Here is a 228,499-nt window from a genome sequence, read left to right on the forward strand (position 1 = left end):
GCGCAGGTTCTCCGCCTGCTCGGCCTTCTTGGAAACGAGGTCGAGCTTCTTCAGCTTGGTCAGTCCCTCGACCAGCTTGCCCATCTCGGGGCCGAACAATTCATCGATCTCGGCCCGGGTCGCGGTTGTGTCCTCGATCGTGTCGTGCAGCAGGGCAACAGCGATGGTCGCCTCGTCCATATGCATCTCGGTGAGGATGGCCGCCACTTCCAGCGGATGCGAGAAATAGGGATCGCCCGAGGCGCGCTTCTGGTGGCCATGCTTTTGCATGGCATAGACATAGGCCTTGTTGAGCAGCGCCTCATTGACGTCAGGCTTGTAGCGCTGCACGCGCTCGACAAGCTCATACTGACGCATCATGGGCGGGATCTCGCGGTGATGAAATGATTGATGCGCCGCACCGGCGTGCGACGCATCCCATAGATAGCCACGAAACTGACGATACGGAAGTCCCGGATGCTTGATCCAGGCCCGTGTCCAAGAGCTTAGTAGTCGTCGCTCTTTTCCGGCGGCACCAAACCCTCGATGCCGGCGAGCAGGTCTTCCTCGCTCATGCGGTCGAAGGCGATGTTCTCTTCGGCATCGTCGGTGTCGGCAGCAGCGGTGGCAGCGCCGGTCTGGTCGGCGATGGCCTCGCCCTCGGCCTCCGGCTCGTCGACCTCGACATGCTTCTGCAGCGAGTGGATCAGGTCTTCCTTGAGGTCGTCCGGCGACAGCGTCTCGTCGGCGATCTCGCGCAGCGCAATGACCGGATTCTTGTCATTGTCGCGAGGAACGGTAATCTGCGCGCCCTGGCTGATCTGGCGGGCACGGTGGCCGGCGAGCAGCACGAGCTCGAAACGGTTGTCGACCTTGTCGATGCAATCTTCAACGGTTACGCGGGCCATGGACTGCCCCTTTCATGCGTGGATTTGATGGAAAACTGGCGGGCTCCATAACAAGGACGCCGCCGAAATACAAGCTTTATGGCGGGCACCGCCGAAGCACGAGCCCTTGCCCGGCTCAATACCGGACCTCGCCTTGCTTACCTGGTGCCGATCACAATTGCTTGCAATGCGCGCCCTGCCCTTGGATATCCATAAATCTGGCGTTATCTCGAAAGGGGCGGGAAGAGGGACCATTATCGGGCCTACCCGTCACGTCCTTTTAGACGACAGAAATTTTTGAAAAGGGATATTTTTCAATGTTCGATCCCCGTGAAAAGATCGCTCTTTTCATCGACGGCGCCAACCTCTACGCCACCTCGCGGGCGCTGGGCTTCGACATAGACTACCGCAAGCTTCTGTCGAGCTTTCAGAAACGCGGCTACCTGCTCAGGGCCTATTACTACACCGCGCTGGTCGAGGATCAGGAATATTCCTCGATCCGGCCGCTGATCGACTGGCTGGACTATAACGGCTTCAAGGTGGTGACCAAGCCAGCCAAGGAGTTCACCGACTCGACCGGCCGGCGCAAGATCAAGGGCAACATGGACATCGAGCTCACCGTCGATGCGCTGGAGCTTGCCGATGTCGTCGACCACTATGTCATCTTCTCCGGCGACGGCGACTTCCGCACGCTGGTCGAGGCGCTGCAGCGGCGTGGCCGCAAGGTGTCGATCATCTCGACCATGGCCTCGCAGCCGCCGATGATCTCCGACGACCTGCGCCGCCAGGCCGACCACTTCATCGACCTCATGACGCTGAAGAATGAAGTCGGCCGCGATCCATCGGAACGGCCGGTCCGCCGGCCTGAGCCGGCTGAAGCCGACGAGGACGATTATTGAGCGCGGCAGCCTTGAGCGCCGCGCCCTCCCCCGAGCCTGACCGCGATTGTCCGCTTTGCCCGCGGCTGCACGACTTCATCGCCGCCTGGCGCCAGCGCGAGCCGGGCTGGTTCAATGCACCGGTGCCGACCTTCCTGCCGCCGGAAGGCGAGGACTCGGTCAGGCTCCTCATCGTCGGGCTGGCGCCCGGCCTGCGCGGCGCCAACCGCACCGGGCGTCCCTTCACCGGCGACTATGCCGGCGACCTGCTCTACGCAACGCTGATCGCTCAAGGGTTGGCGCGCGGGGAATTCAAGGCCAGGCCCGATGACGGGCTGGAGCTCGTCGGCACCGCGATCACCAATGCGGTGCGATGCGTGCCGCCGGAAAACAAGCCGGTCGGCGCCGAGATCGCCACCTGCCGGACCTTCCTCAAACCGACGATCGCGCGCTTTGCCAATCTGCGGGCCATCCTGACGCTGGGCTCGATCGCGCATCAATCGACGGTGCGGGCGCTGGGCGGGCGCGTCGCCACCCTTCCGTTCCGCCACGGCGGACGACAGCAGGCCGGCGGCATCACGCTGTTCTCCAGCTATCACTGCTCGCGCTACAACACCAACACCGGTGTCCTGACGGAAGCGATGTTCGTCGATGTGTTCAAGGAGATAGCGGCGTTCCTGAAGAGCTAGAATCCGGCGCCACGGCGAACAGCTCCGAGAGCCTCGCCGGGCCCCCCTTCAGCACATTCAGGTCGACGTCGCCGTCGATGCCGTCGACACGGCCTCTGTCGAGATATTGCCAATAGACCCAGTCGTCTTCGTTCAGCGGCCCCCGCACAGAGCGCAGCCAGCGCTGTCGAACCGCGATATGAGGGGCATAGGTCGGCGCCGTCTCATCGGTAATATAGAAAATGGCCGGCTTGCCGTAAGCCGCCTCGACCGGGCCAAGGAATGCCAGCAGTTCGGCGTTCAGCTCGGCGGGCGAAGGGCGTCGGGGACAATTGCCGTGGAACTCGATGTCGACTACTGGCGGCAAGAGCTGCTCGCCGCGCGGCACGACCGAAATGAAGTTCCTGGCCTGGTCGGCACCCGGGCGGCAGAAGGTGAAGAAATGATAGGCGCCGACAGCGAGGCCCGCCGCGCGGGCCTGGCGCAAATTCTCAGCAAAGGCATCATCGACATAGTCACCACCTTCCGTCGCCTTGATGATGGCGAAGACGACATCGTCGGCCGCGACGCGCGGCCAGTCGATCCTGCCCTGGTGATGCGAAACATCGATGCCCCTTATGGGGAATTCGCTGCGATCCGGCGGGAAAGCACGGGGTCGGAAAAAGCCCTCTGCCCATGTCGCAAGCGCCAGAAAGACGAAAGCCAAGGCCAGGGCAATCAAGCCGTTCCTCAAGCCTTGGCTCCCTGCTCGCCTTGCCCGCATATGAAGGTGGCTTTATCCGCGCTCCTTAAGGAGCCGCCCCTTCTCGCGCGACCAGTCGCGCTGCTTTTCGGTCTGGCGCTTGTCGTGCAGCTTCTTGCCGCGGGCGATGGCGAGCAGGAGCTTGGCGCGGCCGCGATCGTTGAAATAGATTTTCAGCGGCACCAGCGTCATGCCTTCGCGCTCCACGCTCTGGGCAAGCTTGGCCATCTCGCGCTTGCTGACGAGCAGCTTACGGCGCCGGCGCGGCTCGTGGTTGAAGCGGTTGGCCTGGAGATATTCCGGCAGATAGGAATTGATCAGCCAGATCTCGCCGCCTTCGGCCGAGGCGTAGCTCTCCTGGATGTTCGCTTGGCCCTGGCGCAGCGACTTGACCTCGGTGCCGGTCAGCACCAAGCCGGTCTCGATCGTGTCGAGCACCTCGTAGGAAAAGCGCGCCTTGCGGTTTTCGGCGACCGTCCTGTTGTTGGGGTCGGCTTTCTTGACTTGATTCATAATGCGGAGAGGTGGCGCCTCATCCCTAATTAATCAAGCCGGCGTGCTTCAGCGCCGCGTCGAGCTTCTCGGCGGTCGAAGCTTCGACCGTCACCAGCGGCGAGCGGACCACGTTCTCGACCTTGCCCAGCTTCGACAGGGCGTATTTGGCGCCGGACACGCCGGGCTCCACGAAAATTGCTTTATGCAGCGGCAGGAGACGATCCTGCAGTTCTAGCGCCTTGGCGCTGTCGCCGGAGAGCGTCGCTTCCTGGAACTCGGCGCAAAGGCGCGGCGCGACGTTCGACGTCACCGAGATGCAGCCGACGCCGCCATGCGCGTTGAAGCCGAGCGCGGACGCATCCTCACCGGAAAGCTGGATGAAATCCTTGCCGCAGGTCATGCGCTGTTCCGAGACGCGCTCGACCTTGCCGGTCGCATCCTTGACGCCGGCGATGTTCTTGAAGTCGTGGCGCAGCCTGCCCATCGTCTCCGGGGTCATGTCGATCACTGAGCGCGGCGGGATGTTGTAGATGATGATCGGCAGCTTCGTTGCCCTGGCAACGGCTGCGAAATGCTCGTAGAGGCCGCGCTGGGTCGGCTTGTTGTAATAAGGCGTGACGACCAGGGCTGCATCGGCGCCTGACTTTTCGGCATACTGCACCAGGCCGACGGCTTCCTCGGTGTTGTTGGAGCCGGCACCGGCCACAACTGGAACCCTGCCCCTGGCGACCTCGATGCAGACCTTGACGACATTGCGGTGCTCGTCATGCGACAGCGTCGGCGACTCGCCGGTGGTGCCGACGGGCACGAGGCCCTTGGTGCCCTCGGCGATCTGCCATTCGACAAACGCGCGAAAGGCTTTCTCGTCGAAACGCCCGCTCTTTTCGAACGGTGTCACGAGCGCAGTCAGCGAGCCTCTCAGCATATTGTCCAAACTCCTTGGGACTTTGTTGGTCTAAGCATGTCGCTCTCCCAAAGCCGGGTGCCCACTTTGGGCGACATGCATCAGCGTTTTGTCGATGCGTTAATTTCGGCGCCTTCTAATCGAAAGCGAAGCCGCGCACCATAGTCTCGACACGGTTCAGCGGCAAGCATTGCTGTAGTGCCAGCAAGCGTAATTCGAACGGCCTCGATAACCTTTTGTTTACGAGCCTTTCACGACCTAAGTTTAGGCTCCGGGTCGGCCTCGAAGGCCCTGCCTGCTGACAATGTGCCGGGGTGGAACAATGCCGACAAGTCGGCCTCATCTGTTCGCGCTTTTGAGCGCGGCTGTCGCGCTGATACCGGGTATGGCGATCGGCGGCAGCGTCGACGTGCGCGTGACGGCGGCGATTGCCGCGCCGGGCTCGCCGTCGGCCGCGGACCAGGCGCAGCAGCTTCAGCCTCCGTCCAGCATCGCGCAATTGAAGAGCGGACTCGACGCGCTCGCGGTGAACAACATCGCCGCGGCGCGCAATGCCCGCGACACGTTGCCCTCCACCTCGCTCGACCGGCACATTCTGGCCTGGGCGATCGCGCTGTATGGCGGCGACCAGGTGCCGAGCGGCGAAATCGCCGATGCCGCCAAGATGCTGCCTGGATGGCCGGGCACGATCGCGCTGCGCAGGAACAGCGAGCGCGCGCTCTATCGCGAGAACCCGCCGCCGCCAGTGGTGGTGCGGGCCTTCGGCCGCAGCCAGCCGCTGACGCCGGAAGGCGTGATCATCCTTGCCCGCTCGCAGGTGGCGCTGGGCGATCAAGCGGCGGCGCGCGCGGTGCTGGTGCCCTTCTGGCGCACGGAGAAGCTGGATGCCCAGGACGAAACTTCCATCATCAAGGAATTCGGCACGCTGATCCCCGCGGCCGATCATCGCTATCGCATGGAGCGCATGTTCTATGCCGACCGGCCGTCCTCGGCGCTGCGCGTCGCCGGCCTTGCCGGCGCCCAGCAACTGGCGGATGCCTGGGTGGCGGTCGATAAAGGCGAAAAAAACGCGGCGAAACTGTTGAAGGCGGTGCCGGCGACGCAGCGTTCGGCCGGCTATTTCTTCGCCGAGGCAGAATATCTGCGCAAGCAGCAAAAAGTTGCCGATGCCGCGGCAGTCGTGATGAAGGCGCCGACCAATCGCGACGCGCTGGTCGATCCCGATGCCTGGTGGGTGGAGCGGCGCGTTCTTTCGCGCGAGCTGGTCGATCAAGGCGACATAAAGACCGCCTACAAGATCGCCTCCATGCATGCGGCCGAAAGCGCGGCCAGCGCCGCGGAAGCCGAGTTCCATGCCGGCTGGTATGCATTGCGCGGTCTCAACGATCCGGCAGCGGCCGCCTCGCATTTTTCACGCATCGCCGAGCTCGCCCAGGGACCGGTGTCGCTGTCGCGCGCCTATTACTGGCTTGGCCGCGCCGCGGAAGTCGGCGGCCCGGGCAGCGCCAAGGACTATTTCACCCGGGCAGCCAGCTACGGCACCACCTTCTACGGCCAGCTTGCCGGCGAGCGTGTGGGCCTCAGAACCTTGAGCATCGTCCATCCCACGCCCAGCGCGGCCGACCGCCAAAGCTTCGAGGGCCGCGAGGCGGTGAAAGCGATCAAGCGGCTGCAGGAGGCAGGGTATGACCGCTATGCCGAGACGCTCTACCGCGACCTCGCGGGGCAGCTGACCAGCCCCGGCGAGCTTGCGCTGCTGGCGGGGCTTGCCGAAAAACAGGGCAACCATTTCATGGCGCTGAAGGTCGGCAAGATCGCCGCCCAGCGCGGCATCGATGTGGGTGCGCTTTCGCATCCGTTGGGTGTCATTCCCGATTCGGCCGATATCTCCGGCTCCGGCAAGGCGCTGGCCTATGCCATCGCCCGCCAGGAGAGCGAGTTCAATGTCGCGGCGATTTCCAGCGCCGGCGCGCGCGGCCTCTTGCAGTTGATGCCGGGTACCGCCAAGCAACTGGCGAAGAAGGCCGGCATGACCTTCTCGCAAACGCGGCTGACGACCGATGCCGGTTACAACGCGACGCTGGGGTCAGCCTTCCTCGGCGAGCAGCTCGACCGCTTCAACGGCTCCTATGTGCTGACCTTCGCCGGGTACAATGCCGGCCCAAACCGCGCCGCCCAGTGGGTGGCGAAATATGGTGATCCGCGCGGCAAGGACGTGGACGCCGTCGTCGACTGGGTCGAGCGGATCCCATACACAGAAACAAGAAGTTACGTGCAGCGCGTGATGGAGAATTATGAAGTCTACAAGATGCGTATTTCCGGCAAATACGACATCGTCGGGGATTTGGTGAACGGGCGCAGTTGAGGGCCGGCGGGCGTATGCAAGCCTCAGGTTGGCGATCCTTCGCGCCCCCCTCTGTCCTGCCGGAAACCTCCCGCATCCAATGATTTGACCGCGGCCGCCCTCGCCTGTAGCTGTCGGTCACCTCAGCGAGGAGCAGCATCCGGATGGCGAGCGACGGTTTCTCCGACTTCTTCTATGCCGCACCCGATGGGCTGAAACTGCATGCCCGCATTTATGGCGAGCCGAACAGCGGTGGCTGGCCGGTCGTCTGTCTGCCCGGCCTCACCCGCAATGCGCGCGACTTCCATGAGCTCGCGCTTTACCTCTCCGGCAAGGCGAAGACGCCGCGCAAGGTCGTCGCTTTCGACTATCGCGGCCGTGGCCGATCCGACTACGATCCCGACATCAGCCACTACAATGTCGGCGTCGAAGCCGGCGACGTGCTCGCTGGCTTGTCGGCGCTGGGTATCGAAGAGGCTGGCTTCATCGGCACCTCGCGCGGCGGACTCATCATCCATGTGCTCGGCGCGCTGAAGCCGGCCGCGTTGAAAGCCATTGTCCTCAACGATATTGGCCCGGTGATCGAGGCGGAAGGTCTGGCCCATATCCGCTCATATCTCGATCGCGCGCCGAAGCCGAAGACATTCGCCGAGGCAGTCGATGCGCAGCGGCGCGTGCATGGTGGCGGCTTCCCGGCGCTCACCGATGCCGACTGGGCGCGTATGGTTGGCGCCATCTGCCGCGACACGGATGCCGGGCTGGTGCCCGATTTCGATCCTGCCCTGGTCGAGACCCTGGCCAATGTCGACTTCAGCAAGCCACTGCCGGATCTGTGGCCACAGTTCAACGCGCTTGCCGCCGTGCCGTTGCTCGCCATACGCGGCGGCAATTCGACGCTTCTCTCCACCGCGACGATCGAGGAGATGGCAAAGCGTCATCCCGGCATGCAAACGATCACGGTCGAAGGCCAGGGACACGCGCCCTTCCTGGAAACCGGCAACCTGCCGAAGAAGATTGCGGATTTCCTCGATCGCGCCGAAGTCAAGTCCACGTAAAGTAAAGCCCGAGACTAACTCCGCCCCGGGCCTGTTTTTGAAATATAGATTCCCGGCGCGTGGCGTGCCGCCTATTTGCCCTTCGAGCTCTTGCGGCCTGCCTTCGCGGGCTCCGAGCCGCTCTCCTTGCGAGCGGCTTTGGTCGATGACGGCGTGATCAACGGGGACGCAAACACCGAGTTCTGTGCGGGCCGCGGCGCCTCTTCGGCACGCGGCTTCTCCAGCACCACGACGCAGCCATCGAGGTCGTTGGTGGCGAGGTGCGCGTAACGCATGGTCATCGACAGCGTCTGGTGACCGAGCCACATCTGCACGCGCCGGATGTCGATGCCGCCCTGGACGAGTCGCGAAGCGCAAGTGTGGCGCAGGATATGCGGCACCACCTGCTCATCGGCGCCAAGACCGACTTCGGCCTTCGCCTCGTTCCAGATGGCGCGGTACTGCGCCTGGGTGAGCTTGGTGAACGGACCCTTTGGCCGGCGGCCTTCGGTGGTCGGCGGCAGCTTGATCACCTCCTTGACCCGTTCGGTCATCGGGATGGTGCGGCTGCGGCCCGACTTTGTGATCCAGAAGCTGACGCGGTGTTCCTGGATGTCGTTCCAGATCAGGCCGAGCGCCTCGCCGAGACGGCAGCCGGTGTCGACCAGGAAGACCGAAAGTCGGTAAGCATCTTCGCTGCGGCTCTTGATGGCGGCGAACAGCCTTGCCTCTTCGTCCCTTTCGAGGAAACGAATCCGTCCCGCCCGCTCCTTCTGGCGGCGGAACTCGGGCAGGCTGTGGATATCTCCCATCTTATGAGCCTTGCGCAGCAGCTTGCTGAGTGCAGCCATCTTGCGATTGATGGTTGCGTTGCTGTTCCCGCGCTGGCGCAAGGTACCGATAAGATTGTCCAGGGTGTTCTGGTCAAAGGTGCTGAAACGCTCTCCCAGAAGGATCTCGTCTATTTCACCAATGAATGAGCTGACATTGTATTTATGCCGCCCATCATCCCAGAGTATATCCCGGTATGCTGTAAAGAGCTCACTGACCCTGTACGATTTTACTTCCCGGACCTTGTTATAGGTGTACCTAAACTTCGAATTCTGAGAAGAAAATACCGCAAAATGACCAGAGGGCTCCCCCTCTTGAATCGCTTCATTCGACATTTTTAGCCACACCCCCTGTGGTTAAGGGACCAGCCCTAACCGCTCGGGAGCATCCTTTCAAGAGTTTTTCGAGTCTGGCCTCCGACCCCATCCGCCGAGGGCGGATCCCACAAAGTCGCTCTACAGACCCGATCAGCTTACCGTATCACCCCCATCCTTTCGTTGCGTTGATCCATCGCGAAAAGCAAAACGGCCCGGGCGCAGAGATGCCCGGGCCGGATTTCATGTTGTTGCAGTCCAGCCCTTAGAAGGAGCGCTGGAAGCGAAGGATGCCGCCGACGCTGTTCTTCTTGTCAGCGTTGGTCCAGTTGCCATAAATGGTCGGGGTATCGAAGTTGCCATAATGGTTCCAGTCAACTTCGGCCGTGACCGTGAAGCCCGGGACAACGTCGTAGGCAACGTTTGCCGCGACGCCGTAATTCTTGTCGTCGTCACCCGACACCTGGAGGTTGAACGAGGTCTTCTCGTTGAACTTATAGGTGCCGCCAGCCCACCAAGCCCAGTTACCGCCCCAGATCTTGTAGAAGCCGCGACCATTAGCGTCGATGAAATTATCATCGTTGAGCTTGCCGTCGTTGCCATAGCCAAACATGCCGAACAGCGAGATCTGGTCATTGACGTTGACGTCCAAGCGAACCTTGCCGGTCACCTGTTCGTAATTGCTGTCATAAGCCAAAACACCGGTGACGGCGCCCCAGCCCTGCGTCCACTTCACACCGCCGACGACATGCGGAACATAGCTGTCGATGGTGTAAACGTCGCCGTAGCCCTCTTCGAGCGAGACCACAGCCGAGAAGCCGTTGCCGGCGTCGAAATAGTACTGCACGACGTTGGTGTCGAAGCCACCGTAAGGAACGATCGTGTCCTGGATGACGTTGCCGGCATAGCCGATGAACGTATCGAAGGCCGATTCGTCCTTACCGACGCGGAGACCGCCGAGCTGGATCCAGGCGAAGTTCAGCGACACGTCTTTGTTGCCAGCCGGATTGGTGGTGGTGACGAGGCCATCCCTGCCGCTACCATTGCCGAAGTTGAAGCGGGTCTCGGTGTAGGTTTTCAGGGTACCGAGCTCGGTTTCCTGGCCGGTCCAGGTCTTCAGCGTAAAGCGAGCATTTTTCTTCCACGTGCCGTTCTCGTCGCCATCGATCTTGTCGAGAGCCTTGGCACCATCGAACGAGCCAACATCGCCGAAGCCAATGTCGTATCGAACATAGCCGCCAATGCGCAGGCAGGTTTCGGTGCCGGGGATATAGAAGTAGCCCGAACCGTACACGTCGCAGATCTTGACGTATTCAGCCGGTTCCGGCTCGGCGACGGTCACCGCGTCGGCGGCGCGAGCACCGGAAACTGCGATCAGGGCCGCAGCTGAGCCGAGAAGAAGGCTCTTGATGTTCATTTTCTGACCTCCAGTCAAAAGTTAAAAAACGGGTCTGGGTATTTTTTGCTGAAGGACAGCGTTCCCTGCCCCATCCCCACTTACCGAAAAAGATGCGCACCGCGCCGCTCCTTCGAACGCGACCTTTACCCAGGCGGCGGCGGCGTTCAACCATGATCGTATCGGCAGAAGCCCCGTCCGCACGCTATCCCCGAACGTTGTTGCACAAATGACACGATTTGGCCTCACTCCGAAAGTTCTCATTAACCATTAAGGCCTTGCGCCGGTCGAATCCGGCGATGGGCGGCCGAAATTGCGGCGCCAGCTGCGAGTCGCCAGGCAGGGAATCGCCATGGAATCGCCCCATGAGGCCATCCGTCTTGCCGCCGATGCCAAATTTTCGGCGATTATGGCGCCGGCTTGTTGATTGTGGCGGCGCTTTTCTTTATCCAGCGGCGCGACGGAGAGGTGGCCGAGTGGTCGAAGGCGCTCCCCTGCTAAGGGAGTAGAGGTCAAAAGCTTCTCGTGGGTTCGAATCCCATCCTCTCCGCCATCCTGCTTCGCGCTGCGCGCTTCGCAGGACAAGCCCTACAGTTCGTGCGAAGCAGGATGGCGGAGAGGATGCGCTCCGAAGCCTTGGCGAAGGAGGGCCGGTCCGTGTGAGTACGCATGCCTGATTGAGAGCGAGGCTTTCGTAGGCGAGCGTTACATCGGACCTGCGGCGACGAATTGCTGAGCATAACGCCGGAAAGTCCAGTCACACTTCCAAATTTCTCGCGTGGCGATCGTGACCTACATGGCCTTTTCAAGCCGAGCAAAGGCGACTTTGGTCCGAGCGCTATCTCAAATCGGGATCCGGGCACGCGTTCGCCAGCAAACGTCTTTGGTAGCGGCTACTCGGAAAAAATACAGCAATAACAAAGCACTGACACCGGTGACAGTCGAGTGAAATCGGCGCTGCTGTTCGATTCTGACTGGAGGTCAGAAAATGAACATCAAGAGCCTTCTTCTCGGCTCAGCTGCGGCCCTGATCGCAGTTTCCGGTGCTCGCGCCGCCGACGCGGTGACCGTCGCCGAGCCGGAACCGGCTGAATACGTCAAGATCTGCGACGTTTACGGCGCCGGCTACTTCTATATCCCGGGCACCGAGACCTGCCTGCGCATCGGCGGCTATGTCCGCTACGATGCCGCTGGTGGCGACATCGGCTCGTTCGACGGCGCCCGCACGAGCGATGTCGTAACCGGCAAGGACCAGGGCACGTGGTTCAAAAACACCCGCTTCACGCTCAAGACCTGGACCGGCCAGGAAACCGAGCTCGGCACGTTGAAGACCTACACCGAAATGCGCATGAATTTCGGCAACCGCAACGGGGATTTTGAGTACAACGAAGCCGGCAACAAGACCTTCGACCTGCACTTCGCCTGGGTACAGCTCGGTGGACTGCGCGTCGGTCTCGACGAATCGGCTTTCGACACCTTCGTCGGTTACGCCGGCAACGTCATCAACGACACGCTGGTCCCCTATGGCGGCTTCCAGACCAATGAAATCCAGTACTACTTCGATGCCGGCAACGGCTTCTCGGCGGTGGTCTCGCTGGAAGAGGGTTCGGGTCGATATGACGGGGCAATTGGCACGATCGACAGCTATGTTCCGCATGTCGTCGGCGGCGTGAAGTACACGCAGGGCTGGGGCGACATCGTCGGTGTCGTTGCCTACGACAGCAACTACGAAAACGTATCCGGCAAGGTTCGCCTGGATGTGAACGTGACCAATGAACTGTCACTGTTCGGCATGTTCGGTTACGGCAGCGACGGCAAGCTTAGCGATGTTGGACTCGCTCGCTCCTTCTACAAGCCATGGGGCGGCCATTGGGCCTTCTGGGCCGGCGGCACTTACAAGTTCAGCGACAAGGCCTCCTTCAACCTCCAGGTGTCGGGCGATCAGTTCAAGAACTACGGCATTGCAGCTAACGTTGCCTACACTGTCGTTCCCGGCCTCACCATCACGCCCGAAGTTGACTTCCTCCACAATGGCAGGTTCGGCGATTTGGACAATTCCAACTGGACCGGTGCCACCAAGAAGAACAGCGTCGGCGGTATCATCCGTTTCCAGCGCGACTTCTAGAACCAGATATTTTCTGGGGAGACAGGAAAACCCGGCGGGCAACCGCCGGGTTTTTTCTGTTTTGAGTGCATGTCGAGGTCCCCAATCGCTGCGCAGTTTGGGTGTTGCAGCAATGTCCGAGCCGCCTTTGGCGTTCGACACGATATCGGCGTAGCGGCTGTGGAGAGCTCCTAAAATCCGGGGGGACAGCCGCTCCTGTACTGCCGGACATCTCTCCATCACTTGAGAGCTGATCGAATGTCACGCCGCATATGCCAATTGCCAACGTCGCAGCATGGAACGGGATGCCGAAGCTGCCAATCTCGCGACTTGTGGGGAGATATTCAGTCCGGCCCGCAGTTGCTGCCGAAGGTCCGGCAGGACAAAGGGGGCGCGAACGGTCATAACGGATCCGGCTTTGCGTCGCCGCATTTCCTCAAGCAAACGACCAAGCCGTCAGAATCTCCGGATCGAGCAACTGGCTGGCCGGAGCGGCTGCGCCCGGCGATCGAATTCAAAGCTCGGCCAGGTCACCCAAGGCTCCAATCAGGGGGGTGATCTCGGCTTCGAAACTCTTCCAGCGCCTCACGGAGGATCTGTAGACCGGCTGACGAACCTGCCAGCGGCTGGGGGTGGTAACCGCCCCTTCCCTGTCGAAGAAGCGCAAGCAGGCATCATTCCACGGCAACCCGAGATAATCGATGAGCCGGCGCGACTGCGCCTCTTGGTCCTCCACAAGTGTCTCATATCGATTCTCGAAGATGCGGCCCGGGAACACCTCGTTCCAATGACGCATCAAGCGATCGTACTCGCGATAGTAGAGACCGAGCGTCTGCAGGTCCGTATTGTAGCCGTGCGTCGAGCTGAACGGCAGGACGTAGCACGATACGCAGTTGTCGATAGCATCGCGGCGACAGTGAATGATGCGCGCCTTAGGGAAGAGAAGGCTGAGAAGGCCAACCAATTCGAAATTGTGCGGCATCTTATCTATGATGCGCCGCGCCGTCGGAGCGCGCTCCCGCAGATAGGAAAGATGCTCTTCTGCCAACGTCTTGGACAAGCCCTCGGTGATTGTCGTGATCGGTTTATCAAAATCGGAGGCAGAGGCTTGCAGACCGATTGCATTCGCCACCCGCCTTAGCTTGCTCAACTCTCCCGCCCCGTGAACCTCGGGATGACTGGCGCATATCTGTTCGGTAAGCGTGGTGCCCGAGCGCGGCATGCCCACCACGAACACAGGCGCTTCGGAAGAATTGCCGTAACCAGACCTTACCGCAAAGAAATCCGGCGTAAACGTTTCAATCGTCAGGTCTATGAAACGACGGTACCGATCGATGTCGAATTTGTGACCTTCCGCTTGCTTCGCCTTCTTGAAGTGGCCGAAGGCTGCCGCATAGCGCTTAAGGTCGTTCTCCACTTTACCGGCGGCGTAGTTGAGACTCGCTTTAGCCTCCGGCTTAAGCCCCGGCCTGTTCAACTCGCGAAGGATCGACTGGAATTCGGCGGGCTCCTCAGTGAATTTTCGGGTTTGCACAAGGTCGTAGTAGGCGGCCGCCACGTCGATGCGGCGTTCGATCGCCTCCTTGATATAGGAAGCGGCCTCATCCATGCGCCCAAGGCCAGTGAGCGCGGCTGCTATTCCGATCCGCGCCTTGGGATGGTCGCGCTTGATCCTCAGCGCCTTCTCATACAGGGGCAAAGCAAGATCAGGTTTGTCGAACTGGGTGTAAACGCCCCCCAAGGCACAAAGCGCCTCTACCAGATCGGGCTGCACTTGCAAGGCATATTGGATGTGTTTGACGGCCGCTGAGAATTCACTCAGCTTCCCATAGGCCTCGCCGAGGCTAAGATGGTAGTAGGGGTTTCTAGGCTCCTCGCCGACTGCACGCGCGAAATAGCGCAAGGCCGCCTCATCATCGTAACCCAGACAGACGGTGCCCATGATGTACAGGGCCAGCGGATGATTTGGCGTTCGAGCCAGCACCTGGAAGCATAAATCCTGTGCTTCATCAAGGCGTTTGGCCTGTTGACACTCATAAGCTTTCTTCAGCAAAGCGTCGTCGGCCTGTGCGCGGGCAAGCGAATCTTGCTTCTGAAGGCTCGGCTGTGGCGGACTTGCCTGGGGCCATCTGGACTTCGGCGTAACGCCGGATTTGAGGTGTTTGGACCAGGCAGGCGGCAGTCGGTTATTCATCCCTTTGGCTAGCAAAGGGGGCTGGCCGAATCCAGTAAACACAATGCGATGCGGGTCCGCTGAAATAGATGTTCAGCGCCCCAATCCATCTCCGTCTGATCGGCCCACAGGTACTGCCAGCCTTGGCGGATGTTCCCTTCCCGCAAGCGGCATCGTTTCAGAGGAGATTATTTGCGCTGACATATCAATTTCGGCGCGCATTACAGCTCGCCAGGGCGCCCAAGGTGTTTTGGTCGTACTCTGTCAACCCAGGTGCGCCAGAGGCCAAATTGAGATATGGGGCAGCCTTGCCAGTGGCAGTCAAATCTCCGCCAAGTCACCCAACGCTTCGATCAGGGGCTGGATTTCGCGCTCATAGTTCTTCCAGCGCTTCACCGAAGATTTGTAGATCGGCTGGCGAACCTGCCAGCGACTGTACGTGTTTACCGCACCATCCCTCTCGAAGAAGCGAAGGCATGCATCGTCCCATGATAGCCCAAGATAGTTTATCAGACGGCGCGACTGCTCCTCCTGGTTTTCAATCAGCGTCTCATAACGATTTTCGAGAATACGACCCGGGAAAACTCTGTTCCAATGGCGCATCAAGCGATCATACTCGCGATAGTAAAGTCCAAGTGTGCGCAAATCGCAATTGTAGCTATGACCTTCGCTAAAGGCCAGCATGAAGCAAGAAACACAATTATCGATGGCGTCGCGACGGCAATGAATGACCCGCGCGTTGGGGAAGAGAAGCCAGATGAGGCCTACCACTTCGAAATTGTGCGGCATCTTATCGATGACGCGCGCCGCATGGGGTGCCCTCTCCCGTAGATAAGCCAAGTGTTCATCCGCCAGCATTTTTGAAAGATCGGGTGTGATTGACATGATCGATTGGGCCATGTCGCCCGAAGAGCGATCTAGTTGGCCGGTTGCGTTCGCAACTCGCCTCAGCTTGCTAAGTTCGCCCGCGCCGTGCGCATACGGATGGCTGGCGCAAATTTGTTCAGTAAGCGTGGTCCCCGAACGTGGCATGCCAACAACAAAAACAGGCACTTCAGACGAATTTCCATAGCCCGCTCTTTCGGCTAGCAGGTCTGGGGTGAATATCTCGATCATCGAATCGACCCAGCGCCGGTACTGGTCGACATCGAACCTGTAACCCAAGGCCTCTTTCGCCTTGTTAAAGTGAAAAAAAGCCTGTTCGTAGCGTTTGAGGTCGTTCAGAACTTTGCCGGCCGCGTGATGGAGCTGCCCCGCGCTCTCAGCGCTTAACTTTGAATTGTCGAGTTCGCGCAGAATGGATTGGAATTCCGCGGGCTCCTCCGCGAATTTGCGGGTGTGTACAAGATCGTTATAGGCAGTCGGCAATTCAATCCGCCGTTCGATCGCTTCCTTCAGGTAGGTAGCGGCTTCATCCATCCGCCCGAGGCTGCTGAGCGCGTTAGCAAGCCCTATGCGTACCTTCGGATGGTCGCGATTGGTTTTCAACGCCTTCTCGAAGAGCGGCAATGCCATCTCTGGTTTATCAAACGCCAAATAAACACGGCCAAGAGAACAAAGCGCTTCTACAAGGTCAGGCTGCAAGTCCAGTGCATACTCTATGTGCTTGATCGCTGACGAAAATTCGCTGAGTTTTACATAGACGTCGCCGAGACTTAGATGGTAGTAAGGATTTTTAGGCTCCTCGCCGACAGCTCGCGCGAAATATCGCAAAGACTTTTCATCGTCGTAGCCCACATACACTGTCCCCAGGATGTACATAGCAAGAGGATGATTTGGCGTGCGCGCAAGGACTTGGAGGCACAAGTCCTGAGCCTCGTCCAGCCGTTTGGCTTGCTGGTGTTCATAGGCTTGCTTCAGGAGCTCGTCGTCGGCTCTCTCTCGCGCGCGCAGATTTGTTTTCAGCAAACTGGCTTGTGGCAACTTGGCTTGCGGCGCAGGGCCGGATCTGATGTGCTTTGACCAAGCAGGCGGCAGTCGATTGTTCATGGTTCCTCGCTACCAAAAACAAGCGGCGGAATCTAGCCTGAGCCGCGCAATCGATATGGTTCTGGCGCAGCTTGCGTCCTTCCATCGCTCACGCTAGCAAGAAGCCACCTTTCTCAACCGAGCCTTTGCCATGCTACAGCGCCCTTCCCTTACGCCGATCGTCGGCGCGCTTCCCACCACGGTGCCGTTCGTCGGGCCGGAGGCGCAGGAGCGCGAGCGCGGGCGGCCTTTCCGCGCCCGCATCGGCGCCAATGAAAGCAGCTTTGGACCCTCGCCGCGCGTGATTGCCCGCATGGAGAGCGTCGCGCGCGACCAGTGGATGTATTGCGACCCCGACAATTTCGACCTCAAAGTCGCGACGGCCGCGCATCACAATATCGGCGTCGAGAACGTGGTGGTCGGCGAAGGCATTGACGGGCTGCTCGGCCTTGTCGCGCGCATGTATGTCGCGCCGGGCGACGCGGTGGTGACCTCGCTTGGCGCCTATCCTACCTTCAACTTCCACATCGCCGGCGTCGGCGGCCGGCTGGTGACGGTTCCCTACGACGACGACAAGGAGGACCTGGACGGACTGCTTGCCGCTGTCGCCAGGGAAAGAGCGCCGCTCGTCTATCTCTCCAATCCGGACAATCCGATGGGAAGCTGGTGGGAGGCGCCGGACCTCGTCCGCTTCATCGAGGCGCTGCCGGAGACCACCATGCTGGTGCTGGACGAGGCCTATGGCGAGCTGGGACCGGCATCGGCGCTGCCGCCGATCGACGTCGCGCGGCCGAACGTCGTGCGCATGCGCACCTTCTCCAAGGCGTACGGACTTGCCGGCATTCGCTGCGGCTATGCGGTGGCCGAACGGGAAGTGATCCGCGACTTCGAAAAGATCCGCAACCACTACGGCGTCAGCCGCATGGCGCAGATCGCCGGGCTCGAGGCGATGGCCGATCAGGACTATCTGAATTCGGTGGTGGCGCGCGTGGCCGCGGGGCGCCGGCGCATTGCGGCCATCGCCGAGGAGAACGGGCTGAAGCCGCTGCCCTCGGCTACCAATTTCGTCACCATAGACTGCGGCCGCGACGGCGCCTTCGCGCTGACAGTAATGCAGGCGCTGCTCTCGCGCGACGTCTTCATCCGCAAGCCGATGGCGCCGCGGCTCGACCGCTGCATCCGGGTCAGCGTCGGCCTCGACCATGAGCTCGACATCTTCGCCGAGGAATTGCCTGGCGCGCTGGCGGCGGCGCGGGGGAACTAACGGCGATCCACAGCCGTTGCGTTTGCGCGGCGCCGAGCCGGATTCCGTAAGGCTTCGAAGGCGGAGACGAGCATGGTCAAGCAGAAGAGAACCGTTCGGGCGCGCATCTCCGGCAAGGTGCAAGGGGTCAGCTACCGGGTTTGGGCGCGGGACGAAGCCGTGCGCCTCGGACTGACGGGCTGGGTGCGAAACGAGCACGACGGTTCGGTCACGGCGCTCATCGCCGGCGCCGACGCAGCGATCGACTCGATGGTCGATCGGCTGTGGCGGGGGCCTAGGGGCGCGACGGTCATCAGGGTCGAGGTCGAAGAACGCACGGACGACAGTGCACCTATCGACTTCAGGATCATCGCCTAGTCAAGTCCGCCGAAATCAGCTTCCATCCACTGATCGGCAACCCGTCCGACACTGCTTCTGGTGCGACACGCACACGATATATGTGCGTATATTCCGATTCGTTACTTTAGCGCCGCATGATGAACATATTTGCTCCATAGCCGGAAAGGCGGGTGACGGAGATCAGGGGGCTCACCAAACAGTATCAACGGGGATATTCCAATGCCGCAGCACAGTGCCAACGAGCAGTATCTGCTCGAGCTCATCAATGCTGAGCGCGCCAAGGCCGGCGCCCAGCCCCTGGCCTTCGACAACGATCTCAGCGAAGCCGCCGAGGGCCACGACAAGTGGATGCTGGCCACCGACACATTCTCTCACACCGGCTCCGGGGGTTCGTCGCCGACGACGCGCATGACGAATGCCGGTTATACGCTGAGCGGCTCATGGGCCACGGGCGAGAACATCGCCTGGGCAACGACCCGCGCGCCGACCGGCTATGTCGACGAGGTCAAGCTTCTCCACACCAATCTGATGAATTCTCCCGGGCATCGGGCCAACATCCTCAATTCCAACTTCCGTGAAGTTGGGCTCGCCTTCGAGGTCGGCGACTACAAGGGCCGCAGCAGCGCCTTCGTCACGGAGGATTTCGCCAAGAGCGGCACGGATCTCTTCCTCACCGGCGTCGCTTTCGACGACAAGGACGGCGACCGTTTCTACGATCCGGGCGAAGGGCTGGGCACCATCACTGTGACCGCCAGGAACTCAGCCGGCCAGACCTTTAAGACCACGACCTCGGCCGCCGGCGGCTATGATCTAGCGCTGAAGCCCGGCACCTATAACGTCACTTTTTCGGGCGCCAATATCGCCACTTCGACGCAGACGGCGACAATCGGCACCAAGAGCGTCAAGCGCGACCTGATCGACCCGGCAATGAAATCGGGCACGCTCGCGGCGACGGCATCGGCAGAAGATTCAGGATCCGATTCAAGCCACGCCCCGGCCGCGCCGACCAGCGGACCGAACACGGGCAACGGCACCAAAAACTGGCTCGCCGACTTCTTCGGCAAGCATCCTGTTGGCGACCGGGGCACGCCTGGTCTCACCGACTCCACCGACGCGCCCAAGCATGATGCGGTGGCCTTGGACAGCGACCAATTCTTGTTCCGTCACGCCTCGCACGCCAATCCGGACAACGCGCCGGATCCGTCGGACCATGTCCAGCAGGCTGTGGAACGGGCGGCAGCGGGGCTGCACGACCACCTGCCGGCCGACAATCCGGTCTTTGCCGACGCGGCCGATGCGGCGCAGTCCGCGATCACCAAGATCCTGGCGCAGATTGCCGGCCATTCCGACCATCAAACGACGGAACTCGTCGGCTGATCCATTCACCGCGGGCCGCGCCTCGATCGCGGCCCGCCAACCCGCCTCAAGCCGGGCGCGGTTTTTTCGGGGGTAACCATCTGACACGCTCGCCTTTAGCTGACCTGAAACCTTCCGAGCTTCGCAAGGCGCTCGCCTCCTTCCGCGGCCCGTATGCGGCCGTCGCCGGCCTCAGCGGCCTCATCAACGTGCTGATGCTGTCCGGTTCGCTGTTCATGCTGCAGGTCTATGACCGCGTTCTGCCTAGCCGCAGCGTGCCGACGCTGGTGGCGCTGATCATTCTGGTCGCCGTGCTTTATGCCTTCCAGGGCGTCCTCGAAGCGATCCGTGCGCGCGTGCTGACACGCATCGGCGCCGGCATCGACGAGCTCATCGCCGGCCGCGTCTTCAACTGCCTCGTGCGGCTGCCGCTCAGAACGCCTGATCGCGGCGAAGGCCTGCAGGCGCTGCGCGACCTCGACCAGGTCAGCGGCTTCCTTTCCAGCCCCGGCCCGGGTGCGCTGTTCGATCTGCCATGGATGCCGCTCTATGTTGTGATCTGCTTTCTTTTCCATCCGTGGATCGGCGTCGCGGCGCTCATCGGCGCGCTGCTGCTGGTCGCGCTGACGGGGCTCACCGATCGCCTGGTCCGCGCCCCGACCAAGGCAATGTCGGGCTTCGGCACAAAGCGCGGCGCGATCGCGCAGGCGAGCGCCCGCAACGCCGAAGTGCTGGCCGCCATGGGCATGGGCGAGAGGCTGGCCGGGCGCTGGAGCCAAGCAAACAACGCCTTCCGCGAGGCGCAGGCGAAGGCGAGCGACCTGACGAGCGGATTGGGTGCGGCTTCGCGCATCATGCGCATGATGCTGCAGTCGATGGTCCTGGCGCTCGGCGCCTATCTGGTCATTTACCAGCAGGCCACGCCCGGCATCATCATCGCCAGTTCCATCCTGACATCGCGGGCGCTGGCGCCGATCGAGCTCGCCACCGCGTATTGGAAGCACTTCCTCAGCGCGCGCCAGAGCTGGCAGAGACTGGTCGATCTGTTTGCCGCCTTTCCGGTCGACGATGGCGGCATGGAGCTTCCGGCGCCAAACGCGACACTCGCTGTGGAAACCGTCGGGGTGACGGCGCCTGGTGGACGTCGCATCCTGCTGGAGGATATAGACTTCTCGCTCGGCGCCGGCTCCGGCATGGGCCTGATCGGCCCGAGCGGCTCCGGAAAATCGTCGCTCGTGCGCGCGCTCGTCGGCGTATGGCCCACGATGCGCGGCAAGATCCGTCTCGACGGCGCTGCAATCGAGCAGTGGCCGGCGCAGGCGCTTGGCCGCCATATCGGCTATCTGCCGCAGGATGTCGAATTGTTCGCCGGTACGGTCGCCCAGAACATCAGCCGCTTCGACGAGAACGCCATGCCGGAGGCGATCATCGAAGCCTCCCAGGCTGCCGGCGTGCACGACATGATCCTGCGCCTGCCCGAAGGCTATCAAACCGAGATCGGCGAGAGCGGCGCGGCACTTTCCGCCGGACAGCGTCAGCGTGTAGGCCTGGCGCGCGCGCTGTTCGGCAATCCGTTCCTGGTCGTGCTCGACGAGCCGAATTCCAACCTCGATGCCGCGGGCGACCAAGCGCTGACGCGTGCCATCGAAGGCATCAAAGCGCGCGGGGGCATCGTCATCGTGGTCGCGCATCGTCCCAGCGCCCTCGCCGCGCTCGACCACTTGCTGGTGCTGAATGGCGGCAGGCAGCAGGCATTCGGGCTGAAGAGCGAGATCGCACGGCAGGCTTTGCAGCCGGTGACAAAACCGCTGCATGCGGTCGGATCGGCGGGCTGAGATGAGGTCGGCAACGCCCGATTCCAAAGCCGATGCGTTGCGCGTGGTGCGCGACATCGCATTGTCCGCCAGGGCGCGCGCGATCGCGCTGCTCGACCGCGGTTCGAAGCCGATCGAAGGTGCTTCGCCCCAGCAGCAGCGCTTGCGTCAGGCCATTCGCAGGAACGTGCGGGCGGGAGCGATCGCAGCGGCGCTGCTTGTCGGCGGGCTCGGCCTTTGGGCGGCATCAAGCAGTCTTGCCGGAGCCGTGGTCGCAGGCGGCCATCTGGTCGTCGGCTCGAACGTGAAGTCCGTCCAGCATCCGCAAGGCGGCGTCGTCGGCGCTCTCAACGTGCAGAACGGCAGCACGGTCGAGGCAGGCGACGTCCTGGTGCGGCTGGACGACACGGTGGCGCGTGCCAATCTCGCCATCGTCGACAACGGTCTCGACGAGCTCTCTGCCCGCCGCGCCCGGCTGATTGCCGAACGCGACGGCGCCCAGGCGGTGCTCTATCCCGAGCAGCTGTCGGGAAACGCGCATGCCCCTCAGATCGGTCATCTCATCGACGGCGAGAACAGGCTGTTCGCGCTGCGGCGGCAGGCGCGCGAGGGCAAGATTTCACAGCTACGCGAGCGCATCGTGCAGTTCCGTCAGGAGATCGCGGGTATCGAGGCCCAGCTTAGGAGCAAGCAGCAGGAGATATCCCTCACCAAGATCGAGCTCGAGGGCATGCGGGACCTCTGGAAAAAGAAGCTGGTGCCGATCTCGCGTCTGGCCGATCGCGAACGCGCCGAGGCAAGGCTCGACGGCGAAAACGGGCAGTTGATCGCCGCCGCCGCGCAGACGCGCGGGCGCATCAGCGAGATGGAACTGGCGATCATCCAGATCGATCAGGACCTGCGCAGCGAAGTGGCGGGCGAACTGAGGGAGATCGACGGCAAGATGAGCGAACTGCGCGAGCGTCAGATCGCGGCCGAGCAAACGCTGAAGCAGATCGATATCCGCGCCCCGCAATCGGGCCGGGTGCATCAGCTGGCCGTGCACACGATCGGCGGCGTGATCGCGCCCGGCGAGGCGATCATGCAGATCGTGCCGAGCGCCGACGCGCTGGTGGTCGAGGCGCGCGTCGCGCCGCAGGACATCGACCAGGTGCGCATCGGACAGAACGCCACGCTTCGCCTTTCGGCCTTCAGCCAGCAGATCACGCCGGAAGTCGAGGGCCAGGTTGACCGTATCTCGCCCGACCTCATCGAAGACCAGAAAGCCGGGGTCGCCTATTACGCGGTGCGCATCGTGCTGACGCAAAGCAGCCTCAAACAGGCGGGATCGCTGGAACTGAAGCCGGGAATGCCGGCGGAGGTGTTCCTGAGAACCGGCGACCGCACGGTGCTTTCCTATCTGCTTAAGCCCCTGACCGATCAGGCGAGCCGCGCTTTCCGCGGCGACTAAGTCGCTCCGCTCTACAGATCCAGCCGAGGCTTGCGTCAGACCGATTGCAGGCCATTGCCCTTCGGCCTGAACACCATCGCTTGCCCGCTTGAATTAATTGAACGTTCGTTTTATTATCTGCTTCGCAGAGGCAAACATGGCACGCACCACGGGTTCAGATGGCGAAAAAACCGAGGCGGCCGTTCGCGAGGCGGCGGTCGGGCTGATCGCGCGGCTCGGCTATGAGGCGATGTCGATGCGCCAGCTGGCGACCGAAGTCGGCGTGCAGGCCGCCGCGCTCTATCGCTATTTTCCCACCAAGGAGGATCTGCTGTTCACGCTGATGCGCGAGCATATGGAAGGCCTGCTCAAGGCCTGGGATGACGCGCGCCCGGCACCGGCCGATCCGGCGGCGCGGCTCGCCGCCTATGTCGAGAACCACATTGCCTTCCATATCGAGCGGCGCCGCGCCACCCATGTCTCCAACATGGAATTGCGCAGCCTCTCGCATGAGCGGCTGACGCAGATCCTCAAGATGCGCACGGCCTATGAGAAGGAATTGCGCGCGATCCTGCGCGACGGCGCCGACGCCGGCATCTTCGAGATCGACGATGTCGGCCTGACCGCCATGGCGCTGATCCAGATGATGACCGGCGTCATCGTCTGGTTCCGTCCGGGCGAGCGGCTGTCGATCTCTGAAGTCACGGAGACATATCTTTCGATGACAAGGCGGCTCGTCGGCGCGAAGATCGGCGCCGGCAGCGCAACGCGTCCCGTCCGACGCGCAAAGGAGGCCACGGCACTTTGATTTCGCGCATTATCCTTATCGAAGTCGATTTCGGGGTCATGCGCCGGGAGGAACGCCATGTACACGAATACGCTGAACTTCGGGCTTGATGCCGACATTGAGGCGTTGCGCGATACCGTAAGGCGCTTCGCACAAGACAGGATCGCGCCGATCGCGGCCGATATCGACCGCTCCAACGAATTCCCGGCACATCTGTGGGGGGAGCTCGGCGCGCTCGGCCTGCTCGGCATCACCGCCGATGCCGAGTTCGGCGGCAGCGGTATGGGCTATCTCGCGCATGTCGTGGCGATGGAGGAGATTTCCCGCGCATCCGCCTCGGTCGGCCTCTCCTACGGCGCGCATTCCAATCTCTGCGTTAACCAGATCAACCGCTGGGCAACGCCGGCACAGAAGGAGAAATACCTCCCTGCGCTCTGCTCGGGCGAAAAGGTCGGCGCGCTGGCAATGTCGGAGTCCGGATCAGGCTCGGACGTCGTGTCGCTGCGGCTGCGCGCCGAAAAGCGCAACGACCGCTATGTGCTCAACGGTTCGAAAATGTGGATCACCAACGGACCCGATGCCGAGACCTTGGTGGTCTATGCCAAGACCGATCCGGAGCGCAATTCGCGCGGCATCACCGCCTTCATCATCGAAAAAACCTTTGCCGGGTTTTCGGTGGCCCAAAAACTCGACAAGCTCGGCATGCGCGGCTCGAACACCGGCGAGCTCGTCTTCGAGAATGTCGAGGTGCCGTTCGAGAATGTGCTGCATGAGGAAGGGCGCGGCGTCGAGGTGCTGATGTCGGGCCTCGACTATGAGCGCGCCGTGCTCTCCGGCGGGCCGATCGGGCTGATGGCGGCCTGCCTCGACGTGGCGGTGCCTTACGTGCATGAGCGCAAGCAGTTCGGCCAGCCGATCGGCAGTTTTCAGCTGGTGCAGGGCAAGCTTGCCGACATGTATTCGACGATGAACGCGGCGCGCGCCTATGTCTACGCCGTGGCCGGTGCCTGCGACCGCGGCGAGACCACGCGCAAGGACGCCGCCGGCTGCGTGCTCTTCGCGGCCGAAAAGGCGACGCAGATGGCGCTCGATGCCATCCAGCTGCTCGGCGGCAACGGCTATATCAACGATTATCCGACCGGGCGGCTTCTGCGCGACGCCAAGCTCTACGAGATCGGCGCCGGCACCAGCGAGATCCGCCGCTGGCTGATCGGCCGCGAGATCATGGCGGAGGGAGTGTGATGTCTCCCTCCGTCACCTCAGCCGAACGCCTTGGGCAGGTCGTCGGTCGGCTTGGCGACGATCTGATGCTCATCGCGCCACAGAACCTCACGCTGGCGCCGGGACGTGATCGAGCGCACAGGCAAGCCGCCCTCCTCGATCAGCCAGGCGCAATAGCGCGCACGGCTGATGGCTTCCTTGGCGTTCGGGTGGAACCAGCAGACGCCCCAAATCGACTCACGGCGCTTGAAATGCCGCCCAACCCGGCCAGGAATGGGCAAATGCCGATTGAACCAGTCGAACTGATCCTCCAGTTCGCCATGGATCCAGTCCGGGCAGCCATTCCGGTACAAGTACCAGGACGCATGGAAAAAGCCGCTCTCTACCCGGCTCTTCGGATGGATCAGCGGCGTTACAAACCGCACATACATAGTGACACCCACAGCGCTTGCAGGCGCCGTGTTCCTTTTGCTCGAATCCGGGACGTGGAAAGCCGCCCTTCGGCGGCATCAGGCCATGGCCGAGGGGAGACATTTGGTGAAACGCATATCGATGCCTTTCATCGTCGCCTCCTGAGGTGTCATTCGTACAAAAGATGCCGCGCTGCGCACGCAGCATCCGGGTGCGGGCTGTTACACTGGTTGCGTTGCGGCATCAAGAGGTGTGAGGAATAACGTGGCCACACTCCAAACCCAAATCTCCCCCTCCTCGGAAAGCTTCCGCGCCAATGCCGAGCGCATGCGGGCGCTGGTCGACGATATCGCCGAGAAGGCGGCGGGCATCGAGCGCGGCGGCTCGGACGAGGCGCGCGAGCGCCACCAAAGCCGCGGCAAGCTGCTGCCGCGCGAAAGATTGGCGCAACTGCTCGACACCGGCTCGCCTTTTCTCGAGGTCGGCCAGTTCGCGGCATGGTCGATGTATGGCGAGGATATTCCGTCGGCCGGCATCATCACCGGCATCGGCCGTGTCGAAGGCCGGGAGGTCATGGTCGTCGTCAACGACGCGACGGTGAAAGGCGGCACCTATTATCCGGTGACGGTGAAGAAGCATCTGCGCGCGCAGGAGATCGCGCTGCAGAACAAGCTGCCTTGCGTCTACCTGGTCGACAGCGGCGGCGCCAACCTGCCCAACCAGGACGAGGTCTTCCCCGACCGTGAGCATTTCGGCCGCATCTTCTACAACCAGGCCAACATGTCGGCAGCCGGCATCCCGCAGATCGCTTGCGTCATGGGCTCCTGCACGGCGGGCGGGGCCTATGTGCCGGCGATGTCGGACGAAACGATCATGGTGCGCAACCAGGCGACCATTTTTCTTGGCGGCCCGCCGCTGGTGAAGGCTGCCACCGGCGAGGATGTCAGCGCCGAGGAGCTCGGCGGCGCCGAGGTCCACACCAGGCTTTCCGGCGTCGCCGACCACTATGCCATGGATGACGAGCACGCGCTGGCCATTTGCCGACGCATCGTCAAGAACCTGAATCGGAACAAGGCCGTAAGCCTGAACTTACAGAAACCGGTATCGCCGCTTCACGATCCGCATGAACTCTACGGCATCGTGCCGACGGATTTGCGCCAGCCCTATGACGTTCGCGAGGTGATCGCGCGTCTGGTCGACGGTTCCGAGTTCGACGAGTTCAAGCAGAATTACGGCACCACCTTGGTCACCGGTTTTGCGCATCTGCACGGCATGCCGGTCGGCATCCTCGGCAACAATGGGGCGCTGTTCTCGGAAAGCGCGCTGAAGGGCGCGCATTTCATCGAGCTCTGCTGCCAGCGCGGCATTCCGCTGATCTTCCTGCAGAACATCACCGGCTTCATGGTCGGGCGAAAGTATGAGGCCGGCGGCATCGCCAAGGACGGCGCCAAGCTGGTCACGGCGGTCGCCACGGCACGCGTGCCGAAGCTTACGGTGATCATCGGCGGTTCGTTCGGCGCCGGCAATTACGGCATGTGCGGCCGCGCCTATTCGCCCCGCTTCCTGTGGATGTGGCCGAATGCGCGCATTTCGGTGATGGGCGGCGAGCAGGCGGCGACGGTGCTCGCCATGGTCAAGCGCGAGGGCATCGAGCGCAAGGGCGGTGAGTGGAGCGCCGAGGAGGAAGCGAAATTCAGGAAGCCGATCCTGATGAAATACGAGCATGAGGGTCACCCGCTCTATTCTTCGGCAAGGCTTTGGGACGACGGCATCATCGATCCGGCCAAAACACGCGAGGTGCTGGCGCTCAGCCTCTCGGCGGCGCTCAATACCGGGGTCGAGGAAACGAAGTTCGGCGTGTTCAGGATGTGACGATGAGCGGCGTCAGCGATAGGATCCGCGTGCATACCGGCGACATCACCAGGCTTAAGGTCGATGCCATCGTCAATGCCGCCAATTCCTCGCTGCTCGGCGGCGGTGGTGTCGACGGCGCTATCCACCGCGCCGCCGGGCCGGAGCTGGTCGCCGAATGCCGGACGCTGAACGGCTGCAGGACCGGGGATGCCAAACTGACGAAAGGCTACCGGCTGCCGGCGCGCTATGTCATTCACACCGTCGGCCCGGTCTGGCACGGCGGCGGCGAGAGCGAGGCGGAGTTGCTCGCCTCCTGCTATCGGCGCTCGCTGGAGATTGCCACCGGTAAGGACTGTCGAACGATAGCATTTCCGGCGATCTCGACCGGCATCTACGGCTATCCGAAAGATCAGGCTACCGAAATAGCCGTCGGCACGGTTGCTGTTTTTCTAGGCGAAAACGCCATCCCCGAGACCGTAACTTTCTGCTGCTTCGACGATCTGACTGCCAAACTATACAGCTCAACCGTTGCTGCGATGGGGGAGCCTGAACTTTATGACAAAGACGTTCCACCCGTTCACGAGATCGAGATTCTTGAGTGACCATCTAGCGGCGCCGGCAAATATTCGATATTGCTCATCCTGCATTGTCTTATGGGGATGGGGTAAAAATGACACGAGAATATCTGCGGAAAGCATCCGCGTCGATACTTGCAGGAATGCTTATATTCGCCTCGTGCGGCGCTGTCGTCGCCGGGTCGCTGGCTGGAAGCGAGGGGGACAAGCGCTTTCCACCTTACATCCCACGCAATCCCAAGGATCCGTGCAACAGGGCATACAAGGCCTATTTGGCGGCGAGCGGCCATTCAGCCTACGCGACCACGCCTTATGCCCGGATCATGTCGTCTTACATCATCTGTGGTGGACACCTGAATGCGCCGTCCCAAAAAGTTGCGGAAGAGCTGGCGATGAAATCCTGCCTGGCCACGCGCGCGCACTACAAGGTGACTACGGGCGGCGCCTGCGAGATCGCCGCATCGAAGTAGGCCCGCGCCTGCCGAATTGGCGCTGCCCGTCGCAAACTCGGGAGGCTCCATGTTCGGCAAGATCCTGATCGCCAATCGCGGCGAGATCGCTTGCCGCGTCATCCGCACCGCGCGCAAGCTCGGCGTGCGAACAGTCGCCGTCTATTCGGATGCCGACGCGCGAGCGCTGCATGTCGAGATGGCCGACGAGGCGGTGCATATCGGCCCCTCGCCGGTCGGTGACAGCTATCTGCGCGGCGACAGGATCATTGCCGCGGCGCTTGCCACAGGCGCCGAGGCTATCCACCCCGGCTACGGCTTCCTTTCGGAGAACCCCGACTTCGTCGACCAGGTGACGGCGGCGGGCCTCATCTTCATCGGCCCGTCCGCCGCCTCGATCCGCGCCATGGGGCTGAAGGACGCCGCCAAGCGGTTGATGGAAAAGGCCGGCGTTCCGGTGGTGCCCGGCTATCACGGCGAAGCGCAGGAGATTGTGCTGCTTGCCACAAAAGCGCGCGAGATCGGCTACCCGGTGCTGATCAAGGCGCGCGCCGGCGGCGGCGGCAAGGGCATGCGGCGCGTCGACCATCCGGACGACTTCTCCGAGGCGCTGTCCGGAGCGCGGCGCGAGGCCAAGGCTGCCTTCGGCGACGACCGCGTTCTGGTCGAAAAATATGTCGACAAGCCGCGCCACATCGAAGTCCAGGTGTTCGGTGACAATTTCGGCAATGTCGTGCATCTTTTCGAGCGCGACTGCTCGGCGCAGCGCCGCCACCAGAAGGTGATCGAGGAGGCGCCCGCCCCCGGCATGACGCCGGCGCTGCGCAAGGCGATGACGGAAGCGGCGGTGAAGGCCGCCAAGGCAATCAGCTATTCGGGCGCCGGCACGATCGAGTTCATCGTCGATGCTTCCGAGGCCCTCAAAGCCGACCGCTTCTGGTTCATGGAGATGAACACACGGCTGCAGGTCGAGCATCCCGTCACCGAGATGGTCACCGGCGTCGATCTGGTCGAATGGCAGCTTCGTGTCGCCGCCGGCGAAAAACTGCCGAAGGCGCAGAACGAGATCGCCCTTGCCGGACATGCTTTCGAGGCGCGCATCTACGCCGAGGACGCGGCCAAGGGATTCCTGCCGGCGACGGGCACGCTTTATCATCTCAAATTCCCCGACACGCCGCCGGAGGATGCCGCCATGCGCATCGAGACCGGCGTGCGGTCCGGCGATGCGATCTCGCCCTTCTACGATCCGATGATCGCCAAGCTGGTGGTGCACGCTAGGGACAGAACCACCGCGCTTGGCGCGCTGCGCAAGGCGCTGGCCCGAACCGAAGTTGCCGGCTCGACGGTCAACACCGCCTTCCTTGCAGCACTCGCCGTCGACGCCGATTTCGCGGCGGGCGATATCGACACCGGCCTGATCGGCCGGCATCAGGATGCTCTCGTCGCTGTTCCCGCGCCAAGCGATGAAGCGATCGCCGCGGCGGCGCTGGCAGCGACCGACGCAAGCACGGCGGGTCCGGCCGCCGATCCGTGGTCCTCGCTCGCCGGCTATGCGCATTTCCATACGCTGGCGCGCCGCACCCGGTTGCGTTACGGCGAGGAGAACATCCTGGCCCGGGTATCGGCGCGGCCTGACGGCCGCTTCCAGGTGGCGCTGGAGGCGCCGCATGACGCGCTCAACGCGCACGACCTCAGGAGCATGCCGCGCAGCGCGCGCTGGCCGGGCCATGTCACGGTGTTCGAAGGAGCGGTCGGATATACATTCACGGTGCCGGATCCGCTGGCCAAGGCGGATGAGGCCGCGGCCGCGTCGGACAGCCTGCGCGCGCCGATGCCGGGATTGGTCAAGCTGGTGCGCGCGGCAGCGGGCGATACCGTTATCAAGGGCCAGCCGCTCCTGATCCTCGAAGCGATGAAGATGGAGCACACGATCGCCGCACCCCATGATGGGGTGATTGCCGAGATCGCGGCCGAAGGCGCGCAAGTGAGCGACGGCACGGTGCTGGTGCGGTTCGAGGACGCACGGGGCTGAGCTGCCGGTCGCCTTGGATCGGCAACGGGACAAACTGGCTGGGGCGGCAGGACTCCAGGGGGGCGCCGTAGAGCTCCGAACTGGCCTCCAAATCAGTGCCAAGGCACATACGAAAACGGCCGGGACAAATCCCGGCCATTTCCAATCGATCTGCAGAACGAATTACGGCTTGATCGGCGCGTATTTGCCGTCGTGCCACTGGTTGATGTCGTAGCTGGCGTTCTTCAGGTCGCCCTTCTCGTCGAAGATCACGTCGCCGACCACGGTGCTGATCGGCTTGCCGTCCTTCAGCGCCTCGGCGACCTTGGCCGGGTCGTCGGTGCCGGCGCGCTTGACGCCTTCGGCCACCGCCTGGATCACTGCATAGGAGAACAGCGTGAAACCTTCCGGTGTGAAGCCGCCTTGCTTGATCTTGGCCACGGCCTCCTTCGCTTCCGGCTTCGACTGCGGATCCGAGGGGAAGACGAACATCGTGCCTTCACCGGCCGGGCCGGCGATCTGCCAGAATTCCGGCGAGGCGATCGAGTCCGGCATGATCAGCTGGAACTTGACGTTCTGCTCCGCTGCCTGGCGCAGGATCAAGCCGGCCTCCGGATGGTAGCCGCCGAAATAGACGACGTCGGCCTTGAGCTCTTTCAGCTTGGTGACCAAAGCCGAATAGTCCTTCTCGCCGGCATTGATGCCTTCATAGTCGACCTCCTTGAGGCCGCCGGCATTCATGGTCGCCTTGACAGCATCGGCAACGCCCTGACCGTAGGCGCTCTTGTCGTGCAGGACGACGACGTTCTTGCCGGCATATTTCTTGGCGATCCATGGACCGATGAAAGCGCCCTGCGCATCGTCACGAGTGTAGAGGCGCATGATCGTCGGCCAGCCGGCCTTGGCCGCGGCGTCGGTCAGTTCCGGATTAGACGAGGCCGGGCTCATCATCAGGGTGCCGGCTTCGGCATAGACGGCGGAAGCGGGAATGCTCGAGCCCGAGCAGGCATGGCCGTCGACGAATTTGACGCCGTTGGCAACGATGCGATTGGCGACCGACACCGCCTGCTTCGGATCGCATTGGTCGTCCTGGATGTCGATCTTGATCTTGTTGCCATTGACACCTCCGGCGGCATTGATGGCATCCGCCGCGGCCTGCGCGCCCTGCTTGAACTGGTCGCCGATGTTGGCGAGCTGCCCGGTCATCGGGCCGACCACCGAAATCGTGATGTCGTCGGCGAAGGCAACCGATGCGCTCATCGTCAGGCCCAATGCGGCCGCGCTCAAAATACCCAATCTTTTCATGACAATAGAACTCCTCCACTTGCGCGCGGCCGTTCCGGCCACGCTTCTTCCAGAGAGCCGGGACAATTTCACCCTTCGCCGGAACTGTCGAGAGCACAATGTATCGGGATTTGGTTCATTCCGACGGGGAGTTCTTGGGCCAAGCCGCCGTTCCCATACAGGCGGTGACTGCGCAAATGCAAAAGCCGCGCCGGCCTTGTCCCGGCCGGTCACGGCTTTTGCAGTCGAGCTTCCCGGCACCCCGCGCGCCTGAACCCGCTCGCTTCCCTGTGTTGTCGCACGGCTTGAGTTCGTTGACCTGCCGCGTTCTTGGTCTGGTTAACCGGCCGTCTTTTTGCGGCCTTGTCCCTTAAGAGCTTCCGGGCTTTACCCCGCAAAATCAGTGCATCGTCATCCATTCGCGCGCTTCGCGCAGCGCCTTGGCGATCTCGGCCTTCGACATCGATGCCGACAATTCCGAGCGCAGCTCGGCGGCGCGGAGCGAGCCCTTGATCGCGGCGATGTTGAACCATTTGTGGGCGGCAATGACGTCGGTCTCGCAATCGCGGCCGGTCGCATACATCATGCCCAGTTCGAAAAGAATGTCGGCCTGGGCAGTTGCCCCCATGGCGCCGAAGCCGGCTTCAAGCATTTCAAAGCGTGCCATTTCAATCCCCTGTCTGCTCCCGAGAGCTGCCTCCTTCTGTCCCTGGAATTCCCCTGGGCGGGCCGCTCTTTCGATGCTTTCGAGGATGACGGCTCGCCTTGAATCCGTCGTTAAATGGCTTGCTTAATTTGAAGAAAACAAAGCTAAAACAACAGGTAAACGCGAAGAACTGTTAAGCATAGGAATCCAGCAATTCAGCCGATCTGCGCCAAATTCGTCGAAAATTTGAGGCGCGGGAATCAAGACTTCGCTAACCACGGAAACCGAAGCCTTTTTCGCCATCCGTTCATTTCCAGCGACCGACGCGGCCGAAATCCTTGCAAGCTTCCGTCGCGGCACCGCTTTCGTTTTGGCGATGGCTGGATTAGCTTTACGTTTGCGTAAGGGACAGAGAGGCGGAACGAGGCCCGCCGGAACCCTAAAGGGAGGACAAGCATGTTTCGAAAAGTCAGCCTGGCCCTGGCGGCCACCTTGATGATGGCAGGCGCCGCGTCGGCCGACCCGATCGAGGGCAATTGGAAGACGCAGGCCGGATCGACAGCGGCGATCGCCGGCGGCGGGGCGTTTTCCATCACGCTCAAGTCCGGCAAATATGCCGGCAAGACGATCGGCTCCTTCAAGGCGGCCGGCGACAACAAGTACACCGGCACCATAACGGACCCGGAAACCGACAAGACCTATTCCGGCAAGGCGACGCTTTCCGGCACCTCGCTAAAGATGAGCGGCTGCGTTCTGGGCGGACTGATCTGCAAGACCCAGACCTGGCACAAGCTCTGACAGTCGAACGGATGACGATGCAAAAACGGGGCCCGGCGCCCCGTTTTATTTTTGAGCGCCGTTTCTGAGCGCAACGCTGGACAAGGCATTTCGCAGGCCTTGGCCGGGTCATGACCCCATCAGCCAATTTGAACCGCAGATGAATACCGGTCTCAGAACCGGTTCAGAGGCGTTCGGGCATTCTCCTCGCCATTGAAGGAGAGACCAATGCTTGTCCGCCGCTTCACCATCGTCTGCCTGCTGATGAGCCTGTTCGGCATGTTCTTCGCCATCCTCGTGGCCGAAGCCGGCCGTCCGGCGCGCTCACCGCGAATGGCCGATACCTGCCGGCTGGACTGCATGAACCATTTCGGCCGCTGAAACGACCAATACTCGAAACCGGAACGACCACCATGAACCGCATCGCTGCCTCCACCCTCAAAGCTCTTCGGCTCCTGCCGCGGGCGATGCTCATCCTGATGGTGCTTGCCGCTCCTGTGCTGGCGGTGCCGATGATGCGCGCCGACGCCGGTTCGGTCATCGAGGCGCCAACGCCGAAGAAGGCAGGCATCGGCTTCGTGCTGCTGGTCAGCCTGCAGCGTGGCTGACACGGCCAGAGAAAAATACTCCGCAAGGCGGGCTTCGCGCCCGCCTCCCCCTCCCAAGCGCTCTTCCAAATCCCTATATTGGGCCATGGAAAAGCGAATCTACCCCCAAGCCATCGAATCGGTCGTCATGCCGGAGCCTTTCGGCAGGCAGAGTTTTGACGACGCCAAGAAGGCGGTCGCGGCGCTGGAGGCGCTCTACGACCGCAACACCAAATTCCTGCGCGATTCCTTCGCCAACCTCGCCGCCGGCAGCGACGAGAGCAGGCGCTACCGGGCCTTCTATCCGCAGATCGGCGTCACCACCACCTCGTTCACGCAGATCGACTCGCGCCAGGCCTACGGCCATATGCCGACGCCCGGGCATTTTGCCACCACCATCACCCAGCCAAAGCTGTTCGAGAACTATCTCGTCGAGCAGCTTCGGCTCATCATGCGCAATCACGGCGTCCAGGTCACGGTGTCGGAATCGACGACGCCGATCCCGCTGCATTTCGCCTTCCTGGAAGGCACCTATGTCGATGGCACCGCTGCCGAGCGCATCAGGCGGCCGATCCGCGACCTGTTCGACGTGCCGGATCTCGACGGCACGGACGACCAGATCGCCAACGGCACTTTCGAGGTGGCGTTCGGTGAGCCGAGGCCGCTGGCGCCGTTCACGGCACAGCGCATCGACTATTCGCTGCACCGCATGACGCATTACACGGCGACCAGCCCGCAGCATTTCCAGAATTTCGTGCTGTTCACCAATTACCAGTTCTATATCGACGAGTTCGTGGCGCGGGCCCGCGAGCTGATGGAGAGCGGCGGCGGCGGTTACAGCGAATTCGTCGAGCCGGGCAACCTCGTGACCAAGGCCGGGGCCGGCGCGGCGAGCGAAGGCACCCCGCCACAGCGCCTGCCGCAAATGCCGGCCTACCATCTGAAGAAGTCGGGCCATGGCGGCATCACCATGGTCAATATCGGCGTCGGCCCGTCCAACGCCAAGACCATCACCGACCATATCGCGGTGCTTCGGCCACATGCCTGGGTGATGCTCGGCCACTGCGCCGGCCTGCGCAACACGCAGGCACTGGGCGACTATGTGCTGGCCCATGCTTATGTGCGCGAGGATCATGTGCTCGACGACGACCTGCCGGTCTGGGTGCCGATCCCGCCGCTGGCCGAGATCCAGGTGGCGCTGCAGGAAGCGGTCGCCGAGGTAACGGGACTTTCCGGCTACGATCTCAAGCGCATCATGCGCACCGGCACCGTCGCCACCATCGACAACCGCAACTGGGAACTGCGCGACCAGCGCGGACCGGTGCAGCGCCTTTCGCAGTCGCGCGCCATCGCGCTCGACATGGAATCGGCGACGATCGCCGCCAACGGCTTCCGCTTCCGCGTGCCCTACGGCACGCTGCTGTGCGTCTCCGACAAGCCTTTGCATGGCGAACTGAAACTGCCCGGCATGGCGACGGAATTCTACAAGCGGCAGGTGGCGCAGCACCTCACCATCGGCATCAGGGCGATGGAGAAGCTGGCCGAAATGCCGATGGAGCGGCTGCATTCGCGCAAGTTGAGAAGCTTCTCCGAGACTGCTTTCCAGTAGCCGAGGCAACTCATCGTCTTGCCCGGGCCGCAATTTTGCCGATAAGCAGGCCTGAGCGAGACTATGTCGCTGCAAAAAGATGCCGGCGACATTCGGCAGAACACGACTGACATGACAACAGGCGGCGCGCGCTCAAACATGACGGCTGGGGTGGCATTCCTGGCGATGACGGCACTCACGGCCGCGCTGCTGGCCGGATTCCTCGGCGCGCTGCATCCAGCCCTCGATTCGTTCTCGCATTTTCGTATTCATCTGAGCGTGCTCACGGCGCTGCTGGCGGTGGCGCTGCTTGCCAGTTCGTACCGGCTGCAAGCGGCAGCAGCGCTGCTCTTCGCCCTCGCCTGCCTTGCCACGACGGCCAGCGCACTGCCCAGGTTGTGGCCGCAGCAGGCGGTCGCCAAACCTGCCGACCGTATCGTCTACAGCCTGCTGCAGATCAATCTTCGCTTCGACAATCCGACACCCAAGAAGGTGCTGTCGCTGATCGGCCGCACCAACCCTGATGTGATCACCCTCGACGAGGTGTCGGGAATGTGGACGAGAGAGCTCGGCTATATCACCGGCGCCTATCCGTACCGCATCCTCTGCCCCTACCCCAACGGCGTATTCGGGGTCGCGCTGCTCTCGCGGCGGCCTTTTGCCCCGGGCACCGCGCCGCATTGCGAGCCGCGCGGTGCGATGGCAACCGCCACGGTCGATTTCGGCGGCACCGGCGTCGATGTCGCGGCAATCCATTTGAGCTGGCCGTGGCCGCGCGAGCAGTACTGGCAGATCGGCGAGCTGGCGGGGCCGCTTGCCGCGCTCGGCGAAACCGCCATCATGGCCGGCGACTGCAACGCCGTGCCGTGGAGCGCTGCGGTGCGTCGTGTCGCCTCGCTCGGCGGACTGAGCGTGATGCCGTCGGCCGGGCCGACCTGGATTCACCGGAAGCTGCCGGATTTCATCCGGCGCTTCGCCGGCCTGCCGATCGACCAAGTGTTCAGCAAGGGCGCCGTGACCATCCACTCGGCGACGCGGCTGGAAGACGCCGGGTCCGACCACTTGCCGGTGCTGATCGAGTTCTCGTTGCGGTCCGACGGCCGACAGCCCGAGCACGAGCATCAGTCGGCGCTGGCGGCAAACGCACAACTTGGCAAGACGGGCAGTTAGCGTCGCATTGCTTCCCGCCGCATCGCCGGTTTCTGCTTGTGCCGCTAGGGCCTGATCAAAGCAGCGACGAGGTGCTCGACATGACCGCCTTCGCGGTGCTCGCGGGCATCGAAGGCATTTTGCCTGGCCTCGTATTCGGCATAGACGGCCTGGATGCGCCGGCGCGCCTCGCTGCGCGCCTTGTAGCAATAGGGGTCGTTAGCGACCCTAAGACCGGTGATCGAGCGATCGGTGACGCGCATCATTTCCCGGGCAATGCGGCCATGGGTTCCCTCGTGGGCGCGCACGCCGGCGAAGAACCGGTTCCAGCGCTTCTTCAATGCAGGCGTGGCTGGCGACGCCAAGCGGGGGAAAGTGTAGAAGAGACTGAGCGTTCCGTTTGCCTGCCGTATCCGGCACGAGCCCTTGTCCTGGATAACGCCAAGCTCCCAGTCGGCCGTATAGGCGGTCTGGGCGATGGCATGCGTCATGAAGCCGTGCTTGGGACCTTTGCTGCCCATCGCCTCGATGAGCGCCGCGCCCGAATTGCCGGCAATGTCATAGGTGCGCGTCTGGACCAGCACCCTGGTGCCGGCCGAAGCCTGCGGCGCGCAGAGCGCGCCGAGAGCGACAAGGCATGTCAGAACCGCCATGCGCATAACCGTCTCCTCCCTATCCTTAGGGAAAGGGAACACAAGCAGGCAGCGGATTCAACAGCCTTGAGGTTGCGCCGTCGCAACCGGTATTGCTCGTAGGTGCCGCCTGTTACCCGGCTCTCGCCAGCCGCAGGATGGCGGCTGTCGAGCCGGCCCGGCCAGACGTGGGGCTCACATGCCTTGGTAGACCGGCCCCTCTCCGCCTTGCGGGGGTACCCAATTGATGTTCCGGTTCGGGTCCTTGATGTCGCAAGTCTTGCAGTGGACGCAGTTCTGCGCGTTGATGACGAAGCGCACGTCCTTGGCGGACGGATCGGCAGCGGCATTGCCGTCCTTGTCCACCCACTCATAGACGCCGGCCGGGCAGTAGCGGGTCGATGGCCCGGCGAACACGTCGTGCTCGGAACGCTGCTGCAGCGCCATGTCGCCGACGATGAGGTGCACGGGCTCATTTTCCTCATGGTTGGTGTTGGACAAAAACACCGAGGAGAGCCGGTCGAAGGTCAAGACGCCATCCGCCTTCGGATAAGCGATTTTCTGGTGCTTGGAGGCGGGCTCGAGCGTCGCATAGTCTGCCTTGCCGTGCTTCAGCGTGCCGAAGGGCGAGAAGCCGAACAGCGTGTTCAGCCACATGTCGAGACCGCCGATGCCGACACCGACGATGGTGCCGAAGCGCGACCACAGCGGCTTGACGTTGCGCACCTTCTTCAGATCCCTGCCGATGTCGCTGCCGCGCCAGGCGTCTTCATAGGAGGCGAGCTCGTCATTGGCCCGGCCGGCGGCAATGGCGTCCGCGACATGCTCGGCGGCCAGCATGCCGGACAGCACCGCATTGTGCGAGCCCTTGATGCGCGGCACGTTGACGAAGCCGGCCGCGCAGCCCATCAGCACGCCGCCGGGGAAGGAGAGTTTCGGCACCGACTGCCAGCCGCCCTCGGTAATGGCGCGCGCGCCATAGCCGATCCGCTTGGCGCCCTCGAAGGTGCCTCTGATCGCCGGATGAGTCTTGAAGCGCTGGAATTCCTCGAAGGGCGAGAGCCAGGGGTTCTTATAGTTCAGATGGACGACGAAGCCGACCGCCACCTGGTTGTCTTCGAGATGGTAGAGGAAGGAGCCGCCGCCGGTTTTCATGTCGAGCGGCCAGCCGAAGGAGTGCTGCACCAGCCCCGGCTTGTGGTTCTCAGGCTTGACCTGCCAGAGTTCCTTGAGACCGATGCCGAATTTGGCGGGCTCGCGGCCGTCGGCAAGCTGGTATTTGTCGATCAGTTGCTTGGCCAAAGAGCCGCGCGCGCCCTCGCCGATCAGCACGTATTTGCCCATCAGCGCCATGCCCGGAGCGTAGGCCGTGCCATGCGTGCCGTCCTTCTCGACGCCCATGTCGCCAGTGATCACGCCGGTCACGGCGCCGGCGTCGTTGTAGACAAGGCTCGCCGCGGCAAAGCCCGGATAAATCTCGACGCCGAGCGCCTCGGCCTTGGTCGCCAGCCAGCGGCAGACATTGCCAAGCGAGACGATGTAGTTGCCGTGATTGTTCATCAGCGGCGGCATCAGGAAGTTGGGCAGGCGGAAGGACCCGGCGGGGCCCAGCACCAGGAAATGATCGTCGGTGACAGGCGTCTTGAAAGGGTGCCCTTCCTCCTCGCGCCAGCCCGGCAAAAGGCGGTCGATGCCGATCGGGTCGACGACGGCGCCGGACAGGATATGGGCGCCGACCTCGCCGCCCTTTTCCAGCACGACGACGGAAAGGTCGGGGTTGAGCTGCTTCAGACGGATCGCCGCGGCAAGGCCGGCCGGACCGGCGCCGACGATGACCACGTCGAATTCCATGCTCTCGCGTTCGATTTCGCTCATCTGCCCCTCGCTGGCTTGCCCTATTCTCGCATTTTGCTGGCTCACGCGCTGCATAGCGCATCAATTCGCGACGCGAAACCGGCGCTGACGTGACAAAGCCGATTTCGACAAAAAGTCGCGGTGTTCCATACGAAACGGCCATCGGACAGGCGACGGCGAAGCATAGGCCAGGGCCATGCAGTTGGAAGGCCAGGCCCGTCCGGCACGTTTTTAATTGTTCGACGGCTTGCTTATCGGCAATACTTGGCCCCATGCGCACTCCCGAGCCAACCGGCTTTTCATTGAAGCGCTTACTCTTCACGCCCGGCGTGCTCTGCCGCGCGGTTCTTCCGCTCCTCTTTTCGCTCGGCGCGGCCCAGGCCGATCCGCAGAAAGTCTGGGCGGCCGGCGCCTACTCCTTTTCCGACGAGCTCGGCGGCTTCCGCATCACCGGCGCTTCCGGAATTGGCACCAAGGATGACCCGCTGGTCATCACCGAGGAGCTGAATTCGGCGACGCCAGTGACGCTGACCATCCGCGCGATCAGGCCGATCGAAGCCTTCGGCAGGGCCGGCAACGTGGCCAATGGGGTTATGTACATGCGCATCGACGTGCTCAACAACAGCTCCCTGCCCTGGGTCGAGTTCCAGTTCGAGCTGCAGGAAATCCTCGACCAGCCGAGCGTGTTCGGCGACGGCCTCTCCTTCGACCAGCGCAACAAGAATCCCGACAACATCGTCTCGAGCAACTTCGCCGATTTCGACCGCCAGTTCGAACCCTATGACCGGCTCTTGTTCAAGAACGGCAAGGTCGACCCGCTGAAGACGGCGACGTTCGAGTTCCTGATCACCGACTACACGCCGCGCTGGACATTTTTCCTGGTGCAGGATCCGCGCATACCGACGGGCTGACAGACATTGCGCTGACTGGCGAATTCCGGGCGGTTGCAAATCTTTGCCGCGCGGACGATGGTGGCGCCATGACTGCCGCCTCCCCCAACAACCCGATCGATATCGCAGAGCTGCTGGCCTTCTATGCCAGCGCCGGCGTAGACGAGGCGCTGGAAGACACGCCTGTCAACCGCTTCGCCGAGGCCAGGCCGAAGCAAGCCGAACGCGCGCCTGCGCAGGCGGCGACCGCGCGTGAAAGCATGCCCCTGGAGCGGCCGGCATCGGAGCCCGGATTGGAGGCAGGCCGGGCGGCGGAACGGCCGGCGGCATCGACGGGACTTGACGCAAGCCAAGTGCCCGATGCGCCGCGGCGCCCGACGCTCACCACCGCCACGGTCCCCGACGAGGGGCAGATCAAGCTCGCGCGGCAGCTGGCGGCGAGCGCCTCGACGCTTGACGAACTGCGCCAGCAGATGGCGGCGTTCGACGGCTGCAATCTCAAATTCACCGCTAAGAACCTGGTCTTCGCCGACGGCAACCCGAATGCCGACCTGATGCTCGTCGGCGAGGCGCCGGGCCGCGACGAGGACCTCGAAGGGCTGCCCTTCGTCGGCCGCTCCGGACGGCTGCTCGACAGCATGCTGGCAGCAATCGGCCTCGACCGGACATCGGCCTACATCGCCAACGTCATCCCGTGGCGCCCGCCGGGCAACCGCACGCCGACGCCGCACGAGACGGAGATCTGCCGCCCGTTCATCGAAAGGCAGATCGAGCTGGTCAATCCGAAGGTGCTGGTCAATCTCGGCGGCCCTTCCGCCAAGACGCTGCTCAACACGACCGAGGGCATCCTGCGCCTGCGCGGCAATTGGCGCGTCCACACCACCCAGTCGGGCATGGCCATTCCAGCGATGCCGACGCTGCATCCGGCGTATCTGCTTCGCACGCCTGCACACAAGAAGCTGGCGTGGCGGGATTTTCTCGAGGTGAAGGCGAAACTGAGGGCGTTGGGGTGAAGCACCTTCCCTTCTCCCACAACAAGGGAGAAGGGGAGCGATAACCTCTCAGGTAATTGAATTACTCCCCTCGCCGGCCTACTCATCCCCCATGACAACACCCGACGTCTCCGCCGGCAGCCTCATTCGCGAGTGGCGCACGCGCCGGCGCATGAGCCAGCTCGACCTCGCCATGGAAGCCGATATCTCGCAGCGGCATCTCTCCTTCGTCGAAAGCGGCCGCGCCCAACCTTCGCGCGAGATGGTGCTGCATCTGGCCGAGCAGCTTGCCATTCCTCTACGCCAGCGCAACCAGCTTTTGCTCGCGGCCGGCTTCGCGCCGAGCTTCAGCGAAAGGCCGCTGACCGATACGACGCTGGCGCCGGCGGTGGCTGCGGTCGAGACGGTGCTCAAGGGCCACGAGCCCTTCCCGGCGCTGGCGGTCGACCGGCACTGGAACCTCGTTTGCGCCAACGCGGCGATCGGCCCGTTCCTGGCCGACGTCTCGGAGCCGTGGCTGCTCAAGCCGCCGGTCAATGTGCTGAGGCTCAGCCTGCATCCCGGTGGCGTCGCGCCGCGCATCGTCAACCTCGCGGAATGGCGCGCGCATCTGCTCGAGCGCCTCAAGCACCAGAACGACGCCACCGGCGACTCCATGCTGATCGAGTTGGAGAAGGAATTGCGCGGCTATCCGTCCGGGCTGAGGAGCAGCCGGCCGGCGCCGGTCGAGCCAAGCAGCATCGTCCATCCGCTCAGGCTCGCGCATGGCGATCAGGTGCTGTCCTTCATCAGCACGATCACCGTCTTCGGTACGCCGCTCGACGTGACGCTGTCGGAGCTGGCGATTGAATCCTTCTTCCCCGCCGACGAGCAGACGCGGACCATGCTGGTGCGGCTGGCGAAGGAGCGGACGGCCGCTTCGTAGGCTTACCCCTGCGGCGGCGTCGCCCTTCGGGTGCGCGTGCGCTCGAGGCCAAGTTGCCTTTCGCGCCAGATGATGAAGATGCCGGCGGCAACCACAATCACGCCGCCGACCAGCGTGTTGAGCGACGCCACATCGCCGAACACAAGATAGCCGATGACGACGCCGAGAATCATCGAGGTATATTCGAAAGGCGCCACGACCGAAGCCTCGGCGTGGCGGTAGGCGGCCGTCATCAGGATCTGGCCGAGCCCGCCGCAGAAGCCAGCCATGACAAGCAGCGCGGCTTGCATCGGCGTCAGCATCTGCCAGCCGAAAGGCACGGTGAACAGCGCCAGCACGCTCGCCGTCGAGGAAAACCACAGCACGATGGTTGCCGTCCTCTCGGTTTGCACGAGATTGCGCACCAGAAGCATGGCGACGGCCGAGATCGCCGCGGCGATCAGCGCCGCCACGACGCCAAGCACCTCCTGGTCGTGGAGCGCCTCGTCGGAATTCAACAGCGTCAGTTCCGGCCAGGAAACGACTAACACGCCGACGAGGCCGAAGGCGACCGCGCTCCAGCGATAGACGCGGATCGTCTCGCCCAGGAAGATCGAAGAGAACACCACGACCAGCAGCGGCTGGGCGTAATTCAGCGTGATCGCTTCGGGAAGTGGCAACCTGGTCAGCGCGAAGAAGCCGAGCCCCATGGCACCGACGCCGACGACGCCGCGCGCGATGTGGTTGAACGGCCGTTTCGTGGCGAATGCGGTGGCCAGCTGTCCCTTGAAGGCCAGGAAGGCGATGATCGGCAAGATGGCGAAGAAGGAGCGGAAGAAGACGATCTGTCCGGCGGGCACGGCGCCGGCCGCCTTGATACAGGTCTGCATGCCGACAAAGACCGCCACGGAGACGATCTTCAGCGCAATGCCGCGCAGCGTATTGTGGCCGACGGGATGATCGACGGTCATCTTGCCTCGTGACGATGGTCGGAAAACGAAGCCCAGAAATAGACCCTGGCGCAGTTTTGTCGAGTGATCGTTTGGTGTAAAGAGCGCGGACTTTAGAATTCCCTCACCAGCAAAGCCTGCTGCCCACCCGAATTGATAGGAAAAACGACGGAATGCGCACAGATACCGGCCATGTCTTCAAGCTCGAAGACTACCGCCCCAGCGACTATCTCATTCCGCGGACCAGCCTCGATTTCCGTCTGTCTCCGGATGCCACCCGCGTCACTGCCGTGCTCACCGTCGAGCGACGCCAGGGGGTCGCCGCTTCCGCGCCACTGGTGCTCGACGGCGACGGGCTGAAGCTGCTCGGCGTTGCCATCGACGGGCAGCTACTCTCGGAAGTCGATTATCAGGCTACGCCCGACCAGCTGACCGTTTCGACGCCGCCGGCGGCACGGCGCTTCGAGCTTCGTCTCGAGACCGAGATCGCGCCGTCCAGCAACGAGTCGCTGATGGGCCTTTATCGCTCCAACAATGTCTATTGCACCCAATGCGAAGCGGAGGGGTTTCGCCGCATTACCTATTTCCTCGACCGTCCAGACGTCCTCTCGGTCTACACCGTGCGCATCGAGGCGCCGCACGCCGAGGCGCCGCTGCTGCTGTCCAATGGCAACCCCGTAGAAAGCGGGGCGCTCGCGGATGGCCGGCACTATGCCGTCTGGCACGACCCCTTCCCGAAGCCTTCCTATCTCTTTGCGCTGGTGGCTGGCGCGCTCGGCAAGGTCGCGGGAAGCTTCACCACCCTATCCGGCCGCAAGGTCGAGCTCGGCATCTATGTCGAGCCCGGCAAGGAGCGGCTCGCCGGCTACGCGATGGATGCGCTGAAGCGCTCGATGAAATGGGACGAGGAGGTCTTCGGCCGCGAATACGACCTCGACGTCTTCAACATCGTCGCCGTGTCAGACTTCAACATGGGCGCCATGGAGAACAAGGGCCTCAACATCTTCAACGACAAATATGTGCTGGCCGACGAGGAGACGGCGACCGATGCCGATTTCGCCAACATCGAGGCGATCATCGCGCATGAATATTTCCACAATTGGACCGGCAACAGAATCACTTGCCGCGACTGGTTCCAGCTCTGCCTGAAGGAAGGGCTGACGGTTTACCGCGACCACGAATTCTCGGCCGACCAGCGCTCGCGCGCGGTAAAGCGCATCGCCGAGGTGCGCACGCTGCGCGCGCATCAGTTCCCCGAGGACCAGGGGCCATTGGCGCATCCGGTCAGGCCGCGCCGCTACCGCGAGATCAACAACTTCTACACGGCAACAGTCTACGAGAAGGGCTCGGAAGTGGTGCGCATGATCCGCACCATCCTCGGCGCGGAGACCTTCCGCGCCGGCATGGACCTCTATTTCGAGCGGCATGACGGCGAAGCGGCGACGATCGAGGACTTCCTCAAAGTGTTTGAGGACGTCTCGGGCCGAGACCTCGGGCAGTTCGCTCTCTGGTACCATCAGGCCGGCACGCCGAACCTGACGGTGAGTTCCTCCTACAATGCGGCGGCCAAGGCATTGACGCTGGAGATCGAGCAGTCGGTGCCGCCAACGCCGTCTGAAAGCCGCAAGCGACTGATGCATATTCCCCTGGCCTTCGGCCTGGTCGGCGCCGGCGGCAAGCCTGTCGCCTGGACAGCCGTCGATGGCGCCACCGTCGAGGACGGCATCATCCATGTCCGAAAGCGGCGGCATACGGTCCGCTTCTCGGGGGTTTCGGAGCGGCCTTCGGTGTCGCTCAACCGCGACTTCTCGGCGCCAATCACGCTCTCGGTGCAGCAGAAGGCCGACGACCAGTTCTTCCTGGCCAGCCATGACAGCGATCCTTTCTCGCGCTGGCAGGCCTTCAACACGCTGCTCACCGACGCGCTCATCGCGGCCTTCCGTCAGCTGCTGGGCGGCAAAGAACCGGCCTTCGACGCAAAGCTCGCCGAGCTTGCCGGAAGCATTGCCCGCGACGAGACGCTGGAGCCAGCCTACCGGGCGCTGGCTCTGTCGCTGCCCGGCGAGGCCGATATTGCGCGCGACATCGGCCAGGGCATCGATCCCGACGCCATTTTCGCCGCCCGCGAGGCGCTGGCGCGGACGATTGCCATGGCGAATCGCGAGATCTTCTCGGCGCTTTACGCCAGCCTGGCCGACAACGGTCCGTTCACGCCCGACTCGGCAAGCGCTGGGCGCCGCGCGCTGCGCAACATCCTGCTCGATTACCTGTCGCTCCTGCCCGAAGGCACGGCGCTTGCCGCGCGGCATTTCAACGCCGCCACCAACATGACCGACCGCGCCGCGGCGCTGACCGTGCTGGCACACCGTCATGCCGGCTCCGCGCAAGCGGAGGAGGCACTGTCGGCCTTCGAGGTGAGATACCGCGGCGATGCGCTGGTGCTCGACAAATGGTTCCAGATCCAGGCCGGAGTGCCGGGACCGCTGACCGTCGAAAACGTGCGCGCGCTGATGCAGCACCCTGCCTTCTCGATCGCAAATCCGAACCGGGTGCGCTCGCTGATCGGCACCTTCTCCAGCGCCAACCAGACCGGCTTCCATCTCGCCGACGGTCAGGGCTACCGCATCTTCGCCGAGACCGTGCTGGAGGTCGAGAAGCGCAACCCGCAAGTGGCAGCACGGCTGGCGACGGCGCTCAGGTCCTGGCGCTCGCTGGAACCGGTCCGGCAGAACAAGGCAAGGCAGGCACTGCTGCAGATCGCGAACGCCGACAAACTGTCGGCCGACCTGCGCGACATCGTGGAGCGGACGCTGGTGTGATTAGCACTCTCCCCCCTGGTGGGGGAGATCAGCAGTTTCGACGAATTTCAATCAACTTTTAATCTTTTTTGGCCGGGCCTCTGGACAAGGCGAATCACCTTTGATTCCTTATTGACGATTCGGACGTGCGGCGTAGCCGGATCGTCAAGTATGCGGCAAATCGGGGAGTGCCATTTATGGCGAAGACGGACGCGTGGGGCGCGCCCGGAGGGAGAGCTTTTGCGCGTCGCGAGGCAAGGAGCGGCGGGCCTGCCGGCAATGCGCGTCTGATCGCCGAACCCGCCTACCAGCGGCTGCTGGCGGCGGAACCGCTGCTGCGCCGCTCCATCCCCGCACTGATAATCATCTTCCTGATCGTCATCGCCGCACTGCGCTTCCTGTCGCTGGTGAACGACCGCGACGAGGTCGAACGCGACGCCAAGTCGGTGCTGGCGTTAGCCGCCGGCCAGATGGCACAGGCGATTGCGGCCGACCCGAACGCAGCCGGCGTGAATGCGACGGACCTTCTGGAGAAGACCAGCCGCCAGGGCGCCATGGGTCGCAGCCACGTGCTGGCCATCACCGACGGCGCTTTCAAGATCGTCGCGGTATCGCCATTGTCGACCGGCTGGCAGGGACGCTCGCTGGACAGCCTGGTGCTCGGCGGCCAGCCGCTGTTCATGTTCGGCGACCGCGCCGGCGTTATGGATGTCAGCATCGGCGGCAAGGACTGGTTCGCCGCCGTCAGCCTCACCGGCGACCGCAAGAACGCCGCGGCGGTGCTGGTGCCCAAGGAGGCGGTGTTCGACAGCTGGCGCAAGACGGTGTCGCTCAACGTCACGTTGTTCGTGCTGACGGCCGGCGTGCTGATCGTCATCCTTTACGCCTATTTCGGCCAAGCGGCGCGCGCCCAGGCGGCCGACCGCATCTATCTCGAAGCGCATCAGCGCATCGACATGGCGCTGGTGCGCGGCCGCTGCGGGTTGTGGGACTGGGACATGGTGCGCGGCAAGATGTACTGGTCGCGCTCGATGTACGACATGCTAGGCTACGAGCCTTGCGACACAATGCTGTCCTTCGGCGAGGTCGACGAGATCATCCATCCCGACGACGGCGACCTCTTCGAGCTCGCCAACCGCATCGTCGAGCGCGAGATCGACCATATCGACCAGGTGTTCCGCATGCGCCACGCCGACGGCCAATGGGTGTGGATGCGCGCCCGCGCCCAGGTGATCGACCCGGAAGCGCCCGAGATCCAGCTGATCGGCATCGCCGTCGACGTCACCGAGCAGCGGCATCTCGCGCTGCGCTCGGAAGCGGCGGACATGCGGCTGCGCACGGCGATCGAGAACATCAACGAATCCTTCGTGTTGTGGGATGCCGCCGAACGGCTGATCATGTGCAACTCCAAATTCCAGCAGGACAACGGGCTCTCGGACCGTGACGTGATGCCGGGCGCGACCCGCGACATGCTGGAGGAGCGCATGCTCGCCTTCGCCTCGGAGCGCAGGCTGGCCAATGCCAACGGGCCGCATGGCGGTGTCACGCTGGAGCGCCAGCTCGCCGACGGACGCTGGCTGCAGGTCAACGAGCTCAGGACCAGAGACGGCGGCATCGTCTCGGTCGGCTCCGACATCACCCAGATCAAGCTGCATCAGGAAAAGCTGGTCGACAGCGAGCGCCGCCTGATGGCGACCATCCACGATCTTAGCCTTGCCCGCCGCGCCGAGGAGGAACGCGCCAAGGAGCTGGTCGAGCTCAATCGCAAATACATGAAGGAAACCGAGCGCGCCGAGGCCGCCAACCGGGCGAAGTCCGAATTCCTCGCCAATATGTCGCATGAACTGCGCACACCGCTCAACGCCATCATCGGCTTCTCCGAGCTGATGCAGCAAAGTCTGTTCGGACCGCTCGGTTCCGAGCGCTACGAGGAATATGCCAGCGACATCAACGGCAGCGGCAAATACCTGCTCGGCGTCATCAACGACATACTCGACATGTCGAAGATCGAGGCCGGCCAGTTCTCGCTCGACCGCGAGGAGATCGACCTCTGCCCGCTGATCAGGGAAACGGTTCGCGTCATCTCGCTGCAGGCGGCGGAGAAGTCGATCACGGTAGAGACGCGCATCGCCGATGCGATGCGGCTCTACGCCGACCGCCGCGCGATCAAGCAGATCGCAATCAATCTGCTCTCCAACGCGGTGAAGTTCACCGGACAGGGCGGCAAGATCACGGTCAGGGCGCGCAGCGCCTCAGGCGCGCTGGTGCTCACCATCGAGGACAATGGCTGCGGCATCCCGAAGCAGGCGCTGAGCAAGCTCGGGCGGCCGTTCGAGCAGGTGCAGAACCAGTTCTCCAAGAACCACACCGGTTCCGGCCTGGGCCTCGCCATCTCGCGTTCGCTCGCCGAACTGCAGGGGGGCGCGCTGAAGATTCGCTCGACCGAAGGTATCGGCACCATCGTGTCGGTGCGCATCCCGCTGAAGAAGGCGCCGCCCATGGTCAAGGTGGCGGCTTAGCTGGCGCGCTGAAATTCGAAACGCCGGCGCCAAGGAATGACGCGTGGATTAACCGCGCGAGATCGACGCTCCCGCGCGAAGCAGAAGCTCGAAATCCTTCCGAACCTTTCGCGACGTCTCCTTGAGATGCGCTTCGAGCACGCCGAAATCCGGCAGGTCGGTGGCCGCCAGAAGCAGATCAGAAAGCCCCGGCGGAACATCGTCGCGCTGGAACTCGCCGGTAAGGCAGAGCCTGATCATCTGGGTCAGCGCGAGATAGAGCCTCCAGGCCTCGCAAAGCTCCTGCCGAACATCAGGCGCCGCGTAACCGGGGGCCAGCCGCGCCAGCACTTCCGCCGTCGCGGTTGCCCGCCTGCCAGCCTCGACCGCGCCGGTGATGACCGCGACCTGGGCGATGAATTCAAGGTCGATCAGGCCGCCGGGGATCAGCTTGATGTCCCAGAGATCGCGCGGCGGCTTTTCCGTGTCGATCAGCGCCCGCATCTCGGAGGCATCCGCCTTCACCTTGGCGCCGTCGCGCGGCTGGGCGAGAACCGCCGCAACCTCGTCCTCGACCTCGGCGCGAAGCGCTGCGTCACCGCCGATGGCGCGTGCTCGTGCCAGCGCCATATGCTCCCAGGTCCAGGCATCCTGCCGCTGATATTTCTTATAGGCGTCGACATGGGTGGCGACGGGCCCCTTGTTGCCGGAGGGGCGCAAGCGGAGGTCGAGTTCGTAAAGCACTCCCTCGGCCGTCGGCGCCGAGACGGCGGCGATCAGCCGCTGCGTCATGCGGGTGTAGTAGTGTGAGGGCGCCAGCGGCTTCTCGCCATCGGAGTCTTCCGCATCCGCATCGTGGTCATAAAGCAGGATCAGATCGACATCCGAGCCAGCAGTGAGCTCGCGGCTGCCCAGCTTGCCCATGCCGAGGAGCGCGACCCTGCCCCCGGCAATCCTGCCATGGCGCAACGCGAACTCGGCGATGACCGCGTTGAGCGCCGCTTCAATCGTGAGGTCGGCCAGGTCCGAGAAGGCGCGACCGGCGCGCGCGGGATCGATGGAGCCTGCAAGCAGCCGCACGCCGATCAGGAATTTCTGCTCGGACGCGAAGATGCGCAGCCGGTCAAGCACATCCTCATAGGCGCGGTCTCCCTCGATGAAAGCCGCAAGCCGCGCGGAGAGATAGGCACGGTCGGGCAGTTCCGCGAGCAACGCCGGATCGAGCAGACCGTCGAACACATGCGGACGGCGCGTGATGATGGCGGCGAGCCGCGGGGCGGCGCCCATGATCGTCGCCATCAGCTTGAGCAGTGCCGGATTGGACTGCAAAAGCGAGAAGAGCTGGATGCCTGCCGGCAGCCCCGCGAGAAACTCGTCGAAGCGGATCAGCGCCTCGTCGGCGCGGCGCGTCTGGCCGAAGGCTTTCAGCAGCGCCGGCGTCAGTTCCGTCAGCCGCTCGCGCGCCTCCGCCGACTGGGTGACGCGGTATCGGCCGAAATGCCAGCCGCGAATGACACGGCAGATGTCGCTCGGCCGCTGAAAGCCCAGGCGATGCAAGGTCTGCAGCGTGTCGGGATCGTCGACATCACCGGTGAAGACCAGATTGCCGACGCCGGCCGACAGTTCGGGTGCCGTCTCGAACAGCGCCGCATAATGGCGTTCGACCTGCTGCAGCGAGGCGCGGAAAGCTTCCGCGAATTCCGCCTCGCCGGTGAAGCCGAGCATCAGCGCGACACGCTCCAGTTCCTCGTCCTCTTCGGGCAGGACGTGCGTCTGCTCGTCGGCCACCATCTGGACGGCATGCTCGACACGGCGCAGGAACCAGTATTGCCGGGTGAGCGCATCGCGCGCATCGGCGGTGATCCAGCCGCGCGCGGCGAGCGCGTCCAGCATTGGCACAGTCTCGCGGCCGCGCAGCTCCGGGAAACGGCCGCCGGCAATCAGCTGCTGCGTCTGGACGAAGAACTCGATCTCGCGGATGCCGCCGCGGCCGAGCTTGACGTTATGGCCTTTCACCGCGATCTCGCCGTGACCCTTGTGGGCATGGATCTGGCGCTTGATCGAATGGACGTCGGCGATCGCGGCGTAGTCCATGTATTTACGCCAGACATAGGGCTGCAATTCCTTGAGGAAGGCCGCGCCGGCAGCAAGGTCTCCGGCCACCGGCCGCGCCTTGATCATGGCGGCGCGCTCCCAGTTCTGGCCGCGGGCCTCGTAGTAACGAAGCGCCGCCTCGACCGGGATCGCCAGCGGGGTCGAGCCGGGATCGGGGCGCAGCCTCAGATCGGTGCGGAAGACATAGCCATGCTCCGTGCGGTCCTGCAGGATGCGCACGAGACGGCGGGTAAGACGCGAGAACAGCTCCGTCGCATCGAGCGGATCGACCACCGCCGGCGCCTCCGGATCGAAGAAGACGACGAGGTCTATGTCGGAGGAAAAATTCAGCTCATGCGCGCCGAGCTTGCCCATGCCGAGCACAATCCAGCCCGAGCCGCGCGCCGGGTCTTCCGGATGGGGCAGCTTGAGCTTGCCCTGCCCGTGCGCGTCGAGCAGCAGGAAATCGACGGCGCCGCGTGTGCAAGCATCCGCCAAGTCGCTCAGACGGCGCACCGTCAGCGCGGTTTCGGCCTCGCCGGACAGATCGGCCAGCGCGATCAGGAAATGCGCTTCGGCCTTGAACTGCCTGAGTTCCATCATCAGGCTCGATTCCGAGACATTATCGGCCCGCGCAGCGCGATCGACCGCCTCGCCGATCTCGTTGAGACGCGCTTCGATGGTCTGGTCGAATAGCGTGTCGAGAATGGCCGGCCGGCGGCGGGCCGTATCACGCAGGAACGGCGACAGGTCGAAGATGGCGGCGAGCAATTCCTGCAGTGCTCCCTTGCCGGCGAGGAACGCGGCCAGACGCGGAAGGCCGTCTTGCTCGGCCGCGTCAGCGATCTCGGACAATTCCCGCCGGGCATGGTCGCCGCCGAGCGGGCGAAGCGCCAGCGTCGGTTGGAGTTGCCATTCCGTATCGATCTTCTTTTTTGCCATCCTGGCCGCCATCAATGCGTCTCCCGGGCCGGGAAACTCATGACTACGGACAATCCGGGATTGGCGGGCAGAAGATCAAGCCTGCCGTTATGGAAAGTCATGATCGCCTTGGCGAGGCTAAGGCCCAGACCCGAGCCCGGCTGCGAACGGCTCTTCTCCAGCCGCACGAAACGCTCGGTGACCCTGGCGCGGTCGGCATCGTCGGGAATGCCAAGGCCATTGTCGGAAACGGCGAGCTTGACCTCGCCGCCGATGCGCTCCAGCGTGACGCGCACTTTCGGGCTCTCGGCGGCGCCGGTCGAGTATTTGATGGCGTTGTCGACGATGTTCGACAGCGCCTGGCCGATCAGCTCGCGATTGCCGTTGATGGTAACCGCCTCCGGCACCGCGGTTTCCAGCACGACGCCCGCCTCTTCCGCCACCGGCTCGTAGAGCTCGACGACATCGCTCACCGTGGCGGCGAGGTCGACCGGGCCGGTTGTCTCGGAGGAATAGCCGGCCTCCAGCCGCGAGATCATCAGGATGGCGTTGAAGGTCTTGATGAGCTGGTCGGACTCGGCGATCGTTCCCTCCAGCGCCTGACGGTAGTCCGTCGTCTTGCGCTTGCCGGCAAGGGTGGCTTCGGCGCGGTTGCGCAGCCTGGTCAGCGGCGTCTTCAGATCGTGAGCGATGTTGTCGGAGACCTGCTTCAGCCCCTCGTTCAGCATGGCGATACGGGCAAGCATCGTGTTGAGGTTTTCGGACAGGCGGTCGAATTCGTCACCGGCGCCGGTCACCGGCAGCCGTCCGCTGAGATCGCCGCCCATGATGCGGCGGCTTGCGTCGGAGACGCTGTCGATGCGCTTCAGCGCGGCGCGCCCGACGAAGAACCAGATCAAGAGGCCGCCGAGCCCCATCATGCCCAGCGCAAGCATCAGCGCGCGGCGGATGACGGCGCGGAAGCGCTCGGGCTCGCCAAGATCGCGGCCGACCAGCAAGATCATCTGATTGGGCAGTCGCAGCACCAGCGCGATAGCGTTGTGGCCTTCCTCGCCTTCCGACCGAGCGCTGCTGTCGCCCGGGGACGGCGGGCTCTGATCGGTGCCGCCGCCACGCAATCGGTCGAGTTCGCCCTCACCGAAGCGATGGTACGAAAAGGGTTCCGTCGTCCAGCCCTCGGTTTCGATGATTCCCGGCTCCAGGCTCTGCACATTGCCGGTCAGGATCTGGCCGTTGGCGTCGGCGATCAGATAGAGGTTGGCGCCAGGCTGGCGCGAGCGGGCTTCAACCACGCGCACCAGCAACGGCAGGCCGCCATTTTTGTATGCGCGAGCCAAGCCGAGGATCTCGTCATTGATCGTGTCCTGGGTCTGCGCCGTCAGCATGCGCGCCGAGAGTGACGTCATGTAAAAGACGAGCAGCACGGCGCAGAGCGCGAAAAGCAGAAGATAAAGCGCCGAGAGCCGGGCCGCCGTCGTCTTCATGATGGCCGGCAGGGAAAGAGCCATGTGCGCCTAGATCAGGATGACGATTGGCTGCACGGTAACCCCCTGTTGCAGCATCTTTCCGAAACGTTCCCTGACTTTCGGTTTGGGATCATGCTCTAGCCGCCTTTCAGCATGTAGCCGGCGCCGCGGATGGTGTGCAGGATCGGTTTGTCGAAACCCTTTTCGATCTTGCCGCGCAGGCGCGAGACATGAACGTCGATGACGTTGGTCTGCGGATCGAAATGATAGTCCCAGACATTTTCCAGCAGCATGGTGCGCGTCACCACCTGGCCGGCGTGGCGCATCAGATATTCCAGCAGGCGGAACTCGCGCGGCTGCAGCGTGATCTCGCGGCCGGCGCGCTTGACCGAATGCGACAGACGGTCGAGCTCGAGATCGCCGACGCGGTAGACGGTCTCGGTTTCCCGGGCGCCGGCGCGACGGTTCAACACCTCGACGCGGGCAAGCAATTCGGAAAAAGCGTAGGGTTTGGTGAGATAATCGTCGCCGCCGGCGCGCAGCCCGGTGACGCGGTCGTCGACCTCGCCCAGCGCCGACAGGATCAGCACCGGCGTGGTGTTGCCGCGCGAGCGGAGCGCTGCGATCACCGACAGCCCGTCGCGGCGCGGCATCATGCGGTCGACCACCATCACGTCATAGTCGCCGGCGTCGGCAAGCGCGAAGCCGGTCTCGCCGTCCCCGGCGACATGGGCGGTGTGGCCCGCCTCGGCGAAGGCTTTCTGCAGGTAGTCCGCAGCCTCGCGGTCGTCTTCCATGACGAGAATCTTCATGGAGCCGTTATACGCGATTTCACTGGAAGGTTGAGGGGCAGCCATGACTCAGCGCCTTTGCGTTCGCCAGCCGCATGTCGTGATCCCAGACCGGTACCCAGTTGCGGGCACCGTGCTTGGCAAGCGGCAGCGGGTGATGGGAAACCCGCTGCCGCAGGAGCGAAACACGGTGACTGACTGACGTGCTCGGCCCCATGTTTTCCCGGCGGCGGCTCGGGGGTGTTGAAACCGCCGCAAGGAAAAGTCGCTGAGCAATTCCAGGAAAGGCGTGAAGCGGGTTGCCGTCCGGAATTGCGTCAAACAGAGAGTTAGAGCGGTTCTGCGTTCTCGAGGAGCGATTGAACCGCTCTATCAGATCAGCCCTTACCGACCGGCAGCGCGACGAAGCGGTTGCTATCGTCGCGGGTGATCTGCATCAGCACGGCCTTGCGGCCCGACTTGGAGGCATCGGTCATGGCCTTGGAAACGTCGTCGGTAGTGTTCACCTCGTTCGAATTGATCGAGGTGATGACGTCGCCGGGCTGAATGCCGCGGTCGGCCGCATCGCTGTCCGGATCGACATCGGTGACCACCAGGCCCTTGCCGTTTTCCGACTTGGTGACGGTGAGGCCGAGATCGGCAAGCGTATCGGCCTTGGCGGGAGCCGCCTGCTTGTTGCTGCCTTCGTTCGAGGCCTGCTTGTCGCTCGACGGCAACGTGCCGAGGTCCACCTTGACCGTCTCGTTCTTGCCGTTGCGCCAGACAGTGACATCAACCGACTTGCCCGGCGCATAAGCGCCGATCATGCGGGCGAGTTCCTTCGGCGAGGCGACGTCCTTGCCGTCGACCTGGGTGATGACATCGCCGGCGACGATGCCGGCCTTCTTGCCGGGACCGGCGTCCTGCGCGCTCGAAACCAGCGCGCCCTTGTCCGACTTCAGGCCGAGCGACTCGGCAATGTCGGAGGTGACCGGCTGGATCTCGACGCCGAGCCAGCCGCGCTGGACGGAGCCGTTCTTCATCAGGTCTTCGACCACCTGCTTGGCGGTCGAGGCCGGAATGTCGAAGGCGATGCCGACACTGCCGCCCGACGGCGAGAAGATGGCGGTGTTGATGCCGATCACCTGGCCGTTGAGGTTGAAGGTCGGACCGCCCGAATTGCCGCGGTTGACCGAGGCGTCGATCTGGATGAAGTCGTCATAGGGGCCGGCGCCGATGTCGCGGCCGCGGGCCGAAACGATGCCTGCGGTGACGGTGCCGCCGAGGCCGAACGGGTTGCCGACCGCCACGACCCAGTCGCCGATGCGGATCTTGGAGTCGTCGGCGAAGTCGACATAGGTGAACTTGCCGCCGCCATCGACCTTCAGCACGGCGAGGTCGGTGCGCGGATCGGTGCCGATCAGCTTGGCGTCGAGCTCCTTGCCGTCATTGGTGACGACGGTGAAGTCGGAGCCTTCCGAAACCACGTGGTTGTTGGTGACGAGGTAGCCGTCCTCGGAAATGAAGAAGCCCGAACCTTGAGCGACAGGGCGCGCCTCGCCGTTGCCGTGGTTGCGGTGATTGAAGCGGGGCATGCCGAACTGGCCGCCCTGATCGCCGAAGCCGCGGAACTCCCTGAAGAAGCGGCGCAGCTGCGGATTGTCGGGCAGGTTGTCGAAGCCGTTCTGATCGTCGGAGCCGTCATCGGCCGTCGGCTGGATCTTGGCCTTCACCTTGACGCTGACCACCGCCGGCGAGACGCGCTCGACGACGTCGGCGAAGCTCGGAACCTGCGGAGCCTCGACACGCACAGCATCGGCCAGCACGGGCGCAGTGCCGGTGGCAAGCGCGCCTGCGCCGACCGCACCAATGACGGCCAGGGACGCGACAGCCGCCATCAGGCGCTTGCGGGTGCTTGAATATGAATCGGGCGCAATATTCATGGGTCTCGTTTCCTCTTTCGAAGTGGATGCGCTCAGGAGAGCATCCTCGGAAAAGAGACTTAGTGAGGCGCACATTACGGCGCCATTTCCGATATATGAAAATTTTGTAATGTTGGCGCTTTAATCGCGCAGCAGCTTGTCCAGCGCCGCCTGTTCCTCGGCGCTGAGCGTGCTGTCCGGCGCCGGGCGGCGCGAACGGGTGCTGAGCACGACGAAGATGCCGCCGGCCAGAAGCAAAAGCGCCGGGGTGCCCCACAAAAGCGCGTTGCGCAGGCTGAAGCGCGGCTTCAAGAGCACGAACTCGCCGTAGCGTGAGACGATGTAATCCATCACCTGCTGGTCGGTATCGCCGGCGACGAGGCGCTGGCGCACGAGGATGCGCAGGTCGCGGGCCAGATCGGCGTCGGATTCGTCGATCGACTGGTTCTGGCAAACCATGCAGCGCAGGCCTTCGGAAAGCGCGCGTGCGCGAGCCTCCAGCGCCGGATCGGGCAGCACCTCATCGGGCTTCACCGCCTGTGCCGTGCCGGCGAAGACCAACGCCAGCAGGAGGATCAGCGGGGCGAGCGAAAACTTCGCTTTCATGTCGGGCTCGCGGGCAAGGCAGCGGCAGCCGGCTTGCGGCGCCTCGCGGGGGCGCCAACGCGCAGGCGCCGGTCGAGCAGCGACATGGCGGCGCCCGCCATCATCACCAGCCCGCCGCCCCAGATCAGCGTCACCAACGGCTTCCACCACAGGCGCACGACGACCGAGCCGTCCTTGCCCTCATCGCCGAGCGACAGATAGAGCTGGCTCACACCCAGCGTCCTGATGCCGGACTCGGTCGTTACCGTCTGCCGCACCGGATAGAAGCGTTTAGCCGAGGTGATCTCGCCATCGGCGTTGCCATCGGCGCCAATCAGCAGGAAGCGGCCGCGCTGCTCAGTGAAGTTTGGGCCTTTCTGAGGAAACAGTCCTTCGAAGCGCAGCGTGTGGCCGGAAAGTTCCACCGTCTCGCCGGCGCGCATGGTAAGAATCTTCTCGGTGCCGAACGAAAGCGTGCCGACGATGCCGAGCAAGGTGAGCCCGAGGCCGAGGTGGGCAAGCGCGGTGCCGAAGACCGAGCGCGGCAGGCCGGCAAAGCGTCTCAGCATGTCGGCCGGCGCCACCGAGCCGATGCCCGACTTGACGGTAAGGTCGGTCAGCGCGCCGGCGACAAGCCAGACGGCGAGGCCGACGCCAAGCGCAGCGAAGACCGAGGCGCCATCGATGAACAGGCCGGTGACCAGCATCGCGGCGATGGCCAGCCCGAAGGCCGCCATCAGGCGCTGCGAGGCGGCAAGGACGTCGCCGCGCTTCCAGGCAAGCAGCGGACCAAACGGCACGATGGCAAGCAGCGGCAGCATCAGCGGGCCGAAGGTCAGGTCGAAGAAGGGCGCGCCGACCGAGATCTTGCCGCCGGTGATGGCCTCAAGCGCCAGCGGGTAGAGCGTGCCGACGAGCACCGTCGCGGTCGCCGTGGTCAGGAACAGATTGTTGAGCACGAGCGCGCCTTCGCGCGAGATCGGCTGGAACAGGCCACCTGCGGTCAGGGTGGAAGCGCGCAGCGCAAACAGCGCCAGCGAGCCGCCGATGAACAGCGTCAGGATGCAGAGGATAAAGACGCCACGCGCCGGATCGGTGGCGAAGGCATGCACGGAAGTCAGCACGCCAGAGCGGACAAGAAAGGTGCCGAGCAGCGACAGCGAGAAGGTGAGGATGGCCAGCAGCAGCGTCCAGATCTTCAGCGCCGAGCGCTTTTCCATGACGATTGCCGAATGGAGGAGCGCCGTGCCGGCCAGCCAGGGCATGAAGGAGGCGTTCTCGACCGGGTCCCAGAACCAGAAGCCGCCCCAGCCAAGCTCGTAATAGGCCCAGTAGGAGCCCATGGCGATGCCGCCGGTCAAAAACATCCAGGCGACCAGCGTCCAGGGCCGCACCCAGCGCGCCCAAGAGGCGTCGATGCGGCCTTCGATCAGGGCTGCGACCGAGAAGGAGAAGCAGATCGAGAAACCGACATAGCCGAGATAGAGCAGCGGCGGATGGATGGCGAGACCGAGGTCCTGCAGGATCGGGTTGAGATCGCGGCCCTCGATCGGCGCCGGGTTCAGCCGGATGAAGGGATTGGACGTCGCCAGGATAAACAGGAAGAAGGCGGTGCCGATCATGCCCTGCACGGCCAGAACATTGGCTTTGAGCGTCGCCGGCAAGTTGGCGCCGAAGACAGCGACGAGCGCGCCGAAGAAGGTCAGGATCAGCACCCAGAGCAGCATCGAGCCTTCGTGGTTTCCCCAGGTGCCGGTGATCTTGTAGATCATCGGCTGCAGCGAATGGGAGTTTTCCCAAACGCACGCCACCGAGAAGTCGGAGCCGGCATAGGCGGTGGCAAGAGCGGTGAAGGACAGCGCGGTGAGCGCAAAGCCGGTGACCGCCACCGGGCCGCCGACCGCCATCAGCCGCTGGTTGCCGGCGCGGGCGCCGACCAACGGCACCAGCATCTGCACCAGCGACAGCGCGAAGGCGAGGACGAGCGCGAAATGTCCGGTCTCAACCATTATTGGCTCTTGCTCTCCTGCCAGACGCCCTTGGCTTTCAAGCCGTCGGCGACTTCCTTGGGCATATAGCGCTCGTCGTGCTTGGCTAAAACGCTATCGGCGACGAAGATGCCGTCCGGGCCGAAAGCGCCCTCGGTGATGACGCCCTGCTCCTCGCGGAAGAGGTCGGGCAGGATGCCGGTATAGGTGACCTTGACCGATTTCTGCTTGTCGGTGACCGAAAAGGCGACGGTCGCGCCCTGACCGCGAACGATGGTGCCTTTTTCGACGAGCCCGCCAAGGCGAATGCGCTGCCCGGGCTGGACGGTTGCGGCGGCGAGGTCGGCGGGCATGTAGAAATACGAAGCCTTCTGGCCGAGCGCGTAGAAGGTAAGACCGGCAGCAGCGCCGAGGAAGGCCAGCCCTGCGAGGATCACCGACAATCGCTTCTGCTTGCGCGTCATGGCCTACTCCGTCGCCGTCACGCCGAGGGAGGCGGCAAAGGCGGTGAATTTCTTGGCCTGCTCGCTGTCGGCGCCGAAGACGGCAACCGCGCGGCCGAGCGCGTCGCGCGCCCGGTCGGCCTTGCCGAGCACGACATAGGAACGAATGAGCCGCATCCACCCTTCCTCGTCGCGCGGATTTTGTTTCAGCCGGTCGTCGAGGCTGGCGACCATGGTCTCGATCATTGCCTGCCGGTCCTGCGGCGCCATCTGCTGCGCCGCCTCGACCTGCCCGGCATCCGGGCCGGTCGCCGGCTTGCCTGCCGCCGCCGGCGGCTCGGCCGTTTCGGCGAGCGCCTGCTGGACGGCGCTGCGCCAGGGCGAATCGGGCGCAAGCTGACCGAGCATCTTTTGCCAGGCGGCGGCGGCTTCCGCCTTCCTGCCTTCCTGGGCCAGGCCCATCGCCAGATAGAAATTGGCCTTGGCATTGGCGGGATCGAGCTTCAAGGCCGCGTCGAAGGCGCCCTGAGCCTCGGCCGTGACGATGCCGCCGGCAGCGTTGGCGATCGCCTCGCCAAGGCCGGCCTGGCGCACGGCGCTGTCGCCGTCGAGGCGGATGGCGTTGCGATAGGCGGTCACCGCGTCGGCGTAGCGCTGCAGGCGCAGATAAACCGGCGCCAGCACGTCCCAGCCCTGGCCGTCCGAAGGGTTGGCGGCGAGATGCGCCTCGGCGCGGGCAACCAGCTCGTCGACCGAGGACTCGGCAGGGTTCTTGGCCAGCCGTTCGGCCAGCGGCTGGGAGGGCAGATCCGGCGAGCCGAGTGAGCCGTAGAGCCCCCAGCTGACCAGCGGCACCGCCAGCACGGCGGCGGTGGCGACCAGCCTTGCGGCGCGCGAAGGGCGCGGCGCTCGCGCGCTTGGCTGGCTGTCCGAGCCGAGACGCAGAATGCGGCGGCCGATCTCGGCGCGCGCTTCCTCCGCCTCACCCGGTTGGATGAGACCGCGCGCCATGTCGCGGTCGAGTTCCGAAAGCTGGTCGCGATAGACTTCGAGATCGTGATCGCCGGCGGTCGATGCGGCTTTCGTGCCGCCGGCCAGCGGCAAAAGCACCGCCAGGCTGGCGCCCAGCGTAAGGATTGCAGCTATGACCCAGAACAGCATGGCTATTCCAATAAAGGCAGAGCCCTGCCCTGCCAACACGGACGCCCTGCGACGCTTTGGCGGCAGACGCGCCGGCCGTCCTTGATCAATGTCAAATTGCGCCGATCGTTGCTAATTCAGGTCAGCGGTGTCCAGCTGCCGTCGGCATTGCGGCAGGCGGTGCCGCGCGCCGTGACGCCCGAACCGCTCGTGTAAACGGTGTGGGTGTATTGGCGGCAGTCCTGCGACCCGACCCGGTAGGGCTGGGCGGCAACGACCTCGCCATAATGGGTCGAGCCGTCGCCCTTCCACGTCACCTTCTGGCCGCTGGCGTTGTATTCCAGCGCCTTGTACTCGGCCTCGAGGCCTTTGCGCTTTTCGGCCTCGCTCAGACCCGAACCGATCGATCCGCCGATGAGCCCGCCATTCATGGCCGCGACGATGCCGGCTCCCACCTTACCGGCGGCCGGCGGCGTGGCGACGGGCGTAACCGGAGAGGTCGGGCCGGTCCTGCCCAGCGTGGTGCAGCCCGACACGGCCATCAGGGCGGAAACGAGCGCAACGCGAATCTTCATGCCAGCAACCGGTTCTCTTGAGCGGGATGGGCTTCTTGGGCGAAAAGCACTTCTGGAGCGAGATGGATCGGGAACCGCGCCAGCGGGAAGGATAGCGAGCCCATAGTATTGATATTTGTCGGAAATTTGGCCGCGAGCGGCCGCACGGAAATCGATAAAAACATTATTGAAGGCTCCGCAATCTTACCACCGCCCTCAAGCCGCCCATGCTGGACCGTTCCAGCGCCAGGGCGCCTCCATACTCGTTGACGAGGTCGGCGACAATGGCCAATCCAAGCCCCGTTCCCGGCTTCGTCTCGTCGAGTCTCTTGCCGCGTTTCAACACTTCCCGCGCGCTGTCCTCGGGAATGCCGGGGCCGTCGTCCTCTATAACGATTTCAAACAGGTTGGGGCTTCCGGCAACGGTGGCGACCGAGACGACAACGGCGCTTTTCGCCCATTTCATGGCATTGTCGAGGAGATTGCCGAGCAATTCTTCAAGATCCTCGCGCTCGCCGGCAAAGACGATCCCGGCGGCCGGCGGCGACAGCGAAAGCTGTGTCTGCGGGTTGAGCTTGCGCAGCACGCGCACCATGCGCTCGACCAGCGGCGCCACCGGCGTGCGGAAGACGACGCTGTCGCGCTGGGCGGCGACGCGGGCGCGCTGCAGATAGTGGTCGACCTGCTTTTGCATCGAGGCAGCCTGCTCGGCGATGAGCTCGCCCTTGGCGCCGCCGAGCGCGCGGCCCTCGTTGATCAGCACGGCAAGCGGCGTCTTCAGGGAATGGGCGAGGTTGCCGACCTGGGTGCGCGAGCGCTCGACGATGCGCCTGTTGTTCTCGATCAGCGCATTGGTCTCGCTGGCCAGAGGCTCGATCTCGGCCGGGAAGCGCCCGTCGAGCCGCTGCGCCGTGCCCTCGCGCACCATGGCCAGCGCGTTGCGCACGCGGCGCAAAGGCTGCAAGCCGAAAAGGATGGCGATGGCGTTGATGGCGATCATGCCGACGCCGAACAGTGACAGATAGGTGAGCAGCCGGCGCTGGAAGCTCGCGATCTCCTGCTCGAGCTCGCTGTGATTGCCCATGACGCGGAAGCGCGCGGCGCGGTTCTTGGCATCGAGCACGAACTCGCTCTCGAAAACCTCCAACTCCTCGCCCTTGATGCCCTCGGTCGAATAGCTGCGCTGGAAGTTCGCGTTGAACGGCACCTCGGCGACGCTCGGCGACAGGATCGAGGAGGTCATCGAGGAGGAATGGAGTTCGCCGTGAACGTCTTCGGAGGCCGGCTCGACCGACCAGTACCAGCCGGAATTCGGCTCCGAGAAGCGCAGATCGCCAAGGTCGGGCGAGCCGATGAGCGCGCCATTGTCGGAAATGCCGACGGAGCCGATGAGGTTGAACAGATGCGCCGAAAGCAGACTGTCGAAGCCGCGCTCGCTGGCCTGGCGGTAGAGCGTGGTTATGAGCGTGAAGATGACGACGAGCGTCAGGATCGCCCAAATCGTGGAAAAGGCGATGACGCGGAAGGTCAGCGAGCGCGGCCAGAGCCGCAGCTTTGAAAGCCACGTTCTCATCGTCGGCTTCAGCGGTTCCGCGTCACGCCTCCGGCTCTCGCATGCGATAGCCCATGCCTCGCACGGTTTCGATCATATCGATGCCCATCTTCTTGCGAAGCCGTCCGACGAACACCTCGATGGTGTTGGAGTCGCGGTCGAAGTCCTGGTCATAGAGATGCTCGACCAATTCGGTGCGCGATACCACCTCGCCCATATGATGCATCAGATAGGCAAGCAGCCGGAACTCGTGGGAAGTGAGCTTCAGCGGCACGCCGTTGACGTCGGCCTTGGAGGCCTTGGTGTCGAGCCGCAGCGGCCCGCAGGTGAGCTCAGAAGAGGCATGGCCGGCGGCGCGGCGGATCAGCGCCCTCACCCGGGCCAGCACCTCCTCGATGTGAAAAGGCTTGGTGACGTAGTCGTCGGCGCCCGCATCGATGCCGGCAACCTTGTCGCTCCAGCGGTCGCGCGCGGTCAGTATCAGCACAGGCATCTTGCGCCCGCCGCGACGCCAGCGCTCGACGACGCTGATGCCGTCCATCTGCGGCAGCCCGATGTCGAGGACGACGGCATCGTAAGGCTCGGTGTCGCCGAGGAAATGCCCCTCTTCGCCGTCATAGGCGCGGTCGACCACATAGCCGGCATCGACCAGCGCATCCGTAAGCTGCCGGTTGAGATCCTTGTCATCCTCGACGACGAGCACGCGCATGGTTCGGAGCCTGTTGAAGGGTGGAGGTATAGGCCGATTCCGCCGGCCAGGAAACTTAAGCCTGTTAAAGGGAATTGGGCGTCAGTCCAGCGGCACCACGATCTCGGTACGGCGCGGCCGCTGGCCCTCCTTGCCCGGGACCAGTACCACGATCACGCAGACCTGCTGTCCGCCGCGCGTGGCCTGCGAGGCCTTGGCGAGCGTGCCGCCGTTCTGCGCGGCGATCTGTTGGCCGATTGCATAGCAGTCGCTGGCAGCAAGCACGAGCGGCTGATCGACCGATGGCTCGACGAGCGGCATCGCCGTCGCCTGCGACGCAAAAATCCCGGCTGCGGCAAGCGCCAGCGTCGCGGCGCGAGTAAGGGAGCGGAACGTTTTCATGATCACGGTACTAACGCATTTGTGCTGAACATGAAATGAACGGTGAACGGCCGAAAATCCATGCCCGCCATACCCCTGCCCCGCGAGACGAACAAATGCGAGTCCAACTGCTTGGGCCCCATCAGGACCAGCTATGGATTGATAGCCGGAAAATCACGGGCGCGGCTACGGTTTTCGCGGCTTGCATATGCTCTAATTTGCGCCGTGAAGCAGTTGAGGACGGGGAGAATGCCATGAGCCATGACAATCTTGCCAGTCTTTACAAGGACTACATTGCCTGCCTCAACGAACAGGATTGGGACAATCTCGGCCAGTTTGTCGGCGAGGAGGTGCAGTATAATGGCGAGACGGTGGGGCTTTCGGGCTATCGCCGCATGCTGGAAGGCGATTTTCAGGCCATTCCCGATCTGCGTTTCAACATCGAGCTTCTGGTTTCAGAGCCACCACGCGTGGCGGCCCGCCTGCATTTCGACTGCAGGCCCAAGGGCATGCTGTTCGGCCTGCCGGTGAACGGCAGGCGAGTCACCTTCGCCGAGAACGTCTTTTATGAATTCCGGGACGGGCGGATACGCGAGGTCTGGTCCGTCATCGACAAGGCCGCTATCCAGGCCCAACTCTAGAGAAGTTCATCGTTTCAGGAAACGCCAGACTGAAAACAGGTGCGCACTTTTCCTGAAATTGCTGAAGGAAAAGCTGGTCTCTCAGGCACATTCTTGCGTCAGCGCGCGGAAGCGCAGCAGCCCGTGGTGCACCGCGAGGTCGTCGTCATAGCGCGCCTCGGCGAATTCCAGCGACAGCCGCGTCTGGCCACGCGGGCCGATCGAGAGGGCCGCGCCGTCGAGGCGCGCCTTGATGCTGTCCATGATGAGCCGCGTCTCGGCCTCGCCCTGCGCCTTCGACCAGATGTGGAGCGTGATGAGTTGGTCGTCGTTGTCGTCGGCGCCGGTGTCCAGGTCGAAGGCGCTGGTGCGACCGTAGGTGACGTACGGAAATGCGGCCTTGGCGTCGGCGCGCTCGAGCAGGCCGGCGCCGCCCAGCAGCGCCGACAGCGACGCATCGGTCTTCAATCGCAGGAACAAGGCCTGCATCAAATCGCCAGGCGCCGTCATATGTGCTTCCTCTCGCCTGCCTTGTCCTCATCATAGCGTAGCCGCCTTGCACCCGTTTCGCCAGATCGTCGGACGGCGGCTTGAGGCAATGCGATCAAGCCTTGCTGCCGATCACCCTTGCCTGATCCCTGATCACCGCGGTCACGAAACGGATGACGGCGCGCACAGGCGCCTCATCACCGATCTCGCGGCGATAGACAAGCAAAACCGAGCGGCTGCCGAGAGTTTCAGGGGCGAGCCGCACCATGCGCGGTTCCGGTTCGGCGGGCATGCAGGGCATCACGCGTGTCACGATGTGGGGCGACAGGGTTTTTGAGGAAGGCGCCGCGCAGGGTCTGGTGGAGCAATGCGACTACGTCTACACAAGGCTGCTGCCCGGCTGGGGCGCCGGTCGCTTTCGCCGCAGGCCGCAAGCCTGGCTGACGAGCGGGGCAGACTGGCCAGGGAGGCCGGAGATGAAACTTCTGATCTTTGGCGCCTCGGGCGCGACCGGCCGCGCCCTCGTCTCGGCGGCGCTGGCGGAAGGCCATCTGGTCACCGCCTTCGTCCGCACGCCGCGCAAGCTCGCCATCAGCCACGACCGTCTGAGCGTGATCGTCGGAGACGTCGCCGACTGCAAGGCGGTGGAGGGCGCGATTGCCGGTCACGACGCGGTGTTGAGCTGCCTCGGTGTCGGCGTGCCACTGAAGCACGACGCGGCGGTGATTGCCGGTATCGGCTTCATCGTCGAGGCTATGCAACGGAGCGGGCCAACCCGGCTCATCTATCAGTCCTTCCTCGGCGTCCGCGACAGCCGGCGGCAATTGGGGCCACTGCTCGGCGGCATCGTCGTGCCGCTCGTGCTGCGCCATGAAGCGGCGGATCACGAAGCGAAGGAAAGGCTCATCGCGCAGTCCGGCCTCGACTGGACGATCGTGCGACCGCCAAAGCTCGGCAACGGTCCAGCTACCGGCCGGTTCCGCCACGGCGACGGCATCCGAGCGACATCTTTGTTGCCGACGCTGGTGCGCGCCGACGTGGCGGCCTTCATGCTTTCCCAGGTCAGCGACAAGACCTATTCGCGTACAGCGGTTGCCCTGCTGCCTTGACCTCACGACACCGGCGCCGCGCCGCCCTCTTCGGTGCGACGTGCGATGAACTCGTCGAGCACGCCGGCGGTGGCGGCAGCGGATGCGGGCGGCTGGAAATCGGAAAGAATCCGCTTCCAGACGCCGGTGGCGCGCTCCGTCGCGGTCTTGCCGCCGGATTGCGTCCAGTTGCCGAAATTCGACCAGTCGGCCACCAGCGGTTCGTAAAAGGCGGTACGGTAGCGGGCCATGGTGTGGGCGGCCGAGAAGAAATGGCCGCCGGGCTGCACCTCGGCAATAGCGTCGAAACCGATGGCGTCGGCATCACCCGGTGTCGTGGCGCAAAGCTCGGCGACGGTCTGCAGCGCCTCGATGTCAGTGATCAGCTTTTCGAAGGAGACGCTCAAGCCGCCTTCCAGCCAGCCTGCGGCATGGATGCAGACGGTGGCGCCGGCAAGCACCGAGCCCCATAGCGCGAACTGCGTCTCATGCGCCGCCTGCGCGTCGGAGACATTGGCGGCGCTGCCGCCGCCGGAGCGCCAAGGCAAGCCGGTGAAGCGCGCGAGCTGACCGGCGCCCAAGGTCGCCTTGATGTGCTCCGGCGTGCCGAAGGCCGGCGCGCCCGACTTCATGTCGACATTGGAGGAAAACGAGCCATAGACCACCGGAGCGCCGGGGCGCACGATCTGGGCGAGCGTCAGCCCGGCTAGCGCCTCCGCATGCTGCAGAGTCAGCGCGCCGGCGACGGTGATCGGCGCCATGGCACCCGCCAGGCAGAAGGGCGTGATGATCGACACCTGTCCGAACCTGGCGAAGTCGATGATGCCTTGCGCCATCGGGATATCGAGCTGGCGCGGCGAATTGGTGTTGATGACGGTGTAGCAGTAGGCGCCATTGCGGAATTCCTCCTGCGAGAGGCCGCGCGCCAGCCGGACCATCTCAAAACTGTCCTCGACCTGCGGCGTGCCGCGGGCGAAGACGAAGGGGAACTTGTCGGAGAGCGTCAGCTGCGCCCGGCCGGTGGCATAGTGGCGAAAGCGCGTGTCGACGTCCTGCGGCTCGATGCAGGGGCCGAGCATATGCAGCACGTCGAAATGCTGCAGCAGCTTCATGAATTCCTCGAAGGCGGCGAGCGTGCCGGGCCGCCTTCCGCGCTGGAGATCGGTGACGTTGGGCGCGCCGGAGCCGGCGAGGAATGTCATGGACCCAAGCTCGAGGATAAGGTCGCGGGAGTGGTCGCCGCCATAGGCCGGGATCGAGCGCGGCGCGGACGCCAAGCCTGCCTCGACCATGTCGCGGCCGATCCGCACCATCTGGCTGTCCTCGTCGACCAGGGCGCCGGCCTTGGCAAGAATGGCGCGCGCCTCTGGCAGCAGCACCTTGATGCCGAGTTCTTCCAGCACGCGCAGCGCCGTGTCGTGGATTGCGGCGACCTGATCGTCGGAAAAGACCGGCTGCGGCAGGAAGGGGTTCTTCAGCGAACGATAGTTCGGGCGGCGGCTGGACTCGCTGCCGGCCTCGCCGGTGCGTCCGCGCCGGCGTTCGCGCCTCTGATCGCGTGCGGCTTCGTCAATCATGCCCAATCCTCCCTATTGCCGCATTGCCTCGCCCTTGGGGTCATAGGTCGAGGCAGCGATGACGCGCGCCGGCCGTTCGACGCCGACAATGTGTACGGAAAGTTGCGTCCCCTCCCCGGCGAAATCGTCATCGAGCAACGCCAGGGCGACGCTCTTGCCGACCGTGTAGCCGTAGCCGCCGGAAGTGACGAAGCCGACGCGGCGTCCCTTGTGCCAGACAGGCTCGAAACCGCTGGCGTCGGCGTCGACGGCATCGACTTCCAGGTCACGATCCGCCGGGCGACGCCCGCCTTGCGCTCCTTGAGAGCTGCTTCGCGGCCGACAAAATCGCCCTTGTCGAAGTCGACGAACCGATCGAGCCCGGTCTGGCCGGGCGTGTAGCCTTGGGTAAATTCGCGCGACCAGATGCCGAAACTCTTCTCCAGCCGCAGCGCGTTGAGCGCGTAGTAGCCGATCTCGGCGAGACCAAGATCTTCGCCGGCGGCGAGCAGCGTCTCGCGCAGCGTCCCGTGCAGGGTGGCCGGGCAATTGATTTCGAAGCCGAGCTCGCCGGCGATCGACAGCCGGGCGACCCGGGCGCGAACCATGCCGATGTCGAACTCGGCGCAGGCCATGAACGGCAGGGTTTTGGCGGAGACGTCCTGGTGCGTGGCGCGTTCGACGACCTTCCTTGCATTCGGCCCGGTCACCAGGAAGCCGGACATCGCGTCCGAGATGTCGTTAACCGAGACGCCGTGCGCCATGTGCGCCTCGAACCAGCGCATGTGGAATTCGCGCAGGTAATAGGAGCCCATGATCCAGTAGTCGCCGCCGCCCCAGTTGAGCACGGTAAGGTCGCCCTTCAGCCTGCCGTCATGGCCGAGCATCGGGGCAAGCTTCGCGCGCCCAGGCTTCGGCAGTTTGCAGGCAAGCAGCCGGTCGAGCCAGGCCTCGGCGCCGGGACCGGACACGGCGTAGCGCGAGAAGGCCGTGGTGTCGACGAGGCCGGCGGCGCGGCGCACCTGCAGCACCTCATCGCCGACGATGTCGAAGGCGTTGGAGCGCTTCAGCGTCGTCTCCTCGCGAAAACCCATCGGCGCGAAATAGGCCGGGACTTCCAGCCCCCATGAGGCCGTCCACTCGGCGCCGGCCGCGCTCATGCCGTCATGGGCGCCGGGCCGCTTCAGCGGCCGGCCCGCCGGCAGCCGCTCGTTGGGGAAGGTCATGACGAAGCGCCGGGCGTAGAACTGGCGCGTGGTTTGCCTGAGATACTCGCGGTTGGCGGCGAAGGCGCCGTAGCGGGCGATGTCCATGCCGAAGATGTCGGCCTGCGGCTCGCCGTAGATCATCCATTCGGCCAGCGACTTGCCGACGCCGCCACCCTGGCTGAAGCCGGCCATGACGCCGCAGGCGACCCAGTAGTTCATCAAGCCCCGCACCGGGCCAACCAGCGGATTGCCGTCGGGGGTGAAGGTGAAGGCGCCATTGACCCATTTGCGGATGCCCGCCTTGGCCAGGCAGGGGAATCGCTGATAGGCTTTCGAAAGCTCCGGGCTGATGCGGTCGATGTCCTCGGGGATCAGCTCGATGCCGTAGTCCCAGGGCGCACCGTCCATGTTCCAATGTTTTGGGTTCTGCTCGTAGACACCGAGCAGCACGCCTTTGCGCTCCTGCCGAAGATAGGAGAAGCCGTCGAGATCGACGGCAAGGCCGAGCTCCTTGTCGAGGGCAGCGACCTCCGGAATGTCCTCGGTGACGAAATAATGGTGCTCCATCGGCGTCACCGGCAGGTCGACGCCTGCCATGAGGCCGACCTGCTTGGCCCATAGGCCGCCGGCGTTGACGACATGCTCGGCGACAATCGCGCCCTTCTCCGTAACCACATCCCAGCCGCCGTCGGCGCGCTGGCTGAGCTCGATCACGCGGTTGCGCAGGATCACATCGGCGCCGCGCTTCTTTGCGGCGCCCGCATAGGCGTGCGTCGTGCCGTAAGGGTCGAGATGGCCTTCGTTGGAATCGTAAAGGCCACCCAGCACATCGCTGACGTCGACGATCGGGCAGATCTCCTTGATCTCCTCGGGCGTCACCAGGCGGGCCGTCTCGATGCCGACCGACTGGAACACCGCCCAGGCCGATTTCAGCCATTCCCAGCGCTGCGGATCGCTTGCCATGTTGACGCCACCGGTCATGTGCAACCCGGCATCCTGGCCGGACTCGGCCTCGATCTCGCGGTAGAGCTTGATCGTGTAATCCTGCAGCGCCGCGACATTGGGGTCTGCGTTCAGCGCATGGAAGCCGGCCGCCGCGTGCCAGGTCGAGCCGGCCGTCAGCTCGGCGCGCTCGATAAGCGCCACGTCGCTCCAGCCGAAGCGCGTCAGGTGATAGAGCACCGAGGCGCCGACCACGCCTCCCCCGATGACGACTGCCCGGTAATGCGATTTCACGAGCCTCTCCCTCTCGTTGGAGAGCCTTACGATACACCTCCTGTACACAAGTGTCTAGACACAAGTGTACAGGTCGCTTGCGCGCCGCTTCCCGCCATGCCTATTGTGCGGCCATGATCATGACCGCCCCGCAGGCCGAACCGGTTCCCGGCAACATCAAGGTCACGCGCTCGGACTGGATCGATCTGGCGCTTGAGACACTGATTTCAGACGGTATCGAGAGCGTGCGCGTGCTCACCCTCGGCCAGAAGCTCGGCGTGTCGCGCTCGAGCTTCTACTGGTATTTCGAAAGCCGACAGGATCTGCTCGACCAGTTGCTCAAGCATTGGCACGACACCAACACCACTGCGATCGTCGAGCGCGCCCGGCGCCCCGCCGAAACCATCATCATGGGCGTGATGAACGTATTCGAATGCTGGGCCGACGAGCGCCTGTTCGACCCGAGGCTCGATTTCGCCGTACGCGAATGGGCGAGGCGCTCGGCCGACGTGCGGCAGATGATCGACCAGGCCGACGACGAGCGCCTCAGCGCCATCCGCGACATGTACCGCCGGCACGGCTACGACGACGAGGACGCCTTCATCCGAGCGCGTGTGCTCTACTACATGCAGATCGGCTATTACGTTCTCGACCTCAAGGAACCGGTCGAGGCCCGCGTCAGCCATCTCGCCGCCTATCTGCGCTCCTTCACCGGCCAGGAGCCGACCGAAGCGGATGTGGCGCATTTCATGCGCTTCATCGCGGCGCGGTGATAATTACCCGCCGTTCACGGCCGATTGACCTCCATTCAACAAAGCTTGTGCTGTGGCTTCGCTGCCCTTGTGAGCAGTGATAAAATGGTCGAATAGTTTGGCAGGGTGCCACCTGAAACTGCCCGCATGCTGTTTTCGGGCGAAAGCGCATTGGGGCGAAGTCTGGAATGCCAACTCCTTCGAAACCACGCAAGAGAAGAGGCCGGATCGCCTCGGCGGCTCTTGCCGTCGATGCGTGGCTCGATTCCTCGCTCTACGAGATCAGCTTCAAAGCGCGCGAATTCTGGGAGGCGGCAACCATCTTTTCCCGCCGCTTCCGCCTGCATGGCTGGCGACGCGCCATCATCGAGGTGCTGAGCGAAGGGTTCACCATGGGAGCCGGCGGCTTCGTGGTGCTGTTGGCGCTGGCCATGCCGGCGTTTGAGATCACCGCCGGCGATTGGCGCAACCAGGGCGATTTCGCCGTCACCTTCCTCGACCGCTACGGCAACGAGATCGGCCAGCGCGGCATCATCCAGCGCGATTCCGTGCCGGTCGACGAGATGCCGGACATCGTCATCAAGGCGGTGCTGGCGACCGAGGACCGCCGCTTCTTCGATCACTACGGCATCGACGTTCTCGGCCTGTCGCGCGCGATCTTCGAGAATGTGCGCGCCAATTCGGTGGTCCAGGGCGGCTCCAGCATCACCCAGCAGTTGGCCAAGAACCTGTTCCTGTCCAACGAGCGCACCTTGGAGCGCAAGATCAAGGAAGCTTTCCTGTCGCTCTGGCTGGAGGCCAATCTCTCCAAGAAGGAGATCCTTCAGCTCTATCTCGACCGCGCCTATATGGGCGGCGGCACGTTCGGCATCGAGGCGGCGGCGGATTTCTATTTCGGCAAGAGCGTCAAGGACCTGAACCTCGCCGAGGCGGCAATGCTGGCCGGCCTGTTCAAGGCGCCCACCAAATACGCCCCGCACATCAACCTGCCGGCCGCCCGTGCGCGCGCCAATGTGGTGCTCTCCAACCTTGTCGACGCCGGCTTCATGACCGAGGGCCAGGTGCTGCAGGCGCGGCTGCATCCGGCAGATGTCGTCGACCGCGGCGAGCAGAAGAGCCCTGACTATTTCCTCGACTGGGCCTTCGACGAGGTCAAGAAGATCGCCAAGCCCGGCCAACACTCGCTGGTCGCCCATACGACCTTCGACGCCAATATCCAGAAAGCGGCCGAAGAGTCGGTTGAATTCCATCTCCGCCAGTTCGGCAAGGAATACAACGTTACCGAGGGCGCGGTGGTGGTGATCGAGACCAACGGCGCGGTGCGCGCCATCGTCGGCGGCCGCGACTATGGCGCCAGCCAGTTCAACCGCGCCACCAAGGCGCTGCGGCAGACCGGGTCGTCGTTCAAGCCTTATGTCTATGCCACCGCGATGGAGCACGGCTTCACGCCGGACTCGGTGGTTTCCGGCGGCGCCGTCAGTTGGGGCAGTTGGTCGCCACACAATTACAATGGCGGCTCGGCCGGAAACGTCACGCTGCTCACGGCAATCGCCAAGTCGATCAACACCGTGCCGGTGCGGCTTGCCAAGGACTATCTCGGTATCGGCCCGATCAAGGCGATGGCCGAATCCATGGGTGTCGAATCGCCGCTGGAATCGCACAAGACCATGGTGCTCGGCACGTCCCTCATGACGGTGATGGACCAGGCGACAGGCTACAGCGTCTTCGCGCAGAACGGCTTCGTCGGTTCCCGGCACGGCATCACGCAGCTCGTTACCCGCACCGGCGACGTCGTCTATGACTGGGCCAAGGACGCGCCGCCGCCGCACCGTGTGCTGTCGGAAAAAGCTCTGAAATACATGAACACCATGCTGGCCGCGGTGCCGGCGATCGGCACGGCGCGGCGCGCGCAGCTTCCCAACATCGTCGTCGCGGGCAAGACCGGCACCACGCAGTCCTACCGAGACGCATGGTTCGTCGGTTTCACCGGCAACTACACGGCCGCCGTCTGGCTCGGCAATGACGATTTCACGCCGACCAACAACATGACCGGCGGGTCGCTGCCGGCGATGGTCTGGCAGCGGCTGATGGCCTATGCACACCAGAACATCGATCTGAAGCCGATCCCTGGCCTCGATCATCCCTGGGTCGACCCGGAGGTCGCGGCCAAGGCCGAGGAAGAGGCGAAGAAGGAGGCTGCCGATGCCGCGGCGCAGGCAGAGGCCGAGCGCCCGCCGGTGCTTTCCAGCCGCACCACGCAGACGCTGAGGGCAATGACCAAATCCTTCCAGGCCGCGCCGGTTCTCAACGCTCCTACCCTGCCGGAGACGCTGTCCGCGCTTTGAACCTTCGTTCGACGCATGCGCTTGCTCCGAAACCGGTCCCACTTTCGCGGGAAAGCTTAGCGGAGACTAGGCAATTTGAGCCCGGCCCATTCGCCGGGTGGGATCTCAGCCCCGACACGGAAGTTGAACGACAAGACCCTTGTCGCATCGGCGTCGACCTCGCACCGGAAGCTTAGGCGGTACCATGTGGTTGCCGTGCTGAAGGCGGCCACCGGAGGGTTAAGAACATTGCCCACCTTCAGCGGAATGGATGGCAGCCATTTGGGAGAATAGGAGGCGCCCTGCAATTCCTCGTTCAAAACGCTGCCGCAAAGGTTGCAACCCGCTGGTCGCGAGGCACCTCGCTCATAGAGCTTGTGGCCAGCGCATCGCCGGTAGCGCCCTGCGAATAGAGCTTTCGAACACCGGGAAGGCCGGAATAGATCGGCGACGCAGCAACGGCGGCGTTGGTGGAACCTGGCGTCCCGGCGCTCTTGCTTCGGGACTTCGAGACCTTCGCGAGCCTGAACTTCAGCGCATTTGCTTGCTTGGGCTTTTGCTTTTCGGTCGCGGCCGGAAGCTCGACCTTATCGCCGCTCTTGGCATCCATCGGCGTCGGCGCCGCGGCTGTTTGCTTTTCGGCGGTTGGCGCTCCTGCCTCTTGCTCGGCAGCCTGCCGTTTATCCGTGTCCTGGGCTGCCTTCTCCTCACTTTGCGTGGGCTCGGCGTCCGTCGCGGCGATTACCGGCTTCTCGTCAGCCGTGCTTTGATCCGCCGGCTGATCGGCATCTGCCGGCGCGGCAGATTGCTTCTGTGCAGGCTTCGCCACGGCGGGCGGCTTGGTATCGCTATCGTTGGCCGGCGACGGCGTGTTGTCCCGGTTGCCGGCTCCATCCAGGGATTTCCTGGGGCCGGTGTCCTTGTTGCCGTACTGGAAAACGGGCTTTAGCACCGCGATCGGCGGTGGCTTCGGCGGCTGCTTTTCCGGCACTGGCGGCTTTTTGACTTTTTGCTCGGGCGGTTTTTCGGCTTTCGGTTCCGGGGGCTTCTCGGCCTTGAATTCCTTCGGCTGCGGTGCGGGCGGAGGCTTCGGCTTAGGTTGCTCGGGCGGAGGCACAAGCGCGACATTGACCGGCTGTTCCTCATCCGGCTGTTGGGCGGGCTTGGGCAAGGTATAGACCAGAAACGCTGCGATGAGCGCATGCAGCATCAGCGATGCGGGCAAAGCCCACGGCAAATTCCGACGCCGCTCTCCGGTCTCGCCCTTCATCCCGACCGATGTGGAACGAAATGGCGGCGGCTGCAAGCACAGGCATCGGATCGGCGCCTGACAAGTCAGTGATTGGATGGCCACGTGCAGCGCCGCCGAGAATCAGGAGCGGCGCGGTCGGGACTTTGTCCGTGACAGGCCGGTCGCCGACATGGGAACGTCATACTACTGCAGGCCGCAACCACCTGAATATCGCCATGCCCAAGGCAAGCCGGCTTGCCACGAGGCCCCGCGCCGCGATATCCCGGGCAACCCTCTCAGTTCCGGCCTTCCATGCTCAAGACCGTCTCCCTCACGCTGCTTTCGCTTGCCATGGCCATCGGCCTTGGCGGCGGCAGTGTCTGGTACGCGCTCAACGCGCAGGACGGGGTCGGTGCGATCCGCATCGGCCAATGGACAGCTTTTCCTGAAATCGGCACGGAAGGCTCCGACCCCTACTCCAAGGCGCGCGTGGCGCGTGAGGGCGTGCTGGCGCTCGGCCGGGCGGAAGGGTTATCCTTCGTCGCCGAGCGCGACGAAGCCGGCCAGCCGCTGAAGCGGGAATGCGCCTATTCGATCGAGGGCGGCTACCCGACGGCCCGGTTCTGGACGCTTTATGCCGCCGACCAGTCGCTCGGCGTCATCGACACCGGCAAGGCGAGACAGGCGGCGCTGCAATCCTACGAAGTGCTGCGCCGGCCCGACAATTCGGTCGTCATCTCCGTCGGCGACCGCCCTGCCCCGGGCAACTGGCTGCTGACGGCCGGCTTCGGCAAGATGTATTTCGTGCTGACCTTCTACGACACGCCGATCGCGAGCAGCACTGGGCTTTCCGACGTGGCGCTGCCGCGCATTCTGAAGGCGGGTTGCCATGCGTAGCCTGCTGCACGCCCTGGTCCTCGGCCTGCTCGGCGCCGGCATCGTGCATATCGCGGTGCTGTTTTTGGTGCCGGAATTTTCCGAGCGCGATGCCTGGTCGCGGCTGGCAATGGCCTCCCACCTCTATAAGATGACGCGCCTGGACGCGGAGGCTGGCGGTGCGCCTGTGGTGAAGTCGGTCGACCCCATGTTCTACGCGGCCGCCTGCCGCTTCAATCTCGCCGACGGGCTGGTACGGATCCGGGCGCCGGGCGACGTGCCGTTCTGGTCGGCCTCGGTCTATGACCGCAGCGGCCATAACATCTATTCCTTCAACGACCACAATGCGAACAGCGAAAAGCTCGATGCCGTGGTGCTGACACCGGCGCAGATGATCGACGTGCGGCGCGATCTTCCCGAGGACTTGCAGGGCGCGATCTTTGTCGAGGCGCCGATCGAGGAGGGCATCTTTGTCGTCCGCGCCTTCGTGCCGGACGATAGCTGGAAGCCGATCGTGTCGCGCTTTCTCGAACAGAGTGCCTGCGAGCTGCAGGAATACTGAAGAGTCAGCTCAGTGATGCGGCATTAGTGGCGACCCAGGCTTGTCCGGGCCGTCCGGACGCGCCGCGCCAACCTGCGGCTGTGGCTCATAGCGGACGCCGGGGAAGATGATGACAGCCGCTGCCGTGTCGGTGTCGTGGGTTACTCGATTGACGGGTGCCGCTCGCGGCACGAAAGACAAGACCATTCCCATGGTTCGCGTATTCCTCTCGGTTTGACCGGAGCACAACGCAACGCCTCCAAAGTCGATTAAGGCGGGCAGAGGGTTAACGGAGCGCTAACGGATCGCGGCTAATTTGATGTTTGTTCCCTGGAGACGCGAAACCGGCCCGGCCGGAGGCGCGGGGCCGGGTCTGTGTCGAGTATCGGGCGTATCCTCCGTGTCTTCTTCGGATTTCAGGCACATCGCTATCCGGACCGAAGCGGGAAAAGCCGAAAGGCTGTTCCGCGCCGCCGTGTCGGCCTTCTGCTCGCTGACGCGCCCGTCGCGGCGCGAAATCGCCCAACTCGAGGATCTGACGCTGCCGCTGTTCGACGAAGTGTCGGTCGAATCGCGCCGCTATGTCGCCGCCGCCCTTTCCGAATGCGAATATGCACCGGCCGCGTTGGTGCGGCGGCTGGCCGAGGAGCCGGTCGAGATTGCGGCGCCGCTGCTTACCCGCTCGAACGCGCTGAGCGACATCGATCTCATCGCGCTGATCGGCCGCCATGGCCTGCCCCACGCGCGCGCAATCGCTCGCCGCAAGGAACTCAACGCAACCATCGCCCACCTGATCCGCGCGCTGGAGAAGCCGACGCTGGTCAACACGCGGCCGCCGGAGACGGTCACGAAACTCGCGCCGGTGAAACCGGCCGCTTCCGCAACAGAAGACAGCCGCCCGGATCCCGGCGTATCTGAGGAAAGCGCGCGGCGACGCCTGCGCTCGATGATGCGGCCCGCCGGCGAAAGTGCCGCTGTCAACCTGTTCCTCGGACAGCCGACTTATCTGAAGCTGCGCGAGACGGCGCTGACGGGCAACCTTGCTTTCTTCCAGACAGCGCTTGCCGATGCGCTCGACATCGATTTTGCCACAGCCCGCTCAATTACAGAGCAATCGGGCTACGCAGCGCTGCTTGCGGCGCTCAAGGCGCTCGACCTAAGCGAAGACAGGGCCTTCCTGATCGCGGTCGCGGTCCATCCCGGCGAGTTTCCGCATCCCCAGGCAATCCGTCTGTTCCTCGACCGCTATCGGCTGCTGCATCGCGAGGCAGCGCTCGGCAAGGTGCGGGCCTGGAAAGCCGAAACGCTGTCTCGGGCGATCCGCGGCAATGCCATCGAGACAGGGCGCCACGCATCGAACAGCGATGACAAGGCCGCCGGCCGCAAGGCGTCCTGACCCAATTCCAGGGAAGTGCACAGCGTTTCCGTGGCCGGTCGGGACGCCGGGCCGCCGCCTCTATTCCGCCTTCACGGACACAAGCTCCTCGACCGGAACGGAGCCGGCCTCGATCTCGACCACCCAGATGTCGGGATCGAATCTCTTTTCCTTTTCCAGCCTTGCATCGAATGCCGAGCTATCGTCGCCAGAATCGAGCAAGGTGAAGAAGCGCTCGTCGGGCTTGGCCGAATCGTAGCTCGTTTGCGGCGCCGGTCCGTACAGAGCCACCTCGCCCAGCCGGCCGCGCGACAACACGAAGACGGCGCCGGCCTCGGTCGCGCCGCGCTTGACCACGGCAGCAAAACCGCCGGCGGTGAAGACACGGCGCAGAAGGGCCGATACCCACAGATCGGTAGTCACGCGCATGGCAGGGTTCCGGATGGCATGCGCGGTTCCTTACAGCATCGGCAATGGAACCGAAAAGCCGGCAGCCCTCAGTTTGTCAGGCCGATCTCGCGCATCTTGGCATAGACCACTTCGTCCGGCTCACCGGTCTCGGGCAGGCCGAACAGCGCCTGGAATTCCTTGATCGCAGACTTGGTCCGGGCGCCTACGACGCCGTCGAGCTGCATATCGTCATTGCCGAAGGCCTTCAGACCAGCCTGGATCTTGACGATGCGGGCGTCGGGCGCCTGCGTTGCGCCGTTGGCCGGGGCGGAGACCGGAATGGCCGCTGGTCCGGCGGCCTGGGCCGTCGCCCTGTCGGCCGGTCTCGGGGCCGGATGCGGAATGGCCGCAGTCGTTTGCCTGGCGCCAAGCTGATCGAGCAGCGCGCCGTCGATATCGCCGGAGGCGGGCAGCCCGACCTTGAGCTGATAGGCCTGGATGGCCTTGCGCGTGGCTGGGCCCGTGAGGCCGTCGACGGTGCCGTCGTAGAAATTGAGGTCCTTCAGTATGCCCTGCACCTGCTGGACGACCGGATCGGGCTTGGGAGCGGGCTGCGCCTGCCGCACGATGTTGATGGTGGTCTCCGGCTCATCCGAGACGGCATGCGGGAAATTCTCGATGCTCCTGGTGGCGAAGAAGGCGCTCGTGTGCGGAAAAGGCTGGTACCAGAGCGCGTTGGCCGAAACGTAGAAGAGCGTCACCAGGAAGGCGGTCGAGCCGCCGACCAGAACCGGGTTGCGCGAGATCATCTGGCCAACCGCCGCAGCGCTCTCGGCAAGCAAGCCACGCTCGGGTTCGACCACTTTAGGCCGTCTTGCGGAGCGAGCCATTGCTGTCCCCATTTGCATCCCCCTTCGGCTTTGCAATCGGCACCGGCAGCACGTCGGCCGGCGCGCCCGAGCGCCGCTTCGGTCCGTTCACCGGCAGGCTGATCGTCACCGTCGTGCCTTCGCCCGGGGCGCTCTCGATCGACATCGTGCCCTCATGCAGCGCCACCAGCCCCTTGACCAGCGACAGGCCGAGCCCGGTTCCCTCGAAACGGCGCGTATAGTCGTTCTGGATCTGCATGAACGGCTTGCCGAGGTTGGCCATATCCTCGTCGGCGATGCCGATGCCGGTGTCACTCACCCAGAAATGCAGCCGCGAGCCGACCCGCTTGGCGCCGATCACCACGCTGCCGCCGTCAGGCGTGAACTTCACGGCGTTCGAAACGAGATTGATCAGGATCTGCTGCACGGCGCGGCGATCGGCATTGATCTCGCCGGCGTCAGGCGCGATCTGCGCGCCGAGCGCGATGCTCTTGGCCTCCGCCAGCGGCCGCATCATCGAGCGGCACATGTCGGCCGCATCGGCGAAGCGGAACGGCTCGAGCTCGGTGGCATAGGCGCCTGCCTCTATGCGCGAGACATCGAGGATCGAGGTGACGACGGACAAAAGATGCTGGCCGGACTCCCTGACCAGGGCGACATATTCCTTCTGGCGCGGATCGCGGAAGGCGCCGAACATCTCGTGCAGCAGCATGTCGGAGAAGCCGATGATGGCATTGAGCGGCGTGCGCAGCTCGTGGCTGACCACCGCCAGGAAACGCCTCTTGGCCACTTCGGCGGCAGCCGCAGCCTCCCTCGCCGTGGCAAGCTCTTCGCGGAGCGCGGAAACCTCGTCATTCTCACGAAGGACGAAGGTGAAGATGTCCTGCTCCGGCGCGCCGCGCAGCAATTCAAGGCGGAACGGGCGGAAATTGTCGGCCGAGCCGCCACCGTCGCGCGGCAAGCGGATGCGCAGGTCGAGCCGGCGCTTCGGCGCGCCGTCGCGCATGTCCGCGAGGGCGGTGAGATAGGCGACGCGATCGGAAAGATGGACGCGCTCGAACAAGCCGGTACCGAGCAGGAGCTCCGGCGCCAGCTTCAGAATGGAACGCGCCTTGGCCGAAGCGTCGAGTACCTCGCCCTGGCGGCCGACGCGCAGCACGACGGCATCGATCGTCTCTTCGAGACGGTCCACCGCAGGCTCAGCCTGACGCGCATCGGCGGGATTGGCGAAGGCCGCCGCGCGCGGCAGGAGCGTAAGCGCCCAGGCAAGCGGCAGCAGCCAGTGCCAACCGGCGATCGCAGCCTCGCCTAGCGGCAGGAACTGGTTTGCGAAAGGCTGCAGCAGGATGGCGCCGAATGCCGCCAGCGCGCCTGAAGTTGCTGCGCGGCGCGACCCGGCGATCCACCAAGACTCGACCGGCAAAGCCACGGCAAGCAGCGCGACGGGCGACGCCAGACCACCCGCCGCGGCAATTGCGCCGGCAAGCGCGAGGCCGCCCGTCGCCACCGAGGCACGGCCGGCGAGCGTCATGCGGCCGGTGGCGGCAACCAGAAGCGCTGCGAACCAGCACAGACCGAAAGCGCCGAAGATCGCAGCCACGGTAACGGCGGCACCCAGACTTGAGGTGACCAGCGTCACCGCCGCACCCGCGGCGAGGAAGGGAGTGGCGAGCATGACGCCGATGAAGCGGCGCTGACGCAGGCGCTCAGCCTCGTCCGTGACGGTCGGATGAACCATGCGTTCGCAGCCGGCGGCAACCGCGCCAGGCAGAGGAACGTATCTGGCCGTAATCGAACTCAACGCACTCGGACCCGGTCGTGAATTGCCCTGCTTTTGCAGGTGACTCTTGATTGGATTGAAAGTCGCATCCAGCGTTTAAGGAATGGATAAGGCAGGGAAGGCGAGCGCCCTGCCCGCGGCAAATATCGGGACGCCGACACCCCAAAGACCGTCGATCTGCCGCCATGGTAAATGGAGCGTTAGCCACAGCGCGGCTCGCCTGGCCTCCCGAAAACCCAGTGCCGATGCTCGCCCTTTCCAAAATTTTTCTTTTGAAACAGCCGCATAGATGGTTATTTCAAAGTTAATACAGTGGATCAGATTTGAGTTAGATCAATAGCGAAAACCAATCCTTTCGACTTTATCTAAAATTTGAAGAAAATTCGCGGCTTCGGCGCAAGCCACGCTTCGCGCCTTCGTGCCATTGTCATGTCCATAAAAAGAGGTCATGCCCATGGATGCATGATCCGATCACGACGAGGCATCGAGATGGGCTTTCTGATCAGGATGGCTTTCTGGTTTTCGCTGGTGCTCTTGGCGCTGCCGCTCAGCGTCGGCCCCGACGAGGATGGCCGCGAGGCGGTCGGGCCGATCCAGGCGCTGTTTGCGGCGCGCGAGGCGGTCGGCGACATTGCCGGCATCTGCGGGCGCAAGCCGGATGTTTGCGAGACCGGCAAATCGGCCATGCACACCATCACCGTGCGCGCCAAGGAGACAGCCAAGATCGCCGCCGCCATGCTTGATGACCAGCAGTCGGAAAAGACGGCCGCGCCCGCTGCGAAGGTAGCGGAGACGTCTGGCGAGACCACCGGCAGCGTCGCCGAGGACATCGTCCTGCCCGCCAAAGTCAACATCCCGGTGATGCTGACGGCGAAAAACTGAGATTGCTTTTTCTGGAAATGCTCTAACGCCGCGGGCCCGCCCGACCTCTCGACGCCCGCGGCGTCTTTCTTTTTCCGTGACGTCGCGGCGCCGGGTCACTATATGCGGGCAATGACGACCTCGATCGAAACGATCCGCGACGATTTCTCCCTGCTCGACGAGTGGGAGGACCGCTACCGCTATGTCATCGAGCTCGGCGAGGCGCTGCCTCCGTTTCCCGAGGCCGAACGCACACCGGCCAACAAGGTGCCGGGCTGCGTCAGCCAGGTGTGGTTGACCACCGAGCAGGGAGAAGGCGTCGATCCGGTGGTCAGCTTTCGCGGCGATTCCGACGCCCACATCGTGCGCGGCCTTGTCGCCATCATGCTGGCGCTGTTCTCGGGCCGGCCGGCCAGTGAAATCCAGAACACCGATGCGGAAGTGACGCTGAAAGAACTCGGCCTCGACGAGCATCTGTCGCCGCAGCGCGCCAACGGCCTTCGCTCAATGGTCAAGCGCATCAAGCGCGATGCCGAAGCCGCCTTGAAGCAAACCGCCTGACTCTACCCAAGCCCGGCAACAAGCCGCACTGCGGCGGGTTCACCCGTTCGCAGCAAGACATCCGTGAAATACCTCAAAAGCAAAACGGCGCCCCGCGGGCGCCGTCGCTTTTGCCGACTTGCGGAAGCTGCTACCGGCGACCCTTGGGCTTGCGGCCGAGGCCCATCTTCTTGGCCAACTGCGAACGGGCGGCTGCGTAGTTGGGAGCAACCATCGGATAGTTGGCGTCCAGGCCCCACTTCTCGCGGTATTCTTCCGGGGTGAGGTTGTAGTGCGTCATAAGGTGGCGCTTCAGCGACTTGAACTTCTTGCCGTCTTCGAGACAGACGATGTAGTCGTCATGCACGGAGCGCTTCGGGTTGACGGCCGGCTTCTGCTTCTCTGCCGAAGGCTGCTCCGTCGTGCCGCCGACGCGGCCGAGCGCAGCATGGACGTCGGCAATCAGGTTCGGCAGTTCGCCGACCGGCACCGGGTTGTTGCTGACATAGGCCGCGACGACATCGGCAGTCAGCTCGATTAGCGCGTCCCCATTCCTTGAAGGTGTTTCGACGATATCCATTGTGCTCAGGCCCCAACGAGAGTTTGTTTTCTAGACTGCGCCCTTTTTCTGGATCGGGCATCGCGCGAAATTCATGCAGGCAAGCCCTGCGATTCGCGTCGCGTCATCTTAATGACCCTGTGCTGCAAGTAAGTCAATTCACCTATTGAATTATATTCGGCGATATTCATCAAATATTGCCCGTTCAGCTTCAAAAATTCGTGTGCCGTGTAACTTAGCGAGATTTTTTTGGCCGGACCAGTGCAGCCTGACGTGGCGCCAAGCACGCTTTTACACCTCTGGTCGCGTCAAAACAGGTTCTTTATGCTTGGCTAAACTAATGTTTGGCCGCCCGGTGGGCGAAGAATCCTATGGATCATGGCGCGGACATTCATCCTCGCGTCAAACAGCCAAGTCGCCTCGACGAACCTCTCAGTGGGGTTTGATGTACTTGCCGTAGACCCAGCCGGTAACAAAATCACCGTTCTGCGCCGGATCGTGCCAGACCTCGCACCAGCGGTAGCGGATCGCCTGCCGCTGCTTCCAGTGCGGTTGGCCGGCAATGTCGAGCAGATCTATCCCGCCCGTGCAACGGCCGGTCATCTGCAAGACAGTGCCATTCGGATAGGCCGCCTGTCTTTGCGATGTGTTTGACGGATACTTGCGCGCGTTGAGCGTGTCGCCGAACGGCACGCCAGCCACTTGCCAGGCCGCGAACACGGTTGCATGAGACTGGCCGGAAAAGGCCAGGACCGCCGAAGCGACAGCAAAAGCCACGGCGGCTCGAACATAGGATTTCATCTTTTCCCCTTTCGACTTACCTTGTGTAGACCACCTTAAACCCCGCCCTTTGAACCGCTGCTGAGCGACGCGTTCATTCGCCATTCAAGCAAATTTCAGGCAATTCCATAGCGAGACGCAATGACCAGAACCTCCGTCTTCCCGACCGCCATCCCGCCGCGGCCCGAGAAACGCCCCATCTTCGACGTTCATCACGGCATCACCCGCACCGATGACTACGCCTGGATGCGGGCCGCCAACTGGCAGGCGATGTTCAGGGACCCTGCACTGCTCGACGGCGCGATCCGCGCTCATCTCGAGGCCGAGAATGCCTACCAGGCAACGCTGATGGCCGACACGGCCGAGCTGCGCCGCAAATTGTTCGCCGAGATGAAGGGGCGCATCAAGGAGGACGACTCCACCGTGCCGATGAAGGACGGTCCCTACGCCTATGGCTCGTCGTTCAAGCTCGGCGGCGAGCAACCGCGCTACTTCCGCACGCCGCGTGATGGCGGCATTGAGGAGATCCTGCTCGACGGCGATGCGGAAGCCGAAGGCAAGCCCTATTTCCGTCTTGGCGGATTCGACCATTCGGCCGACCATCGCAAGCTGCTCTGGGCTTTCGACGACAAGGGCTCGGAGTTCTTCGCGCTGCGCGTGCGGGACATCGCCAGCGGGAAAGAACTCACCGATCAGATTCCGGATACAGGTGGCGGCGGCGTGTGGAATGCCGGAGACGACGGCTTTTTCTACACCCGCCTCGACGACAGCCACCGCCCGTCAAAAGTGTTCTTCCACGCGCTTGGCGACAATCCGGACAACGACCGGCTGATTTACGAAGAGACGGATGCCGGCTTCTTCATGGATGTCAGCGGCACGCGTTCCAACGACTGGATCATGATCGGCATCAACGATCATGAAACCTCCGAATACCGGCTTCTGCGCGCCGACGAGCCGTTCGCCGAGCCGAAGCTGGTGGCGGCGCGCGAGACCGGCCTGCAATATGACCTGGAGGAAGGTGGTGACGTCTTTTTCATCCTCACCAATGCCGACGGCGCCAAGGACTTCAAGATCATGACCGCGCCGGTCGAAGATCCGGTGCAGGCCAACTGGAAGGAACTGGTGCCGCACGAGCCCGGCCGGCTGATCCTGTCGGTGCTCGGCTTCAGGCACCACATGGTCAGGCTGGAACGCAAGGAGGGCCTGCCGCGCATCGTGGTGCGCGATCGGGCAAACGGCGAGGAGCACCTCATTGCCTTCGACGAGGAGGCCTTCTCGCTCGGCCTTTCCGGCTCCTACGAATACGACACCGAAGTCATGCGCTTCACCTATTCGTCGATGACGACACCGGCACAGGTGTTCGACTACAACATGCGCAGCCGCGAGCGCGTTCTCTTGAAGACGCAGGAGGTGCCATCGGGCCACGATCCGGAGCATTATGTCACGCGCCGGCTGATGGCGCCGGCTGCCGACGGCGAGCTGGTGCCGATCTCGCTGATCCACCATCGCGACACGCCGCTTGATGGCTCGGCGCCCTGCCTGCTCTACGGCTACGGCTCCTATGGCATCACGGTTCCCGCCGCCTTCAACACCAATTGCCTGTCGCTGGTCGACCGCGGCTTCGTCTACGCCATTGCCCATGTGCGCGGCGGCAAGGACAAGGGCTACGGCTGGTATGACGACGGCAAGCGCCGGCACAAGCTGAACACCTTCACCGATTTCATCGCCTCGGCGCGCCATCTCGTGGCCGAGCGCTACACGTCGCACGATCGCATCGTCGCGCAGGGCGGCTCGGCCGGCGGCATGCTGATGGGGGCGATCGCCAACATGGCACCCGAAAGCTTCGGCGGCATCGTCGCCGAGGTGCCGTTCGTCGACGTGCTCACCACCATGCTCGACGCCAGCCTGCCGCTGACGCCGCCGGAATGGCCCGAATGGGGCAATCCGATCGCCTCGGCCGAGGACTACGCGACGATCGCTGCCTATTCGCCCTACGACAATGTCGCGGCGCTCGACTATCCGCCGATCCTGGCGCTGGCAGGTCTGACCGACCCGCGCGTTACCTATTGGGAGCCGGCCAAATGGGTGGCGCGGCTGCGCGACCGCAAGGCGGGCGACAATCCGGTGCTGTTCAAGATCAACATGGAGTCCGGCCATGCCGGCGCCTCGGGCCGGTTCTCGCGCCTGGAGGAGATCGCGTATATCTACGCCTTTGCGTTGAAAGTGACCGGCAAGGCCTGATTTTTCCCTCGCAATCGCGAGCACCTCGCGCTACGCAATGCGCCTCGTTTTTGGTCGCGGCCGGTTCGGGCCGCGCCATCCGTCATTCGCAGGGTTCGTCATGCTGCTCGTCGACGTCTATCTCGACAAATCGCCCATCCAGGGCATCGGTGTCTTCGCCAAACACCGCATTCCAAAGGGCACGTTGATCTGGAAGCTCGATCCAAGATTCGACCGCCGCATTTCGATCGACACTTATGAGAACGAAAGCGGCCCGGTGAAGTCCTACCTCGATCGGTACTCCTATCCGGACAGGCGCGACCGGAATTATATCGTCTTCGAGGCGGACGATGCGCGCTACATGAACCATGCCGACGAGCCGAACTGCGACGTCTCCTCGCCGGAGGAAACCTACGCGCTGCGCGACATCGCGCCCGGCGAGGAACTGACCTGCGACTACAACCACTTCTTCGAAAACGGCTTCGATTTTTTGGGCGACCGCCACGCGTAATCGGAGCGACCGCGGACGAGGCGTCTCACGCCGAGAGCAATTCCGGCAAGCGCTCCATGGCCAATCTGCCGCGCAGATGTCGGATGGCGGCCAAGGCTTTGCCGGCGATGACGCCCAAAGCGACGCCGCCGGCGATCGCAAGCAGTTGGAAGCCTGGAGCCGGCAGCCAGCCTGCGACGGGTGCCATCAAAAGCTCCGGGACGAAGCGATGGACCAAGTAGATCGGGAAAGCCGCGACGGCTACCTGCATAACCGCCTGCCCCAAACCAGCAGGCAGGCGAACACGCGGCAGGTAAAGAAGAGCCGAGAGCGCCGCGAAGATCGTCAAATACTTGACCGTCGTACCCAGCCAGACCGACTCCCAAAAAGCTAGATACCCCAATACGGCAGTGGCAAATGCGGTCACGACGACTTTTCTGGCGGGAGTGTCGGCCAAACCGGCGCACCAGCCGAAGACCGCAAGGTGGAAGACCCAGTAGATCGCGAAGATCTGACGGCTGCCTAAGTCCAGGAACAATGGGACTGAGAAGCGCGCAGCGGCGGCAAACGCCAATAGTCCGATCGAGAAGGCAAAGGGTCGAGCCTGGGCGAGCTTGCGTAAAACCGGAACGCCAAAGGTGAGAGCGAAGACCAGCAGCGTCTGAGCATAGGCCTCGATGAACCAGTAGAGATACGGGATCATCTCGTGACGTTCCGGTTCGGCATAGCCGAAGTTGCCGGTAAGGGTCACCGAGGCCCAGGGCGCCGCCTGCCAGGCGAGGGAGTAAGCGGCGACTATGAGAAAATAAGGGATCAGGACGCCGATCGCAGGTTTCAGCGCGTACCGGATCCGACCGGCAAACAAATGGACCGACTGAAACCGCGCAAGGCTGTAGCCGACAAGCAGCATCATGATGCCGGAGCCGCCTGGGATAGGCCACAGCGTCTCGTGATGCACGACCACCAGCAGGATGGCGAAGGCCCTCAGCACGATGTCGACAGGCGTCTCGTTTGCCTGGTCCGGCATGAAAGACCGTTTCGCCGAATGAAGATTTGTCAGGTCTCCAACGCTTAGTCGTTCCCAGCCGTCCGGCAGTTCCAAGCCGAGCCGTTCGAGTTCCAGAGCCAATTGCAAGAAGCGAAGGGAATCTCCGCCGAGCGACACAAAGCTGTCAGCGCGGCCGACCGGAAGCGGATAGAACACGCGGGCATAGGCTCCGGGCACGCCGCCACGTTCGGAGCGGATTTCCGCCCGTCCCAGCAACATCTCGCGTTGCAGGCAGCTATAGTCGATCTTGCCCGAGGCTAGCCTGGGAAAGTCGCCGCGCGTCGAAACTCGAACCAGATTGGCGGGCAAGCGGCTGACTTCGGCCAGGATACGCTGTGCCCTGCCTGCCGAGCCGGGGCCGGTCACATAGGCCTGTAGGCCTCGATCGTCGCCGAGCACCGCGGCCGCAATGCCCGCCCGCTCTAGCGCCTGCTCCATGATATCGAAGCCGATCCTGAGGCCGGCAATCTTGGAAAAGCGGCTCTTGCGCCCGACGATGCGGAAGAAACCATGCTCGTCCTGGACGGCAATATCGCCGGTGTTCAGGGTCTCGACCTCAGCCCCGCGCACCAGATCGCAACGCTGCTCGGCGTAACCCATCATGACGTTCGGGCCGCGATAGACGAGTTCTCCAGGGATGCCCGAGCGGCTGACCGGCTCCCCCTTGTCGTCGACAATGCCGAGGCTGCCGCCTGGGATGGCGACGCCGATCCGCTCCTCCCGGTCGGACAGGCTCTCCGGCGGCACGAAAGCGATACGCGCCGTCGCCTCGGTTTGACCATACATGACGAAGAAACGCCCGCCCACGGCGCGCAAATGATCCCTGTACAGGCGGATGACGTCGGGGCTGAGCTGTCCACCCGCCACCGTCATCATGCGCAAACCCTTGAGCTTAGCGTCGCGGAAACGCATCCGTTCCAGGAGTTCGTAGGAATACGGGACGCCGGACAGATTGGTGCAGCCACCGTCGGCGATTATCTGGAGGAAATCGCCGTCCATCGCGGAAACACCGGGGAAGAGGATGCTGCCGCCGGCAATCAGATGCGAATTGAGAACCGACAGTCCGTAGGAATAGTGCAGCGGCAGCATGAGAGCGGCCCGGTCGGCGGACGAGAGTTCGAGATAAGTCGTGATGGCGCGCGCATTGGCTTCGAGATTGGCATAGGAGAGCCTGACCGCCTTGGCGGCGCCCGAGCTGCCGGACGTCATCAGCAGCAGCGCGAGATCAGGATGCAGCGGCTCAATGTCCCTCGCGGGCCGAGCTTCCTTCACGAGACGCCAGCGGCCATCGGCTCGGCGATAGGTGAAATCCGGCTGGAAGACCGCCAGGAAATCGTCCCAGACCCTTTTGTCGCAAGGCGGCAGCATGGCCACCGCATGACCCGCTCGCAGGGCTCCAAGATAGGCGACGACCGCATGCTCGGAGGGTTCCGCTGAGATAGCGACGAGCTGCTTTCCCTCATCCCCCAGCCGCGTGGCGAAGTGCTGCGCAAGGTCGTCGAGCTCCGCATAAGACAGGCTGCGCCCGTCGGCGAAGAGAAATGCTGCGCGCTGCTCGCCACGGGCGAATTCAGACACAAGGTCGAGAGAGTGCATGGGCAAGGCTTCGGTCCGCCTGGAAACTGGCCGAAGCGCGTATGATACATGACTATTAAAGTCAACTAATATGGACTTGAGACATCACAGGCAGATCGCATCGATGGTGTCGCGCAGCCGATATGCATCGGTCAGCTCGCCGGCTTGCGCGCCGGATAGCCGTTGGGATGCGGCGGGACGGCCTTCAGATAGGCCGCGATCGCGGCGCGGTCGTCGGCCGTCAACTGAGCTATGTTGCGCTGCACGTCGACCATGGCACCGCCGACGGAATCGAAATCCGGCGTGAAGCCGGTTTCGAGATAGTTGGCGATGTCGGCCTCCGACCAGTCCTTCGTGCCGCCTTGCGGGGTGATATTGGGCACCACGCCCGAGCCTTCGGCGGCCACGGCTCCCGCCAGCCATTCGGCCTTCTTGACGCCGCCGGCAAAGTCGCGCGGCGTGTGGCATTCGCCGCAATGGCCGGGGCCCTCGACCAGATAGCGGCCGGCCAGCACCTTGTCGGGCGCGCCCCCGGGCAAGGCAATGACCGGTTCAGGGCTGACATAAAGCCGCTTCCAGAGACCAATGCCGCGACGGATGTTGAAGGGGAAGGAGAGTTTGTGGCCGGGCGCCTTGCCGGCGACCGCCGGCAGCGTCTTCATGAAAGCATAGAGGTCGGCGACATCGGCCGGCTTCATGCGAGCATAAGAGGCATAAGGGAAGGCCGGATAAAAATGCTCGCCGGAGGGCGAAACGCCTTTCAGCATCGCATTGGCGAAGTCCTCCTCGCTCCAGGCGCCGATGCCGTCCTTTTGATCCTGTGAGATGTTGGGCGGTACGAAGGTACCGAACGGCGTCTTCAGCTCCAGCCCGCCGGCAAGCTCTAGGCGGGCATCACCCTTGGACCCCGGTTTGGCGTGGCAGGATGTGCAGCCGCCGGCAAAGAAGATGCGCTTGCCTTTCGCAGCATCACCGGGGCTAAGCTGCGCGACGGCCGCGGCATCAAGCCTGACGGGCGCTGACAACGCCCAGCCGGCGACCGCGCCGGCGCCGCCCAGCACGATGACGGCGCCGACGAGCTTCTTCAGCCACGCCATATCAGGCGATCAGCCCTTCTTGATCCTGTAGGTCTCATGACAGGCGCCGCAGTCGCCGCCGATGGTGTTGAGCTGCGCCTTGAGCGCATCGACATCGGCCGGCGGCGAAGCCACTGCCGCCTTGACGTCGGCCAGGAACTTGTCCCCGGCCGCCTTGAAGCCCGGCATGTCTTCCCAGATCTTCGGAGCCGCCGTGGTGTCGCCCTTGTCGCTGCCGGCCGGGAAAAGTTTCTCGGCATCGAATTTTTCGGCGTTCGCCTCCAACGCCTTTAGCGCCGTCAGCACAGCGGCGGCGTCGAAAGCCTCCTCGCCTTTGACGACCTTGGACAACTGGCCGGCGAGCTTGCCGCGTTCCTTCATCAGGGCCTGGCGATCCTTGATCGGGTCGGCATAAGCGGCCGAACCGGCAAAAGCGAGCAAAGAGATGGCGATGACAAGCTTTCTCATTCAATTGGCTCCATGGTGAAGAGAGTTCGCGACTAGACGTTAACGGGCGTTGCAGTGGAATTATTCCCTCCGCGCCGCAACGATTTTCTTGACTGGAATTGCCCTCCTGCGCCGGCAAAAGAAAAGCCCCGGTCATGCCGGGGCTTTTCGGAAAGGTCGATCAAGCTTTCGCCTTCTCGTAGAGTTCCACGACATAATCCCAGTTGATCAGGCTGTCGACGAAGGCTTCGAGATATTTCGGCCGCGCGTTGCGGTAGTCGATGTAATAGGAGTGCTCCCACACGTCGACGCCGAGGATCGGCGAAGCGCCATGAACCAGCGGGTTCTCGCCATTGGGGGTCTTCGAGATCGCGAGCTTGCCGTCTTTGACCGAAAGCCATGCCCAGCCGGAGCCAAACTGGGTGGTGCCGGCGGCGACGAAGTCCGCCTTGAACTTGTCGTAGCCGCCGAGATCGGCATCGACGGCCTTCTGCAGCGCGCCCGGCAGCTTGTTGCCGCCGCCGCCCTTCTTCATCCATTTCCAGAAATGGATATGGTTGTAGTGCTGGGCGGCATTGTTGAAGAGCCCGGCATTCTTGCCGAAGGACTGTTTCACGACCTCTTCGACCGACAGGTCGCCCATTCCAGCCTCGGCGGCCAGCTTGTTGCCGTTGTCGACATAGGCTTTGTGGTGCTTGTCGTGGTGATACTCCAGCGTCTCCTTCGACATGTAAGGCTGCAAGGCCTCGTAGTCGTAGGGCAAAGCGGGCAACTCAAAAGCCATGGATGGTACTCCCTCAGGAAAAGTCCGGTGAAACTACCGGACTAAGATAGGTCTGGAATGGGTTGGGACAACTCCGGAACGAAGCGCCGAACGCCTTTTTTGTCCGCTCAGGCGGCGGAAGTCGAATGCGCCCAATCCCAATAGAGCTCGCGCGCCTTCTTGGCGACCGGTCCTGGCTGAAGGCTGCGGTCCTCGATGCGCGTGATTGGCACCACCTTGGAATGGTTGCCGGTCGAGAAGATCTCGTCCGCCTCGAGGAAATCGCGGATCGACAGCGTCTTCTCGGTGGTCCTGAAACCATAGTCGCCGAGCAGGTTGATCGTGCGCGAGCGGGTGATGCCGGAAAGGAAGGTGCCGTTCGCGGCGGGCGTCATCACATGGCCGTCCTTGACCAGGAAGATGTTGGAGGTGCCGGTCTCGGCGACATTGCCCAGCATATCGAGCACCAGCGCGTTGTCGAAGCCGCGCATCTTGGCCTCGAGGATGGCGCGGCCATTGTTGGGATAGAGGCAGCCGGCCTTGGCGTTGGTCGGCATGGTCTCGATGGTCGGCCGCCGGAACGGCGAGACGCCGATCGAAAAGCCCGAAGGCGGAATCATCGGTGACTCGTAAAGGCAGAGACAGAAGCGGGTCGAGGACGGGTCGGCCGGCACGCCCATATAGCCGCCATGCTCGGCCCAGTACATCGGCCTGATATAGACGGCGGTCTTGCCATCGAATTTCTGCAGGCCGTCCCAGGTCAGCCCGACGATCTGCTCCGCCGTCATGGAAGGCTTCAGGCCGAGCGCGATCGCCGAGGCGTTGACGCGCGCTGCGTGACGATCGAGATCGGGCGCCACGCCTTCGAACCAGCGAGCGCCGTCGAAGACGCTGGTGCCCAGCCACATGGCGTGGCTGCGCGGTCCCAGAATGGCGACATTGCCCTCGTACCAGTCGCCGTCCACATAGGTCCATGTCGCGGACTGCGCCGCCGCCGCCAGTGTCATCGTTTGCCGTCCGTATGGATGAGTTCCGGCCGCCATAGGACGATGCTTTGACGGCCGGCGTCAACCGACATCGGAAAAAATCCTTGAGGCCAGAGGCACTTAAAGCACGGCGCACGAAAAGGGATGGGCCATGTGTGTTGGGTTTTTGTGTTATGCGATCCTTTCCGAAAACCGCTGCCCACTTTTGGGCGACATGCATTAACCGCAATCAGCGCTTGCGCGGCAAGGCCGGGCGCCGCAAAACTCTTCCTATGCATCATGCAGCCTATGTCTTCGACGCCTATGGCACGTTGTTCGACGTGCACGCCGCGGTGCGCCGCCATGCGGGCGAGATCGGGCCGGACGGCCAGCTTCTCTCCGAAATCTGGCGCGCCAAGCAGCTCGAATACTCCTGGGTGCGGACGCTGATGGGCGCCTATGCCGATTTCTGGCAACTGACCGAGCAGGCGCTGGACTTCGCGCTGCGCAAGGTGCCGTCGGCCGATCCGGCGCTCAGGGCAAGGCTGCTGGAAGCCTATTGGCGGCTCGACTGCTATCCGGAAGTGCCGGCGGTATTGAAGGCGCTGAAAGCCGCGGGAGCGAAGCTCGCGATCCTGTCCAACGGCTCGCCGGAAATGCTGCGGGCGGCGGTGAAATCGGCCGCCCTCGACCAGATCCTGGACGACGTCTTCTCGGTTGACGAGATCAAGCGCTTCAAGACCGATCCTTCGGTCTACGACATGGTGGTCACCGGCTGGCGGCTCTATCCGGGGGCGGTGTCGTTCCAGTCCTCCAACCGCTGGGACGTCGCGGGCGCCGCCAGGTTCGGCTTCCGCACCGTCTGGATCAATCGCGCCAATCAGCCCGACGAATACCGGGACTTTCCGCCGGGGCTCATCCTGCCCTCGCTCGAAGGCCTTCTGGCAGGGGTTTGAGGGTGCTGTTGCTGCAGTGCAACAGATGTGTCGCAGTCACAGCTTCGCCTTTGTTTGTCCACCCTGAGGCCAGAATTGGAACCGCCTATCACCGCCGACTGTTAACAGCTGCCGGCGGCCGGCCCGCGGATTCATGCATTCTTGCGATTAAGACCTAGAAAAGGCAACCATGTCAGACGCTTCCTTCCGCATCACCCGCCGTGGCTTCCTCAATCTCACGGCCCTTGGAGCTGCTTCGGCGGTTTCCGCCTGCTCGACCGCCGGTCCTCGCCCGGCAGCCGTGCAGCCGCCACCGCCGGCCTCTGTCGAGCCGCCGCTCGGCGACTACGCCACCATGTATGGGCCGATGTCCGACAACGGCTTCGACCTGCCGGCCATCCCGGTGAACAAGATCGATCACAGATATTTGCGCCAGATCGTTCCCGATCCGACCGGACAGCGCCCGGGCACCATCGTCGTCGATACCACCAACCACTTCCTCTATCTGGTGCGTGAGGGTGGCCAGGCGATCCGCTACGGCGTCGGTCTCGGCCGCGCCGGCTTCGAATGGTCGGGCGATGCGGTCGTGCAATGGAAGCAGAAGTGGCCGAAATGGACGCCGCCGGACGAGATGGTCGCGCGCCAGCCGGAACTGACGGAATACAGCGCCAAGAACGGCGGTATGCCCGGCGGGCTCAAGAACCCGCTCGGGGCGCGTGCGCTCTACCTCTTCAAAGGCAACCAGGACACGCTCTATCGTCTGCACGGGTCGCCGGAATGGTGGTCGATCGGCAAGTCGGTCTCGTCGGGCTGCGTGCGCCTGATCAATCAGGATATCATCGACCTCTATGACCGCGTGCCCAACAAGACGCCGGTCGTGGTCACAGCAGATGTCGGCCAGCCGATGGCCGACATGCCCGAGCGCCGGGCCATTCCGATCGACAACGGCGTGCCGGACGACTCTGTCCTGCTGGGGCCGGTGCCGCAGGAGAGCAGCGAGATCTTTTGATCCGGCGTTCGTCAGCGGTGCTTGGCGACGATATCCGCCAGCACCGCAACGCCGCGTCGCAACGCCTCCGCGTTGAGACCAGCATATCCCATGATGAAGCCCGTCGTTTCGGGCCGCGGCTCGGCCGGATCATAGAGCGGCGATACCGGATAGAGGCCGATCCCCGCAGTACGTGCGTCGGCTATGATCGCCGGCTCGCATCCAGAATCGATGCCGTTCAACCAGGCCACGACGTGCAGGCCCGTGTCGGCCCCAGAAACAGTCACCTTTGGCCCGATATGATCGGCCAGCGCCCGCAGCAGGACCTCTCTGCGCTCGGCATTTTTCCTGCGGATGCTGCGGACGTGGCGCTCGTAAGCGCCGCTCGTCAGCAGGTCGGCCAACACGTCCTGCTCCAGCATCGGAGCATGCCGGTCGGTCAGGCGCTTTGCCTCGCTGAAGGCCCGACGCAGGCCGGCGGGGACGACGAGATAACCGAGCCGCAAGGTGGGCGAGAGCGTTTTGGACAGCGTGCCGACATAGATGACCGAGCCTGGATCGAGCGTCTGCAGAGGCGGGATGGGGGCGATGTCGTGGCGGTATTCGCCGTCGTAATCGTCTTCGACGACATAGCGCCTGATGCCGTGGCCCAGGCCAGGAGGGAATGCCGCCGCGTCGCCGAAAGCACGCCGCCGAGCGGAAACTGGTGCGATGGCGTGACGTAAGCCAGACGGGCCGGCGGCAGCGCATCCGTCCTTATCCCGTCAGCGTCGACCGCAACTGGCACGGCGACGCCGCCCGCGGCCGTGAAGGCATGGCGGGCCAGCAGATAGCCCGGATTCTCGATCACGAACGGGTCGCCGGAGTCGAGCAGCAGCCGCGCGCAGAGGTCGAGCCCTTGCTGGGAGCCGTTGACGATGGCGATCTGGTCCGGCGCGCAGTTGATGCCGCGAGCGCGCCAGAGATAGGTTTGCAGGGCGCTGCGAAGAACAAGCGATCCCTGTGGGTCGCCATAACGCAGCCGCGCGCCGCGCCGCAGAATGGCTTTGTTCGAGGCCCTTCGCCAAGCCAGCACCGGGAAGTCCGCCCCGGACAGGTCGCCATAGCGGAAATCCGCAACCTTGGCGGGCTGCTGTTCCGCCGGCGAAGGCAAAGCCAGCAGCCTGCGCGCGAACGTCGAGAGGTTGCGTGGCGAGGCGGCCGCGATGGAAGCCGCCCCTGACGGCCTCTCCAGTCCCGGAGCCACAATGGCACGCGCGCCCTGCCGAATGATCAGATAGCCTTCGGCGTCGAGCTGGTTGTAGGCCGCCGTCACCGTGGTTCGCGACGCGCCCCATTCGGCGGCAAAGGCCCGCGACGACGGCAGCCGATCGCCGGGCCGGTAAACGCCGCTGTGGATCTGCGCCTTGATCGCCGCGATGATCCGGCGCGCCACGCCTTCCTGCTCCAACTGGACCATCGAAAACCTGCAAAACTGGATGTTCCAAGCAAGCCAGCTTTCCTGCATCTTTAAATGCAATGCAAGGAGTTTCCGCCATGTACATTCCGCCCGCCTTCCGCGATGACGACAGGGAGAGCCTCATGGCGACGATCCGCGCGGCACGGCTGGCGACGCTGGTCACCGCCACGGCGGAAGGACCGCAGGCGACGCCATTGCCGCTCTTGCTCAACGAGAGCGAGGGCGAGCATGGCACGATCTACGGCCATGTCGCGAAGGCAAATCCGCAGTGGCGCGCACCGGTGCTGGGCGAAAGCCTGGCGATCTTCATGGGCCCCGACGCCTACGTGACGCCGGCCTGGTATCAGACCAAGCAAGAGACCGGAAAGGTAGTGCCGACTTGGAACTACCTGGCCGTTCATGCCTATGGGCCGATCGAATTCTTCGAGGATGCCGACAGGCTGCTCGAGATCGTCACGCGCCTGACCAATCTGCATGAAGGCGGACGCCCCTCGCCTTGGTCCGTATCGGATGCGCCGCCGGATTTCATCCAGGCGCAACTCAAAGGCATTGTCGGCTTGCGCATGCCGATCACGCGGCTCCAAGGCAAGCGCAAGATGAGCCAGAACCGCAACGCGGCCGATCGCGCCGGTGTCGCCACCGGTCTAGCAGCGAGCGACCGGCCTTCGGATCGCGACGTCGCCCAACTGATCCCGTCTTGACATCCGACCCAGTCCAATTGCCAGCGAGCCGATCATGCCGGACCTGACACAATTCGCCTTGTACTTCGCCGCGGCGCTGCTGCTCGCCATCACGCCCGGACCGGGCATCTTCTATGTCGCCGCGCGCACCCTGGCCGGAGGCCGCGCTGAAGGCATCGCCTCCAGTTTCGGGACGGGCCTGGGCGGCATGGTTCATGTGCTTGCCGGAAGCCTGGGCGTTTCCGCCCTCGTGCTCGCGAGCGCCGAACTCTTTACGGCGCTGAAGCTGATCGGCGCCGTCTACCTCGTCTGGCTCGGCTTGCGCACCTTCCAGTCCGCCCGCCGCGAGGCAAAGGCAATGCTGGAAGGTGGCTCGCCGACGCCTGCGGTCGGCGCTGGCCGAGCGTTTCGCGAAGGGGTGCTGGTCGAGGCTCTGAACCCGAAGACGGCCGCCTTCTTCCTGGCCTTCATTCCGCAATTCGTGGATCTCGGCGCCGGCCACGTCGCCTTGCAGTTCATGGTGCTCGGCTTCGTGTCGGTGACGCTCAACACGCTGGCCGATATCGTGGTCGCCTTCGCGGCCGGCCGCATCAGGGAAGGCGCGGCAGGCCGTTCCGGCATCATACGCCGGATGCGGGAGGCGTCCGGCGGCGCGATGATCGCGCTGGGCATCGGGCTCGCCGTAGCCAAGCGCCCTGCCCTATGATTGCCGCGCCTCAGTTGGGCGCTATGGGGCCTCCTACCGCCCGCGCGCCAGGCTCCCTAGTATTCCGCGCACGATCGCGCGGCCGACAGAAGAGCCCACCGAACGCACCACCGACTTGATCGCGGCTTCGGCCACTGTCTGGCGGTTGGAGGACCGGCGGCCCGACCCTCCCAACACATCGTCGAAGCCCGGAATTGTCCAGCGCGAGCCGCCGGTGCCCGCCTGCTGCGCCTGCGCTTCGGCTTCCTGCGCCTCCCTGGTCTTCTTCTGCAGTATCTCGAAGGCCGAGTCGCGATCGACCGCTTGATCGTACTGCCCGGCGACCGGGCTCTCGGCAAGGACCTTGCGGCGCTCGTCGGGTGTGATCGGCCCGAGCCGCGACGACGGCGGACGAATCAATGTGCGCTGGACCATGGCCGGCACGCCCTTGTCCTCCAGCATCGAGACCAGCGCCTCGCCGGTGGCGAGCTGGGTGATCGCGGTGGCGCAGTCGAAATCCGGGTTGGGCCGGAAGGTGTCGGCCGCCGTCCGCACCGCCTGCTGCTCGCGCGGCGTATAGGCGCGCAACGCGTGCTGCACGCGGTTGCCGAGCTGGGCCAAAACCTTTTCCGGAATGTCGAGCGGATTCTGGGTGACGAAATAGACGCCCACACCCTTGGAGCGGATCAGCCGCACCACCTGCTCGACGCGATCAACCAGCACCTTCGGCGCGTCCTCGAACAAAAGATGCGCCTCGTCGAAGAAGAAGACCAGCTTCGGCCGCTCGAGATCGCCGACCTCGGGCAGTTCCTCAAACAGCTCCGACATCAGCCAGAGCAGGAAAGTGGCATAGAGCCTGGGATTCATCATCAGTCTGTCGGCGGCCAGAACGCTGATCGCGCCGCGGCCGTCGCGGGTGGTGCGCATCAAATCGGCGATGCGCAGCGCCGGCTCGCCGAAGAAGTTCGCGGCGCCCTGCTGCTCAAGCACCAGAAGCGTGCGCTGGATGGCGCCGACGGAAGGCTTGGTGACATTGCCGTAGCGTGCGCTGAGCTCGTCGGCACGCTCGGCGATGTTGGCGAGCAGCGCCTGCAGATCTTTGAGATCAAGCAGCAGCAGGCCCTCTTCGTCAGCGATGCGGAAGGCGATGTTCATGACACCTTCCTGCGCTTCGGTGAGGTTCATCAGCCGCGACAAAAGCAGCGGTCCCATTTCCGAGATGGTGGCACGGATCGGGTGACCCTGCTCGCCGAACAGATCCCAGAAGATGACCGGGTATTCCTGAAACTGATAGGGATCGAGCTTCACCTGCTCTGCACGCTTGACCAGGAAATCCTTGGCCTCGCCCATCATGGCGATGCCGGAAAGGTCGCCCTTGATGTCGGCGCAGAAGACCGGGACGCCGGCATTTGAAAAGCCCTCGGCCAAGACCTGCAGGCTGACCGTCTTGCCGGTGCCTGTGGCGCCGGTAATCAGGCCGTGGCGGTTGCCGTAGCGCAGCAGGAGTTCCTCGGCGCGCTGGTAGGAATCATCAGGCTTGCGGCTGGCGCCGATGAAGATGCTGTTGTGGTCAGCCATATGTCTGGTCTCCGCAATCTCTTCCGCCAAAAAACGCCCGGTCTCATGGAGGATAGTAACGCGATCGGCGGGCGACAATGCCCATCATCAATTTTGGCGCTATTCGAATTTGACGCTGGCATCGAAATCACCTTACTGAGCTTGCGGATTTTGCGCATGTTTGGCAATCGATTAGCGGCTGCCGGAACAACCGCGACGGATGTCGCATTGTGATATGCGGCGGGGGACCATAGACTGGTGGCTGATGCGGCCGAGAGACGAGGAGTGCGATGGGCGCCGGCGCCTTGACTAGGGATGTCGACCTTCCAGACCCGGACGCCAAGCGCTGGCTGGCGCTGGCGGAAAAAGCGCTTGCCGGCGGCGCTTTCGAACAGAAGCTTGTTTCGCACACCGATGACGGCATCCGCATCGAGCCGCTCAGCGAGCGTTCGACGACAGCCGAGCCGGTGGTGCGCACCAATCCGAAGTCGCCATGGATCGTCAGCCAGCGCATCGACGATCCGGATATCGCCCGCGCCAGCGCCCAGGCGCTGCAGGACATCGCTGAGGGCGCGACCGGCCTGTCGCTGGTTTTCGAGGGCGCGCCGAATGCGTTCGGCTACGGGCTGCCGAGAACCGCGGAGGCGCTGGAAACGGTGCTCGACGGCGTGCCGCTCAACCGGGTCCAGGTGCGCATCGATGCGCATCCGTGGAGCCGCGCCGTGGCGGATTGGCTGCTCGCCTTCCTGACCCGGCGCCGCTCCGATCCGGCGAAGCTCAACCTTTCCTTCGGCATCGACCCGGCGGCGATCTTCGCCGGCACCGGACGGCTGCGCACCTCGATCGAGGCGCTGCAGGAGTCAATGCCGCAATCGCTGGCGCATTTCTTCTCGATGGGCGTGCCCGGCGTGCTGCTCGAAGCGGACGGCCGCGTCTTCCACAATGCCGGCGCCACCGAGGCGCAGGAGCTCGGCACGATGATGGCTTCCGCCGTGTCCTATCTCAGGATGTTCGAGAAGGCGCGCCAGCCGCTGGTCTATGCCGCGCCCTATATCGGCTTTGCCCTCAGCGTCGACCAGGACCAGTTCCTGTCGATGGCCAAGGTGCGGGCGTTGCGCAAGCTCTGGGCGCGGATCCAGGAAGCCTGCTCGATCCCGGCCTCGACGGCGAACGTCCACGCCGAGACCTCCTATCGCATGATGGCGATGGCGGATCCGGAAACCAACATTCTGCGCACCGCGATTGCCGCTTTTGCCGCGGCGACCGGCGGCGCTGATTCCGTCTCGATCCTGCCGCATACCATCGCGCATGGACTGCCGGCCGGTTTTGCGCGCCGCATCGCCCGCAACGCGCAGCTGATCCTGGCGCATGAGAGCCATCTCCATCACGTGGCCGATCCGGCCAGCGGCTCCGGAGCGGTCGAGGCGCTGACCGACGGTCTTTGCTTGGCGGCCTGGGAAGAATTTCAGCGCATCGAGGCCGAGGGCGGCGTGCTCAACAGCCTGCAGCAGGGCAATATCCAGAACCGTGTGCAGACGGCCGCCGCGAAGCGCAATGCCGGCTATCGGGCCGGTGAACGCGGCATCATCGGCACCAGCTTGTTCCGCACCGGCAGCGAGCGCCCCGTCGAGACATTGAAAGCCGAACGCCGGCCCGCGCTGACAGAAGGCGTGGCGACCTGCGAGCCGCTGTTTCCAGTTCGCATCGATCAGTCGATCGGAGCCGGCTCATGATCCCGGATTTCAGCCAGATCGGCTGGTCGGCGCCGCGCCGCGCGCCGGTCGAGCTCAAGGGCCAGCGGATGACGCCGGAAGGCATCGCCCTGAAACACCTCTACACGCAGGCCGACCTCAAGGGCCTGGCCAATCTCGACACCTATCCGGGCCTGCCGCCCTTCGTGCGCGGCCCCTACCCGACCATGTATGTCCAGCAGCCCTGGACGATCCGGCAATATGCCGGCTTCTCGACGGCGGAGAAATCCAACGCTTTCTACCGGCGCAACCTCGCGGCCGGCCAGAAGGGCCTGTCGGTTGCCTTCGACCTCGCGACCCATCGCGGCTATGACAGCGACCATCCGCGCGTCGCCGGCGATGTCGGCATGGCGGGCGTGGCGATCGATTCCATCCTCGACATGCGCCAGCTGTTCGACGGCATTCCGCTCAACGAGATGACGGTGTCGATGACCATGAACGGCGCCGTGCTGCCGATCATGGCGCTCTACATCGTGGCGGCGGAGGAACAGGGTGTCGCGCAGAAAGACCTCGCCGGGACCATTCAGAACGACATTCTGAAGGAGTTCATGGTCCGCAACACCTACATCTATCCGCCGAAGCCTTCGATGCGGATCGTGTCGGACATCTTCGCCTATACCTCGCGGCACATGCCGAAATTCAATTCGATCTCGATCTCCGGCTATCATATGCAGGAGGCGGGCGCGACGGCCGACCTCGAACTCGCCTACACCATCGCCGACGGCATCGAATATGCGCGCGCCGGCGTCGCCGCGGGTCTCGACATCGACCGGTTCGCGCCGCGCCTTTCCTTCTTCTGGGCGATCGGCATGAACTTCTTCATGGAGGTCGCCAAGCTCAGGGCCGCGCGGCTGCTCTGGTCGAGCCTGATGAAAAAGAATTTTGCGCCGAAGGACGAGCGCTCGCTGTCGCTGCGCACCCATTGCCAGACATCGGGCTGGTCGCTGACGGCGCAGGATCCCTACAACAACATCACCCGCACGATGATCGAGGCGATGGCGGCAACGCAGGGACATACCCAGTCGCTGCACACCAATTCCTTCGACGAGGCGATGGCGCTGCCGACCGACCATTCGGCCCGCGTTGCCCGCAACACGCAGCTCATCCTGCAAAAGGAATCCGGCACCACGCGCATGATCGACCCGTGGGGCGGCTCGGCTTATGTCGAGCGGCTGACGCATGATCTGGCGGCCCGCGCGCTGGCTCATATCGAGGAGGTCGAAAACCTCGGCGGCATGGCGGCGGCGATCGAGAAAGGCATTCCGAAGCTGCGCATCGAGGAAGCGGCGGCGCGCACCCAGGCACGCATCGATTCCGGCGAGCAGGTGCTGGTCGGAGTCAATGCGCATCGCCCGGAAGCCGACATCGAGGTCGATGTGCTGAAGATCGATAATGCCGAGGTCAAGGCCCGGCAATTGGCGAAGCTGCAGCGGCTCAAAGGCACGCGCGACGTCGCGGCCCTGGAGGATGCGCTAACCGCCCTCACCCGCGCGGCTGAAAGCGGCGAGAACCTGCTCGAATTCGCGATCCGCGCGGCGCGGGCCAATGCGACCGTCGGCGAGATCTCGCTGGCGCTGGAGAAAGTGTTCGGGCGCCATGCAGCCACCGTGCAGACCATCTCCGGCGTCTACCGCGACGCGCTCGGCGACAATCCGGCGGTCGACCGGCTCAAGGACAAGCTCGAAGCCTTCGAGAAGAAGTCCGGTGCAAAGCCGCGCATCCTGGTCGCCAAGATGGGCCAGGACGGCCATGATCGCGGCCAGAAGGTGATCGCCAGCGCCTTTGCCGATCTCGGCTTCGACGTCACCGTCGGACCGATGTTCCAGACGCCGGAGGAGATCGCAAAGCTGGCGGTGCAGCATGATGTCGACATCATCGGCGCGTCCTCGCTTGCGGCCGGACATCTGACCCTGATCCCCGAGCTCAAGGAGGCGCTGAGGAAGCTCGGCCATGGCGACATGCTGATCGTCGCCGGCGGCGTCATCCCGCCACAGGATTACGACGCGGTCTTGAAGGCTGGGGCGGCGGAAATCTTCCCGCCGGGCACCGTCATCCCGCAAGCGGCGGACAGGCTGATGGATCGATTGCTGGCGGTTGGATAGCCTACATCTTCGGCATCGCCAGGAACCGTGCCTTTGTGGACGGGAACAAGCGTACGGCGATGGTCGCTGCCGGTGCTACATCAACGGCTACCACCTTACAGCTGATAACGGCACGATCTACGAATTCGTGATGGATGTCGCGGCAGGTGAAATGAGATCGGAGCCGCGGCGTTTTTCCGCGACTGTACAGTCAAGCTCAAGGTCTAGTTCTCGGCCTTGTCCGACAGCTTGACGATCTCCCACTCCTTGCCGTTGACGGCAACGACCTCGCCGACCTTCTTGCCGAACAGGGCCATCGCCATCGGCGAGACGTGGGAGATGCTGCCTTTCGACGGGTTGGCCTCGTCCTCGCCGACGATGCGCCAGTGGACCTTTTTGCCGTCGCCGTTTTCCAATGTGACGCCCATGCCGAAGCGGACCACATTGCTGCCGGACTCCGGCACCGAAAGCTCCGCGCTCTCGCGCCGCGCGGTCCAGTAGCGCAGGTCGCGGGACACTATTGCGAGGCGCTCGCGATCGCCGCGTCTTTCGGCCTTGGCCATCTGATCTCGCAATTCGGAGAGGTTCTCTTCGATCATCGCGAGTCCCCGCTCCGTTACCAGATTGCGGTGCGGACTGATCGGCCGTTCGCCGACACCGGCAATGGCGTTTTCGCTGTCTTCCTCGCGGGTGAAAGCTCTACTCATAACATGAACTTAAGCTTGGTGAGGCAAGTGCACAAGCGGTTTGCCTGCGAGCCGGCCTTGGCACGATTCCTGCGATGGAGCGGTTGAAACGCCAGGACCTGTGCCGATGTTGAACAGACGAACGCTGCTTGCCCGCACCACCGGCCTCGCCGCTGCCGGCCTCCTTGCCGACAAGGCATCGGCGAAGATACTGCCCGGCATCGAGAAGGCCACGATGCGCGGCTCGATCAATGCAATCGAAATCGGCTTGCAGCCGGGCGCGCTGGACGATCAGAGCAAGGCCTTCGCCAAGATGCTCAGCGACGCCAGCGACCGCGGTGCGCCGGTTTTTCTGCCGCCCGGGACCTATCTTGTCTCCAACCTGAAGCTGCCTGCCCGCGTGCGCCTTTCGGGCGTCCCGGGGGCGACCCGCATCGTCTATGGCGGCAACGGCCACCTGATGATGGCCGAACAGGCCGAGCATATCGAGCTCAGCGGGCTGGTGCTGGACGGCAGCAACCGCTGGCTGGCCGACTATACGCAAGGGCTGCTCGATCTGCGCCGCGTCGCGCATCTCGCCATCGACAATTGCCAGGTCACAGGCAGCGGCAAGAACGGGCTGGCGCTGGAACATGTTTCAGGCCGCATCGGGCGCTGCGATGTTTCGGGTGCGGCAGACGCCGGCATCTATTCGGTCGAGGCCGGCGGGCTGGAGATCTCGGGCAATACCGTCTCAGATTGCGCCAATGGCGGCATTCTGGTGCATCGCTGGCAACAGGCGGAGGACGGCACCATCGTCAGCGGCAACCGCGTGCAGCGCATCGGCGCGAGGAGCGGCGGCACCGGCCAGAACGGCAACGGTATCAACGCCTTCCGCGCCGGCAATGTCATTATCTCCGCCAACGTCGTGTCGGACTGCGCCTTCTCGGCGATCCGCGCCAACAGCTCCAGCAATCTGCAGATCACCGGCAACACCTGCTCGCGCTCGGGCGAGACGGGGATTTATTCGGAGTTCTCCTTCGAGGGCGCGATCCTCAGCAACAATCTGGTCGACGGTGCCGCCAACGGCATCTCGATCGTGAACTTCAACGAAGGCGGCCGCATGGCCGCGTGCTCGAACAATATTGTGCGCAACCTCTCGATCGTCGGCCCCTACACCGCCGACCCGCCGGGCTTCGGCGTCGGCATCAGCGCCGAGGCCGAGACCTCCGTCTGCGGCAATGTGGTGGAGAACGCGCCACTCTACGGCATGCAGCTCGGCTGGGGACCTTATCTGCGCAATGTGGTTGCAACGGGCAACATCATCCGCAAGTCCGGCACGGGCATCGTCGTCAGCGTCGTCGAGGGTTCCGGCAGCGCGGTCATTTCGGACAATATCATCGACGCCGCGCAGAACGGCGCCATCATCGGCCAGCGCTGGGCCAATCCGGTGACGGGCGATCTGGCAAGATCAACCTTTACCGGCTATGCGCATCTGACCGTCGAGCGGAACAAGGTCAGTTAGGCCAGCGCCGCCGTCGGCCGCAGCAAGCCCACTTTGGCGCCGATACGGCTTTCGACCGGCGGATTGGCAAGTCCGGTAAGCTTTGCCGCGAGCGCTTCGTCGCTGCGCAGCAGCTTGGCCAGCACGGCGGCGATCATCACCTCGGAGGCGCGGCTGGCGCCGTCATCGCATTTCAAGGCGATGCCGAGACCGAGCTCGGGCAGGGCCGCGCAATAGACGCCCTCGGCGCCGGTCTTGACGAAGATGCGGCCGGGCGCGGCCCGCATCAGCGCGAGGTCCGCCTTACCGGTGCCGGCCACCAGGAACGGTTCGGCCATGCAGGCCGAGAGCAGGCGCTTCGCCGCCTTGGCGCGTTCGGGCGCAAAGCCCCTGCCCGTCGCCATACGCGCAAAGCCCAGCGCAAAGCTCTTCAGCGGCACGGCATAGGTCGGGATCGAGCAGCCGTCGGTGCCGCAATGGTCGACATCATGCGCGGCGCCGGTCACCGATTGCATCGCGTCGCGCACCATCTCCTGCAGCGCATGGCCGGCCTTGACGTAGCCGCCATGGGCAATGCCGGAATGCACGCAGGTACAGAGGAAACCGGCATGCTTGCCGGAGCAATTGTTGTGGAGCGGGTTGGGCGCGCTGCCGGTGCGCGCCAGCGCGATCGTCGCAACGTGGCTCGACGGCCAGTGCGCGCCGCATTCGAGCGCCGTCTTGTCGAGACCGGCCTTGGCGAGCATTGCTTGCGCCAGTTCGACATGCGCCGGCTCGCCTGAGTGCGAGGCGCAGGCCAGCGCCAATTCGCGATCGCCGAAGCCGTAGGCGTCCGCAGCACCGGATTCGAGCAGCGGCAGCGCCTGGATCGCCTTCACCGCCGAGCGCGGAAACACCGGTCGTGCCGTATCGCCGATCTCCCAGACAGGCTTGCCGTCGGCGTCGAAGACAGAAACCGCGCCGCGATGGGCGCTTTCGACCACCGCGCCGCGCGTGACTTCGACCAGAACCGGATTTGCCATGCTGCCTCCCGCAAGCGCGCGCCGGCGGCGTCGCTTTGATGCGGGCCGCTTCTACCTGATCCGATCGAGGATGGAAACGTAGTTGGCCACCGCAGCACCGCCCATGTTGAAGATGCCGCCGAGTTTTGCCCCAGGCACCTGAATGCCGCCGGCCTCGCCGGTCAGTTGCATGGCGGTGAGGACATGCATGGAGACGCCGGTGGCGCCGATCGGATGGCCCTTGGCCTTCAGCCCGCCGGACGGATTGACCGGCAGCCGGCCGTCCTTGGCCGTGACGCCTTCCAGCGCGAGCTTCGCGCCCTCGCCGGGCTTCGCCAGGCCCATCGCCTCGTATTCGATAAGCTCGGCGATGGTGAAGCAGTCATGCGTCTCGACAAAGGAGAGGTCGTCGAGCGTGACGCCGGCCTTTTTCAGCGCCTGTTCCCAGGCCCGCTCGCAGCCCTCGAAGGCAAGGATGTCGCGCTTCGACATCGGAAGGAAATCCTGGACATGCTCGTTGGCGCGGAAGGTCACGGCGCGGCGCATCTTCAGCGCCGTCGCGGTGTCGGTGAGGACGAGCGCCGCGGCGCCATCCGAGACCAGCGAGCAGTCGGTGCGCTTCAGCGGACCGGCGACGAAGGGGTTCTTCTCACTTTCCTGACGGCAGAACTCGTAGCCGAAATCCTTGCGCATTTGGGCATACGGATTTTCGACGCCGTTTTTGTGGTTCTTGGCGGCAATCATGGCGAGCGCATCCGACTGGTCGCCATAGCGCTGAAAATAGGCCTGAGCGATCTTGCCGAAGACGCCGGCAAAGCCGGCCGGCGTTTCGCCATCCTCGGGCAGATAGGAGGCTTTCAGCAGGTTCTTGCCGATCTCGGGCCCAGGTGTGGTGGTCATCTGCTCGGCGCCGACCACCAACACGACGCGGGCGGCGTTGGAATCGATGGCGCGGACGCCTTGTCTCACCGCAGCCGAACCGGTGGCGCAGGCATTCTCCACGCGCGTCGCCGGCTTGAAGCGCAGCCGGTCGTCGGCCTGCAGCACCAGGCTCGCGGTGAAATCCTGCGGTGAGAAGCCGGCGTTGAAATGGCCGAGCACGATCTCGTCGACATCGTCAGGGCCGATGCCGGCATGATCGAGCGCGTCCACGGCGACCCTGGTGATCAAGCCCTCCAGCGTCTCGCCTTCGAGCTTGCCGAAACGCGAATGCGCCCAGCCGACGATGCATGCGGTCATGACAGCCTCCATCTGCCGCGCAGCCTAGCACGTCCGGTCGCGGCATGACATTCAATATTGTTCAATAGTGAACCGTTTTCCAGCCGAAGGGATGGGGCCAGAGCGATACGATCGATTGATCCGATGCCGATTTTTTATTGATTGATGCGTCAATAAAAAATAATCTCGCTTCGAACCGGACCCCTCGCATGCCGAAAATCGGAATGGAACCGCTGCGCCGCAAGGCGCTGATCGACGCGACGATCTCGGCAATCGGCGAGCGCGGTTCGCTGGACGTCACGATGTCGGAGATCGCCGGCCGCGCCGGCGTGTCGTCGGCGCTCGCCCATCACTATTTCGGCGCCAAGGACGAGCTGCTCTTCGCCACGATGCGGCACATCCTTGCCGAGCTCAACATCGATACAAGACGAGCGCTTCGCGTCGCCGCGACACCGCGCCAGCGCGTCTCGGCCGTCGTTGCGGTCAGTTTCTCCGACGAGCAGTTCCAGCCGGAGATCATCGCGGCCTGGCTCGCCTTCTATGTCGAGGCGCAGAAATCGACCGAGTTGCGGCGGCTGCTTCGTATCTATGCGCGGCGGCTCAATTCCAACCTGATGAGCGGGCTGACCGGCATTCTGCCGAGGGCCGAAGCGGACCGCGCTGCGGAAGCGACGGCGGCGCTGATCGACGGACTCTACATTCGGCGCGCGCTGAAGGACGGCGTGCCCGATGCGCAGACAGCGATCGCGCTCGTCGAAGATTATCTCGAAACCAAGCTCAGCGGACGGAGCCTGCCTTGACCACCGAACGACCCAATTTCCTGATCGTCATGGTCGATCAGCTCAACGGCACGCTCTTCCCCGACGGCCCGGCGGATTTCCTGCACGTGCCGCATCTCAAGGCGCTCGCCGCTCGCTCGGCGCGTTTCGCCAACAACTACACCGCCTCGCCGCTTTGCGCGCCCGGCCGGGCTTCCTTCATGAGCGGCCAGCTGCCGTCGCGCACCGGGGTCTATGACAACGCCGCCGAATTCTCCTCCTCGATCCCGACCTTCGCGCATCATCTGCGCTCCGCCGGCTATTACACCTGCCTGTCCGGCAAGATGCATTTCGTTGGACCGGACCAGTTGCACGGCTTCGAGGAGCGGCTGACCACCGATATCTATCCGGCCGATTTCGGCTGGACGCCGGATTACCGCAAGCCCGGCGAGCGCATCGACTGGTGGTATCACAATCTCGGCTCGGTCACCGGCGCCGGCGTTGCCGAGACCACCAACCAGATGGAGTATGACGACGAGGTGGTGTTTCTGGCCGAGCAAAAGCTGTACCAGCTTTCGCGCGAGCAGGACGATGCGGGACATCGGCCCTGGTGTCTCACCGTTTCGCTATCGCACCCGCACGATCCCTATGTCGCGCGCAGGCAGTACTGGGATCTTTACGAGAACTGCCAGACGCTCGATCCCGAAACGCCGTTCATCCCGCATGACGAACAGGACACGCATTCGCAGCGCCTTTACCGGGCAAGCGACTATCAGTCCTTCGAGATCACGTCCGAGCAGGTGCGCCGTTCCCGGCGAGGCTATTTCGCCAACATTTCCTATGTCGACGATAAGCTCGGCGAGCTTCTGGACGTCCTCAAGCGCACTCGCATGCTTGACGACACCATCATCCTGTTCTGCTCGGATCACGGCGACATGCTGGGCGAGCGCGGCCTGTGGTTCAAAATGAGCTTCCTCGAGGGCTCGGCGCGCGTGCCGCTGATGATCGCCGGCAACGGCGTGCCAGCCGGCCTCATCGAGGCGCCCGTCTCCAATCTCGACGTCACGCCGACGCTCTGTGACCTCGCCGGCATTGATATCGCTGCAATCGCGCCGTGGACCGACGGCCAGTCGCTGCTGCCGCTGCTCGGCGGCAAGCCGCGCACCGCACCCGTTCTCATGGAATATGCCGCCGAAGGCTCCTATGCGCCGCTGGCCGCGATCCGCGACGGCAAATACAAATTCGTCCATTGCGAGCTCGACGCGCCGCAGCTGTTCGACCTGGAGGCCGACCCGCTCGAACGGAACAACCTCGCTGACGAGCCGGCGAACGCTGCCCTGGTGGCGGCGTTCATGGAAAAGGTCCGGGCGCGCTGGGACATGGCCGCGTTCGATGCCGCGGTGCGCGAAAGCCAGGCACGCCGCTGGGTCGTCTACCCGGCGCTGCGCAACGGCGCCTATTACCCCTGGGATTTCCAGCCGCTGCAGAAAGCCTCGGAGCGCTACATGCGCAATCACATGAATCTCGACAACCTTGAAGAGAGCAAACGATATCCGCGAGGCGAATGATGGCAGACGTTCTGGTTCCCACCCTCGACCGCCTGAAGCAGGCCTATGCGGTGACCTCGACGGCGACGCAAGTCACGCCGCTGTTGGAGTCGGCCGCACTTGCGAGGGAAGCCGGCGCCGCGCGGGTGTTCGTCAAGCCGGAATCGCTGCAATGGGCGGGGTCCTTCAAGGTGCGCGGCGCCTATTGGCGCCTTAAGCGGCTGTCACCGGACGAAGCGAGGAAGGGCGTGGTCGCCTATTCCTCCGGCAATTTCGCGCAAGGGCTTGCGGCTGCCGGCCAGGCGCTCGGCATTCCCGTCACCATCGTCATGCCGATCGACGCGCCTGCCGCCAAGCGCGACGCGACCGCCGGCTATGGCGCGCGCGTGGTGCTGACCGATCATGGCGAGCGTGCCCGCGAGGAAGTCGCCGCCGCCAAGGCGCGCGAGATCGCCGAGACCGAGCAGCTCACCTTGCTGCATCCCTTCGACGATCCCGAGATCGTCGCCGGCCAGGCAGGGGCCGGGCTGGAAGCGCTCGACCAATTGGCGGCGAAGAAGGCCCACGCCGACCTGGTGTTCTGCTCGGTTGGCGGCGGCGGGCTGATCGGCGGCGTGTCGCTCGCCTTCCATTATCTGTCGCCGAAAACCGAGATCATCGCCGTCGAGCCGGAAGGCTTCAACGGCATGGGCTCGTCGCTGGCGCATGGCGCCATCGAGACGATGCCGATCGGACCGAGATCGATCTGCGACGGGCTGATGGCGCGCAAGCCAGGCGAGGCGCCCTTCGCGGCGGTGAGTGCTGCCGGCGTTCGCGGCGTCACCGTCGAGGATGCCGCGGTGCGGGGTGCAATGAAGATCGCCTTCGAGCGGCTGAAGCTGGTGCTGGAGCCTTCGGGCGCGGCCGCGCTTGCCGCGCTGCTCGGCGGCAAGGTGGATGTGGCGGGCAAAACCGTCCTTGTGGTGGCTACCGGCGGCAATGTCTCGCTCGCCGACTTTATGGCGCATATGAACAATGCTTGAAGCGGATTTCGTCATCATCGGATCCGGCTCCGCCGGCTCGGCCATGGCCTACCGGCTGTCGGAAGACGGCAAGCATTCGGTGATCGTCATCGAGTTCGGCGGCACCGATATGGGGCCGCTGATCCAGATGCCGTCGGCGCTGTCGATCCCGCTCAACATGAGCCTTTACGACTGGGGCTTCGCCAGCGAGCCGGAGCCGCATCTCGGCGGCCGTGTGCTCGCCACCCCGCGCGGCAAGGTGATCGGCGGTTCGTCCTCCATCAACGGCATGGTCTATGTTCGCGGCCATGCGCGCGACTTCGACCATTGGGCCGAACAGGGTGCTGCCGGATGGGGCTTCGCCGATGTGCTTCCCTATTTCAAGCGCATGGAGGATTCCGACGGCGGCGAGGACGGCTGGCGCGGTCACGGCGGCCCGCTGCATGTGCAGCGCGGCACGCGCAAGAACCCGCTCTACGGCGCCTTCCTCGAGGCGGGCCGGCAGGCCGGCTTCGAGCTCACCGACGACTACAACGGATCGAAGCAGGAAGGCTTCGGGCCGATGGAGCAGACCATCTGGCGCGGCCGCCGCTGGTCCGCGGCCAACGCCTATCTGAAGCCGGCTCTCAAACGAAAAAATGTTAGCCTGCTTAAGGGTTTCGCGCGACGCGTGGTGATCGAGAATCAACGCGCCGTCGGCGTCGAGATCGAAGCTCACAAACAGATTCAGGTCGTTAAGGCGCGACGTGAGGTGATTGTGGCCGCGTCGTCGATCAATTCGCCGAAGATCCTTATGCTGTCCGGCATCGGTCCGGGCGCACATCTGCAGGAAAACGGCATAGAGGTCATTGCCGACCGGCAGGGCGTCGGCCGCAATCTGCAGGACCATCTGGAGCTTTATATCCAGCAGGAAGCGACCAGACCGATCACGCTGAATTCGGTGCTCAACCCGTTCTCCAAGGCAATGATCGGCGCGCAGTGGCTGTTCTTCAAGACCGGCCTCGGCGCCACCAACCATTTCGAGGCGGCGGCCTTCGTGCGTTCGCAGGCCGGTGTCGACTACCCCGATATCCAGTATCACTTCATCCCAGCGGCGGTGCGCTATGACGGCAAGGCGGCGGCGAAGTCGCATGGCTTCCAGGCGCATGTCGGGCCGATGCGGTCGAAGTCGCGCGGCTCGGTGAGCCTGCGCTCGCCCGATCCGAAAGCGAAACCGGTGATCCGCTTCAACTACATGTCGCATCCCGACGACTGGAGCGAGTTCCGCCACTGCATCCGGCTGACGCGCGAGATTTTTGGCCAGAAGGCCTTCGACGGCTTCCGCGGCAAGGAGATTTCGCCGGGCGCCCATGTGCGGACCGACGACGAGCTCGACGCCTTCATCCGCGATCACGCCGAGAGCGCCTATCACCCTTGCGGCACCTGCAGGATGGGCCGCGCCGACGACCTGACCAGCGTCGTCGATCCGGAATGCCGGGTGATCGGCGTCGAGGGGCTGCGCGTTGCCGACTCCTCGATCTTCCCGCGGGTGACCAACGGCAACCTGAACGCGCCGTCGATCATGACCGGCGAGAAGGCGTCCGACCACATCCTTGGCCGCACGCCGCTCGCGCCATCCAACCAGGAACCCTGGATCAATCCGCGCTGGCAGGTGGCAGACAGATAGCGCATGATCCGGCGGGCGCCCTCCCCCGCCCCGGCGATTACGAACGGAGAAGACCATGCGCGCCCAGCCAACGGCATCGCACTACGTCAACGGCCGCTACATCGAGGACGAAGGCGGCGCGCCACTGCCGGTGATCTATCCGGCGACGGGCGAGACCATCGCCACGCTGCATTCGGCGACGCCGAACGTGCTGGAGTTGGCGATCGAGGCCGCGCGCGCGGCGCAGCCGGCCTGGGCACGGATGAAGCCGGTCGAGCGCGGCCGCGTCCTGCGCCGCGCCGCTGATATCCTGCGCGCCCGCAATGCCGACCTGGCGCGCATCGAGACGCTGGACACCGGCAAGGCGATCCAGGAGACGCTGGTGGCGGACGCGCCTTCGGCCGCCGATTGCCTGGAATATTTCGCCGGCGCAGTGGCGGCCTTCAACGGCGAGATGATCGAGCTCGGCGGACCGTTTGCTTACACAAGACGAGAGCCGCTTGGTGTGTGCGTCGGCATCGGCGCCTGGAACTATCCGATCCAGATCGCCGGCTGGAAGTCGGCGCCGGCTTTAGCCATGGGCAACGCCATGGTGTTCAAGCCGTCGGAGAACACGCCGCTCTCGGCACTGGCGCTGGCCGAAATCTACAGCGAGGCGGGCCTGCCCGACGGGCTGTTCAACGTCGTGCAGGGCTATGGCGATGTCGGCGCTGGCCTCGTCGGCCATGATGTCGTGGCCAAGGTCTCGGTGACCGGCTCGGTGCCGACCGGCCGCAAGGTGCTGTCGCTTGCCGGTTCGAAAATGAAGCACGCCACGATGGAGCTCGGCGGCAAGTCGCCGCTGATCGTCTTCGACGATGCCGATCTCGAAAACGCCATCGGCGGCGCCATGCTCGGCAATTTCTATTCGACCGGCCAGATCTGCTCCAACGGCACGCGCGTCTTCGTGCAGAAGGGCCTGCATGACCGCTTCGTCGAGCGGCTGACCGAGCGTACCAAAAAAATCCGCATCGGCGATCCGCTCGATCCGGAAACGCAGATGGGGCCGTTGGTCAACAAGGCGCAGCAGGAAAAGGCTGTTTCCTACATCGCCGCCGGCAGAGAGGAGGGTGCGACGCTTGCCTGCGGCGGCAACGTGCCGTCGCTGCAGGGCTTCGAAGGTGGCTTCTTCATCAAACCGACCGTGTTCACCGGCGTGACCGATGGCATGCGCATCGCGTGCGAGGAAATCTTCGGACCGGTGATGAGCGTGCTGAAATTCGATAGCGAGGACGAGGTGATCGAACGCGCCAACAATACCGAATTCGGCCTCGCTGCGGGCGTCTTCACCCGCGACCTGCCCCGCGCCCATCGGGTGATCGCCGAGTTGCAGGCAGGCACCTGCTGGATCAACGCCTACAATCTGACGCCGGTGGAAATGCCCTTCGGCGGCGTCAAGCAGTCCGGCATCGGCCGCGAGAACTCGCTCGCGGCGCTGGCGCACTATTCGCAGCTGAAGGCGGTCTATGTCGAGACGGGGGATGTGGCGAGCCCGTATTGACTTGGCGATTGGCCAAAAGCCCGCAGTGACAGCAGAGATTGGCAGCTTCTGCGTTGCCGCCAGTTGCCCCCTCACCCCTTCTCCGCCGTTCCGTCCAGATACTGCGTCAGCGCGCAAACCAGATGGTAGAAGATGCTGGCCGGCACGTCGCTCGCCAATGACCGGCCGCGCTCGTCGATGCGGTCAATCCAGAGGCCGACCGGCGCCGGGTCGATGTGCCAGCGGAACAGGTGGCCGACGCGCGCCTCGATCTCCGGTTTGAGGTCCGGCCCACCCGAGCCGTCGAGCGCGATCGCAGCCTTGATCGCCTCGGCCTGCGGCCAGCTGCGCGAGACCGTGTCGAGCGGAAGGCCCTGGCGCGAGACGGCGCCATAGGCAAGGCCGGTGGCGCGGTTGAGTCCGTTGGCGACAGCCGAGGCATAGAGCTTGCGGGCGAAGCCGGTGAGTTCGGCCTGGCCGCTGCGGGCGGCGAAATCGACGAGCAGCGAGGCCCATTCGAAATGGTGGCCGGGTTCGGTCCATGTTCCTTTCGCGCCCGCCACGGGCTTCCAGCCGTCGTCGAAATACTCGCCCAGCGTCCAGCTTTCGGCATCGAAGAAATGACTGCGGAAGAGATCTATGACGCGCGCCGCGCGGCTCAGGTAGACGCGCTCGCCAGTGGCTCTGTGCCAAGCGAGAAAGGCTTCGAGCAGATGCATGTGCGGGTTGGAGCGACGCTCGCCCTCGCCGTCGGAGGTTTCGAGGAAACCTGTCATGCGGCTGTCCTCGAGATGAGCATCGAGGAAAGCAAAGGTTTCCTCGGCGAGCCGCAACGCATCGGGATGACCCGACATATGCGCGTGCGCCAGCGCCAACAGCACGCAGGAATGGTCGTAGGCATCCTCGACCGGATCGGCGACCGAGCCGTCGATATTGAGCGTGCGCACCCAGCCGCCTTTGTCGGTGCGGCCCCGGCCTGCCATGAAGTCAAGGCCATGAGCGATCAGCCGATCCGCCGGTCCGTCCCAGCCGCGCTCCTTGGCGACGGCGAAGGCATAGATCTGACGCGCCTGGGTGCGCATGCGTTTTGGCTTCATCAACGGCGCGGCGTCGAAGCCCAGCGCCTCGTGGAAGCCGCCATGGCGCTCATCGACGCCGGCGGTCGACCACAGCGGCAGCGTCTCCTCGAACAGCCAGTGCCGAACGCGGCGCCGCCAGGCGCCGCTCTCGATGACGCGGTCATGCGCCGGCGTGAACCTCGTCTCCAGCCGACCGGATTTCTCTAGCTGCTCGACGATCTTCTTGACGTGCTGGCTGTGGCTGACCGGCGCCACGAAGGTGGCGTCGGCCGTCGAGACGATCGCCACGTCCTTCATGCCGATGGCCGACAGCAGCCGGCCGTCGCCGCGGATGTAGGAGTTCTCGCAATCTATGGCCAGGACATCGCCAAGGATGACGTTACCGTGGCTGTCGGACGGGCCGACATCGAGCAGCGACTGCCACGAACCGAGATCGTTCCAGCGGAATCCGGCCGGCACCATGGCGATGTCCTTGGCCCGCTCCATGACAGCGTAGTCGATCGAGGTCGACGGGATCGCCGAGTAGAGTTCCAGCGGCATGTAAAGCCCGGAAAGATCGTTGGTCGCCGCGTGATACGCGGCTTCCGTCGCCTGCCAGATCTTGGGCTCGAACGCGGCGAAGGCAGCGCGCATGACGCCGGCGCGAAACAGGAAAATGCCGGTATTCCAGTAGAAACTGCCGGCGTCGAGATAAGCCCGCGCGGTGGCGAGGTCGGGCTTCTCGACGAAGCGAGAGACGTCGAACACGCCGTCGCGGTCGGCCGCGACCTCGATATAGCCATAGCCGGTTTCGGGCTGCGTCGGCTTGATCCCGAACACCACCAGGCGACCGGCTCTCGCCGCCGCAGCACCCGCTTCAACGCTCTGCCAGAACTGGCGCGCGGTGGAGATTTCGTGGTCGGAGGGCACCACGAGAACAAGCTCGTCGCCAAATTCGGAGAGGGTGCGCAGGCTGGCAAGCGCCACGGCAGCGGCGGTGTTGCGCCCGGTGGGCTCGAACAGCGGCCCGCCGCCGGCGAGATCAATGCCGGCAAGATCGGCATGGACGCGCTCGGCATGGCGCTCCGATGCGATGAGAAAGATCGGCGTCTGCCCTTCAGGCCGCGCGGCCAGCCGGCGCAAGGTCTTGGCCAGCATCGAGCCGTCGCCGGAAAGGTCGTGGAATTGCTTGGGATTGTCCTCGCGCGACAGGGGCCATAACCGCGAGCCGACGCCGCCGCTCGTGACGAAACTGACGATGCGCTGGCTCATGGCTGCCCTGTTAGAAGGTCTGGTTGTAGGCGCCGACTTCGGGACTGCGGCGCAGCACGGCGTCGACGGCTTCGAACATCTGCCGGCGCCGCTCGGACGATACCGGGCTCTCCACCACCACGACAAGCTCGGGCTTGTTCGAGGAGGCGCGCACAAGGCCCCAGGTGCCGTCCTCCGCAACGACGCGCACACCGTTGACGGTGATGAGCGTTACGATCTTCTGGCCGGCAAAGTCAGCACCTTCGCGGTGCATCGTCTGAAAATCCGCCACGACGCGGTCGACCACGCCGTACTTCACCTCGTCGGGGCATTGCGATGACATGGTCGGCGTACCGTAGGTCAGCGGCAACGCGCGGCAGAGATCGGCCATCGAGCTCCGCGGATTGCGGTCGAGCATCTGGCAGATGACGATCGCAGTGATCAGCCCGTCGTCATAGCCGCGGCCGATAGGCGGGTTGAAGAAGAAATGCCCGGATTTCTCGAAGCCGGCGACGGCACCGAGCTCGGCAACGCGGCGCTTGATGTAGGAATGGCCGGTCTTCCAATAGTCAGTTGTGGCGCCGTTCGCCTTGAGCACATGATCGGTGGCGAAGAGCCCCGTCGACTTGACGTCGACGACGAAGGCCGAGCCCGGACGGAGCGATGAAGTATCGCGCGCGAGCATGAGGCCGACCTTGTCGGCGAAGATCTCGTTGCCCTCGTTGTCGACGACGCCGCAGCGGTCGCCGTCGCCATCGAAGCCCAGTCCGACATCTGCGCCCGTCTCCAGCACCTTCTCGCTGATGGCACGCAGCATCTGCATGTCCTCGGGATTGGGATTGTAGCGCGGGAAGGCATGGTCGAGCTCGACGTCGAGCGGGATCACCTCGCAGCCGACACGCGCCAGCGCTTCCGGCGCGAAGGCGCCGGCCGTGCCGTTGCCGCAGGCACAAACGACCTTGAGCTTTCTCGAGATGTGTTTGCCCTTGGTAAGATCATCGACATAGAGCTCCCGGAAACCGGAGATGAACTCGTAGGCACCGCCGCCGCGGAGGTCGAAGTCGGCTTCGAGCACGATCTTCTTCAACGCGCTCATCTCTTCCGGACCGAAGGTGAGCGGCCGCGCCGCCCCCATCTTGACGCCGGTCCAGCCATTCTCGTTATGCGAGGCGGTGACCATGGCGACCGAGGGTGTATCGAGCGCGAACTGCGCGAAATAGGCCATGGGGGACAAAGCCAGGCCGATATCCTTCACCCGGGCGCCCCCTGCCATCAGGCCGGAGACCAGCGCCAGCTTGATCGACAGCGAATAGGAGCGGAAATCATGGCCGGTGACGATATCCGGCCCAACGCCCAAGCGCCGGATCAGCGTGCCCAGACCCATGCCGAGCGCCTGGACGCCGATCAAATTGAGCTCCGGCGCCTTGGTCGAGCCGGGATGGCCGACCCACCAGCGCGCGTCGTACTCGCGAAAGCCCGACGCCTTGATCAGCGCCGAGGTCTCGAATTCGAAGCTGTTGGGCCGGGCTTCGCCAAGAATCGTCAGGGTCAATGGTCGAAACTCCAGAGAGCCGGAATGCCGATCTATAAAGGGCGCGGCTTATCATGAAAGCCTTTAAGCCGGTCTTTCTCCGACGGCTAAATCGCATGCCATCCGGGCAAGCTTGGTGAAAGCCGAGAAATGCGACACAAGTGCAGCCATTGACGCTTGCAGGATCGGAAAGTGGCGGCTATAAGCCCGCCGTCTGGTCACGGAGTGTAGCGCAGTCTGGTAGCGCACATCGTTCGGGACGATGGGGTCGCAGGTTCAAATCCTGCCACTCCGACCAGAACGAAATCTCCCGAAAACCTTCGGTTTCCCTGCCAATTCAACAGCTTGCGCGTTTTCGCGCAGAGAACCGTAGCGGTGCGTCACGCAGTAAGACGCGCTTGCCGCATATCTATGCTGCAGCCGAACTGATCCTGCCCTACGGCGCCAGGAAGGAAGGGCTTGCCGTCGCGCGCACCGGCTCGGAACGAGCATAACCGTCACGCCTGATGCCGCCATGGTCGATCAGGCGGGCGATCACGGCGCGCCGTGCGTGATACGGCGTCAACGTATGGTCGGCATTCGGCAGCGAGACCCTGGTCACGCCACGAATGCTATCGAGCCGCTCTTCCTCCGAGCCAAAATGGCGGGCGATCTCCTTCAGGCTCAGATCGCCTTCCGAGGTTACCAGGAGGACCCGCACGCCGCGGCCGCATAGGTCGCGCATCCAGCGTTCCACCCGCCGCTGTCCAAGCAGCGCGGCCGGATGCAGCATGGACAATGTGGACTTGATCGCCTCCAGCCCGCGCCGGATGATCAGCCGGGCGCATCGCGAAACGATCCCGCGCCATGCGGCGTCGGCCGGCTCGCGGCTCTCCTGCCTGGCGGCAGCGTTCTGCCCGAGCACGGCCTTGGATGTCTCGTAAGTCTTCCAGACCGCCATCTCCAGCGCGTAGGAACTGTTCCAGGCGAAGCAGAGCGGGTTGATCATGGTCAGCATCCGTACCCGCCGATCGGCCCGCGCGGCGTGAAAAGCCTGAAATGCGCCGGCGCAGGTGCCGACCAGGCCGACCCCGGGGTAGCCGGCTCGCTCCATCCAGTTGATCGCACGACTTACATCATCGCGCGTGCGCCGGTCATAAAGGAACAGGCGCCCTTCCTCAGTCGGATCGCTGAGGCCAAGTCCGGGCAGGTCGACGCGCAGCGAGGCTACGCCTTCCGCCGCCAGGGCTCGCGCCGCTTCCACCGTGCCGCGCGCCCAGCCGACATGCGGCACGCCACCGGCATTGAGGAAGATCACCGGCTCAGCCTCGGTCTGGCGTTCGCGCGGTCGGCAAAGCACACCGCAGATCATCGGCGCCGGTCCAATCAGCACCGGGCTTTCCGTGTAATGCGGACCGTCCAGTATCTCCGACGCAGCGCGCGGCATGGCCTTTCCCGCTGCCGCTTCGCCGGTCTGGTCGGCGATCCAGGCGGCGCAGCGATCGAGAGCGGCGGCCGGAATCCGGTTGGCGGTCGGGTCGCACATCAAGAGAGGATAGCCATCGAACTCGGCCGTCGCGATTTCCGCAGCGCCAGCCGTGTCGCCGCGCACCTCTTCCGCAGCCAGCGGCTTGCCGTTTGTAAGCACCAGCATCGGCAGGGATGGAAGGCCAGCCGCGGCATGCCGCCAATCGAGCGCCGAGAGATCAGCCAGCGTTTCATGCGAAATTCGGAAGCCGGCGGCCTCGCGCCCCTCAGAGAAAACCCCTTCGCCCGCCGAGCGGCTGGCCAGCGGCGCGTCGATCATGCGCGACATGGCTGTGATCTCGCGAACATAGGCCTTGCCGGAGGACGGCGGCGCGAGCAGCACGAGACCCGCCACGTCGTCGCGTCCGGCCGCCGCCAGCGGGGCCAGCAGGGCACCAAGCCGGAAGCCGACCAAAATGACGTCCGCCACGCCGCAATCCTGCTTCAGCCGATCGATCGCCGCGCCTATGCTCGCCGTCCACCGTTGCACCTGACCGGGCGTTGAATGGTCCCCGGCGGCATTGCCGCAGCCGGGATAGTCGAATTGCAGCGCCGGCAGACCGTGTTCGGCCGACTTGTCAGCCAGAAGCCGCAGGAAACGCTGGCTGCACAGGTCCTCGTGGCCATGCGCCCCAGCGATCACGACACCCCGGCCGCGCCGCCCGGTGCCCCTGCCTTCATGAAGCCAGCCGATCGTGTCGGCGAAGACGACCCCCTTCATGCCACGCTCCCAGCAGGCCGCAACGACTGCATGCTCTCCACCCTGGTCTCTACATTGTCGGCTTGCGGCGCATCGTAGGCCACCTCGCGATCGCCATTCAGCGCCGTCACGACGCCGGCCGGAGTGGCATAGGCCGGCCCATCCAGGCCAATTTCCTTCACCGCGCCCGGCATCAGGTGGAAGCCGTTCTCGCGCGGGAAGAACAGCCCATCCTTGATGGCGACTTGATAGGCGGCGCGTCTGCAGGCGAGCCGCAGGCGCCAGCCGTCGCTTCCGCGCATCAGCCCTGCGGACAGACCGACATCGCGTCGCGCGGTCATGGCGCCTGGAAGCACATGAAAGGCTTCGGCCAGGATCTCGCCGTCGTGGCCTTCCAGCCTTGCCACCGTTACTTCGTGCCCGGCTGGGCCGAAGCGATAGGCGTAAGACAGATCAAAGAAGGCGCCGAGCAGCGAGAATGCCGACAGCGACTGCGCCCCACGCGCCTGCAGAGTGACCGGCCGGCGCGCCGCCACCACCGGGGTGACGCCGTCGCGCAGGCAGGCAAGCGATAGTGTCGCCTCGACTGCCCTTGCCGTGTCATTGACGAGATGGACGCTCAGCCCGTTGACGCCCTCATCGCTCAGCGTCAGCCGGAGCGGCGCGAAGGCGCGTCTCAGCGCATGCCAGACCGATTTCGGCCGACCGGCAGAATCGACGACGCCCCACCCTGCTCCCGGGAGCAGATCCTTCCAGAAGAACACCAGCGCGCCCGCCGTCGGGGAGGCCGGTCTGCGCCATTCATCGATCGTGCGCTCAACCACCTCGGCAATGACGGCGCGCGAGAGGTCGAGGTAGCGCGCTGGATCCTCCATGCGCAGCCGGCGAGCATCGACGCCGAACAGCGTCTCCAGATAATGCTCGCGCACGTCCTCGAAATCCCACGACGCACCTGCATCGCGCGGCACGCCGGCCTTCCAGCGCGGGTCGTGGCCGGGCGGAACGGGCAGATGCTCATCGAGCGTCGCCTGTTCCGGCACGTTGGCGAAGGCGAGGCATTCGCTGGCGAAACGCACCTCCGCGCGGCGCGCGTCCTCCAGCGGCCGGCAATAGGCGCCGACGCCATAGTAGTGCGTCGGGCCGCCATCCGCGGCAAAGGGCAGGCTGCCGCCGGAGGGCGAGGAGGACACGAGCGCCAGATCGGGCAGGATCGCCTGCGCGGCCGGACGCACGACATCGTCGAACCAGGGTGTCGGATCCATCGCCACCGGCATGCCGAGCATCGCGGCCTGCTGCGCCACCTCGCTGCCGCCGCACAGCACCGCCAGCGACGGCGAATGCCGAAGCCGCCTCAACAGGTTCTCCACCTCGCGCGACAGCGCCGCCCGCCAGGCCTCGCTCTTCGCCGGATAGTCGAAATTGGCGAGCATCAGGTCCTGCCAGACCAGAATGCCCATCTCGTCGCACAGCTCGTGGAAGGCATCGCTTTCATAGGCGAAGGTGCCGCCGACCCGCAGCATGTTGACGCCGGCTTGGCGCACGAGATCGAGGTCGGGCTGGATTTCGCCTCGCTCGCAGGGCAGTCGCACGGGATCGGAGGGCGTCCAGACCGCGCCGCGGCAGAACACCGGCACGCCGTTGACGACCAGGCGAAAATCGCGTCCGTCGGCGCCGCGATCGATCTCGATGCGGCGGAATCCGACCCGGCCCAGCCGGCTGCGCACCGTGCCCAGCGTCGCCATCACTTCGTGCAGCGCCGGCTCGCCATGTCTGTTCGGCCACCATGGGGCGACATCGGCAATGGCCAATTCCGCCGTCAGCCGGGTGGGTGTCTCGAACTTGAGGGGCGCGCGCACTCCGGCACAGCTGACATGCGCCGTTTGCGCATTGTCGAAGGGTTCGGCGAGGGTTATCGCAACGGCAAGATGCCCGGTCGTGCCGTCGAGCCTGGCGCGCATGTCGGCATCGAGGATGCGCTGCCCGCCATTTTCGTGGATCAGCTTGACGGGACGCCACGGCCCGACGACATCGAAGCTCGGGCACCAGCCCGGCATATGGCCGATCAGGGTCGTGCGCACCAGCCGCAGCCGCTGATCGTCGATCATGCGAGGGCGCCAGCGGGCGCGCGGACCGATCGCCGTTTCCAGATGGCGGTCGAGACTGCGAAAGACGATGGCGAGCTGCTCGCCCCCTGAAAGGCTTACCGCAGCCTCATGGCGCTCGAACATCGAGGTCGAGGTGAGCAGCAGCCGCTCGCCAAGCCAGACCTCGGCGACAGTCGCCAGCCCCTCGAACACCAGCCGCACCGAGCCGGTCGCGTCGAGCCTGCGGCTGTACCAGACATCGCGGTCGTGCAGCCGGGTTGGCTGCTTGCGGTCCCAGCGGCCATGCTTTTCCAGCGTGGCGGCCGCCGTGCCGGGGCAGGCCGCGTCCAGCCATTCGGCATTTGCGTCGATGTCATTCGGCGAAGCCCAGGCACCTGCCGCCGAGATGGCCATCCGCCAACCCCGATCCAGCAATCCGGCAGTGCCGGCGATCGACACCGTGGCGTCCATTCCCCCACCCATCATCAAATGCGCCTCGGCCGGCCCGCTAGGCCGCCTTGGAGGCGACACCGGCCATGCGGGCGTCCAGCACGTCCATCACCGTTTCGTAGGCCTGCGCCATCGGCGCGATTGCTTCGGTCAAGCCGTCGAAGCGCTGCCGCGCCATCGCGCGGGCGAGCTTGAACTGCATGACCTTGGCGCCCTCGGCAATGTTACCGGCGGCTTGCACCGCCTCTGCCAGACAGGTTTCGCCGTGCTGCCCCAGCCATTCGAGATGACTGCCAAGAAGTTCGAAATTCGCGCCGACCTGCCGCAGCGTGTTGAAGGCATAGGTGTGGAAATAGGCAGGCGACTTTGTCGCCAGCCTTTCAGCGTGGCGGCCGAACGCGGCCGCATAGGCGCCGAGCGGATTGCGCTTCGGCCGCCGCTTCAGGTGATGTGCGAGCAGCGCCGCTGCGGTCCCGACCGCGTCGCGGACCGGGCGCGTGGCGTCGAGCTTCACGAATTCCGCGTAAGGAAACAGGGGCAGGTCGCCTGCCGACACACCATCCCATTGGCCGAAGATGCCGTCATAGTCTTGGCCCTCGAGCGCGAAGTAGCCGTCATTGTGGAAGTAGCGCATCTGCCGCGCCTCGGGATCGAGCGCATTGATGCCGACCGTGGTCTTGGAATGGCCGCTGCGGTAGGTGATGCCTTTGGTGTCGGGCAGGTAGAAGGCATCGACCTCGACAAGCGGCAGCCGGCCGAGCTCGACTTGCGTCAGCACATGCGTCTCCAGCCGGTCGAAGACCGCCAGCTCCTGGATGTCCAGCCCCGCCAGCCTCTGCAGGTCGGCGGTCGGGAACTTGAAAAACGTGAACTGATCACCTTCGAAATCCTGCGCCGCGGTGAAACCGAACGCTGCGACCGGATCGTGCCCGGTCGCGTGCAGAACCTCGATCAGAAGGTCGACATAGCAGTTGGTCTGCGGCCACCGCCTTTGTGGATCGTGCAGCCAGTGCGGCCGGTAGGTGGCCGGATCGAGGCCGGCGATCGCTCTCAGCATCTCACACGCCCCACAGCACGTCGCGGACCGCCGCCGGCCAGGCTTCCGCGTCCGGCCCGTGGTGGCGGAACAGCGCCAGCGCCACGCGCTCCAGCCCGAAGCCGACGCAGGCCGAATGGCAGAACTCCCCGTCGGCGAACTTCAGGCCCCAGGTCTGGCCAAAATGGTCCTGGTGATAATTGAAGCTCAAACAGGCGGTCGGCTTCTCGATGCTGGTCACCGGAATCAGCAGCTCGAATTTCAAGCCCTGATCGCGCTGGTTGTTGGCCATCATCCTGCCGCCTCGGCCGAAGAACGGATCGTTGGCAAGATCGACCTCGCAGGGCAGGTCGAGCGACTCGATCATGGCCCTGCCGCGCTTCAGCCAGCTTTCGCGGAACGAGCGCACCTGCTCGGCCGTGCCGATCTTGACGAACTCGCGCATGCGGAAGAGCTGCATGCGCGCCGGGTCCTTCGACGGCTCGTGGCGGAAGCAGTAGGAGGAGAGTTCGAAAAGAAGGCCCTGCGCCGGCACTGGGCCGCGCGCAGCTATTGTGGGATAGAGCGGATAGCAGGCGGCGGGTGTCAGCGCGAGGTCCGTCGCCTTCTGCAGCTCCGTCCAGTCTCCGCCGTCAGCCATCATGCCGAGCAGCTGCGCATGCTCCCGCTCGCCGCCCATGAAGGAATGCACGCAGCCGGCAAGCTGCGGAAAGTTTTTCATGTAGCCGCTCTTCTCCAGCGTCGCGCGGCTCATGCCCGGCGGAAAATGGATGCGAGTGGCCTTGTCGGGCGCGCCGAGCCGGGTGACGAGACGCTCGAACCGCTCGATCACGTCCTCGAACGCGCCCGAACGGCCATAAAGGCCGTCGACGCCGGATTCGAACAGGATGCCGTTCTCGAACAGGCTGTCCAGCAGCGACTTGGAGTCGAATGTCTTGGCGTCCATCTCAGCTCCCCAGGCCGGTGTCGAAGCGGCTCATCAGCATGAGCGTCGCGGTATTGGAAAGGATGCGGTCGTTGGAGATCATCACCGGCGCCGAGGTCACATCGCGCAGCTGCCGGCCGACGCTGAACGGGGTGCCGTTCTTGTAGCCAAGAATGCCGTTGACCAGCATGGCGAGACGCACCACGGCGCCGGCTTTCTCGCTGGCCGCGACCTTCAGCGCGTTGATCTCGGCGGCGAAGCCGATCGAAGACAGCGCGTCGTCCTCGCCCGCGGCCGCTTCGAAGCGGTGGATGGCGGCCGCAAGGTGGCCTTTCATCTCCTGCAAAAGGGCGGCCGCTTCGGCCAGCCTCAGCGCGCCCGGCGGCATGGAGTCGGGCTGCTTGCGCGCCGCCGCCTTGACGAAGGCCTGCGCCCGATTGAAGGCGTCGGCGGCGATGCCGAACCAGGTCGCCGCCCAGAAGATGTGCGAGCTGGCCAGCATCGACTGCGCCGCGATCTCGGAGAACGGCTTCGGGAATATCTGCGCCGCGTCACCCGTGGCGACCAGATGAAAGCCGTCGGAGCAGGTGCCGCGCATGCCGAGCGTGTCCCACACCGACGTGCGCTCAAGCGTGCGGTTGGCATCGGCCGGGATCACCACCATCACCTGATCGGAGCTGGCCGCATCAGGGGCGCGACGCGCCGTGGCGAGGATGGCGTCGGCATAGTTGCCATAGGAGATGACGGTGGCTTCCTTGGTCAGCGCGAAGCGCCCGCCGGCGACCGCGACCGCACAGATCGAATTGCGCAAATTGCCGCCGATGCCGGCCTCCGTCGTCGCCGAAGCCATCAGAAGCTGCTCGTCGGCGATGCGCCGCATATAGGCGCGGTGCCAGTCGCTGGCGCCTCCGTGGGTGACGAAGCTCGACGTCTTGATCTGATGCATGGCATAGATCATCGCGCTCGAGCCGCAGGCCTGGCCGAGCTGCACGATGAGGTCGGCGATCTGCATCGTGCCAAGCCCCTCGCCTCCATGCTCGATCGGGATCGCCACGCCGAGCAGGCGCTCGCGCTTCAGCGCCTCGATCGTCTCCGCCGGGAAACGCCCCTCCTTGTCGACGGGGTCGGCATGGCCGGCGGCGATCTCGGCGACGCGGCGCATGCGCTCGGTCGCGGCTTCGGGCGCCTCCGCGAGCGAGGCCGCCTCTATCTTTCTCAACACGTTCATGGCTACGCCGCCTTGCGCGTCAACTGCGAAACCGCATCCGCGATGCTGGCCAGCGAAGAGAAGGTGCGCCGCGTCAGCATCGTCTCGGGGAATTCGATGTCGAACTCCTCTTCGAGCGCCAGCATCATCTGCACTGAGGCGAAGGAGGTCAGCCCCGCGTCATAGAGATTGGCGTCGTCGGCGAGCGCGCCGAAATTCAGCGGAATCATCGGATGCTGCTCGAGCAGCGAGCGTATCTGGTCAATCATGGAGGCCCCACCTTGCGTTGTGCAGCCGGCAATATCGCAGACGCAACGCAACCGTGGCGTTAACGCCGCAGAGCAGTTTCAACCATGCCTAAGGATCGGTAACGGACCGCAATACAATTTTACGGCTCTCGATTCGGACGGACCTCTGTCCGGCGTTTCTTGTGGCTCTGTATCCGCATCGATATCAAGCCACGCGCTTTCGCCGCCGCCAGCCTTCCGCAAAAGCCTGCCGTCAATCAATCAATCAGATAAATGGTCGACAATAGGCCCTCACTTTGGCCTAATGGTTGCCGCTATCCCATTCGAGAGCTGCTGGGCGATTTTTGGAACGGCGAGACCGGGGTAAGAGTATGAAGTTCACGCTGCGGGCTCTCTTGCCGTTGACCTTGATCGCAGGCTGCTCGTCGAGTGTTGCATCGATCAATCCGGCGAAATACGACGGGATGAGCTGCGCCGAGCTCAACAGCGCGCTCGGCGACACCGCCACCGATATTTCGCGGACGGCGATCAGCCGCGGCAAGGTCGCCAATACCAGTGCCGACTTGGCTGCTCGGCGGCGAGCGCGTGAAGACGGTCGTGGCCAATCGCGATACCGCCAGGATCGAGCGGCTGCAGCAACAGCAGCAGGCGATCATCGCGGCCAGGAAGAGCCGCTGCCCGTCCTCGCAGTGACCAGGGCGTCGCCGAGCAGCGGAAGTCTCAAGCGCTGATGCGGAACCTGGTCGTATCGATCGCCGCCTTCATCAATGTCTGCGTGTAGGCTTCCCGCGGATTGCCGAAGATCTCCTCGGCCGCCCCTTCCTCGACGATCTTTCCCTGCTTCATGACGATGATGTAGTCAGCCATGGCGCGCACCACTGCGAGGTCGTGGCTGATGAAGAGGTAGGACAGTCCGTGGTCCGCCTGCAGCTTGCGCAATAGCTCGACGATCTGCTTCTGCACCGAGCGGTCGAGCGCCGAGGTCGGCTCATCAAGCACCACTACTTTCGGCTTCAGGATCATAGCGCGGGCAATGGCGATGCGCTGGCGCTGGCCGCCGGAGAATTCATGCGGATAGCGGTTGCGCGCGTTCGGGTCGAGGCCGACCTCGCGCAGCGCCTCGACGGCACGCTGGTCGCGCTGCTTGCCCGTCAGCGAAGGCTCGTGCACCAAAAGCCCTTCGGTGATGACCTGGCCAACCGTCATGCGCGGCGACAGCGAGCCAAACGGATCCTGGAAGACGAGCTGCAATTCGCGCCGCAGCGGCCGCATCGCGTGGCGGTCGGCCTCTGAGATGTCGCGGTCGCCAAAGCGGATGACACCGTCGCTGGGGAGCAGCCGCAGCAGCGCGCGGCCGAGCGTCGATTTGCCGGAGCCGGACTCGCCGACGATGCCGATCGTCTGGTTGCGCTTCAGCCGGATCGATATCTTGTCGACGGCCCGCAACATCAGCGGCTCGCCGCCGAGAAAACCACCGCCGATCTTGAAGACGACCTCCACGTTGCGGCCCTCGAGCAGCACGGGCGAATTGGCGGGCGCGGCCGCCTTGGTGCCGGTCGGCTCGGCGGCGAGCAGCATCTTGGTGTAGGCGTGCTGCGGATTGGCGAAAAGCGCTTCCGCCTCGCCCTCTTCCACCACCTCGCCCTGGCGCATGACATAGACGCGGTCGGCGAAACGGCGGACGATGCCGAGATCATGGGTGATGAAGACGATCGCCATGCCGAGCTTGCGCTGCAGTTCGGCAAGCAGCATCAGGATCTGCGCCTGAATGGTGACGTCCAGCGCCGTCGTCGGCTCGTCGGCGATCAGAATATCGGGATCGTTCGCCAAAGCCATCGCGATCATGACGCGCTGGCGCTGGCCGCCCGACATTTCGTGCGGATAGGATTTCATCCGCCGCTCGGGATCGGGGATGTGCACCAGTCTCAACAGCTTCAGCGCCTCTTCACGCGCGGCCTGGGCACTCAGGCCGCGATGGCGGCGGATCGGCTCGATGAGCTGGTTGCCGATGGTGTAGAGCGGATCGAGCGAGGTCATCGGCTCCTGGAAGATCATGCTGATCTTGCGGCCGCGAACCTTGTTGAGCTCGCTCTTGGTCATCTCCAGGAGGTTGCGGCCGCGGTAATCGACCTGGCCGGTCGCTTCGCCATTGGAGGAAAGCAGGCTCATCGCGGCCATCATCGTCTGGCTCTTGCCGGATCCGGATTCGCCGACGACGGCGACGGTCTCGCCGGCATTGACCTTTATGCTGATGCCCTTCACCGCCTCGACCGTGCCGTCGAGGGTCTGGAAGCGGACGCGCAGGTCCTTGACGCTGAGGATCGTTTCGGAAGCCATGTCAGCGATCCCCATCCTTATCGATCTTTGGGGTCGAGCGCGTCGCGCAGGCCGTCGCCGACAAAGTTCAGCGCGAACAGCGTCGAAACGAGGAAGAAGGCCGGGAACAACAGCAGCCAGTTGGCATAGCCGATGTTCTTGGCACCGACCGAAATCAGCACGCCCCAACTGGTCATCGGCTCCTGCACGCCAAGCCCGAGGAAGGACAGGAAGCTTTCCAGGATGATGACCTGCGGCACCAGCAGCGTCATGTAGATCACCACCGGCCCGAGCAGGTTGGGGATGACGTGGCGCACGAGGATGCCGCGCTGGCCGACGCCCATCGCTTCCGCCGCCTGAACGTATTCTTGCCTGCGGATCGACAGCGCCTGGCCGCGCACGATGCGCGCCATGTCGAGCCACAGCACCGCCCCTACCGCCAGGAACATCAGCACGAAGTTGCGGCCGAAGAACACCACCAGCATGATGACGAAGAAGATGAAGGGCAGCGAGTAAAGCACGTCGACGATGCGCATCATCACTTCGTCGACCCTGCCGCCGGCAAAGCCGGCCGTCGCGCCGTAGATCACGCCGATGACGCCGGCGACGACACCGGCAAGCAGGCCGATCGCGAGCGAAATGCGCCCGGCCATCAGCGTGCGAGACAACAGATCGCGCCCGGTGTTGTCCGTGCCGAAGAAGAAATACTGCTGCTTGACGGCCGCGCTCATGGTCAACTCGAGCCCATCGGGCGACTTGCTCTCGATCTTCGTGTCGTCGAAGGCGTCGGAGCGGTCGAGATAGCGGATATTGCGGTCGTCGATCGGCTTCTTGGAGGTGACGGTGACGACGACGCGGCTGCCGTCCTGGTGCCACTCCTTGATGTCGACGCGCATGCGTTTGATCGCGTCGCTCAGCGCGCCCTGGATCATGTCGGGCTTCGGATAGGCCGACAGGCTCGGCGGCGTGCGCACATAGTCGCCGTAGATGGTCGTGTATTCATGCGGCACGACCATAGGGCCGAATACGCTGATGACGGCAATGAATGCCAGATAGTAGAGGCTGAACATGGCGGCGCGGTTGCGCTTCAGCCGCGCCCAGGCATTGCCCCAGAGCGAGCGGCCGACGATCGGCTCCGGAGCGGCTACGGCAAGCTCAGTCATAGCGCACCCTCGGATCGACGACCGCATAGAGAAGATCGACGATCAGGTTGAAAACGATCGTGAAGAGCGCGATCACCACCACGGTTCCCATGACCAGCGTGTAGTCGCGGTTGAGCGCAGCGTCTACGAAGTAGCGGCCGACGCCTGGAATGGAGAAAATGGTCTCGACGATGATCGAGCCGGTGAGCAGCGCCGCCGCCGCCGGACCGGTGAAGGAGACGATCGGCAGCACGGCGCCGCGCAGCGCGTGCTTGATCACCACCGACCAGTCGGAGAGGCCGAGCGCGCGGGCGGTGCGGATGTGGTGCGAGCGCAGGCTCTCGATCATCGAGCCGCGCATCAGGCGGGCGACGATGGCGATCTGCGGCAGGGCGAGCGTCAGCACCGGCCCGACCTTGTTGATTAGGGCGCCGTCGCCCCAGCCGCCGATCGGCAACAGCTTCCAGGAAAGGCCGAAGACGAGCTGGATCACCGGCGCGGTGACGAAGGTGGGGATGGTGCTGCCGGCCGTGGCTAAGGCGATCACCGAATAGTCGGCTATTTTATTCTGATTGAGCGCCGCGATCGTGCCGAGGATCGAGCCCAGCAGCAGCGCCAGCACCAGCGCCGAGGTACCGATCTGCACCGAGATCGGCAGGCCCTTGGCGAAGAGTTCGGTGACGGTGAAATCCGGCAGGTTGTAGCTCGGTCCGAAACTGCCGCGCAAAAGATTGCCGAGATAGTGGAGATATTGCAGCCAGAGCGGATCGTCGAGGCCGAACTGGGCTTCGAGATTGGCCCTGATCTCGGGGCTCAAGCCCCGCTCCTGGTTGAACGGGCCGCCTGGGGCGACGCGGATCAGGAAGAACGCCACCGTCACGATGACGAACAGCGTCGGGATGGCGGTCAATAGCCGCCGGAAGACATAACGCAGCATCGGCGCCCCGCTTCAGCCAGGGCGACGGCTCTCCAGACGAGATCGTGGCGCGCTGGCATCTCTGATCTTCGCACCGGCGTCGCCGAAAATACAATGCGACTTTCGGCCCGGCACGACGACAAACCGCGGCCGCCGCTCCCTAAAAGAGAGCGGCGGCACGGCCAAGGTTCCTTGTCAGTCCTTGGAGATGAAGCGAGACGGATGAATGTCCATGACATTGTCCTCGAAGCCATGCAGCTTGGAGGAAACGATGTCGTGGTAGCTGTAGTAGAGCAGCGGGATCTGGCCGACATCGTCGACGAGGATGCGCTCCGCTGCGGCGAGGTCCTTCATGCGCTCCTCAGGCTTGCCGCCGGCGGCGGCTGCCTTGTCCATGGCGGCTTCATAGGCAGGGCTGTTGTAGTTCGAGTAGTTGTTGCCGCTCGCCTTGCGCGAGATGCCGAGGAAGGTCTCCGGATCCTTGTAGTCGGCGATCCAGGCTGCGCGGGCGACGTCGTAGTTGCCCTTCTGCTCGAGGAAGCCATAGTGGGTCTTGGTGTCGGTGTTGAGCAGCGTCACCTCGATGCCGAGCGGCTTCAGCTGTTCCTGGATGGCGACCGCCGTGTTCTTGTGGTTCTCCGAGGTGTTGTAGCGGATCTCCATCTTCAACGGATGCTCGGGTGTATAGCCCAGCTTTTCCAGCACTTTCTTGGCCGCATCCTCGCGGTCGATCTGAGACATGTCGGCGTATTTTGCCAGTGCCGGCGTGTAGCCGTCGATGCCCGGAGGAACCATCGAATAGCCGGGCAGCATCGAGTTCTGCCAGACCTTCTCGGCGAGGAAGTCGCGATCGATCGCCATCGAGATGGCGTTGCGCAGCTCGACGTTGTCCCAAGGCGCCTTGTCGGTCTTGACCGCATAATAATAGGTGCCGAGATATGGCCCCACACGGATCTGGTCACCGAATTTGGTTTTGAGATCGGCGAGCTGTTCGGTCGGCAGGTCGCCATAGCTGTCGAGTTCGCCGGCCTCGAAGCGCTTCATCGCGGACGAGCGATCCTCGGTCGGGATGTAGTTGACCACGTCGAGCTTGACGCTGGCGGCGTCCCAGAACTTCGGGTTCTTGACCAGTTTCATATGGTCGTTGGGAACCCACTCCGCCAGCGTATAGGCGCCGTTGGAGACCAGCTTGCCCGGTTTGATCCAGTCGGCGCCGAGCTTGTCGATCGAAGCCTTGTTGACCGGATAGGTCGCCTGGTGGGTCAGCATCTCCAGGAAGTAGGGCGTCGGAGCCTTCAGCGTGACTTGCAGGGTGTTGGCGTCGATCGCCTTCACGCCCATATCCTCCGCCTTGCCTTTCTTGGTGTTGAAGTCCTCGGCGCCTTTCACCGGATAGAGCATCGAGGCGTATTCTGCAGCGGTGGCCGGGTCTTCCAGCCGATGGAACGAGTAGACGAAGTCGTCCGCCGTCACCGGGCTGCCATCCGACCACAGGCCGTCCTTGCGCAGCTTGAAGGTGTAGACAGTGCCGTCGTCGGACACCGTCCAGCTTTCGGCGGCGCCCGGAATGAGGTTCGTCTTCGGGTCATGCATGACGAGGCCCTGGAACAGGTCGCGTATAATATCGGCCTCGTAGACGGTCGACGTCTTGTGCGGATCGACCGTCTCCGCCTCGGCAGCGGATCCGCGATTGTAGACGGTCTCGGCAAAGGCAGGCGTGTAGAAGGCACCGGTCGCCAAAGCCATCGTGGTGGCGAACACGGTCGCCTTCAGCAGGTTTTTCAGCATGAAGTTTCTCCCTTTGGGCGCGGCCCCTCAACCACGCCTTGAGTGTTGACGCCCCGGAACCGTCAACGGGTCCCTTTTGAGCGCGCCCCCGGTTCCCTTCCGGCGGCTGGTGGCGGGAGACTAGACAGAGGAATATCTTATTTCAACTGCCCGCTGCTTGACGTTGAGTGAGCAGCGTTTCGCTAAAACAGCGATATCTAAAGCTTAGGCGCCCCGTTCAACTGTGTGCACCTTTCGGTTGTTCCAGCCGTTTTCTGTTTTTGCAAGCAGGTTTTGGCATTCTCCGGCCCATGCTGAAGAACCGAAATTTCCTTGCTCCTTGGTTCCGTTTCCGGGCTGACGCCGCGGGCACATCGGCGGTCGAGTTCGCCATGCTGGCGCCGATCTTCATCCTGCTGTTGCTCGGAATGGTTGCATACGGAATCTATTTCGGCGCCAGCCATTCGGTCCAGCAGATCGCCGCGGACGCGGCGCGAACGGCGATCGCCGGCCTCAACCAGACGGAGCGCCAGGCGCTGGTCACCGATTTCATCAGCCATGACGTCGCGGGCTATGCTTTTGTCGACCCGAAAAAGCTGACGGTGGACGCCAAGGACAGTACCGTCGACGGCAGCCAGTTCATCGTCTCAGTCAGCTATGACGCGCGCGACCTGCCGATCTGGAGCCTGTTCCGGACACTGCCGTTGGCGGGGACCACGATCCAGCGCCAGTCGACGATCCGGGTCGGAGGCATATGATGCGCTACTCCGCGGGGGGAGTGATGGACGCTGCGCGACGGCTGATCGCCGATGGGCGCGCCAATTTCGCGGTTATGACCGCGCTCTGCACGCCAGTGGCGCTGACGCTGACCGCGTTCGCGATCGATGAGGGCTCGCTCTATAACGAACGCCGCGCCGCGCAGTCGATCGTCGACCTCGCCGCGATCACCGCCGCCGCCAACATCAACAAAGCCCAGCAAGCCGTACTGATGACGTTGAAGGACAACGGAATCACGTCCGTCGCCGTGCAGCAGCAGGGCACCAACATCGTGCCGACCGCCAGCAAGGCGGTCGTCGAGGTCGTGCCCGGACGCTATTCGGGGGTCAGTTCCATCGCGGCCGGCAGCCGCTTCGAAGCGGGCAAGCTGCCCTACAATGCCGTCCAGGTGTCGATGAAGAAGCTCGGCACGCTCTATTTCGCCGCTTCGGTGATGGCCCCGCCGGTGATCGGCACGACAGCCACCGCAAGCGCCCAGCCCGCAGCAGCATTCTCGGTCGGATCGCGGCTCGCCAGCGTCAATGGCGGCATCCTCAACGCGCTGCTCGGCGCGCTTCTGGGCGGCAACCTCTCGCTCAGCGTGATGGACTACAATTCGCTGATCTCGGCCGATGTCGACGTGCTTTCCTTCACCGATGCGCTGGCGACGCAGCTGCGTCTGACCGGTGTTACCTATTCGGATGTGCTCGGCTCGAAGGCAACGGTCGGCCAGATCGCCACCGCGATGGCCAACGTGCCCGGGCTCGACCGCACCGCCAAGCTCGCGCTGCAGACTCTGGCCTTGAGCGCCACCAACTCGGTCAAGATCCCGCTTAGCCATCTCGTCGACCTCGGTTCGGTGGGCAGTCTGGGGCTCGGACAGAAGCCCGCCGGGCTTTCGGTCAGCGCCAGCGCCATGAGCATGCTGAGCGCAGCCGCGGCGCTCGCCAACGGCACGAACAAGGTTACGGTCGACCTCGGGGCGACGATACCGGGACTGACATCGACGACGCTCCAGGTCGCCATCGGCGAACCCATGCAGTCCTCGCCATGGCTGGCGGTGGGAGAATTGGGCACGGTGGTGCGCACGGCGCAGACGCGCATCAAGCTCAATGCCAGCGTCGGGATTGGGAACGGGAACAACGGCAATGGCTTCGGCAACGGCACCGGAAATGGCACAGCCGGCATTAATCTGGGCGGCGGCGTCAAACTGCTTGCCGTCAACCTGCCGCTCAATATCGAGGTCGCTTATGCCGAAGCCAAGCTGACCGACATCAGCTGCCCGACCGGCCGCTCCAGCATCAAGGTCTCCATCGCCGCGCAGCCGGGCGTCGTCGCGGCCCATCTCGCCGACAGCAACGCCAGCGGCTTCGCGGATTTCGGCAAGCCGCAATCCTTCAGCGACGCCGACATCGCCGACGTCAGCCTCAAGATGATGCTGATCAACCTCAATCTGCTGCAGATCAAGGGATCGTCGGCCTTCTCGGTCACCAGCATGGCGCCGACGAACCTGACCTTCAGCGCCACCGAGATCGCCAACAAGGCGATCAAGACAGTGTCGACCAAGAACCTGACGCAGTCGCTCACCGCCTCGCTGGTGAACAACCTGTCGCTGACCGTCAACGCGCTCGGCCTCGGTCTCGACGCGACCACCCTGCTCGGCACGGTGAAGCCGGCGGTGACGACGCTGCTCAACAGCGTCACCGCGCCGGTCGACAACCTCGTCTACAATGTGCTTGCGGTGCTTGGCGTGCATGTCGGCGAGGCCGATGTGCGGGTCACCGGCGCGACTTGCGGACGCTCGGTGCTGGTGCAGTAGCGACCGTCAGCCAATTCTCCCGACGAAGCACCCTACAGGCGGCAGCGCCAGCGCAATTTCTCCGAGAACACCGCCAAGAACGCCGGCGACGTCTACGGCAAGAACCGTTATCTCGACATCGCTGATCTCGGCCGGCAGCGCCCAGTTCGCCGGCTCACCAGCGAAGTTGAAGACGCATAACAAGTTCTCGTTTTCGCGCTGACGGATGAAAGCAAGCACATCGCCCTCCGCCTCTAGGAACCGGATCGAGCCGGCGATCAGCGCCGGATGGCGCTTGCGAAAGGCCAGCATCGAGCGATAGGCGGCAAGGACAGAACCGTCCTCGCCCTCCTGCACATCGACCGCGCGGGCGCGATGCGACGGCGGTACCGGCAGCCAGGGCTTGCCCACGGAGAAGCCACCATTTTCGGCCCCGGCCTGCCACACCATCGGGGTGCGGCAGCCGTCCCTGCCCTTCACGCCCGGCCAAAAACGGATGCCCAGCGGATCGCGCAGGTCCTCATAGGCAAGCTCGGCTTCCTCCAGCCCAAGCTCCTCGCCCTGGTAGAGGCAGATCGAGCCGCGCAGGCAGGACAGCAGCGCGATCGCGAATTTCGCTACCGCATCAGGATTTTCGCCCGGCTGCGTCCAGCGGCTGACATGGCGCATGACGTCGTGGTTGGAGAAGGCCCAGCAGACCCAGCCGTCGGCAACCGCGTTCTCGAACGCCTCGACGCAGCCGCGCACATGGGCGGCCGAGAATTGCGGGCCGAGCAGGTCGAAGGTGTAGCACATCTGCAATTTGTCGCGGCCGGAGGTGTAGGCGGCGAGCGTCTGCAGCGAGCGCTCCTCGTCGCCCACTTCGCCGACGGCGGCACGGTCCGGATATTCGTCGAGCAACGCGCGCAAGCGCTTCAGGAAATCGAGATTCTCGGGGCGCGTCTTGTCGAAGAGATGCTCCTGGAAGGCGTAGGTGGTGGTGGCGACGTTGGTGCCGGCGACGCTTGAAGCCAGCGGAGGGTTGTCGCGCAGCCAGCGGTCGTGGACATAGTAGTTCACGGTATCCAGCCGGAATCCGTCAACGCCGCGCTCCAGCCAGAAGCGCACGGTGTCAAGGACCGCATCCTGCACCTCCGGATTGTGGAAATTCAGATCCGGCTGCGCGGTGAGAAAATTGTGCATGTAGTATTGCCGGCGGGTGGCGTCCCACTCCCAGGCCGGCCCGCCGAACAGCGATTGCCAGTTGTTGGGCGCGCTGCCATCCGGCTTGGCGTCGGCCCAGACATACCAGTCCGCCTTGGCATTGTCGCGGCTGGCGCGGCTCTCGACAAACCATTCGTGCTTGTCGGACGAATGCGAGATCACCTGGTCGATGATGAGCTTGAGGCCAAGCCGGTGCGCCTCGGCGACCAGCGCGTCGAAATCCCCAAGTGTGCCGAACATCGGATCGACATCGCGATAGTCCGACACGTCATAGCCCATGTCGGCCATCGGCGACTTGAAGAAGGGCGAGAGCCAGACGGCGTCGACGCCGAGCGAAGCGACATGGGCAAGACGCGACGTTATTCCCTTGAGATCGCCGCTGCCGTCGCCGGTCGTATCCTGGAAGGAGCGCGGATAGATCTGGTAGATCACGCAGCCGCGCCACCATTCGGCATTGTTACCAGCCATTACGAACCCTTCCCGGCACGGGCCTTTCCGGCCGCCCTGCGCTCGATCATGAAATTGACGGTGCGGCCGGGCAGCGGCCGCGCAAGGTCGATCGCCCGCGTGTCGATCGCCGGACGCCACTCGTAGCCATGTCGCAGCGGCAAGGAGAAGACGCATTGGCGGCGGTCGCCATTGACCATGACGGCAAGGCGACCGCGCTGGCTATCGCCGAGGATCATGACGAGGCGGTGACGGCCGGGATCGTTCCAGTCGGCCTCGCCGAGCGGTGCGCCGGTCTCGGTCAACCACTCGACGTCCGGGATTTCCATTCCGTCTGCAGCTTTGCCGGTCAGGAAATTCGTGTCGGATAACGGCGGAAAGGCACGGCGCAGTTGCCCAAGCGCTGCTGTGTACCGCTCCAGCGCCCGGTCGCGGCCGGCCCAGTCGAGCCAGGTGATGGCGTTGTCCTGCGCATAGGCGTTGTTGTTGCCCTTCTGTGTGCGGCCGAACTCGTCGCCGGCGGTCAGCATGATGGTGCCGCGCGAGGCAAAGAGCGTCGCAAGCAGCGCGCGCTGGTCATCGAAGCGGGCCTTGGCGATTTCGGCGTCATCCGTCTCGCCCTCGACACCGTTGTTCCACGACAGATTGTCATTGTGGCCGTCGCGATTGTGCTCGCCATTGGCCGCATTGTGCTTCTTCTCATAGGCAACGATGTCGGCCAGCGTCATGCCGTCATGCGCGGCGATGAAATTGACGCTGCGGCTCACCGGCTGCCCCGCCCCGCCGAACACATCGGAGGAACCGGCAAGCCGCGTGGCTAAAGCGCCGATCGCGCCCGCGTCGCCGCGCCAAAAGCGCCGGACGTCATCGCGATAGCGGTCGTTCCATTCAAGGTATGGCGGCCGGAAATTGCCGAGTTGGTAGCCGGTCGCGCCAATATCCCATGGCTCGGCGATCAGCACGCGGTCGGCGAGCACGGGGTCGCCGGCGATGGCTTCGAGAAGCGGCGCCTCCGGATCGAACGTACCGTCAACGCGGCCGAGCACCGGCGCCAGATCGAAGCGGAAGCCGTCGACGCCGGCATGGCGGACGAAATGGCGCAGCGTGTCGAGCACCATCCTCTGCACGACCGGGTGGTCGCAGGCGACGGTGTTGCCGGTGCAGGTGTCATTGGCCAGTCGGCCGTCCGGCATGTGCCGGTAATAGGTCCGGGCGTCGAGGCCGCGCAGCGACAGTGTCGGCCCGAGCCGGTCGCTTTCGCCGGTGTGGTTGAATACGAGGTCGAGGATCGTGCCGATACCCGCTTCACGCAGCGTCGCGACGGTGTCGCGCAATTCTGCCAGGCCGTCCGGAGCCAGGCGCGGATCGAGCGCCATGAAGGTGACGGGGTTGTAGCCCCAGGCATTGTTCAGCCCCAGCGGCGGCAGATGGCGCTCGTCGATCGAGGCCGGGATCGGCATCAACTCGACGGCGGAGACACCGAGACGCTTCAGATGCTCGACGACAGCCGGATGGGCAAGCGCCGCGATGGTGCCCCGCTGGGCCTCGGGGACGTCCGGATGCAGCCTGGTGAAGGAGCGGACGTTGAGTTCGTAAATCAGGCCGCCGGGCCGGAACAGCAGCGGCTTCGTGGGCACAGGCTCAGGCAAAGAGCGCGCCACGGCCTTCGGCATGAGCGGCGCAGTGTCGGCGCCTTCATTGCGCCGCGCGGCCAGCCGCCAGTGATATTGGTATGGACGATCGACCTCGACGGCGTAGGGGTCGGCGAGAAGCTTGTTCGGATCGAACCATAAGCCGCGCTCCGGCACGTAGTCACCGTCGGCGCGAAAACCGTAACGCGTGCCGTTCCCAAGGCCGGGGACAAGGAGTGCATGCACGCCCTCGCCTTCCGGGTTGAGTTCCAGCCGGTCGATCTCGCGCGCGCCGCTGTCGTCGAAGAGCGAGACCCAAAGACGCCTGGCCGATGAGGACCAAACGGCAAAGCGGATGCCTTCAGGCGTGATGGTGGCGCCGAGGGTCATGCGGGCGTCTCCCCTTCTCCCCTTGTGGGAGAAGGTGGATCGGCGCGCAGCGCCGAGACGGACAAGGGGTGTTGGAAGGAATGAGGCGTCGATGTTCTGGACGCGGGTTTGCGCCAAGCTGGAGCATCCCTCATCCGTCCGAGCTTCGCTCGGCCACCTTCTCCGACAAGGGAAGAAGGGGAAATCCTCACCACTTTCAAGTAATCACGCTCGGCTTGTTGCGGCCGGTGTGGCTCTTGATGCCGGCGATGTCGTCGGCGGCGGCGATGAGGTCGGCGAGCGCTTCCTGCGTGTCGAGGTCATGCCTCGCCTTGTCGGGCTCGTAACGCTCGATATAGACGCGCAGCGTCGCGCCGGAAGTGCCGGTGCCGGAGAGCCGGAAGACGACGCGCGAGCCGCCCTCGAACAGGATCCTGATCCCCTGGTTTTTGCTCACCGAGCCGTCGACCGGGTCGTGATAGGCGAAGTCGTCGGCGCTGGCGATCTTCATGCCGCGCACGCTGGTGCCGGGCAGCGAGCCGAGCTTGGCGCGCAATTCGTCGACCAGTGCGTTGGCGCGGTCTGTCTCGACCTCCTCATAGTCGTGGCGCGAATAATAGTTGCGGCCGTAGGTTTCCCAGTGCTTGGTGACGATGTCCTTGCAGCTCTCGCCCCGCACGGCGAGGATGTTGAGCCACAGAAGCACGGCCCACAGCCCGTCCTTCTCGCGCACATGGTTGGAACCGGTGCCGGCGCTTTCCTCGCCGCAGATCGTCGCCATGCCGGCGTCGAGCAGATTGCCGAAAAACTTCCAGCCGGTCGGCGTCTCGTAGATGCCGACGCCGAGCTTCTCGGCGACGCGATCGGCCGCTCCGCTGGTCGGCATCGAGCGGGCGATGCCCTTCAGGCCTTCCTTGTAGCCGGGCGCCAGATGCGCGTTGGCGGCCAGCATCGCCACCGAATCCGAGGGCGTTACGAAGATGCCCTTGCCGATGATCAGGTTGCGGTCGCCGTCACCGTCGGAAGCGGCGCCGAAATCCGGCGCGTCCGGCCCAATCATCTCGTCATAGAGATGTTTGGCATGGACCAGGTTCGGATCGGGGTGATGGCCGCCGAAATCGGGCAGCGGCTTGAAATTGCGGCAGGTCCCGTTCGGGGCGCCGAGCCTACGCTCGAGGATCTCCTTGGCATAGGGGCCGGTCACCGCGTGCATGGCGTCGAAGCGCATGCGGAAGCCATATTTGAAATTGGCGCGGATGGCGTCGAAGTCGAACAGGCTCTCCATCAGCTCGGCATAGTCCTTGACCGGGTCGAACACCTCGACCGTCATGCCGCCGGCTTGGAAGGTGCCGATCGTGTCGATGTCGACGGTGCCGATGTCGGCGATCTTGAAGCTCGAGATCGTCTTGGTCTTTTCGAAGATCGCGTCGGTGATCTTCTCCGGCGCAGGGCCGCCATTGCCGGCATTGTATTTGATGCCGAAATCCTCGTGCGGGCCACCCGGATTGTGGCTGGCCGACAGGATGATGCCGCCAAAGGTCTTGTATTTGCGGATGATGTTGGATGCGGCCGGCGTCGACAGGATGCCGCCCTGCCCGACCATCACCTTGCCGAAGCCGTTCGCAGCGGCCATGGCGATGGCCGTCTGGATGACCTCGCGGTTGTAGAAACGGCCGTCGCCGCCGATCACCAGCGTCTTGCCCTGAAAACCCTCCAGCGCGTCGAAGATCGACTGGATGAAGTTCTCGGCATAGTGCTCCTGCTGGAAGACAGGCACCTTCTTGCGCAGGCCGGAGGTGCCGGGCTTCTGGTCGGTATAGGGTTTGGTGGGGACGGTCCGTATCATGCTTCAGGCAGCCCTTTTTGAAAGCAGCAAGCGATAGAGTTCGACATATTTGTCGGCGCTCTTGTCCCAGGAAACGTCGGCCTTCATGCCCTGGCGCTGGAGCGAGGCCCAGGCGGCTGGTCTGGCATGCGCCTCGACCAGGCGACGGATGGCGTGCAGGAGGGCGCCGCCATTGTTCGGCGCGAATTGGAAACCGGTGGCGACGCCGGCCGAAAGTGCCGCCTCGTTGGCGTCGATGATGGTGTCGGCGAGGCCGCCGGTGCGGGCGACGACCGGCACGCAGCCATAGCGCAATCCATAGAGCTGGGTCAGGCCGCAGGGCTCGAAGCGTGAAGGGATCACGATGGCGTCGCAACCGCCCTGCATGATGTGGGAGAGCGCCTCGTCATAGCCGATGACGACGCCGACGCGGCCGCGATGCCGCGCGGCCGCGGCGAGCAGCGAGCCTTCGAGGCCGGCATCGCCCGAGCCCAGAACCGCCAGCCGTGCTCCGCGCTGAACGATGCCGTCGACGACCGCGGCCAATATGTCCATGCCCTTCTGCCAGGTCAGACGGCTGACCACGCAGACGATCGGGCTGTCGTCAGGCTCGAGACTGAAACGGTCCTCCACGGCCTTGCGGTTCAGGGCGCGCGCTTCCAGCGTCTCGGCCGAGTAGTTGGCTACCAGGTGCTTGTCGGTCGCCGGGTTCCAGATGTCGACATCGATGCCGTTGACGATGCCGTAGAGGTCGACGGCGCGCATGTTGATCAGGCCGTCGAGGCCCATGCCGAATTCCGGCGAGCGGATTTCCTGCGCGTAGGTCGGGCTCACCGTGGTGATCGCCCAGGCGGCCTGCAGGCCGGCCTTGAGGAAGCCGACGCCGCCATAGTATTCGACGCCATCGAGCTGCATCGCCACGCCCGGCAGGCCGAGCTCGCCGAAAATGCCGGAGCCGAACTGTCCCTGAAAAGCAAGGTTGTGCACGGTGATCAGCGACGGCACGCCGATCGCGTTGCCGTAGCGCATATAGGCGAGCGTCATTGCCGACTGCCAGTCATGGGCATGCACGATATCTGGCTGGTAGCCGGAGATCGCGCCGCCGGCGATGTCGCCGCCGACCTGGCTCAGCGCCGCGAAGCGCCGCCAGTTGTCGGGCCAGTCGGAGCCGGAGGCGGTACCATAGGGCCCGCCCTGGCGGTCGAAAAGATGCGGCGCGTCGAGCACGAAGAGCTCGAGCTCGCCGATCTTGACCGCATGAACCGAAGCCTTGCCGCCCTGCAGCAGCGGGTACTGGTAGACGGCCTTCTTTTTCTTGAAGGCGTCCATCACCACCGGGTAGCCGGGGATGAGCGTGCGCATCGCCACGCCCTTGCTGGCGAGCGCGATCGGCAGGGCACCGGTCACGTCGGCAAGCCCGCCGGTCTTGATCAGCGGGAAGATTTCGGGCGTGACGGACAGAACCTGCATGCGCCTAAGATCCACGGCTAAAGTGACAGCTTGTTGATCAGGCTGACAACTTGCCGATCAACCCTATCAGGTTGACAGCTTGTTGATCATATCCTGAGTGATCAGGCATATGCCCTTTTCCGAAACGCGGAAGCGCTTGGCGTCGAGTGCCGCATCCTCGCCGACCACCAGTCCCTCCGGGATGTGGACGCCATGGTCGATGACGACGCGCTTGAGGCGCGCGTTGCGCCCAACCTGAACGTCGGGCAGCATCACCACTTCCTCGAGCTTCGAATAGGAATTGATGCGCGCGCCGGTGAAGATCAGGCTGCGGCGCAGCGATGCGCCGGAAACGATGCAGTCGCCGGACACCAGCGAGGAGATCGCCTCGCCGCGACGGCCGTCCTCGTCATGCACGAATTTGGCCGGCGGCTTCAATTCGGCATAGGTCCAGATCGGCCAATCCCGGTCGTAGAGATCGAGTTCGGGCGTGACATCGGTCAGGTCGATATTGGCTTCCCAATAGGCGTCCACCGTCCCGACGTCGCGCCAGTAAGGCTCCGACTCGTGCGAGGAGCGGACGCAGGATTTGGCGAAGCGGTGGGCGATCGCCTTACCGTGCTGGACGATGTAGGGGATGATGTCCTTGCCGAAGTCGCGGCTGGATCCTGGCTCGGCCGCGTCGCGGCGCAACTGCTCCATCAGGAACTTGGTCTTGAAGACATAGATGCCCATCGAGGCCAGCGCATGGTCCGGCTTGTCCGGTATGCCGGGCGGGTCGGCGGGTTTCTCGATGAAGGAGATGATGGTGTCCTTCTTGTCGACATGCATGACGCCGAAGCCGGTCGCCTCCATGCGCGGCACTTCGAGGCAGCCGACGGTGACATCGGCGCCGGCATCGACGTGCTGGCGCAGCATCAGCTCGTAATCCATCTTGTAGATGTGGTCGCCGGCTAGGATGACCATGTATTCGGGGCCATAGGCCTCGATGATATCGATGTTCTGGTAGACCGCATCCGCCGTGCCCTCGTACCACTGCGTTTCCGAGACGCGCTGCGAGGCGGGCAGGATGTCGAAGCTCTCGTTTCGTTCGGGGCGCAGGAAGTTCCAGCCACGCTGCAGGTGGCGGATCAGCGAGTGCGCCTTGTATTGGGTGGCGACGCCGAGACGGCGAATGCCGGAGTTGAGCGCATTGGACAGCGCAAAATCGATGATGCGCGTCTTGCCGCCGAAATAGACGGCGGGCTTGGCGCGCCGGTCGGTCAGCTCCTTGAGGCGGCTGCCGCGGCCGCCGGCCAGCACATAGGCCATGGCATCGCGCGCCAGCGGCTGGGTTCTCTTGATCTCTGCCATCGTTTGCCTCCCTCCTAAGCTGTCCGGACCTTTGCTTCGTCCGCGACGAATTCCAGCATGATCGTCGACAGCGGCGGCAAGAGCATCGTCGCCGACGTGCCGCCCCCTTCCCTGCTCGCCACGATCATGCCGCCATTGCCCATGCCGGAGCCGCCATACTCGGCGGCGTCAGTGTTGATGATCTCGCGCCACTCGCCCGCCTTCGGCAGCGGCACGCGATAGTTCTCGCGCGGCACCGGCGTGAAGTTGGAAATGACGGCGATCGGGTTGCCGTCCGGCGCGCTGCGCAGCCAGGCAAAGACCGAATTGTCGCGATCGTCGACGATCAGCCAGGAGAAGCCTTCCGGCTCGCAGTCGCGCGCATGCAGCGCCGGGCGCGAACGATAGAGGTAGTTCAAGTCCCGCACCGCCTGCCGGACGCCGCGGTGCGGGGCGTGCTCCAGCAGATTCCAGTCGAGCGCGCGTTCCTCGCTCCACTCGCGGCGCTGGGCGAATTCCTGGCCCATGAACAGGAGCTTCTTGCCGGGATAACCCCACATGAAGGCGTAGTAGGCGCGCAGAGTGGCGAATTTCTGCCAGTCGTCGCCTGCCATCTTGTGGAGCAGCGTGCCCTTGCCGTGCACGACCTCGTCATGAGAGAGCGGCAGCACGAAATTCTCGGAAAAAGCGTAGACCAGGCCGAAGGTGATGTCGTTGTGATGGTGCTTGCGGTAGATCGGCTCCTTGGAGAAATACTCCAGCGTGTCGTGCATGAAGCCCATGTTCCATTTGAAGCCGAAGCCGAGCCCGCCTTCATGCACCGGCTGCGATACCTTCGGCCATGAGGTCGATTCTTCGGCGATCGTCATCACCCAGGGATGATGGCCGTAAAGCTCCTTGTTCATCTTCTGCAGGAAGCTGACCGCCTGCAAATTCTCGCGCCCACCTTTCTCGTTGGGAATCCACTCGCCCGACCTGCGCGAATAATCGAGGTAGAGCATCGAGGCGACAGCGTCGACGCGCAAACCGTCGACATGGTATTTTTCGGCCCAGAACAGCGCGTTGTTGACGAGGAACGACACCACCTCGCGGCGGCCGAAATTGTAGATGGCGGTATTCCAGTCGGGGTGAAAACCCTGGCGCGGGTCGGCATGCTCGTAGAGCGCGGTGCCGTCGAACTTCACCAGCCCATGCTCGTCGACGGGGAAATGCGCCGGCACCCAGTCGAGGATGACGCCGACGCCGGCACGATGCGCGCCGTCGACGAAGCGGGCGAAGCCGTCGGGATCGCCGAAGCGCGCGGTCGGCGCATAAAGGCCGGTCGTCTGGTAGCCCCAGGACGGATCGTAGGGGTGCTCCGAGATCGGAAGGAACTCGATATGCGTGAAGCCGGTTTCGACCACGTAGGGAATCAGCTGCGCGGCGAGCTCGTCCCAGGTGAGGAAGGTGCCGTCATCGCGCCGCTGCCACGAGCCGGCATGGACCTCGTAGATCGAGATCGCCTCGCGCCGCGGATCGGCCTTTTGCCAGAAGCTGCGATGCGCCTCGTCGCCCCATTGATGCGCCATCGGCGGCGCCGTCACCGAAGCGGTCGCCGGGCGCAGCTCGGACTCGAAGGCGAACGGATCGGCCTTGAGGGGCAGGCGCACGCCGTCGGGACCGATGATCTCGAACTTGTAAGGCTGGCCGGCGCCGAGGTCCGGAATGAACAGCTCCCAGATGCCGGTGTCCTTGCGGTCGCGCATGGTGTGCCGGCGGCCGTCCCAGTCGTTGAAGGCGCCGACCACCGAGACGCGCCGGGCGTTGGGCGCCCATACCGCGAAATGCACGCCGGTGGCCCCCTCATGCTCGATGATATGGGCGCCGAGCTTGTCGAAGAGCCTCAGGTGCGAGCCCTCCGCCATGTAGTAGTCGTCCATCGGGCCCAGCACCGGGCCGAAGGAATAAGGGTCGGTCAGCCACCAGTCGCCGCCGGCATTCCTCGCGTGATAGCGCAGCGGCTGACGCTTGCGGATCGACAGCTTGCCCTCGAAGAAGCCGGTATCGTTGCTGCGCACGAGTTCCCCGGCTTCCTTGCCGGTGAGCGTATAGGCGGTGACGCATTCGGCATTGGGCACGAAGCAGCGGGCGACAAAGCCCTTGCCGGCCGCGTGCACACCCAGAATTGCAAAGGGATCGCCATGCGTTCCGGCGACAATGGCCGCGACATCGCCGGCTGGCGCCAGTCCGTCCGGCCCGCTTGTTGCAGCGGTCGCGCGCGGCTTCCTCATCAGGCGGCGTCCCTCCCTGGGAACTATTCTGGTTTGTGGATATGTTGGCCCAAAACGGCTAGGCATTTTTGGGCGACATGCACGTCCACGTTGTCGGCGGCCTCATGCAATCACATCAGACAGGTACGTTCCAGATTTCTTTCGCGTATTGGCGAATGGTGCGATCGGACGAGAACCAGCCGACGCGGGCGACATTGCGGATGGCGCGCGCGTACCAGTCGGGACTGTTGCGCCAGACATCGTCGACCTCGCGCTGGCAGGCGGCGTAGGAGTCGAAATCGGCCGCCACCATGAACCAGTCGCTCTGATAAAGGCCGTTCATGAGGTCGCGGTAGCGGTTGGGATCGTCAGGCGAGAAGACGCCGGAGGAGATCGCCGACACCGCCTGCGACAACTCCGGCGAGGACGCGATCACGGCGCGCGGATTGTAGCCGTTGTCGCGGCGTTCGGCGACCTCGGCGGTGGTGAGGCCGAAGATGAAGATGTTGTCGTCGCCGACGCGCTCCTTGATCTCGACATTGGCGCCGTCGAGCGTGCCGATGGTCAAGGCGCCGTTGAGGGCAAACTTCATGTTGCCGGTGCCGGAAGCCTCCATGCCGGCGGTCGAGATCTGCTCGGAAAGGTCGGCCGCCGGCATCATCACCTCGGCGAGGCTGACATTGTAGTTCGGGACAAACACAACCTTGAGCAGGCCGCGCGTCGAGGGATCGCCGTTGATCACCCGGGCGACGTCGTTGGCCAGTTTGATGATGAGCTTGGCGTTGTGGTAGCTCGGCGCCGCCTTGCCGCCGAAGAATTTAACCCGCGGCATCCAGTCCCGCTCGGGATGCGAGCGGATCTGGTCGTAGAGCGCGATCGCCTCCAGAATGTTGAGCAATTGGCGCTTGTATTCGTGGATGCGCTTGACCTGGATGTCGAACAGCGCTGAAGGATCGAGCCTGATGCCGAGCCGGTCGGCGACTAGGTTTGCAAGCCTCACCTTGTTCTGGCGCTTCACGGCGGCAAACTTCTCGCGGAAAGCGGAGTCGCCGGCAAGAGGATCGAGATCCTTGATCGCTTCGATGTCGTCCATGAAGCGGTTCCCGATCGCTTCGCGGGCAAGCGCGGTCAGGCCCGGATTGCACTGGATCAGCCAGCGCCTGGGCGTGATGCCGTTGGTCTTGTTGTTGATGCGGTCGGGATAGAGCTTGTGGAGATCGGCAAACACCGTCTCCTTCATCAGATCGGTGTGCAGCGCCGAGACGCCGTTGATCGAATGCGAGCCGACGAAAGCGAGGTTGCCCATGCGCACGCGGCGGTCGCCATTTTCCTGGATCAGCGAGATGCGGGCGATCTGCTCGCCCGAGAATTTTCCGGTGGCCCGCGCCTCCAGGAGAACCTGGGCGTTGATGGCGTAGACGATCTGCATGTGGCGCGGCAAGAGACGCTCGAACAGCGGCACCGGCCAGCTTTCCAACGCCTCCGGCAGCAACGTGTGGTTGGTGTAGGCGAAGGTACGCTTGGTGATGTCCCAGGCAAGGTCGAAATCCATGCCGTGAACGTCCATCAGAAGCCGCATCAGCTCCGGCACGGCGACGGCCGGATGGGTGTCGTTCAGGTGGATCGCGGCCTTGTCGGGCAACGATCTCAGGTCGCCGTACTGGCTGAGATGCCGCTGGACGATGTCCTGCAGCGAAGCAGTCGAGAAGAAATATTCCTGGCGCAGCCGGAGCTCCTGCCCGGCCATGTGCGAGTCGGCCGGATAGAGAACGCGCGACAGCGCGTCCGCCTTGTTGCTTTCGGCGAGCGCGCCGATGTGGTCGCCGGCATTGAACTTGTCGAGCAGAATCGGGTCGATCGGCATGCCGGACCAGAGCCGCAGCGTGTTGACGCGCTTGGCGCGCCAGCCCGCCACCGGCGTGTCATAGGCGACTGCCAGCACATGCTCATTGGGCCTCCAGACATGGCGCTCCAGGCGGCCGTCCTTTGAGGTGATCGATTCCACGGAGCCGCCGAAGCCGACCTCGAAGGAACGTTCGCGCCGCTCGAACTCCCACGGGTTGCCGTGGTCGAGCCAGGTCTCCGGCAGCTCGACCTGCCAGCCGTCATGGATCTCCTGCCGGAACATGCCGTTGGCGTAGCGGATGCCGTAGCCGTGGGCGGGAATATCGACCGTCGCCATGCTTTCCATGAAGCAGGCGGCGAGCCGGCCGAGACCGCCATTGCCGAGGGCTGCGTCCGGTTCAAGGCCGGCGATGAGGTCGAGATCCACGCCGAGCGATGCCAGCGCCTCGCGCATGTTCTCCATCAGGCCGAGATTGGAGAAGGCGTCGCGCATCAGGCGCCCGATAAGGAATTCGAGCGAGAGATAGTAAACGCGCTTTTCCTGCTGGTCGTAAGCTTCCTTGGTCGCCTGGATCCAGTGATCGACGACGCGGTCGCGCACCACCTTGATCGAGGCGGTCAGCCAGTCGTAGGGCGTTGCGACGGTGGTGTCCTTGCCGACCCGGTACTTGAGCGACATCAGGACTTCCTCGGCGAGCGTCCTGGGATCGGGGTGGTCGAGAGCGGGGGCTTCGATCGTCATGGCGGGCTTCATGTCGCCTCTCGTTCGGTTGGCCTGATCATAGCGGCTTTCACCGTTTCTCCTACCCCAGTTTGCCGCGCTGCAGCATATAATGTTAAATCGATTTAGGACGGAGTGTCCATCCGATGCACCTGCGGCCAAGTACCATGGTGGGGCGGAGATCAGGCCGCCAGCGCGTCCTCCGGCGGCTTCTTGGCGCCGGTCATGAGCGCGACGGCATCCGACATTGAAATCTGCTTCGGATCGACGACGCATAGACGCCGTCCAAGCCGGTGGATGTGGATGCGATCGGCGACCTCGAAGACATGCGGCATGTTGTGCGAGATGAGCACGATCGGCAGGCCGCGCTTCTTGACGTCGAGGATTAGCTCGAGGACGCGGCGGCTTTCCTTGACGCCGAGCGCCGCCGTCGGTTCGTCCATGATCACCACCTTCGATCCGAAGGCGGCGGCGCGAGCCACGGCGACGCCCTGGCGCTGGCCGCCCGAGAGCGTCTCCACCGCCTGGCTGATGTTCTGGATGGTCATCAGGCCGAGTTCGGTCAGCTTGTCACGGGCGCGCTTTTCCATCGCCGGACGATCCAGCATGCGGAACCAACTGCCGAGCGGACCCGGTTTGCGGATCTCGCGGCCGAGGAACATGTTGTCGGCGATCGACAGTGCCGGCGACAATGCCAGGTTCTGGTAGACGGTCTCGATCCCCGCCTCGCGGGCCTCGATGGGCGATTTGAACTGGACCTGCTTGCCGTCCAGCTCAATCACCCCTTCATCGGGATGCACGGCGCCGGAGATCGCCTTGATGAGCGTCGACTTACCGGCGCCGTTGTCGCCGATCACGGCCAGGATTTCTCCCGGGTAGAGATCGAAGTCGCAGTTGTTGAGCGCGGTCACGCGGCCGTAGCGCTTGGTCAGACCGCGCGCGGTGAGAACAGCCTGCTGGGTCATGGTTACACCGAAACCTTTCTGATCCACTGGTCGATCGCCACGGCGCCGATAATCAGGACACCGGTGAGCAGCACTTTCCATTGCGGGTCAGCGCCCAGCATGTTGAGGCCCATCGAGACGACGCCGACGATCATGGCGCCGAACAGCGTGCCGAGGATGGAGCCGCGGCCGCCAAAGAGCGAGATGCCCCCGATCACGGTCGCGGTGATCGCTTGCAGATTATAGTCGGTGACGGCGGCGGACGGCGAGATCGAGCCGTTGCGGCCGATCGACACCCAGGCAGCGAAGGCGGCGATCAGACCGGCAAGCGTATAGACGGCCATCAGCACGGACTTGGTCTGGATACCGGAGAGTTTCGCCGCTTCCGGGTCGTCGCCGACGGCATAGACATGGCGGCCCCACGCCGTGTGGTTGAGCACATACCACAAGAGCAGCACCAACAGGACCATGGCGATGACGCCGGCCGTCAGCACGGCGGAGCCGACCCTGAAGCTCAGCGCGAAGAGATGCAGCAGCGGCGCCTGAGCGTCGACATCGGCGTCGCGGATCGTCTCATTGGCCGAGTAGATGAAATTGGTGGCCATGACGATGTTCCAGGTGCCCAGCGTCACGATGAAGGGCGGCAATTTCATATAGGCGACCAACAAGCCGTTGAGCATGCCGCAAACCGCGCCTGCGCCAAGCCCAAGCACCACGGCCAGGATTGTCGGCATGCCATAGGTGATGGCGCAGTTGCCCATGACCACCGCCGAGATGACCATCACCACGCCGATCGAAAGATCGATGCCGGCGGTCAGGATGACCAGCGTCTGGGCGGCCCCCAGGATGCCGACGATGGCGATCTGCTGCAGGATCAGCGTCAGCGTGTAGGACGAAAAGAAGCGGCCGCCGATGGCAACGCCGAAGATGATGACCGACAGCACCAGCACGATCAGCGGCACCGCCGCCGGCGTGGAGTGCAGGAAATGCTGGGCGCGCTTGACGAACGACTTGCCGTGCTCGTCGAAGGCCGCGACGCTGGAGTCGCTGCCCGAAAGTACCTTCTCGAATTCCTGAATCTGAGACATGTATCCTCCCGTATGCGCACAGCCTGCTCATTGCTGCGCGCGCCGTCGACGCCTCTTCCGGTCTGTCGCCAGGATTGTCCGCGCTTGACGAAGGCGCATCGTCCACCCGATGCGGCCGAGGATCAAGCCCCCAGCCGCAAGCTTTGTGAACCGTCAGAGCGTCAGCCCCAGCACTTGGCGAGGCCTTCCTTGGTGTCGATCGACTTGACGCCGTTGGCCGGCTTGTCGGTGACGAGATTGACGCCGGTGTCGAAGAAGTTCTTCCCTTCGGTCGGCTTCGGCTTCGTTCCGTCCTTGGCAAATTTGGCGATCGCCTCGATGCCGAGCGCCGCCATCTGCAGCGGGTACTGCTGCGAGGTGGCGCCGATAACGCCCTCGGCAACCGACTTGACGCCCGGGCAGCCGCCGTCGACCGAAACGATCAGCACCTGCTTTTCCAGACCGACGGCCTTGAGCGCCTGGTAGGCACCGACTGCGGCCGGCTCGTTGATGGTGTGGATGACGTTGATGGTGTTGTCCTTTTGCAGGAGGTTCTCCATCGCCTTGCGGCCGCCTTCCTCGTTGCCGTTGGTCACGTCGTGGCCGACGATGCGCGGATCGTCTTCGTCGCCGATCTTGTTGGGATCCTTCACGTCGATGCCGTAGCCCATCATGAAGCCCTGGTCGCGCAGAACGTCGACGGTCGGCTGCGAGGGAGTGAGGTCGAGGAAGCCGATCTTGGCGTCCTTGGCCTTGTCGCCGAGCGTGGCGGCGGCCCAGGCGCCGATCAGCTTGCCGGCCTCCAGATTGTCGGTGGCGAAGGTCGCATCGGCAGCGTCGATCGGATCGAGCGGGGTGTCGAGGGCGATCACCAGCAGGCCGGCGTCACGCGCCTTCTTCACCGTCGGCACGATGCCCTTGGTGTCAGAGGCGGTGATCAGGATGCCCTTGGCGCCGTCGGCGATGCAGCTCTCGATCGCCGCGACCTGGCTCTCGCTGTCGCCATCGATCTTGCCGGCATAGGTCTTCAGGTCGACGCCGAGTTCCTTGGCCTTGGCGGTGGCGCCTTCCTTCATCTTCACGAAGAAGGGATTGGTGTCGGTCTTGGTGATCAGGCAGGCGCCGACGCCCGCAGCCGATGCGGACGAGGCGAATGCGAGCAGGCCCAGCCCGGCCGCCGCGAATACGGTGGACTTCAGCAGCGATTTCTTGGTCACGATTTCCTCCCAATGGAACCATTCCGGACGCCGGCCAACCCGGCGCCTCGAGCGCATCCAACCATTTTTCCCAGCGTGGACGCCACCCCAAAAGACACCAGTCCGCATCATCTGTCAATAATTAAATCACTCTTATTTATTATTGACAGACTTGCGCTGTTCACTCATTCTGAACGAAAAGCCAGTGTGGGGAACCGACGGGAGGAACAGGGTGGAGACCGGCATTGCGAGGCACGGTTCGCCCGAGGCTCTGGAGAGCCGGCTGCATCGCGGCACGAACCAGAGCGGCATGCGCGACCACAATGAAAGGCTGGTGCTGTCACTGGTGCGCCAGCATGGCAGCCTCGCCAAATCCGACATCGCGCGCATGACCGGGCTGTCGGCCCAGACGGTATCCGTCATCATGCGGGAGCTGGAAGAGGACAAGCTGCTCGTGCGCCAGGCGCCGCTGCGCGGCAAGATCGGCCAGCCGTCGATCCCGATGGCGCTCAATCCGGAAGGAGCTTTCTTCATCGGTCTCAAGATCGGCCGCCGCAGCGCCGAGCTGGTGCTGATCGACTTCCTCGGCAATGTGCGATCGATGCTGCAGAATTCCTATCGTTATCCGGCGCCGCGCGAGACGGTGGAGTTCGTCGGCGCTGGGATCAAACAAATGCGCGGCGAGCTGACACCGGCGCAGGACAAGCGCATCGCAGGGCTCGGGATCGCCATGCCGTTCGAGCTTTGGAGCTGGGCCGACACAGCCGGCGCGCCGCGCGAGATCATGGATGAATGGCGCCATCGCGACATCCGCGCCGACATCCAGTCCCAATGCGACTTTCCGGTCTATCTGCAGAACGACGCCACGTCCGCTTGCGGGGCAGAGCTCGTCTTCGGCCAGGCAGGCGCGGCGCGCGACTTCGTCTATTTCTATATCGGCGCCTTTGCCGGCGGCGGCATCGTGCTCAACGGCCGCCTGTTCGGCGGGCCGACCGGCAATGCCGGCGCGCTGGGTTCGATGCCGGTGCCCGGCCCGGACGGCAAGCCGACACAGCTTATCGACGTCGCCTCGATCGCCATGCTGGAAAAGGCGCTGAGCTCCAAGGGCATCGACGGCTCCTATCTGTGGACCTCGCCGCAGGAATGGGGCGAGATCGGCGCCGAGCTCGACGACTGGATCGCAAGTGCTGCACAGGCGCTGGCCTATGCGATCGTCGCCGCCTCGTCGGTCATCGATTTCGAGGCCGCGGTGATCGACGGCTGGATGCCGCTCGACGTGCGGCGGAGGCTTGTCGATGCGGTGACGGACGCGATCACCGGTATCGACGCCGAGGGGCTGAAGCTGCCGGTCGTACGCGAAGGAACGGTCGGCATCCATGCGCGGGCGCTTGGCGGCGCCAGCCTGCCGCTTTCCGAACGCTTCCTGATCGGACCGACGACGATTTCCAGGAGCGCCTGACCATGCTGATCGGCATTCCGTCGCTGCTCGGCCCGCAGCTTCTGGCGACGCTCAGGGCCATGGGCCATGGCGACGAGATCGCCATCGTCGACGGCAATTATCCGGCCGAGGAACAGGCGCGCAGGCTGATCCGCGCCGACGGCCATGCCGTCATTCCGGTGCTGGACGCCGTTTTGAGCGTGCTGCCGGTGGATGAGGCGGTGCCGGAGGCGCTGTTCCGCGCCTCGGTCAAAGGCGATCCGGCGCTCGCCGATCCCGTGCATCACGAGATGGAAGCGGTCTGCGCGAAACGCGCGCCGGGCCGCAAGGTGATTGCGCTGGCGGGGGCCGACTTCTATGCACGCGTCAAGGCCGCGCATGCGATCGTCGCGACCAGCGAGCCAAGGCTTTATGCCAACATCATCATCCGTAAGGGCGTGATCCATCCGCCGGAGACCGAGACACAATGATCCTCTGCTGTGGCGAAGCCCTGATCGATATGCTGCCGCGCACGACGACGGAAGGCGAAGCGGCCTTCGCGCCTTATGTCGGCGGGGCGGTGTTCAACACGGCGATCGCGCTCGGGCGGCTCGGCGCTCCGGCAGGCTTCTTCTCAGGTCTCTCCTCCGACCTGTTCGGCGGCCAGTTCCGCGAAGCGCTGGGAGCAAGCAAGGTGAGCTCGACCTATGCGCACACCTCGCCCAGGCCCACCACGCTCGCCTTCGTGCGGCTCACCGATGGCCAGGCGACCTACACGTTCTACGACGAGAACACCGCCGGGCGCATGCTCGCCATCGAGGACCTGCCGAAGCTCGGGGCCGAGATCGAGGCGATGCTGTTCGGCGCGATCAGCCTCATCTCGGAACCGGCGGGATCGGCCTATGAGGAGTTCATGCGGCGCGAGCACAACAGCCGGGTGATGATGCTCGACCCCAACATCCGGCCGAACTTCATTCCGGACAAGGCCAAGCATCTGAGGCGCATCCGCGAGATGATGGCGATGGCCGACATCGTTAAACTGTCGGACGAAGACCTCAACTGGTTCGACGAAGCGGGCTCGCACGAGGAGGTCGTGCGCAACTGGCTGGACCGCGGCCCCAGGCTGATCGTCGTCACCCATGGCAGCGAGGGCGCCGTCGGCTACAGCAGGGAGCACAAGGTCACGGTGGTGCCGCGGAAGGTGAAGGTGGTCGACACCGTCGGCGCGGGCGACACCTTCAATGCCGGCATCCTTGCCTCGCTGCACGAGCAGGGTCTGCTCACCAAGGCAGCGATCGGCGGCCTCTCGGAGGAAGCCATCCGCAGCGCGCTGGAGCTTGGCGCCAAGGCGGCCGCGGTGACGGTATCTCGGGCCGGCGCCAACCCGCCATGGCGGCACGAAATAGCCTGATCGGCTGCCCGGTCTCGCCGGCGGTCCGTGCCCGAGCGATCACTTTATGTTTCGAAGGGCCGGAACAGCGCGACGAGAGCCGCTTCGAATACGCTTGGAAGCCCGGATTTCCGGCTTCTTCTGGCAATGGGCAGGCAAAAAAACGGTAACAGGCTGCGACACTTGCGCAATTCGGCCTGGCCATGGGCGGCTTTTTCAGCCGTGGCAAGTCTGGTACCAGCGGGCCGGTTTACTGGCAGCATCTGAGGCCGACATGCAGTTCATCGATCTTGGCGCGCAACGCGAACGAATCCGCGACCGGCTGAAGGCCGCGATCGACACGGTGGTCGAAGACGGCCGTTACATCCTCGGCCCGCAAGTCGCAGAATTCGAGAACAAGCTCGCGGCTTATGTCGGCGTCAAGCACGTGGTGGCCTGCGCCAACGGCACCGATGCGCTGCTTCTGCCGGTGTTTGCGGCCGGCATCGGTCCGGGCGATGCCGTGTTCGTGCCAAGCTTCACCTTCGCCGCGACGGCCGAGGTGGTGGCGCTCGCCAAGGCCGAGCCTGTCTTCGTCGACGTCGATCCCGACACTTACAACATCGATATCGCCAGCCTCGAGGCGGCGATCGACATGATCAAGAAGCAAGGAAGGCTGAAGCCGAAGGCGATCATCCCGGTCGACCTGTTCGGACTTGCCGCCGACTACGAGGCGATCATGGCGATCGCAAAGCGCGAGGGCCTGCTGGTGATCGAGGACGCGGCCCAGTCGATGGGCGGCTCGGCCGACGGCACGATGTGCGGCGCCTTCGGCCATGTCGGCTCGACCAGCTTCTATCCGGCCAAGCCGCTCGGCTGCTACGGCGATGGCGGCGCGATGTTCACCAATGATGCTGCGCTCGCCGACAAGCTGCGCTCCTTCGCCTTCCACGGCAAGGGCGAGACGCAGTACGACAACATCCGCGTCGGCATCAATTCCCGCCTCGACACGCTGCAGGCGGCGATCCTGATCGAGAAGCTCGCCATCCTCGAGGAAGAGATGGTGGCCCGTCAGGCGGTCGCCGACCGTTACGCCAATGGGCTTGGCGACATCGTCAAGGCATCACGCAATCTCGGCCACGGCCGCTCGGCCTGGGCACAATATGCCATCGAGACGCCGAAGCGCGACGGGTTGAAGGCGCATCTCGGCGAAAAAGGCATCCCGTCGGTCATCTATTACGTGAAGCCGCTGCACGAACAAATCGCCTACCGCGACTATCCGCGCACGCCGACCGGTCTTGCGGTTTCGGAAAAGCTGCCGAAGCAGATCCTCTGTCTGCCGATGCACGCCTATCTCAGCGAAGCCGACCAGGACAAGATCATCGAGACGATCCGCAATTATATCGGCTCCAACTCGGCGCAGGTCGCGGCTGCCTGATCTCCCCCTTCAGGAGGAGATTAAGCCTCCACGCCCTTCCCCGTCGCAATGAAGTACGGGTTGGCGAAATCCGTGTCAGTGGCCTGGTTGCGTTTGCCGTAGAGGAGCGGCTGGCCGTCCAGCGTGCGGGTCATGCCGCCGGCGGCGCGCAGCACCGCATCGCCGGCCGCCGTATCCCATTCCATGGTGCGACCGAAGCGCGGATAAACGTCGGCCTCGGCGGCGGCGAGCAGGCAGAATTTCAGCGACGAGCCTATCGAGACGATTTCGGTGGCGCCGAGATCGCGAATGAAGGCTTCGGTTTCCGGCGTGTTGTGCGAGCGGCTGGCGACGACGGCGAGCGGCGTGCCGCCTGCCCGCACGGTGACTGGCCGACGGCCGGCGACACGATAGTCGCCGTCAACGTCGATCGCTTCCGCCGTCCCCGGCCGACCGGAGAAGAAACGTCCTGTGCAAGGCGCGAACACGACGCCGACTTCCGGCACGCCGTGGCGCACCAGCGCAATGTTGACGGTGAAATCGGTGCGGCGGTTGACGAATTCCTTGGTGCCGTCGAGCGGATCGACGAGGAAGAAGGCGCCGTCGAGGTCGGGCGTGGCAATACCCGCCGCAACCTCCTCCTCGGCGACGCAAGGGATGTCCGGATAAGCGGCGCGCAGGCCGGCCAGGATAATCTTTTCGCTTTCGCGATCGGCTTCCGTCACCGGCGAAGAGTCGGACTTGCTGTCGACGGCGCAGCCTTCGTGGAAAACGCGCATCACCGCGCGGCCGGCATCGAGCGCGAGGCGCTCGAACACGCCAAGCATTGCCGCGTCGTCAGATGCCGCCGCCATCGTCATACTGCTCTTCGGCAACGTCGCGCTCCGTCAGCCAGTGTTCCAACGCTTCCGCCATCTCCTCGGGCGTCCTGCCGAGAGTCTTGAGGTGGATCTCGGGGTTCTCCGGCGTCTCGTAGGGAGAATCGACGCCGGTGAAGTTCTTGATCTCGCCGCTCAAGGCGCGGGCGTAAAGGCCCTTCGGGTCGCGGCGGGCGCATTCCTCGAACGGCGTGTCGACGAACACCTCTACGAATTCCCCCTCGCCCATCAGCTCGCGCGCCATGCGCCGCTCGGCGCTGAAGGGCGAAATGAACGAGACGATGACGATCAGGCCCGCATCGGCCATCAGCTTGGCCACTTCGGCGACGCGGCGGATGTTTTCGACCCGATCCGCGTCGGTGAAGCCGAGATCGCGGTTGAGGCCGTGGCGGACATTGTCGCCGTCGAGGATGTAGGTGTGGCGGCCGGACGCGAACAGCTTCCTCTCGAAAAGATTTGCGATGGTCGACTTGCCGGAACCGGACAGACCGGTGAACCAGAACACCGCCGGGCGCTGGTTCTTCAGGTCGGAGCGGCCACGCTTGCCGACGTCGAGCGATTGCCAATGAATATTTTCGGCGCGGCGCAGCGAATGCAGGATCATGCCGGCGCCGACGGTGGCGTTGCTGATGCGGTCGATCAGGATGAAGGCGCCGGTCGTGCGGTTCTCGGCGAAGGGATCGAAGGCGATCGGCGCCCGGGTCGACAGGTTGCACACCCCGACCTCGTTGAGGTCGAGAGACTTCGCAGCCTCATGCGCGAAATCGTTGACGTTGACGCGGTATTTCAGATCGGTGACGGTCGCGCTCACCTGATCGGTTTCGGTGCGCAGGATATAGGACCGGCCGGGCAGCAGGGCCTGCTCGTCGAACCAGACCAGATTGGCGGCGAACTGGTCGGCGACCTGCGGACGTGCGGCTGGCGATACCAGCATGTTGCCGCGCGAAACCTCGACCTCGTCCTCGAGGACGAGCGTGATGGCCTGGCCGGCAACAGCCTGCTCAAGGTCGCCGCCATGCGCGACGATGCGCTTGACCCGGGAGGCCCTGCCCGACTTGACGACCACGACCTCGTCGCCTTTGGAAACGGAACCGGATGCAATTGTTCCGGCAAAGCCGCGAAAATCGAGGTTGGGACGGTTCACATACTGGACGGGAAAGCGGAACGGCAATTCGATCGCCGCCTCGTCGACGGACACGGTTTCCAGATGCTCGATAAGCGACGGCCCGGAATACCAGGGCGTGCGCTCCGAGCGGCTGGTGACATTGTCGCCGAAGCGCGCGGACATCGGAATCGGCACGATACTGTTGAAGCCCAGGCTTTGCGCGAATTCGCCGTAGTCGGCGACGATCCGGTCGAACACGGTCTTGTCGAAGCCGACGAGGTCGATCTTGTTGACGGCAAGGACGATGTGACGAATGCCGAGCAGCGAGGCGATGATCGAATGGCGCCGCGTCTGGCGCAGCACCCCCTGGCGCGCATCGATCAGCACGATGGCGAGGTCGGCGGTCGAAGCGCCCGTCGCCATGTTGCGCGTGTATTGCTCATGGCCGGGCGTGTCGGCGACGATGAACTTGCGCTTCGGCGTGGCGAAGAAGCGGTAGGCGACGTCGATTGTGATGCCCTGCTCGCGCTCGGCCTCCAGGCCGTCGACGAGGAGGGCGAAGTCGATGTCGTCGCCGGTGGTGCCGTGCTTGCGAGAGTCGTTCTCCAACGCGGCGAGCTGGTCCTCGAAAATCTGCTTGGTATCGGACAGCAGCCGGCCGATCAGCGTCGACTTGCCGTCGTCGACCGAGCCGCAGGTGAGAAAGCGCAGCAGCGATTTCTTCTCCTGCGCGGCCATGTAGTCGCGGATCGAATCGGTCGGGGCGAGGCTCTTGGCCAGGATGTGGCGCATGCTCAGAAATACCCCTCGCGCTTCTTCTTTTCCATGGAACCTGCCTCGTCGCGGTCGATGAGGCGGCCCTGGCGCTCGGAGGTGCGGGCGGTCAGCATCTCGCCGACGATGGCTTCGAGCGTGTCGGCATCCGATTCTATGGCGCCCGTCAGCGGATAGCAGCCCAGCGTGCGGAAGCGCACGAGACGGTTCTCGATCTTCTCGCCGGGGCGCAGTCGCATGCGGTCATCGTCCTTCATGATGAGCATGCCGTCGCGTTCGACGACCGGCCGCTCCTTGGCGAAATAGAGCGGCACGATCGGGATGTTCTCCTGCAAGATATACTGCCAGATGTCGAGCTCGGTCCAGTTGGACAGGGGAAAGACGCGGATCGATTCACCCGGCGCGATCCGGGTGTTGAAGATCTTCCACATTTCCGGCCGCTGGTTCTTGGGGTCCCAGGCATGCTGGGCATTGCGGAAGGAAAAGATGCGCTCCTTGGCGCGCGACTTCTCCTCGTCGCGGCGGGCGCCGCCGAAGGCCGCGTCGAAGCCGTATTTGTCGAGCGCCTGGCGCAGCGCCACCGTCTTCATCACATGGGTGTGGGTGTTCGAGCCGTGATCGAAGGGGTTGATGCCGTCGCGCACCCCGTCTTCGTTGACATGAACAAGCAGGTCGAAGCCGAGCTTCTGCGCCATCTGATCGCGAAAGGCGATCATCTCACGGAACTTCCAGGTCGTGTCGACATGCAGGAAGGGAAATGGCGGCTTGGCGGGATAGAAGGCCTTCATCGCCAGATGCATCAGCACCGAGGAATCCTTGCCGACCGAATAGAGCATCACCGGCTTGGCGAAAGAGGCCGCAACCTCACGGAAGATGTGGATGGATTCGGCCTCTAGCCGCTGCAGATGGGTGAGCGCGATATTCATAAGCTATTGAGCGTTCTTTCGTGCCGGCCAGGCCTTGCAGCAGGCGATTGGCGCGGTTTGCTAAAACAGCCCGTCAAGCCCTGGACACTTGTCGCGGGCGTTCTAGCAGATCGCCATCGCCCATAACAATGCAAGACCCGCGCCGGGCACAGCGCTTTGGGAATGAATTTTCCAAGTGAGCTTGATAAGTCGGAAAATTCTCCCAGACAAGCCGAGCAATTGAAAGGGGCTGAACAAACCTATTTGCTTCGATCGGCTAGGTTGACTTCCAAGAGCTTTCGTCCACGCCGCCGATTTTTGGCTGGACATCCTTCGGTCGCCCTATCGGAGATCGGAGCCAGCCGCTATACCGGCGCGGGAGCGGGCGAGGCGCGGCAGAACGGGATCGGTCAAGGCCAATTGTTCGGCACCCCGGCGGGTCTGCGCACAACCTGGAAGATAGCGAAGCAAGGCATTGAACCCGTTTACATCGCTTCGGCGGCATCTCACGCCGACACAGATCAACATCTATTTCTCGATCGTCTGCTTCTTCTCGCCGCCGGTGCTGGGATCGGTGGTCAGCTTCGTTTTCAACGGCGGCGCGCTCTGGTCCGTGTTTCTGCTCGCCATCAGACGGCGGCGGTTCAACATCGACCGGTCGATGCTTGCCATGACGGTGGCGATCTGTGCCTATTGCGCGGCCATCGTCCTTGCTTCGATCGTCAACGGCACGCTGGCGGCGGATCTGCGGTTGTTCCTGCCGCTGATCACTTTCCTCTTCTTTCCGATCTCCTATTCGACCTGGAGCATCACGGAAAAGACCGTGCTTGTGCGCATCGTCGTGCTGGCGAGCGCCGCGGCATGTTTCGGCGCGCTGCTCCTCGCCGTCGTTCAGTATTACTGGATCGGCACCAGGGCCGAAGGCGGTGCCGGGAACGCAATCGTATTTGCGACGGTGACCTGCCTGGCCGCGGCGATGAGCCTCGCAGGCGCGCTGTCGGGGATCGAGAAGCGCTGGAAGCTGCTGAAGTTCGCTGCGCTTGCGGGCAGTTTGGCGGTGCTTTATTCAGGCTCCCGCATCATCTGGCTGGCGCTGCTGCTTGCGGGCATCGCCGTGCTCGCGATCAACCGGCGCCGGCTCAGCGGGTTGAAACTTGCGCGAATTGCGCTGATTGCCGGCGGCGTCTGCCTGCTGCTCGCCGCGATCGCGTTTCCCGTCATTGCCAATCGCGCTGACTTCCTTTTCAGCGACTTGGATGCGCTGACTACCAAGAACGACCATACGACGGCGCTTGGACTGCGGGTGGCGATGTGGGAGATCGGCACGAACGCGTTTCACGAGGCTCCGATTTTCGGACATGGCATCACAGGCAGCCGGGCGCTGATGAAACAGGGTTTTCACGATCAATTCGGCATGGACGCAGGCTACAACCATTACCATAACGGTTTTCTGACCGCGGCGGTGCAGGCCGGTTTGTTAGGGGCGTTCGCCTTGGCGGCGATCTTCGTCGTCGCGGCCTGGAACGCGGCAAGGGCGCTGCGCCGCAGCGCCGGCCCAGCGGAACGGTTCGGCGCAACCATGATCATCGTCACGGTCATCACCTATCTCATAGGCGGGCTGACCGGTATCCTGGTCGGTCAGGACCTTCTCGATTCGACGCTGATGGTGTTCCTGGTTTCGGGAACCTATCTGGCTTGCGGACGAACGGTGCCGCCGACCGGCAAGAGCGCCGCCATTCCTTCGGCCGCCAGCCGGCGAACATGAAGGTCCTGGTCACCGGAGCGACGGGGCTGATCGGACGCCAGGTGACCGGCCGGCTGCGTCAGGCCGGCTTCGACATACGCATTGCGTCCCGCCGGCCAGAACGACTGCAGGCTGCGGGCGAGGTCTTTGCGCTGCCCGGCGCCGATGCGCCGGACGACGCCTTCCTGGCACTGATGCGCGGGGTGAGCCATGTCGTCCACTGCGCGGCGCTGAACAACGATCGGAACGCCAGCGACGCCGACTACCCGGCCGCCAACGCGACGCTGACCGCGCGGCTGGCCAAGGCCGCGGCCGCACGTGTCGGCGGGCGCTTCATCTATCTCTCCTCGGTCCGGGCCGTGGCCGGTCCCGGCTTCAGCGGCACGATCAACGAGGCGATGGCCCCTGCCCCGCAATGCGCCTATGGCCGCTCCAAACGCGAAGGCGAGATCAGGATGATCGCCGCTTACGCCGGACGCCCGGATGCCACGGCACTGCGCCTGCCGCCCGTCTATGGCGAGGGCATGCGGGGCAACATGGCATCGCTGATGCGGCTTGCCGACACCGCCCTGCCGCTGCCGGCCGGCGTGCTGGCGGGTGTGCGCTCGCTGATCGCGTCCGACACGGCGGCGGGCGCGGTGCTGCACCTTGTCAGCCGTCCGGGACCGCTCCACCCGGCCTATGTCGCGGGCAACGCAGCTCCGCTGGCGATGTCGGAAATCATTGCCGCGTTCCGGCGTGGTTTCGGCCGTCCGCCGCGGCTTTTTCCCATGCCTGGGATGCCGCTGCGGCTGGCGGCAAGGCTGCTCGGCAGGCAGGCATCATGGCAAGCCTTGACCGCGACCCAGATCTGCGATCCGTCGCTGCTGGTCGCGGAAGGTTGGATGCCGGAAGCCGATACGCTCGGCCGGCTTGAGGAACTGGCGCGAAAGAAGGCCGCTCAGGCCCGGTAGAATGTCCCCAGCAATATTCTGAGGTCGAGGCCGATCGAAGCGGCCTTCAGATAGGCAGCGTCGGTCTCGGCGCAGAGTTTCGGATCGGACATGTCGATGCCCTTGATCTGCGCCAGCCCAGTGATGCCCGGAAGCGCCGAGAGCACGCCCAGCCGCTGCCGATGGCCGATCAGCTCCGTTTGCGTCGGCAGGCATGGACGGGGACCGACAAGGCTCATCTCGCCCTTGAGCACATTCCAGAGCTGCGGCAGCTCATCGATCTTGGTCGAGCGCAGCACCCTGCCCACCGCGGTGACCGACCCGGCAGGCGCCTCGTGCGTTGGCAAGGACGGGGTGTTGCGATGCATGGTGCGCAGCTTGTGGCAGGCAAAGACGGCGCCGCCCCGCCCGACGCGCGGCTGCGAAAAGATGGCCGGTCCGGGCGATGTCGCCCTGACCGCCAGCATGGCGATCAGCACAACGGGCGACGTAACCGCCAGCATGACGGCCGCGATAATCAGGTCGAAAGCCCGCTTTGCCGTCACGGCTCAGATCCGCCGCCAAAGAAAGGCAAGGTAGAGGCCGAGCGTGCCCATCAGGGTCTGCCGGTAGACGCCGCTTTTGCCGAGCAGGCTGAAGCGCCTGAGAGCACTGCCCTTGCGCGCCCTGATGAAGAGGCGAAGGCAGCGTGCTGCATCGCGTGTGACGAGGTCGCGGTTGACGGCAAGGCCTCTGAGATTGCTGTCCGTCCAGGTGGCGAACTGGCCCTGGAACAGCCGCCCGAGTCTCGAAAGCCTCGCCTTCCAGGAGACGTTGGCGCCGACCAGGTTCGCCCCGTGCTGCCGGTATTTGACCAGCGGCCGCGGCTCGTAGCGGACCTTGCCGCCGGCGGCGGTGACCACGAGATAGGCCCACCAGTCATGGCTGACGAATTCGACTCTTGCCGAGGCCTTCGCCAGAAGGTCGCGCGCCGCGCGGTTGAAGAGCATGGTGTTGCCGCCGGCGATGCTCTGCACCAGGGCGTTGCGGAAGGATGGTGGGCGGCGGAACAGCGGCGAATGGCCCGCCGGGACGCCGGTCTCCGAAATGGTCGCCGTGCGCGAGCAGAACAGCAGCGGCATTGCCATATCCTGTGTCTCCATCCAGCGAATGGCGCTCTCCAGCCGGTCCGGCTCCCAGACATCGTCCTGGTCGCAAAAGGCGTAGTAATCGGAATCGACGCGCGGCTCGATGATCATCGAGCGGAAGTTGGCGGCGAAGCCGTTTCGCGGACCCTGCACCAGCGTAAGGGAGCCCTTGTTCCAGCGGGACCGCCACGCCTCGAGGATCGCGAGCGTGGCGTCCGTCGAGCCGTCGTCGGAAACCCAGAGATCGACATGGGGCCATGATTGGTCGAGCAAGGATTGCAACTGCTCGCCGATAAAGGCGGCGCCATCCCTCGTGCCCATGAGAACGGCCACGTGCTGATCTTTCCCGGTCACTGTTTCAGAACCCGCAGGGCATTCGAACAGGCTTCAATAGCCAATTGCGGGAGGGCGGCACAGGGCTAACTGATCTGTCCGGCCGCTTTCGGCACCGTCCGCTGGGGCGCGCCGCCAATGCCTTGCACTGCCCGGTTGAGCCCGGCCAGGATCGCGAGGGCCGCGGCCTTGTCCTGGTCCCGTATGGCGGCCACCAGCGCCGGCAGCGCGGCCTCGATCCTCGGCCACTCCACGACGTCGGTCCTGAGGCCGAAGATCTTGGCGATGTCGAGCTTGACGACCTCCTCGCTTTCGCCATGCAGCGCCTCGTGCAGCTTCTCGCCGGGCCTGATGCCGGTGAAGCGGATCGGAATGTCGGTATAGGGGCTTTTGCCGGCCATGCGGATCATGGTTTCGGCGACTTCGAGGATCGGCACGGGCTTGCCCATGTCGAGCATGTAGATGGCGTAGTCGTCCCTGCCCTGGCGCCGCTCGGCATCGGCGGCCGACATGATGACGAGATCGACCGCCTCGGCCACCGTCATGAAATAGCGGGTCATGCGCCGGTCGGTGATGGTGACCGGCCCGCCGGCCTCGATCTGCGCCTGGAAGATGGTCGCCACCGAGCCGTTGGAGCCGAAGACATTGCCGAAGCGCACGGCGATGAATTTGGTGCCGGGACGACGCACAGTTGGGGGGCCGGCTTGGTGGCCGTTCAGCCCGCCGGCAGGAAAAGGCGACGGCGCGGCTTGCGTCTCATGCAGCGAGGAGACGATCTGCTCGGCCGCGCGCTTGGTGACGCCAAGCACCGAGCTCGGGTCGACGGCCTTGTCGCTGGAAATCAGCAGGAACTGCGGCACCCCGCATTCGGCCGCGACCTCGGCGCAGGCGAGCGTGCCGAAGACATTCGTTTCGATCGCCGCTTCCCAGTTCTCTTCCAGCAGCGGCACATGCTTCAGCGCCGCGGCGTGAAAAATGATGGCGGGTTTGAACTCGCTGACAAGGCGCATCATGTGCGGCCGGTCGGTGACATCGACGATGCGGCTGGCCAGCCGGCCGCGGTGTTTCTCGTCGATGATCTGATCGAGCTGGAAGATGCCGAACTCGGAATTGTCGGCCACCAGCACCGCCTCGGCGCCGAGCTCCAGCGCGCGCTTGACCAGCACACGGCCGATGGAGCCGGCCCCGCCGGTGACCAGCACGCGCTTGCCGCCGACGAAGGCGCCGATGCGCGCGATGTCGGTGGCGACCGCCGAACGGCGCATGATGGTTTCCATCTCGACGGCATCGAGAACCAGCTTGCCGCCCTGCCCCAGTTCCGAAAGACCGGAGAACTGGACGACGGCGATGCCGCTGTGGCGGGCGACGCGCACCAGCTCGGCATAGTCCTCGATCTCGCGCTCGATCCCCTTGCCGAAGATCAGGAGGTCGAGGTTTTCCGTGCCCTTGACATACTCTTCCAGCACCTCGACCAGACGCGGCCGCAGCGCCACGACCGGAACGCCCTGGATCTGAGTGCCGAGCGGCGCGTCGCCTTCCGTGGCCATGATGCCGGCAATGGCATATTCGGCCGGCACCGCCGTGCGGGTGAAGCGGACGATCACGTCGGCCTCGCTCAGCCGGCCGATGAACAGCGCCTGCTTGATCGACGCATCGCCGGCGGCGCGGCGCAGGATGCGCCAGGACGCGCCGTCGCGCAGGAAGCGATAGTAGAGCCTGGGTGCCGAAATGATGGTGAAGGAGACCAGGAAGAAGACGATGAACTGGCGCTCGTTGAGACCGGCGACCGGCTGGAAAAAGGAGCGGTAGGCAATCGAGGCCAGATAGAGAACCACCGTCAGGCTGCCGCAGCCCTTCAGGATGTTGAAGAAGTCGGGCGTTGAGGCAAAGCGCCAGACGGTACTGTAGAGGCCGCAGGTGCGAAACAGGAGATGGGCGAGGAGCACGATGAGCGCCCAGCAGGCGAGCCCGCCGGAGGAGAACGCATCGAAGGAAAGCCGCGACTGCGAGAGCGTGAGGCTGAGCGCCACCGCGATCAGGACCATGACGAGGTCCTGGACCATGATGATGGCGCGCCGCATCTTCGGTCGCAGGCCCGATACGGCTTCTACATAGGCGGTCATTGGGTAGTACTGAACTCCAGGCGCGGGAAATATTACCAGAACGGCGCGGGACAGAACACCGTCCACCGCCACTCCAGATTGCAAATCCCCAACCCCGTCACCGGTTATGGCATTAGCGCGGAGTTGGGGGGAGAGCTAGGGGTTTTTTGGAGTTACAAGCTCGAGATGTCGGCTCTATGACTAAGCGCGCACAAACGAATTGCCGTCAACAGCTGTCGCGCACTGCGGCCGCCAAGCGGTGCTTTAAATGCGGTCTTTGCCCACATTGGCCCTCAATCGCCTGTTAGAGACTTCGAGTTCACCAATCGCAAAATGTTCAAGGCACAGGAGTTCATGTGATGAGCCGAGATTGGGAGAATTGGGACGTTAGCGGAATTGCGAGCGAAATTCAGACGATTTGGCAAAATTCGGCGGCTGAACACGCCCATCGTGAGCAATTGGTCGATATTGTTCAACGCTACGCGCCAACACCTCTCCAATCCGTCCTGGAAGTCGGTTGCGGAACCGGGCTTGTCTACGAAAAGCTAGTGACGATTTTACCTGCCGCCACCCAGTATGTGGGCGTCGATTCGTCGGTAAAAATGCTTGAGATGGCTAGGCACAATTTTCCCCACGGTCAATTTATGTACGGCGACGGCTATGAGCTGGTTTTCAGAAATCAAGAATTCGATATCGTACTGTGTTTTGAAGTTCTCGGCCACATCCCTCAGATCGAACCGTTCGTACACGAATTGCTCCGTGTTACAAAGAACGCATGCATCTTTACTACATGGCCGAGTGATCTTTATGACGTTGCGGAGAGTCACGAGGTAATTGGTGATGTCACTTTTTTGCAGCGGCGATATTCTGATCCTTATATCAAGCACGTAATTCGCGCCGCAGGTAAAAGACACTTACGCCACATTGAGACTCTTGCCCTTAATTCCGGTGGCCAACTCTATATCGTCCATCTTCAATCTTGATCTGCACGTCACGATTTATGACCTAATTTTCTTATAATTCGCTGCATCACAAGCGCGATTCCGCCTTCCTTATACATTATTGCAATATATACTTTTATCCGCTGAATCCTTCTCCAGACCTTCCTGGCGCCCAACCCAACCAGGCCGAGCGGCCTGGACATTTCCGCTCCACGCCCTAGACTTTTAAAAAAGCTAGCCCACTGGTGCGAAACATTCAAAACATCATATCGCGATTTCGCATGCGCGTACGCAGCATTTGCCATAGCCAAACGCTTGTCGGGCTGTTCAAGAAGGATTTCCAACGCATCTCTCCAAGACGATGAGTTGCTATCAACCAGCAGCCCGGTAACCGATTGCTTCACCACTTCTTGATAAGGTGGAATATCAGAATAAATTCCCGCAATTCTACATGCACTATATTCACGATACTTGTTATCGGTCTTGCTGCGGTTAGCTTCATTGTCTATTAGCGGCGCCAACCCGATCGCCCAATTCCTCTCAGCCTGGAACCGTATATATGCCTTGTAGTCTCCAACATGCGGAAAGAAGCGAACACGCTCACCGACGACAACCCCTCGCGGAAGTACTCCCGCAAACTCGAATACTACCTTTGGGAACTTTTCCAACACGGGCTCGACGAGCTGCGATATCAAATCCAAATCGTCAATGCGCGGAAGACTTCCTGCAAAACCGATTCGAATCTCGTCCGTATGTGAAGGATGAACATCATCGATAAGAGAGAAATCAAAGAACGTTGGAAGTGCAACTATATTCTTGTTAAACTCTGAAATAAATTTTCCCAACTCTAACGAATTCACAATGACCGCCTGGGCGTTGGCAATAGCGAATTCGAGAGATTTCCTAGTAGACGGATGCCGATAATACTCAGCTAGCGGCGTTTTTCCCGGGATTTGCCAGAAATTATCGTCAATATAATAAATATATGGATGGTTTGAATCAACCAGCGCCTGGGTCCATGTCAAAACCAACGGATCAGCGCATCGAATAAACAGGGGAATTGTGTTTGAATTGAAGTCAGACTCCTGCAATTTCCCAAGCAATTGGGTCTTATAGCGAATTCCATGAGCGCCACAAGCTCTCATAACTTGGTCGATCAAATGAGTTGTGGCGAATTCGCTCTCGATTATGACCAATATATCGGCACTAGGCCTAACCTGGAAATTTGGGACAGAGCTTGTGAGTTGCGACAAGTGCGGGGAAGAGGTCGACACGGCTTGGCCCAGTCGCCCTGTCGTACTACCCCGCCATTGCGCTTGCTCGGCATATTCAACCGCAGCAAAAGGGGCAATGGCGTTGCGTCTCCAGCCTAGATGTGAATAGGTCGCAAATTCGAGCACATATATAGGCCAATTGGAACGGGCAAACAGACGGAGGTGCCACGAGCCGTCTTCTGGAACAACCGTTCCCTTCAAATCGAGAGTGACAGGAAGCTGAAAAGAGGTCGAGTCTAGAGGCACTACTGCTTGTACTGCTACCTCCCCCTGGGGGTTGACCAGTTCCACGCCAACATGACCCTCATTAACCCCTTCAGAGGAGAACGCGCAGGCGATACTCTTGAGCACACCACGTCTAAGAACCATCGGATACTCGATGAAATTCCTTTCATGAATAGCGTCAGATAGCTCAAGATAAGTTCTGGACGTCCTGATGTTGTGTTCCTGCACGTATCGACGAATACCATCGAAAACTGGTGAAATATTTTGCCACAGATCCTCGCGAGATAAACGAGGTTTAAAGCGGCGATAGCGCCGGATTCTCGATCTAAGCGCCGAAAGTTCAGCGAGGCTCGCCTTTAGCGACACGGTATCCAATGTGCCACCGAGGATCAGCGATGTATCGGCGAAATATATCTCTTTCAGCCGGGCTTCCACGAGCGTTGGGCTGACCGGTGGCGCGTTTCGAAGAATCTCGTTCAGAACTATCAGATTCTGCTCACCCGAAAAATGTTCCCTACAGTAAGTTGCATTGGCCCTCCTGTAGTCGTCCCAGCTCTCGCGAGCAGTGATAAGTTTCTCTAGCGCCTTAAACCATGCTTTTGGCTGGAGAGGTGGCTCCACTCTCGCCGCGACACCATCGAACGACGGAATGTTAAAAGGAGCGTCATTCGACACCACAAGAAACGCGTCGAGCAGATAGGCGCATAACGCCACATTTAACGTCTTGTACTTATTGTTGACCGTTTTGCTAGGAGCATGCACTAGAATATCGGGGCGATACTCTGCCAACCGCAGCACAGCTCGATTCCAGTCGACGTCGAAAGGCAGGAACGTCATCTTCAGATTTCTGTTTTCCGGCATCTGAAATTCCTCGGGGTCAACGCCTGCCACAACGAAATGAATTTTGCAGGCATCGCTGGCCAACCGGTGCAACGCAGGCAGAACACATTCCCTCAGCCCGCGCTCCCGATGTTTGCCCCCGATAGATGCAATGGTCAGATGAAATCGGCCATCGACGTTTCTGCTGGCGAGTTGCGGAGGACCCTTGGCATAGCTGACGGGGTAGAGTGACAGATTCGGGTGAATAAGATTATCGTCATAATAATCAAGTAACTCTTTGGTGCTTAGGAGAACGCCGGCGAACCGGCCTAGCTTGGTCCGAAGTCGATCCGAAGAAAAATCTTCGGTATTCGCATACGATTCCACCGATGCCAGCTCAGTAAAATTGTCATCTACAAAATAATATATCGGTATACGAAGTTGATCAGCGGCATTTATCCACTCCAGATGAGCATCTATCGCTCTTACGATGATAACGCAAGACGCCGACGCCAGCTCCGAGATATGCAGACTTCCAGTGGACACAACAACCCTGACTTGCCCTCGCATCGATCTTGGCAAGTAGTCGAAATAAAGTGAAGTTGACGCGCTATATACAGATGTTAGTACAATAATTTTCTTCTCTTTTGCCGATCCTATTTCACTCGGTTTATCGTTCAACCATGGCCGATTGGCGACATGGGCAGCAGCAAGATCCGCGATCGCCGCGGCTGCCCTTGCAGAAATCTCCGGATTTGAGGAGAATATGTCGACGTCGAGAATATCTTCCGGCCTCAGATCTCTGTGACCCGTACGCATCCATTCTTCACTCACGTCAGAAGTAATTAATTGGGCCTTTCCAAACCGATCTTGGGAATCAACGACTTCACCGACATCCACGTCAACATATTGTAATAGGTACCGCTCGCCAATTCGCCGCCATAAATCCCAGCCATAGAGGCGCTTTGCGACGATGTGGGGATCAAAAAAACCGACATCTTCGATCACAGAACGGGGCAGAAGTATTGCGCAATTTGAAATCAGATTTCGATCACGCAAATTGTGCCCAGCCAAAGGCTGTCCAAGCTGTATCGACTGCATAGCGGGCGACCCATGGGACTTCGTCCACATCTTTACGTGCCCATAGCAGATCCGGCCCGAGTTATGCTGACTGTGCTTCAGAAGCTGCTCCAGCGCGTCTGGATATAAAATAGCGTCGTCACATGCGAACGCGATGAAATTAGCCCTAGCCTTAACAAACGCCTCATACATGGAGATGGCGGTAAGGCCAATGTTGTGAGCATGCTTCAAGCAACTCACCCGCCCATCCTCGCGGATAAAATCGGAGATCTGGTCTGCGGTCCCATCGATGCTCGCATCATCAACGATGATGAGTTCGATGTCACTCTGTGTCTGTTTGAGAACGGATTCTACCGTCCTGCGGAACAGACCATTTGCAGCTTGCCGGCTGGTCGGTAACAAGACGGAAACGATTGGCTTGCGACCATCCGAATACCCTGAACCTGGCGTCCAAATGGTGTCTTTGATGATCTCTCTGACTTTCATGAAATCTCGGCCAGTTACGTGGTTGGTAGGTTGGTGCGCAGATAGCTCTCGATAACTTCAGAAGTTTCTCCATCCATCCGAATGCAGCCCCCATCGAGCCAAATTGTGCGCTTGCAAAATGATTCCAAAAGAGTTTGCGTGTGGCTTGCAAAGACTAGGATTTTGCCCTGCTCCATGAATTCGTACATGCGGCGTTTGGCCTTATCCGCGAACTTGATGTCGCCAGCGCCCATCACCTCATCGATGAGCAGTATCTCGGGATTGATGCTTGTCGATACGGCGAAGGCAAGACGGACAAACATTCCGGCGGAATAGGTGCGAACGGGATAATCCAGGAAATCACCGAGTTCGGTGAACTCCGCTATCTCCGGCAACTTCTCCTCTATTTCCGCAGGAGACATACCAAGCAGCAGGCCGCGGATACGAATATTATCGCGGCCGGACTGGTTCATCTCGAAGCCCGTGGCGAATTCGAACATCGGGCAAATATGTCCGCGAACCGTTACCGTTCCGGATGTCGGCGGATAGATCTTTGCCATGACCTTGAGCAGTGTACTCTTGCCTGCGCCGTTAAGCCCTATCAGCCCAACGCGTTCGCCACTTCCAATTTGAAGATTCACGTGGCGGAGCGCGTCTACACAATATGTGGACGGCGCCCGCTCCCGGCCTGGCAGTCGACTAGCCAACCAGTCTTTCAGGCCTCCTCCATCGCGCTCGCCCTGAAAACGAATTCCCACTTCGTGGAGCTTAATTGCGAATTCGCTCATAGCAAAAAGACCACGCGATTATCGAGGCGACGAGCAATTGCAGACGCAACAAACCACACCGCCAAGACGTATGAAATGGCCAATGCATAATTCTGGAGCGGAGGAAAGCTGCCTTCAATAATAGGCCACCTCACGATATCTATCAAATAGTAGAGCGGATTATATTTGTATACGAAGTCAATCCCCTTAGCTTTCAGGACCTCGATTGGAAACATTATTGGAGTCACAAAAAATACGACCTGAAGGAGCCCAGACAATGCAAAAGGCAAATCCCTGAATTTAGTTCCTACATATGCAGAAATCACGATATGTCCCAATCCAGCAAATAGAAGTATCATAGCCCCTGGCAAGGCCATTGCCCAGTTTTGAATTCCAAAATTTCTAAAAGCAAATTGCATAAAAATTATCGGAATAAACCCAATCAGCATGATTATACTGTAGGATACAAGAGATCGTAGAAGATATATTTGTTTTGGATAAGAAAACTGCTTAATGTACCCTTCTGATACCACGAAAGCCGTACCTGCTTCCACGAGCGATGAGAGCAAGAACCCCCAAATCACAAAGCCTGTAATCAAAAACGGCAGGAAATCGGCCATTGGCTGGCCGAACATCACACCGTAGACGAACCCGGCTCCGCCGACGAAGAACCCAAGGTTGAGCAAAATCCACATCGGGCCGATGAAAGACCGGCGAAACCGCGCTTTGATGTCTTGAACGCCCAAGAAGGTCCAGACCCGCCAGAGCTTCAAAGCCGTCAATGCATCGGCGTAAAGTTGTACTCGCGAAATCATGAGGTTTTATCCGGACTAAGGCCCATGCGGATAAGGCCGTCGGAACGGCTTTCTTCGACAAACCCTTGACGTCCATAAAGGCGAATAGCCTTCGCATTTTGCTCCATAACTTCCAGGAACAAATAGGAGAGGTCCAAAAACCTGGTGCCGAAACGGATGATTTCAGCGCAGGAGCGACCAATGAAGCCATTCCCTCCCATTTCCGGGGCGACGAGAAATCGACCAACTTCGGCGCGTCCAGAACTCTTATCGATATCGTAGATGCCGCATTGGCCGACCGGCCGCCCGTTCGCTTCCACCAGAAAGAAAAAATCGTCCTCCTTTTGAAGGTACCGTTTGTACCAAGCGAGGTGTGCATCAAAAGCAATCTTGTCGGAGTTCTTGAACCAAACGCGCGCCTCATCGCGGTTGCGCCAAGCGAGAATCGTCTCGAGATCTCGCTCCTCCATGAGCCTCAAGACGACGGTTCCATCTCCGAAGGGAGCGACGTGCTGCTTCATTGTGCGTATTTAAGAACCAGTTCGGAAACCAGATCCACGTCCGCCTTGCTCATGCGAAGGTGGAGAGGTAGCGAGATGATTTCCTGGCTTGCTGCTGCCGCATTCGGACATGAGCCGGCTGCGTAGGCGTACATCCGGTAGTCGGTATTGTCGCGGTAGTGAACGCCGGGATAGACACCATGCTCGTTCAAAGCAAGCATCAGCGTGTCGCGATTCTTCACACGTATCTGCACGAGATGCTGGGCAGACTCGCAATCCTTTGCAGTCGGCACGACGCTAACCCTGTTGTGTCCATCAAAATGCTGACGGTACCAAACTGCCAGCTGGCGCCGGAATGAGTTGTCGATGTCGAGATATTTCAACTGGACGATGGCCATGGCAGCCATGATGGAGTTACCGTGGAACTTGTACCCAATCTCCTCGACATCATACATCCATTTGTAAGCCCCCTGGGCAGCCGTACGGGCATATGTATCTTTGTTGATGCCCAGCCAGGTGAGCTTGCGCACCCGTTCGTCATCTTCGGCTTCGTTGAAGCAAATCATCCCCGAATCGGCAGTGGGCAGGTTCTTGACGGCCTGATAGCTGAATACCGATGCATCGGCGTCGCCGCCTACATGCTTGCCATTGACACGAGTGCCTGCCATGTGGGCTGCATCGAGCACGAGCTTTATGTCATGCGCGCGACATATCTCCAGTATCTTGTGATATCTGCCGAGATTGCCCCCTATCCCAACAAAAATGAGAGCCTTCGTCCTGTCGGTGATGCGTTGGCTGACGCTCTCAGGATCGAGGCAGAGGTATTCGTCCACGTCCGCGAAGACCGGCTTCAGGCCCGCATAGAGGATGGCATGGTTGGTTGAAACGAATGTCAAAGGCGTCGTGATGACCTCGTCGCCATCGTTCCAGCCATATTTCGATTTGAAAAGCTGGATGGCCAGGTGAAGCCCAACCGTATTGGAGTTCAGAAAGTGGGCGTGGGGAAGTCCGGTATAATTCTTCCACGCCGTTTCGAATTCAGCGGTCTTGAACCCAAGTCCTGTCCACCCTTTCTCAAGACACTCACGGATTTCCGAAAGACATTCCTCGATACGGAAACTCGGTACGAATAGCTGAACAGTCATAAATTCCTCCAGCGATGCCTACTGGCTCATTTGTGCACTTGCCTGGCTTGTCATTCCGAGTACAAGCCGAGATACGATCTCACCGCTTGACCGACGCCAGTCCGGTGCGTTCCATTCAAACACTGCGGCGAATTTCGCAGTCGAAAGTCTTGAGTTGGCTGGGCGTCGAGCTTTTGTTGAATAATTCGCCATAGCTATATCGCATATCCGGGCAGAAGGCCCACCAAGCTCCCGGCTTATGTCCAGGATATGCCGGGCGAAGCCGCTCCAGTTAGTCGCACCGGTCCCTGCCAAGTGGTAGACGCCGTAAGCGGCAAAATTCCCGTCATGGTGCAACCTCGCGGCCGCATGCAGGACGGCTTCGGCGATGTCGAGCGCCGATGTCGGGTTGCCCCACTGATCGGCCACGACCGAAATCTCGTCGCGCTCGGCTGCGAGCATGAGCATCGTCTTGACGAAGTTCCTACCGAAGGGGCTGTAGGCCCAGGCCGTGCGCAGGATGAGGTGGCGTGGGTTGGCCGCCGCCACGGCCTTTTCGCCGGCGAGCTTGGAGGCGCCGTAGACGCCGAGCGGGGCGGTCGCGTCGGTCTCGACATAGGCGCTGTCCTTGGCGCCGTCGAAGACATAGTCGGTCGACAAATGGATGACGGGAACGCCGAGCCCTGCTGCCGCCTCGGCCACCTTGCCGGCGCCGGTGGCGTTGACCGCGAAGGCCAATTCCTTCTCGTCCTCGGCCTGGTCGACATTCGTATAGGCCGCGGCCGAAACCACGATGTCGGGCCTTGCCTCTGCCAGCGCCGCAAACACCGTCTCGGGGCGCGCCAGGTCGAGCGCCGGCCGGCCGACGGCAACGACCTCGACATCCTTGCTGCCCCGCTCTATCAGGCTGGCGGCAACCTGGCCCTCGCGTCCGGTGACGGCAAGCCTCACGCGGCGCCCTCCCTGCTCTCGGCCTTCCCGTTTCCGACCTTCCTGGCCGGGCTGTTTTCGATCGCCGCGTCTTCCATCGGGCCGTTCTCGATCGGGCCGTTTTCCATTGGACCCTGGCCCAGCCGCTCGCCATTGTAGCGCTGCTCGCGGATCGGGGCCCACCACCATTTGTTGTCGAGATACCAATCGACCGTCCTCGCCAGGCCGCTGTCGAAATTCTCCCGCGGCGCCCAGCCGAGATCGCGCGCGATCTTGGAGGCGTCGATCGCGTAGCGGCGGTCATGACCGGGGCGGTCGGTGACGAAGGTGATCAGGTCGCGGTAGCTCTTGCCGCCGGCGCGCGGGCGCCTCAGATCGAGAAGATCGCAGATCGTCTCGACGACGCCGAGATTGGTGCGCTCGGAGTTGCCGCCGACATTGTAGCTCTCGCCCGGCCGCCCTTTCGTCGCCACCAGTTCCAGTGCCCGCGCGTGGTCCTCGACGAACAGCCAGTCGCGCACATTGGCGCCGGCGCCGTAAACCGGCAGCGGCTTCTCGTCGAGCGCGTTGAGGATGACCAACGGGATGAGCTTTTCGGGGAAATGGTAAGGGCCGTAATTGTTCGAGCAGTTGGAAAGCACCACCGGCAGGCCGTAGGTCTCATGCCAGGCGCGCACCAGATGGTCGGAAGCGGCTTTGGACGCCGAATAGGGCGAGGACGGCGCATAGGGCGTCTCCTCGACGAACATGCCGCCGTCGAAGGGCAGGTCGCCGAACACCTCGTCGGTCGAGACATGATGGAAGCGGAAGCCGGCCTTACGCTCCCCCGACAGCCCGCGCCAGTAGTCGAGCGCGGCGTTCAGGATGCGGTAGGTGCCAACGATGTTGGTCTCGATGAAGGCGCCGGGGCCGTCGATCGAGCGGTCGACATGGCTCTCGGCGGCGAGGTTCATGACGATGTCGATGTCGTCGCGGCGCAAAATCTCAAGCACCGCTCGCTCGTCGCAGATATCGGCCTGCTCGAAACGGTAATTATGCGCATTCTCGATCGGCCTAAGCGAAGCGAGGTTGCCGGCATAGGTCAGTTTGTCGAGATTGGTGACGCGGTGGGCCGGGTTGGCGCACAGATGCCGGCAGACGGCCGAGCCGATGAAGCCGGCGCCACCGGTGACCAGGAAATTCATGCCGCCCTCTCTCACGCAAACACCTCCGCCGTGGCGAGCAGAGGCGCCTTGCGATCCTTGTCCGAAAGCTGGAATCCGCCAGGGATCGCCGGCCATTCGATGCCGATTTCGGGATCGTCGAAGCGGATCGACCTGTCATGCCCGGGCGAATAGGTGTCGGTCACCTTGTACAGCACCTCCGTGTGCGGCACGAGCGTGACGAAGCCGTGCGCAAACCCTTTCGGCACCAGGATCTGGTTGCCCTTCTCAGCCGATATTTCCAGCGCCACCCACTTGCCGAACGTCGCCGAGGAACGGCGGATGTCGACCGCGACATCGAAGACGCTGCCGCTTATCACGCGCAGCAGCTTATCCTGGGCGCGCGGCCGCAACTGATAGTGCAGCCCGCGCAGCACGCCGGCGGCCGCGGAATAGGAGTGGTTGTCCTGCACGAAGGCGAGATCGATGCCGGCCTCGGCGAAACGCCCGGCATTCCAGGTCTCGCTGAAAAAACCGCGCGCGTCGCCGTGCCGCTTGGGCACGATCTCCAGCACACCGTCGAGGCCGAGCGGCCTGACCTCAAGCAAAGCGTTCCTCCGTCAGGTCGGCGGCCCGCTTGCGCAGATAGGCAGCGTACTCATTCTTGCCCAGGCGCGCCGCGCGCTCCAGAACCTTTTCAGCGTCGAGCCAACCCTGCTCCAGCGCTATCTCCTCCGGGCACGCGACCTTGATGCCTTGGCGATGCTCGATCGTGCGCACGAAAGACGATGCTTCGAGCAGGCTGTCATGCGTGCCCGTGTCCAGCCAGGCGTAACCCCTTCCGAGGCGGCGGACATGCAACTCACCACGCTCGAGATAGACATTGTTGATCGCCGTGATCTCGAGCTCGCCGCGCGCCGAAGGGCGGATCGTGGAAGCAATGTCGACGACATCATTGTCGTAGAAATAGAGACCGGTCACGGCCCAGTTGGACTTCGGCTTTTGCGGCTTCTCCTCGATCGTCAAAGCCTTGCCAGTGACCTTGTCGAAGGAGACCACGCCATAACGCTCCGGATCGTCGACATAGTAGGCGAAGACCGAGGCGCCGCCATCACGCGTCGCCGCCTCGCGGCAGAGTTGCGACAGGCCGCCGCCAAAATAGATGTTGTCGCCGAGGATCATCGACACACTGTCCCTGCCGATGAAGTCGCGGCCGATGATGAAAGCCTCGGCAAGACCATTCGGCTGAGGCTGCTCGGCATAGGAAAGCTCCACACCGAATTCCGAACCGTCGCCCAGCAAAGCCTGAAACACCGGCAAGTCACGCGGAGTTGATATGACCAGAATCTGGCGGATTCCCGCAAGCATCAGCACGCTCAGCGGGTAGTAGATCATGGGCTTGTCGTAGATCGGCAGTATTTGCTTAGAAACCGCTAATGTTAGGGGATAGAGGCGTGTTCCGCTGCCGCCGGCAAGGATAATTCCTTTCAACAAGCTCTCCTTGAACTACCGCGGCCCCCGCCTCGACGCCAAGTTGCCCGTGCTTATGTTTCGGGCACTGGCTTGTCAATTGTCGGCTTGATTTCTTCCCCGACGCTATTTCACTGCTTTCTTGCATCCGGCATGCGGCGATTGCGAGCGAATCCGGCGCAAAAGGGGCCGGCCGGCGCCAAGCGCCCACCGGCCCTTGTCATTTGGTCGCGATCAGGAGCGCTTGAGCAGCGCCCAGACCGCCGGCACGAGGCTCGCGGCCAGCGCCACCTTGATCAGGTCGCCGGCGATGAACGGCGCGACGCCGAACTGCCAGGACTTTTCCGGTCCGATGAGCGCCGCCAGCCAGGCAAAGCCCATCGCCATCATGACGATCTCGGCGGCAAGCATGGCGCCGAACAGCTTGAAGGGGTGGCGGTCCCAGCCGCGGTCGGCGGCCCAGCCGGCGATCGCCGCCATCACCACGAAGCCGGCGAGGTAGCCGCCGGTGGAGCCCAGCATATAAGCGATGCCGAGGCCCTTTTCCGGCGTGCCCTGGAACACCGGCAAACCAAAAGCGCCCTCGGCGAGGTAGAGAAGGAGCGTCGCGACGGCAAGACGCATGCCGAAGGCCGAGGCGATCAGCAGCACCGCAAGCGTCTGCAGCGAGATGTCGACCGGGCCCAACACCACTTTCGTCTTCGCCGACAGGGTGAGCAGGAGGGTTCCTGCAAGCGCCAGAAAGAGCTGGCTGGCAAGCCGGGCCGCGCCCTGGTCGGGCAGAGCGAGAGAAACGAGCGGGCGCATCGTGGTTGCAGTTGCCATGGTCTTCCCCATCGTGGCTGATTTGCTGTGTTTGAGGCGCGTCGCAGAGAAACGAGTTCAGGCGGCGCGCTTCAAGATTTCGTCCTGATGCGTGTCGTTCTCCCAAGACTGCTGCGCAGTTTTGGGCGACATGCATTGATTTTCCTATATTGGCTTCCGCAGGATGCGGCAATCATTTTGCCGCGAGCAGCAGGACCCGGCATGACGCTTGAATTCGACACACGCTTCGCTCCTGCCTATGGCCAGGCGGTCACGGTCGCTCCGGACGTCCAGCGCGTCACGGCCAGGAACCCGAGCCCGTTCACCTTCCACGGCACCAACAGCTACCTCGTCGGCCGCGACACGCTGGCAGTGATCGATCCAGGTCCGGACGACGATGAGCATCTCGGAACGCTGCTCACGGCAATAGGCGGCAGGCCGGTCAGCCATATCTTCGTCAGCCATACCCACCGCGATCATTCGCCGCTCGCGGCGCGGCTGAAAGAACGCACCGGCGCTCCCGTGCTCGCCGAGGGCCCGCATCGGCCGGCGCGGCGCCTGCGCATCGGCGAGATCAATCCGCTGGATGCCAGTGCCGATTTGGGCTTCGTGCCCGACATTGCGCTGGCGGACGGCAGCCTTACCCATGGCGACGGCTGGGCGATCCGCACCGTGCTGACGCCAGGGCATACCGCCAACCACGCGGCATTTGCGCTGGAGGGCACAGGTATCCTGTTTTCGGCCGACCATGTCATGGCCTGGGCCACATCCATCGTGGCGCCGCCCGACGGGGCGATGGCCGACTATATGAAATCGCTCGACCGGCTGATCGAGCGCGACGACCGCCTGCTGTTGCCCGGCCATGGCGGACCGGTGACCGCGCCGCGCAGCTTCATGCGCGGGCTGAAGACTCATCGCAAGATACGCGAGCAGGCGATCCTGGAACGCATCCTGAGCGGCGACCGAACCATCAAGGAGATGGTCGCGGCGATCTATCGCGACACCGACCCGCGGCTGCACGGAGCAGCCGGCCTTTCGGTTCTCGCGCATCTCGAGGACTTGGTGGCCCGCGGTCTCGTCGCCAGCGAAGGCGACCCGGCGATCGACGGGATTTTCAGGCCTGCCGGTTAACTCACTCGGCCGGCGCCGCGCCGACCTGGCCGGCGACCTCCTGATCGAGCTCGGCGAGGAAATCGGTGATACGGGCGGCATTGTCGCCCAAGTCATGACGCCCGTAGCGCGAGGCCGAACGCATGTCCACGACGACCGAATCGCCGTCGTCGGCGACGCGGATGGCCACATCTGCCGGCAGACCGAGCACGAAGCCTCTCGCGACCGCAGTGATCGTCGCCTCGCTCTGGCTGTTGATGTCGGGATAGGGCGCGGTCAGCTGCCAGTCCCGCCGCCGGTCGAGCACGGTCTCGACAGCATCGACCACGGTTTCGAAGGGCAGGTTGTAGCTGCGCCCGCTAACCAGCGGATATGCTTCCGCCTGCAGGCTCTGCTCGCCGGGCGTCGGCGGCGACAGCGCGTTCATATCGCTTGTACGGTCGCTGGTGTCGAGCGCCGGCGGGTCGTCGACGTCGGTCGAAATGTCGCGCAGCGGCGGATAGACGGTCGCCCAGTAGGCGGCGATGCCGAAAGGCGCAAGCACCAGCACTGCCAGCAGGGCGCCGACGCTGAGATCGCGGCCGCCGCGGTCGCCGAAATTCCACAGCCTCGACAGTGCAAGCCCGGCGAGCAGCAGCGCGAGCGCCGCAAGCAGCGCAACGAGCGCCAGCACCCACAGGAAAGGCGGGGTGTCGACAAGGTCGAGCCGGTAGCCGGCAACGACGGTCAGCAAAAGGACGAGCGAGAATGCCCCGATCCGCCGCGACCAGCCGGCCGCCCTCGACGTCTGCCGTTCAGGAATTGTAGCCATCGTCTGCCGCATTACCCCAGTCCGCATCGAGACTTAGAGCTTTTTGCGCCAGCCTTGAAGCCGAAAGATTTAACAATCCTCAATCCGTCGGCAGCCGATACTCCTTGAATTGCTGGCGCAAGGTGGTCTTCTGGATCTTGCCCGTCGCCGTGTGGGGAATCTCGCCGACGAAGGCGACGTCGTCGGGCATCCACCACTTGGCCACCTTGCCGCTCATGAAGGTCAGGATATCGCTCTTGCTCGGCTCCTTGCCCGGCTTGCGCACGACCACCAGCAGGGGGCGCTCGCCCCATTTGGAGTGCGGCACGCCGATGGCGGCCGCCTCCGCCACATCGGGATGGCCGACGGCCAGGTTCTCCAGATCGATGGTGGAGATCCACTCGCCGCCCGATTTGATGACATCCTTGGCGCGGTCGGTGATCTGCATATAGCCGCTGGCGTCGATATGGGCGACGTCGCCGGTGTCGAACCAGCCCTCGGCGTCGAACTGCTCGGCGCCGACGCCGCCGTAGTAGGCGCGCGCGACCGCAGGGCCGCGAACTTTCAGACGCCCGAAGGTCTTGCCGTCCCAGGGCAGCGCGTTGTTCTCGTCGTCTGTCACCTTCATCTCAACGCCGAAGGGCGGGTGGCCCTGCTTGCCCTGGATATCGAGCCTGGCATCGCCGGTCAGCCCTTCATATTCCGGCTTCATGGTGCACAACGTGCCGAGCGGCGACATTTCGGTCATGCCCCAGGCATGCACCACCTGAACCTCGTATTTGTCCTGGAACTTGGCGGTGATGGCGCGCGGGCAGGAGGAACCGCCGATGACGACCTTGTTGAGATAAGGCAGCTTTTTGCCGGTCTCCTCGAGATATTGCAGCAGCATCATCCATACCGTCGGCACAGCGGCGCTGAAAGTTACCTTTTCGGTGTCGAGCAATTCGTAGATCGAGGCGCCGTCCATCTTGCAGCCTGGCATCACCAGCTTGGCCCCGATCATCGGCGCGGCTTGGCCGAGTCCCCAGGCATTGGCATGGAACATCGGCACCACGGGCAGGACGACGTCGCGCGTCGAAACGCCCATGGCATCGGGCATGGCGGCCATCATGGCGTGCAGCACGTTCGAGCGATGGCTGTAGACGACGCCCTTCGGATCGCCGGTCGTGCCCGACGTGTAGCACATGCCGGCAGCCGTGTTCTCGTCGAATGTCTTCCAGGCGAAGGCGCCGTCCGCCTCGGCAAGCCATTCCTCATAGGCGACAGCGTTCGGCAACGAGGTTTGCGGCATATGCGCCTGGTCGGTCAGCACGATCACCTGCCTGAGCGACCTGACCTGGCCGGCGATCTTTTCCAGCAGCGGCACGAAGGTCAGGTCGACGAAGATCGCCTTGTCCTCGGCGTCGTTCATGATCCAGGCGATCTGTTCGGGAAACAGGCGCGGATTGAGCGTGTGGTAGATCGCGCCGATCCCCATGATGCCGTACCAGGCCTCGATGTGGCGGGCGGTGTTCCAGGCAAGCGTTGCGATGCGATCGCCGAGCCCGAAGCCGTCACGCTCCAGCCGCTGCGCCGCTTTGAGCGCCCGATGACGGATGTCGGCAAAGGTGGTGCGCACGATCGGGCCTTCGATCGAACGCGACACGACCTCGCGCCCGCCGTGCTGGCGTTCGGCGTGATCGATCAGCTTATGGCAGAGCAGCGGCCATTCCTGCATCAGTCCGAGCATCTCGGCTCCTCCCCTTTTTCGCGCTTTCGCGTCATTGTTTCACGCATTGTGGAATGATCCGGCGGATTGTCCAGCCACCATAAGTCCAAGGCGGTCGGATGGGCGGAATGACCCGTGAAATCCGCCATAATCCGGCCATCGTCGCCGTTAAGATTCATTAATGGGCTGGGTGAGATTGGCGAATGGAGAGATTCGCATGGACGTGCAGCTCGATGAAAAAGCCCTCGAAAGCACGCTTGCCGAAAGTCTGGACGATCTGACGCCGGACTCCAAAACCGTTTCCGACGATGAATTTGCCGAAGTCGTCGGCGGCGCGCTGGAGGCCGTCGGCGGAACGCTGCTGTTCAAGATGTGCGTCGAGAATGACGGCGAAGGCCAGCATGTCGCTGCCGCAAGCGTCGGCGACGGCGGCAACCGCCAGTTCCTGCTGCTCACGCTGCCGACCGCCGGCGGCGCGCTGAAGGTCGAGACAGCGGCGAGAAGCAGCAATCCGGTCGCCGGCATCGCTGCCGCCTATGCCGGCCTCATGGACGCATTCAAGGCCGCCGCCTGACTGTCGGCGTCGGTTAGAACATTATTTCGCCTGCACGCGATTTTGCGTCATCGCGCTGCCTTGCGCGAGGCGTCGGGCCGATCCACCTTTGACGGACGAGAGCGGTTCCGAAGGAAAAACCGCCACGCACCTTCCTCAAACTGCCGATGAGACCCCTCTTGGACAAGCGCGCCAACCCCGCCCCCGGCTTTCAGCGCAATCCCGACAAGGTGATAACGATAGAGCCTTATCGCGGCACCGTCACGGTCAGGGCCGGCGACGTCGTCATCGCCAAGTCGACCCGGGCCAGGCTCTTGTCGGAACCGCCCTACCCGGCTGTTTTCTACATCCCATTCGACGATATCGATCTCGGCAAGCTCGCCAGGACCGAGCATTCGACGCATTGTCCCTACAAGGGCAACGCGAGCTATTGGAGCGTGCTGCCGGCCGGCGACAGCGGCAGGGACGCGATGTGGGCCTATGAGCAGCCTTTCGACGAAATGGTCGAGATCCGCGATCACGGCGCGTTCTATACGGGCAAGGTGACGGTCGAGACTAAGCCGGAGTGATAGACTGCGGCGGATAGCATCGCGGATCTCCGAGGTCGCTGAGCCTCCCAGCCGTCGTCATCAACCTCCGCCACGGATCAATCCGTGGTGCCGTCGTTGCCGACGTCGTCGGCGTCGTCCAGCCGAACGAAGGTCAGGCCCTTCTGCTTCAGGGCGAGCAGGCCCTGGACGACACCCTCGCCCGCGGCATGGGTCGGCTGGTTGATGTGAGCGATGATGACGTCGCCATCCTTGGCAGCGGCGATGCGCCGGGCGGTTTCCTTGGCGCCGAGCAGTGAGCCGCCGTCGCCATTGACGGAAAAGCCCGCGACCTTGAAGCCCAGCTTGCGGATCATGGCGATCGCCGACGGGCTGTATTCGGCGGTGGCGCCGCGAAACCATTTCGGCGGCGGGCCGCCGGCGCTCGCAAGCGCCGCGGCACCCGACTCGACCTCGGCCTGAACGGCATCTGGACTGCCGGCACTGCTGATGCCGTAGATCTTGCGGGGCGTGTCGACCGCCGGGATGTGGCGGCCACCGTGGTTTTCCAGTTCGAACAGATCAGGATGCGCGCGCATGATCCCGACAGCGGCGGCGTTGCGCTTCAGCCAGATGCCGGTGACGAAGATAGTCGCGGGAATTTTGTTTTCGACCAGCGCCGAAAGAATGCGCGTATCGGTCTTCCCGCCGCAGGCGTCCAGCGTGAGCGCGACACGGCCACCGCCGCCTTGCGGCGTCAGATGCAACGTCGGTTCGACCAGCGTCCCGGCATTGCCAGCCGAGACCACGACAAGCGATAGCGCGATCGCGCAAAGAGATTTTTGAAGCAAACCCGTCGTTCCCATGCCCGGCCCGTCAAGCCGCTCAACCGCAAGATGGCGTCAACAAGACGCGCATCTAGGCGAAAATCGGAACGGTTCGCATCCGAATAGCCACCGCGCGACAATTTGCATGGAGAGTAGCTGCAAAAGCTCAACACGCCTTTAGCAGACTTGAGCTAGACCGCCTGCTCAAGCGCCACGTCGGTACGCGCCAAAAGTTCGCGCACCGCCTCGACCACGGAATCCACTTCAAGGCGCCAGACACAGCATGCCTTGCTCGAATCGGTCCGACGGCACAGGTCGCCGCCGATGCAATCGCAGGGCATGGAGGGCCGCAACGAGATGCTGGGGACCCCGACCGGGCCCCATCGAACCGGATTGGTCCGGCCGAACAGACCGACGACCGGAGTGCCGGCTGCGGCCGCCATATGCATCGGGCCGCTCTCATTGCCGAGGAACAACCTGGCCTCCTTGAGCAGCGCCAGCAACGTTTCGAGCGAGAGCGTGCCGACCAGATTGACGACCGGCGTTTTCGCTGCCGCCATGATCTTGTCCGCCGCCTCGTGCTCATCAGGGCCGCCGATCAGCACAGCGTCCAGGCCAGTTTCGGACGATATCCGTTCGATCGCGGCCGCAAAGCGCTCCGGCTGCCAGCGACGCCCGATAAAGCTCGCCCCCGCATGCACCGCCACGAAGGCATTTGGCCGCAAATGATGCTTGCTCAGCAAGGCGAGCGCTTGCGTCGTTTCGAAGGGCAGCGGGCGGATGGCCGGTGCCCTGACGCGCAGGTCGACGCCGAGCACCTCGAGCGGCGACAAATAGCGGAAGAGATAATGCTTTTCGCCGAATCCGTACGGCTTCATCCTGACATTGGCAGGCTGGCGCTCAAGCCAGCGCAGAGGTCGCTCCGTCGGATAGTGGCCGACACGAATCGGGGCACGGACCAATCCGGACACCAGCCGCGAAGTCTTGGAATCGGTGATGTCGATGACCATGTCGAAGCGGTGCCGCCGCAAAGTTCGCACAACCCGGACAAGCTCGCGCCCGCGCTGGAGCGGCGTGCCGCGCATGCCGGCACGGCTAAACGAAACGACCTCCGCTGCGATCCCATGCGCTGTTAGAAATCCAGCAAACCTGGCATCGCACAGGAACACGACCTTCACACCTGGATATTCGAGCTGAAGGTTCTTCGCCAAGGCAGAGGCAAGCACGATGTCGCCTATGAACTTGGTCTGCATGATCAGGATCGATCGGAAAGAGGTGGGGGAAATCTGCAACATCTGTTTCACGCCCCGAGTAATTCGGAACCAGAAACTGCCCAGGAACGATGTCGAGATTGAGAACCAGCGCGCGCACGTTCGCGTGAGTTTCCATACGAAATCGTAAGATGGAGCGCGCCGTTCAGGCGCGCTTGGCTCTTCCCTTCGCGGCCTCCACGGCCGCCTGGGCCGCAGCCAGCCGGGCAATCGGTACACGGTAAGGCGAGCATGACACATAGTCGAGGCCGACCTCTTCGCAGAAGCGGATCGAGGCCGGGTCGCCGCCATGCTCGCCGCAAATGCCGAGCTTGATGTCGGGTCGTGTTCCCTTGCCCTTTTCCGCCGCAATCCGCACCAGTTCGCCGACACCGTCGATGTCCAGCGAAACGAACGGATCCTGTTCGATGATACCTTTCTGCCGGTAGGTTTCAAGGAAGGAGGCCGCATCGTCGCGCGAGATGCCGAAAGTCGTCTGGGTCAGATCGTTGGTGCCGAAGGAGAAGAACTCGGCCGCTTCGGCAATGACATGGGCGCGGATGGCTGCGCGCGGCAGCTCGATCATGGTGCCGGTAAGATAGTCGATCTTGGTGCCGGTCTCCTGCATGACGCTTTGCGCGACGGCATCGATGCGCGCCTTGACGTATTGCAGCTCCTTCACGAGGCCGACCAGCGGCACCATGATTTCGGGCACCACCAGCGCGCCGGCCTTGTGGCCGGCCTCGACCGCCGCCTCGAAAATGGCGCGCGCCTGCATCTCGGCGATCTCGGGATAGGAGACCGCCAGACGGCAGCCGCGATGCCCGAGCATCGGATTGAACTCATGCAGCGCCTCGGTACGCTGCCTGAGCTTGTCCGCCGGCACATTCATGGCGGTCGCGACCTCGGCGAGCTCGGCGTCGGTCTTGGGCAGGAATTCGTGCAACGGCGGGTCCAGCAGGCGGATCGTCACCGGCAAGCCCGCCATGATCTCGAACAGCTCGAGGAAATCCGAACGCTGCATCGGCAGAAGCTTGTCGAGCGCCGAGCGCCTGTCCTTCTCGGTGTCGGCCAGGATCATCTCGCGCATGGCGATAATGCGGTCACCTTCGAAGAACATGTGCTCGGTGCGGCAAAGGCCAATGCCTTCGGCGCCGAAGGAGCGCGCCATGCGCGCGTCGAGCGGCGTCTCGGCATTGGTGCGCACCTTCATGCGGCGCGCGGCATCGGCCCATTCCATGATGGCGGCGAAGTCACCGGACAGCTCCGGCTGCAGCATGGCGACGGCGCCCTTCAGCACCTGGCCGTTGCCGCCGTCGATGGTGATGATGTCACCCTTGCGGAAGGTCTGGCCCATCGAGATCAGCGTGCCGGCCTTGTAGTCGACTCGCAGCGAGCCGGCGCCCGAGACGCAGGGCTTGCCCATGCCGCGCGCCACCACGGCGGCATGACTGGTCATGCCGCCGCGCGTGGTGAGGATGCCTTCGGCGGCATGCATGCCGTGGATGTCCTCCGGGCTGGTCTCGACGCGCACGAGAATGACCTTGCGGCCTTGCGCCTTGGCATCCTCGGCCTCACCGGAGGAGAAGACGATCTCGCCGGTGGCAGCACCCGGCGAGGCCGGCAGGCCGACGCCGATGACGTCGCGCGCCGCCTTGGGATCGATGGTCGGATGCAGGAGCTGGTCGAGCGAGGCCGGATCGATGCGGGCGACCGCCTCCTCTTTCGTGATCAGCCCGTCTTTGGCCATCTCGACGGCAATCCTGAGCGCCGCCTTGGCGGTGCGCTTGCCGGAGCGGGTCTGCAGCATCCACAATTTGCCGCGCTCGATGGTGAATTCGAGGTCCTGCATGTCGCGGTAATGCTTCTCCAGCCGGTCGGAAATATCGACGAAGGACTGGAAAGCTTCCGGCATCAGTTTCTGCAGCGAGGGCTTGTCAGAGCCCGCAGCGATGCGCGCGGCCTCGGTTATGTTCTGCGGCGTGCGGATGCCGGCCACCACGTCCTCGCCCTGCGCATTGACCAGGAATTCGCCATAGAGCTGCTTTTCGCCGGTCGAGGGATTGCGGGTGAAGGCAACGCCGGTGGCGGAGGTGTCGCCCATATTGCCGAACACCATGGCCTGGACGTTGACCGCCGTGCCCCAGCTTTCCGGGATGTCGTGCAGGCGACGGTAGGTGATGGCGCGGTTGTTCATCCAGCTCGAAAACACGGCGCCGATGGCGCCCCAGAGCTGCTCGCGCGGGTCCTGCGGGAACGGCTTGCCGAGCTCCTCCTCGACCTTGGCCTTGTAGAGCGCGATCACACCCTGCCATTCGATGGCCGTCAGTTCGGTGTCGAGCTCATGGCCGAGGCTCGCCTTCTGGTCCTCGAGAATTTCCTCGAAAACCTCGTGATCGAGGCCCATGACGACGTCGGAATACATCTGGATGAAGCGGCGGTAACTGTCATAGGCAAAGCGGGCATCGCCGGAATCGGCGGCAAGCGCCTCGACCGTCTCGTCGTTGAGGCCGAGATTGAGCACGGTATCCATCATGCCTGGCATCGAAGCGCGGGCGCCGGAGCGCACCGAGACCAGAAGCAGCTTCGACGGATCGCCGAAATTGCGGCCGGTGAGCCTGCCGATATGGTTGAGCGCCGCCAGGACATCCGCTTCAAGCGATGTCGGATAGGTGCGGCCGTTGGCGTAATAGGCATTGCAGACTTCAGTGGTGATGGTGAAGCCCGGCGGCACCGGCAGGCCGAGGCTGCACATCTCGGCAAGGTTGGCGCCCTTGCCGCCGAGCAGGTTGCGATCACCGGCTCGGCCTTCAGCGGCACCGTCGCCGAAGGTGTAAACCCACTTGGTCATGCATGCCCTCCAGGTCCCTTGGAAGATAGACAACACCCGGGCCAAGGCCCCGGTCCCCGCCCTTCCGATCCGAGCGATAAGATGCTGCATTGCGAAAGGCAAGCGCCGGCAAAGCAAGCGCCGCGACTACAATCGATTAAGCAAAAGCTGCGTCAAAAAGACTTGCCGGTGTGAGTTGCGCGAGATAGAACACAACAAGAACAAAGTGGAGTAGCGCGATGAAACTCGAGGGAAAACTCGACTATCTGGAACTTCCGGCCACCGGCGGCACGCTGGACAGCGTCAAATCCTTCTACAGCGCGGCGTTTTCCTGGTCTTTCACCGATTACGGGCCAACTTACTCCGCTTTTGCCGAGGGGCTCGACGGCGGCTTCCAGGCCGATGCGGGCGAAGCGCCCGCCAGACCGCTGCCCGTGCTCTATTCCGAAAACCTGGAGGAGACGCTGGAGGCCGTTGAGAATGCCGGAGGCAGCATCATCAAGCCGATCTTTTCCTTCCCAGGCGGCAGACGGTTCCACTTCACCGACCCGGCCGGCAACGAGTTGGCCGTGTGGGGCGAATAGCCCGCAATTCCGGTCGCCGGATCGATCTCCCCTCCAGATTACGCCCGAACGCGGCGGCTATCCGCCGGCGCAGACATGCGGCAAGATTACTTTGGATGTCAGCGGTCCAAGCATTGAGCTTTCGACCGGCTCGTCCTATAAGGCCGCGCGCAGCGGGCACCGCCCGGCTGCTGGGGCGTCGCCAAGTGGTAAGGCATCGGTTTTTGGTACCGACATTCCCAGGTTCGAATCCTGGCGCCCCAGCCAACCATTTTTTATCTTTTATTCAATGATTTAGCTAAATCGATCAGGTCTTCGTCTAGGGCACTCGGGTAGGGCCTTGGATGCGTGGACCGGCAGCAAGAATCTGGCGTCCGGAACTGGACTTAAGAGAAGCGGCGCCGTTTAGGACCGCTTCGAATTCACGATAGCATGTGCGGTATGGTGCCAAGGGCCGTAGCCCCTGTTGGCCGCTTTTCGCGATCGAGAGCACGCGGAGCAATTGTTCACGGTAGCTCAGTCAGCCGGGCTGCGAGGAAAAAAGCGTGGCCGATTGACATACCGATTGGAATTCCAATACCTATAGTATTTAAACGCCCAGTGCTGAATACCGGCGGGAGGAGCCAATGGCCGAAAACACGACAGCTGATCCTTCCACGCCTGCCCAGCTTCGCCTCGCGGGCGGAGCGCAGGGGTTCAATTGGCTTCCGGTCTTCCTTGCAGACGAGTTGGGATTATTCGGCAAGCACGGCATTGCCATCGAATACAAGCGCTTCGGCAGCGTCGACAAGGCAACAGGAGCTGTCCTTGAGGGTGAGGCCGACCTTGCGATTACGCCGCCAGAAGGAGCAGTCGCGGACTTCGTGAACGGTGGAGAACTGCGCATTGTTGCGGCCAATGCAGTGCGGCTGCCGATGTCTCTCGTGGCGCGGCCAGAAATCGCCACCCTGGCGGACCTTCGAGGAAAGAGGATCGGCACGTCCTCGCTCACCGAGGGTACTGCGATTTACACGCAGATTGTGCTGGCTTGCCAAGGACTGCACTACCCCGCCGACTACGAATTCGTGCTTGCGGGTATTCATACCAAACGGTGGGAGGCGCTGCAGGCCGGGCAAGTCGACTGTGCTCCCCAGCCCGCGCCGTGGAACTTCCTGGCCGAGGACCAAGGCTACAAGCTGATCGGCGAGGTCAATGAGTTCATACCCGAGATCCTCTTCACCGCGGTCATCGGCCGATCATCGTGGCTGCAAGCCAATCGAGATGTGGTCATACGCTTCATCAACGCCCTGATTGAGGCCCATGCGATCACCAATGAACCGGCACGGCAGGACGTAACATTGCCGATCTTCCAACGCATCACCACGCCGGAAAGCTCCACCCTGGCCAATCGTGGTCTAGGATACATGCGTGACATGGGCATGTGGCCGGACAAGCTGGCCGTGCCGGCAAACGCGTTGCGCACGACGATCGACCTGATGATCCGCGCGCATTTGCTCGATGAGGCCCTTCGGAGCCAAGCGCTGCACGCCTTCGATGCTTCTTACCTCGACGCCGCTTGCACCCCTGTCGGCTGAACCCATCCTGCCGTGCACCAAAGCAATCCCGCAACTGACCCCTCACCTTCGCTTGCCCTTGGAGGTCGACGACCCTAAGTTGCTTGCTCAGATACGCTGGGTATCCCGATACGTTCATTGGATGATCAAAGATGGCGCGACTGACCCGTGAACAAAGCCAAGCCTTGACGCGCGAAAAGCTTTTGGCTTCGGCCAGCGAGATGGTGGCCCGAGACGGCTATTCCGGCGCATCGATCGAGCGGATCGCAGAGGAGGCCGGCTTCTCGAAGGGGGCCTTCTACTCCAATTTCACGAACAAGGAAGACATCTTCCTGCAACTGCTGGAGCGCAACGCCGGCGGAGATGTGGTCGAACTGACCGAAAGGCTTCGCAGCGTTGACGAGCCGAAGGATGTCATCGAATCCATTTGCGAATGGGCCAACCAACGCGCCAAGGACAAGCGCTGGGGAACGCTGGCCATCGACCTGCTGCGCATCGCGCGCCGAGACAACACGCTGGAGGATCGGCACCTGCGCCTGTTCAGGGACCAGTGGGAAGGGCTGGGCAGGCTGTTGTCGGAGAAGCTGTTTCCGTATGGGGATGCGGAACCCCGGCCACTCTATGTCGGCGGTATCGTCCTCGAACTCGTCTATGGCGGCATGTCGAGTTTTATGGACGACAGGGCGCCCGGCGAAATGGTGCGGGTCGCGCTGACGTCGATGCACGAGGCTCATCTTTTTAGGCATAAGAACGGAAAGGCCGTGCGCAAGCGGACTGCAGCGTCCTGACGCGAACCATGCCACGCCACGTTGGAAGGCCGACCGATTCTCCTTCGTGGACGTCGGGTGCCTATTCGTAGACAAGTCCCTTCAAGCGCAGCCGTTCGCGCATTGAGTTGACGTCCAGGCTGAGCTTGCCTGCAGCGTAGAGGCGACGTTTGTCTTCCTCGGCCGCCTCCCGCTCTCGTGCCGTTCTCGCAACCAACTCGGCATTGGCACGGGGCACCACGCAGACGCCATCATCATCGGCGACGATCACGTCGCCAGGGCAGATGCGGGCACCGGCGCAGATGATCGGAACCTGGCAATCGCACAGCGTCTCCTTTACCGTTCCCTGAGCGAAGATCGCCTTCGACCAGACCGGGAACTTCATCGCTCGCAAAGCAGCCACATCGCGCACGCCGGCATCGATCACGAGGCCTCGGATGCCGAGCGCCATCGCCGATTCAGCCAGAAGGTCGCCGAAAAATCCGTCTTCGCATGGAGAGATCGGAGTCACGACGAGCACATCGCCCGGCCGCGCCTGCTCCAATGCAACATGAATGGTCCAGTTGTCGCCCGGCGCCACCTCGCAGGTAAGCGCATTGCCGCCGATCCTGGCGCCGTCATAGATGGGACGCAGCCGCGAGGCCAGCAGCCCCTTGCGTCCCTGGGCCTCGTGAACGGTTGCCACCCCCATCGCGCCCAGTGCGTCGCACACTTCGATCGGCGTACGTTCGGTGTTTGTCACGACTTTTGCCATTGATATCTCCACAGATTCGTGCCGGCCGGACCTCGCTAGCGACCCTGTCGCTTGAGCCTCTCGTCCAGCCGCGGGTAGACTTTGCGCGCATTGCCCTCGAACACCGCCGCGCGGTCGGCTTCGTCGAGGCCCAAAGCATCGATGTAACGGCGCGTGTCGTCGAAGTTGAAGCCGGTCAGCGGGTCAACCGCCTTGACCGCGCCCAGCAGTTCCGAGCCGAAGAGGATGTTGTCCGGACCGATCACGCGAAACAGCGTGTCGATCCCCGCCTGGTGGTAGACGCAGGTGTCGAAATAGACGTTGCGCATCAGGTGCGTGGCGAGATCCGGCTTTTCCATCATGATTGCCAGCCCGCGATAGCGGCCCCAGTGATAGGGAGCGGCGCCGCCGCCGTGGGGAATGATTAGCTTGAGGTCTGGGAAATCGCGAAAGAGGTCGCCCTGGATCAGCTGCATGAACACGGTAGTGTCGGCATTGATGTAGTGCGCACCGGTGGTGTGCAGGCAGGCCGAGCACGCGCCCGAGACATGGATCATGGCCGGCACCTGGAGCTCGACCATCTTCTCGAAGAGCGGATGCCAGTAGCGGTCATAGATTGGCGGCGCGGACCAGAAGCCGCCGGACGGATCGGGGTTGAGATTGCAGCCGACGAAGCCGAGCTCGTCCACGCAGCGCTCGAGTTCAGCCAGCACAGGAGCGAGGTCACCGCTCATCGACTGCGGCAGCTGGCAGACACCGGCAAAGTTCAGCGGGAACAGGTCCACGATGCGCGCAATGAGATCATTGGAGACACGGGACCATTCGGCATTCAGCGCAGCGCTGCCGACATGATGGCCCATGCCCGAGGCCCGGGGCGACAAAATTGTCAGGTCCGAGCCGCGCTCCCGCTGAAGACGAAGCTGGTTGTCTTCGACGGTCGCGCGAAGCGTCTCGTCGCTTATGCCGGGATAGACCGGACCTGCGTCGCGCTGGCCCTCGGCAAACGCCACCTGGGCCTTGCGATAGGCATGATGCGCCGGGGGCTCGGTGGTGTAGTGACCGTGGCAGTCGATTATCATGGCATTCTCCAACCGCAGCTCAGGGCTCCAGCACGTAGTTGGTGAAGCCACCGTCGCCCGAGGCTACGCCGTTGATCGCCTCATTGATCTGGTCCAGCGGATAGGTGCGGGCTTCCAGCACGGACAGGTCGACCGCCCCGGACCGGACCAGCTCGGCTATCTCGATACCCTCCGCGGTGCTGAGCCAGGCCGAACCGGTGAGCACCATCGAATTGTCCATCCACCATTTGGTGTTGAACAGCATGTCGGCGCCCGTACCGCCGATGTTCACGATGGTGCCGCCACGTTTGACGCCCATCATCGCGTCCCTCATGGCGTTGACGTCGGCCACCGCGCCAAGGCTGTCGAGCATGAAATCCGCGCCGGAGTGGTGCTTGGAGCGCACCCAGTCCGCGACCTTGCCGTCCAGGCTGGAAAAAATCTCGATCCGGTTCGGTGCGAGGCGCTTCAGCTTTTCCAGCAATGGCTTGCCGCGCGCGACCGCATAGATGGTGGAAATCCCCATGGCGAGCGCGAACATGGTGGCGCCGACACCCAGCGTTCCGGTCGCGCCGTTGATGATCAGCGACTTGCCCGCAAGGTTGCCCAGCTTTCTGAGCGCCGAATAGGACGTGCCGAGATAGCCCATGCGGGCAGCCTGCGGAAACGTCATATTGTCGGGTATCTTGACGATGGCGCTCTGGGGCGCGCGCATGAATTGAGCGAAGCCGCCGCCGGGATAGCGCTTGTAGATTTCCAGGCTGTTGCGATTGAACCCGAAATATCCGGCGAAGGTGAAGTAGTCGCACTTCATCTGGTTGCCGCTGGCGCAGGCGTGGCAGGCACCGCACGAACGCAACGGATTGACGTAGACACGGTCTCCGGGCTTCAAGGCAACGACCTGCTCGCCCACTTCGTGCACGATGCCGGCGGGGTCAAGGCCAAACGTCGCGGGCTTGGGAGGCAGCGGCTGGTGAGGATACCAGTTCTCCCAGTTGTTCAGCACGTTGGCGAGGTTCGGGACCATACCGCAGGCTTTGACCTCGACCACGACATCTGTTCCGGACGCTCGAGGCTTGGCGATCTCCTCGATCCGCATTGGTTCGTTTACCGCATGCAGCCGTGCGGCGCGCATCATCACTGTCACGATGTTCCTCCTCAAATTCCGCCAACCGGATCGAGTTGACATTCCGACTGGACTGTGGATACCGTACAGTATCTGGATTGGGTGACGCAAGACCCGATTTGCGGTGCCGGTACCAACCATCGCTGCTGCCCTCGGGCCTACGCTCGATTTCGCAGGGTGGCTGGCGGCCAAAACGGGGCCCGCTCACAACGACTGCAGCCGTCACGCTGCTGGGGAGGAGACGTACAATGCCGTTCGAGTTGCAGCCTCAGGACTGCCTGAGGATCCTATGTGGAGTCTGGTTCCTGCCGCATCTGATCGGGAAGGTCAGGAACTTCGATAAGGCGCCGGTGACGTTTGAGAAGGCCGGTCTGAATCCTGGCAAGCCATTCCTTGTCTTGACAATCGTCCTCGAGGTGCTTGCCGCGCTCGGCATGGTTTTCAACGTCTATTCGAAAGCAGCAACCGGTTGCGCGATCGTCGTGCTGCTCGGAGCAGCCTACGCAGTGGTGAAGATCAACGGCGCCAAATGGCGCTGGCAGCAGATGGGACCGGAGTTCCCGCTTTTTTGGGCGCTCGCTTGCCTCATCTCGGCACTGTGACTTTGAACATCTACCTGGGAGGTTTCATATGAAGGTTCGGCGCGTCGTCACTGGCAGGGACAACGCCGGCAAGTCAGTGGTCGTCAGCGACGGCCCCTCCCCTGGGGAAATGGTCCTGCGCCACACGCCAGGTTTCGTATCGTCGCCACAGTGGAAAATCGAGGGGGCGCCAGAGCTGGGGAGCATCGACTACAAGGACCCCATGGAGACGACCGGCACCATGGTCATGCCGGCAGGCGGATCATCGTTCTGGATCATTACTTTCCCTCCGGACAGCGTCTACATTTCATCGGAATGGGATCCCGCGGTGGCCGGTCCCGAACTCATCGAGGCATCACCTGGCATTGCCGAGCGGATGGAGCCGGACAGCCCTGGCATGCACCAGACCCCGACCGTCGACTACGTCACGGTGGTCAGGGGCAGACTGATCCTGGAACTCGATGCCGGCAGGACTGTCGAGCTAAATGCCGGTGACACCGTGGTCCAGCAGGGCACTCGTCACGCATGGCGCAATCCAGGCGACCAGCCGGCGACGATCTCCGTGATCATGCTCGGCGCCACTGTCTGACGCGGCGGTTACCATCCCAGAGAGACCACACCAGCCTCGGCTGGGCTTCGGACCGCTCAGATCGTTGCCGCCACGTCGGCGAGGATCTGGCGCGTCCACGCATGCAGGCCCGAATAGTGAGAACGCTCGGTCCAATACATGTCGATCTGGATCAGCACCTCGAGGGGGAAAGGTTTTAACGTCAACTTGTCCGAAAGCCGGCGGGCCAGGCGATAAGGAATGGTCGCGACCAGCTCCGTGCCCCGGATCAATGCTTCGAGATTGTCGTGGCTCGGCACGATCACGCTCGGCGTAATCCTGACGTCGATTGCCCGAAGCGCCGCGAAGTACAACGCCTCCCACTGGCCATTGTGGGTCACGGCGATATGCCGCGTCTGCCGGTAGCGATCCATCGTCAGTTCGCCGGCCGCAAGCGGATGGCTGGAATCCATGATGCAAGCGTAGCGGTCGGTGAAGAGTTTACGCCGGTAGTAGATATCGCCGAAAATCGCCACCGGGCCGAGCACGATATCGCAAATGTTTTCCTTGAGCTGCTGCTTGCCGTGCACGGCGGATTCAAAAATGTTGACCGCGATCTGGGGCGCCTGCTGCTGGACCTGGCGCACGAAGGCCGGCATCAGGAACATACGCTCGTGATGGTTACAGGAGATCGTCACGCTGCCCGTGGACGTAGCGGGATCAAAACCTTGCAGAGAGGACAACGCCTGCATGCGCTCGAGGACATCGCGCGCTTCCTGGGCGAGTTGACGGCATTTGTCGGTCGACAGGATCGAGTTGCCCTGGCGAACGAACATCGGGTCGTTGAAGGCCTTTCGAAGCCGCTTGATCGAATAGCTGATCGTCGACTGATTGACGCCGAGGCGCTCCGACGCCTCTGAAAAGGACCGGCAGTCGCTGACCATGACCAATGCCTGCAAAGCATTCAGGTCGATCTGGGCAAGTTCCTCCGACAGCATGGCGCCTACTCTCTATGCAAAATTTCGATCACCTGTATCGAACCTATTGCGTTGTTAGATGTCCTGCAAGGGCTTAGCCGGAAAGGAGCTGCACAGGAGGATTGAAAATGGCTGCTAATCTCGAACAGAAGATCGCTGACGCTGGAAGCGCCCAAACCATGCTCTGGGAATCGCAGAGCCCGCCGATCGTCAGCACGCCGGTGACGCCGGAATTCACCAACTGGCGCGACGAACAGCTCGCTTGGCGCAGCAACGCCGTGCTCTATGACCAGTCGCACCATCTCGCCGACCTGAACATCCGCGGCAAGGATGCGCTGAAGCTCATCCGCGACACGGCGATCAACAGCGTTGAATACTTTCCCGTCAACGCCGCGAAGCAGTATGTAGCGGTCAACGACGAGGGCCAGCTCATCGGCGACAACATCCTGTTCCGCTATGAGGAAGACGAATTCCAAGCGGTGGGCATTCCGCCGACGATCAACTGGCTTCAGTATCATGCCGAGACCGGCGGTTACGACGTCGAGCTTGTGCGGGACAATCCGTCCTATGCCCGCAAGGGAAATCCGCTGTGCTACCGCTACGAGATCCAGGGACCTGGTGCGTTCAACGTGATCCGGGAACTCATCGGCGGCGAGCCGCCGGATGTGAAGTTCTTCCACGGCACCCGCTTCACGATCGCCGGCAAGATGGTCCGCGCGCTTCGCCACGGCATGGCGGGCGAACCAGGCTTCGAGTTCGTCGGGCCCTGGGCCGATCATGAGGTCGTTCGGGCCGCTCTGCTCGAGGCGGGCAAAAAGCACAACATGATTCAGGTCGGCGGCCGGGCGTACCTGACCAACTCGCTCGAGTCCGGATGGCTTCCGCGCCCGTTGCCGGCGTTCTACTCGGGCAAGAGCACGGCGGGCTTCCGCAAGTGGCTTGCCGCGGACGAGATCGATGCCAATGTGTCTCTAGGCGGAAGCTTCTTTTCCGAGAACATCGAGGACTATTATTTCTCGCCCTACGACGTGGGCTACGGAAAGATCGTCAAATTCGACCACGACTTCATCGGCCGCAAGGCGCTCGAGGCCCAGGTCGCCGACGGCCAGACCACGGCCAACCGCAAGGTGACGCTGCAGTGGAACGGCGACGACGTCGCCAAGGCGTGGGCCTCGATGTACCAGCCAGGTGTCGGAGCGAAGTTCATCAACCTTCCGATCGCCCACTACGCGACCTATCACTACGACCGGGTCGAGGCGCCAAACGGAAGCTTGGCCGGGCGTTCGCTTCATACCGGATACTCGGCCAACTACCGTTCGATGATGTCGATCGCGGTCGTGGATGCGGCAGTGGCAGAGCCTGGCACCGAACTGGTGGTGGTCTGGGGCGAGCCCAAGCCATCCTCCAAGGTGCAGGTTGAAGACCACGTGCAGTTCAAGATCCGCGCCACCGTCCACCCGGCGCCGATCGACGCGCACGCACGCACCAGCTATCGCAAGAACGCCTAAGCCGCACGCCTGAACCGAGGGCGGCATCACGGCCGCCCTCCCCTCACGGCAACCGCACCCGACGACAACAGACTGGCGGGACCTCCTGCCGGTGTCACTTTGCGACGCGAGAAACCGCCTTGCCCTTCAGCTCGGCCGTCAACCCGGAGACCGGGTATGGAAAAGTCCTATCTGCTTACGCTCCAATGCAAGAACCGGCCGGGCATCGTCGCCGGCGTGGCGAGCCGTTTGGCAGCACATGGCGCCAACATCACCGCGGCCCAGCAATTCGACGACCCCGAGACGGATCGGTTCTTCATGAGGGTAGCGTTCGATTTGCCTTCGCCCCTCGATGATCTCGCCGGGCGTTTTTCCGAGGAGGTCAACCGCTTCGGCCTGCAATGGACATTGCGGCCCCAGAACCTGCCCCGCAAGGTTCTGCTGCTTGTCTCGAAATTCGACCACTGCCTGGTAGACCTGCTTTACCGCCAACGACTGGGCGAGTTGCCCATGCAGGTTGTCGCCATCGTCTCCAACCATCCGCGAGAAGGTCTCAACCTCGCCTCCGACGACGCCATTCCCTTCCACCACTTCCCGATCAGCCATGAGACCAAGGCCACCCAGGAGGCGAAGATCAAGCGCGTGATCGAAGATAGCGGCGCCGAGCTTATCGTGCTGGCCCGCTATATGCAGATCCTATCCGACGACTTCTCAGCCTATCTCTCCGCCCGCTGCATCAACATCCACCATTCTTTCCTGCCGGGTTTCAAGGGCGCCAAGCCCTATCACCAGGCGCATGAGCGCGGCGTGAAGATGATCGGAGCAACGGCGCACTACGTCACCGAAGACTTGGACGAGGGTCCGATCATCGCCCAGGACGTCGAACATGTGACCCATGCCGACACGCCCGAGGACCTCGTTCGCAAGGGTCGGGACATCGAACGCCGCGTGCTGGCCCGCGCGGTCGCCTTCCACCTTCAGGATCGGGTCTTGCTCAATGGACGCAAGACCGTCGTCTTCGCCTAACAACGGAGCCACGCGCATGGAAAAAGCTGCTATCCGCCCCTCCGCTATCGACGCCTCGATCGAGATGGCGCCAAGCCAGGTGATCGACTCCCCTGACCTACCGGGCCTTTTCCCGTCGGGGGTCCGGGTCTACATCACCGATATCGGCCTGGCGGACACGCCGACCCTGGTCAAGGCAGCGCGTCGCGTCGCGGACCTTGGCTACACCGCGGTTCCCCATATGGCCGCTCGCCGACTGACCACGCGCCAAGCGCTGGAAACGCGGGTGAAGGCTTTGGCTGAGGAAGCGGGTGTCCGCGACTTGCTCATCATCGGCGGCGACGTGGCTACCCCAGCCGGTTCATTTTCCTCCTCTTTCGAGGTGCTCGAGACTGGTTTCGTTGACAAGTACGGCATCGCCGAGGTCGGTGTAGCCGGCCATCCGGAAGGCAGTCGCGACTTTGGCGACGAGGCGGCGATTGCAACGCTCCGGATGAAGAGCGCCTGGGCCGAGCGGACCGGGGCAAAGATGCGTGTCGTCACCCAATTTGGCTTCGACGCGGACAAGTTCATCGCCTGGGCGGACGGCCTGGCGGTTTCCGGGGTGGACCTGCCGATCCATCTTGGCGTGGCCGGTCCCGCCAAGATCACGACCTTGCTAAAATACGCCGCCTTGTGCGGCGTCGGCAATTCGCTGAGTTTCTTGAAAAAGCGCAGCGCCTCGCTTGCCGCCCTTGCCACCAGTCACTCGCCGGAGAGCTTCGTCGGCCCGATCGAGCACCATCTGCGGGCAAAGCCGGAGTCGGCAATCGCGCTGCTGCATGTCTTTCCGTTTGGCGGCATCAAGAATACGGCCAGGTGGCTCTACGAGCGTGGCTCGTGGCAAGGCCTCGAAGCCGACGATCGCTCGTCGATCGCTTAAGCGCGCAGCCATCTCCCGAGAGCCGAGCCAGACCATGGCGCGCCGATCGTCGGCGCGCCATGGTCTCTCGTTGCCGCTACATGGGCGAATGTTGCGGCACGATTGCCACGCGCAGCCTATCAGTCAGCACCGCCGGACATCCGCGAGGACGTCCGGCGCGCTCAGGACAACGCGAAGCCGCCGTCAGCTGCGGCCGCGCCCCTCCGTTTCGATGCGCAGCGTGACCTCGTCCCCGATCAGGGGAAGATTGGCCGTCATGCCGAAGTCGCTGCGCTTCAACTTGGCAGTCGCGCTGAAGCCGGCCTCAAGACTGCCGTCCCACGGGTTCTTGCCCTGGCCGTTGAAGGTCACGTCGAGCGTCACCGGCTTGGTCACACCGGCGATGGTGAGATCGCCCGTGATGGTGCCCTGCTTGTCGCTGGACTTGGTGAATTTGGTGCCGACGAAGGTGATCTCCGGAAACTCGGTGGCATTGAACCAGTCGGCGCCCTGGATGTCGCTGTCGCGCTGGGCATTGTTGGTGGAGATGCTGGACACCTTGACCTTGGCCTGCAGCTTGCTGGCCTCAGGCGCGTCCTTGTCGAAGGTGAATTCCCCGGAGAACTCTTTTGCGACGCCGATGACGTTGGAGAAGCCGAGATGATTGATGAAGAACACGATGCCGGAATGAACCGGATCGATGTCGAACGTGATCGGCTGTGCGGTTGCCGGCCCGATTGGCGCCGTTGCGAGTGCAGCTAGCAAAGCTAGTTTCAGTCTGTAGTTCATTCCATCCTCCTTTGTTGATGCACGAAAAGCGAATTCACAGCGGAAGGCTGAACCCCTTCCGTGCCAGCATCACTGCGACTGCCGCGACGGCCGGCATCAGGCAAAACCCTGCGAAGACGAACGTGGCGAGTGCAGGGGTTTTCTGATCGAGACGATCGAGGATCACGCGGCAGGCCGAAGGGACCAGGAAAAGCAGCAGGAGCACCGCAAGGGCGAGAAGGTCGATCTTACGAGTGATCAGCGCGACGGTCTGCGCCACAGCCATCATGCCCGCCGCTCCGCCGAGCAAGGATGCCCATCCGAAGCGGTAATTCGGCCGGGACAGGTGCCCAACCACGATGCCGGCGATGCCAAAGGCGACGCCAAGAGACAGTTGCAGGCTGGATGATGAAGCCCCCATGAAGGCAATGGGAGCAAAGCCTGCGCTGGCAACCGCGAGCATGATCGCAGGGCGCAGATCCGATCCCTCATCGGGATAGTCAGCTTCCCGATGAAGCGCATATAGCGCTGCCGCTCCGGCCAGAGCGGCGACAACCAGGTCGAGAGGCTGCGCCAGGGCAATCGTATCGCCGATGTAAGCTGCTGAGGCGACCGGCATTGCCGCCAACAGCAACTGTCCGAGCCTGCGGCTGCCTGTCCATTCCGTCGCCACGCCCAGGATCGATCCAACCGCCGCCAGGTAGAACACCTTGTTGACGGCGCCGACCGGAGGGAAGGAGGGAAGGCGATTGTAGGTCAACCAGTAGGACAGGAAGAAGCCGAGCGGGATCAAGAGATCGTACCAACGGCGATCGACGCGCCCCCATCGCATCAGGCCGCTCAAGGCGAACGACAAAAGGCCGCAAATGGCGACCGCCAGCATAACGGCCTCCTGCGGCGATCGGGCAACGCCAATCACGTCGCATTACCGTTGTTGGCTACAGGATAGCGGGCACACGCTCGCGGCACCTTGCGGCAGGATGAAGTCACACCGTCCTCCCCGGTCTGAGTTCTCCATGACCGGCCCCTTCCGGATACCGGTCAGATTTCAAATACCAAAGCGTATCTCACTAACCTTGTCAATCCGACTGGACAGCTGGCCGGAACCCGCCTCGCCTTAGTGCAGGTGCACCGGCGAAGTCGGTTGACATACGACTCAGACTTCAAATACTATATGGTATCTAAAGTGGGACAGACGCGGAAGCGCCGGTTCCGCTGACACGCCTGGGAGGAGTGCGTGGCTGTGCAGGAACATATCAGCGCCTATTTGCCTGTGCTCGCGGCGGATGGCGTATCGGTCAGCTTCGGAGGCGTGCAGGCGCTCGACAATGTCTCGCTCGACGTCGGCGATGGCGAGATTTGCGGCTTGATCGGCCCGAATGGCGCGGGCAAGACCACCTTCCTGAATGCCATCACCTGCCTTGCACGCCTTCAACGCGGCACCGTAGAGCTGTCGGGTCGGATAATCTCCAATTCGGCGGTGCGCGACATCATCGGTCTAGGGATCGCTCGGACATTCCAAAACGTCGGCGTATACGGCTCGCTGAGCGTCCTGGAGAACGTCATGCTCGGCGCACACCACAAGATGGGTGGAAAAGTCGCGCGTGCCCTTCTCAATCCCTTCGGTGCGTGGGCCGAGGAGAAGACGGTCCGCCGCAAGGCTGAATCAATTCTGGATGAATTGGGAATGGCCGCATTATCGAGCGTGCGCGCCGACTCCCTGCCCTATCCCTTGCAAAAGCGGATGGAGATCGCACGCGCCCTGGCGGCCGAGCCCAAGCTCCTGTTGCTGGATGAGCCGGCCGGCGGACTGACCCATGGCGAGGTCACCGAATTCGGCACCCTCGTCAATACGATCCGGCATAGCCGCAGGCTCTCGATCCTCCTGATCGAGCATCACATGGGTCTGGTGATGAGCCTGTGCGACCGGATCCATGTGTTCCACCTCGGTCGAAATCTGGCGTCAGGACGCCCCGAAGAAATCAGGACCAATGAAGCCGTCATCGGCGCCTACCTCGGGAGGAGCACGTGAGACTGCTTGACGTCCGCAATCTCTCGGCCTCCTACGGCAAGGTACGGGCGCTTTTTGACTGCTCGCTCGCAATCGCGCAGAACGAATTCGTCGTCCTGCTCGGCGCCAATGGCGCGGGAAAAACCACTTTGCTGCGCGCGCTTTCGGGCACGATCCGCTCGTCCGGCGAGATCGCCTATATGGGAGGCGACTTGCAAAAGATGGCGCCGGAACGGCGTCTGCAACGCGGCTTAGCGCAGATTCCCCAGGGCAGAGGCACTTTCACGGAATTCACCGTCGACGAGAATCTGACGCTGGGCGCCACAATCGTCTCCGATGCCCGCCAGGTCCGACAGGACAAGGAGCGGTGGTACGATCGCTTTCCGCGATTGCGCGAACGCCGCTCCCAACTGGCCGGCAATCTGAGCGGAGGCGAGCAGCAGATGCTCGCGGTTGCGCGAGCGCTCATGTCGCGGCCAAAACTGTTGCTATGCGACGAGCCGTCATTGGGTCTCGCGCCCGTCATCACGCGCGAAATATTCGCGATCTTCAAGGAACTCCGCGACATCGATGGGTTGACGCTCCTGGTCGTGGAGCAGAACGCGGACCTGTCGCTCAAGTTCGCCGACCGCGCCTATGTCATCGAGGCCGGGCATATCGTGGCCGGCGGCTCAGCCGGCGCGATACTTGCAAATGAGCATATCCAGAAATCTTACCTTGGGGACTAACGTGGCGACGTTTCACCAGATCATTGTTTGCGGCATTGCCCCAGGCGCTGTCTACGCCGTGCTGGTGATTGCCCTCGTGCTGGTCTCGCGTCTTACAAGGCGGGCGTCGGCCGACCGCCTCGATGCAGCCTCCTTCATCGACATTCACGATACCGCCGGACTGCCATTCCTGATCGTGGTAACCGCCATTTCCCCGTCCTCAAACGCCGGGGTTCCCTTGGCCAAGGCTCTCGGATCGAAGGCGCGCAGGTCGACGGCCTCGGCGTTGCAGTTGGGAGGCTGGGCTTGACCCTTTTCGTGCAAATCGTCCTCAGCGGTCTTGCCACCGGCGCGATCTATGCGGCTCTTGCCCTTGCACTGGTGTTGATCTTTCGCGCCACCAACGTCGTCAATTTCGGTCAAGGCGAAATGGCGACTTTCTCGGCATACTGCACCTGGCAGCTATGCCTGTGGGGCCTGCCATTATGGCTTTCGATTGCAATCGGCCTGGCCGGTTCCTTTGTGCTGGGTATCTTGGCGTTTCGGGTCTTCGTCCGCCCGCTCCTGGCAGCACCAGTCGAGGCGACAGTGGTCGTCACGCTCGGCATGTTTGTGCTCTTCCAGGCGATGGTGACGTGGCTCTGGGGCGCCGAGCAGAAGCCGTTCCCCAGCCTTTTTCCCGAAGGCAGCTTCAGCCTCGGTGAGGTACGGGTGCTGGCTTCGTCGGCCGGTACCTTGCTGATCCTCATTGTCCTGGCCGCGGCCATCGCCTCCCTCTTCGCCTTCACAAGGCTTGGGCTTTCCATGCGCGCCGCGGCCTTCGACCGCGTTCGCAGCGTTCTGGTGGGCATCAACGTCGAGCGCATGCTGATGCTCGGCTGGGGTTTCGCCGCGGCGATCGGAATGATCGCGGCGGTGCTGGTCGCGCCACGGCTGTTTTTGAGCCCGACCATGATGACCCCGATCCTATTCTACGGTCTTGCCGCGGCAACCGTTGGCGGCTGGGACAGTCCGCTCGGCGCGATAGCCGGAGGCCTTCTGGTGGGCGTCAGCGAGAGCCTTGGCGCCAACTACATCGGCTTTCTCGGTGCGGACATGCGCATCGCGGTCCCGATCGGGCTCACCCTTTTCGTCCTGCTGGTCAAGCCGGTCGGTCTGTTCGGCTCACAGAAGGTCACCAAGCTATGAGCAACGACATTCGGCGCACGGTCGCGGCAACCGTTGGGTTTTTGCTGGTCGCCGCATTGCTGCCGGCCACTTTGTCAGGCTTTCAGTTGCAGCAGGTGAGCATCGCCATCTCCTATGCTATCGCGATTCTTGGCCTCAACCTGCTTATGGGGTTTGCCGGGCAGATCTGCCTCGCCCAGGGAACGCTGTTCGGCATCGGCGCCTACGTCACCGCCATCTTGAACGCGACCTACGGCGTCCACCCGTTGGCGACCCTGCCCGCGGCAGCTGTTTTTACCGCGCTGGCCGGTCTCGTCGTCGGACTGCCGGCCCTGCGTCTGCAGGGGCTGCAGCTTGCGATCATCACGTTTGGTGTCGCGGCAGCCTTTCCGCAGCTTCTGTTGAAGCTCGGCAGTTGGACGGGCGGAGTCTCCGGCTTGCCGATCGATTCCCTGGAGCCGCCTGCGTTCCTGGCCGATTACTTCGAGCTCTGGCTCTATCTGGTGTCGCTGGGGTGCGCCTGCGTCGCGGCATTCATTGTCTATCTCGTTCTCCTCGGCGACGTCGGCCGCGCGCTCCAGGCGCAACGGGACAGTCCGCAGATCGCGGAGGCTCTCGGCGTCAACCTGACCAAGACCAAGCTGTGGGCGTTCGCCATCAGCTCTGCGCTCGCTGGCCTTGGCGGCGGCGTCTTCGCGATCCTCAACGGCTTCATCAGCCCGCAGTCCTTTCTCGCCCCACTTTCCATCACCATCGTGATCGGGAGCATCGTCGGCGGCTCGACAAGCATTGTCGGCGCCTTCATCGGCGGGCTGTTCATCACCTTCGTCCCGACATGGACGTCCAACATCAATCTCGCACTCGGCAACGTCATCTACGCGCTGGCGCTGATCGGCATCATGCTTCTGGCGCGCGGAGGGGTTGCCGGTCTGCTGGAGAGACTCGCCGCTGCCTTGAAGGCGCGGTCGAACGCCAACGGCAAAGCCGGATCAATGAGCCAATCAGGGAGGAAGTTATGAGACCATGTATGCCAAGAATGCTTGCGACGGCGGCAATACTTGCGCTGGCCGTCGGTGTCGCTCCGGCGAAAGCTGACGAGACACCGGGCATCACCGACAGCACCGTGAAGATCGGCATCACCGGTCCGCTCACCGGTCCCGTCGCCGTCGTCGGCGCGGTCGCAGAAGGCATCCGCGCCCGGGTCGAGGCCGCCAATTCCCACGGCGGCGTCAAGATGTCCGACGGCAAGACCCGCAAGATCGAGCTCGTGATCAAGGACGACATGCTCGATCCGCAGCGAACGCTTGCGAATGTGCGCGAGATGGTGGAGCAGGACAAAGTCTTCGCCCTTGTCGGCACGGCTGCCACGCCGAACAATGTCGCCATCGGACGCTATATCGAGCAACGCAAAGTGCCCAATGTCTTCATGTATTCCGGCGTTCACAAGCTGAACGCGCCGCACGAGGAAATAGGGTTCGTCCCGGCCTTCTCGACCGAGGCGGCGTCGTTCGCCACTTATCTGAAGGACAACAAGCCCGAGGCAAAGGTCGCGCTCCTCTATCTCAACACCGAGACCGGCGAAACCTTCATGAAGGCCTTCGACCAGGCCATCGACGGCTCAGGCGTCAAGGTCGTCGATCGGCAACCGGTGACTTCGCAGGATCCGACCGTCGAAACGCAACTGACAGCGCTCAAGGCTTCCGGCGCCGATACGCTGGTGATCATCGCCGCGCCGCAACAAGGCGGCGAAGCAATCCGCTTCCAGGCCGAGAGCGGCTGGAAGCCGCTGACGCTCGTCACCAACCTTTCCTCGGCCTACCCGATCCTGCAGGCGGTGGGGCTCGAGAACGCCAAGGGCATCATCACCTCGAATTTCCTGAAACCGATCGTTAGCCCGGAAAAAACCGGTGATGCGGGTATCGACCAGTATCTGGACGATATCGCCGCGGCCAAGGTCAACTTCGTCTTCGCCAACACGATCGGACAGGTCGGCTACGCGACCGGCGATGCTCTTGTGAAGGCGCTCGAGCACATGAAGAAGCCGACCCGGGCTGAGCTCCTCGACACCGTCTTCAACATGCAGAAGTGGGACGATCCACTGTTGCTGGACGGGATCAAGCTGAACACCAAAGCCGGCTCCGATATTTTCCCAATTGAGGCACTGCAGCTCTATCAGTTCGACGGGCAGAAGTACGTGCCTGTTGGCAAGCTTCTGGATTTCGAGGGCAAGACGGAAGAGTAACGGACGACCGATACAGGTTGCTGCCGGCTGCGAGCGTCCGCGTTTTGCGGGCGCCTTTCTCGCGAGGACGAATTTCGATTTGTTTGAGCGATTCGTGAGCCGACAATATCGTCGGCAGTCCTATCTGCGATCCGTTTTGCCGGAAGTCATTCGGCAGAAGATGCTGGCGAAGGCGAATCCGGATTCCGTTGCGCGTGACGGCAGATCCAGCTTCAGGCAGTTTGCACCTGCTCTGCGTACCGGACGCAACTTCCCCATTCTAGCCAGTATGGTAGAGATTGGGGCTGGTGCAAATTCCGGTACGAACGGCAATGAACCTTCAAACCAGAGCCCGGTCCATTCTCGATAGCGAAGTCGTCTGGGACGCCCATTCCGGCTTCATGCCGGATCCTGCCGCGGACTTGAACAACCTGCGGATCTGGCGAGACGCCGGTGTCGACTATCTGTCCATCGATGTCGGGTTCGATCTGCTGCCCTGGGAAATGACGGTAACCAATCTCAGCTGCTTCCGCCACTGGATCCTGGCGCGTCCCGCCGACTACGTGCTCGTCTCGTCGGCCGACGAAATCCTCGCTGCTAAGGCGCAAGGCAAGCTGGCGGTCACCTTTGACATCGAAGGCATGAATGCCCTGGACGGCCGGATTGAGATGGTCGAGTTCTATCATGGCCTTGGCGTGCGCCAGATGCTTTTCGCCTATAACCGCAACAACCTTGCCGGCGGCGGATGCCATGACGAAGACCCGGGTCTGACCGCGTTCGGTCGGCAGGTGATCGACGAGATGAACCGCCTCGGCATGTTCGTGGATGTGAGCCACACCGGCTACCGCACCACCATGGACGTGATGGAGTACACGGACCGGCCAGTCATCTTCTCGCACTCCAATCCGAAAGCGCTCTGCGCCCACGGTCGCAACATCACGGACGAGCAGATCAAGGCCTGCGCCCGCACCGGCGGCATCGTCGGCGTCGTCGGGCTCAGCCGTTTCCTTGGCGAGGCGCGCACCGATTCCGAACGGCTGGCCGACCATGTCGAATATCTGATCGATCTCGCTGGCCCACGCCATGTTGGCATCGGCCTCGACCATGCTTTCCCGGTCGAGATCGAAGGCATCGACGACATCATCGCCAGCAATCCGCATTTCTGGCCGAAGAGCGAATATGCGGGAGAAACGACCTATTCGGCACCAGCCCAAATGAAAGAGCTGACCGAGATCCTGCTTCGTCGCGGTCAGCCGGAAGGAGCGGTCCGCGACGTCATAGGCGGCAACTTCATGCGCCTTGCCCGGGAAATCTGGAAATAGCCACCGGAGCAGCTGTCGAGCGCTCCGTGGGACCTTCTTTTGGTCAGGCGGGTTGGTCCGCGCCAAGAAGGACGCGCAGCTTCGCGACGGCCGCATCCGGACTGGTCGATACGGGGATGTTCGTCGCCGCTTTGACCGCATCCCGCGCGCGCGCCATGGAGAACTGTGCCAAGACGATCGCATCGAAATCCTTCAGCTTGGCGGCTTCAGCCGCGATCAGCCGGTTGTGGGTTTCCACGTCTCCTGCACGCACCGCCTCGATCGCGCCCGGCACGAAATAGCTCGTGATGGTGGCAGCTTGGCCCATACGGGCGGCTTCGTCCCGGAACTCCTGCTCCATTCCTTCCCTGGACGGCGGGAAAGTGTAGAGCATTGCGGTGCGGCCGCCACGGCGGATCGCCATTTGAAACATGGCCTCGTTCGGTTTCAGGACCGGAACGTCCAGCTTCGCCGCGGCCTGTTCGATCGCTTGCCCGAACGCCGAGCAGGTGAACAGCACGGCATCGCTTCCAATCGAACGGGCATAGCTGGCCAAGGCCTCGATGCGCCGGATCATGTCGCTCGTCAGGTCAGCGGTTTTGGCGCGGTCCACTGCCAGGCTGTCCTCGAGGATATTGACGGTTTCGACGCCAGGCCATCGCGTTTCGAACGCCGATCTGATCGACTCCATCGAGATGGGCGTGGCATGGATCAGGGCAATGCGAGGCTGTGACGTCATTGTGCGAGACCGAATGTTAAACGAGGCCGCCCCGAGAGCAAGCGGCGTTGGTACCAATGAATATTTCGCGGCTGCCGCCGCGAAGACCCATACGCTCTCGGCAGGGATCGGCGCCCATACATTGCGCGAGGCAAGTTGCCGCGCGCCGTGCGCTTTGGCGACGAAGTCGCCACGGCGCAGACGGTACTCCCACTTGTCGCCGGGATAGATGCTGTCATCGAGATGCATCTCGATGCCGTCCGGGTGCAAGGGACCGCGGCTGTTGAAACTGACTTCGAGATCGAGACTCTGGCGATGGGCGGGATCATCCCGCTTATCCTTTCGAGACCAGCTCACCATGGCAAGGAAGGAGGAAGGCGACCGCAGCCCAATAGGTGATGGTCCTTGCCTCGATCACGTGGCGAGACAGCCACTACAAAGCCCGTCGCCTCGAGCGCTACGAGCGTGCGACGTTTTGGCCGTGAAAACCGAGGACCGTGACTGGCCGAACCACGGTTGCGCATAATCCGGCGGAAGAGTTCCACTTCGGGTAATGTTGAAGGCCGCAGGAGGCAGGATCGGGCCTATCTTTCCCGAAACGCGCGCTGGAACGAGTCCACTAGTGGCTTGGTCAGATAGCTCAGAAACGTTCGCTCGCCGGTTGAAATGAAGGTTTCGACCGGCATGCCTGGGTAGATCTGCTCGGGCTTGACCTGCGGTGGCAGCTTGTCGGCCATCTTGAGCCGCACGGTGTAATAGGGCTGTCCAGTGCTGGGAGTGGTCAGCCGGTCCGCCGAAATGTAGAACACCTTTCCCGGCACTTTTGGTGTGGTCCGCGCGTTCAGGGCTGTGAACATCATGTTCGCGCCTTGGCCGACTCGGATAGAATCGATGTCTTCAGGCTTGATCTTTGCCTCGACGATAAGTTCCTTCGTCGGCAGAAGCTCCATCGCAGGCTCGCCAGCACGAATGACGCTGCCTTCGGAATTGTAGAGAGAGCGGACGATGATGCCGTCCGCCGGGGCACGAATGGTCGTTCGGACCAGGACCGATCGAGCGGCGTTGATTTGTTCCTCAAGGTCGGCCACCTCTACCCGGGCCTTGTTCAATTCCGTGACGGCATCCTCGACCCGGGTGGTTGTTAGTCTTTCAATCTGCTGGCGCGCTTCCACGATCTGGGTGGCCGCGCTGGCGATTTGCGCCTCCAGCGATCCCTCCTGACCTACCAACTCGGCGGTGCTACGCAGAAGATCGGTGTATTCAGAACGATTTGTCAGTCCCTTGTCGAGCAAGTGCTTTTTGCGTTCCGTCTCGGCATTGACGATCGCGAGCTGGTTTGCCGCAGCATCCTTTTGCGCTTTCAAGCCGGCAACAGCTTCCCGAAGGGCTGCCACCCGTTCCCTAAGGATCTCCTGATCTGCGCCATAGCGCGCTAGCCGAGCCCGGAACTCCTTGGTTTGCTCTGCAAAGACGTCACTGAATTCGGACGCGTCTGAGTAGGCGCCTAAATCGCGGGGCAGGACGATTTTCTCCAGGCCGTCCCGTTCTGCCTCGAGCCGCGCGATCTCGGCCTTTTGTGCGACCCACTGTTTGAGGACTCGGTTGAGCTGCGACTGCGCCACCGTTGGATCGAGCACGATCAGCGCCTGCCCTCGTAAGACTCTGTCACCCTCTCGGGCCTTGACGCTGCTGACCACGCCACCTTCGAGATGCTGGATCATGACATTCTGTCCAGCTGCTGCAATCACTCCTGGCGCGATCGTTGCTCCGGCAATCGGCGCCATTGCGCCCCAGAATACGAAGCCAAGCAAGAAAACGGACACGCTTGCATACCCCGCGAGCGTGATGCGATCTGTGCGTGTGTCGACGTTGCGCTGCCAGCTATACGTCCTGGCGCCGATGGCTTGGCTAGTCATTAGCGACCTTTATCTCGCCTCGAGCAGATGAGGGGAAAGGCACCACTCCTTCGCGCGACTGAGAGGCTGCGGGCCACCCCGCTTGGGCGCGTCGCTCGACAAGTCTATCGAGCACGCCCTTGGTCAAACCGTAGATCTCGACCTGGCCATTGCGTAGCATCAATACGCGATCGCATTTGGAAGCGAGAGAGGGCCGATGGGTTATGACAAGCACGGTCGTTTTTCGTGAACGCGCCCCGCTAATCGCGCGCTCGAGCGCGGCTTCGCCGTTGGAATCGAGATTTGCATTGGGCTCGTCGAGAACCAGCACCTTGGGATCGCCGTAGAAGGCCCGAGCAAGCCCGATGCGTTGACGCTCGCCACCCGAAAGGCGAACGCCGGTCGGGCCGATCAGCGTCGAGTAGCCATCCCTCTGACCCAGGATGAGCTCATGCACTTGGGCCCGCTGGGCTGCTTGAACCAACTTCTCGCTGGGCGCATTCGGTTCGAACCGCGCGATATTTTGCGCGATGGTTCCCGGGAAGAGTTCCACATCTTGCGGCAGGTAACCAATATGGCGGCCGAGTTGTTCCGGGTCCCAGTTCCGAATATCGCCGCCGTCGATCCGGATCGCCCCCGAGCGGGGCGCGATCGCACCGACGATGAGGCGCGCCAGAGTCGATTTTCCAGCCTGGCTCGGCCCCACGATCGCGACTGTCTCGCCGGCGGCGACCTCAAAGGTCAAGCGCTTGATCAGCGGCAGCGAGCCGTCGGCCGCGCCCGGAAGATGATAGACTATTTGCTCCACGCTTAGCGCTCCTTCAGGAGCCGGCAATGCTACGTTTTCCTGGTTGTCGAGCCCGGACCGGAGAGCTGAAAGCCTCTTCCAGGCAAGATTGGCGTCGATGATCTGCCGCCAACTCCCAATGATCTGATCAAGAGGTTGCAGAGCGCGCGCCGAAATCATCGAGGACGCAAATATCATACCGGCGGTCATCTCGTTGTGGAGAACCAGATAAGCGCCGGCCCCCAATATCGCGATCTGCAGTGTCGAACGAGTGGTGCGCGATACACCGCCATAAAACGAATTGATGCGAGCGAGCCCATCTGAGGCGTGTAGAGAGCCAGAAAAACGGGTGCCCCAGAATTCTATCGCGTTGGACACCATGCCAAGTGCGCGAACGGTTTCGAAGTTTCGGGCGAAAGCCTGCGCCGAATTCATCGAGGCGTTGAGACTCTCCGCCGCCTCCTTGCCAGGTCGCGAGCTCGCGACCTGGTTCAGCATGGCGATGGCGACCATGAGAACCGCCCCGACGACCGTCACGAGGAAGAGCAGCGGATGGATGAAATAGAGCAGGCCTACGAAGATCGGCCCGAAAGGAAGGTCGAAGAGAAAGAAAATGGTCCTCGAAGCGATGAAGCCTCGCAGGGTGGCCAAGTCGCGCAAGGCTTGAACATCGCCGAGGCCAGCGCGGGGGCCACTCATTGCAGCGAGAAAAGACGATGTGCCCAAAGAGACATCCAGTCGCGCCGCGAGCCGGCTTGCGTATACACCCCGCACGACTTCGAGCACGCCGAAGAGCAAGAGCGTCGAAAGCGCAAGCAATGTTAGGTAGGTGAGCGTGTCCAAATTGGCGGCGGGCAAAACCCGATCATAGACCTGCAGCATGTAGAGAGGCAGAACTAGCACCAGGGTGTTCATCACCGCGGAGAACAGGCCCATTTCGACCACGCTCTTCGACAGCACCCTTCTATTCGTGTAACTGGGCATCCCCGAAATCGTCTCTTTTGGTTAAGGGATCATTTTAGACAATGTTTATATATCATGCCAAGCAGCCGCGCTATCGGTTGCGACCTTTTGACAGCCTAGCCTTACGTTCATCGGAAGTTATCCACCGGTCATCCAGTTCGGCTGGGACGCCAGGAACCACCAATCCAGGATGGCGCTAAGCGTCTGATTCTCACTCAGAGAATTGAAGCGTCCAAACCTCAAAACTGCCTTAGTCAGCTAATCGCTTGCTGGCAGTGAAAATGACGTCTGCGAACGAGGCGGCGTGAAACTCAAGTTGCTAAATGTTTCCAATAATAGCGTCGCCGCCGCAGTAAGCTGGCCGCCGATAATGGTGTCGCCGCCATCGGCCCGATCGGTTTGGATGGTGATGGCAGCGCCGACTGCAAAGGCCGGCGGATGCGCATCCGCGGCGATCAATGCGGCCGACGTTTATGGCAACTTGATCGGCGTCCGCCGCCTTTCTGATCGGTGACCGTCGGAACCAGGCACGGCGGGGGGCGCGCCCGCCCCTCGCCATGCCATGGTCCGATCGCATGAACGATCAAACGACGAATACGTCGTGATAGGTCAGTGCCGCTCCGGGCTCCAGGTGGGCGATTTCCACCTGCGGGGCCGATTTCGAGCCGTCGGGATCATAGGACAAGACGCCCGTGGCCCGGTTGTAGAGCAGGTGATCGTTGCTATGGGTGGCGTGTTCTCGCAACTCGAAATACGACGAGTTCACCTGCGTCGGGCTGGACGAGGAACCGGCGCCGAGTTGGGTGAAGACGGCGTTGTCGAGATAGAGCGCGTCGTTTACCGCGTCGAAGTCGGTCAGTGTGTCGACATTGCCCGCGCCATAGGCGGTGTCAAACACAAAGGTGTCGTGGCCCGCGCCACCGGTCAGCACGTCGTTGCCACCCTTGCCCCGCAATGTGTCGTTGCCAGCCAGGCCATCAAAGGTATCGGCCGCGGCAGTGCCGACAAATGTATCGTTCCCGGTCGTTCCGTGGGTCGGGTCCGTCGGCAGGGTCGGAGATGACGGTAGCGGGTCGGTCGGCACGGTCGGAGATGACGGTAGCGGGTCCGTCCCGTCATGGGCTGCGTGCCAGGCTGCCTTGGCGTGGGCCCAATAGTCGCGGGCCGCCTGGCCCTGAAGGACCGTCCAGCCGGCGGGCGGCATTGGATAATCCGCCGGCAGCGGCGTGTCGGAGAGGTTGAGATAGTAATTGCCGTGCGACTCGACCGTCTTGTCCCAAGCCCGCTGCACCCGTTCCAAGCCGTTGTGGTTAACGTCGGTGATCGCCACCACGCAGTCGATAAAGTGCAGGCTGGGCACGATATCGGCAGCGCCTGTGCCCTTGTCGAGTTTGAATGGCGAACCGTGGGTCATCTCGCCTTTGCGAAGGTACTCTCCCATGCCTAGAAGCATGCCATCCATGGTGACCGAGTTGTCAGACCCATCCACGTCACCATCGCCAAGGCTCACTCCGGAAAACACGTGGTCGAACAGCGAATCCCGGATGGTGCCGCCGATGACGTCGTCGTCCTCGACCGCGTCGTCTCGTGAGTTGCCGACATAGGTATCCTCAATAAGGAAGGTGCCAGTGCCGCCGACACGGATGCCATCCCAGGGCTTGGTGATCGTCCAGTCGTCGATGACAAAGCTGTGGGCTGAATTCACGCGGACTGCGGCGGAGTTGACGTAAACGTCCTCCCAGGCGCCGGTTTGGGAGACCGTGCCGTTGATCGTGCCGCCCGACGCCACGAGGTTGTCGCCGGGGTTGACGACCGCGAAGGGATAGAGGTTGGTGGAGCTTCCCTGATTGGCGACAATCCACGAGGCTTTGCTGGCATCGATAGTGGTGTCGGCGGGGAGACCGGATGCTTTATATTGGCGGTAGCCGTAGTCACCGCTCAAGACAATGGTATTCGTATCGGCCATTCTTGGCGACCTTTCACACCCCCACCCTTTCTGCCCAACATGCCTGAAGCCCGAATGGCTCGCGGCCAAAAGAGCCCAGGTTAGCGGTATGGAGCAAATCACAAAAGTTAAAAAAGTGTGTCAAAATGTAACAATATATCTCTCGCGGGAATTGGGTGGCGCGGCGATTTCAGCGCGGATTCTCTTCAGTGGTCTCAACGCGGCTTTCGACCCCTTGCCACCTCCGAAACCCACCGGCCTCGCAGGAGCAGTCCATGAGCGGAGACTGTGCGCACGAGTTCCATCGTTGCAAATCATCGAAATCCGGACGATTGGCGAGACGATCAAATTCGTCCGTGAGTTATGGGGCAAGAACGCACGCCGGGATGTCGAGCGCCCGGCAATGAACTGACCGATATTTGCGTCAGCTCGACATCACGCTGTCTCAATATGAAGTGGAAGTCCGTGCTCTGGTCGCGGCGAGCGGTGGGGCAGGTCCCTCGACAATATCGGCCCGACCTCCTATATGCTTCGCGCAAAAGCACGGAGAAAGGGTGTGTCCCGAGAGCGTGACGTGCTTATGTGGCGCGAAGCCGGGAAACTTGCGTTATCTGGCGATTATGAAGGATGGCTTGCCATCGAATGGGAGCTTCGTAGCAGAGGATTCTCACGCGCCAAGCTGCTGTTCGATAACGACCGGGTCCGAAAAAAATTGGATGAGATCTGCAAGAGGGCACAGGAGCAACGCGCCGACCCCAAACGGACCTAAAGACCAGAAGCGCCCCGCCTTTCCAGAACCCAGCCAACCTTCTCTCTCCGATGAATTGCATTTCTCCAAGCCTGGTTCGCGCCAGGGAGGCGAAAGCGCCGGCCTAAACCTTTTCCGCCGACAGACGTTGTTTGTTCCAGACGGACCGAGCGACCGGCAGCGGAGAGGATCACCCGATGTATTTCATGGCACTGGCCACCGACTACGACGGCACGCTGGCGCATGACGGACTGGTCACCGCCAGCACGCTGTCGGCGCTGAAGAAGCTGAAGAAGTCCGGCCGCAAGCTCATCCTGGTCACCGGCCGCGAACTGCCCGATCTCAAGGAGGTGTTTCCGGAGGTCGGGCTGTTCGACAAGGTGGTGGCCGAAAACGGCGCGCTGATCTACACGCCGGCGAGCGAGGAAGAGCAAACGATCTCGCCCTCGCCTTCCGCCGATTTCGTCGACAGACTGAAGAAGCGCGACGTCAAGCCGCTCTCGGTCGGCCGCTCGATCGTTGCTACCTGGGAGCCGCACCAGGCCACCGTGCTCGACGTCATCAAGGAGCTCGGCCTTGAGCTGGAGATCATCTTCAACAAGGGCGCGGTGATGATCCTGCCCTCAGGCATCAACAAGGCCACCGGACTGGCGGCTGCGCTCAAGGACCTCAGATTGTCGCCGCATAATGTGGTGGGTATCGGCGACGCCGAGAACGACCACGCCTTCCTCAGGGCTTCGGGTTGCAGCGTCGCCGTCGCCAACGCACTGCCCGCCGTGAAGGAAACCGCCGACCTCGTCACCAGGGAGGCGCGCGGCAAGGGTGTCGAAGAACTGATCGGCAAGCTGATAAAGCAGGATCATCTGATAGCTCGCAAGCGCTTGCGCGGCGTCCTGCTGGGAACTGCCAACGGCAAGAAGGTTTATCTGTCGCCCGTCGAGACCGTTCTGATCGCCGGAAGCTCCGGTATCGGCAAGTCGACATTGGCCACAGCGCTCACCGAGCGGCTTGCCGAACAGGGATTGCAGTTCTGCATTTTCGATCCCGAGGGCGACTATGACGGACTGGAGGGCGCCGTTCCGCTAGGTGATGGCTCGACTACACCCAGCAAGGAGCAATTGCTGGAGCTGATCGAAAAGCCTGGCACCAATATCGTGGTCAACGGGCTGGCGCTGAAGGTCGACGAGCGGCCCGACTTCTTTGCCGAATTGCTGCCAGGCCTCGGCAGCGTCCGCTACCGCACGGCAAGGCCGCATTGGCTGATCATCGACGAGGCGCATCACCTTCTGCCCAGGCGCCGCGAGGACACGCGCGCGGTGCTGTCGCTCGAGCTGCCGGGCACGGTGCTGATCACCGTGCATCCGGAAGCGATTTCGACCGGGGTCCTGCGCCTGGTGACGGCGGTCATCGCGCTCGGTCCGAAGGCGAAGAGCGTGATCAAGACCTTCTGCAAGGAGGCCGGGCTGGAGGCGCCCAAGAGCATTCCTTCGCCGAAGGGTGACCGGGTCCTGCTATGGCGGCCGCAAGACGGCAAGAAGCCGTTCACGGTCAAGGCGATCGAACCCGACCAATCGCTGAAGCGGCACAGCCGCAAATATGCCGAAGGCGAGCTCGACGAGGCCGGCAGTTTCTATTTCACGGGGCCGGAAAATGCGATGAACCTCAGAGCCCACAATCTGATCATTTTCGCCCAAATGGCGGAAGGCATCGACGACAAGACCTGGGAATACCACCTGCGCGCTGGCGACTATTCCAAATGGTTCCGCCAACAGATCAGGGACAAGGAACTCGCCCGCGAGACGTCAGAGGCCGAGAAGGACAAGAGCCTATCGCCCGAGGAGAGCCGCAAGCGCGTGCTGGAGGCCGTGCGCCGGCGTTACACGGCGCCAGCCACGGCACCGGAGAGGTAACTCAGTCGGTTCCGGACGCCAAGCCGCCCTCAACTCGCCTCGCGCATCGCCTCAGCGGCCTGCAGGTCGACCGAGACCAGCTGGCTGACGCCCTGCTCGGCCATGGTGACGCCGAACAGGCGGTCCATGCGCGCCATGGTGATCGGATTGTGGGTGATGATGACGAAGCGGGTTTCCGTCGTTTTCGACATCTCATCCATCAGATTGCAGAAGCGCTCGACATTGTGGTCGTCGAGCGGGGCATCGACCTCGTCGAGGACGCAGATCGGCGCCGGGTTGGTAAGGAAGACGGCAAAGATCAGCGACATGGCGGTGAGCGCCTGCTCGCCGCCGGACAGCAGCGTCATGGTCTGCGGCTTCTTGCCCGGCGGGCGGGCGAGGATTTCGAGCCCCGCTTCGAGCGGATCTTCCGACTCGATCAGCTGCAATTCGGCCGTGCCGCCGCCGAAGAGATGTGCAAACAGCCGCTGGAAATGGCCGTTGACCACCTCGAAGGCCGAAAGCAGCCGCTCGCGGCCCTCGCGGTTGAGGTTCTGGATCGCTTGGCGCAGTTTTCTGATCGCCTCGATGATGTCCTCGCGCTCGGAAACGATGATTTCCAGGCGGTCCGACAGCTCCCGCTGTTCTTCCTCGGCGCGCAGATTGACGGCCCCGAGCCGCTCGCGCTCGATCTTCAGCCGGTCGAGCTGGCGCTCGACCTCGGCCATGTCCGGCATCGGGTCGTCGGTCTCTAGCCCGGTATGCTTGATGACGAGATGCGGCGGCGTGTTCAACGCTTCCTGGATGCGAGCCTCGACCTCGGCGCGGCGTTCGTCGGCCGCGGTCAGCCGCTCCTCGGCGCGGACGCGGGTCTCGCGCGCTTCGGCAAGCGACTGGATCGCCGCGGTCGCCGCCTTGTCGAGCTCGGCTTGCTTGGTCTCCGCTTCCTGCAGGCGATCGCCGGCGGCCTGGCGCAGCGCCTCGGCCTCGGAAAGCTGACTCAACAGCGCACGGCGCTTGGCGTCGATCTCGTCGGGCGCGTCGGCCAGCCGCTCGCGCTCAGCTTCGGCCTCAGCCTTGCGCTCGCCAAGCGCGGCGATCTGCGTCGAGGCGTTTTCGGCCCGCTCAAGCCAGTTCTTGCGCTCGGTGCCGATCGCGTCGAGCCGGCGCATGCGCGCTTCGGCCTCGCGCCGCAGGCCGTCATGCACGGCGCGCGTATCGGCAAGCGTGGCGCGGTCGCGAGCTACACTGGCGGAGGCCTGCTCGAGCTGGAGCTGCAGGTCGCCGAGATCGGGCGCGTCCCTGAGCATCTCCTCGGCTTCGAGGAAAGCGGCTTGCGTCTCTTCATGGCTGTCGACGATGCGCGCGCGGGCGTCATCCAAGGCAGCACGGCGGCTCGCCAGCTCGCCGCCGGCCTTCTCGGCCTCGGCCAGCGCGTTACGGGCGGCGTCCAGTGCGTGCTGGGCATCGCGGCCGGCCTGACGCGCGTTGCGCTCGGCCTCGCTCGCCTGGCGCATCGCCTGCTCGGCGCGCGTCAGCGCCTCCTCGGCCTCGCGCACGACGCGGGTCGCCTGCACGGCCTCGGCATCGAGCTCCGCCAGGCGGTTCTTCTGCGCCAGCCGCTGCGCGGCAGCGGTCGGCGCATCGGCGCTGGCCGTCAAGCCGTCCCAGCGCCAGAGCGCGCCGTCGCGGCTGACCAGCCGCTGGCCGGGCGCGAGCTGCGCTTGAAGGCGACGGCCATCGGCGGCGTCGACGATGCCGATCTGCGCCAGGCGGCGGGCAAGCTGTGCCGGCGCGCGGACCACACTCGCCAGGCTCCTCACGCCTTCGGGCAGCGCCGCGTCACCCGGTTGAACCGCGCTCTCACCCCAATGCACCGGGGCGCTGCGGTCGAGCGGCACGTCGAGGTCCTCGCCGAGCGCGGCGCCAAGTGCCGTCTCGTAGCCGCGCTCGACGCTGATCTGCTCCAGCACCGAGGGGAAGAGATCGCCGCTCGCGGCGTTGAGTATCTTGGCCAGCGTGCGCGCTTCCGTCTCGACGCGCTGCAATTCGGCCTTGGCATCCTGCAGAGGCGGACGGGCAGCACTTTCGGCGGCGCGCGCTTCGGCGACCGCCTGCTCGGCGGCGATGGCGCCTAGCTCGCTCTCTTCCAGCCGGGCAAGCGCGTCCTCGACCAGCAGCCGCTTCTCGGCGGGATCGGGCAGGCCGGAAATGCGCGCCACAATATCGGAGAGCTCGCGATCGACCTCGGCAAGCTGGCGAGCGAAGCGGTCGCGGCGCTCGGCGGTCTCACGCAAAGTGCGCTCGATCTGGTGGCGCGACGCGGCCGCCTCGGCGCGTTCGGCAGTCAGCGCGGCAAGTCTTGCTTCGCTCTGCGAGAGCGTCGCGCCTGCCTGCTCGAAGGCGGCGCGGGTGGTGGCTTCGCGCTCGGCAGCACCTGCATTGTCCGAATTGAGCTCGGCTTCCTCGGCGCGGAGACGCTCGAGAATGTCGGCATTGTCGCGCACCATCCGCTCCTCGCGGGCGATGTCTGCATCGAGCTGTTGCAGGCGCCGCTCCAGCTCCGCCTGGCGCGAGCGGATGCGGCCGGCCTCTTCTTCGATCTGCGTTTTGGCGATCGACAGGCGCTGAAAGGCCGCCGCTGCGGCCGCTTCGGCGTCGCGCAGGTCGGGCAGGCGGTGGGCGGCGATGCCCTGCTCCCTCGCAGCGGCCATCTGGGCTGCGGCGCGGTCACCGACCAGCGTGGTGGCAACGGCAAGCGCCGAACGCGCTTCGCCTTCCTGGGTTTTGGCCAGCGTCCAGCGCAGATGCAGAAGCGTCGCCTCGGCCTTGCGGATGTCGGCCGACAGGTTCTTGAAGCGCGAGGCCTGGCGCGCCTGGCGCTTCAGGCTGTCGATCTGGCTTTCCAACTCGCCGACGACATCGTCCAGCCGTTCGAGGTTTTGTTCGGCCGCCTTCAGCCGAAGCTCCGCCTCGTGCCGGCGCGTGTGCAAGCCGGAGATACCGGCGGCTTCTTCGAGCAGCGCCCGGCGCGCCTGGGGCTTGGCCTGGATCAGCTCGCCGATGCGGCCCTGGCCGACCATGGAGGGCGAGCGAGCGCCGGTCGACTGGTCGGCGAAGAGCAGCTGCACGTCCTTGGCGCGCGCTTCCTTGCCGTTGATGCGGTAGAGCGAGCCCGCCTCGCGCTCGATGCGGCGCGACACCTGCAATTCATCGGCGTCGTTGAAGGCGGCGGGCGCCGTGCGGTCCGAATTGTCGAGGAAGAGCGTGACTTCGGCGGTGTTGCGCGCCGGCCGCGCGCCGGAGCCGGAAAAGATCACGTCGTCCATGCCGGACGCGCGCATGTTCTTGTAGGAGCTTTCGCCCATCACCCAGCGCAGCGCCTCGACAAGGTTGGACTTGCCGCAGCCGTTCGGCCCGACAATGCCGGTCAGCCCGCGTTCGATGACGAACTCGCCGGGCTCGACGAAGGACTTGAAACCGAGGAGGCGAAGGCGCGAAAACTTCATTCGCGCCGCTCCGCAAAGACCAATATGCCGAAGCCAAGCAGCTTCGGCGCGGCCTGGACGTCAGAGCAGAGGGTCGATGATGGCCGACATTTCCTCAATCGACATCGCCCCTTTGTAGGTCTTTCCGTTGATGAAGAAGGTCGGCGTCGAGTCGACCTTGAACTCGTCCGCTCCGCGTTTCTGGACTCCTCTCACATCGTCCAGAAGCTTCTGGTCCGTCAAGCAGGCCTCAAATGACTCCTGTGTAAAACCGGCGAGCTTGGAAATCTGCAGCAGCGCTTCCTTGGTGTTGCTGACGCCGACCCAGCTCGGCTGCTGCTTGAACAACACGTCCACCATGGCGAAATAGTTGTCCTTGGCGCAGCGTGCCAGCATGAAGCCGGCCTCGGCGCTCGGGTCGAAGGGGAATTCGCGCAGGATGTAGCGCACCTTGCCGGTGTCGATGTATTTCGACTTCAGCTCAGGGAAGGTTGTGTCGTTGAAATGCGCGCAATGCGGGCAGGTCATCGAGGCATATTCGACGATGGTGACCTTGGCGTCGTCCTTGCCGAGCTGCTTGTCGGGCAAAGCGCCGGGCTTGAGCAGTTCCGCCATGTCGACGGTGCCCTGCGCTTCCGGCACCTGAGCGGCCGCGGGCGTGGCAGGCTTGGCTGGCGTCGACGGATTGGCGGGCTTCACATCGGCCGCCTTTGCCTCTTCGCCCGAGTCGCTGCACGCGGCAAGCAGCGCCGCTGCCGGAACGGCGGCCAGCGTGGTCAGAAGGTTTCTGCGAGACAAAGAGCGGTTCATGCGAATCACCTGATATCGGTTGGATTTTGCAATGCAAGGGCTAGAAAAGGCGAGAGTTGGCGCGAATTAAGGCATCGGCATCCCCAATCCAATCGCCAAATTTTTCGGGCGCGATCACGAATATGCGATATTGACGACAATTTTGCAGCGAGCTCCACGACTTTTCCCGAAACCGCCGGAACTTTCGGGAGACATGCTCAGGGCTTTTTTTGTCCGAGGATGGTCGCGCCGAGCCGCTCGAGCGAAGCGCGCAAGCCATCATCCTCGATCTTGCCGACCGTTCGCGCCAGCTTCGATTTCTCGGCCTCGCTGAGAGGCCGCGGTTGCGGTTTCGGCCGCGCTTTCGCCGAAAGGACCGGCTTCTGCAGGATCTTGATGCGGCCTATGGCGTTGAAACCCAGGAAGGCGTTGACGCGGTTGATGACCTCACCCGCCTCATGCTGAAGATGCAGCGCCGCCATGCCTTCGCAGGCAATGATCAGCACCGCCGGCTCGAACGGATCGTCCTCATGCAGGCGGCGCGGCCACTGGATCTTTTCCGGGCGCGAGTGGCTGGCCAGGCGCGGCCCGGCGATCTCTTCCCAGGACTGCACCAGTCCGATCGAGATGCCGGCGCGCTTCTTCAGGACAGGATCGAGGATCTCGGTCGCGAGATCGCTCACCGGAACGGGATTGCCGAAGGGCCTTTTCCCTGCCATGTGCGTTCTCCGATCCTAACTCACCCGATCAATGGCACCGCAAGACCAGACCCGCAAGGCCGCAGCCGAGAAGTGCGTATCCGGAGATAGCAGCATCGCCGTCCGCCTGCTTGCCTGGTACGACGCGCATCACCGCGACCTGCCCTGGCGCGTGACGCCGAGTGCGTTCTCGCGTGGGACAAAACCCGACCCTTATCGCGTCTGGCTCTCCGAGGTTATGCTGCAGCAGACCACGGTCGAGGCGGTGAAAGCCTATTTCCGGACGTTTGTCGAGGAATGGCCGACCGTCGAGGCGCTGGCGGCAGCGCCGGCCGAGGACGTCATGAAGGCCTGGGCCGGGCTCGGCTATTACTCGAGGGCACGCAATCTCAAAGCCTGCGCCGATCTCGTGGCGCAGCGGGGCGGCCGCTTTCCCGACTCCGAGGCCGGGTTGAAGGAATTGCCGGGCATCGGCGCCTACACGGCGGCCGCCATCGCGGCGATCGCCTTCGACCGGCCTGCCGCCGTCGTCGACGGCAATGTCGAGCGTGTCATCTCGCGGCTCTATTCGGTGGAGACGCCGCTCAGCGAGGCCAAGCCGGAAATCCGCGCGCTGGTCGAGAAGCTCGTGCCACGTGCAAGGCCCGGCGATTTCGCCCAGGCGATGATGGATCTCGGCGCAACGATCTGCACGCCGCGGCGGCCGCGCTGCATGCTGTGCCCGCTGCGCGAGGATTGCAGCGCGATCCTGTCAGGCGATCCGGAGAGTTTTCCAGTCCGCCTGCCCAAGGGCGACAAGCCGCTCAGGCGCGGTGCTGCCTTTGTCGCTCAACGCGATGACGGCGCCATCCTGCTGCGCAAACGGCCGGACAAGGGGCTGCTCGGCGGCATGACCGAGGTGCCGACCACGGCGTGGACGGCGCGGGCCGACGGCGCTACGACGGCGGACGCAGCGCCCCTTCCGGCCGACTGGCGGCGCGCCGGGCGGATCGGCCATGTCTTCACCCATTTCGCGCTCGAACTCGACGTCTTCCATGCCCACATCAGGGGTGATGCGCCCAACGGGCATTTCTGGTCGCTAGCCCACGAAATTTCCGGGGAAGCGCTGCCGACCGTCATGAAAAAGGTAATCGAGGCAGCGATACCGGGCGCAACCAAAAAGCAAGCCCCGCAGCGCCCGCGTTGAAAGGACGGCAATGACTGACATCCGCCACATCGTGTTCGACATCGGCAAGGTGCTGATCCACTACGATCCGGACCTTCCGTTCAGCCGGCTGATCCCGGATGCCGAGGAGCGGAAATGGTTCTTCGACAATGTCTGCACCAGCGCCTGGAACATCGAGCAGGATCGCGGCCGTACCTGGCAAGAGGCCGAGGCGCTGCTGATCGCCGAACACCCCGATCACGCCGAGAACATCCGCAACTTCCGCCGCTGCTGGCACGAGATGGTGCCGCATGCCTATGACGACAGCGTCGCCATCATGGTCGGCCTTATCGACAGGGGCCGCGATGTGACCATGCTGACCAATTTCGCCGCCGACACGTTCGCCGAAGCCCGCCGGCGCTTCGACTTTCTCAATCGGCCGCGCGGCGTCACCGTCTCGGGCGAGATCGGCCTGATCAAGCCGGATCAGGCCATCTACGACCGTCATGTCGCATCCTTCGACCTGGAGCCGGCCGCCACACTCTTCATCGACGACAGCCAGAAGAATGTCGACGGCGCCAAGGCCGCCGGCTGGCAGGCGGTGCTGTTCACCGATGCCAAGGCGCTTCAAGCGGATCTTGAACGGCTCGGGATTGCGGCCTGAACTGAATCACTTGCGGCAATCGGTTGAGCTTTCGATTCAAGCGGATCAGCCGCCTGCCCGCTCCATTCCGAGGCGGGCGATGCGGCGCAATTCGTCGATCGGGGTGAGGCCGCCGCTGCGCTCATAGTGCCAGAAGGTCCAGCCGTTGCAGGCGTCCAAACCCTGCACCTCGGCGCCGATCTTGTGGATCGAGCCGGCGCTGTCGCCGATGGCCAGCGTGCCGTCGGCGCGCACTTTTGCAGCCCAGCGCTTCTTGGCGTCGTAAAGTGTGGCGCCCGGCGCCACCAGGCCGGTGTCGATCAGGCTTATGAAGGCGACGCGCGGCTCGGCGCGCTTGCCGGACAGCACGGTGAGGTCGGCCTCATCCAGCGGGCGCACGGCGGCGATGCGCTCATTGGCGGCATCGATGTAGGATTGCTCGCGCTCGATGCCGACGAAGTGGCGGCCGAGGCGCTTGGCGACGGCGCCTGTGGTGCCGGAGCCGAAGAAGGGATCGAGCACGACATCGCCCGGCTTGGTCGAGGCCATTATGATGCGGGCCAGCAGCGCTTCCGGCTTCTGCGTGGGATGCAGCTTGTTGCCGTTCTCGTCTTTCAGGCGCTCGGCGCCGGTGCAGATCGGGAACAGCCAGTCAGAGCGCATCTGCAAATCGTCATTCGAGGCCTTGAGCGCTTCGTAGTTGAAGGTGTAGCCCTTGGACTTCTGGTCGCGCGAGGCCCAGATCATCGTCTCATGCGCGTTCTGGAAGCGGCGGCCGCGGAAATTCGGCATCGGGTTGGTCTTGCGCCAGACGACGTCGTTCAGGATCCAGAAGCCGAGATCCTGCATCCTGGCACCGACGCGGAAGATGTTGTGGTAGGAGCCAATCACCCAGATCGTGCCATTGGGCTTCAGCACGCGTCGCGCGGCAAGCAGCCAGGCGCGGGTGAAGGCGTCATAGGCATCAAAACTCTCGAACCGGTCCCAGTCGTCGTCGACGGCGTCGACCTTGGACTGGTCGGGCCGATGCAGGTCGCCGTCGAGTTGCAGGTTGTAAGGCGGATCGGCGAAGATGACGTCGATCGACTTTTCCGGCAGCCTGTCGAGGGCGGCGACGCAATCGCCTTTGAGGATCGTGTCCAGCCATTCGGACTGCTGGGGAGCGTGGGAAAGCTCGTCGAGAAGACGCACGGCAGACATCAAAACACCCAAAGCACACGTTACGGTTTACTGGCCGTTATGGTTACCGATCAGCGTAAACATTCGGTGAAGGTCGGGCGAGAGCCTGCGCCACTGATTTGCGAACATCGGCCCATTGGTGTATGCCGCGCCGCTTGGGCCAGTCAGGCCATTTTCCTCCCAGCTTCGGATTGCCAATGCCCCAGCCAGACCTTGTCATTTTCGATTGCGACGGCGTGCTCGTCGATTCCGAAATCATCGCCGCGCGCGTCGAGGCCGAGCTTCTGACATCGGCCGGATACGAAATTTCGGCGGAGGAGCTTGCCGAGACCTATGCCGGGCTGACTTTCAAGGACATCCTGATGCGGGTCGAGGAAAAATCTCACCTTCCCTTCCAGGCCTCGCTGATCGACCGCGCCGAGGAACTCGTCGATCGCAAGCTGCGCAGCGACGTGCGCATCATCGACGGCGCACGCGAGGCGGTGGCGGCGGTGACCACGCCGCGCGCCGTCTGCTCCAATTCGCGCACCGAGCGGATCGAGTTCATGCTTGAAAAGGTGCGCCTGCTGCCCTTCTTCGCCGGCCGCATCTTTTCGGGGCTCGACATCCCCAGCAAGAAGACCAAGCCGGCACCGGACGTGTTCCTCTATGCCGCCGAACAGCTCGGCGCCAACCCGAAGAACACTTTCGTCATCGAGGATTCGGTGCACGGCGTCACCGGCGCCAGGACGGCGGGCATGCGCGTCATCGGCTTCACCGGCGCGGGGCACAGCTATCCCGGCCATGCCGACTCGCTGACCGAAGCGGGCGCCGAAACCGTCATCCGCCGTTTGGCGGAACTCGGCAGCACGATTGCGGCATTGTCGGAGTGGTCGGAGGACGCTTAACCGCGGAAGCGCGATTGGCGGCGAACCAGATTAGTTTGTCGCCGCCGCGGCGACGCGCTTCTTCCTCTTGGCCTTGGACTTGTCCGTCGCTGCCGGCGCGTTCTCGTCATAGCCGGCATAGGCTTGGTAGTCGCGGGCGGTCGGCTCCGGCACTACGACGTTGGTGTCGGTGAAGACGAACTGCGTCGCGGCAGACGGATCGGTGACCTGCACCTGATACTGATGAAGCTGCGAATAGAGCACGTCAGGCCCATGTTGGACCGCGATGCGGATCGGCATCGTCACGGTACCGGGCGTGAACAGCGGTCCCGGCACGACCTTGCCGGCCACCGCGATCTTCATCGTCAGCTGGCCGTTTTCGTGAGTGCAGTCGCGCGTCACGTCGGTGATCGAGGCCTGGTAAATGATCTTGGCGGGATCGCGATTGGGGTCGACGGGTTGACCGTTCGGTCCGGTCTGTGCGGCTGCGGCTGCCTCGGCTTCAGCGTCCGCCGCGGCATCGACTTTCTTTTTCTTCGTCTTGGCGGCGGCGCCCTTAGCATAGGTATTGAAGAAGGCGGTGCCGTCGCGCAGCGTCACTTTCGGGCAGTAGGCGCGCAACTGGCTGGCAAGCACCTTGGGGTCCTGCGGCGGTGGCGGCGCGGTCGGGTCCTTCTTGCTGAAGCCGAAGTTCAAAATGCCATTGTCGCTCGATTGGCAGCCTGCGGCGGCAAGCATAAAGCCGGTGAGCGCCAGACCCGCGACAACACGGCGGTTGACCGAATAAAACCTCATGAACTGCACTTCCCTCTCACAAAGCCGGTGACGTATATCAACGCCGCGGCGAAAATGCGACTGAGCCGGCTCGGAAAATTAACCAATTTGCCGTGGATGACGCGGCCGGCAGCAATGGGTTCTTGACGATGCAATATGTGAGTACCCGCGGGGATGCGCCCGTGCTTGGATTTTCGGACGCGGTGCTGGCCGGACTGGCGCGCGACGGCGGGCTTTACCTGCCGCGCGAATGGCCGCAGTTCTCGTCCGCCGATATTCGCGCGATGCGCGGCCTCGCCTATCCCGACCTTGCCATCCGCGTCTTGACACCCTTCCTCGGCGGCGAGATCGCCGCACCCGTCTTCGAACGGCTGGTGCGTGAAGCCTACGCGACTTTCCGGCACGATGCGGTCTGCCCGCTGGTGCAGACGGGCAAAAACACCTTCATCCTCGAGCTCTTCCACGGCCCGACGCTGGCCTTCAAGGACGTGGCGATGCAGCTGCTCGCGCGGCTGATGGACCATGTGCTGGTCGAACGGGGCAACCGCGCGACCATCGTCGGCGCCACCTCCGGCGACACCGGGGGCGCGGCAATAGACGCCTTCGCCGGCCGCGACCGCACCGATATCTTCATCCTTTTCCCCAACGGCAAGGTCTCGCCGGTGCAGCAGCGGCAGATGACGACGTCGAGCGCGGCGAACGTGCACGCGCTGTCGATCGAAGGCAATTTCGACGATTGCCAGGGCCTGGTGAAGGATATGTTCAACGACCACGGCTTCCGCGACAGGGTGTCGCTGTCGGGCGTCAATTCGATCAACTGGGCCCGCATCATGGCCCAGATCGTCTATTACTTCTCCTCGGCGCTGTCGCTGGGCGCGCCCGACCGGCCGGTGTCATTCACCGTGCCGACCGGCAATTTCGGCGATATTTTCGCCGGTTATGCCGCCAAGCGAATGGGGCTGCCGGTCGAGCGGCTGATCATCGCCACCAACGACAACGACATATTGGCGCGCACGCTTGCAAGCGGCGAATACCGCACCAAGGGCGTGTTCGCCACCACCTCGCCGTCGATGGACATCCAGGTGTCCTCGAACTTCGAGCGGCTGCTGTTCGAGGCGGCGGGCCGGGATGCCGCGACGGTCAGGCGCTACATGAACGGGCTGAAGCAGTCCGGCGCCTTCACCGTCGAAGCGGGCGAAATGGCGAGGATCCGTACAGAGTTCGACGCCGGCCGCGCCAGCGTCGACGAGGTCGCGGCAACCATCCGCCAGACGCTTGCAGCGAGCAGCTATCTGCTCGATCCGCACACGGCCGCCGCCATGCACGTAGCGGCCGGCCATATGTCGGGCGCCGTGCCCATGGTGGTTCTCGGCACCGCGCATCCGGCCAAATTCCCGGCGGCGGTCAAGGCCGCCAGCGGCGTTACGCCAGCGCTGCCCGCTTGGCTCGCCGGCTTGATGACAGCCGACGAAAAGTACACCATACTTCCATCCGAGCTGAAAATGGTGGAAGAATACGTGAGCCGCCACACGCGGGCGGCCCGTTAGGGAGTAGTTGCCATATGGGTGTTGAGGTAAGCCGTCTGTCGAACGGCCTGACGGTCGCCACCGAAACCCTTCCAAGCCTCGAATCCGTTGCCCTTGGCGCCTGGGTCAAGTCGGGCGCACGCAATGAACGCGACGAAGAGCACGGCATGGCCCATCTGCTCGAGCACATGGCTTTCAAGGGAACGAAACGGCGCAGCGCCTTCGAGATCGCCTCGGAAATCGAGAATGTCGGCGGCGAGATCAACGCCGCCACCAGCGTCGAGACGACCTCCTACTACGCCAGGGTGCTTTCCGCCGACGTGCCGCTCGCGGTCGACATCCTGGCCGACATCCTGCAGGAATCGGAGTTCGATCCGGAGGAACTGGAGCGCGAGCAGCATGTGATCCTGCAGGAGATCGGCGCCGCGCACGACACGCCCGACGACATCGTTTTCGACCGTTTCACCGAAACCGCCTTCCGCCACCAGACCATTGGCCGCTCGATCCTCGGCACGCCGGAGACGGTCAAATCCTTCACCTCCAGGCAGTTGCACGATTTCATTGAACGGCAATATGGCGCCGAGCGCATGGTGATCGTGGCCGCCGGCGACATCAAGCACGACAATTTTGTGCGCGAGGTGGAAAGGCAGCTCGGCGGCTTCCGCGCCAAGGCCACCAGCAACATCCCGCAATATGCGCAATATGTCGGCGGCGACTTCCGCGAGGACCGCGACCTGATGGACGCGCAGATCGTGCTCGGCTTCGAGGGCCGCGCCTACCATGTGCGCGACTTCTACGCCTCGCAGGTGCTGTCGATGATCCTCGGCGGCGGCATGTCGTCGAGGCTGTTCCAGGAAGTGCGCGAGAAGCGCGGCCTGTGCTATTCGGTCTATGCCTTCCACTGGGGCTTTTCCGACACCGGCATTTTCGGTGTGCATGCGGCGACCGGACAGAGTGATATCGCCAAGCTGGTGCCGGTCATCATCGACGAATTGCAGAAGGCCGGGGAAAGCATCCAGCAGGATGAGCTCGACCGCGCACGCGCGCAATATCGGGCCGGCCTCATCATGTCGGCCGAAAGCCCGGCAAGCCGCGCCTCGCAGATCGCCAGGCAGTTGCTGCTGTTCGGGCGGCCGATCGCCAAGGAGGAGTTGATGGAGCGGCTGGCGGCGCTGACGGTCGAGCGGCTGACCGATCTCTCCTCGCGGCTGTTCTCGACCAAGCCGACGCTGACGGCGGTCGGCCCCGTGGGCACGCTGGCGCCCTACGAGGCGATCCTCGAATCGCTTGCGGGCCCGCAGACGACGGCTCGCAGGCTCGCCGTCTAACCTTCGTTCCAAAGTCGTGTTCGCGCTTCCTTTCTTTCGCCGCGACCTGCCGGCACTGAAGGGCGAAAAGGTCACGTTGCGCGTGCCTTTGACCAACGACTACCGCGAATGGTCGACGCTGCGCGGCGAAAGCCGCGCCTTTCTGGAGCCATGGGAGCCGCGCTGGCAGCCTGACGAGCTCGACCGCACCGCCTGGCGGCTGCGCATCGGCCGCTACCGCGAGGACTATGCGCAAGGCACGGCCATTGCCTTCTTCATCTTCGAGAAGTCGAGCGGCAAGCTCGCCGGCGGCATCACGCTCGGCAACATCCGCCACGGTGTCGCGCAAAGCGGCCACATCGGCTACTGGATCGGCGAGCGCTTCGGCGGCCGTGGACTGATGACCGACGCGGTCAAGGTGGTGTCGCGTTTTGCCTTCGATACGCTGCGGTTGCACCGGATCGAGGCTGCCTGTATTCCCGACAACGCACGGTCGATCCGCGTGCTTGAAAAAGCCGGATTCCGGCGCGAAGGACTTCTCAGATCCTATCTCCGGATCAACGGCATCTGGCAGGATCACTACCTCTACGCCCGGATCGCGGACGATCCGCCGGGTGATGGAACGAAGGGCTGATATGTGACGACTTTTTCGCGAATCGCGTCGCTGTTCGCCCTCATCCTGGCGCTCTTCGTCACGCTTTCAGCGGTTGCGCCGGCATTGGCCGTCGAGCCGATCAAGATTGCCCGCGACGACAAGGCGCTCGACCTTTCGGGCGCAGTCGAGATCTACCGGAACCAGGGCGAGAATTTCCAGGTCTCGACCGCGCCCGGCCCCGACGGCATCGTGCGGCGCATCGAGGTCGAGGCCAATGACGCGCGCTCGACCGGCGACTGGGCGGTGTTCGCGCTCGCCAACACCACCGACCAGCAGCTCGACAGGCTGATCGTCGCGCCGCATTTCCGCCTGGTGAATTCCGGTATTTTCTGGCCCGATCTCGGCTCGACGCGCATCGCGGCGATCACGCCCAGCGAAGGCTTCGCGCTCGACCGCCAGACCAGCCCCGACGCCGATGTGTTCCGAGTGACGCTCAACCCCGGAACGGTCGTCACCTTCATCGCCGAGCTCGCCTCGCCCAAGCTGCCACAGGTCTATCTGTGGGACCCGGAATCCTACAAGGACTCGGTCAATTCCTACACGCTGTTCCGCGGCATCGTCATCGGCATCGCCGGCCTCTTGGCGCTGTTCCTGACCATCCTGTTCGTCGTCAAGGGAACCTCGATGTTCCCGGCCACCGCCGCGCTTGCCTGGGCGGTGCTCGCCTATATCTGCGTCGATTTCGGCTTCCTCAACAAGGTCATCGAAATCTCGCCCGGCAACGAGCAGATGTGGCGGGCCGGTACTGAGGTGGCGCTGGCGGGTACCTTCGTGGTGTTCCTGTTCGCCTATCTCAACCTCAACCGATGGCACGGCCATTTCAGCTACGGCGCGCTGGTCTGGATCCTCGGGCTGCTACTGATTGCCGGCGTGGCCATCGTCGATCCGGCGGTCGCCGCCGGCATCGCCCGCATCTCGTTTGCCGCCACCGCGCTCACCGGCCTCGGCCTCATCATCTTCCTCGGAATTCGCGGCTATGACCGCGCGATCATGCTGGTGCCGAGCTGGGTGATGGTGCTGCTCTGGCTATGCGGCTCGTGGATGGCGATCACCGGCATGCTGGACAACGACATCGCCCAGCCGGCGCTCGGCGGCGGTCTGATCCTGATCATCCTGTTGATCGGCTTCACCGTCATGCAGCACGCTTTTGCCGGCGGCGCGCTGCACCAGGGCCTGTTTTCCGACCTCGAGCGCCAGGCGCTTGCAGTCGCCGGCTCGGGCGACATCGTTTGGGACTGGGACGTGCTGCGCGACCGCGTGGTGACCAAGCCCGACATCAGCCTGCAGCTCGGCCTTGCCCCCAACAGCCTTTCGGGCGCCGCCCGCAACTGGCTGCCGGTGCTGCATGCCGACGACCGCGACACCTTCCGCACCACGCTGGACGTGGTGCTGGAGCACCGCCGCGGTCGCGTGGCCCAGAATTTCCGCCTGCGCGGCGCCGACGGGCATTATCATTGGTTCTCGCTGCGCGCCCGTCCCGTGATCGGGTCGGATGGCGAGGTGATCCGCTGCGTCGGCACCATGGTCGACGTGACCGAGCAGAAGAAGTCCGAGGAAAGGCTGCTGCACGACGCCGTGCACGACAACCTGACCGGCCTGCCTAACCGCGAGCTGTTCATGAACCGGCTGGAGGCGATCATCTCGATCGCCCGCACCGAGGACAAGGTGCGCCCGACCGTCTTCGTCATCGACATCGACCGTTTCAAGCAGGTCAATGACGGGCTCGGCATTTCGGCCGGCGACACCATCCTGCTGACCATTGCGCGCCGGCTGCACCGGCTCTTGAAGCCCAAGGATTCGCTGTCGCGCTTTGCCGGCGACCAGTTCGCGCTGATGCTGCTGTCGGAACAGGATCCGGCCCGCATCGCCGCCATGGCCGATGCCATCAAGCATGCGATCAACAATCCGATCACCTTTGCCAAGCGCGAGATCGTGCTCACCGCCTCGATCGGCCTGATCACCTGGACGACGGCGCAAACCTCGTCGGAGGACATGGTCAAGGACGCCGAGCTTGCCATGCATCAGGCCAAGCGTTTCGGCGGCGACAGGATCGAGCCGTTCCGGCCGGCCTTCCGCACCGTCGGCACCGACAGGCTGCAGTTCGAATCCGACCTTCGCCGCGCCATCGAGCGCCGCGAATTCACGCTCGCCTACCAGCCGATCGTGCGGCTGGAGGATGGCAGCGTCGCCGGCTTCGAGGCGCTGCTCAGATGGGACCATCCGCGGCGCGGCATGATCCCGCCGGGAGACTTCATCCCGGTGGCTGAGAATTGCGGCCTGATCGTGCAGCTCGGCCTGTTCGCCATGCAGCAGGCGGCCGAGGATCTGGCGGCCTGGCAGAAGCAGATCGGCGACGCGCCGCTGTCGGTTTCGGTCAACCTCTCCAGCCGGCAGCTCATCCGCCGCGACCTGGTCAGCGACGTGCGCTCCGTCATTGCGCGGGCCAACTTGAAGCCGCGCTGCTTCCGGCTCGAACTCACCGAATCGCTGGTGATGGACAATCCCGAGCAGACCGCGCATGTGCTGACCAAGCTCAAGCAGCTCGGCATCGGACTGTCGCTCGACGATTTCGGCACCGGCTATTCATCGCTCTCCTACCTGACGCGCTTCCCCTTCGACACGATCAAGATCGACAAGAGCTTCGTCGACGACGCAACGCCGAAACGTGCGGTGCTGCTCAAGTCCATGGTCAACATGGCCCATGAGCTTGGCCTGTCGGTCGTCGCCGAAGGAATCTCCGACGAGAGCGACGCGCTGGAGCTGCGCCAGATGGGCTGCGAATATGTCCAGAGCTTCATGTTCGGCGCGCCGATGCCCGGCGACCAGGTGCTGAAGACGCTGAGGGAGCAGTACCCGCTCACGCAGGCTTAGAGGGCGTTGCTTCGGCGCTTACGAACTGCGGTGACCTTCCAACTCGTCATCACCCTAAACGCTCAGAGCGCCGCCATTCCTCAGAGCTGATGACGAAGCCAAGGCGGGTTCGACTGATCCCGCAGGTCGGCAAAGGCGTTTAAGCGTGCCCCGCGGCGGCGCTCAAATGGGCGAGATCGATGCCGATCGAGGCAAGGATGCGATCGTATTTGCGCTCGATGTCGGCG

At 63.3% G+C, this 228,499-nt stretch carries 197 protein-coding genes, 3 tRNA genes and 1 pseudogene (2 of these 201 cut by a window edge); 91 read left to right on the forward strand and 110 right to left on the reverse strand.

From position 1 onward, the window contains the following. Window positions 1-360, reverse strand: partial view of a bifunctional (p)ppGpp synthetase/guanosine-3',5'-bis(diphosphate) 3'-pyrophosphohydrolase gene (locus CK221_RS11895; RefSeq protein WP_066997471.1) — the 5' end (the start) only. Its footprint begins 1,869 nt before the window's first position; 360 of the gene's 2,229 nt are visible here — the first part of the coding sequence; its start codon is at window positions 358-360; the stop codon falls past the left edge of the window. 125 nt (window positions 361-485) lie between these two features. Next, window positions 486-887, reverse strand: coding sequence for a DNA-directed RNA polymerase subunit omega (gene rpoZ / locus CK221_RS11900; RefSeq protein ID WP_066997473.1), 402 nt, complete (start codon window positions 885-887; stop codon window positions 486-488). 296 nt (window positions 888-1,183) lie between these two features. Between rpoZ and CK221_RS11905 the strand changes: the two genes are divergently transcribed. After that, window positions 1,184-1,765: an NYN domain-containing protein gene (locus tag CK221_RS11905; protein ID WP_066997475.1), complete on the forward strand. Its 582-nt coding sequence runs from the start codon at window positions 1,184-1,186 to the stop codon at window positions 1,763-1,765. Then, window positions 1,762-2,433, forward strand: coding sequence for a uracil-DNA glycosylase (locus CK221_RS11910; RefSeq protein ID WP_164747319.1), 672 nt, complete (start codon window positions 1,762-1,764; stop codon window positions 2,431-2,433). Before CK221_RS11905 ends, CK221_RS11910 begins: the two co-directional genes overlap by 4 nt. Here CK221_RS11910 and CK221_RS11915 read toward each other — a convergent pair. The 3 genes from CK221_RS11915 to dapA all read right to left on the reverse strand — a co-directional run bounded on the left by CK221_RS11915 (window position 2,402) and on the right by dapA (window position 4,574). Further along, window positions 2,402-3,103, reverse strand: a complete 702-nt coding sequence (locus tag CK221_RS11915) for a glycoside hydrolase family 25 protein (protein WP_245430627.1) — start codon at window positions 3,101-3,103, stop codon at window positions 2,402-2,404. The two genes, CK221_RS11910 and CK221_RS11915, sit on opposite strands and share 32 nt — an antisense overlap. Window positions 3,104-3,187: 84 nt before the next feature. Beyond that, complete coding sequence (gene smpB / locus CK221_RS11920; RefSeq protein WP_095777858.1) at window positions 3,188-3,667, reverse strand: SsrA-binding protein SmpB; 480 nt, start codon at window positions 3,665-3,667, stop codon at window positions 3,188-3,190. Window positions 3,668-3,692: 25 nt separating this feature from the next. Then, complete coding sequence (dapA, locus tag CK221_RS11925) at window positions 3,693-4,574, reverse strand: 4-hydroxy-tetrahydrodipicolinate synthase (RefSeq protein WP_095777859.1); 882 nt, start codon at window positions 4,572-4,574, stop codon at window positions 3,693-3,695. Between the two features lie 301 nt (window positions 4,575-4,875). Here dapA and CK221_RS11930 point away from each other — a divergent pair, with 301 nt between their 5' ends. Both CK221_RS11930 and CK221_RS11935 read left to right on the forward strand, forming a co-directional pair. Next, window positions 4,876-6,918, forward strand: a complete 2,043-nt coding sequence (locus tag CK221_RS11930; protein WP_095777860.1) for a lytic transglycosylase domain-containing protein — start codon at window positions 4,876-4,878, stop codon at window positions 6,916-6,918. 143 nt (window positions 6,919-7,061) lie between these two features. Then, on the forward strand, window positions 7,062-7,952 hold the full coding sequence (locus CK221_RS11935) for an alpha/beta hydrolase (RefSeq protein ID WP_095777861.1): 891 nt from the start codon (window positions 7,062-7,064) through the stop codon (window positions 7,950-7,952). Window positions 7,953-8,023: 71 nt separating this feature from the next. On the opposite strand, the gene CK221_RS11940 is transcribed toward CK221_RS11935, so the two are convergent. Both CK221_RS11940 and CK221_RS11945 read right to left on the reverse strand, forming a co-directional pair. After that, window positions 8,024-9,097: a site-specific integrase gene (locus CK221_RS11940; RefSeq protein ID WP_095777862.1), complete on the reverse strand. Its 1,074-nt coding sequence runs from the start codon at window positions 9,095-9,097 to the stop codon at window positions 8,024-8,026. Window positions 9,098-9,341: 244 nt separating this feature from the next. Then, window positions 9,342-10,493: a porin gene (locus tag CK221_RS11945; protein WP_095777863.1), complete on the reverse strand. Its 1,152-nt coding sequence runs from the start codon at window positions 10,491-10,493 to the stop codon at window positions 9,342-9,344. 441 nt (window positions 10,494-10,934) lie between these two features. On the opposite strand from CK221_RS11945, the gene CK221_RS11950 reads away from it, so the two are divergent. Further along, window positions 10,935-11,025, forward strand: a tRNA-Ser gene (locus CK221_RS11950). Window positions 11,026-11,460: 435 nt separating this feature from the next. Next, window positions 11,461-12,597: a porin gene (locus CK221_RS11960; RefSeq protein WP_095777864.1), complete on the forward strand. Its 1,137-nt coding sequence runs from the start codon at window positions 11,461-11,463 to the stop codon at window positions 12,595-12,597. 493 nt (window positions 12,598-13,090) lie between these two features. Here the strand turns inward: CK221_RS11960 and CK221_RS11965 are convergent, their stop codons facing one another. Beyond that, complete coding sequence (locus CK221_RS11965) at window positions 13,091-14,770, reverse strand: sulfotransferase (protein ID WP_095777865.1); 1,680 nt, start codon at window positions 14,768-14,770, stop codon at window positions 13,091-13,093. 300 nt (window positions 14,771-15,070) lie between these two features. After that, entirely contained in the window at window positions 15,071-16,738 is a 1,668-nt protein-coding gene (locus tag CK221_RS11970) for a sulfotransferase (protein ID WP_095777866.1), read from the reverse strand. A 130-nt stretch (window positions 16,739-16,868) separates the two neighbouring features. On the opposite strand from CK221_RS11970, the gene CK221_RS11975 reads away from it, so the two are divergent. From CK221_RS11975 to CK221_RS12005, 7 genes are all read left to right on the forward strand, one after another. Beyond that, window positions 16,869-17,981, forward strand: coding sequence for a pyridoxal phosphate-dependent aminotransferase (locus CK221_RS11975; protein WP_095777867.1), 1,113 nt, complete (start codon window positions 16,869-16,871; stop codon window positions 17,979-17,981). 72 nt (window positions 17,982-18,053) lie between these two features. Continuing rightward, a complete protein-coding gene (locus CK221_RS11980; RefSeq protein WP_066997510.1) occupies window positions 18,054-18,338 on the forward strand; it encodes an acylphosphatase in 285 nt (94 codons plus the stop codon). Between the two features lie 201 nt (window positions 18,339-18,539). Then, a complete protein-coding gene (locus CK221_RS11985) occupies window positions 18,540-19,697 on the forward strand; it encodes a CAP domain-containing protein (protein ID WP_095777868.1) in 1,158 nt (385 codons plus the stop codon). A gap of 104 nt (window positions 19,698-19,801) precedes the next feature. Continuing rightward, the gene (locus CK221_RS11990; protein ID WP_245430628.1) at window positions 19,802-21,511 is read left to right on the forward strand and encodes a type I secretion system permease/ATPase; all 1,710 of its coding nucleotides are present in this window, start codon (window positions 19,802-19,804) and stop codon (window positions 21,509-21,511) included. 1 nt (window position 21,512) lies between these two features. Then, a complete protein-coding gene (locus tag CK221_RS11995; protein ID WP_095777870.1) occupies window positions 21,513-22,940 on the forward strand; it encodes an HlyD family type I secretion periplasmic adaptor subunit in 1,428 nt (475 codons plus the stop codon). 136 nt (window positions 22,941-23,076) lie between these two features. Further along, window positions 23,077-23,727, forward strand: a complete 651-nt coding sequence (locus CK221_RS12000) for a TetR/AcrR family transcriptional regulator (RefSeq protein ID WP_066997517.1) — start codon at window positions 23,077-23,079, stop codon at window positions 23,725-23,727. Between the two features lie 57 nt (window positions 23,728-23,784). Beyond that, entirely contained in the window at window positions 23,785-24,948 is a 1,164-nt protein-coding gene (locus tag CK221_RS12005) for an isovaleryl-CoA dehydrogenase (RefSeq protein ID WP_066997520.1), read from the forward strand. Window positions 24,949-24,965: 17 nt separating this feature from the next. Here the strand turns inward: CK221_RS12005 and CK221_RS12010 are convergent, their stop codons facing one another. Continuing rightward, window positions 24,966-25,358, reverse strand: coding sequence for a hypothetical protein (locus CK221_RS12010; RefSeq protein ID WP_066997523.1), 393 nt, complete (start codon window positions 25,356-25,358; stop codon window positions 24,966-24,968). A 244-nt stretch (window positions 25,359-25,602) separates the two neighbouring features. Here CK221_RS12010 and CK221_RS12015 point away from each other — a divergent pair, with 244 nt between their 5' ends. The 4 genes from CK221_RS12015 (at window position 25,603) to CK221_RS12030 (ending at window position 30,248) form a co-directional block, all read left to right on the forward strand. Next, window positions 25,603-27,210, forward strand: a complete 1,608-nt coding sequence (locus CK221_RS12015; RefSeq protein WP_095777871.1) for a carboxyl transferase domain-containing protein — start codon at window positions 25,603-25,605, stop codon at window positions 27,208-27,210. A 2-nt stretch (window positions 27,211-27,212) separates the two neighbouring features. After that, window positions 27,213-27,794, forward strand: coding sequence for an O-acetyl-ADP-ribose deacetylase (locus CK221_RS12020; RefSeq protein WP_095777872.1), 582 nt, complete (start codon window positions 27,213-27,215; stop codon window positions 27,792-27,794). Between the two features lie 68 nt (window positions 27,795-27,862). Further along, window positions 27,863-28,237 (forward strand): hypothetical protein, encoded by a 375-nt coding sequence (locus CK221_RS12025; protein WP_066997532.1) that lies wholly within the window; start codon window positions 27,863-27,865, stop codon window positions 28,235-28,237. Window positions 28,238-28,286: 49 nt separating this feature from the next. Continuing rightward, window positions 28,287-30,248, forward strand: a complete 1,962-nt coding sequence (locus CK221_RS12030) for an acetyl/propionyl/methylcrotonyl-CoA carboxylase subunit alpha (RefSeq protein WP_095777873.1) — start codon at window positions 28,287-28,289, stop codon at window positions 30,246-30,248. 162 nt (window positions 30,249-30,410) lie between these two features. Here the strand turns inward: CK221_RS12030 and CK221_RS12035 are convergent, their stop codons facing one another. Both CK221_RS12035 and CK221_RS12040 read right to left on the reverse strand, forming a co-directional pair. Beyond that, complete coding sequence (locus tag CK221_RS12035) at window positions 30,411-31,532, reverse strand: ABC transporter substrate-binding protein (protein ID WP_067321025.1); 1,122 nt, start codon at window positions 31,530-31,532, stop codon at window positions 30,411-30,413. 379 nt (window positions 31,533-31,911) lie between these two features. Then, window positions 31,912-32,178, reverse strand: coding sequence for a sel1 repeat family protein (locus CK221_RS12040; RefSeq protein ID WP_066997543.1), 267 nt, complete (start codon window positions 32,176-32,178; stop codon window positions 31,912-31,914). A 435-nt stretch (window positions 32,179-32,613) separates the two neighbouring features. Between CK221_RS12040 and CK221_RS12045 the strand changes: the two genes are divergently transcribed. From CK221_RS12045 to CK221_RS12060, 5 genes are all read left to right on the forward strand, one after another. Continuing rightward, window positions 32,614-32,955: a DUF2147 domain-containing protein gene (locus tag CK221_RS12045; protein WP_066997546.1), complete on the forward strand. Its 342-nt coding sequence runs from the start codon at window positions 32,614-32,616 to the stop codon at window positions 32,953-32,955. 207 nt (window positions 32,956-33,162) lie between these two features. After that, window positions 33,163-33,315 carry a hypothetical protein gene (locus CK221_RS30230; protein ID WP_164747131.1) on the forward strand — a complete coding sequence of 51 codons (153 nt, stop codon included), beginning with the start codon at window positions 33,163-33,165 and terminating at the stop codon, window positions 33,313-33,315. A 32-nt stretch (window positions 33,316-33,347) separates the two neighbouring features. Next, window positions 33,348-33,542: a hypothetical protein gene (locus CK221_RS12050; protein WP_067321018.1), complete on the forward strand. Its 195-nt coding sequence runs from the start codon at window positions 33,348-33,350 to the stop codon at window positions 33,540-33,542. Between the two features lie 127 nt (window positions 33,543-33,669). Continuing rightward, a complete protein-coding gene (locus CK221_RS12055; protein WP_245430620.1) occupies window positions 33,670-35,130 on the forward strand; it encodes an AMP nucleosidase in 1,461 nt (486 codons plus the stop codon). Between the two features lie 138 nt (window positions 35,131-35,268). Further along, window positions 35,269-36,279 (forward strand): endonuclease/exonuclease/phosphatase family protein, encoded by a 1,011-nt coding sequence (locus tag CK221_RS12060; protein ID WP_095778013.1) that lies wholly within the window; start codon window positions 35,269-35,271, stop codon window positions 36,277-36,279. A gap of 44 nt (window positions 36,280-36,323) precedes the next feature. Here CK221_RS12060 and CK221_RS12065 read toward each other — a convergent pair whose 3' ends face one another. Both CK221_RS12065 and CK221_RS12070 read right to left on the reverse strand, forming a co-directional pair. Beyond that, window positions 36,324-36,917, reverse strand: a complete 594-nt coding sequence (locus tag CK221_RS12065; RefSeq protein ID WP_066997555.1) for a DUF922 domain-containing protein — start codon at window positions 36,915-36,917, stop codon at window positions 36,324-36,326. A gap of 168 nt (window positions 36,918-37,085) precedes the next feature. Beyond that, window positions 37,086-38,765, reverse strand: a complete 1,680-nt coding sequence (locus CK221_RS12070) for an electron transfer flavoprotein-ubiquinone oxidoreductase (RefSeq protein ID WP_095777875.1) — start codon at window positions 38,763-38,765, stop codon at window positions 37,086-37,088. A gap of 251 nt (window positions 38,766-39,016) precedes the next feature. Here CK221_RS12070 and CK221_RS12075 point away from each other — a divergent pair, with 251 nt between their 5' ends. The 3 genes from CK221_RS12075 (at window position 39,017) to CK221_RS12085 (ending at window position 41,551) form a co-directional block, all read left to right on the forward strand. Beyond that, the gene (locus tag CK221_RS12075) at window positions 39,017-39,655 is read left to right on the forward strand and encodes a hypothetical protein (protein ID WP_095777876.1); all 639 of its coding nucleotides are present in this window, start codon (window positions 39,017-39,019) and stop codon (window positions 39,653-39,655) included. Window positions 39,656-39,723: 68 nt separating this feature from the next. Next, window positions 39,724-40,647, forward strand: a complete 924-nt coding sequence (locus tag CK221_RS12080) for a uracil-DNA glycosylase (protein ID WP_095777877.1) — start codon at window positions 39,724-39,726, stop codon at window positions 40,645-40,647. A gap of 91 nt (window positions 40,648-40,738) precedes the next feature. Next, window positions 40,739-41,551 carry a helix-turn-helix transcriptional regulator gene (locus CK221_RS12085; protein ID WP_095777878.1) on the forward strand — a complete coding sequence of 271 codons (813 nt, stop codon included), beginning with the start codon at window positions 40,739-40,741 and terminating at the stop codon, window positions 41,549-41,551. Window positions 41,552-41,553: 2 nt separating this feature from the next. Here CK221_RS12085 and CK221_RS12090 read toward each other — a convergent pair whose 3' ends face one another. Next, a complete protein-coding gene (locus CK221_RS12090; RefSeq protein ID WP_095777879.1) occupies window positions 41,554-42,501 on the reverse strand; it encodes a DMT family transporter in 948 nt (315 codons plus the stop codon). 152 nt (window positions 42,502-42,653) lie between these two features. Here CK221_RS12090 and pepN point away from each other — a divergent pair, with 152 nt between their 5' ends. Both pepN and CK221_RS12100 read left to right on the forward strand, forming a co-directional pair. Next, a complete protein-coding gene (gene pepN, locus CK221_RS12095; RefSeq protein WP_095777880.1) occupies window positions 42,654-45,299 on the forward strand; it encodes an aminopeptidase N in 2,646 nt (881 codons plus the stop codon). A 176-nt stretch (window positions 45,300-45,475) separates the two neighbouring features. Continuing rightward, a complete protein-coding gene (locus tag CK221_RS12100) occupies window positions 45,476-47,797 on the forward strand; it encodes a PAS domain-containing sensor histidine kinase (RefSeq protein WP_095777881.1) in 2,322 nt (773 codons plus the stop codon). A 48-nt stretch (window positions 47,798-47,845) separates the two neighbouring features. On the opposite strand, the gene CK221_RS12105 is transcribed toward CK221_RS12100, so the two are convergent. From CK221_RS12105 to CK221_RS12160, 13 genes are all read right to left on the reverse strand, one after another. Beyond that, window positions 47,846-50,824 carry a bifunctional [glutamine synthetase] adenylyltransferase/[glutamine synthetase]-adenylyl-L-tyrosine phosphorylase gene (locus tag CK221_RS12105; RefSeq protein WP_179295112.1) on the reverse strand — a complete coding sequence of 993 codons (2,979 nt, stop codon included), beginning with the start codon at window positions 50,822-50,824 and terminating at the stop codon, window positions 47,846-47,848. Further along, window positions 50,824-52,299 carry a HAMP domain-containing sensor histidine kinase gene (locus CK221_RS12110; RefSeq protein ID WP_095777882.1) on the reverse strand — a complete coding sequence of 492 codons (1,476 nt, stop codon included), beginning with the start codon at window positions 52,297-52,299 and terminating at the stop codon, window positions 50,824-50,826. The genes CK221_RS12105 and CK221_RS12110 overlap by 1 nt, the downstream gene beginning before the upstream one ends. 95 nt (window positions 52,300-52,394) lie before the next feature. Beyond that, window positions 52,395-53,069, reverse strand: a complete 675-nt coding sequence (locus CK221_RS12115) for a response regulator transcription factor (RefSeq protein WP_066997584.1) — start codon at window positions 53,067-53,069, stop codon at window positions 52,395-52,397. 356 nt (window positions 53,070-53,425) lie between these two features. After that, the gene (locus CK221_RS12120) at window positions 53,426-54,970 is read right to left on the reverse strand and encodes a Do family serine endopeptidase (protein ID WP_095777883.1); all 1,545 of its coding nucleotides are present in this window, start codon (window positions 54,968-54,970) and stop codon (window positions 53,426-53,428) included. Between the two features lie 120 nt (window positions 54,971-55,090). After that, window positions 55,091-55,555 carry a cytochrome c-type biogenesis protein gene (locus CK221_RS12125; protein WP_095777884.1) on the reverse strand — a complete coding sequence of 155 codons (465 nt, stop codon included), beginning with the start codon at window positions 55,553-55,555 and terminating at the stop codon, window positions 55,091-55,093. Beyond that, on the reverse strand, window positions 55,552-57,543 hold the full coding sequence (locus tag CK221_RS12130) for a heme lyase CcmF/NrfE family subunit (RefSeq protein WP_095777885.1): 1,992 nt from the start codon (window positions 57,541-57,543) through the stop codon (window positions 55,552-55,554). Before CK221_RS12130 ends, CK221_RS12125 begins: the two co-directional genes overlap by 4 nt. Continuing rightward, a complete protein-coding gene (gene ccmE / locus CK221_RS12135; RefSeq protein ID WP_095777886.1) occupies window positions 57,543-57,986 on the reverse strand; it encodes a cytochrome c maturation protein CcmE in 444 nt (147 codons plus the stop codon). Before ccmE ends, CK221_RS12130 begins: the two co-directional genes overlap by 1 nt. A gap of 3 nt (window positions 57,987-57,989) precedes the next feature. Beyond that, window positions 57,990-59,126, reverse strand: coding sequence for a c-type cytochrome biogenesis protein CcmI (ccmI, locus tag CK221_RS12140; protein WP_095777887.1), 1,137 nt, complete (start codon window positions 59,124-59,126; stop codon window positions 57,990-57,992). Between the two features lie 116 nt (window positions 59,127-59,242). After that, on the reverse strand, window positions 59,243-59,680 hold the full coding sequence (locus CK221_RS12145) for a hypothetical protein (RefSeq protein WP_095777888.1): 438 nt from the start codon (window positions 59,678-59,680) through the stop codon (window positions 59,243-59,245). Further along, a complete protein-coding gene (locus CK221_RS30235) occupies window positions 59,677-59,844 on the reverse strand; it encodes a hypothetical protein (RefSeq protein WP_156751019.1) in 168 nt (55 codons plus the stop codon). Before CK221_RS30235 ends, CK221_RS12145 begins: the two co-directional genes overlap by 4 nt. Next, entirely contained in the window at window positions 59,844-61,232 is a 1,389-nt protein-coding gene (locus CK221_RS12150) for an ATP-binding protein (protein ID WP_095777889.1), read from the reverse strand. Before CK221_RS12150 ends, CK221_RS30235 begins: the two co-directional genes overlap by 1 nt. Before the next feature lie 22 nt (window positions 61,233-61,254). Further along, entirely contained in the window at window positions 61,255-61,920 is a 666-nt protein-coding gene (locus CK221_RS12155) for a response regulator transcription factor (protein ID WP_067320964.1), read from the reverse strand. Window positions 61,921-62,001: 81 nt separating this feature from the next. Then, window positions 62,002-62,301 (reverse strand): hypothetical protein, encoded by a 300-nt coding sequence (locus tag CK221_RS12160; protein WP_095777890.1) that lies wholly within the window; start codon window positions 62,299-62,301, stop codon window positions 62,002-62,004. 233 nt (window positions 62,302-62,534) lie between these two features. On the opposite strand from CK221_RS12160, the gene CK221_RS12165 reads away from it, so the two are divergent. After that, window positions 62,535-62,921, forward strand: coding sequence for an ester cyclase (locus CK221_RS12165; protein ID WP_095777891.1), 387 nt, complete (start codon window positions 62,535-62,537; stop codon window positions 62,919-62,921). An 81-nt stretch (window positions 62,922-63,002) separates the two neighbouring features. Here the strand turns inward: CK221_RS12165 and CK221_RS12170 are convergent, their stop codons facing one another. Further along, window positions 63,003-63,410, reverse strand: coding sequence for a DUF3168 domain-containing protein (locus tag CK221_RS12170; RefSeq protein WP_095777892.1), 408 nt, complete (start codon window positions 63,408-63,410; stop codon window positions 63,003-63,005). A 94-nt stretch (window positions 63,411-63,504) separates the two neighbouring features. Further along, window positions 63,505-63,657: a hypothetical protein gene (locus tag CK221_RS30240; RefSeq protein ID WP_179295113.1), complete on the reverse strand. Its 153-nt coding sequence runs from the start codon at window positions 63,655-63,657 to the stop codon at window positions 63,505-63,507. Here CK221_RS30240 and CK221_RS12175 point away from each other — a divergent pair. Further along, window positions 63,656-64,498: an NAD(P)H-binding protein gene (locus CK221_RS12175; protein ID WP_095777893.1), complete on the forward strand. Its 843-nt coding sequence runs from the start codon at window positions 63,656-63,658 to the stop codon at window positions 64,496-64,498. The genes CK221_RS30240 and CK221_RS12175 overlap by 2 nt on opposite strands. 2 nt (window positions 64,499-64,500) lie before the next feature. Here the strand turns inward: CK221_RS12175 and CK221_RS12180 are convergent, their stop codons facing one another. Both CK221_RS12180 and CK221_RS12185 read right to left on the reverse strand, forming a co-directional pair. Further along, entirely contained in the window at window positions 64,501-66,054 is a 1,554-nt protein-coding gene (locus CK221_RS12180; protein ID WP_095777894.1) for a trimethylamine methyltransferase family protein, read from the reverse strand. Window positions 66,055-66,066: 12 nt separating this feature from the next. Further along, window positions 66,067-68,477, reverse strand: a pseudogene (locus tag CK221_RS12185) (FAD-dependent oxidoreductase). 113 nt (window positions 68,478-68,590) lie between these two features. Between CK221_RS12185 and CK221_RS12190 the strand changes: the two are divergent. Then, window positions 68,591-69,229, forward strand: a complete 639-nt coding sequence (locus tag CK221_RS12190; protein ID WP_095777895.1) for a TetR/AcrR family transcriptional regulator — start codon at window positions 68,591-68,593, stop codon at window positions 69,227-69,229. A 167-nt stretch (window positions 69,230-69,396) separates the two neighbouring features. Continuing rightward, the gene (locus tag CK221_RS12195; RefSeq protein WP_095777896.1) at window positions 69,397-71,553 is read left to right on the forward strand and encodes a penicillin-binding protein 1A; all 2,157 of its coding nucleotides are present in this window, start codon (window positions 69,397-69,399) and stop codon (window positions 71,551-71,553) included. A gap of 56 nt (window positions 71,554-71,609) precedes the next feature. On the opposite strand, the gene CK221_RS31245 is transcribed toward CK221_RS12195, so the two are convergent. Then, window positions 71,610-71,789, reverse strand: a complete 180-nt coding sequence (locus CK221_RS31245; protein ID WP_348628435.1) for a DUF930 domain-containing protein — start codon at window positions 71,787-71,789, stop codon at window positions 71,610-71,612. A gap of 59 nt (window positions 71,790-71,848) precedes the next feature. Further along, window positions 71,849-72,802: a hypothetical protein gene (locus CK221_RS12200; RefSeq protein ID WP_348628430.1), complete on the reverse strand. Its 954-nt coding sequence runs from the start codon at window positions 72,800-72,802 to the stop codon at window positions 71,849-71,851. 273 nt (window positions 72,803-73,075) lie between these two features. Here CK221_RS12200 and CK221_RS12205 point away from each other — a divergent pair, with 273 nt between their 5' ends. The 3 genes from CK221_RS12205 (at window position 73,076) to CK221_RS12220 (ending at window position 75,576) form a co-directional block, all read left to right on the forward strand. After that, window positions 73,076-73,660 carry a DUF1214 domain-containing protein gene (locus tag CK221_RS12205; protein ID WP_095777897.1) on the forward strand — a complete coding sequence of 195 codons (585 nt, stop codon included), beginning with the start codon at window positions 73,076-73,078 and terminating at the stop codon, window positions 73,658-73,660. Beyond that, entirely contained in the window at window positions 73,653-74,201 is a 549-nt protein-coding gene (locus tag CK221_RS12210) for a DUF1254 domain-containing protein (protein WP_095777898.1), read from the forward strand. Before CK221_RS12205 ends, CK221_RS12210 begins: the two co-directional genes overlap by 8 nt. 379 nt (window positions 74,202-74,580) lie before the next feature. Then, the gene (locus CK221_RS12220; protein ID WP_095777900.1) at window positions 74,581-75,576 is read left to right on the forward strand and encodes a DUF2336 domain-containing protein; all 996 of its coding nucleotides are present in this window, start codon (window positions 74,581-74,583) and stop codon (window positions 75,574-75,576) included. 60 nt (window positions 75,577-75,636) lie between these two features. Here CK221_RS12220 and CK221_RS12225 read toward each other — a convergent pair whose 3' ends face one another. The 3 genes from CK221_RS12225 to CK221_RS12235 form a co-directional block, all read right to left on the reverse strand. Beyond that, entirely contained in the window at window positions 75,637-75,984 is a 348-nt protein-coding gene (locus CK221_RS12225) for a DUF1491 family protein (RefSeq protein WP_066997648.1), read from the reverse strand. A 68-nt stretch (window positions 75,985-76,052) separates the two neighbouring features. Beyond that, the gene (locus CK221_RS12230) at window positions 76,053-76,835 is read right to left on the reverse strand and encodes a peptidoglycan-binding protein (RefSeq protein WP_095777901.1); all 783 of its coding nucleotides are present in this window, start codon (window positions 76,833-76,835) and stop codon (window positions 76,053-76,055) included. Continuing rightward, a complete protein-coding gene (locus tag CK221_RS12235) occupies window positions 76,810-78,552 on the reverse strand; it encodes a PAS domain-containing sensor histidine kinase (protein WP_095777902.1) in 1,743 nt (580 codons plus the stop codon). The genes CK221_RS12230 and CK221_RS12235 overlap by 26 nt, the downstream gene beginning before the upstream one ends. 531 nt (window positions 78,553-79,083) lie before the next feature. Between CK221_RS12235 and CK221_RS12240 the strand changes: the two genes are divergently transcribed. Together CK221_RS12240 and CK221_RS12245 are read left to right on the forward strand one after the other, a co-directional pair. After that, window positions 79,084-79,476 (forward strand): DUF5330 domain-containing protein, encoded by a 393-nt coding sequence (locus CK221_RS12240; RefSeq protein ID WP_095777903.1) that lies wholly within the window; start codon window positions 79,084-79,086, stop codon window positions 79,474-79,476. A gap of 111 nt (window positions 79,477-79,587) precedes the next feature. Further along, window positions 79,588-80,016, forward strand: a complete 429-nt coding sequence (locus CK221_RS12245) for a SufE family protein (RefSeq protein WP_066997661.1) — start codon at window positions 79,588-79,590, stop codon at window positions 80,014-80,016. A gap of 130 nt (window positions 80,017-80,146) precedes the next feature. Here CK221_RS12245 and CK221_RS12250 read toward each other — a convergent pair whose 3' ends face one another. Together CK221_RS12250 and CK221_RS12255 are read right to left on the reverse strand one after the other, a co-directional pair. Continuing rightward, window positions 80,147-80,575 carry a MucR family transcriptional regulator gene (locus CK221_RS12250; RefSeq protein ID WP_067320912.1) on the reverse strand — a complete coding sequence of 143 codons (429 nt, stop codon included), beginning with the start codon at window positions 80,573-80,575 and terminating at the stop codon, window positions 80,147-80,149. Window positions 80,576-80,986: 411 nt separating this feature from the next. Further along, the gene (locus CK221_RS12255) at window positions 80,987-81,355 is read right to left on the reverse strand and encodes a hypothetical protein (RefSeq protein WP_066997667.1); all 369 of its coding nucleotides are present in this window, start codon (window positions 81,353-81,355) and stop codon (window positions 80,987-80,989) included. Window positions 81,356-81,475: 120 nt separating this feature from the next. Between CK221_RS12255 and CK221_RS12260 the strand changes: the two genes are divergently transcribed. Together CK221_RS12260 and CK221_RS12265 are read left to right on the forward strand one after the other, a co-directional pair. Then, window positions 81,476-83,575 carry a S9 family peptidase gene (locus tag CK221_RS12260; protein WP_095777904.1) on the forward strand — a complete coding sequence of 700 codons (2,100 nt, stop codon included), beginning with the start codon at window positions 81,476-81,478 and terminating at the stop codon, window positions 83,573-83,575. A gap of 100 nt (window positions 83,576-83,675) precedes the next feature. Further along, window positions 83,676-84,065 carry an SET domain-containing protein-lysine N-methyltransferase gene (locus CK221_RS12265; protein WP_095778015.1) on the forward strand — a complete coding sequence of 130 codons (390 nt, stop codon included), beginning with the start codon at window positions 83,676-83,678 and terminating at the stop codon, window positions 84,063-84,065. A 25-nt stretch (window positions 84,066-84,090) separates the two neighbouring features. Here CK221_RS12265 and CK221_RS12270 read toward each other — a convergent pair whose 3' ends face one another. From CK221_RS12270 to CK221_RS12290, 5 genes are all read right to left on the reverse strand, one after another. Beyond that, on the reverse strand, window positions 84,091-86,688 hold the full coding sequence (locus CK221_RS12270) for an AMP-binding protein (protein ID WP_095777905.1): 2,598 nt from the start codon (window positions 86,686-86,688) through the stop codon (window positions 84,091-84,093). A gap of 131 nt (window positions 86,689-86,819) precedes the next feature. After that, the gene (locus CK221_RS12275; RefSeq protein ID WP_095777906.1) at window positions 86,820-87,764 is read right to left on the reverse strand and encodes a cytochrome c; all 945 of its coding nucleotides are present in this window, start codon (window positions 87,762-87,764) and stop codon (window positions 86,820-86,822) included. Between the two features lie 9 nt (window positions 87,765-87,773). Beyond that, the gene (locus CK221_RS12280; protein WP_066997679.1) at window positions 87,774-88,211 is read right to left on the reverse strand and encodes a cytochrome c; all 438 of its coding nucleotides are present in this window, start codon (window positions 88,209-88,211) and stop codon (window positions 87,774-87,776) included. A gap of 160 nt (window positions 88,212-88,371) precedes the next feature. After that, complete coding sequence (locus CK221_RS12285) at window positions 88,372-88,974, reverse strand: superoxide dismutase (protein WP_095777907.1); 603 nt, start codon at window positions 88,972-88,974, stop codon at window positions 88,372-88,374. 107 nt (window positions 88,975-89,081) lie between these two features. Continuing rightward, the gene (locus CK221_RS12290; RefSeq protein WP_095777908.1) at window positions 89,082-89,960 is read right to left on the reverse strand and encodes a branched-chain amino acid aminotransferase; all 879 of its coding nucleotides are present in this window, start codon (window positions 89,958-89,960) and stop codon (window positions 89,082-89,084) included. Window positions 89,961-90,211: 251 nt separating this feature from the next. Between CK221_RS12290 and CK221_RS12295 the strand changes: the two genes are divergently transcribed. Next, window positions 90,212-90,874 (forward strand): haloacid dehalogenase type II, encoded by a 663-nt coding sequence (locus CK221_RS12295; RefSeq protein ID WP_067320889.1) that lies wholly within the window; start codon window positions 90,212-90,214, stop codon window positions 90,872-90,874. A gap of 169 nt (window positions 90,875-91,043) precedes the next feature. Continuing rightward, window positions 91,044-91,862: a L,D-transpeptidase gene (locus CK221_RS12300; RefSeq protein ID WP_095777909.1), complete on the forward strand. Its 819-nt coding sequence runs from the start codon at window positions 91,044-91,046 to the stop codon at window positions 91,860-91,862. An 11-nt stretch (window positions 91,863-91,873) separates the two neighbouring features. Here the strand turns inward: CK221_RS12300 and CK221_RS31250 are convergent, their stop codons facing one another. Next, window positions 91,874-92,263, reverse strand: coding sequence for a hypothetical protein (locus CK221_RS31250; RefSeq protein WP_348628431.1), 390 nt, complete (start codon window positions 92,261-92,263; stop codon window positions 91,874-91,876). Between the two features lie 17 nt (window positions 92,264-92,280). Beyond that, complete coding sequence (locus CK221_RS12305; protein WP_348628432.1) at window positions 92,281-93,300, reverse strand: PLP-dependent aminotransferase family protein; 1,020 nt, start codon at window positions 93,298-93,300, stop codon at window positions 92,281-92,283. Window positions 93,301-93,377: 77 nt separating this feature from the next. On the opposite strand from CK221_RS12305, the gene CK221_RS12310 reads away from it, so the two are divergent. Next, window positions 93,378-94,001 (forward strand): FMN-binding negative transcriptional regulator, encoded by a 624-nt coding sequence (locus CK221_RS12310; RefSeq protein WP_095777910.1) that lies wholly within the window; start codon window positions 93,378-93,380, stop codon window positions 93,999-94,001. 34 nt (window positions 94,002-94,035) lie between these two features. Beyond that, window positions 94,036-94,686 carry a LysE family translocator gene (locus tag CK221_RS12315; protein WP_095777911.1) on the forward strand — a complete coding sequence of 217 codons (651 nt, stop codon included), beginning with the start codon at window positions 94,036-94,038 and terminating at the stop codon, window positions 94,684-94,686. Between the two features lie 33 nt (window positions 94,687-94,719). Here the strand turns inward: CK221_RS12315 and CK221_RS12320 are convergent, their stop codons facing one another. After that, window positions 94,720-96,243 carry a helicase HerA-like C-terminal domain-containing protein gene (locus tag CK221_RS12320; RefSeq protein WP_095777912.1) on the reverse strand — a complete coding sequence of 508 codons (1,524 nt, stop codon included), beginning with the start codon at window positions 96,241-96,243 and terminating at the stop codon, window positions 94,720-94,722. Between CK221_RS12320 and CK221_RS29740 the strand changes: the two genes are divergently transcribed. From CK221_RS29740 to CK221_RS31255, 4 genes are read left to right on the forward strand one after another with little or no spacing between them, the layout of a single operon-like run. Next, window positions 96,244-96,456: a hypothetical protein gene (locus CK221_RS29740; protein ID WP_143749033.1), complete on the forward strand. Its 213-nt coding sequence runs from the start codon at window positions 96,244-96,246 to the stop codon at window positions 96,454-96,456. Window positions 96,457-96,512: 56 nt separating this feature from the next. After that, complete coding sequence (locus CK221_RS12325; protein WP_095777913.1) at window positions 96,513-97,955, forward strand: methylmalonyl-CoA mutase subunit beta; 1,443 nt, start codon at window positions 96,513-96,515, stop codon at window positions 97,953-97,955. Next, window positions 97,952-100,075: a methylmalonyl-CoA mutase gene (scpA, locus tag CK221_RS12330; protein ID WP_095777914.1), complete on the forward strand. Its 2,124-nt coding sequence runs from the start codon at window positions 97,952-97,954 to the stop codon at window positions 100,073-100,075. Before CK221_RS12325 ends, scpA begins: the two co-directional genes overlap by 4 nt. Before the next feature lie 14 nt (window positions 100,076-100,089). Then, the gene (locus CK221_RS31255) at window positions 100,090-100,206 is read left to right on the forward strand and encodes a hypothetical protein (protein ID WP_348628436.1); all 117 of its coding nucleotides are present in this window, start codon (window positions 100,090-100,092) and stop codon (window positions 100,204-100,206) included. 72 nt (window positions 100,207-100,278) lie between these two features. Here the strand turns inward: CK221_RS31255 and greA are convergent, their stop codons facing one another. Next, on the reverse strand, window positions 100,279-100,761 hold the full coding sequence (gene greA, locus CK221_RS12340) for a transcription elongation factor GreA (protein WP_066997710.1): 483 nt from the start codon (window positions 100,759-100,761) through the stop codon (window positions 100,279-100,281). A gap of 106 nt (window positions 100,762-100,867) precedes the next feature. On the opposite strand from greA, the gene CK221_RS12345 reads away from it, so the two are divergent. Then, on the forward strand, window positions 100,868-102,244 hold the full coding sequence (locus CK221_RS12345) for a TIGR03808 family TAT-translocated repetitive protein (RefSeq protein ID WP_095778016.1): 1,377 nt from the start codon (window positions 100,868-100,870) through the stop codon (window positions 102,242-102,244). On the opposite strand, the gene CK221_RS12350 is transcribed toward CK221_RS12345, so the two are convergent. Together CK221_RS12350 and CK221_RS12355 are read right to left on the reverse strand one after the other, a co-directional pair. Next, window positions 102,241-103,245, reverse strand: a complete 1,005-nt coding sequence (locus CK221_RS12350) for an asparaginase (RefSeq protein ID WP_095777915.1) — start codon at window positions 103,243-103,245, stop codon at window positions 102,241-102,243. The two genes, CK221_RS12345 and CK221_RS12350, sit on opposite strands and share 4 nt — an antisense overlap. A gap of 51 nt (window positions 103,246-103,296) precedes the next feature. Next, the gene (locus CK221_RS12355) at window positions 103,297-104,463 is read right to left on the reverse strand and encodes an acetyl-CoA acetyltransferase (RefSeq protein WP_095778017.1); all 1,167 of its coding nucleotides are present in this window, start codon (window positions 104,461-104,463) and stop codon (window positions 103,297-103,299) included. Between the two features lie 188 nt (window positions 104,464-104,651). Between CK221_RS12355 and betI the strand changes: the two genes are divergently transcribed. From betI to betB, 5 genes are read left to right on the forward strand one after another with little or no spacing between them, the layout of a single operon-like run. Then, window positions 104,652-105,242, forward strand: coding sequence for a transcriptional regulator BetI (gene betI / locus CK221_RS12360; protein ID WP_067320854.1), 591 nt, complete (start codon window positions 104,652-104,654; stop codon window positions 105,240-105,242). Continuing rightward, window positions 105,239-106,768, forward strand: a complete 1,530-nt coding sequence (gene betC / locus CK221_RS12365) for a choline-sulfatase (protein ID WP_066997719.1) — start codon at window positions 105,239-105,241, stop codon at window positions 106,766-106,768. The genes betI and betC overlap by 4 nt, the downstream gene beginning before the upstream one ends. Next, entirely contained in the window at window positions 106,765-107,769 is a 1,005-nt protein-coding gene (locus tag CK221_RS12370) for a pyridoxal-phosphate dependent enzyme (RefSeq protein WP_176477893.1), read from the forward strand. Before betC ends, CK221_RS12370 begins: the two co-directional genes overlap by 4 nt. Then, window positions 107,762-109,414, forward strand: coding sequence for a choline dehydrogenase (gene betA, locus CK221_RS12375; protein WP_066997725.1), 1,653 nt, complete (start codon window positions 107,762-107,764; stop codon window positions 109,412-109,414). The genes CK221_RS12370 and betA overlap by 8 nt, the downstream gene beginning before the upstream one ends. Before the next feature lie 55 nt (window positions 109,415-109,469). Then, window positions 109,470-110,933, forward strand: a complete 1,464-nt coding sequence (gene betB, locus CK221_RS12380) for a betaine-aldehyde dehydrogenase (RefSeq protein WP_095777917.1) — start codon at window positions 109,470-109,472, stop codon at window positions 110,931-110,933. 71 nt (window positions 110,934-111,004) lie between these two features. Here betB and CK221_RS12385 read toward each other — a convergent pair whose 3' ends face one another. Next, on the reverse strand, window positions 111,005-113,242 hold the full coding sequence (locus CK221_RS12385; RefSeq protein ID WP_095777918.1) for an AGE family epimerase/isomerase: 2,238 nt from the start codon (window positions 113,240-113,242) through the stop codon (window positions 111,005-111,007). 10 nt (window positions 113,243-113,252) lie between these two features. Continuing rightward, the gene (locus CK221_RS12390; RefSeq protein ID WP_095777919.1) at window positions 113,253-114,773 is read right to left on the reverse strand and encodes a phosphomannomutase/phosphoglucomutase; all 1,521 of its coding nucleotides are present in this window, start codon (window positions 114,771-114,773) and stop codon (window positions 113,253-113,255) included. Between the two features lie 200 nt (window positions 114,774-114,973). Here CK221_RS12390 and CK221_RS12395 point away from each other — a divergent pair. Continuing rightward, window positions 114,974-115,050 (forward strand) — tRNA-Pro (locus tag CK221_RS12395). 138 nt (window positions 115,051-115,188) lie between these two features. Here CK221_RS12395 and CK221_RS12400 read toward each other — a convergent pair. The 6 genes from CK221_RS12400 to CK221_RS12425 all read right to left on the reverse strand — a co-directional run bounded on the left by CK221_RS12400 (window position 115,189) and on the right by CK221_RS12425 (window position 122,929). Further along, on the reverse strand, window positions 115,189-116,979 hold the full coding sequence (locus CK221_RS12400) for an alpha/beta hydrolase family protein (RefSeq protein WP_095777920.1): 1,791 nt from the start codon (window positions 116,977-116,979) through the stop codon (window positions 115,189-115,191). After that, the gene (locus tag CK221_RS12405; protein ID WP_245430621.1) at window positions 116,976-119,528 is read right to left on the reverse strand and encodes a glycoside hydrolase family 2 protein; all 2,553 of its coding nucleotides are present in this window, start codon (window positions 119,526-119,528) and stop codon (window positions 116,976-116,978) included. The genes CK221_RS12400 and CK221_RS12405 overlap by 4 nt, the downstream gene beginning before the upstream one ends. A 22-nt stretch (window positions 119,529-119,550) precedes the next feature. Then, the gene (locus CK221_RS12410) at window positions 119,551-120,549 is read right to left on the reverse strand and encodes a DUF1839 family protein (protein WP_095777921.1); all 999 of its coding nucleotides are present in this window, start codon (window positions 120,547-120,549) and stop codon (window positions 119,551-119,553) included. 1 nt (window position 120,550) lies between these two features. Next, window positions 120,551-121,474: an amino acid--[acyl-carrier-protein] ligase gene (locus CK221_RS12415; RefSeq protein ID WP_095777922.1), complete on the reverse strand. Its 924-nt coding sequence runs from the start codon at window positions 121,472-121,474 to the stop codon at window positions 120,551-120,553. Window position 121,475: 1 nt separating this feature from the next. Then, entirely contained in the window at window positions 121,476-122,615 is a 1,140-nt protein-coding gene (locus CK221_RS12420) for an acyl-CoA dehydrogenase family protein (protein WP_095778018.1), read from the reverse strand. Window positions 122,616-122,683: 68 nt separating this feature from the next. Continuing rightward, window positions 122,684-122,929, reverse strand: a complete 246-nt coding sequence (locus tag CK221_RS12425; protein ID WP_066997751.1) for an acyl carrier protein — start codon at window positions 122,927-122,929, stop codon at window positions 122,684-122,686. A gap of 350 nt (window positions 122,930-123,279) precedes the next feature. Between CK221_RS12425 and CK221_RS12430 the strand changes: the two genes are divergently transcribed. Further along, a complete protein-coding gene (locus CK221_RS12430) occupies window positions 123,280-123,639 on the forward strand; it encodes a hypothetical protein (protein ID WP_348628433.1) in 360 nt (119 codons plus the stop codon). Here the strand turns inward: CK221_RS12430 and CK221_RS12435 are convergent. From CK221_RS12435 to CK221_RS12450, 4 genes are all read right to left on the reverse strand, one after another. Further along, window positions 123,629-125,245, reverse strand: coding sequence for an ABC transporter ATP-binding protein (locus CK221_RS12435; protein WP_066998155.1), 1,617 nt, complete (start codon window positions 125,243-125,245; stop codon window positions 123,629-123,631). The genes CK221_RS12430 and CK221_RS12435 overlap by 11 nt on opposite strands. 17 nt (window positions 125,246-125,262) lie before the next feature. Further along, window positions 125,263-126,387, reverse strand: coding sequence for an ABC transporter permease subunit (locus tag CK221_RS12440; protein WP_095777923.1), 1,125 nt, complete (start codon window positions 126,385-126,387; stop codon window positions 125,263-125,265). Continuing rightward, window positions 126,380-127,303 carry an ABC transporter permease subunit gene (locus tag CK221_RS12445; protein ID WP_095777924.1) on the reverse strand — a complete coding sequence of 308 codons (924 nt, stop codon included), beginning with the start codon at window positions 127,301-127,303 and terminating at the stop codon, window positions 126,380-126,382. Before CK221_RS12445 ends, CK221_RS12440 begins: the two co-directional genes overlap by 8 nt. 174 nt (window positions 127,304-127,477) lie before the next feature. Beyond that, a complete protein-coding gene (locus CK221_RS12450) occupies window positions 127,478-129,070 on the reverse strand; it encodes a peptide ABC transporter substrate-binding protein (protein WP_095777925.1) in 1,593 nt (530 codons plus the stop codon). A 290-nt stretch (window positions 129,071-129,360) separates the two neighbouring features. Here CK221_RS12450 and CK221_RS12455 point away from each other — a divergent pair, with 290 nt between their 5' ends. Next, window positions 129,361-129,807, forward strand: a complete 447-nt coding sequence (locus tag CK221_RS12455; protein ID WP_095777926.1) for a TadE/TadG family type IV pilus assembly protein — start codon at window positions 129,361-129,363, stop codon at window positions 129,805-129,807. Further along, a complete protein-coding gene (locus CK221_RS12460; RefSeq protein WP_348628434.1) occupies window positions 129,807-131,624 on the forward strand; it encodes a pilus assembly protein TadG-related protein in 1,818 nt (605 codons plus the stop codon). Before CK221_RS12455 ends, CK221_RS12460 begins: the two co-directional genes overlap by 1 nt. A 6-nt stretch (window positions 131,625-131,630) precedes the next feature. Here the strand turns inward: CK221_RS12460 and CK221_RS12465 are convergent, their stop codons facing one another. The 10 genes from CK221_RS12465 to CK221_RS12510 form a co-directional block, all read right to left on the reverse strand. Continuing rightward, window positions 131,631-133,274 carry an alpha-glucosidase family protein gene (locus CK221_RS12465; protein ID WP_066997768.1) on the reverse strand — a complete coding sequence of 548 codons (1,644 nt, stop codon included), beginning with the start codon at window positions 133,272-133,274 and terminating at the stop codon, window positions 131,631-131,633. Next, on the reverse strand, window positions 133,274-135,274 hold the full coding sequence (glgX, locus tag CK221_RS12470; protein ID WP_095777928.1) for a glycogen debranching protein GlgX: 2,001 nt from the start codon (window positions 135,272-135,274) through the stop codon (window positions 133,274-133,276). Before glgX ends, CK221_RS12465 begins: the two co-directional genes overlap by 1 nt. A gap of 196 nt (window positions 135,275-135,470) precedes the next feature. Continuing rightward, on the reverse strand, window positions 135,471-137,099 hold the full coding sequence (locus tag CK221_RS12475; RefSeq protein ID WP_095777929.1) for an alpha-D-glucose phosphate-specific phosphoglucomutase: 1,629 nt from the start codon (window positions 137,097-137,099) through the stop codon (window positions 135,471-135,473). A gap of 3 nt (window positions 137,100-137,102) precedes the next feature. Then, window positions 137,103-138,548, reverse strand: a complete 1,446-nt coding sequence (glgA, locus tag CK221_RS12480) for a glycogen synthase GlgA (RefSeq protein WP_095777930.1) — start codon at window positions 138,546-138,548, stop codon at window positions 137,103-137,105. A 66-nt stretch (window positions 138,549-138,614) separates the two neighbouring features. After that, a complete protein-coding gene (gene glgC, locus CK221_RS12485) occupies window positions 138,615-139,880 on the reverse strand; it encodes a glucose-1-phosphate adenylyltransferase (RefSeq protein WP_066997781.1) in 1,266 nt (421 codons plus the stop codon). Window positions 139,881-139,894: 14 nt separating this feature from the next. After that, entirely contained in the window at window positions 139,895-142,129 is a 2,235-nt protein-coding gene (gene glgB, locus CK221_RS12490) for a 1,4-alpha-glucan branching protein GlgB (RefSeq protein ID WP_095777931.1), read from the reverse strand. Window positions 142,130-142,244: 115 nt separating this feature from the next. Further along, window positions 142,245-144,707: a glycogen/starch/alpha-glucan phosphorylase gene (locus CK221_RS12495; protein WP_095777932.1), complete on the reverse strand. Its 2,463-nt coding sequence runs from the start codon at window positions 144,705-144,707 to the stop codon at window positions 142,245-142,247. A gap of 149 nt (window positions 144,708-144,856) precedes the next feature. Then, entirely contained in the window at window positions 144,857-145,639 is a 783-nt protein-coding gene (locus CK221_RS12500) for an ATP-binding cassette domain-containing protein (RefSeq protein WP_066997791.1), read from the reverse strand. A 2-nt stretch (window positions 145,640-145,641) separates the two neighbouring features. After that, on the reverse strand, window positions 145,642-146,706 hold the full coding sequence (locus CK221_RS12505) for an ABC transporter permease (RefSeq protein WP_066997793.1): 1,065 nt from the start codon (window positions 146,704-146,706) through the stop codon (window positions 145,642-145,644). Between the two features lie 161 nt (window positions 146,707-146,867). After that, window positions 146,868-147,902 (reverse strand): sugar ABC transporter substrate-binding protein, encoded by a 1,035-nt coding sequence (locus CK221_RS12510; protein WP_066998169.1) that lies wholly within the window; start codon window positions 147,900-147,902, stop codon window positions 146,868-146,870. 211 nt (window positions 147,903-148,113) lie between these two features. Here CK221_RS12510 and CK221_RS12515 point away from each other — a divergent pair, with 211 nt between their 5' ends. The 4 genes from CK221_RS12515 (at window position 148,114) to CK221_RS12530 (ending at window position 152,105) form a co-directional block, all read left to right on the forward strand. Continuing rightward, a complete protein-coding gene (locus CK221_RS12515; protein ID WP_095778019.1) occupies window positions 148,114-149,340 on the forward strand; it encodes an ROK family transcriptional regulator in 1,227 nt (408 codons plus the stop codon). A 2-nt stretch (window positions 149,341-149,342) separates the two neighbouring features. Continuing rightward, window positions 149,343-149,789, forward strand: coding sequence for an RbsD/FucU domain-containing protein (locus tag CK221_RS12520; protein ID WP_095777933.1), 447 nt, complete (start codon window positions 149,343-149,345; stop codon window positions 149,787-149,789). Then, complete coding sequence (locus CK221_RS12525) at window positions 149,786-150,709, forward strand: carbohydrate kinase (protein WP_066997802.1); 924 nt, start codon at window positions 149,786-149,788, stop codon at window positions 150,707-150,709. Before CK221_RS12520 ends, CK221_RS12525 begins: the two co-directional genes overlap by 4 nt. Window positions 150,710-150,962: 253 nt before the next feature. Further along, window positions 150,963-152,105 carry a DegT/DnrJ/EryC1/StrS aminotransferase family protein gene (locus CK221_RS12530; protein WP_095777934.1) on the forward strand — a complete coding sequence of 381 codons (1,143 nt, stop codon included), beginning with the start codon at window positions 150,963-150,965 and terminating at the stop codon, window positions 152,103-152,105. Between the two features lie 20 nt (window positions 152,106-152,125). On the opposite strand, the gene cysQ is transcribed toward CK221_RS12530, so the two are convergent. From cysQ to cysD, 3 genes are read right to left on the reverse strand one after another with little or no spacing between them, the layout of a single operon-like run. Beyond that, window positions 152,126-152,911: a 3'(2'),5'-bisphosphate nucleotidase CysQ gene (cysQ, locus tag CK221_RS12535; protein ID WP_066998172.1), complete on the reverse strand. Its 786-nt coding sequence runs from the start codon at window positions 152,909-152,911 to the stop codon at window positions 152,126-152,128. A gap of 10 nt (window positions 152,912-152,921) precedes the next feature. Beyond that, the gene (cysN, locus tag CK221_RS12540; protein ID WP_179295114.1) at window positions 152,922-154,859 is read right to left on the reverse strand and encodes a sulfate adenylyltransferase subunit CysN; all 1,938 of its coding nucleotides are present in this window, start codon (window positions 154,857-154,859) and stop codon (window positions 152,922-152,924) included. A gap of 2 nt (window positions 154,860-154,861) precedes the next feature. Further along, window positions 154,862-155,767, reverse strand: coding sequence for a sulfate adenylyltransferase subunit CysD (gene cysD, locus CK221_RS12545; RefSeq protein WP_095777936.1), 906 nt, complete (start codon window positions 155,765-155,767; stop codon window positions 154,862-154,864). A 454-nt stretch (window positions 155,768-156,221) separates the two neighbouring features. On the opposite strand from cysD, the gene CK221_RS12550 reads away from it, so the two are divergent. Both CK221_RS12550 and CK221_RS12555 read left to right on the forward strand, forming a co-directional pair. Next, window positions 156,222-157,511 carry an O-antigen ligase gene (locus CK221_RS12550; protein ID WP_095777937.1) on the forward strand — a complete coding sequence of 430 codons (1,290 nt, stop codon included), beginning with the start codon at window positions 156,222-156,224 and terminating at the stop codon, window positions 157,509-157,511. Beyond that, entirely contained in the window at window positions 157,508-158,443 is a 936-nt protein-coding gene (locus tag CK221_RS12555; protein WP_095778020.1) for an NAD-dependent epimerase/dehydratase family protein, read from the forward strand. The genes CK221_RS12550 and CK221_RS12555 overlap by 4 nt, the downstream gene beginning before the upstream one ends. Here the strand turns inward: CK221_RS12555 and CK221_RS12560 are convergent. The 3 genes from CK221_RS12560 to CK221_RS12570 all read right to left on the reverse strand — a co-directional run bounded on the left by CK221_RS12560 (window position 158,431) and on the right by CK221_RS12570 (window position 162,005). Then, a complete protein-coding gene (locus CK221_RS12560; protein ID WP_095778021.1) occupies window positions 158,431-158,925 on the reverse strand; it encodes a sugar transferase in 495 nt (164 codons plus the stop codon). The two genes, CK221_RS12555 and CK221_RS12560, sit on opposite strands and share 13 nt — an antisense overlap. 45 nt (window positions 158,926-158,970) lie before the next feature. Continuing rightward, entirely contained in the window at window positions 158,971-159,882 is a 912-nt protein-coding gene (locus CK221_RS12565; RefSeq protein ID WP_245430622.1) for a glycosyltransferase family 2 protein, read from the reverse strand. Window positions 159,883-159,968: 86 nt separating this feature from the next. Further along, window positions 159,969-162,005, reverse strand: coding sequence for a nucleoside-diphosphate sugar epimerase/dehydratase (locus CK221_RS12570; protein ID WP_179295116.1), 2,037 nt, complete (start codon window positions 162,003-162,005; stop codon window positions 159,969-159,971). Between the two features lie 338 nt (window positions 162,006-162,343). Between CK221_RS12570 and CK221_RS12575 the strand changes: the two genes are divergently transcribed. Continuing rightward, a complete protein-coding gene (locus tag CK221_RS12575) occupies window positions 162,344-162,967 on the forward strand; it encodes a class I SAM-dependent methyltransferase (protein WP_095777938.1) in 624 nt (207 codons plus the stop codon). Between the two features lie 8 nt (window positions 162,968-162,975). Here the strand turns inward: CK221_RS12575 and CK221_RS12580 are convergent, their stop codons facing one another. The 10 genes from CK221_RS12580 to CK221_RS12625 form a co-directional block, all read right to left on the reverse strand. Beyond that, window positions 162,976-166,809, reverse strand: a complete 3,834-nt coding sequence (locus CK221_RS12580; protein ID WP_095777939.1) for a glycosyltransferase — start codon at window positions 166,807-166,809, stop codon at window positions 162,976-162,978. A 14-nt stretch (window positions 166,810-166,823) separates the two neighbouring features. Further along, the gene (locus tag CK221_RS12585) at window positions 166,824-167,576 is read right to left on the reverse strand and encodes an ABC transporter ATP-binding protein (RefSeq protein ID WP_095777940.1); all 753 of its coding nucleotides are present in this window, start codon (window positions 167,574-167,576) and stop codon (window positions 166,824-166,826) included. Continuing rightward, window positions 167,573-168,370 carry an ABC transporter permease gene (locus CK221_RS12590; RefSeq protein ID WP_095777941.1) on the reverse strand — a complete coding sequence of 266 codons (798 nt, stop codon included), beginning with the start codon at window positions 168,368-168,370 and terminating at the stop codon, window positions 167,573-167,575. The genes CK221_RS12585 and CK221_RS12590 overlap by 4 nt, the downstream gene beginning before the upstream one ends. Further along, the gene (locus tag CK221_RS12595) at window positions 168,367-168,870 is read right to left on the reverse strand and encodes a GNAT family N-acetyltransferase (RefSeq protein WP_245430623.1); all 504 of its coding nucleotides are present in this window, start codon (window positions 168,868-168,870) and stop codon (window positions 168,367-168,369) included. The genes CK221_RS12590 and CK221_RS12595 overlap by 4 nt, the downstream gene beginning before the upstream one ends. After that, window positions 168,867-169,994, reverse strand: a complete 1,128-nt coding sequence (locus CK221_RS12600; protein WP_095777942.1) for a DegT/DnrJ/EryC1/StrS family aminotransferase — start codon at window positions 169,992-169,994, stop codon at window positions 168,867-168,869. Before CK221_RS12600 ends, CK221_RS12595 begins: the two co-directional genes overlap by 4 nt. Window positions 169,995-170,012: 18 nt before the next feature. Then, window positions 170,013-170,924 (reverse strand): dTDP-4-dehydrorhamnose reductase, encoded by a 912-nt coding sequence (gene rfbD / locus CK221_RS12605; protein ID WP_095777943.1) that lies wholly within the window; start codon window positions 170,922-170,924, stop codon window positions 170,013-170,015. Beyond that, entirely contained in the window at window positions 170,921-172,087 is a 1,167-nt protein-coding gene (gene rfbB, locus CK221_RS12610) for a dTDP-glucose 4,6-dehydratase (RefSeq protein WP_245430630.1), read from the reverse strand. Before rfbB ends, rfbD begins: the two co-directional genes overlap by 4 nt. Before the next feature lie 11 nt (window positions 172,088-172,098). Next, complete coding sequence (gene rfbC / locus CK221_RS12615) at window positions 172,099-172,653, reverse strand: dTDP-4-dehydrorhamnose 3,5-epimerase (protein ID WP_095777944.1); 555 nt, start codon at window positions 172,651-172,653, stop codon at window positions 172,099-172,101. Next, a complete protein-coding gene (gene rfbA / locus CK221_RS12620; protein WP_095778025.1) occupies window positions 172,646-173,536 on the reverse strand; it encodes a glucose-1-phosphate thymidylyltransferase RfbA in 891 nt (296 codons plus the stop codon). Before rfbA ends, rfbC begins: the two co-directional genes overlap by 8 nt. A gap of 213 nt (window positions 173,537-173,749) precedes the next feature. Further along, on the reverse strand, window positions 173,750-174,340 hold the full coding sequence (locus CK221_RS12625) for a biotin transporter BioY (protein WP_095778026.1): 591 nt from the start codon (window positions 174,338-174,340) through the stop codon (window positions 173,750-173,752). A 201-nt stretch (window positions 174,341-174,541) separates the two neighbouring features. On the opposite strand from CK221_RS12625, the gene CK221_RS12630 reads away from it, so the two are divergent. Continuing rightward, window positions 174,542-175,450 carry an MBL fold metallo-hydrolase gene (locus CK221_RS12630; protein ID WP_095777945.1) on the forward strand — a complete coding sequence of 303 codons (909 nt, stop codon included), beginning with the start codon at window positions 174,542-174,544 and terminating at the stop codon, window positions 175,448-175,450. Window position 175,451: 1 nt separating this feature from the next. Here the strand turns inward: CK221_RS12630 and CK221_RS12635 are convergent, their stop codons facing one another. Together CK221_RS12635 and CK221_RS12640 are read right to left on the reverse strand one after the other, a co-directional pair. Further along, the gene (locus tag CK221_RS12635; protein WP_095778027.1) at window positions 175,452-176,240 is read right to left on the reverse strand and encodes a DUF1499 domain-containing protein; all 789 of its coding nucleotides are present in this window, start codon (window positions 176,238-176,240) and stop codon (window positions 175,452-175,454) included. Window positions 176,241-176,319: 79 nt separating this feature from the next. Then, window positions 176,320-177,948 carry a fatty-acid--CoA ligase gene (locus CK221_RS12640; RefSeq protein WP_095777946.1) on the reverse strand — a complete coding sequence of 543 codons (1,629 nt, stop codon included), beginning with the start codon at window positions 177,946-177,948 and terminating at the stop codon, window positions 176,320-176,322. 196 nt (window positions 177,949-178,144) lie between these two features. On the opposite strand from CK221_RS12640, the gene CK221_RS12645 reads away from it, so the two are divergent. Continuing rightward, window positions 178,145-178,501: a hypothetical protein gene (locus tag CK221_RS12645; protein WP_095777947.1), complete on the forward strand. Its 357-nt coding sequence runs from the start codon at window positions 178,145-178,147 to the stop codon at window positions 178,499-178,501. Window positions 178,502-178,659: 158 nt separating this feature from the next. Then, window positions 178,660-179,049, forward strand: coding sequence for a DUF427 domain-containing protein (locus tag CK221_RS12650; RefSeq protein ID WP_095777948.1), 390 nt, complete (start codon window positions 178,660-178,662; stop codon window positions 179,047-179,049). Between the two features lie 77 nt (window positions 179,050-179,126). Here CK221_RS12650 and CK221_RS12655 read toward each other — a convergent pair whose 3' ends face one another. From CK221_RS12655 to ppdK, 3 genes are all read right to left on the reverse strand, one after another. Then, on the reverse strand, window positions 179,127-179,858 hold the full coding sequence (locus CK221_RS12655; RefSeq protein WP_245430624.1) for a polysaccharide deacetylase family protein: 732 nt from the start codon (window positions 179,856-179,858) through the stop codon (window positions 179,127-179,129). A 167-nt stretch (window positions 179,859-180,025) separates the two neighbouring features. Further along, window positions 180,026-181,345, reverse strand: a complete 1,320-nt coding sequence (locus CK221_RS12660) for a glycosyltransferase family 9 protein (RefSeq protein WP_245430631.1) — start codon at window positions 181,343-181,345, stop codon at window positions 180,026-180,028. Further along, a complete protein-coding gene (gene ppdK / locus CK221_RS12665) occupies window positions 181,251-183,935 on the reverse strand; it encodes a pyruvate, phosphate dikinase (RefSeq protein ID WP_095777951.1) in 2,685 nt (894 codons plus the stop codon). The genes CK221_RS12660 and ppdK overlap by 95 nt, the downstream gene beginning before the upstream one ends. 218 nt (window positions 183,936-184,153) lie before the next feature. Here ppdK and CK221_RS12670 point away from each other — a divergent pair, with 218 nt between their 5' ends. From CK221_RS12670 to CK221_RS12685, 4 genes are all read left to right on the forward strand, one after another. Continuing rightward, the gene (locus tag CK221_RS12670; protein WP_066997872.1) at window positions 184,154-184,498 is read left to right on the forward strand and encodes a VOC family protein; all 345 of its coding nucleotides are present in this window, start codon (window positions 184,154-184,156) and stop codon (window positions 184,496-184,498) included. A 171-nt stretch (window positions 184,499-184,669) separates the two neighbouring features. Next, window positions 184,670-184,744 (forward strand) — tRNA-Gln (locus CK221_RS12675). Window positions 184,745-185,103: 359 nt separating this feature from the next. After that, complete coding sequence (locus CK221_RS12680) at window positions 185,104-186,051, forward strand: ABC transporter substrate-binding protein (RefSeq protein ID WP_095777952.1); 948 nt, start codon at window positions 185,104-185,106, stop codon at window positions 186,049-186,051. A 131-nt stretch (window positions 186,052-186,182) separates the two neighbouring features. Further along, the gene (locus CK221_RS12685; RefSeq protein ID WP_066997878.1) at window positions 186,183-186,818 is read left to right on the forward strand and encodes a TetR/AcrR family transcriptional regulator; all 636 of its coding nucleotides are present in this window, start codon (window positions 186,183-186,185) and stop codon (window positions 186,816-186,818) included. Window positions 186,819-186,879: 61 nt separating this feature from the next. On the opposite strand, the gene CK221_RS12690 is transcribed toward CK221_RS12685, so the two are convergent. Genes CK221_RS12690 through CK221_RS12700 form a run of 3 tightly spaced genes read right to left on the reverse strand, consistent with a single transcriptional unit; the run spans window position 186,880 to window position 189,726 of the window. Further along, window positions 186,880-187,551: a 4-carboxy-4-hydroxy-2-oxoadipate aldolase/oxaloacetate decarboxylase gene (locus CK221_RS12690; RefSeq protein ID WP_095777953.1), complete on the reverse strand. Its 672-nt coding sequence runs from the start codon at window positions 187,549-187,551 to the stop codon at window positions 186,880-186,882. A 35-nt stretch (window positions 187,552-187,586) separates the two neighbouring features. Further along, a complete protein-coding gene (locus CK221_RS12695; RefSeq protein ID WP_095778028.1) occupies window positions 187,587-188,609 on the reverse strand; it encodes an amidohydrolase family protein in 1,023 nt (340 codons plus the stop codon). 19 nt (window positions 188,610-188,628) lie between these two features. Continuing rightward, window positions 188,629-189,726, reverse strand: a complete 1,098-nt coding sequence (locus CK221_RS12700; protein ID WP_245430632.1) for an alcohol dehydrogenase catalytic domain-containing protein — start codon at window positions 189,724-189,726, stop codon at window positions 188,629-188,631. A gap of 236 nt (window positions 189,727-189,962) precedes the next feature. Here CK221_RS12700 and CK221_RS12705 point away from each other — a divergent pair, with 236 nt between their 5' ends. Together CK221_RS12705 and CK221_RS12710 are read left to right on the forward strand one after the other, a co-directional pair. Beyond that, a complete protein-coding gene (locus tag CK221_RS12705; protein ID WP_095777955.1) occupies window positions 189,963-190,316 on the forward strand; it encodes a DoxX family membrane protein in 354 nt (117 codons plus the stop codon). Between the two features lie 28 nt (window positions 190,317-190,344). Then, complete coding sequence (locus CK221_RS12710; protein ID WP_095777956.1) at window positions 190,345-190,884, forward strand: cupin domain-containing protein; 540 nt, start codon at window positions 190,345-190,347, stop codon at window positions 190,882-190,884. Window positions 190,885-190,940: 56 nt separating this feature from the next. On the opposite strand, the gene CK221_RS12715 is transcribed toward CK221_RS12710, so the two are convergent. Next, window positions 190,941-191,840 (reverse strand): LysR family transcriptional regulator, encoded by a 900-nt coding sequence (locus CK221_RS12715; protein ID WP_095777957.1) that lies wholly within the window; start codon window positions 191,838-191,840, stop codon window positions 190,941-190,943. A gap of 107 nt (window positions 191,841-191,947) precedes the next feature. Between CK221_RS12715 and CK221_RS12720 the strand changes: the two genes are divergently transcribed. The 3 genes from CK221_RS12720 (at window position 191,948) to CK221_RS12730 (ending at window position 195,233) form a co-directional block, all read left to right on the forward strand. Continuing rightward, on the forward strand, window positions 191,948-193,327 hold the full coding sequence (locus tag CK221_RS12720; protein ID WP_095777958.1) for an aminomethyltransferase family protein: 1,380 nt from the start codon (window positions 191,948-191,950) through the stop codon (window positions 193,325-193,327). Between the two features lie 156 nt (window positions 193,328-193,483). Continuing rightward, window positions 193,484-194,332: a formyltetrahydrofolate deformylase gene (purU, locus tag CK221_RS12725; RefSeq protein WP_095777959.1), complete on the forward strand. Its 849-nt coding sequence runs from the start codon at window positions 193,484-193,486 to the stop codon at window positions 194,330-194,332. 16 nt (window positions 194,333-194,348) lie between these two features. After that, on the forward strand, window positions 194,349-195,233 hold the full coding sequence (locus CK221_RS12730) for a methylenetetrahydrofolate reductase (protein ID WP_095777960.1): 885 nt from the start codon (window positions 194,349-194,351) through the stop codon (window positions 195,231-195,233). A gap of 183 nt (window positions 195,234-195,416) precedes the next feature. Here CK221_RS12730 and CK221_RS12735 read toward each other — a convergent pair whose 3' ends face one another. Beyond that, entirely contained in the window at window positions 195,417-196,001 is a 585-nt protein-coding gene (locus CK221_RS12735; RefSeq protein WP_066997911.1) for a YceI family protein, read from the reverse strand. A 34-nt stretch (window positions 196,002-196,035) separates the two neighbouring features. Continuing rightward, window positions 196,036-196,863, reverse strand: coding sequence for a hypothetical protein (locus CK221_RS12740; RefSeq protein WP_095777961.1), 828 nt, complete (start codon window positions 196,861-196,863; stop codon window positions 196,036-196,038). A 354-nt stretch (window positions 196,864-197,217) separates the two neighbouring features. On the opposite strand from CK221_RS12740, the gene CK221_RS12745 reads away from it, so the two are divergent. From CK221_RS12745 to CK221_RS12775, 7 genes are all read left to right on the forward strand, one after another. Next, complete coding sequence (locus CK221_RS12745; RefSeq protein WP_066997917.1) at window positions 197,218-198,012, forward strand: ABC transporter ATP-binding protein; 795 nt, start codon at window positions 197,218-197,220, stop codon at window positions 198,010-198,012. Beyond that, window positions 198,009-198,719, forward strand: coding sequence for an ABC transporter ATP-binding protein (locus CK221_RS12750; protein ID WP_095777962.1), 711 nt, complete (start codon window positions 198,009-198,011; stop codon window positions 198,717-198,719). Before CK221_RS12745 ends, CK221_RS12750 begins: the two co-directional genes overlap by 4 nt. A 1-nt stretch (window position 198,720) precedes the next feature. Then, window positions 198,721-199,008 (forward strand): hypothetical protein, encoded by a 288-nt coding sequence (locus tag CK221_RS12755; protein ID WP_095777963.1) that lies wholly within the window; start codon window positions 198,721-198,723, stop codon window positions 199,006-199,008. After that, window positions 199,005-199,886, forward strand: a complete 882-nt coding sequence (locus CK221_RS12760; protein ID WP_095777964.1) for a branched-chain amino acid ABC transporter permease — start codon at window positions 199,005-199,007, stop codon at window positions 199,884-199,886. The genes CK221_RS12755 and CK221_RS12760 overlap by 4 nt, the downstream gene beginning before the upstream one ends. Further along, window positions 199,883-200,884 (forward strand): branched-chain amino acid ABC transporter permease, encoded by a 1,002-nt coding sequence (locus CK221_RS12765; RefSeq protein WP_095777965.1) that lies wholly within the window; start codon window positions 199,883-199,885, stop codon window positions 200,882-200,884. The genes CK221_RS12760 and CK221_RS12765 overlap by 4 nt, the downstream gene beginning before the upstream one ends. 8 nt (window positions 200,885-200,892) lie before the next feature. Beyond that, window positions 200,893-202,107, forward strand: coding sequence for an ABC transporter substrate-binding protein (locus CK221_RS12770; RefSeq protein WP_245430625.1), 1,215 nt, complete (start codon window positions 200,893-200,895; stop codon window positions 202,105-202,107). Between the two features lie 311 nt (window positions 202,108-202,418). Next, window positions 202,419-203,408 carry a membrane dipeptidase gene (locus CK221_RS12775; RefSeq protein WP_095777967.1) on the forward strand — a complete coding sequence of 330 codons (990 nt, stop codon included), beginning with the start codon at window positions 202,419-202,421 and terminating at the stop codon, window positions 203,406-203,408. Between the two features lie 43 nt (window positions 203,409-203,451). On the opposite strand, the gene CK221_RS12780 is transcribed toward CK221_RS12775, so the two are convergent. From CK221_RS12780 to CK221_RS12795, 5 genes are all read right to left on the reverse strand, one after another. Further along, window positions 203,452-204,354: an aspartate/glutamate racemase family protein gene (locus CK221_RS12780; RefSeq protein ID WP_245430626.1), complete on the reverse strand. Its 903-nt coding sequence runs from the start codon at window positions 204,352-204,354 to the stop codon at window positions 203,452-203,454. A gap of 335 nt (window positions 204,355-204,689) precedes the next feature. Next, window positions 204,690-206,021: an HlyD family type I secretion periplasmic adaptor subunit gene (locus CK221_RS12785; protein WP_066997938.1), complete on the reverse strand. Its 1,332-nt coding sequence runs from the start codon at window positions 206,019-206,021 to the stop codon at window positions 204,690-204,692. Beyond that, the gene (locus CK221_RS12790) at window positions 206,014-207,747 is read right to left on the reverse strand and encodes a type I secretion system permease/ATPase (protein ID WP_179295117.1); all 1,734 of its coding nucleotides are present in this window, start codon (window positions 207,745-207,747) and stop codon (window positions 206,014-206,016) included. Before CK221_RS12790 ends, CK221_RS12785 begins: the two co-directional genes overlap by 8 nt. A 261-nt stretch (window positions 207,748-208,008) precedes the next feature. Then, window positions 208,009-208,209 (reverse strand): hypothetical protein, encoded by a 201-nt coding sequence (locus CK221_RS29745; protein ID WP_143749034.1) that lies wholly within the window; start codon window positions 208,207-208,209, stop codon window positions 208,009-208,011. Between the two features lie 124 nt (window positions 208,210-208,333). Next, the gene (locus CK221_RS12795) at window positions 208,334-209,716 is read right to left on the reverse strand and encodes a calcium-binding protein (RefSeq protein ID WP_095777969.1); all 1,383 of its coding nucleotides are present in this window, start codon (window positions 209,714-209,716) and stop codon (window positions 208,334-208,336) included. A gap of 88 nt (window positions 209,717-209,804) precedes the next feature. Between CK221_RS12795 and CK221_RS29750 the strand changes: the two genes are divergently transcribed. Together CK221_RS29750 and CK221_RS12800 are read left to right on the forward strand one after the other, a co-directional pair. Then, the gene (locus CK221_RS29750) at window positions 209,805-210,107 is read left to right on the forward strand and encodes a hypothetical protein (protein ID WP_143749035.1); all 303 of its coding nucleotides are present in this window, start codon (window positions 209,805-209,807) and stop codon (window positions 210,105-210,107) included. A gap of 533 nt (window positions 210,108-210,640) precedes the next feature. Further along, a complete protein-coding gene (locus CK221_RS12800) occupies window positions 210,641-212,353 on the forward strand; it encodes an HAD family hydrolase (RefSeq protein ID WP_095777970.1) in 1,713 nt (570 codons plus the stop codon). A gap of 29 nt (window positions 212,354-212,382) precedes the next feature. Here the strand turns inward: CK221_RS12800 and smc are convergent, their stop codons facing one another. The 3 genes from smc to CK221_RS12815 form a co-directional block, all read right to left on the reverse strand. Then, window positions 212,383-215,841, reverse strand: coding sequence for a chromosome segregation protein SMC (gene smc / locus CK221_RS12805; protein WP_095777971.1), 3,459 nt, complete (start codon window positions 215,839-215,841; stop codon window positions 212,383-212,385). Between the two features lie 60 nt (window positions 215,842-215,901). Next, window positions 215,902-216,630, reverse strand: a complete 729-nt coding sequence (locus tag CK221_RS12810; RefSeq protein ID WP_095777972.1) for a DsbA family protein — start codon at window positions 216,628-216,630, stop codon at window positions 215,902-215,904. Between the two features lie 197 nt (window positions 216,631-216,827). Next, window positions 216,828-217,328: a DUF721 domain-containing protein gene (locus CK221_RS12815; RefSeq protein WP_067327870.1), complete on the reverse strand. Its 501-nt coding sequence runs from the start codon at window positions 217,326-217,328 to the stop codon at window positions 216,828-216,830. Window positions 217,329-217,359: 31 nt separating this feature from the next. On the opposite strand from CK221_RS12815, the gene mutY reads away from it, so the two are divergent. Together mutY and CK221_RS12825 are read left to right on the forward strand one after the other, a co-directional pair. Then, the gene (mutY, locus tag CK221_RS12820; protein ID WP_095777973.1) at window positions 217,360-218,493 is read left to right on the forward strand and encodes an A/G-specific adenine glycosylase; all 1,134 of its coding nucleotides are present in this window, start codon (window positions 217,360-217,362) and stop codon (window positions 218,491-218,493) included. 10 nt (window positions 218,494-218,503) lie between these two features. Further along, the gene (locus tag CK221_RS12825; protein WP_095777974.1) at window positions 218,504-219,115 is read left to right on the forward strand and encodes an HAD family phosphatase; all 612 of its coding nucleotides are present in this window, start codon (window positions 218,504-218,506) and stop codon (window positions 219,113-219,115) included. 45 nt (window positions 219,116-219,160) lie between these two features. Here CK221_RS12825 and CK221_RS12830 read toward each other — a convergent pair whose 3' ends face one another. Beyond that, the gene (locus CK221_RS12830) at window positions 219,161-220,294 is read right to left on the reverse strand and encodes a site-specific DNA-methyltransferase (protein WP_095777975.1); all 1,134 of its coding nucleotides are present in this window, start codon (window positions 220,292-220,294) and stop codon (window positions 219,161-219,163) included. A gap of 176 nt (window positions 220,295-220,470) precedes the next feature. Between CK221_RS12830 and CK221_RS12835 the strand changes: the two genes are divergently transcribed. Then, entirely contained in the window at window positions 220,471-221,160 is a 690-nt protein-coding gene (locus CK221_RS12835) for an HAD family phosphatase (RefSeq protein ID WP_066997971.1), read from the forward strand. A gap of 30 nt (window positions 221,161-221,190) precedes the next feature. Here CK221_RS12835 and CK221_RS12840 read toward each other — a convergent pair whose 3' ends face one another. Then, window positions 221,191-221,934, reverse strand: a complete 744-nt coding sequence (locus CK221_RS12840; protein ID WP_066997974.1) for a hypothetical protein — start codon at window positions 221,932-221,934, stop codon at window positions 221,191-221,193. 128 nt (window positions 221,935-222,062) lie between these two features. Between CK221_RS12840 and thrC the strand changes: the two genes are divergently transcribed. Genes thrC through CK221_RS12860 form a run of 4 tightly spaced genes read left to right on the forward strand, consistent with a single transcriptional unit; the run spans window position 222,063 to window position 228,272 of the window. Next, complete coding sequence (thrC, locus tag CK221_RS12845; protein WP_095778030.1) at window positions 222,063-223,460, forward strand: threonine synthase; 1,398 nt, start codon at window positions 222,063-222,065, stop codon at window positions 223,458-223,460. A 14-nt stretch (window positions 223,461-223,474) separates the two neighbouring features. Beyond that, window positions 223,475-224,767 carry a pitrilysin family protein gene (locus CK221_RS12850; protein ID WP_066997977.1) on the forward strand — a complete coding sequence of 431 codons (1,293 nt, stop codon included), beginning with the start codon at window positions 223,475-223,477 and terminating at the stop codon, window positions 224,765-224,767. A 16-nt stretch (window positions 224,768-224,783) separates the two neighbouring features. Beyond that, a complete protein-coding gene (locus tag CK221_RS12855) occupies window positions 224,784-225,380 on the forward strand; it encodes a GNAT family protein (RefSeq protein ID WP_066997979.1) in 597 nt (198 codons plus the stop codon). 3 nt (window positions 225,381-225,383) lie between these two features. Then, on the forward strand, window positions 225,384-228,272 hold the full coding sequence (locus CK221_RS12860) for an EAL domain-containing protein (RefSeq protein ID WP_095777976.1): 2,889 nt from the start codon (window positions 225,384-225,386) through the stop codon (window positions 228,270-228,272). A gap of 139 nt (window positions 228,273-228,411) precedes the next feature. Here CK221_RS12860 and CK221_RS12865 read toward each other — a convergent pair whose 3' ends face one another. Then, a protein-coding gene (locus tag CK221_RS12865; protein WP_095777977.1) for a YqgE/AlgH family protein crosses the window boundary here: on the reverse strand, window positions 228,412-228,499 show its final stretch. 521 nt of this gene lie beyond the right edge of the window; 88 of the gene's 609 nt are visible here — the last part of the coding sequence; its start codon lies beyond the right edge, outside the window — the gene reads right to left on this strand; it ends in the stop codon at window positions 228,412-228,414.

This window comes from Mesorhizobium sp. WSM3868 (assembly GCF_002294785.1).
Taxonomy (GTDB): domain Bacteria; phylum Pseudomonadota; class Alphaproteobacteria; order Rhizobiales; family Rhizobiaceae; genus Mesorhizobium.

What these genes read in the sequence shown, in the direction of transcription:
- CK221_RS12245 (WP_066997661.1), top strand. Translation starts at nt 79,588, where the DNA reads ATGACGACCTCGATCGAAACGATCCGCGACGATTTCTCCCTGCTCGAC.
- CK221_RS12825 (WP_095777974.1), top strand. Translation starts at nt 218,504, where the DNA reads ATGACTGACATCCGCCACATCGTGTTCGACATCGGCAAGGTGCTGATC.
- CK221_RS12210 (WP_095777898.1), top strand. Translation starts at nt 73,653, where the DNA reads ATGCGTAGCCTGCTGCACGCCCTGGTCCTCGGCCTGCTCGGCGCCGGC.
- CK221_RS12100 (WP_095777881.1), top strand. Translation starts at nt 45,476, where the DNA reads ATGGCGAAGACGGACGCGTGGGGCGCGCCCGGAGGGAGAGCTTTTGCG.
- CK221_RS12850 (WP_066997977.1), top strand. Translation starts at nt 223,475, where the DNA reads ATGGGTGTTGAGGTAAGCCGTCTGTCGAACGGCCTGACGGTCGCCACC.
- CK221_RS12305 (WP_348628432.1), bottom strand. Translation starts at nt 93,300, where the DNA reads ATGGTCCAGTTGGAGCAGGAAGGCGTGGCGCGCCGGATCATCGCGGCG.
- CK221_RS11985 (WP_095777868.1), top strand. Translation starts at nt 18,540, where the DNA reads ATGCCGCAGCACAGTGCCAACGAGCAGTATCTGCTCGAGCTCATCAAT.
- CK221_RS12010 (WP_066997523.1), bottom strand. Translation starts at nt 25,358, where the DNA reads ATGTATGTGCGGTTTGTAACGCCGCTGATCCATCCGAAGAGCCGGGTA.
- CK221_RS12350 (WP_095777915.1), bottom strand. Translation starts at nt 103,245, where the DNA reads ATGGCAAATCCGGTTCTGGTCGAAGTCACGCGCGGCGCGGTGGTCGAA.
- CK221_RS12085 (WP_095777878.1), top strand. Translation starts at nt 40,739, where the DNA reads ATGACAACACCCGACGTCTCCGCCGGCAGCCTCATTCGCGAGTGGCGC.
- CK221_RS12345 (WP_095778016.1), top strand. Translation starts at nt 100,868, where the DNA reads ATGTTGAACAGACGAACGCTGCTTGCCCGCACCACCGGCCTCGCCGCT.
- CK221_RS12600 (WP_095777942.1), bottom strand. Translation starts at nt 169,994, where the DNA reads ATGACTGTTCAGCTATTCGTACCGAGTTTCCGTATCGAGGAATGTCTT.
- CK221_RS12580 (WP_095777939.1), bottom strand. Translation starts at nt 166,809, where the DNA reads ATGAAAGTCAGAGAGATCATCAAAGACACCATTTGGACGCCAGGTTCA.
- CK221_RS12240 (WP_095777903.1), top strand. Translation starts at nt 79,084, where the DNA reads ATGGGCTTTCTGATCAGGATGGCTTTCTGGTTTTCGCTGGTGCTCTTG.
- CK221_RS12295 (WP_067320889.1), top strand. Translation starts at nt 90,212, where the DNA reads ATGCATCATGCAGCCTATGTCTTCGACGCCTATGGCACGTTGTTCGAC.
- CK221_RS12690 (WP_095777953.1), bottom strand. Translation starts at nt 187,551, where the DNA reads ATGGCAAAAGTCGTGACAAACACCGAACGTACGCCGATCGAAGTGTGC.
- CK221_RS12250 (WP_067320912.1), bottom strand. Translation starts at nt 80,575, where the DNA reads ATGGATATCGTCGAAACACCTTCAAGGAATGGGGACGCGCTAATCGAG.
- CK221_RS12230 (WP_095777901.1), bottom strand. Translation starts at nt 76,835, where the DNA reads ATGGCTCGCTCCGCAAGACGGCCTAAAGTGGTCGAACCCGAGCGTGGC.
- CK221_RS12165 (WP_095777891.1), top strand. Translation starts at nt 62,535, where the DNA reads ATGAGCCATGACAATCTTGCCAGTCTTTACAAGGACTACATTGCCTGC.
- glgC (WP_066997781.1), bottom strand. Translation starts at nt 139,880, where the DNA reads ATGGCAGAGATCAAGAGAACCCAGCCGCTGGCGCGCGATGCCATGGCC.
- cysQ (WP_066998172.1), bottom strand. Translation starts at nt 152,911, where the DNA reads ATGCTTGGCGTGTTCGAGCGCCTCGCGCTCGATGCCGGCCGCGCGGTG.
- CK221_RS11935 (WP_095777861.1), top strand. Translation starts at nt 7,062, where the DNA reads ATGGCGAGCGACGGTTTCTCCGACTTCTTCTATGCCGCACCCGATGGG.
- CK221_RS12070 (WP_095777875.1), bottom strand. Translation starts at nt 38,765, where the DNA reads ATGAGCGAAATCGAACGCGAGAGCATGGAATTCGACGTGGTCATCGTC.
- CK221_RS31250 (WP_348628431.1), bottom strand. Translation starts at nt 92,263, where the DNA reads ATGCTGGAGCAGGACGTGTTGGCCGACCTGCTGACGAGCGGCGCTTAC.
- CK221_RS12045 (WP_066997546.1), top strand. Translation starts at nt 32,614, where the DNA reads ATGTTTCGAAAAGTCAGCCTGGCCCTGGCGGCCACCTTGATGATGGCA.
- cysD (WP_095777936.1), bottom strand. Translation starts at nt 155,767, where the DNA reads ATGAATATCGCGCTCACCCATCTGCAGCGGCTAGAGGCCGAATCCATC.
- CK221_RS12645 (WP_095777947.1), top strand. Translation starts at nt 178,145, where the DNA reads ATGGACGTGCAGCTCGATGAAAAAGCCCTCGAAAGCACGCTTGCCGAA.
- CK221_RS12505 (WP_066997793.1), bottom strand. Translation starts at nt 146,706, where the DNA reads ATGTCTCAGATTCAGGAATTCGAGAAGGTACTTTCGGGCAGCGACTCC.
- pepN (WP_095777880.1), top strand. Translation starts at nt 42,654, where the DNA reads ATGCGCACAGATACCGGCCATGTCTTCAAGCTCGAAGACTACCGCCCC.
- CK221_RS12460 (WP_348628434.1), top strand. Translation starts at nt 129,807, where the DNA reads ATGCGCTACTCCGCGGGGGGAGTGATGGACGCTGCGCGACGGCTGATC.
- CK221_RS12110 (WP_095777882.1), bottom strand. Translation starts at nt 52,299, where the DNA reads ATGGCTCTTTCCCTGCCGGCCATCATGAAGACGACGGCGGCCCGGCTC.
- CK221_RS12285 (WP_095777907.1), bottom strand. Translation starts at nt 88,974, where the DNA reads ATGGCTTTTGAGTTGCCCGCTTTGCCCTACGACTACGAGGCCTTGCAG.
- CK221_RS12590 (WP_095777941.1), bottom strand. Translation starts at nt 168,370, where the DNA reads ATGATTTCGCGAGTACAACTTTACGCCGATGCATTGACGGCTTTGAAG.
- CK221_RS11980 (WP_066997510.1), top strand. Translation starts at nt 18,054, where the DNA reads ATGGTCAAGCAGAAGAGAACCGTTCGGGCGCGCATCTCCGGCAAGGTG.
- CK221_RS12400 (WP_095777920.1), bottom strand. Translation starts at nt 116,979, where the DNA reads ATGAAGGGGGTCGTCTTCGCCGACACGATCGGCTGGCTTCATGAAGGC.
- CK221_RS12415 (WP_095777922.1), bottom strand. Translation starts at nt 121,474, where the DNA reads ATGGACGCCAAGACATTCGACTCCAAGTCGCTGCTGGACAGCCTGTTC.
- betB (WP_095777917.1), top strand. Translation starts at nt 109,470, where the DNA reads ATGCGCGCCCAGCCAACGGCATCGCACTACGTCAACGGCCGCTACATC.
- greA (WP_066997710.1), bottom strand. Translation starts at nt 100,761, where the DNA reads ATGAGTAGAGCTTTCACCCGCGAGGAAGACAGCGAAAACGCCATTGCC.
- CK221_RS12035 (WP_067321025.1), bottom strand. Translation starts at nt 31,532, where the DNA reads ATGAAAAGATTGGGTATTTTGAGCGCGGCCGCATTGGGCCTGACGATG.
- CK221_RS12180 (WP_095777894.1), bottom strand. Translation starts at nt 66,054, where the DNA reads ATGATTGACGAAGCCGCACGCGATCAGAGGCGCGAACGCCGGCGCGGA.
- CK221_RS29750 (WP_143749035.1), top strand. Translation starts at nt 209,805, where the DNA reads ATGGAGCAAATCACAAAAGTTAAAAAAGTGTGTCAAAATGTAACAATA.
- smc (WP_095777971.1), bottom strand. Translation starts at nt 215,841, where the DNA reads ATGAAGTTTTCGCGCCTTCGCCTCCTCGGTTTCAAGTCCTTCGTCGAG.
- ccmE (WP_095777886.1), bottom strand. Translation starts at nt 57,986, where the DNA reads ATGACGCGCAAGCAGAAGCGATTGTCGGTGATCCTCGCAGGGCTGGCC.
- CK221_RS12780 (WP_245430626.1), bottom strand. Translation starts at nt 204,354, where the DNA reads ATGCATCTCGATGACAGCATCTATCCCGGCGACAAGTGGGAGTACCGT.
- CK221_RS12715 (WP_095777957.1), bottom strand. Translation starts at nt 191,840, where the DNA reads ATGCTGTCGGAGGAACTTGCCCAGATCGACCTGAATGCTTTGCAGGCA.
- CK221_RS12595 (WP_245430623.1), bottom strand. Translation starts at nt 168,870, where the DNA reads ATGAAGCAGCACGTCGCTCCCTTCGGAGATGGAACCGTCGTCTTGAGG.
- CK221_RS12625 (WP_095778026.1), bottom strand. Translation starts at nt 174,340, where the DNA reads ATGGCAACTGCAACCACGATGCGCCCGCTCGTTTCTCTCGCTCTGCCC.
- CK221_RS12105 (WP_179295112.1), bottom strand. Translation starts at nt 50,824, where the DNA reads ATGGCGGCCAGGATGGCAAAAAAGAAGATCGATACGGAATGGCAACTC.
- CK221_RS12060 (WP_095778013.1), top strand. Translation starts at nt 35,269, where the DNA reads ATGACGGCTGGGGTGGCATTCCTGGCGATGACGGCACTCACGGCCGCG.
- CK221_RS12200 (WP_348628430.1), bottom strand. Translation starts at nt 72,802, where the DNA reads ATGAAGGGCGAGACCGGAGAGCGGCGTCGGAATTTGCCGTGGGCTTTG.
- CK221_RS11965 (WP_095777865.1), bottom strand. Translation starts at nt 14,770, where the DNA reads ATGAATAACCGACTGCCGCCTGCCTGGTCCAAACACCTCAAATCCGGC.
- CK221_RS12235 (WP_095777902.1), bottom strand. Translation starts at nt 78,552, where the DNA reads ATGGTTCATCCGACCGTCACGGACGAGGCTGAGCGCCTGCGTCAGCGC.
- CK221_RS12495 (WP_095777932.1), bottom strand. Translation starts at nt 144,707, where the DNA reads ATGAAGCCCGCCATGACGATCGAAGCCCCCGCTCTCGACCACCCCGAT.
- CK221_RS12435 (WP_066998155.1), bottom strand. Translation starts at nt 125,245, where the DNA reads ATGGCTTCCGAAACGATCCTCAGCGTCAAGGACCTGCGCGTCCGCTTC.
- CK221_RS12680 (WP_095777952.1), top strand. Translation starts at nt 185,104, where the DNA reads ATGGCCGAAAACACGACAGCTGATCCTTCCACGCCTGCCCAGCTTCGC.
- rpoZ (WP_066997473.1), bottom strand. Translation starts at nt 887, where the DNA reads ATGGCCCGCGTAACCGTTGAAGATTGCATCGACAAGGTCGACAACCGT.
- CK221_RS12450 (WP_095777925.1), bottom strand. Translation starts at nt 129,070, where the DNA reads ATGCTGAAAAACCTGCTGAAGGCGACCGTGTTCGCCACCACGATGGCT.
- CK221_RS12640 (WP_095777946.1), bottom strand. Translation starts at nt 177,948, where the DNA reads ATGCTCGGACTGATGCAGGAATGGCCGCTGCTCTGCCATAAGCTGATC.
- CK221_RS12730 (WP_095777960.1), top strand. Translation starts at nt 194,349, where the DNA reads ATGGAAAAAGCTGCTATCCGCCCCTCCGCTATCGACGCCTCGATCGAG.
- rfbB (WP_245430630.1), bottom strand. Translation starts at nt 172,087, where the DNA reads ATGAATTTCCTGGTCACCGGTGGCGCCGGCTTCATCGGCTCGGCCGTC.
- CK221_RS12370 (WP_176477893.1), top strand. Translation starts at nt 106,765, where the DNA reads ATGATGGCAGACGTTCTGGTTCCCACCCTCGACCGCCTGAAGCAGGCC.
- CK221_RS12115 (WP_066997584.1), bottom strand. Translation starts at nt 53,069, where the DNA reads ATGAAGATTCTCGTCATGGAAGACGACCGCGAGGCTGCGGACTACCTG.
- CK221_RS12700 (WP_245430632.1), bottom strand. Translation starts at nt 189,726, where the DNA reads ATGATGCGCGCCGCACGGCTGCATGCGGTAAACGAACCAATGCGGATC.
- CK221_RS12270 (WP_095777905.1), bottom strand. Translation starts at nt 86,688, where the DNA reads ATGCACTCTCTCGACCTTGTGTCTGAATTCGCCCGTGGCGAGCAGCGC.
- CK221_RS12440 (WP_095777923.1), bottom strand. Translation starts at nt 126,387, where the DNA reads ATGACTGAGCTTGCCGTAGCCGCTCCGGAGCCGATCGTCGGCCGCTCG.
- CK221_RS12840 (WP_066997974.1), bottom strand. Translation starts at nt 221,934, where the DNA reads ATGAGGTTTTATTCGGTCAACCGCCGTGTTGTCGCGGGTCTGGCGCTC.
- CK221_RS11945 (WP_095777863.1), bottom strand. Translation starts at nt 10,493, where the DNA reads ATGAACATCAAGAGCCTTCTTCTCGGCTCAGCTGCGGCCCTGATCGCA.
- CK221_RS12150 (WP_095777889.1), bottom strand. Translation starts at nt 61,232, where the DNA reads ATGAGAACGTGGCTTTCAAAGCTGCGGCTCTGGCCGCGCTCGCTGACC.
- CK221_RS12405 (WP_245430621.1), bottom strand. Translation starts at nt 119,528, where the DNA reads ATGATGGGTGGGGGAATGGACGCCACGGTGTCGATCGCCGGCACTGCC.
- CK221_RS12145 (WP_095777888.1), bottom strand. Translation starts at nt 59,680, where the DNA reads ATGAAGATTCGCGTTGCGCTCGTTTCCGCCCTGATGGCCGTGTCGGGC.
- CK221_RS12255 (WP_066997667.1), bottom strand. Translation starts at nt 81,355, where the DNA reads ATGAAATCCTATGTTCGAGCCGCCGTGGCTTTTGCTGTCGCTTCGGCG.
- CK221_RS12020 (WP_095777872.1), top strand. Translation starts at nt 27,213, where the DNA reads ATGAGCGGCGTCAGCGATAGGATCCGCGTGCATACCGGCGACATCACC.
- CK221_RS12275 (WP_095777906.1), bottom strand. Translation starts at nt 87,764, where the DNA reads ATGGCGTGGCTGAAGAAGCTCGTCGGCGCCGTCATCGTGCTGGGCGGC.
- CK221_RS12560 (WP_095778021.1), bottom strand. Translation starts at nt 158,925, where the DNA reads ATGCTGGCGGTTACGTCGCCCGTTGTGCTGATCGCCATGCTGGCGGTC.
- CK221_RS12260 (WP_095777904.1), top strand. Translation starts at nt 81,476, where the DNA reads ATGACCAGAACCTCCGTCTTCCCGACCGCCATCCCGCCGCGGCCCGAG.
- CK221_RS12000 (WP_066997517.1), top strand. Translation starts at nt 23,077, where the DNA reads ATGGCACGCACCACGGGTTCAGATGGCGAAAAAACCGAGGCGGCCGTT.
- CK221_RS12265 (WP_095778015.1), top strand. Translation starts at nt 83,676, where the DNA reads ATGCTGCTCGTCGACGTCTATCTCGACAAATCGCCCATCCAGGGCATC.
- CK221_RS12775 (WP_095777967.1), top strand. Translation starts at nt 202,419, where the DNA reads ATGAACCTTCAAACCAGAGCCCGGTCCATTCTCGATAGCGAAGTCGTC.
- CK221_RS12455 (WP_095777926.1), top strand. Translation starts at nt 129,361, where the DNA reads ATGCTGAAGAACCGAAATTTCCTTGCTCCTTGGTTCCGTTTCCGGGCT.
- CK221_RS12170 (WP_095777892.1), bottom strand. Translation starts at nt 63,410, where the DNA reads ATGACGGCGCCTGGCGATTTGATGCAGGCCTTGTTCCTGCGATTGAAG.
- smpB (WP_095777858.1), bottom strand. Translation starts at nt 3,667, where the DNA reads ATGAATCAAGTCAAGAAAGCCGACCCCAACAACAGGACGGTCGCCGAA.
- CK221_RS12710 (WP_095777956.1), top strand. Translation starts at nt 190,345, where the DNA reads ATGAAGGTTCGGCGCGTCGTCACTGGCAGGGACAACGCCGGCAAGTCA.
- CK221_RS12155 (WP_067320964.1), bottom strand. Translation starts at nt 61,920, where the DNA reads ATGCGCGTGCTCGTCGTCGAGGATGACAAGGATCTCAACCGGCAGCTT.
- CK221_RS12430 (WP_348628433.1), top strand. Translation starts at nt 123,280, where the DNA reads ATGAAGTTCACGCTGCGGGCTCTCTTGCCGTTGACCTTGATCGCAGGC.
- thrC (WP_095778030.1), top strand. Translation starts at nt 222,063, where the DNA reads ATGCAATATGTGAGTACCCGCGGGGATGCGCCCGTGCTTGGATTTTCG.
- CK221_RS12190 (WP_095777895.1), top strand. Translation starts at nt 68,591, where the DNA reads ATGATCATGACCGCCCCGCAGGCCGAACCGGTTCCCGGCAACATCAAG.
- betA (WP_066997725.1), top strand. Translation starts at nt 107,762, where the DNA reads ATGCTTGAAGCGGATTTCGTCATCATCGGATCCGGCTCCGCCGGCTCG.
- glgX (WP_095777928.1), bottom strand. Translation starts at nt 135,274, where the DNA reads ATGACCCTCGGCGCCACCATCACGCCTGAAGGCATCCGCTTTGCCGTT.
- CK221_RS12065 (WP_066997555.1), bottom strand. Translation starts at nt 36,917, where the DNA reads ATGCGCATGGCGGTTCTGACATGCCTTGTCGCTCTCGGCGCGCTCTGC.
- CK221_RS12080 (WP_095777877.1), top strand. Translation starts at nt 39,724, where the DNA reads ATGACTGCCGCCTCCCCCAACAACCCGATCGATATCGCAGAGCTGCTG.
- CK221_RS12815 (WP_067327870.1), bottom strand. Translation starts at nt 217,328, where the DNA reads ATGGCAGGGAAAAGGCCCTTCGGCAATCCCGTTCCGGTGAGCGATCTC.
- CK221_RS12355 (WP_095778017.1), bottom strand. Translation starts at nt 104,463, where the DNA reads ATGACCGCATGCATCGTCGGCTGGGCGCATTCGCGTTTCGGCAAGCTC.
- CK221_RS12315 (WP_095777911.1), top strand. Translation starts at nt 94,036, where the DNA reads ATGCCGGACCTGACACAATTCGCCTTGTACTTCGCCGCGGCGCTGCTG.
- CK221_RS12425 (WP_066997751.1), bottom strand. Translation starts at nt 122,929, where the DNA reads ATGATTGACCAGATACGCTCGCTGCTCGAGCAGCATCCGATGATTCCG.
- CK221_RS12005 (WP_066997520.1), top strand. Translation starts at nt 23,785, where the DNA reads ATGTACACGAATACGCTGAACTTCGGGCTTGATGCCGACATTGAGGCG.
- betI (WP_067320854.1), top strand. Translation starts at nt 104,652, where the DNA reads ATGCCGAAAATCGGAATGGAACCGCTGCGCCGCAAGGCGCTGATCGAC.
- CK221_RS12695 (WP_095778028.1), bottom strand. Translation starts at nt 188,609, where the DNA reads ATGATAATCGACTGCCACGGTCACTACACCACCGAGCCCCCGGCGCAT.
- CK221_RS12465 (WP_066997768.1), bottom strand. Translation starts at nt 133,274, where the DNA reads ATGGCTGGTAACAATGCCGAATGGTGGCGCGGCTGCGTGATCTACCAG.
- CK221_RS12040 (WP_066997543.1), bottom strand. Translation starts at nt 32,178, where the DNA reads ATGGCACGCTTTGAAATGCTTGAAGCCGGCTTCGGCGCCATGGGGGCA.
- CK221_RS12120 (WP_095777883.1), bottom strand. Translation starts at nt 54,970, where the DNA reads ATGAATATTGCGCCCGATTCATATTCAAGCACCCGCAAGCGCCTGATG.
- CK221_RS12160 (WP_095777890.1), bottom strand. Translation starts at nt 62,301, where the DNA reads ATGAAAACGTTCCGCTCCCTTACTCGCGCCGCGACGCTGGCGCTTGCC.
- CK221_RS11930 (WP_095777860.1), top strand. Translation starts at nt 4,876, where the DNA reads ATGCCGACAAGTCGGCCTCATCTGTTCGCGCTTTTGAGCGCGGCTGTC.
- CK221_RS12705 (WP_095777955.1), top strand. Translation starts at nt 189,963, where the DNA reads ATGCCGTTCGAGTTGCAGCCTCAGGACTGCCTGAGGATCCTATGTGGA.
- mutY (WP_095777973.1), top strand. Translation starts at nt 217,360, where the DNA reads ATGGCACCGCAAGACCAGACCCGCAAGGCCGCAGCCGAGAAGTGCGTA.
- CK221_RS12290 (WP_095777908.1), bottom strand. Translation starts at nt 89,960, where the DNA reads ATGACACTGGCGGCGGCGGCGCAGTCCGCGACATGGACCTATGTGGAC.
- CK221_RS12175 (WP_095777893.1), top strand. Translation starts at nt 63,656, where the DNA reads ATGCGCGGTTCCGGTTCGGCGGGCATGCAGGGCATCACGCGTGTCACG.
- CK221_RS12530 (WP_095777934.1), top strand. Translation starts at nt 150,963, where the DNA reads ATGCAGTTCATCGATCTTGGCGCGCAACGCGAACGAATCCGCGACCGG.
- CK221_RS30230 (WP_164747131.1), top strand. Translation starts at nt 33,163, where the DNA reads ATGCTTGTCCGCCGCTTCACCATCGTCTGCCTGCTGATGAGCCTGTTC.
- CK221_RS12830 (WP_095777975.1), bottom strand. Translation starts at nt 220,294, where the DNA reads ATGTCTGCCGTGCGTCTTCTCGACGAGCTTTCCCACGCTCCCCAGCAG.
- CK221_RS12225 (WP_066997648.1), bottom strand. Translation starts at nt 75,984, where the DNA reads ATGCGCGTGACTACCGATCTGTGGGTATCGGCCCTTCTGCGCCGTGTC.
- CK221_RS12835 (WP_066997971.1), top strand. Translation starts at nt 220,471, where the DNA reads ATGCCCCAGCCAGACCTTGTCATTTTCGATTGCGACGGCGTGCTCGTC.
- CK221_RS12310 (WP_095777910.1), top strand. Translation starts at nt 93,378, where the DNA reads ATGTACATTCCGCCCGCCTTCCGCGATGACGACAGGGAGAGCCTCATG.
- CK221_RS12570 (WP_179295116.1), bottom strand. Translation starts at nt 162,005, where the DNA reads ATGACCGCCTATGTAGAAGCCGTATCGGGCCTGCGACCGAAGATGCGG.
- CK221_RS12075 (WP_095777876.1), top strand. Translation starts at nt 39,017, where the DNA reads ATGCGCACTCCCGAGCCAACCGGCTTTTCATTGAAGCGCTTACTCTTC.
- ccmI (WP_095777887.1), bottom strand. Translation starts at nt 59,126, where the DNA reads ATGCTGTTCTGGGTCATAGCTGCAATCCTTACGCTGGGCGCCAGCCTG.
- CK221_RS11940 (WP_095777862.1), bottom strand. Translation starts at nt 9,097, where the DNA reads ATGTCGAATGAAGCGATTCAAGAGGGGGAGCCCTCTGGTCATTTTGCG.
- CK221_RS12445 (WP_095777924.1), bottom strand. Translation starts at nt 127,303, where the DNA reads ATGCTGCGTTATGTCTTCCGGCGGCTATTGACCGCCATCCCGACGCTG.
- CK221_RS12810 (WP_095777972.1), bottom strand. Translation starts at nt 216,630, where the DNA reads ATGAACCGCTCTTTGTCTCGCAGAAACCTTCTGACCACGCTGGCCGCC.
- CK221_RS12635 (WP_095778027.1), bottom strand. Translation starts at nt 176,240, where the DNA reads ATGGCTACAATTCCTGAACGGCAGACGTCGAGGGCGGCCGGCTGGTCG.
- ppdK (WP_095777951.1), bottom strand. Translation starts at nt 183,935, where the DNA reads ATGACCAAGTGGGTTTACACCTTCGGCGACGGTGCCGCTGAAGGCCGA.
- CK221_RS12660 (WP_245430631.1), bottom strand. Translation starts at nt 181,345, where the DNA reads ATGTGTCATGCTCGCCTTACCGTGTACCGATTGCCCGGCTGGCTGCGG.
- dapA (WP_095777859.1), bottom strand. Translation starts at nt 4,574, where the DNA reads ATGCTGAGAGGCTCGCTGACTGCGCTCGTGACACCGTTCGAAAAGAGC.
- CK221_RS12205 (WP_095777897.1), top strand. Translation starts at nt 73,076, where the DNA reads ATGCTCAAGACCGTCTCCCTCACGCTGCTTTCGCTTGCCATGGCCATC.
- CK221_RS12280 (WP_066997679.1), bottom strand. Translation starts at nt 88,211, where the DNA reads ATGAGAAAGCTTGTCATCGCCATCTCTTTGCTCGCTTTTGCCGGTTCG.
- CK221_RS12630 (WP_095777945.1), top strand. Translation starts at nt 174,542, where the DNA reads ATGACGCTTGAATTCGACACACGCTTCGCTCCTGCCTATGGCCAGGCG.
- CK221_RS11975 (WP_095777867.1), top strand. Translation starts at nt 16,869, where the DNA reads ATGCTACAGCGCCCTTCCCTTACGCCGATCGTCGGCGCGCTTCCCACC.
- CK221_RS12720 (WP_095777958.1), top strand. Translation starts at nt 191,948, where the DNA reads ATGGCTGCTAATCTCGAACAGAAGATCGCTGACGCTGGAAGCGCCCAA.
- CK221_RS12685 (WP_066997878.1), top strand. Translation starts at nt 186,183, where the DNA reads ATGGCGCGACTGACCCGTGAACAAAGCCAAGCCTTGACGCGCGAAAAG.
- CK221_RS12030 (WP_095777873.1), top strand. Translation starts at nt 28,287, where the DNA reads ATGTTCGGCAAGATCCTGATCGCCAATCGCGGCGAGATCGCTTGCCGC.
- CK221_RS12575 (WP_095777938.1), top strand. Translation starts at nt 162,344, where the DNA reads ATGAGCCGAGATTGGGAGAATTGGGACGTTAGCGGAATTGCGAGCGAA.
- CK221_RS29740 (WP_143749033.1), top strand. Translation starts at nt 96,244, where the DNA reads ATGTCTGGTCTCCGCAATCTCTTCCGCCAAAAAACGCCCGGTCTCATG.
- cysN (WP_179295114.1), bottom strand. Translation starts at nt 154,859, where the DNA reads ATGCGCCACATCCTGGCCAAGAGCCTCGCCCCGACCGATTCGATCCGC.
- CK221_RS12525 (WP_066997802.1), top strand. Translation starts at nt 149,786, where the DNA reads ATGATCCTCTGCTGTGGCGAAGCCCTGATCGATATGCTGCCGCGCACG.
- CK221_RS12055 (WP_245430620.1), top strand. Translation starts at nt 33,670, where the DNA reads ATGCCGGAGCCTTTCGGCAGGCAGAGTTTTGACGACGCCAAGAAGGCG.
- glgA (WP_095777930.1), bottom strand. Translation starts at nt 138,548, where the DNA reads ATGCAGGTTCTGTCCGTCACGCCCGAAATCTTCCCGCTGATCAAGACC.
- CK221_RS12520 (WP_095777933.1), top strand. Translation starts at nt 149,343, where the DNA reads ATGCTGATCGGCATTCCGTCGCTGCTCGGCCCGCAGCTTCTGGCGACG.
- CK221_RS12670 (WP_066997872.1), top strand. Translation starts at nt 184,154, where the DNA reads ATGAAACTCGAGGGAAAACTCGACTATCTGGAACTTCCGGCCACCGGC.
- CK221_RS30240 (WP_179295113.1), bottom strand. Translation starts at nt 63,657, where the DNA reads ATGGTGCGGCTCGCCCCTGAAACTCTCGGCAGCCGCTCGGTTTTGCTT.
- CK221_RS12195 (WP_095777896.1), top strand. Translation starts at nt 69,397, where the DNA reads ATGCCAACTCCTTCGAAACCACGCAAGAGAAGAGGCCGGATCGCCTCG.
- CK221_RS12585 (WP_095777940.1), bottom strand. Translation starts at nt 167,576, where the DNA reads ATGAGCGAATTCGCAATTAAGCTCCACGAAGTGGGAATTCGTTTTCAG.
- CK221_RS12130 (WP_095777885.1), bottom strand. Translation starts at nt 57,543, where the DNA reads ATGGTTGAGACCGGACATTTCGCGCTCGTCCTCGCCTTCGCGCTGTCG.
- CK221_RS12385 (WP_095777918.1), bottom strand. Translation starts at nt 113,242, where the DNA reads ATGAGCCAGCGCATCGTCAGTTTCGTCACGAGCGGCGGCGTCGGCTCG.
- scpA (WP_095777914.1), top strand. Translation starts at nt 97,952, where the DNA reads ATGATCCCGGATTTCAGCCAGATCGGCTGGTCGGCGCCGCGCCGCGCG.
- CK221_RS12320 (WP_095777912.1), bottom strand. Translation starts at nt 96,243, where the DNA reads ATGGCTGACCACAACAGCATCTTCATCGGCGCCAGCCGCAAGCCTGAT.
- CK221_RS12735 (WP_066997911.1), bottom strand. Translation starts at nt 196,001, where the DNA reads ATGAACTACAGACTGAAACTAGCTTTGCTAGCTGCACTCGCAACGGCG.
- CK221_RS12090 (WP_095777879.1), bottom strand. Translation starts at nt 42,501, where the DNA reads ATGACCGTCGATCATCCCGTCGGCCACAATACGCTGCGCGGCATTGCG.
- CK221_RS12740 (WP_095777961.1), bottom strand. Translation starts at nt 196,863, where the DNA reads ATGCTGGCGGTCGCCATTTGCGGCCTTTTGTCGTTCGCCTTGAGCGGC.
- CK221_RS12420 (WP_095778018.1), bottom strand. Translation starts at nt 122,615, where the DNA reads ATGCGCCGCGTCGCCGAGATCGCCGCCGGCCATGCCGACCCCGTCGAC.
- CK221_RS12300 (WP_095777909.1), top strand. Translation starts at nt 91,044, where the DNA reads ATGTCAGACGCTTCCTTCCGCATCACCCGCCGTGGCTTCCTCAATCTC.
- glgB (WP_095777931.1), bottom strand. Translation starts at nt 142,129, where the DNA reads ATGAGGAAGCCGCGCGCGACCGCTGCAACAAGCGGGCCGGACGGACTG.
- CK221_RS11960 (WP_095777864.1), top strand. Translation starts at nt 11,461, where the DNA reads ATGAACATCAAGAGCCTTCTTCTCGGCTCAGCTGCGGCCCTGATCGCA.
- CK221_RS30235 (WP_156751019.1), bottom strand. Translation starts at nt 59,844, where the DNA reads ATGTTTTTATCGATTTCCGTGCGGCCGCTCGCGGCCAAATTTCCGACA.
- CK221_RS12555 (WP_095778020.1), top strand. Translation starts at nt 157,508, where the DNA reads ATGAAGGTCCTGGTCACCGGAGCGACGGGGCTGATCGGACGCCAGGTG.
- CK221_RS12800 (WP_095777970.1), top strand. Translation starts at nt 210,641, where the DNA reads ATGTATTTCATGGCACTGGCCACCGACTACGACGGCACGCTGGCGCAT.
- CK221_RS11995 (WP_095777870.1), top strand. Translation starts at nt 21,513, where the DNA reads ATGAGGTCGGCAACGCCCGATTCCAAAGCCGATGCGTTGCGCGTGGTG.
- CK221_RS12125 (WP_095777884.1), bottom strand. Translation starts at nt 55,555, where the DNA reads ATGAAAGCGAAGTTTTCGCTCGCCCCGCTGATCCTCCTGCTGGCGTTG.
- CK221_RS11970 (WP_095777866.1), bottom strand. Translation starts at nt 16,738, where the DNA reads ATGAACAATCGACTGCCGCCTGCTTGGTCAAAGCACATCAGATCCGGC.
- CK221_RS12050 (WP_067321018.1), top strand. Translation starts at nt 33,348, where the DNA reads ATGAACCGCATCGCTGCCTCCACCCTCAAAGCTCTTCGGCTCCTGCCG.
- CK221_RS11905 (WP_066997475.1), top strand. Translation starts at nt 1,184, where the DNA reads ATGTTCGATCCCCGTGAAAAGATCGCTCTTTTCATCGACGGCGCCAAC.
- CK221_RS12795 (WP_095777969.1), bottom strand. Translation starts at nt 209,716, where the DNA reads ATGGCCGATACGAATACCATTGTCTTGAGCGGTGACTACGGCTACCGC.
- purU (WP_095777959.1), top strand. Translation starts at nt 193,484, where the DNA reads ATGGAAAAGTCCTATCTGCTTACGCTCCAATGCAAGAACCGGCCGGGC.
- CK221_RS12500 (WP_066997791.1), bottom strand. Translation starts at nt 145,639, where the DNA reads ATGACCCAGCAGGCTGTTCTCACCGCGCGCGGTCTGACCAAGCGCTAC.
- CK221_RS12765 (WP_095777965.1), top strand. Translation starts at nt 199,883, where the DNA reads ATGAGCAACGACATTCGGCGCACGGTCGCGGCAACCGTTGGGTTTTTG.
- CK221_RS12785 (WP_066997938.1), bottom strand. Translation starts at nt 206,021, where the DNA reads ATGACTAGCCAAGCCATCGGCGCCAGGACGTATAGCTGGCAGCGCAAC.
- CK221_RS12325 (WP_095777913.1), top strand. Translation starts at nt 96,513, where the DNA reads ATGGGCGCCGGCGCCTTGACTAGGGATGTCGACCTTCCAGACCCGGAC.
- CK221_RS12025 (WP_066997532.1), top strand. Translation starts at nt 27,863, where the DNA reads ATGACACGAGAATATCTGCGGAAAGCATCCGCGTCGATACTTGCAGGA.
- CK221_RS12475 (WP_095777929.1), bottom strand. Translation starts at nt 137,099, where the DNA reads ATGATACGGACCGTCCCCACCAAACCCTATACCGACCAGAAGCCCGGC.
- CK221_RS12410 (WP_095777921.1), bottom strand. Translation starts at nt 120,549, where the DNA reads ATGCTGAGAGCGATCGCCGGCCTCGATCCGGCCACCTACCGGCCGCAC.
- CK221_RS12770 (WP_245430625.1), top strand. Translation starts at nt 200,893, where the DNA reads ATGCCAAGAATGCTTGCGACGGCGGCAATACTTGCGCTGGCCGTCGGT.